General features: G+C 56.9%; 215 protein-coding genes, 5 tRNA genes and 2 pseudogenes (2 of these 222 cut by a window edge). 83 read left to right on the top strand and 139 right to left on the bottom strand.

Going from position 1 to position 227,278, the window contains the following annotated elements:
- On the bottom strand, positions 1-51 hold the start of the coding sequence (locus tag RMR21_RS06865) for a hypothetical protein (protein ID WP_498670243.1). It extends 213 nt beyond the left edge of the window; only the first 51 of its 264 coding nucleotides appear in the window; the start codon lies at positions 49-51; its stop codon lies off the left edge, out of view.
- A gap of 120 nt (positions 52-171) precedes the next feature.
- On the opposite strand from RMR21_RS06865, the pseudogene RMR21_RS06860 reads away from it, so the two are divergent.
- Positions 172-669: pseudogene (locus RMR21_RS06860) on the top strand (transposase family protein); the annotation flags it as partial.
- A gap of 187 nt (positions 670-856) precedes the next feature.
- On the opposite strand, the gene RMR21_RS06855 reads toward RMR21_RS06860, so the two are convergent.
- Complete coding sequence (locus RMR21_RS06855; protein ID WP_498670096.1) at positions 857-1,381, bottom strand: single-stranded DNA-binding protein; 525 nt, start codon at positions 1,379-1,381, stop codon at positions 857-859.
- Positions 1,382-1,671: 290 nt separating this feature from the next.
- Between RMR21_RS06855 and uvrA the strand changes: the two genes are divergently transcribed.
- Positions 1,672-4,593 carry an excinuclease ABC subunit UvrA gene (gene uvrA / locus RMR21_RS06850; protein WP_498669915.1) on the top strand — a complete coding sequence of 974 codons (2,922 nt, stop codon included), beginning with the start codon at positions 1,672-1,674 and terminating at the stop codon, positions 4,591-4,593.
- 24 nt (positions 4,594-4,617) lie between these two features.
- Positions 4,618-5,418 carry a DUF72 domain-containing protein gene (locus tag RMR21_RS06845; RefSeq protein ID WP_498669914.1) on the top strand — a complete coding sequence of 267 codons (801 nt, stop codon included), beginning with the start codon at positions 4,618-4,620 and terminating at the stop codon, positions 5,416-5,418.
- An 18-nt stretch (positions 5,419-5,436) separates the two neighbouring features.
- On the opposite strand, the gene dusA is transcribed toward RMR21_RS06845, so the two are convergent.
- From dusA to RMR21_RS06830, 3 genes are all read right to left on the bottom strand, one after another.
- Positions 5,437-6,399, bottom strand: a complete 963-nt coding sequence (gene dusA, locus RMR21_RS06840; RefSeq protein WP_498670095.1) for a tRNA dihydrouridine(20/20a) synthase DusA — start codon at positions 6,397-6,399, stop codon at positions 5,437-5,439.
- A gap of 28 nt (positions 6,400-6,427) precedes the next feature.
- The gene (locus RMR21_RS06835) at positions 6,428-6,619 is read right to left on the bottom strand and encodes a hypothetical protein (protein WP_498669913.1); all 192 of its coding nucleotides are present in this window, start codon (positions 6,617-6,619) and stop codon (positions 6,428-6,430) included.
- A 749-nt stretch (positions 6,620-7,368) separates the two neighbouring features.
- Complete coding sequence (locus RMR21_RS06830; protein ID WP_498669912.1) at positions 7,369-7,986, bottom strand: hypothetical protein; 618 nt, start codon at positions 7,984-7,986, stop codon at positions 7,369-7,371.
- 451 nt (positions 7,987-8,437) lie between these two features.
- On the opposite strand from RMR21_RS06830, the gene RMR21_RS06825 reads away from it, so the two are divergent.
- Both RMR21_RS06825 and RMR21_RS06820 read left to right on the top strand, forming a co-directional pair.
- The gene (locus RMR21_RS06825) at positions 8,438-9,127 is read left to right on the top strand and encodes a fumarylacetoacetate hydrolase family protein (RefSeq protein WP_498669911.1); all 690 of its coding nucleotides are present in this window, start codon (positions 8,438-8,440) and stop codon (positions 9,125-9,127) included.
- 15 nt (positions 9,128-9,142) lie between these two features.
- Positions 9,143-9,670 (top strand): gamma carbonic anhydrase family protein, encoded by a 528-nt coding sequence (locus RMR21_RS06820; RefSeq protein WP_498669910.1) that lies wholly within the window; start codon positions 9,143-9,145, stop codon positions 9,668-9,670.
- 7 nt (positions 9,671-9,677) lie between these two features.
- On the opposite strand, the gene RMR21_RS06815 is transcribed toward RMR21_RS06820, so the two are convergent.
- From RMR21_RS06815 to znuC, 3 genes are read right to left on the bottom strand one after another with little or no spacing between them, the layout of a single operon-like run.
- Positions 9,678-10,082, bottom strand: coding sequence for a Fur family transcriptional regulator (locus RMR21_RS06815; protein ID WP_174152903.1), 405 nt, complete (start codon positions 10,080-10,082; stop codon positions 9,678-9,680).
- Positions 10,079-10,897 (bottom strand): zinc ABC transporter permease subunit ZnuB, encoded by an 819-nt coding sequence (gene znuB / locus RMR21_RS06810; protein ID WP_498669909.1) that lies wholly within the window; start codon positions 10,895-10,897, stop codon positions 10,079-10,081. The genes RMR21_RS06815 and znuB overlap by 4 nt, the downstream gene beginning before the upstream one ends.
- Positions 10,890-11,783 (bottom strand): zinc ABC transporter ATP-binding protein ZnuC, encoded by an 894-nt coding sequence (gene znuC / locus RMR21_RS06805; protein ID WP_498669908.1) that lies wholly within the window; start codon positions 11,781-11,783, stop codon positions 10,890-10,892. The genes znuB and znuC overlap by 8 nt, the downstream gene beginning before the upstream one ends.
- A gap of 103 nt (positions 11,784-11,886) precedes the next feature.
- Between znuC and znuA the strand changes: the two genes are divergently transcribed.
- Positions 11,887-12,867 carry a zinc ABC transporter substrate-binding protein ZnuA gene (gene znuA, locus RMR21_RS06800; RefSeq protein WP_498669907.1) on the top strand — a complete coding sequence of 327 codons (981 nt, stop codon included), beginning with the start codon at positions 11,887-11,889 and terminating at the stop codon, positions 12,865-12,867.
- 85 nt (positions 12,868-12,952) lie between these two features.
- Complete coding sequence (locus RMR21_RS06795) at positions 12,953-14,158, top strand: GTP-binding protein (protein WP_498669906.1); 1,206 nt, start codon at positions 12,953-12,955, stop codon at positions 14,156-14,158.
- A gap of 116 nt (positions 14,159-14,274) precedes the next feature.
- Here RMR21_RS06795 and RMR21_RS06790 read toward each other — a convergent pair whose 3' ends face one another.
- From RMR21_RS06790 to RMR21_RS06780, 3 genes are all read right to left on the bottom strand, one after another.
- Complete coding sequence (locus RMR21_RS06790) at positions 14,275-14,598, bottom strand: RcnB family protein (protein WP_498669905.1); 324 nt, start codon at positions 14,596-14,598, stop codon at positions 14,275-14,277.
- Positions 14,599-14,772: 174 nt separating this feature from the next.
- The gene (gene mgrA, locus RMR21_RS06785; protein WP_498669904.1) at positions 14,773-15,807 is read right to left on the bottom strand and encodes an L-glyceraldehyde 3-phosphate reductase; all 1,035 of its coding nucleotides are present in this window, start codon (positions 15,805-15,807) and stop codon (positions 14,773-14,775) included.
- A gap of 86 nt (positions 15,808-15,893) precedes the next feature.
- Positions 15,894-18,365, bottom strand: coding sequence for a beta-mannosidase (locus RMR21_RS06780; RefSeq protein WP_498669903.1), 2,472 nt, complete (start codon positions 18,363-18,365; stop codon positions 15,894-15,896).
- Positions 18,366-18,844: 479 nt separating this feature from the next.
- On the opposite strand from RMR21_RS06780, the gene RMR21_RS06775 reads away from it, so the two are divergent.
- On the top strand, positions 18,845-19,906 hold the full coding sequence (locus RMR21_RS06775; RefSeq protein WP_498669902.1) for a LacI family transcriptional regulator: 1,062 nt from the start codon (positions 18,845-18,847) through the stop codon (positions 19,904-19,906).
- A gap of 51 nt (positions 19,907-19,957) precedes the next feature.
- On the opposite strand, the gene eno is transcribed toward RMR21_RS06775, so the two are convergent.
- The 3 genes from eno to RMR21_RS06760 form a co-directional block, all read right to left on the bottom strand.
- Positions 19,958-21,232, bottom strand: coding sequence for a phosphopyruvate hydratase (eno, locus tag RMR21_RS06770; protein WP_498669901.1), 1,275 nt, complete (start codon positions 21,230-21,232; stop codon positions 19,958-19,960).
- Positions 21,233-21,455: 223 nt separating this feature from the next.
- Complete coding sequence (gene kdsA, locus RMR21_RS06765; RefSeq protein ID WP_498669900.1) at positions 21,456-22,304, bottom strand: 3-deoxy-8-phosphooctulonate synthase; 849 nt, start codon at positions 22,302-22,304, stop codon at positions 21,456-21,458.
- On the bottom strand, positions 22,304-23,176 hold the full coding sequence (locus tag RMR21_RS06760) for a VOC family protein (RefSeq protein ID WP_498669899.1): 873 nt from the start codon (positions 23,174-23,176) through the stop codon (positions 22,304-22,306). Before RMR21_RS06760 ends, kdsA begins: the two co-directional genes overlap by 1 nt.
- A gap of 204 nt (positions 23,177-23,380) precedes the next feature.
- Here RMR21_RS06760 and lexA point away from each other — a divergent pair, with 204 nt between their 5' ends.
- On the top strand, positions 23,381-24,094 hold the full coding sequence (gene lexA / locus RMR21_RS06755) for a transcriptional repressor LexA (RefSeq protein ID WP_498669898.1): 714 nt from the start codon (positions 23,381-23,383) through the stop codon (positions 24,092-24,094).
- 398 nt (positions 24,095-24,492) lie between these two features.
- A complete protein-coding gene (locus RMR21_RS06750) occupies positions 24,493-25,170 on the top strand; it encodes a glutathione S-transferase family protein (RefSeq protein WP_498669897.1) in 678 nt (225 codons plus the stop codon).
- 22 nt (positions 25,171-25,192) lie between these two features.
- Here the strand turns inward: RMR21_RS06750 and RMR21_RS06745 are convergent, their stop codons facing one another.
- Positions 25,193-27,541: a ComEC/Rec2 family competence protein gene (locus tag RMR21_RS06745; RefSeq protein WP_498669896.1), complete on the bottom strand. Its 2,349-nt coding sequence runs from the start codon at positions 27,539-27,541 to the stop codon at positions 25,193-25,195.
- Positions 27,542-27,940: 399 nt separating this feature from the next.
- Here RMR21_RS06745 and gltA point away from each other — a divergent pair, with 399 nt between their 5' ends.
- Positions 27,941-29,230 carry a citrate synthase gene (gene gltA / locus RMR21_RS06740; RefSeq protein ID WP_498669895.1) on the top strand — a complete coding sequence of 430 codons (1,290 nt, stop codon included), beginning with the start codon at positions 27,941-27,943 and terminating at the stop codon, positions 29,228-29,230.
- Between the two features lie 69 nt (positions 29,231-29,299).
- Here gltA and RMR21_RS06735 read toward each other — a convergent pair.
- From RMR21_RS06735 to RMR21_RS06665, 15 genes and pseudogenes are all read right to left on the bottom strand, one after another.
- Positions 29,300-29,527 (bottom strand): annotated as a pseudogene (locus RMR21_RS06735) (amino acid ABC transporter ATP-binding protein); the annotation flags it as partial.
- 87 nt (positions 29,528-29,614) lie between these two features.
- Positions 29,615-30,817, bottom strand: coding sequence for a lipid-A-disaccharide synthase (gene lpxB / locus RMR21_RS06730; RefSeq protein ID WP_498669894.1), 1,203 nt, complete (start codon positions 30,815-30,817; stop codon positions 29,615-29,617).
- On the bottom strand, positions 30,814-31,680 hold the full coding sequence (locus RMR21_RS06725) for an LpxI family protein (RefSeq protein WP_498669893.1): 867 nt from the start codon (positions 31,678-31,680) through the stop codon (positions 30,814-30,816). The genes lpxB and RMR21_RS06725 overlap by 4 nt, the downstream gene beginning before the upstream one ends.
- Before the next feature lie 3 nt (positions 31,681-31,683).
- A complete protein-coding gene (gene lpxA / locus RMR21_RS06720; RefSeq protein WP_498669892.1) occupies positions 31,684-32,496 on the bottom strand; it encodes an acyl-ACP--UDP-N-acetylglucosamine O-acyltransferase in 813 nt (270 codons plus the stop codon).
- Positions 32,493-32,960: a 3-hydroxyacyl-ACP dehydratase FabZ gene (fabZ, locus tag RMR21_RS06715; RefSeq protein WP_045230517.1), complete on the bottom strand. Its 468-nt coding sequence runs from the start codon at positions 32,958-32,960 to the stop codon at positions 32,493-32,495. The genes lpxA and fabZ overlap by 4 nt, the downstream gene beginning before the upstream one ends.
- The gene (gene lpxD, locus RMR21_RS06710; protein WP_498669889.1) at positions 32,953-34,020 is read right to left on the bottom strand and encodes a UDP-3-O-(3-hydroxymyristoyl)glucosamine N-acyltransferase; all 1,068 of its coding nucleotides are present in this window, start codon (positions 34,018-34,020) and stop codon (positions 32,953-32,955) included. The genes fabZ and lpxD overlap by 8 nt, the downstream gene beginning before the upstream one ends.
- Before the next feature lie 49 nt (positions 34,021-34,069).
- Positions 34,070-36,412 (bottom strand): outer membrane protein assembly factor BamA, encoded by a 2,343-nt coding sequence (gene bamA, locus RMR21_RS06705; RefSeq protein WP_498669888.1) that lies wholly within the window; start codon positions 36,410-36,412, stop codon positions 34,070-34,072.
- A gap of 201 nt (positions 36,413-36,613) precedes the next feature.
- The gene (rseP, locus tag RMR21_RS06700; protein ID WP_174152885.1) at positions 36,614-37,747 is read right to left on the bottom strand and encodes an RIP metalloprotease RseP; all 1,134 of its coding nucleotides are present in this window, start codon (positions 37,745-37,747) and stop codon (positions 36,614-36,616) included.
- A gap of 36 nt (positions 37,748-37,783) precedes the next feature.
- Positions 37,784-38,617 (bottom strand): phosphatidate cytidylyltransferase, encoded by an 834-nt coding sequence (locus RMR21_RS06695; protein WP_498669887.1) that lies wholly within the window; start codon positions 38,615-38,617, stop codon positions 37,784-37,786.
- Positions 38,617-39,360: an isoprenyl transferase gene (locus RMR21_RS06690; protein WP_498669886.1), complete on the bottom strand. Its 744-nt coding sequence runs from the start codon at positions 39,358-39,360 to the stop codon at positions 38,617-38,619. The genes RMR21_RS06695 and RMR21_RS06690 overlap by 1 nt, the downstream gene beginning before the upstream one ends.
- 59 nt (positions 39,361-39,419) lie before the next feature.
- A complete protein-coding gene (gene frr / locus RMR21_RS06685) occupies positions 39,420-39,977 on the bottom strand; it encodes a ribosome recycling factor (RefSeq protein WP_498669885.1) in 558 nt (185 codons plus the stop codon).
- A 65-nt stretch (positions 39,978-40,042) separates the two neighbouring features.
- Positions 40,043-40,765 (bottom strand): UMP kinase, encoded by a 723-nt coding sequence (gene pyrH, locus RMR21_RS06680; RefSeq protein WP_045230636.1) that lies wholly within the window; start codon positions 40,763-40,765, stop codon positions 40,043-40,045.
- A gap of 197 nt (positions 40,766-40,962) precedes the next feature.
- On the bottom strand, positions 40,963-41,889 hold the full coding sequence (gene tsf / locus RMR21_RS06675; protein WP_498669884.1) for a translation elongation factor Ts: 927 nt from the start codon (positions 41,887-41,889) through the stop codon (positions 40,963-40,965).
- Between the two features lie 249 nt (positions 41,890-42,138).
- Positions 42,139-42,918 carry a 30S ribosomal protein S2 gene (rpsB, locus tag RMR21_RS06670; RefSeq protein ID WP_174152880.1) on the bottom strand — a complete coding sequence of 260 codons (780 nt, stop codon included), beginning with the start codon at positions 42,916-42,918 and terminating at the stop codon, positions 42,139-42,141.
- A gap of 181 nt (positions 42,919-43,099) precedes the next feature.
- Positions 43,100-43,942, bottom strand: a complete 843-nt coding sequence (locus RMR21_RS06665; RefSeq protein WP_498669883.1) for a cell envelope integrity EipB family protein — start codon at positions 43,940-43,942, stop codon at positions 43,100-43,102.
- Positions 43,943-44,057: 115 nt separating this feature from the next.
- Between RMR21_RS06665 and RMR21_RS06660 the strand changes: the two genes are divergently transcribed.
- Genes RMR21_RS06660 through RMR21_RS06645 form a run of 4 tightly spaced genes read left to right on the top strand, consistent with a single transcriptional unit; the run spans position 44,058 to position 46,902 of the window.
- Positions 44,058-44,528 (top strand): RidA family protein, encoded by a 471-nt coding sequence (locus RMR21_RS06660; protein ID WP_498669882.1) that lies wholly within the window; start codon positions 44,058-44,060, stop codon positions 44,526-44,528.
- Entirely contained in the window at positions 44,525-45,265 is a 741-nt protein-coding gene (locus RMR21_RS06655) for a glycerophosphodiester phosphodiesterase (RefSeq protein WP_498669881.1), read from the top strand. Before RMR21_RS06660 ends, RMR21_RS06655 begins: the two co-directional genes overlap by 4 nt.
- On the top strand, positions 45,262-46,452 hold the full coding sequence (locus RMR21_RS06650; RefSeq protein ID WP_498669880.1) for a GNAT family N-acetyltransferase: 1,191 nt from the start codon (positions 45,262-45,264) through the stop codon (positions 46,450-46,452). Before RMR21_RS06655 ends, RMR21_RS06650 begins: the two co-directional genes overlap by 4 nt.
- A gap of 27 nt (positions 46,453-46,479) precedes the next feature.
- Positions 46,480-46,902, top strand: a complete 423-nt coding sequence (locus tag RMR21_RS06645) for an HIT family protein (protein WP_498669879.1) — start codon at positions 46,480-46,482, stop codon at positions 46,900-46,902.
- Between the two features lie 9 nt (positions 46,903-46,911).
- On the opposite strand, the gene RMR21_RS06640 is transcribed toward RMR21_RS06645, so the two are convergent.
- The 7 genes from RMR21_RS06640 to cckA form a co-directional block, all read right to left on the bottom strand.
- Positions 46,912-47,739, bottom strand: coding sequence for a phosphatase PAP2 family protein (locus RMR21_RS06640; RefSeq protein ID WP_498669878.1), 828 nt, complete (start codon positions 47,737-47,739; stop codon positions 46,912-46,914).
- A gap of 190 nt (positions 47,740-47,929) precedes the next feature.
- On the bottom strand, positions 47,930-48,271 hold the full coding sequence (locus RMR21_RS06635) for an AzlD domain-containing protein (RefSeq protein WP_498669877.1): 342 nt from the start codon (positions 48,269-48,271) through the stop codon (positions 47,930-47,932).
- Complete coding sequence (locus RMR21_RS06630; RefSeq protein WP_498669876.1) at positions 48,268-49,023, bottom strand: AzlC family ABC transporter permease; 756 nt, start codon at positions 49,021-49,023, stop codon at positions 48,268-48,270. The genes RMR21_RS06635 and RMR21_RS06630 overlap by 4 nt, the downstream gene beginning before the upstream one ends.
- A 73-nt stretch (positions 49,024-49,096) precedes the next feature.
- On the bottom strand, positions 49,097-51,610 hold the full coding sequence (gene clpA / locus RMR21_RS06625; RefSeq protein WP_498669875.1) for an ATP-dependent Clp protease ATP-binding subunit ClpA: 2,514 nt from the start codon (positions 51,608-51,610) through the stop codon (positions 49,097-49,099).
- 10 nt (positions 51,611-51,620) lie between these two features.
- Positions 51,621-51,974, bottom strand: a complete 354-nt coding sequence (gene clpS / locus RMR21_RS06620; RefSeq protein WP_498669874.1) for an ATP-dependent Clp protease adapter ClpS — start codon at positions 51,972-51,974, stop codon at positions 51,621-51,623.
- A 187-nt stretch (positions 51,975-52,161) separates the two neighbouring features.
- A complete protein-coding gene (locus RMR21_RS06615; protein WP_498669871.1) occupies positions 52,162-52,800 on the bottom strand; it encodes a helix-turn-helix transcriptional regulator in 639 nt (212 codons plus the stop codon).
- A gap of 176 nt (positions 52,801-52,976) precedes the next feature.
- Positions 52,977-55,574: a cell cycle histidine kinase CckA gene (gene cckA / locus RMR21_RS06610; protein WP_498669870.1), complete on the bottom strand. Its 2,598-nt coding sequence runs from the start codon at positions 55,572-55,574 to the stop codon at positions 52,977-52,979.
- A 356-nt stretch (positions 55,575-55,930) separates the two neighbouring features.
- Here cckA and RMR21_RS06605 point away from each other — a divergent pair, with 356 nt between their 5' ends.
- The 3 genes from RMR21_RS06605 to RMR21_RS06595 all read left to right on the top strand — a co-directional run bounded on the left by RMR21_RS06605 (position 55,931) and on the right by RMR21_RS06595 (position 59,462).
- Positions 55,931-57,157: a flagellar biosynthetic protein FliO gene (locus tag RMR21_RS06605; RefSeq protein ID WP_498669869.1), complete on the top strand. Its 1,227-nt coding sequence runs from the start codon at positions 55,931-55,933 to the stop codon at positions 57,155-57,157.
- Positions 57,158-57,311: 154 nt separating this feature from the next.
- Positions 57,312-58,250 carry a DMT family transporter gene (locus RMR21_RS06600; protein WP_498669868.1) on the top strand — a complete coding sequence of 313 codons (939 nt, stop codon included), beginning with the start codon at positions 57,312-57,314 and terminating at the stop codon, positions 58,248-58,250.
- Between the two features lie 84 nt (positions 58,251-58,334).
- On the top strand, positions 58,335-59,462 hold the full coding sequence (locus tag RMR21_RS06595; protein ID WP_498669867.1) for an S-(hydroxymethyl)glutathione dehydrogenase/class III alcohol dehydrogenase: 1,128 nt from the start codon (positions 58,335-58,337) through the stop codon (positions 59,460-59,462).
- Positions 59,463-59,641: 179 nt separating this feature from the next.
- Here RMR21_RS06595 and RMR21_RS06590 read toward each other — a convergent pair whose 3' ends face one another.
- The 6 genes from RMR21_RS06590 to coaD all read right to left on the bottom strand — a co-directional run bounded on the left by RMR21_RS06590 (position 59,642) and on the right by coaD (position 64,735).
- The gene (locus RMR21_RS06590) at positions 59,642-60,790 is read right to left on the bottom strand and encodes an aminodeoxychorismate synthase component I (protein WP_498669866.1); all 1,149 of its coding nucleotides are present in this window, start codon (positions 60,788-60,790) and stop codon (positions 59,642-59,644) included.
- Positions 60,791-60,812: 22 nt separating this feature from the next.
- Positions 60,813-61,943 carry a tRNA guanosine(34) transglycosylase Tgt gene (tgt, locus tag RMR21_RS06585; protein WP_498669864.1) on the bottom strand — a complete coding sequence of 377 codons (1,131 nt, stop codon included), beginning with the start codon at positions 61,941-61,943 and terminating at the stop codon, positions 60,813-60,815.
- Positions 61,943-63,025 carry a tRNA preQ1(34) S-adenosylmethionine ribosyltransferase-isomerase QueA gene (gene queA, locus RMR21_RS06580; RefSeq protein ID WP_498669863.1) on the bottom strand — a complete coding sequence of 361 codons (1,083 nt, stop codon included), beginning with the start codon at positions 63,023-63,025 and terminating at the stop codon, positions 61,943-61,945. Before queA ends, tgt begins: the two co-directional genes overlap by 1 nt.
- A gap of 72 nt (positions 63,026-63,097) precedes the next feature.
- Entirely contained in the window at positions 63,098-63,607 is a 510-nt protein-coding gene (locus tag RMR21_RS06575; protein WP_498669862.1) for a peptidylprolyl isomerase, read from the bottom strand.
- Positions 63,608-63,642: 35 nt separating this feature from the next.
- Positions 63,643-64,212: a peptidylprolyl isomerase gene (locus RMR21_RS06570; RefSeq protein WP_498669861.1), complete on the bottom strand. Its 570-nt coding sequence runs from the start codon at positions 64,210-64,212 to the stop codon at positions 63,643-63,645.
- A gap of 4 nt (positions 64,213-64,216) precedes the next feature.
- Positions 64,217-64,735: a pantetheine-phosphate adenylyltransferase gene (gene coaD, locus RMR21_RS06565; RefSeq protein ID WP_498669860.1), complete on the bottom strand. Its 519-nt coding sequence runs from the start codon at positions 64,733-64,735 to the stop codon at positions 64,217-64,219.
- Positions 64,736-65,144: 409 nt separating this feature from the next.
- On the opposite strand from coaD, the gene RMR21_RS06560 reads away from it, so the two are divergent.
- A complete protein-coding gene (locus tag RMR21_RS06560; protein WP_498669859.1) occupies positions 65,145-65,324 on the top strand; it encodes a hypothetical protein in 180 nt (59 codons plus the stop codon).
- Positions 65,325-65,378: 54 nt separating this feature from the next.
- Here the strand turns inward: RMR21_RS06560 and RMR21_RS06555 are convergent, their stop codons facing one another.
- Entirely contained in the window at positions 65,379-65,612 is a 234-nt protein-coding gene (locus tag RMR21_RS06555) for a hypothetical protein (protein ID WP_498669858.1), read from the bottom strand.
- Between the two features lie 181 nt (positions 65,613-65,793).
- On the opposite strand from RMR21_RS06555, the gene RMR21_RS06550 reads away from it, so the two are divergent.
- The 5 genes from RMR21_RS06550 (at position 65,794) to RMR21_RS06530 (ending at position 71,305) form a co-directional block, all read left to right on the top strand.
- Positions 65,794-67,686, top strand: a complete 1,893-nt coding sequence (locus RMR21_RS06550; protein WP_498669857.1) for a peptidylprolyl isomerase — start codon at positions 65,794-65,796, stop codon at positions 67,684-67,686.
- Between the two features lie 23 nt (positions 67,687-67,709).
- Positions 67,710-68,735: an anthranilate phosphoribosyltransferase gene (trpD, locus tag RMR21_RS06545; RefSeq protein WP_498669856.1), complete on the top strand. Its 1,026-nt coding sequence runs from the start codon at positions 67,710-67,712 to the stop codon at positions 68,733-68,735.
- Entirely contained in the window at positions 68,732-69,544 is an 813-nt protein-coding gene (gene trpC / locus RMR21_RS06540; RefSeq protein ID WP_498669855.1) for an indole-3-glycerol phosphate synthase TrpC, read from the top strand. Before trpD ends, trpC begins: the two co-directional genes overlap by 4 nt.
- Positions 69,541-70,023 (top strand): cyclic pyranopterin monophosphate synthase MoaC, encoded by a 483-nt coding sequence (gene moaC / locus RMR21_RS06535; RefSeq protein WP_498669854.1) that lies wholly within the window; start codon positions 69,541-69,543, stop codon positions 70,021-70,023. The genes trpC and moaC overlap by 4 nt, the downstream gene beginning before the upstream one ends.
- Positions 70,024-70,090: 67 nt before the next feature.
- Positions 70,091-71,305 (top strand): molybdopterin molybdotransferase MoeA, encoded by a 1,215-nt coding sequence (locus tag RMR21_RS06530; protein WP_498669853.1) that lies wholly within the window; start codon positions 70,091-70,093, stop codon positions 71,303-71,305.
- Between the two features lie 45 nt (positions 71,306-71,350).
- Here RMR21_RS06530 and RMR21_RS06525 read toward each other — a convergent pair whose 3' ends face one another.
- From RMR21_RS06525 to RMR21_RS06500, 6 genes are all read right to left on the bottom strand, one after another.
- The gene (locus RMR21_RS06525; RefSeq protein ID WP_498669852.1) at positions 71,351-72,064 is read right to left on the bottom strand and encodes a DNA helicase; all 714 of its coding nucleotides are present in this window, start codon (positions 72,062-72,064) and stop codon (positions 71,351-71,353) included.
- A gap of 241 nt (positions 72,065-72,305) precedes the next feature.
- Entirely contained in the window at positions 72,306-72,815 is a 510-nt protein-coding gene (locus RMR21_RS06520; protein ID WP_498669851.1) for a hypothetical protein, read from the bottom strand.
- Positions 72,816-72,929: 114 nt separating this feature from the next.
- Positions 72,930-74,558 (bottom strand): CTP synthase, encoded by a 1,629-nt coding sequence (gene pyrG / locus RMR21_RS06515; protein WP_498669850.1) that lies wholly within the window; start codon positions 74,556-74,558, stop codon positions 72,930-72,932.
- Between the two features lie 156 nt (positions 74,559-74,714).
- Entirely contained in the window at positions 74,715-75,167 is a 453-nt protein-coding gene (secG, locus tag RMR21_RS06510) for a preprotein translocase subunit SecG (RefSeq protein WP_174152850.1), read from the bottom strand.
- A 103-nt stretch (positions 75,168-75,270) separates the two neighbouring features.
- Positions 75,271-76,041, bottom strand: coding sequence for a triose-phosphate isomerase (gene tpiA, locus RMR21_RS06505; RefSeq protein ID WP_498669849.1), 771 nt, complete (start codon positions 76,039-76,041; stop codon positions 75,271-75,273).
- Positions 76,042-76,224: 183 nt separating this feature from the next.
- Positions 76,225-77,106: an alpha/beta hydrolase family protein gene (locus RMR21_RS06500; RefSeq protein ID WP_498669848.1), complete on the bottom strand. Its 882-nt coding sequence runs from the start codon at positions 77,104-77,106 to the stop codon at positions 76,225-76,227.
- A 173-nt stretch (positions 77,107-77,279) separates the two neighbouring features.
- On the opposite strand from RMR21_RS06500, the gene parE reads away from it, so the two are divergent.
- The 5 genes from parE to RMR21_RS06475 all read left to right on the top strand — a co-directional run bounded on the left by parE (position 77,280) and on the right by RMR21_RS06475 (position 81,791).
- Complete coding sequence (gene parE / locus RMR21_RS06495; protein ID WP_498669847.1) at positions 77,280-79,343, top strand: DNA topoisomerase IV subunit B; 2,064 nt, start codon at positions 77,280-77,282, stop codon at positions 79,341-79,343.
- A 108-nt stretch (positions 79,344-79,451) separates the two neighbouring features.
- Positions 79,452-79,745: a BrnT family toxin gene (locus tag RMR21_RS06490; RefSeq protein WP_498669846.1), complete on the top strand. Its 294-nt coding sequence runs from the start codon at positions 79,452-79,454 to the stop codon at positions 79,743-79,745.
- A complete protein-coding gene (locus RMR21_RS06485; protein ID WP_498669845.1) occupies positions 79,699-79,953 on the top strand; it encodes a BrnA antitoxin family protein in 255 nt (84 codons plus the stop codon). Before RMR21_RS06490 ends, RMR21_RS06485 begins: the two co-directional genes overlap by 47 nt.
- Before the next feature lie 159 nt (positions 79,954-80,112).
- Positions 80,113-80,448, top strand: coding sequence for a Grx4 family monothiol glutaredoxin (grxD, locus tag RMR21_RS06480; RefSeq protein WP_183897305.1), 336 nt, complete (start codon positions 80,113-80,115; stop codon positions 80,446-80,448).
- Positions 80,449-80,582: 134 nt separating this feature from the next.
- Positions 80,583-81,791, top strand: a complete 1,209-nt coding sequence (locus RMR21_RS06475; RefSeq protein WP_498670094.1) for a multidrug effflux MFS transporter — start codon at positions 80,583-80,585, stop codon at positions 81,789-81,791.
- Between the two features lie 66 nt (positions 81,792-81,857).
- Here RMR21_RS06475 and RMR21_RS06470 read toward each other — a convergent pair whose 3' ends face one another.
- The 5 genes from RMR21_RS06470 to RMR21_RS06450 form a co-directional block, all read right to left on the bottom strand.
- Positions 81,858-82,682 carry an inositol monophosphatase family protein gene (locus tag RMR21_RS06470; RefSeq protein WP_498669844.1) on the bottom strand — a complete coding sequence of 275 codons (825 nt, stop codon included), beginning with the start codon at positions 82,680-82,682 and terminating at the stop codon, positions 81,858-81,860.
- A gap of 24 nt (positions 82,683-82,706) precedes the next feature.
- Positions 82,707-83,534: an inositol monophosphatase family protein gene (locus tag RMR21_RS06465; protein WP_498669843.1), complete on the bottom strand. Its 828-nt coding sequence runs from the start codon at positions 83,532-83,534 to the stop codon at positions 82,707-82,709.
- A gap of 46 nt (positions 83,535-83,580) precedes the next feature.
- The gene (gene ttcA / locus RMR21_RS06460; protein ID WP_498669842.1) at positions 83,581-84,459 is read right to left on the bottom strand and encodes a tRNA 2-thiocytidine(32) synthetase TtcA; all 879 of its coding nucleotides are present in this window, start codon (positions 84,457-84,459) and stop codon (positions 83,581-83,583) included.
- Positions 84,460-84,528: 69 nt separating this feature from the next.
- Positions 84,529-85,458 carry a glutaminase gene (locus tag RMR21_RS06455; RefSeq protein WP_498669841.1) on the bottom strand — a complete coding sequence of 310 codons (930 nt, stop codon included), beginning with the start codon at positions 85,456-85,458 and terminating at the stop codon, positions 84,529-84,531.
- A 63-nt stretch (positions 85,459-85,521) separates the two neighbouring features.
- Positions 85,522-87,417 carry a L,D-transpeptidase family protein gene (locus RMR21_RS06450; RefSeq protein WP_498670093.1) on the bottom strand — a complete coding sequence of 632 codons (1,896 nt, stop codon included), beginning with the start codon at positions 87,415-87,417 and terminating at the stop codon, positions 85,522-85,524.
- A gap of 430 nt (positions 87,418-87,847) precedes the next feature.
- Here RMR21_RS06450 and fumC point away from each other — a divergent pair, with 430 nt between their 5' ends.
- Together fumC and RMR21_RS06440 are read left to right on the top strand one after the other, a co-directional pair.
- Positions 87,848-89,239, top strand: coding sequence for a class II fumarate hydratase (gene fumC / locus RMR21_RS06445; RefSeq protein WP_498669840.1), 1,392 nt, complete (start codon positions 87,848-87,850; stop codon positions 89,237-89,239).
- A 335-nt stretch (positions 89,240-89,574) separates the two neighbouring features.
- The gene (locus RMR21_RS06440) at positions 89,575-90,636 is read left to right on the top strand and encodes a GGDEF domain-containing protein (protein ID WP_498669839.1); all 1,062 of its coding nucleotides are present in this window, start codon (positions 89,575-89,577) and stop codon (positions 90,634-90,636) included.
- 28 nt (positions 90,637-90,664) lie between these two features.
- Here the strand turns inward: RMR21_RS06440 and RMR21_RS06435 are convergent, their stop codons facing one another.
- The 3 genes from RMR21_RS06435 to RMR21_RS06425 all read right to left on the bottom strand — a co-directional run bounded on the left by RMR21_RS06435 (position 90,665) and on the right by RMR21_RS06425 (position 93,559).
- Complete coding sequence (locus RMR21_RS06435) at positions 90,665-91,273, bottom strand: pyridoxamine 5'-phosphate oxidase family protein (protein ID WP_498669838.1); 609 nt, start codon at positions 91,271-91,273, stop codon at positions 90,665-90,667.
- Between the two features lie 62 nt (positions 91,274-91,335).
- A complete protein-coding gene (locus RMR21_RS06430) occupies positions 91,336-93,153 on the bottom strand; it encodes a monovalent cation:proton antiporter-2 (CPA2) family protein (RefSeq protein ID WP_498669837.1) in 1,818 nt (605 codons plus the stop codon).
- Between the two features lie 37 nt (positions 93,154-93,190).
- Positions 93,191-93,559 carry a gamma-butyrobetaine hydroxylase family protein gene (locus RMR21_RS06425; protein WP_498669836.1) on the bottom strand — a complete coding sequence of 123 codons (369 nt, stop codon included), beginning with the start codon at positions 93,557-93,559 and terminating at the stop codon, positions 93,191-93,193.
- 155 nt (positions 93,560-93,714) lie between these two features.
- Between RMR21_RS06425 and moaA the strand changes: the two genes are divergently transcribed.
- The 5 genes from moaA (at position 93,715) to mobB (ending at position 98,120) form a co-directional block, all read left to right on the top strand.
- On the top strand, positions 93,715-94,722 hold the full coding sequence (gene moaA, locus RMR21_RS06420; protein ID WP_498670092.1) for a GTP 3',8-cyclase MoaA: 1,008 nt from the start codon (positions 93,715-93,717) through the stop codon (positions 94,720-94,722).
- A 134-nt stretch (positions 94,723-94,856) separates the two neighbouring features.
- On the top strand, positions 94,857-95,759 hold the full coding sequence (locus RMR21_RS06415; protein ID WP_498669835.1) for a DMT family transporter: 903 nt from the start codon (positions 94,857-94,859) through the stop codon (positions 95,757-95,759).
- Positions 95,756-96,982 carry a multidrug effflux MFS transporter gene (locus RMR21_RS06410; protein ID WP_498669834.1) on the top strand — a complete coding sequence of 409 codons (1,227 nt, stop codon included), beginning with the start codon at positions 95,756-95,758 and terminating at the stop codon, positions 96,980-96,982. Before RMR21_RS06415 ends, RMR21_RS06410 begins: the two co-directional genes overlap by 4 nt.
- On the top strand, positions 96,982-97,611 hold the full coding sequence (mobA, locus tag RMR21_RS06405) for a molybdenum cofactor guanylyltransferase MobA (protein WP_498669833.1): 630 nt from the start codon (positions 96,982-96,984) through the stop codon (positions 97,609-97,611). Before RMR21_RS06410 ends, mobA begins: the two co-directional genes overlap by 1 nt.
- Positions 97,608-98,120 (top strand): molybdopterin-guanine dinucleotide biosynthesis protein B, encoded by a 513-nt coding sequence (gene mobB / locus RMR21_RS06400; protein ID WP_498669832.1) that lies wholly within the window; start codon positions 97,608-97,610, stop codon positions 98,118-98,120. The genes mobA and mobB overlap by 4 nt, the downstream gene beginning before the upstream one ends.
- Before the next feature lie 54 nt (positions 98,121-98,174).
- Here the strand turns inward: mobB and RMR21_RS06395 are convergent, their stop codons facing one another.
- The 13 genes from RMR21_RS06395 to RMR21_RS06335 form a co-directional block, all read right to left on the bottom strand.
- Complete coding sequence (locus RMR21_RS06395) at positions 98,175-99,764, bottom strand: peptidoglycan DD-metalloendopeptidase family protein (protein ID WP_498670091.1); 1,590 nt, start codon at positions 99,762-99,764, stop codon at positions 98,175-98,177.
- 298 nt (positions 99,765-100,062) lie between these two features.
- Complete coding sequence (locus tag RMR21_RS06390; protein ID WP_498669831.1) at positions 100,063-100,716, bottom strand: protein-L-isoaspartate(D-aspartate) O-methyltransferase; 654 nt, start codon at positions 100,714-100,716, stop codon at positions 100,063-100,065.
- Positions 100,713-101,489 carry a 5'/3'-nucleotidase SurE gene (gene surE, locus RMR21_RS06385; RefSeq protein ID WP_498669830.1) on the bottom strand — a complete coding sequence of 259 codons (777 nt, stop codon included), beginning with the start codon at positions 101,487-101,489 and terminating at the stop codon, positions 100,713-100,715. The genes RMR21_RS06390 and surE overlap by 4 nt, the downstream gene beginning before the upstream one ends.
- A 22-nt stretch (positions 101,490-101,511) precedes the next feature.
- Complete coding sequence (gene serS / locus RMR21_RS06380) at positions 101,512-102,795, bottom strand: serine--tRNA ligase (protein ID WP_498669829.1); 1,284 nt, start codon at positions 102,793-102,795, stop codon at positions 101,512-101,514.
- A 92-nt stretch (positions 102,796-102,887) separates the two neighbouring features.
- Entirely contained in the window at positions 102,888-103,700 is an 813-nt protein-coding gene (tatC, locus tag RMR21_RS06375) for a twin-arginine translocase subunit TatC (RefSeq protein WP_498669828.1), read from the bottom strand.
- Complete coding sequence (tatB, locus tag RMR21_RS06370) at positions 103,697-104,533, bottom strand: Sec-independent protein translocase protein TatB (protein WP_498670090.1); 837 nt, start codon at positions 104,531-104,533, stop codon at positions 103,697-103,699. The genes tatC and tatB overlap by 4 nt, the downstream gene beginning before the upstream one ends.
- Before the next feature lie 62 nt (positions 104,534-104,595).
- Positions 104,596-104,832 carry a twin-arginine translocase TatA/TatE family subunit gene (locus RMR21_RS06365; RefSeq protein WP_498669827.1) on the bottom strand — a complete coding sequence of 79 codons (237 nt, stop codon included), beginning with the start codon at positions 104,830-104,832 and terminating at the stop codon, positions 104,596-104,598.
- A gap of 159 nt (positions 104,833-104,991) precedes the next feature.
- A complete protein-coding gene (scpB, locus tag RMR21_RS06360; protein ID WP_498669826.1) occupies positions 104,992-105,723 on the bottom strand; it encodes an SMC-Scp complex subunit ScpB in 732 nt (243 codons plus the stop codon).
- Positions 105,713-106,543 (bottom strand): segregation and condensation protein A, encoded by an 831-nt coding sequence (locus RMR21_RS06355; RefSeq protein ID WP_498669825.1) that lies wholly within the window; start codon positions 106,541-106,543, stop codon positions 105,713-105,715. Before RMR21_RS06355 ends, scpB begins: the two co-directional genes overlap by 11 nt.
- 48 nt (positions 106,544-106,591) lie before the next feature.
- Positions 106,592-107,608 (bottom strand): beta-N-acetylhexosaminidase, encoded by a 1,017-nt coding sequence (gene nagZ, locus RMR21_RS06350; protein ID WP_498669824.1) that lies wholly within the window; start codon positions 107,606-107,608, stop codon positions 106,592-106,594.
- 87 nt (positions 107,609-107,695) lie between these two features.
- Positions 107,696-110,632, bottom strand: coding sequence for an SPOR domain-containing protein (locus tag RMR21_RS06345; RefSeq protein ID WP_498669823.1), 2,937 nt, complete (start codon positions 110,630-110,632; stop codon positions 107,696-107,698).
- 66 nt (positions 110,633-110,698) lie between these two features.
- The gene (gene argS / locus RMR21_RS06340; RefSeq protein WP_498670089.1) at positions 110,699-112,456 is read right to left on the bottom strand and encodes an arginine--tRNA ligase; all 1,758 of its coding nucleotides are present in this window, start codon (positions 112,454-112,456) and stop codon (positions 110,699-110,701) included.
- Positions 112,457-112,544: 88 nt separating this feature from the next.
- A complete protein-coding gene (locus RMR21_RS06335) occupies positions 112,545-113,762 on the bottom strand; it encodes a deoxyguanosinetriphosphate triphosphohydrolase (protein ID WP_498669822.1) in 1,218 nt (405 codons plus the stop codon).
- Positions 113,763-113,955: 193 nt separating this feature from the next.
- On the opposite strand from RMR21_RS06335, the gene erpA reads away from it, so the two are divergent.
- Both erpA and xth read left to right on the top strand, forming a co-directional pair.
- A complete protein-coding gene (erpA, locus tag RMR21_RS06330) occupies positions 113,956-114,285 on the top strand; it encodes an iron-sulfur cluster insertion protein ErpA (protein ID WP_498669821.1) in 330 nt (109 codons plus the stop codon).
- Between the two features lie 93 nt (positions 114,286-114,378).
- Positions 114,379-115,176, top strand: coding sequence for an exodeoxyribonuclease III (gene xth, locus RMR21_RS06325; RefSeq protein ID WP_498669820.1), 798 nt, complete (start codon positions 114,379-114,381; stop codon positions 115,174-115,176).
- 111 nt (positions 115,177-115,287) lie between these two features.
- On the opposite strand, the gene exoR is transcribed toward xth, so the two are convergent.
- The 5 genes from exoR to RMR21_RS06300 all read right to left on the bottom strand — a co-directional run bounded on the left by exoR (position 115,288) and on the right by RMR21_RS06300 (position 123,318).
- Complete coding sequence (gene exoR, locus RMR21_RS06320; RefSeq protein ID WP_174152814.1) at positions 115,288-116,082, bottom strand: exopolysaccharide production regulator ExoR; 795 nt, start codon at positions 116,080-116,082, stop codon at positions 115,288-115,290.
- A gap of 520 nt (positions 116,083-116,602) precedes the next feature.
- The gene (locus tag RMR21_RS06315; RefSeq protein ID WP_498669819.1) at positions 116,603-117,871 is read right to left on the bottom strand and encodes an OmpP1/FadL family transporter; all 1,269 of its coding nucleotides are present in this window, start codon (positions 117,869-117,871) and stop codon (positions 116,603-116,605) included.
- Between the two features lie 424 nt (positions 117,872-118,295).
- The gene (locus tag RMR21_RS06310; protein WP_498669818.1) at positions 118,296-121,139 is read right to left on the bottom strand and encodes a valine--tRNA ligase; all 2,844 of its coding nucleotides are present in this window, start codon (positions 121,137-121,139) and stop codon (positions 118,296-118,298) included.
- A gap of 381 nt (positions 121,140-121,520) precedes the next feature.
- The gene (locus tag RMR21_RS06305; protein ID WP_498669817.1) at positions 121,521-122,429 is read right to left on the bottom strand and encodes a PopZ family protein; all 909 of its coding nucleotides are present in this window, start codon (positions 122,427-122,429) and stop codon (positions 121,521-121,523) included.
- Positions 122,430-122,646: 217 nt separating this feature from the next.
- Positions 122,647-123,318 carry a protein-L-isoaspartate O-methyltransferase family protein gene (locus tag RMR21_RS06300; protein WP_498669816.1) on the bottom strand — a complete coding sequence of 224 codons (672 nt, stop codon included), beginning with the start codon at positions 123,316-123,318 and terminating at the stop codon, positions 122,647-122,649.
- A gap of 249 nt (positions 123,319-123,567) precedes the next feature.
- Between RMR21_RS06300 and RMR21_RS06295 the strand changes: the two genes are divergently transcribed.
- The 6 genes from RMR21_RS06295 to RMR21_RS06270 all read left to right on the top strand — a co-directional run bounded on the left by RMR21_RS06295 (position 123,568) and on the right by RMR21_RS06270 (position 125,516).
- A complete protein-coding gene (locus RMR21_RS06295) occupies positions 123,568-123,720 on the top strand; it encodes a DUF3309 family protein (protein ID WP_174152808.1) in 153 nt (50 codons plus the stop codon).
- A 144-nt stretch (positions 123,721-123,864) separates the two neighbouring features.
- Positions 123,865-123,938 (top strand) — tRNA-Cys (locus RMR21_RS06290).
- A gap of 172 nt (positions 123,939-124,110) precedes the next feature.
- Positions 124,111-124,344, top strand: a complete 234-nt coding sequence (locus RMR21_RS06285; protein WP_498669815.1) for a hypothetical protein — start codon at positions 124,111-124,113, stop codon at positions 124,342-124,344.
- A 44-nt stretch (positions 124,345-124,388) separates the two neighbouring features.
- A complete protein-coding gene (locus RMR21_RS06280; RefSeq protein ID WP_498669814.1) occupies positions 124,389-124,841 on the top strand; it encodes a hypothetical protein in 453 nt (150 codons plus the stop codon).
- A gap of 63 nt (positions 124,842-124,904) precedes the next feature.
- Positions 124,905-125,288: a hypothetical protein gene (locus RMR21_RS06275; RefSeq protein WP_498669813.1), complete on the top strand. Its 384-nt coding sequence runs from the start codon at positions 124,905-124,907 to the stop codon at positions 125,286-125,288.
- Between the two features lie 3 nt (positions 125,289-125,291).
- Positions 125,292-125,516: a hypothetical protein gene (locus RMR21_RS06270; RefSeq protein WP_498669812.1), complete on the top strand. Its 225-nt coding sequence runs from the start codon at positions 125,292-125,294 to the stop codon at positions 125,514-125,516.
- 928 nt (positions 125,517-126,444) lie between these two features.
- Here RMR21_RS06270 and RMR21_RS06265 read toward each other — a convergent pair.
- From RMR21_RS06265 to RMR21_RS06250, 4 genes are read right to left on the bottom strand one after another with little or no spacing between them, the layout of a single operon-like run.
- Positions 126,445-126,813 carry a phage tail assembly chaperone gene (locus RMR21_RS06265; RefSeq protein ID WP_498669811.1) on the bottom strand — a complete coding sequence of 123 codons (369 nt, stop codon included), beginning with the start codon at positions 126,811-126,813 and terminating at the stop codon, positions 126,445-126,447.
- Entirely contained in the window at positions 126,810-127,295 is a 486-nt protein-coding gene (locus tag RMR21_RS06260; protein WP_498669810.1) for a hypothetical protein, read from the bottom strand. The genes RMR21_RS06265 and RMR21_RS06260 overlap by 4 nt, the downstream gene beginning before the upstream one ends.
- Positions 127,279-127,545 (bottom strand): phage terminase small subunit P27 family, encoded by a 267-nt coding sequence (locus RMR21_RS06255; protein WP_498669809.1) that lies wholly within the window; start codon positions 127,543-127,545, stop codon positions 127,279-127,281. Before RMR21_RS06255 ends, RMR21_RS06260 begins: the two co-directional genes overlap by 17 nt.
- A gap of 8 nt (positions 127,546-127,553) precedes the next feature.
- Entirely contained in the window at positions 127,554-127,988 is a 435-nt protein-coding gene (locus RMR21_RS06250; protein WP_498669808.1) for a phage portal protein, read from the bottom strand.
- A gap of 155 nt (positions 127,989-128,143) precedes the next feature.
- Here RMR21_RS06250 and RMR21_RS06245 point away from each other — a divergent pair, with 155 nt between their 5' ends.
- Positions 128,144-128,524, top strand: a complete 381-nt coding sequence (locus tag RMR21_RS06245) for a hypothetical protein (RefSeq protein ID WP_498669807.1) — start codon at positions 128,144-128,146, stop codon at positions 128,522-128,524.
- Here RMR21_RS06245 and RMR21_RS06240 read toward each other — a convergent pair.
- Positions 128,498-128,749 (bottom strand): hypothetical protein, encoded by a 252-nt coding sequence (locus RMR21_RS06240; RefSeq protein WP_498669806.1) that lies wholly within the window; start codon positions 128,747-128,749, stop codon positions 128,498-128,500. The genes RMR21_RS06245 and RMR21_RS06240 overlap by 27 nt on opposite strands.
- A gap of 469 nt (positions 128,750-129,218) precedes the next feature.
- Between RMR21_RS06240 and RMR21_RS06235 the strand changes: the two genes are divergently transcribed.
- From RMR21_RS06235 to RMR21_RS06220, 4 genes are all read left to right on the top strand, one after another.
- Positions 129,219-129,524 carry a hypothetical protein gene (locus RMR21_RS06235; RefSeq protein WP_498669805.1) on the top strand — a complete coding sequence of 102 codons (306 nt, stop codon included), beginning with the start codon at positions 129,219-129,221 and terminating at the stop codon, positions 129,522-129,524.
- Positions 129,525-129,612: 88 nt separating this feature from the next.
- Complete coding sequence (locus RMR21_RS06230) at positions 129,613-129,858, top strand: DUF982 domain-containing protein (RefSeq protein ID WP_498669804.1); 246 nt, start codon at positions 129,613-129,615, stop codon at positions 129,856-129,858.
- A gap of 588 nt (positions 129,859-130,446) precedes the next feature.
- Positions 130,447-131,220, top strand: coding sequence for a competence/damage-inducible protein A (locus RMR21_RS06225; RefSeq protein ID WP_498669803.1), 774 nt, complete (start codon positions 130,447-130,449; stop codon positions 131,218-131,220).
- 159 nt (positions 131,221-131,379) lie between these two features.
- Positions 131,380-132,225, top strand: a complete 846-nt coding sequence (locus tag RMR21_RS06220; RefSeq protein WP_498669802.1) for a universal stress protein — start codon at positions 131,380-131,382, stop codon at positions 132,223-132,225.
- Positions 132,226-132,401: 176 nt separating this feature from the next.
- Here the strand turns inward: RMR21_RS06220 and RMR21_RS06215 are convergent, their stop codons facing one another.
- The 4 genes from RMR21_RS06215 to RMR21_RS06200 form a co-directional block, all read right to left on the bottom strand.
- On the bottom strand, positions 132,402-133,175 hold the full coding sequence (locus RMR21_RS06215; RefSeq protein ID WP_498669801.1) for an amino acid ABC transporter ATP-binding protein: 774 nt from the start codon (positions 133,173-133,175) through the stop codon (positions 132,402-132,404).
- An 11-nt stretch (positions 133,176-133,186) separates the two neighbouring features.
- Positions 133,187-134,344 (bottom strand): amino acid ABC transporter permease, encoded by a 1,158-nt coding sequence (locus tag RMR21_RS06210; protein ID WP_498669800.1) that lies wholly within the window; start codon positions 134,342-134,344, stop codon positions 133,187-133,189.
- A gap of 2 nt (positions 134,345-134,346) precedes the next feature.
- The gene (locus RMR21_RS06205; protein ID WP_498669799.1) at positions 134,347-135,543 is read right to left on the bottom strand and encodes an amino acid ABC transporter permease; all 1,197 of its coding nucleotides are present in this window, start codon (positions 135,541-135,543) and stop codon (positions 134,347-134,349) included.
- Positions 135,544-135,642: 99 nt separating this feature from the next.
- Positions 135,643-136,665: an amino acid ABC transporter substrate-binding protein gene (locus RMR21_RS06200; protein WP_174153255.1), complete on the bottom strand. Its 1,023-nt coding sequence runs from the start codon at positions 136,663-136,665 to the stop codon at positions 135,643-135,645.
- A 435-nt stretch (positions 136,666-137,100) separates the two neighbouring features.
- Here RMR21_RS06200 and RMR21_RS06195 point away from each other — a divergent pair, with 435 nt between their 5' ends.
- Positions 137,101-138,288 (top strand): cystathionine beta-lyase, encoded by a 1,188-nt coding sequence (locus RMR21_RS06195; protein WP_498669798.1) that lies wholly within the window; start codon positions 137,101-137,103, stop codon positions 138,286-138,288.
- Here RMR21_RS06195 and RMR21_RS06190 read toward each other — a convergent pair.
- Positions 138,285-139,454 carry an FAD-dependent monooxygenase gene (locus tag RMR21_RS06190; protein ID WP_498669797.1) on the bottom strand — a complete coding sequence of 390 codons (1,170 nt, stop codon included), beginning with the start codon at positions 139,452-139,454 and terminating at the stop codon, positions 138,285-138,287. The two genes, RMR21_RS06195 and RMR21_RS06190, sit on opposite strands and share 4 nt — an antisense overlap.
- A 24-nt stretch (positions 139,455-139,478) precedes the next feature.
- A complete protein-coding gene (locus RMR21_RS06185; RefSeq protein WP_045230645.1) occupies positions 139,479-139,724 on the bottom strand; it encodes a zinc-finger domain-containing protein in 246 nt (81 codons plus the stop codon).
- 153 nt (positions 139,725-139,877) lie between these two features.
- Here RMR21_RS06185 and RMR21_RS06180 point away from each other — a divergent pair, with 153 nt between their 5' ends.
- The 4 genes from RMR21_RS06180 (at position 139,878) to RMR21_RS06165 (ending at position 142,434) form a co-directional block, all read left to right on the top strand.
- The gene (locus RMR21_RS06180) at positions 139,878-140,660 is read left to right on the top strand and encodes an alpha/beta fold hydrolase (RefSeq protein WP_498669796.1); all 783 of its coding nucleotides are present in this window, start codon (positions 139,878-139,880) and stop codon (positions 140,658-140,660) included.
- Between the two features lie 139 nt (positions 140,661-140,799).
- The gene (gene cysE, locus RMR21_RS06175; protein ID WP_498669795.1) at positions 140,800-141,624 is read left to right on the top strand and encodes a serine O-acetyltransferase; all 825 of its coding nucleotides are present in this window, start codon (positions 140,800-140,802) and stop codon (positions 141,622-141,624) included.
- 118 nt (positions 141,625-141,742) lie between these two features.
- Positions 141,743-141,946 carry a DUF3126 family protein gene (locus RMR21_RS06170; RefSeq protein WP_174152761.1) on the top strand — a complete coding sequence of 68 codons (204 nt, stop codon included), beginning with the start codon at positions 141,743-141,745 and terminating at the stop codon, positions 141,944-141,946.
- A 413-nt stretch (positions 141,947-142,359) separates the two neighbouring features.
- A tRNA-Glu gene (locus RMR21_RS06165) sits at positions 142,360-142,434 on the top strand.
- A 72-nt stretch (positions 142,435-142,506) separates the two neighbouring features.
- Here the strand turns inward: RMR21_RS06165 and recJ are convergent.
- The 5 genes from recJ to gatC form a co-directional block, all read right to left on the bottom strand.
- On the bottom strand, positions 142,507-144,309 hold the full coding sequence (gene recJ / locus RMR21_RS06160; RefSeq protein WP_498670088.1) for a single-stranded-DNA-specific exonuclease RecJ: 1,803 nt from the start codon (positions 144,307-144,309) through the stop codon (positions 142,507-142,509).
- A gap of 97 nt (positions 144,310-144,406) precedes the next feature.
- The gene (locus RMR21_RS06155; protein ID WP_498669794.1) at positions 144,407-144,607 is read right to left on the bottom strand and encodes a hypothetical protein; all 201 of its coding nucleotides are present in this window, start codon (positions 144,605-144,607) and stop codon (positions 144,407-144,409) included.
- 782 nt (positions 144,608-145,389) lie between these two features.
- On the bottom strand, positions 145,390-145,851 hold the full coding sequence (locus RMR21_RS06150) for a GNAT family N-acetyltransferase (RefSeq protein ID WP_498669793.1): 462 nt from the start codon (positions 145,849-145,851) through the stop codon (positions 145,390-145,392).
- Between the two features lie 20 nt (positions 145,852-145,871).
- Entirely contained in the window at positions 145,872-147,353 is a 1,482-nt protein-coding gene (gene gatA, locus RMR21_RS06145) for an Asp-tRNA(Asn)/Glu-tRNA(Gln) amidotransferase subunit GatA (protein ID WP_498669792.1), read from the bottom strand.
- Between the two features lie 58 nt (positions 147,354-147,411).
- A complete protein-coding gene (gene gatC, locus RMR21_RS06140; RefSeq protein ID WP_174152760.1) occupies positions 147,412-147,699 on the bottom strand; it encodes an Asp-tRNA(Asn)/Glu-tRNA(Gln) amidotransferase subunit GatC in 288 nt (95 codons plus the stop codon).
- A gap of 255 nt (positions 147,700-147,954) precedes the next feature.
- Between gatC and RMR21_RS06135 the strand changes: the two genes are divergently transcribed.
- On the top strand, positions 147,955-148,812 hold the full coding sequence (locus RMR21_RS06135) for a M48 family metallopeptidase (RefSeq protein ID WP_498669791.1): 858 nt from the start codon (positions 147,955-147,957) through the stop codon (positions 148,810-148,812).
- Between the two features lie 51 nt (positions 148,813-148,863).
- Here the strand turns inward: RMR21_RS06135 and RMR21_RS06130 are convergent, their stop codons facing one another.
- Entirely contained in the window at positions 148,864-149,568 is a 705-nt protein-coding gene (locus RMR21_RS06130; RefSeq protein ID WP_498669790.1) for a metal-dependent hydrolase, read from the bottom strand.
- 84 nt (positions 149,569-149,652) lie between these two features.
- Between RMR21_RS06130 and RMR21_RS06125 the strand changes: the two genes are divergently transcribed.
- The gene (locus RMR21_RS06125; protein ID WP_498670087.1) at positions 149,653-149,955 is read left to right on the top strand and encodes an alkylphosphonate utilization protein; all 303 of its coding nucleotides are present in this window, start codon (positions 149,653-149,655) and stop codon (positions 149,953-149,955) included.
- Between the two features lie 10 nt (positions 149,956-149,965).
- Positions 149,966-150,457 (top strand): Holliday junction resolvase RuvX, encoded by a 492-nt coding sequence (ruvX, locus tag RMR21_RS06120; protein ID WP_498669789.1) that lies wholly within the window; start codon positions 149,966-149,968, stop codon positions 150,455-150,457.
- Here ruvX and RMR21_RS06115 read toward each other — a convergent pair.
- Together RMR21_RS06115 and RMR21_RS06110 are read right to left on the bottom strand one after the other, a co-directional pair.
- Positions 150,397-150,726, bottom strand: a complete 330-nt coding sequence (locus RMR21_RS06115; RefSeq protein ID WP_498669788.1) for a DUF6105 family protein — start codon at positions 150,724-150,726, stop codon at positions 150,397-150,399. The two genes, ruvX and RMR21_RS06115, sit on opposite strands and share 61 nt — an antisense overlap.
- Positions 150,723-150,857, bottom strand: coding sequence for a hypothetical protein (locus tag RMR21_RS06110; protein ID WP_498669787.1), 135 nt, complete (start codon positions 150,855-150,857; stop codon positions 150,723-150,725). Before RMR21_RS06110 ends, RMR21_RS06115 begins: the two co-directional genes overlap by 4 nt.
- Here RMR21_RS06110 and RMR21_RS06105 point away from each other — a divergent pair.
- Entirely contained in the window at positions 150,856-151,098 is a 243-nt protein-coding gene (locus RMR21_RS06105) for a hypothetical protein (RefSeq protein ID WP_498669786.1), read from the top strand. The genes RMR21_RS06110 and RMR21_RS06105 overlap by 2 nt on opposite strands.
- On the opposite strand, the gene RMR21_RS06100 is transcribed toward RMR21_RS06105, so the two are convergent.
- From RMR21_RS06100 to RMR21_RS06085, 4 genes are all read right to left on the bottom strand, one after another.
- Positions 151,089-151,745, bottom strand: a complete 657-nt coding sequence (locus RMR21_RS06100; protein ID WP_498669785.1) for a TetR/AcrR family transcriptional regulator — start codon at positions 151,743-151,745, stop codon at positions 151,089-151,091. The two genes, RMR21_RS06105 and RMR21_RS06100, sit on opposite strands and share 10 nt — an antisense overlap.
- 104 nt (positions 151,746-151,849) lie before the next feature.
- On the bottom strand, positions 151,850-152,218 hold the full coding sequence (locus RMR21_RS06095) for a type II toxin-antitoxin system RelE/ParE family toxin (RefSeq protein ID WP_498669784.1): 369 nt from the start codon (positions 152,216-152,218) through the stop codon (positions 151,850-151,852).
- 6 nt (positions 152,219-152,224) lie between these two features.
- Positions 152,225-152,497: a type II toxin-antitoxin system ParD family antitoxin gene (locus tag RMR21_RS06090; protein WP_498669783.1), complete on the bottom strand. Its 273-nt coding sequence runs from the start codon at positions 152,495-152,497 to the stop codon at positions 152,225-152,227.
- 85 nt (positions 152,498-152,582) lie between these two features.
- Entirely contained in the window at positions 152,583-154,235 is a 1,653-nt protein-coding gene (locus tag RMR21_RS06085) for an acyl-CoA dehydrogenase family protein (protein WP_498669782.1), read from the bottom strand.
- Between the two features lie 155 nt (positions 154,236-154,390).
- Here RMR21_RS06085 and RMR21_RS06080 point away from each other — a divergent pair, with 155 nt between their 5' ends.
- The 4 genes from RMR21_RS06080 to dprA are packed head-to-tail and all read left to right on the top strand — an operon-like array spanning position 154,391 to position 158,461.
- The gene (locus tag RMR21_RS06080; RefSeq protein WP_498669781.1) at positions 154,391-155,347 is read left to right on the top strand and encodes an aspartate carbamoyltransferase catalytic subunit; all 957 of its coding nucleotides are present in this window, start codon (positions 154,391-154,393) and stop codon (positions 155,345-155,347) included.
- Positions 155,344-156,633: a dihydroorotase gene (locus tag RMR21_RS06075; protein ID WP_498669780.1), complete on the top strand. Its 1,290-nt coding sequence runs from the start codon at positions 155,344-155,346 to the stop codon at positions 156,631-156,633. Before RMR21_RS06080 ends, RMR21_RS06075 begins: the two co-directional genes overlap by 4 nt.
- Before the next feature lie 35 nt (positions 156,634-156,668).
- Positions 156,669-157,286: a glycerol-3-phosphate 1-O-acyltransferase PlsY gene (gene plsY / locus RMR21_RS06070; protein WP_498669779.1), complete on the top strand. Its 618-nt coding sequence runs from the start codon at positions 156,669-156,671 to the stop codon at positions 157,284-157,286.
- 32 nt (positions 157,287-157,318) lie between these two features.
- Positions 157,319-158,461: a DNA-processing protein DprA gene (gene dprA, locus RMR21_RS06065; protein ID WP_498669778.1), complete on the top strand. Its 1,143-nt coding sequence runs from the start codon at positions 157,319-157,321 to the stop codon at positions 158,459-158,461.
- On the opposite strand, the gene RMR21_RS06060 is transcribed toward dprA, so the two are convergent.
- On the bottom strand, positions 158,414-158,650 hold the full coding sequence (locus RMR21_RS06060) for a hypothetical protein (protein WP_498669777.1): 237 nt from the start codon (positions 158,648-158,650) through the stop codon (positions 158,414-158,416). The two genes, dprA and RMR21_RS06060, sit on opposite strands and share 48 nt — an antisense overlap.
- Positions 158,651-158,906: 256 nt before the next feature.
- Here RMR21_RS06060 and topA point away from each other — a divergent pair, with 256 nt between their 5' ends.
- The 6 genes from topA to rpmG all read left to right on the top strand — a co-directional run bounded on the left by topA (position 158,907) and on the right by rpmG (position 166,537).
- The gene (topA, locus tag RMR21_RS06055; protein WP_498669776.1) at positions 158,907-161,612 is read left to right on the top strand and encodes a type I DNA topoisomerase; all 2,706 of its coding nucleotides are present in this window, start codon (positions 158,907-158,909) and stop codon (positions 161,610-161,612) included.
- Positions 161,609-163,960, top strand: coding sequence for a ribonuclease R (rnr, locus tag RMR21_RS06050; RefSeq protein ID WP_498669775.1), 2,352 nt, complete (start codon positions 161,609-161,611; stop codon positions 163,958-163,960). Before topA ends, rnr begins: the two co-directional genes overlap by 4 nt.
- Positions 163,961-163,981: 21 nt before the next feature.
- The gene (locus RMR21_RS06045) at positions 163,982-164,422 is read left to right on the top strand and encodes a DUF983 domain-containing protein (protein WP_498669774.1); all 441 of its coding nucleotides are present in this window, start codon (positions 163,982-163,984) and stop codon (positions 164,420-164,422) included.
- An 8-nt stretch (positions 164,423-164,430) separates the two neighbouring features.
- Positions 164,431-165,099: an NUDIX hydrolase gene (locus RMR21_RS06040; RefSeq protein ID WP_498669773.1), complete on the top strand. Its 669-nt coding sequence runs from the start codon at positions 164,431-164,433 to the stop codon at positions 165,097-165,099.
- An 8-nt stretch (positions 165,100-165,107) separates the two neighbouring features.
- The gene (locus tag RMR21_RS06035; RefSeq protein WP_498669772.1) at positions 165,108-166,280 is read left to right on the top strand and encodes an MFS transporter; all 1,173 of its coding nucleotides are present in this window, start codon (positions 165,108-165,110) and stop codon (positions 166,278-166,280) included.
- An 89-nt stretch (positions 166,281-166,369) separates the two neighbouring features.
- Entirely contained in the window at positions 166,370-166,537 is a 168-nt protein-coding gene (gene rpmG / locus RMR21_RS06030) for a 50S ribosomal protein L33 (protein WP_003496403.1), read from the top strand.
- A gap of 754 nt (positions 166,538-167,291) precedes the next feature.
- Here the strand turns inward: rpmG and RMR21_RS06025 are convergent.
- Both RMR21_RS06025 and RMR21_RS06020 read right to left on the bottom strand, forming a co-directional pair.
- A complete protein-coding gene (locus tag RMR21_RS06025; RefSeq protein ID WP_498669771.1) occupies positions 167,292-168,659 on the bottom strand; it encodes a PleD family two-component system response regulator in 1,368 nt (455 codons plus the stop codon).
- 15 nt (positions 168,660-168,674) lie between these two features.
- Positions 168,675-169,046, bottom strand: a complete 372-nt coding sequence (locus RMR21_RS06020) for a response regulator (protein ID WP_034854043.1) — start codon at positions 169,044-169,046, stop codon at positions 168,675-168,677.
- 129 nt (positions 169,047-169,175) lie between these two features.
- On the opposite strand from RMR21_RS06020, the gene RMR21_RS06015 reads away from it, so the two are divergent.
- The 4 genes from RMR21_RS06015 (at position 169,176) to RMR21_RS06000 (ending at position 172,641) form a co-directional block, all read left to right on the top strand.
- Positions 169,176-169,484, top strand: coding sequence for a DUF3572 domain-containing protein (locus RMR21_RS06015; RefSeq protein ID WP_498669770.1), 309 nt, complete (start codon positions 169,176-169,178; stop codon positions 169,482-169,484).
- Between the two features lie 84 nt (positions 169,485-169,568).
- Entirely contained in the window at positions 169,569-170,855 is a 1,287-nt protein-coding gene (locus RMR21_RS06010) for a DNA polymerase IV (protein WP_498669769.1), read from the top strand.
- A gap of 155 nt (positions 170,856-171,010) precedes the next feature.
- A complete protein-coding gene (locus tag RMR21_RS06005) occupies positions 171,011-172,234 on the top strand; it encodes a L,D-transpeptidase family protein (protein WP_498669768.1) in 1,224 nt (407 codons plus the stop codon).
- 116 nt (positions 172,235-172,350) lie between these two features.
- Positions 172,351-172,641, top strand: coding sequence for a hypothetical protein (locus tag RMR21_RS06000; protein ID WP_498669767.1), 291 nt, complete (start codon positions 172,351-172,353; stop codon positions 172,639-172,641).
- Between the two features lie 39 nt (positions 172,642-172,680).
- Here the strand turns inward: RMR21_RS06000 and dnaE are convergent, their stop codons facing one another.
- The 25 genes from dnaE to RMR21_RS05875 form a co-directional block, all read right to left on the bottom strand.
- On the bottom strand, positions 172,681-176,172 hold the full coding sequence (gene dnaE / locus RMR21_RS05995) for a DNA polymerase III subunit alpha (protein ID WP_498669766.1): 3,492 nt from the start codon (positions 176,170-176,172) through the stop codon (positions 172,681-172,683).
- 423 nt (positions 176,173-176,595) lie between these two features.
- Positions 176,596-177,279, bottom strand: a complete 684-nt coding sequence (locus RMR21_RS05990; protein WP_498669765.1) for an ABC transporter ATP-binding protein — start codon at positions 177,277-177,279, stop codon at positions 176,596-176,598.
- 15 nt (positions 177,280-177,294) lie between these two features.
- Positions 177,295-178,602, bottom strand: coding sequence for a lipoprotein-releasing ABC transporter permease subunit (locus RMR21_RS05985; protein WP_498669764.1), 1,308 nt, complete (start codon positions 178,600-178,602; stop codon positions 177,295-177,297).
- A gap of 20 nt (positions 178,603-178,622) precedes the next feature.
- Positions 178,623-179,945 carry a proline--tRNA ligase gene (gene proS / locus RMR21_RS05980; RefSeq protein ID WP_498669763.1) on the bottom strand — a complete coding sequence of 441 codons (1,323 nt, stop codon included), beginning with the start codon at positions 179,943-179,945 and terminating at the stop codon, positions 178,623-178,625.
- A 659-nt stretch (positions 179,946-180,604) separates the two neighbouring features.
- Positions 180,605-180,874, bottom strand: a complete 270-nt coding sequence (locus RMR21_RS05975) for a DUF1467 family protein (RefSeq protein WP_498669762.1) — start codon at positions 180,872-180,874, stop codon at positions 180,605-180,607.
- Between the two features lie 64 nt (positions 180,875-180,938).
- On the bottom strand, positions 180,939-181,343 hold the full coding sequence (mce, locus tag RMR21_RS05970; RefSeq protein WP_498669761.1) for a methylmalonyl-CoA epimerase: 405 nt from the start codon (positions 181,341-181,343) through the stop codon (positions 180,939-180,941).
- Between the two features lie 32 nt (positions 181,344-181,375).
- Positions 181,376-183,043, bottom strand: a complete 1,668-nt coding sequence (locus RMR21_RS05965) for a ribonuclease J (protein ID WP_498669760.1) — start codon at positions 183,041-183,043, stop codon at positions 181,376-181,378.
- A 189-nt stretch (positions 183,044-183,232) separates the two neighbouring features.
- A complete protein-coding gene (locus tag RMR21_RS05960) occupies positions 183,233-183,988 on the bottom strand; it encodes a biotin--[acetyl-CoA-carboxylase] ligase (protein ID WP_498669759.1) in 756 nt (251 codons plus the stop codon).
- Positions 183,989-183,999: 11 nt separating this feature from the next.
- On the bottom strand, positions 184,000-185,442 hold the full coding sequence (gene nuoN, locus RMR21_RS05955; protein WP_498669758.1) for an NADH-quinone oxidoreductase subunit NuoN: 1,443 nt from the start codon (positions 185,440-185,442) through the stop codon (positions 184,000-184,002).
- A gap of 18 nt (positions 185,443-185,460) precedes the next feature.
- Positions 185,461-186,972 carry an NADH-quinone oxidoreductase subunit M gene (locus RMR21_RS05950; RefSeq protein ID WP_498669757.1) on the bottom strand — a complete coding sequence of 504 codons (1,512 nt, stop codon included), beginning with the start codon at positions 186,970-186,972 and terminating at the stop codon, positions 185,461-185,463.
- The gene (gene nuoL / locus RMR21_RS05945; RefSeq protein WP_498669756.1) at positions 186,972-188,969 is read right to left on the bottom strand and encodes an NADH-quinone oxidoreductase subunit L; all 1,998 of its coding nucleotides are present in this window, start codon (positions 188,967-188,969) and stop codon (positions 186,972-186,974) included. The genes RMR21_RS05950 and nuoL overlap by 1 nt, the downstream gene beginning before the upstream one ends.
- Positions 188,970-188,976: 7 nt before the next feature.
- The gene (nuoK, locus tag RMR21_RS05940; protein ID WP_042619655.1) at positions 188,977-189,285 is read right to left on the bottom strand and encodes an NADH-quinone oxidoreductase subunit NuoK; all 309 of its coding nucleotides are present in this window, start codon (positions 189,283-189,285) and stop codon (positions 188,977-188,979) included.
- Positions 189,286-189,315: 30 nt separating this feature from the next.
- Entirely contained in the window at positions 189,316-189,930 is a 615-nt protein-coding gene (locus RMR21_RS05935; protein WP_174152724.1) for an NADH-quinone oxidoreductase subunit J, read from the bottom strand.
- A 135-nt stretch (positions 189,931-190,065) separates the two neighbouring features.
- Positions 190,066-190,557: an NADH-quinone oxidoreductase subunit NuoI gene (gene nuoI, locus RMR21_RS05930; RefSeq protein WP_042619657.1), complete on the bottom strand. Its 492-nt coding sequence runs from the start codon at positions 190,555-190,557 to the stop codon at positions 190,066-190,068.
- A 38-nt stretch (positions 190,558-190,595) separates the two neighbouring features.
- Positions 190,596-191,639, bottom strand: a complete 1,044-nt coding sequence (nuoH, locus tag RMR21_RS05925) for an NADH-quinone oxidoreductase subunit NuoH (protein WP_498669753.1) — start codon at positions 191,637-191,639, stop codon at positions 190,596-190,598.
- A gap of 12 nt (positions 191,640-191,651) precedes the next feature.
- A complete protein-coding gene (nuoG, locus tag RMR21_RS05920) occupies positions 191,652-193,733 on the bottom strand; it encodes an NADH-quinone oxidoreductase subunit NuoG (RefSeq protein WP_498669752.1) in 2,082 nt (693 codons plus the stop codon).
- A gap of 173 nt (positions 193,734-193,906) precedes the next feature.
- Positions 193,907-195,211: an NADH-quinone oxidoreductase subunit NuoF gene (gene nuoF / locus RMR21_RS05915; protein ID WP_067652768.1), complete on the bottom strand. Its 1,305-nt coding sequence runs from the start codon at positions 195,209-195,211 to the stop codon at positions 193,907-193,909.
- Positions 195,212-195,222: 11 nt separating this feature from the next.
- Complete coding sequence (locus RMR21_RS05910; protein ID WP_498669751.1) at positions 195,223-196,341, bottom strand: NADH-quinone oxidoreductase subunit E; 1,119 nt, start codon at positions 196,339-196,341, stop codon at positions 195,223-195,225.
- 16 nt (positions 196,342-196,357) lie between these two features.
- Positions 196,358-196,612, bottom strand: coding sequence for a hypothetical protein (locus tag RMR21_RS05905; RefSeq protein ID WP_498669750.1), 255 nt, complete (start codon positions 196,610-196,612; stop codon positions 196,358-196,360).
- Positions 196,612-197,802 carry an NADH-quinone oxidoreductase subunit D gene (locus RMR21_RS05900; protein ID WP_077101220.1) on the bottom strand — a complete coding sequence of 397 codons (1,191 nt, stop codon included), beginning with the start codon at positions 197,800-197,802 and terminating at the stop codon, positions 196,612-196,614. The genes RMR21_RS05905 and RMR21_RS05900 overlap by 1 nt, the downstream gene beginning before the upstream one ends.
- On the bottom strand, positions 197,799-198,401 hold the full coding sequence (locus RMR21_RS05895) for an NADH-quinone oxidoreductase subunit C (protein ID WP_421361115.1): 603 nt from the start codon (positions 198,399-198,401) through the stop codon (positions 197,799-197,801). The genes RMR21_RS05900 and RMR21_RS05895 overlap by 4 nt, the downstream gene beginning before the upstream one ends.
- A gap of 17 nt (positions 198,402-198,418) precedes the next feature.
- Positions 198,419-199,003: a NuoB/complex I 20 kDa subunit family protein gene (locus RMR21_RS05890; RefSeq protein WP_498669749.1), complete on the bottom strand. Its 585-nt coding sequence runs from the start codon at positions 199,001-199,003 to the stop codon at positions 198,419-198,421.
- Complete coding sequence (locus RMR21_RS05885; protein WP_042619792.1) at positions 198,994-199,359, bottom strand: NADH-quinone oxidoreductase subunit A; 366 nt, start codon at positions 199,357-199,359, stop codon at positions 198,994-198,996. Before RMR21_RS05885 ends, RMR21_RS05890 begins: the two co-directional genes overlap by 10 nt.
- A 479-nt stretch (positions 199,360-199,838) precedes the next feature.
- Positions 199,839-199,915: transfer RNA gene (locus tag RMR21_RS05880), tRNA-Asp, on the bottom strand.
- A gap of 43 nt (positions 199,916-199,958) precedes the next feature.
- Positions 199,959-200,035, bottom strand: a tRNA-Asp gene (locus tag RMR21_RS05875).
- Between the two features lie 451 nt (positions 200,036-200,486).
- On the opposite strand from RMR21_RS05875, the gene RMR21_RS05870 reads away from it, so the two are divergent.
- A tRNA-Val gene (locus RMR21_RS05870) sits at positions 200,487-200,562 on the top strand.
- Between the two features lie 451 nt (positions 200,563-201,013).
- Here RMR21_RS05870 and RMR21_RS05865 read toward each other — a convergent pair.
- On the bottom strand, positions 201,014-201,814 hold the full coding sequence (locus RMR21_RS05865) for an NAD-dependent epimerase/dehydratase family protein (protein ID WP_498669748.1): 801 nt from the start codon (positions 201,812-201,814) through the stop codon (positions 201,014-201,016).
- 288 nt (positions 201,815-202,102) lie between these two features.
- Between RMR21_RS05865 and kdgD the strand changes: the two genes are divergently transcribed.
- Both kdgD and RMR21_RS05855 read left to right on the top strand, forming a co-directional pair.
- Positions 202,103-203,008 carry a 5-dehydro-4-deoxyglucarate dehydratase gene (gene kdgD / locus RMR21_RS05860; RefSeq protein WP_498670086.1) on the top strand — a complete coding sequence of 302 codons (906 nt, stop codon included), beginning with the start codon at positions 202,103-202,105 and terminating at the stop codon, positions 203,006-203,008.
- Positions 203,005-204,138, top strand: coding sequence for a mandelate racemase/muconate lactonizing enzyme family protein (locus RMR21_RS05855; RefSeq protein WP_498669746.1), 1,134 nt, complete (start codon positions 203,005-203,007; stop codon positions 204,136-204,138). Before kdgD ends, RMR21_RS05855 begins: the two co-directional genes overlap by 4 nt.
- A gap of 54 nt (positions 204,139-204,192) precedes the next feature.
- Here RMR21_RS05855 and RMR21_RS05850 read toward each other — a convergent pair whose 3' ends face one another.
- The 6 genes from RMR21_RS05850 to clpP all read right to left on the bottom strand — a co-directional run bounded on the left by RMR21_RS05850 (position 204,193) and on the right by clpP (position 212,843).
- Positions 204,193-204,630 carry a GNAT family N-acetyltransferase gene (locus RMR21_RS05850; protein ID WP_498669745.1) on the bottom strand — a complete coding sequence of 146 codons (438 nt, stop codon included), beginning with the start codon at positions 204,628-204,630 and terminating at the stop codon, positions 204,193-204,195.
- 214 nt (positions 204,631-204,844) lie between these two features.
- Positions 204,845-207,043, bottom strand: a complete 2,199-nt coding sequence (locus RMR21_RS05845) for an esterase-like activity of phytase family protein (RefSeq protein ID WP_498669744.1) — start codon at positions 207,041-207,043, stop codon at positions 204,845-204,847.
- A 224-nt stretch (positions 207,044-207,267) separates the two neighbouring features.
- A complete protein-coding gene (gene hupB / locus RMR21_RS05840; RefSeq protein ID WP_042619695.1) occupies positions 207,268-207,543 on the bottom strand; it encodes a DNA-binding protein HupB in 276 nt (91 codons plus the stop codon).
- A 201-nt stretch (positions 207,544-207,744) separates the two neighbouring features.
- A complete protein-coding gene (gene lon, locus RMR21_RS05835) occupies positions 207,745-210,162 on the bottom strand; it encodes an endopeptidase La (protein WP_498669743.1) in 2,418 nt (805 codons plus the stop codon).
- A 410-nt stretch (positions 210,163-210,572) separates the two neighbouring features.
- A complete protein-coding gene (gene clpX, locus RMR21_RS05830) occupies positions 210,573-211,850 on the bottom strand; it encodes an ATP-dependent Clp protease ATP-binding subunit ClpX (RefSeq protein WP_498669742.1) in 1,278 nt (425 codons plus the stop codon).
- A 360-nt stretch (positions 211,851-212,210) separates the two neighbouring features.
- Positions 212,211-212,843: an ATP-dependent Clp endopeptidase proteolytic subunit ClpP gene (gene clpP, locus RMR21_RS05825; protein WP_174152712.1), complete on the bottom strand. Its 633-nt coding sequence runs from the start codon at positions 212,841-212,843 to the stop codon at positions 212,211-212,213.
- Positions 212,844-213,319: 476 nt separating this feature from the next.
- Here clpP and RMR21_RS05820 point away from each other — a divergent pair, with 476 nt between their 5' ends.
- The 3 genes from RMR21_RS05820 (at position 213,320) to RMR21_RS05810 (ending at position 217,659) form a co-directional block, all read left to right on the top strand.
- Positions 213,320-214,546: a GGDEF domain-containing protein gene (locus RMR21_RS05820; RefSeq protein WP_498669741.1), complete on the top strand. Its 1,227-nt coding sequence runs from the start codon at positions 213,320-213,322 to the stop codon at positions 214,544-214,546.
- 66 nt (positions 214,547-214,612) lie between these two features.
- Positions 214,613-216,370: a gamma-glutamyltransferase gene (gene ggt, locus RMR21_RS05815; RefSeq protein WP_498670084.1), complete on the top strand. Its 1,758-nt coding sequence runs from the start codon at positions 214,613-214,615 to the stop codon at positions 216,368-216,370.
- A 41-nt stretch (positions 216,371-216,411) separates the two neighbouring features.
- A complete protein-coding gene (locus tag RMR21_RS05810; RefSeq protein ID WP_498669740.1) occupies positions 216,412-217,659 on the top strand; it encodes a cytochrome P450 in 1,248 nt (415 codons plus the stop codon).
- 9 nt (positions 217,660-217,668) lie between these two features.
- Here the strand turns inward: RMR21_RS05810 and RMR21_RS05805 are convergent, their stop codons facing one another.
- From RMR21_RS05805 to RMR21_RS05795, 3 genes are all read right to left on the bottom strand, one after another.
- Positions 217,669-218,025 (bottom strand): cupin domain-containing protein, encoded by a 357-nt coding sequence (locus tag RMR21_RS05805; RefSeq protein WP_498669739.1) that lies wholly within the window; start codon positions 218,023-218,025, stop codon positions 217,669-217,671.
- Between the two features lie 19 nt (positions 218,026-218,044).
- Complete coding sequence (locus RMR21_RS05800; RefSeq protein WP_498669738.1) at positions 218,045-219,328, bottom strand: O-acetylhomoserine aminocarboxypropyltransferase; 1,284 nt, start codon at positions 219,326-219,328, stop codon at positions 218,045-218,047.
- Positions 219,329-219,415: 87 nt separating this feature from the next.
- Complete coding sequence (locus tag RMR21_RS05795; protein ID WP_498669737.1) at positions 219,416-219,850, bottom strand: CoA-binding protein; 435 nt, start codon at positions 219,848-219,850, stop codon at positions 219,416-219,418.
- Positions 219,851-220,293: 443 nt separating this feature from the next.
- On the opposite strand from RMR21_RS05795, the gene RMR21_RS05790 reads away from it, so the two are divergent.
- The 3 genes from RMR21_RS05790 (at position 220,294) to rpsI (ending at position 222,314) form a co-directional block, all read left to right on the top strand.
- Complete coding sequence (locus RMR21_RS05790; protein WP_498669736.1) at positions 220,294-221,130, top strand: EamA family transporter; 837 nt, start codon at positions 220,294-220,296, stop codon at positions 221,128-221,130.
- A 249-nt stretch (positions 221,131-221,379) separates the two neighbouring features.
- Entirely contained in the window at positions 221,380-221,844 is a 465-nt protein-coding gene (rplM, locus tag RMR21_RS05785; RefSeq protein WP_174152704.1) for a 50S ribosomal protein L13, read from the top strand.
- A 2-nt stretch (positions 221,845-221,846) separates the two neighbouring features.
- Positions 221,847-222,314: a 30S ribosomal protein S9 gene (gene rpsI, locus RMR21_RS05780; RefSeq protein ID WP_498669735.1), complete on the top strand. Its 468-nt coding sequence runs from the start codon at positions 221,847-221,849 to the stop codon at positions 222,312-222,314.
- A gap of 70 nt (positions 222,315-222,384) precedes the next feature.
- Here the strand turns inward: rpsI and RMR21_RS05775 are convergent, their stop codons facing one another.
- Positions 222,385-224,322, bottom strand: coding sequence for an acyltransferase family protein (locus RMR21_RS05775; protein WP_498669734.1), 1,938 nt, complete (start codon positions 224,320-224,322; stop codon positions 222,385-222,387).
- A 293-nt stretch (positions 224,323-224,615) separates the two neighbouring features.
- Between RMR21_RS05775 and argC the strand changes: the two genes are divergently transcribed.
- Together argC and RMR21_RS05765 are read left to right on the top strand one after the other, a co-directional pair.
- On the top strand, positions 224,616-225,542 hold the full coding sequence (gene argC / locus RMR21_RS05770) for an N-acetyl-gamma-glutamyl-phosphate reductase (protein WP_498669733.1): 927 nt from the start codon (positions 224,616-224,618) through the stop codon (positions 225,540-225,542).
- On the top strand, positions 225,539-226,399 hold the full coding sequence (locus RMR21_RS05765) for an aminoglycoside phosphotransferase family protein (RefSeq protein WP_498669732.1): 861 nt from the start codon (positions 225,539-225,541) through the stop codon (positions 226,397-226,399). The genes argC and RMR21_RS05765 overlap by 4 nt, the downstream gene beginning before the upstream one ends.
- Here RMR21_RS05765 and RMR21_RS05760 read toward each other — a convergent pair.
- A protein-coding gene (locus tag RMR21_RS05760) for a COX15/CtaA family protein (RefSeq protein WP_498670083.1) crosses the window boundary here: on the bottom strand, positions 226,396-227,278 show its 3' portion. It continues 221 nt past the right edge of the window; only the last 883 of its 1,104 coding nucleotides appear in the window; the start codon falls outside the window, past its right edge — the gene reads right to left on this strand; its stop codon occupies positions 226,396-226,398. The genes RMR21_RS05765 and RMR21_RS05760 overlap by 4 nt on opposite strands.

Genomic DNA, 227,278 nt, shown 5'->3' with positions numbered 1-227,278 from the left:
CCGACACCCAATCGACAATGCGGCCCAGCGCTTCTGTATCGATGTCGCCATCTACCCGGACGCGTGTGTCCCGACCAAGTTTGATCGTTATATCGCTGTGTTTTCGGCCTGATGTCATCGACGGTTCCGCGGCCGTGGGCTGGGCTGACGGTGCATCCGACACGATAGCTGAGTGATGTGCCATCCTCATGGATTGCAGCAGATGCTGTGTATGGCGTCGGAGTAGTGCTGCACCGAGCCTGCAAAGGTTGCGTTCTCGGGATCAAACCAAACCGTCATTTCGGCTCTTGGTCGGGTAAGCCTTCCCTTGCAGGAAACGACCTTGAGATCGCCCGTGATCTCGATCCCGCTGCGTGGCAGCGCCTTTGCGCCAGCGATGTCACAAAAGGCGCGGGGCTTGTTGATCGCGCGCACTATCAGCGATGGCGAGCTCGTATTCTTCACGACGTGATGCAAGGCGGGAACAGCCATTCAGACGCTTGTATCCGTCGAAGGTCACTATTGGGCAATCGAAGATACCTTCGAGACCGCCAGGAACGAACTCTGTCTCGAACATAACGAGACCCGCTCGCGGCATGGCTGGCATCGCTACGTCTTTGTCGTCATGCTCGCCTTGCCATGATGTCCGTGATCCGATCTCGTGCCAATGTCATCACGCACCAAAAAAAGACCGCGCATGATAGCAATCAAGACCTAATCCTCCGGTCCATCCAGAAGGTCAGACGCATCGCCAACAGGCTTGACCAGCGGCGTAACAAGACCGCCTACGTTGTTGCATGGTCATGCTGGAAACGAGCGCATCGGGTGCTACCCGAAGCGATCATTTTAAATCCGAAACGCAACTGTCGTGTTCGGATCAGAACGGTATATCGTCATCCATATCATTGTTGAAGTTGCCAGCTGGCTGGCCGCCGCGCGATGCGCCACCGCGAGAGGAGGAGGAGGATGGTTGGTCATTGCCGCCGCCATAGTTTCCGCCACCGCTACCGTAATCGTCTCCGCCACGGCTTCCACCGCCGCCACCTTCACCGCGACCGTCTAGCATGGTCAGGGTGGAATTAAAGCCTTGGAGTACGATTTCCGTGGAGTAACGATCATTGCCCGTTTGGTCCTGCCATTTTCGGGTCTGAAGCGCGCCTTCAATATAGAGCTTGGCGCCCTTTTTTACGTACTGCTCAATGACCTTGCAAAGACCTTCGTTGAAGACCACCACAGAGTGCCATTCCGTCTTTTCTTTACGCTCTCCGGAGGTGCGGTCGCGCCAGCTTTCGGATGTCGCAATACGAAGGTTTGCGATAGGACGACCGTCTTGCGTGCGGCGAATTTCTGGATCAGCGCCGACGTTTCCGAGCAAAATTACCTTGTTTACGCTGCCAGCCATCTTCTCATCCTGTCTGCCAGCCATCATGGCCAGCATCTATCCTGTTCAAAATCTGAGATCACCATAGACCATCGTTCAACACCATGGGCACCGGATGGAACGACAATCCACAAGGAATGTTATGTCATCTGCGCACGCTTGCCAATCGTTCTCATTTTGTTCTATTAAGACTGGACAACTGAGTCAAGTGGACTGAAAAGCGTATACGAAAAGTTTAATATATCTCGACATGCCGCTCACCGTCATTACATAAGAACCGACGCCTCCCAACGAGTATCCCGAGCCTTCTCATGAGTGAATTAAAGACGATTTCGATCCGCGGTGCCCGTGAGCATAACCTCAAGGGTATCGACCTGGACCTGCCGCGCAACAAGCTGATCGTGATGACCGGCCTGTCGGGCTCCGGCAAATCTTCGCTCGCCTTCGATACGATCTATGCGGAAGGGCAGCGGCGCTACGTCGAGAGCCTCTCGGCCTACGCTCGCCAGTTTCTGGAAATGATGCAAAAACCGGATGTGGACCAGATCGAGGGTTTGTCTCCCGCCATCTCCATCGAACAGAAGACGACCTCGCGCAACCCGCGCTCGACGGTCGGGACGGTTACGGAGATCTACGACTATATGCGTCTGCTCTTTGCGCGTGTGGGTGTCCCCTACTCGCCAGCGACAGGCTTGCCGATTGAAAGCCAAACGATCAGCCAAATGGTGGACCGTATCCTTGCGTTCGAAGAAGGGACACGGCTTTACATTCTTGCACCGATGATCCGAGGTCGGAAGGGTGAGTACAAGAAAGAGCTCGCCGAGCTCATGAAGAAAGGCTTCCAGCGCGTCAAGGTCGACGGTCAATTTTATGAAATTGCCGATGTGCCTGCGTTGGACAAGAAATACAAACACGATATCGATGTGGTCGTGGATCGTGCCGTGGTTCGTCCGGACATGGCTGCGCGTCTGGCAGACAGTCTCGAGACCTGTTTGAAGCTGGCAGATGGTCTGGCCGTTGCGGAATTTGCCGACAAACCCCTGCCACCGGAAGAGACGTCTGCCGGTGGATCGGCGAACAAGTCGCTGAACGAGACTCACGAACGTGTGCTCTTTTCGGAAAAGTTCGCCTGCCCCGTCTCCGGTTTTACGATCTCAGAGATCGAACCCCGCCTTTTCTCCTTCAACAATCCCTTCGGCGCCTGCCCTACCTGCGATGGCCTCGGCTCCCAGCAGAAGGTGGACACGGCGCTGATCGTGCCCGAGCCCGCACGCACGTTGAAGGATGGCGCCGTGGCGCCGTGGGCCAAGTCATCATCACCATACTATAATCAGACGCTGGAAGCGCTTGGCAAAGCCTTTGGCTTCAAGCTGTCCAGCCGCTGGAACGAACTCTCCGACGCTGCAAAGAAAGCGATCCTCCAAGGCACTGACGATAAGATCGAGTTCCAGTATCAGGACGGCGCACGCTCCTACAAGACGGTGAAAAATTTTGAAGGCATCGTTCCCAATCTGGAACGTCGCTGGAAGGAAACAGACAGTGCTTGGGCGCGTGAGGAGATCGAGCGCTACATGTCAGCAGCGCCCTGCCCCGCTTGCGCAGGTTATCGCCTGAAACCCGAAGCTTTGGCGGTGAAGATCAACAAGAAGCACATCGGCCAAGTCACCGAGATGTCGATCAAGGTGGCGCGCGACTGGTTCGAAGTTCTCCCGGAATCGCTCAACGCCAAACAAAACGAAATCGCCGTCCGTATCCTCAAGGAAATCCGCGAACGCCTCAGGTTTCTCAATGATGTGGGACTGGATTACCTCAGCCTGTCGCGCAACTCCGGTACGCTATCCGGTGGTGAAAGCCAGCGTATCCGCCTTGCATCACAGATCGGCTCGGGCCTGACGGGCGTTCTTTACGTCCTCGACGAGCCGTCCATTGGCTTGCATCAGCGCGACAACGCTCGTCTCCTTGATACGCTGAAACACCTTCGCGATATCGGCAATACCGTCATCGTGGTCGAGCATGACGAAGATGCCATCATGACCGCCGACTATGTGGTTGATATCGGTCCGGCCGCCGGTATTCACGGCGGCGAAGTCATCGCAGAGGGCACGCCGCAGCAGGTCATGGACAACCCGAATTCGCTGACCGGTAAATACCTTTCCGGTGAATTGGGCGTGGCTATTCCCGCAGAACGCCGCAAGGCTAAAAAGGGTAAGGAGATCAAGGTCGTCGGCGCCCGCGGCAACAATCTGAAAAATGTGACTGCGTCAGTTCCGCTCGGTGTCTTCACGGCTGTGACTGGCGTGTCCGGTGGAGGCAAATCGACCTTCCTGATCGAGACGCTTTACAAATCGGCGGCACGTCGCGTCATGGGTGCTCGTGAAATTCCGGCTGACCACGACCGTATCGATGGCTTCGAGTTCATCGATAAGGTCATTGATATCGACCAGTCGCCGATCGGGCGTACACCTCGCTCCAACCCGGCGACTTATACGGGTGCGTTCACGCCCATCCGGGACTGGTTCTCCGGCTTACCGGAGGCGAAAGCTCGTGGTTATGCACCCGGCCGCTTCTCCTTCAACGTCAAGGGCGGTCGTTGTGAAGCCTGTCAGGGCGATGGCGTCATCAAGATCGAGATGCACTTCCTGCCGGACGTATATGTGACGTGCGATGTCTGCCACGGCAAGCGCTACAATCGCGAAACGCTGGATGTGACCTTCAAAAGCAAGTCGATCGCCGATGTCCTCGATATGACGGTCGAGGAGGGTGTCGAATTCTTTTCAGCCGTGCCAGCGGTGCGCGACAAGCTGCAATCGCTTTTCGATGTCGGTCTTGGCTACATCAAGGTCGGGCAGCAGGCCAACACCCTGTCAGGTGGTGAAGCCCAACGCGTGAAACTTGCCAAGGAGCTTTCAAAACGCTCGACTGGCCGCACGCTCTACATTCTCGATGAGCCAACGACCGGCTTGCATTTCCACGACGTCAACAAGCTGTTGGAAATGCTTCACGAGTTGGTCGATCAGGGAAACTCCGTCGTCGTCATCGAGCACAATCTCGAGGTTATTAAGACTGCTGACTGGGTGATCGATATCGGCCCTGAAGGCGGTACGGGTGGTGGCGAGATCGTCGCAACCGGAACGCCGGAGCAGATCGTCAAGGAAAAGCGTTCTTATACCGGCCATTTCCTGAAGGAGCTGCTGGAGCGTCGTCCCGAGAAGAAAATACAAGCCGCAGAATAACCAGGGCATGGAGGGAAGACTGCGATGAGCAAGACAGGCACGATCCGCACGGGCATCGGCGGCTGGACCTTCGAGCCATGGGAAGGCACGTTTTATCCCGACAAGCTGGTCAAGAGACGCCAGCTCGAGCATGCCAGCCGCCAGCTCAGAGCCATCGAAGTCAACGGAACCTATTACGGCAGCCAGAAGCCGGAAACCTTCGCCAAATGGGCATCCGAAGTTCCTGATGGTTTTATCTTCTCGCTCAAAGCCAGCCGCTTTGTCACCAATCGCAAGGTGTTGGCCGAAGCCGGTGAATCCATCGCCAAGTTTCTCACGCAAGGACTGACGGAGCTGGGCGACCATCTTGGTCCTCTCCTGTGGCAGTTCGCCCCGACAAAGAAGTTTGAGCCGGATGATTTCGCTGCCTTTCTGGCGCTTCTACCTGAAAAACAGGATGGCCTGACGCTTCAGCATGTCGTCGAAGTCCGCAATCCGAGTTTCCAGGTGCCGGAGTTCATCGACCTGCTGGCAAAGCACAAGGTTGCCGTCGTCTGCGCCGATCACCACGAGTACCCGATGTTGCCGGATGTGACAGCGGAGTTTGTGTATTGTCGCCTGCAAAAGGGCGAAGACGACATCGAGACCTGTTACCCTGAAAAGGACGTGAAGGCGTGGGCTCATCGTCTTCAGGACTACGCGCAAGGCAGCGTCCCGGATGATCTCCCTTTGATCGCCCTGGATCGCAAGACAGAGAAAAAGACACGCGATGTCTTCGCTTTCTTTATCACCGGCGGCAAAGTCAACGCGCCGAACGGCGCACAACTGTTGCAAACGCTGGTGTAAAGCCGCCTGCCAAGTGCCTTAAACAGCGATGATCTCGCAGCCCTTGTCGAAATTGACCGCCGAAAATGCTGCAGAAATGACTTCAGGTCCGGCGCCAGGCCGGGTCGCATCGCTGGACAGTATCTGACGGAACCGCCGTGCACCGGGCAGGCCCTGAAACAGCCCGACCATATGTCGTGTGACGTGATTCAGCCGGCCGCCCGTGGCGGTGTAATCCGCTGCATAATCCATCATCGTGTCGCGCAGACTTATCCAATCCGGCGCAGTTGCCGGTTCTCCATAAATCCGGTGATCGACGTCGGCCAGAATGGAGGTGTTGTGATAGGCGGCGCGGCCCAGCATGACGCCGTCCATATGCTTGAGATGACCCTCAGCCTGATCGAGATCGGTAATGCCGCCGTTGATGCCGATAAAGACCTCGGGATTTTCCTCTTTCACGCGATAGACGAGCGCATAGTCGAGCGGCGGAACATCGCGGTTTTCCTTCGGAGACAAGCCCTGAAGCCAGGCTTTGCGTGCATGAATCCAGACAGCATCCGCACCGTCAGCGACAACGCGAGAGATGAAGTCCGGCAGCACCGTTTCCGGCGCCTGTTCGTCCACACCTATGCGGCATTTGACGGTTACGGGCACGGTGGCAACAGCTTTCATCGCCGCTATGCAACGGGCAACCGTTTCCGGCTCACGCATCAGGCAGGCGCCGAATGTGCCGGATTGCACCCGGTCGGAAGGGCAGCCGACATTCAGGTTGATCTCGTCATAGCCATAATCACTGGCGATCTTCACCGCTTCCGAAAGCTTTGCCGGATCTGAGCCGCCGAGCTGGAGCGCAACGGGATGTTCCTGAGCATGATAGCCAAGCAACTTGTCACGCTGCCCGTGAATGATCGCATCGGCAACGATCATTTCCGTATAAAGCAGCGCATGGCTGGAAAGCTGCCGATGAAGAAAGCGACAGCGTGTGTCCGTCCAGTCGATCATGGGCGCGACTGCGAAGATTTTTTCGCGGTTAAGATACTGATTTTTCAATTGTTTTTCCAACTGCACCACGCAAGACCACGTTGCACCACGGCCATTTTGAGCCACTCTCTAACACGAGTAACCATTTGAATCCATTGGCAGTGGTCTCTGGGTAATTTCCCAACTGCACCAAGATCTGCACCACAACTGCACCAATATTTTGGCGAACTGCACCATTCATCGTGTCTATTCAACGGATTGTTGAATAGTGGATTCTGGTTGCTGTACACTCGCCGCTGACACCAACAGACGCGGCCATGAGCCGCCTAGGAAGGGAATGTGAGCGAGGTACACCGGTACAAAGTCGTGAAAATGCTGTCACAGGCGGGTAACAAGCTAACCTACACGCCCTACGGGCCCGAAATCGTATTGACTTGAGCACTACGATGCGCTTGCCGCTCAGCAGGCAAGCTGGTCACCAATGGAGACGGCACCTACCGACCGTGCCATCCTCGTGTGGTGTGACGACCTGGCGGGCCGAACTTCGGACGATGCGCTGGCCGAAGGCTGCCTCAACCTCTACGATGCGCACACGGAAAATTTCACCCGTGCAGAAGATGGCCTTCAATTGTTGAATGGGGTGGTGAGTGGGACGACCGCACCTACGAAGAGCCAAACGCCGGATGACTCCCAGAGTGGTGGTTCGTCCGGGGGTCTGATTTTGAAGTTGTCGCCAACCCCATCTTTTGGATGCCGCTACCAATGGCACTGACGCCATGAGCGTTCGGCCAAAGTGCTATTTCTTGAAGCACGCGGATGGTCGCTTCTATAGTTTCACTGACCAGGCCACCTACGATGGCCCACAGTTCAGCAAGGACTATAGAGACGCGAAGCTGATGTCTCGCCAGGGTGCGGCTAATGTTCAGCGCAGGCTTCTGGATCCGCGATGGCATGGCGAACGGTTTGAGATCATCCACGAAACGGAAGCTGCTATGCCCCGGTAGCAACCTCATGCATTTTGCGCAAAAGCTCACCGACGTTGCCCGCGTGGCAGGAGATGCTGCCTGTCACGCGATGTTCGAAGCCATTCTCTTCCTCGTACTCATAGCTTGATTCAAACATCCGAAAGGCATCGGACCAAGGCGAGATGTCGATCTCCCGGATAGCCTCGTAAGCATCCACGGCAACGTTGAAGATCGCTGGCTCAATATCAACGATCTGGCCATACCACCGAAAAGCTCCAGTTACATCTCCAGCTGTTCGCCTTTGCTTTTTTGCCTGTGCAGTCTCACCGGTTGCGGCAAGCTCTATAAGCGAACGATCAACCAAGCAAACACGCATAAGCTCGACCGTGATCGGCTGAACAAAATCAGTCGCGACACTGATCTTGCTGAGAAGCTCAGCCTCATGATGGAAAAGATTTCTTAGCGCCTTCAACCCGATGAAGCTCGGGGAGTCGTGAAGCCCACCCTTACGGTAGCGCTTCAGTTTGTCACTGAAGCTGTGCAAGGAATTGAGGAAGTGGAAGAGCGTATCCTCATTCGGGGCCTGGCAGTGCCGAAGGTATTCCCGGAATAAGCGATCAGTCGCGGCTTGAAGATCCTTCATTCGTTATCCTGTTCAAAGCTAACTGCACCAAGCTCCCAAGCCTGACTTACACTCCCACCGCGCCCTCCGCTACTGCGGGCAGGTTTTCAGCCACTGCCCGCCAACCCTCAGACATTCCCCGCCACGCCCAGCCCCACGTCACCATCAGTTGAATCTGCACCGGTCGCTTGGTGCAAACTGCACCAAAACTGCACCATCGCCTATTTTAAAATAAATAAACCAACGATTTCAATATCTTAAAAACGTGCTTTACAGTCGATCATGGGCGCCACGGCAAAAATCTTGCCGCCGGTTGCGAGAGCGTGTTGATACATGAGTTGCCAAACCTTTTCTGCGGGGCTTCTACCGCAACCTGCTCCATAAAGCCAGTTTTCTGCCAAGGCCGATTTTAAACTGGAAATCCCCGCAGAATCGCGGGACAAACAGGACCTGAAATGAGGAGCCAAGACCGATGTCCGCGACCGTTATTCCCATTCCACCAACCGTTCTGTTGCCTGTCGAAGGCACGGATGAAACATTTCCGGTTCGCAGGGTCTACTGCGTCGGGCGCAATTACGCAGACCACGCCATCGAAATGGGTCACGATCCCTCACGTGAGCCGCCGTTCTTCTTTCAGAAAAACGCAGACAATCTGCTGCCTGCTGGCAGGGATTTTCCTTATCCTGCACTTTCTTCCAATGTGCATTACGAGGTCGAGTGCGTCGTTGCCCTGAAAAGTGGTGGCTCCGACATTTCTGTCGAAGATGCGCTGGATCATGTCTGGGGTTATGGCGTCGGTATCGATATGACGCGCCGCGACATGCAGGATGCGTTGAAGAAAATGGGCCGATCCTGGGAAAGCGCTAAGGCGTTCGAATATTCGGCTCCTGTCTCGCCGCTCGTCCCCGCTTCCAAGATTGGCCACCCAGCAAAGGGCGCGGTTTGGCTCGAAGTAAATGGTGAGCGCAAACAGACGGGTGATCTCGATCAGATGATCTGGAAGACGGCAGAAATCATCGCAGAGCTTTCAAAGCTGTTCACGCTGGCGGCAGGCGATGTCATCATGACCGGCACACCGGCAGGCGTGGGGCCGATCATATCGGGTGACCGCATCGATTGCGGTGTGGATGGTGTCGCAACACTGTCCGTCAAGATCGCGTGAGCCAGAGGAGCCCATATGCCGCTTTACCGTCTCGGAGACCGCGTTCCGCAAACCCCTGCCCCGGATCGTTACTGGGTAGCGCCCGATGCCAATGTCATCGGCTCGGTCACGATTGGAGACGACGTCGGCATATGGTTCGGTGCGACGTTGCGTGGCGATAATGAACCCATTACCGTTGGGCGTGGCAGCAATATTCAGGAAGGGGTTATGGTACATGCCGACCCCGGTTTCCCGGCAACGATTGGCGAAAACTGCACCATCGGACACCACGCCATCATCCATGGCTGCACGATTGGTGACAACTCGCTCGTCGGCATGGGTGCGACTGTTTTGAATGGCGCAAAGATCGGCAAAAACTGTCTGATCGGTGCCAACGCGCTGGTGACGGAGGGGAAGGAGTTTCCCGACAATTCGCTGATCGTCGGCTCCCCGGCCCGCGCCATCCGCACATTGGATGAAACTGCGATCGCATCGCTCAAGACATCTACGGAAAACTACGTCAGAAACTGGCAGCGTTTCGCCAAGGAATTGCAGCCGCTCTGACCGGCGGTCAAGCGGCGCAGGCTTCGCAAAGGCCGCGAATTTCTATCGTGGTCTTCTCAGCCTTGAACTGACGCTTTTTTGCCCAGTCACCAAGGCGATGATCGACGTCGTGATCATGGAACTCCGTGACTTGTCCACATGCGTTGCAGATTGCAAAAGCCACTGTGCCGTGATGGTGCGTGCAGCAATCAGACTTGGTGTGCGAGCACGCCACGAAGGCATTCAGGCTTTCCAGTCGATGCACGAGACCGAACTCGATCAGCTTTTCCAGCGCCCGATAGACCTGTAACGGAGCGCGAAAACCGGCGTCCCTTAGCTTGTCGAGAATGACGTAGGCGCTCAGGGGCGCTTGAGAACGGGTCAGTGCATCGTAAACGAGGCTCTGGTTGCGGGTGAGATTTTGCGTGGTCATGAACGGTCTCCCTGCTCTGCCTTCCGCACCAGTTTTGGCGCCGGCAGAAGACTCAAGATGAAAAGCATAACGGCGGCAACGACGATCGAGGGGCCGGATGGCGTGTCGTATTGGAGCGAGCCCATCAGCCCGCCGAAAACGGCAATGGCGCCGATCAACGATGCCAGGACGGCCATGATTTCCGGCGTGGACGAAAACCGGCGCGCGGTTGCTGCCGGGATGATCAGCAGCGAGGTAATCAGCATGATGCCGACGATCTTCATGGCGATGGCGATGACGAGCGCCATGAGCAGCATGAACAGCAATTTGGATCGTTCAGGCCGCATGCCTTCGGCTTCCGCCAGTTCGGCATTGACGGTCGATGCGAGCAGAGGTTTCCAAAGATACGCAATCGCCAACACCACCACCACGCCGCCACCCCAGATGAGATAGATGTCGGAGACGGTCACGGCCAGAATATCGCCAAATAGGAAGGCGACGAGGTCAATGCGCACCCATGTCATGAAGGCAACGATGACGAGGCCGAAGGCAAGGGCCGAATGCGAGAGAATGCCAAGCAGCGCGTCGGACGATAATGCCTGGCGGCGCTGCAAAAACAGCAGCAACAGCGAAACCAAGGACGCGACGATGAAAACGCTGACGATCAGGTTCAACTGAAACAACAAAGAAAGCGCCACGCCCAGAAGCGCGGAATGCGCCATGGTATCCCCGAAATAAGCCATGCGCCGCCAGACGACGAAACAGCCCAACGGCCCTGCCATCAAGGCGACGCCGATACCGGCAACCATGGCCCGCACGAAGAAATCGTCAAACATGCCTGGCTCCATCGGCATGATCATGGTCATGCTGCCCGCACCCGCATTCATCTTCATGATGGTCATGGCCGGGCACATCGTGATGGTGACCATCGTCCGGGTGGCAATGGCCGGTTACCGTCCCATCGGCATGTTGCACCCGGCCATCCGGCAGATGCGTGTGATCGTGGTCGTGGGTGTAAACGGCAAGCCCCCGGCCCGCCGCACCACCGAATAGCCTCATATATTCAGGGCTCTGGCTGACCATTTGCGGCGTGCCGCGGCAGCAGACATGACCGTTGAGACAGATGACCGTATCGGTTTCTGCCATCACCACGTGGAGGTCGTGCGAAATCAACAAGATGCCGCAGCCCGTGGAGTTGCGAATGTTCTTGATGAGATCGTAAAGGGCGATTTCGCCGGAAAAATCCACGCCCTGCACCGGCTCGTCCAGAACCAGCAGATCCGGTTTACGGGCTATGGCGCGGGCCAGAAGCGCGCGCTGAAACTCCCCGCCGGACAGATGTTGCACTTCCGCCTTGGCAAGATGTGTGATGCCGGTGGCATTGAGCGCTGCGTCGATCTCACGGGCGGGCAACTGCCCGGTCAGTGTCATCAACCTGCGAACCGTCAGCGGCATCGTCCAGTCTACGGAAAGTTTTTGCGGCACGTAGCCCACTCGCAGTCCGGCGGTCCGTGAGACATTCCCCTCGTCCGGTTTCAAAACGCCCGTCGCCATTTTTGCGCTGGTGGATTTGCCGGATCCGTTCGGACCGATGAGGGTCACGATCTCGCCACGGCTAACGGAGAAATCCACGCCGCGCACCAGCCAGCGACCGCTGCGCTGAATGCCAGCATTGGAAAGCGAGACCAGTTTTCCGTCATTTTTTGCCGGAGAATGAAGCATGTGTTTTTCCGATTGTCGGTGTTGCCTACGGCTATCGCATACGTTATAGCGTTACGCAACATATGTAATAACATAACAAATCCATACAAGTGGAGCTTACCGCATGAAAACAATCGCCACGCTTCTTCTCGCCTCTGCCGCCATGATCGCATCGACCAATGCCATGGCAGCGCCCAATGTTGTAGTGTCGATCAAGCCCATCCATTCGTTGGTCGCCGCTATCATGCAAGGCGTGGCAGAGCCGGAACTGATTGTTGATGGCGGTGCGTCTCCGCATACCTATAGCCTCAAGCCATCGAACGCGCGGGCCATCGAAAATGCTGACGTGGTGTTCTGGGTAGGCGATGGGCTGGAAAAGTTTCTGGAAAAACCGCTCCATTCACTGGCAGACAAGGCGACAGTCGTTGAACTCGACGACGCCAAAGGCATAGAAAAACTGTCTTTCCGGGAAGGCGGTCCATTCGAAGCACATGATCACGACGAACATGAAGGCCATGATCACACGGAAAAAGCAGGAGACAAGCACAGCCACGAAGGCGAGCACAAACACGAACATGATCACGATGAGGGTAAATACGACATGCACCTGTGGCTAGACCCCGCCAATGCCAAGGCCATGGCCGTCGAGATCGAAAAAACCCTGATGACCACCGATCCTACCAATGCAAAAGCATATCAGGACAACACGAAGAAGCTTGTGGACAATCTTGATGCTCTCGACAAGGAGATCACCGAAACCGTGGCTCCCATCAAGGACAAGCCGTTCGTCGTTTTTCATGATGCCTACCAGTATTTTGAACACCGTTACGGTGTGAAAACGGTCGGCTCGATCACCGTCAGCCCTGAAAGCATTCCCGGCGCCGACCGTATCAAGCAAATTCACGCCAAGGTGAAAGAGTTGAACGCGACGTGCGTTTTTGCCGAACCCCAGTTCGAACCCAAACTGGTGAATGTCGTCATCGAAGGCACCAATGCCAAGTCCGGCACACTTGATCCAGAAGCGGCAACGCTCGAGGCTGGCCCTGATCTCTATTTCAAGCTCATGCATGGCATCGCCACATCGCTGAAAGACTGCTTGTCCTGATCAAACTCTTAGCATGATGGCAGGTGGCGCGTGCCGCCTTTCATTTTAACCCTCAATGTAATATTATAACAATTGGAGTTTCGCCATGACGCGGAAACTGCCGGTCACCGTTCTCTCCGGGTTTCTCGGTGCGGGAAAAACCACCCTCCTCAATCACATTCTGGGCAATCGCGACGGGCTCCGCGTTGCCGTGATCGTCAACGACATGAGCGAGGTGAATATTGATGCGTCCCTGATCAGGGATGGAGGTGCCAATCTCTCGCGGACGCAGGAACAGTTGGTGGAAATGACCAATGGCTGCATCTGTTGCACGCTGCGCGATGACCTCCTGAACGAGGTTCGCCAACTGGCTGAACAGGATCGTTTCGATTATCTGCTGATCGAATCCACAGGGATCGCGGAGCCCCTGCCCGTTGCAGCAACATTCGATTTTCGGGATGAGAATGGCAACAGCCTTGCCGACGTCGCGCGACTGGATACGATGGTGACGGTCGTCGATTGCGCCAATCTGCTGAAAGATTATGGCTCTGAGGACTTCCTCGCAGATCGCGGTGAAACGGCTGGCGATGGTGATGATAGGACGTTGGTAGATCTGCTGGTCGAACAGATCGAATTTGCCAATGTCGTTATTTTGAACAAGGTTTCGTCTGCCACAGAAGCTCAGAGAGACGCTGCGCGCAAGATTATCGTTGGCCTCAATCCCGATGCAAAACTGATCGAAGCAGACTTCGGACAGGTCGGGCTTAAAAATGTCCTCGGGACTGGCCTGTTCAATTTTGCCGAGGCGGAGACACATCCACTCTGGTTCAAGGAATTGCATGGTTTCAAAGGGCATATTCCTGAGACAGAAGAATATGGTATCCGCTCATTCGTCTACCGCGCCAAACGTCCATTCGATCCCGCTCGCTTCCACGCCTTTATCAATAAGGAATGGCCCGGCGTCATTCGCGCAAAGGGCTTTTTCTGGCTCGCCACACGTCCTGACCATGTCGGGGAAATCAGTCAGGCTGGCGCGATGGTGAAAACCGGAAAGATGGGCCTTTGGTGGTCATCGGTTCCGAAAACACACTGGCCAGAAGAACCGGGCTTCGAGCGAATGCTGGCACCCTATATGGATGATGTGTGGGGAGACAGACGGCAGGAAATCGTTTTCATCGGTGCAGACCCGATGCGTGAGGCAGCGCTTCGTCAGGAGCTGGACGCATGCCTGATCGATGCCAAGCTATTTACGCCCAACGCTTGGCGGCATCTAGACGATCCATTCCCGGTGTGGAGCCGTCAGGCAGCATGAACGAGGAGGTGCAACGATCGAATTTCCGGTGCGAGGCGATCACGGATGACATCGCCTTCGAAAACGACTGCGACCGTGGAAGTGCTCCACGGTCGCAGGTCAGATCAAGCAGTGCATTAACGGCTGCTGGACAGGCCGATAATGATGCCGTTGGCAGCGTTGATGAGCAAATACTGATTATCGATGCGCACCCAGCGCTGGCCACGACCTGGCTCTCTCAGGCTATGACGACGATAATCGCGACGATCAACCATGTGGCGACGTTCCGCCGCAGATAGACGTTGGCCACGATCCCAACGGTGCTTCTTGATGATCACCTTCTTGGTGGTCACCGAGCGCTCCATTCTGTGGCCGGGCCGGTCATCATAACGGCTCTGGGCCTGTGCCATTGGCGCGGCAAGAACGGTGGCGGCCAGAAGAACGGATAGAAACTTTTTCATCGGTGTTTCCTTTCATGAAGTGATGACCAGACACTACCGTCACAACGATGAACGGAAACTGAACCAGAAATTACAATTCCGTAATGGTTCTTAATGCTTAGAACGATCACTTAAAGTTTACGTCAAGCCGCGTGGCGAGAAAAGCCGTCCCGAAAAATCCGGGACGGCCTTCATTTACGGCTTCAACTCGGCGGATTTCGCCCAGAGATTAATGTCAGCATCTTTGGCAAAGCGATCGATTTCCGAAAGCTCCTCAGCGGTGAAATCCGGTTTATCGAGCGCTTTGACACAGTCTTCGACCTGCTCGGGGCGGCTGGCGCCAATGAGTGCTGTGGTGATGTGCCCGCCGCGCAGAACCCAGGCGATGGCCATCTGCGCCAGCGTCTGGCCACGACGTTCAGCGATTGCATTCAGGCCACGAATATTCTCGATGTTGCGCTCATTGAGGAAAGCTGGGTTCAGAGACTTGCCCTGGCTGGCACGGCTGGCATCTGGCACGCCACCGAGGTATTTGGTGGTCAACATGCCTTGCGCCAGCGGCGAGAATACGATCGATCCGATACCGAGTTCCTCGAGCGTATCGACCAACCCATCCTCTTCGATCCAGCGATTGATCATCGAGTAGCTGGGCTGGTGGATGATGCAAGGCGTTCCCAGCTCCTTCAGAATGGCCGCGGCTTCACGGGTGCGCTGCGAATTGTAGGAGGAAATCCCCACATAAAGTGCCCTACCCGACCGCACAATGTGGTCCAGCGCCCCACAGGTTTCCTCCAGCGGCGTATCCGGGTCGAAGCGGTGCGAATAGAAGATATCGACATAGTCCAGCCCCATGCGCTTCAGGCTCTGGTCGCAGGATGAGATGAGATATTTGCGGCTACCCCATTCTCCATATGGACCCGGCCACATGTTGTAACCCGCCTTGGACGAGATCACCAACTCGTCACGATAACCCGTAAAATCGGTGCGCAGAATTTCACCGAATGCCGTTTCGGCGCTGCCAGGAGGTGGACCGTAATTGTTGGCGAGATCGAAGTGGGTGATACCCAGATCGAACGCCTTGCGGCAAATGTCCTGCTTTGTCTTATGTGAAAAATCGTTACCGAAATTGTGCCAAAGGCCGAGCGAGATCGCCGGAAGCTTCAGCCCCGATGTACCACAATGATTATATTTCATCGACGCGTAACGGTTTTCAGCCGGTTGCCAGGCCATGGATGCTCCTCCTTGAAAATGCTGTTGCCTGCTGAAGAATATACAGGCTGGATGGGTAGGCGATGTTAAAGGATCCTGCTGTCGTTTCAACCTTGTGATTGCGACGAATACAGATCGAAAATCTTGAAAGACGGGCGCGATGTCTGCTCGTCGTTTTTGGGGGAGAAGACGATACGGCGTGTCTCGCCCGCAGCCAGATCGAACAGATTGTCGGAATAACGTCCGGCAATATCGGCTTCGATCATCACAAAGAGAGCCAGTCCCGATGTCGAGACTTCCACTTCGAACGTCCCGTCATCCTGTAGTTTGACGTGGTGTTTGAGACCCGAAGGTTGCAGTTCCAGTGCCTTGTAGGTTTGGGCAACGTGGTGCCCCTCGCCGGTCATCCCGTTGGATGCGATGAAATTCCAGGAAAGCAAGGCACCGTCAGCAAGCTGCATCATGTCGACTTCCGTCATGGTCGCGGCCGCATCCGGGCCGCAGGTACCGCGTGCGGATTTCAACGGCGTGCGCGATCCATCGGTTGAGAGTGCGAAGATATTCATGTCGATCTCCACCTCTTCCGCCGTGTCGTTGACCGTCGAGAAACGCACCGTCTTGCCATCGTCGGATGGAATGGCGGAAACGCTGACAGGCTGGAAAAAGCGACGGGCGGCATAGTGCAGCGCTTTCCAGCTTCCGCCGTAATCCAGGCTCGACCACGAGGCCACTGGCCAGGTGTCGTTCAACTGCCAGTACAGCGTGCCCATACAATGCGGTTTCAGGGAGCGCCAATATTCCACCGCCGTCTTGATGGCGAGCGCCTGCTGCACCTGACTGATATAGACGAAATTTTCGAAATCTTTGGGAAAGCGGAAATAGCGGAACATGGTACCTGCAATCCGCTCATTGCCGCCCGCATTCTTCTGGTGCAGCTCTATCACCGGTGAGGAGATGTTCATGTCCTTCTCATCCGCATAGGTCTTGACCACCGGCATGGATGTGTAGGACTGGAAACCGAACTCCGAGCAGAAGCGCGGCTTGACGGCACGGTAGTTGTCGAAGGATTTGTTTTCGTGCCAGACGGACCAGTAGTGCATATCGCCTGAGCCGTCTGCGTGCCATGCGTCGCCATAATCGAGATAACCGGACGCCGGGCTGGATGGCCACCACAGTGCAGATGGAGCGGCTTTTTTCAGCGCGTTCTCAATCGTCCGGTTCAGCCGGTCATAGGCCACCAGATACCGGTCGCGATTGTCTCGGGATTCATCGAACCACGTCAGTGCGCCCACGAGTTCGTTATCGCCGCACCACAGCGCGATGGACGGATGCGAGGACAGTCGCTTCACCTGATAGCTGACTTCATGCTCGACATTATCCAGGAAGTCTTCGGTGCAGGGATAGAGGTTGCAGGCAAACATGAAGTCTTGCCAAACCATCAGCCCCAGTCTGTCGCAGAGATCGTAGAACCAGTCATGCTCATAGAAACCACCGCCCCAGACGCGGATCATGTTCATGTTGGCTTCGACCGCAGACAACAGCAAGTCCTCGGTCTTTTCGCGGCTGTTTAAAGAATGAAGCGCATCCGCCGGTATCCAGTTTGCACCACGGCAGAAAATCTCCCGTCCGTTGACGCGAAACGCAAAGCGGCTACCTGCCTCGTCCTTATCCGTCAGAAGTTCGATGGTGCGAAAACCGATCTGCCGCGTCACGGATTCATCTGGAAGTTCAACTGTCAGTGTGTAGAGCGTCTGCTCGCCACTGCCCGCCGGCCACCACAATTTCGGCTTTTCGACAAAGAAGACGTGGCGCAGCACCGTATCGCCTGCATTGACGCCGCAGTCCAACCGCAGCCTCTCCTCGCCAAGCGAAAGGTGGATCGGCACGCTCGCCGCCTGCGCAGCATGAAGCGTCACTTCGACATGAAGCTCCACCCCGTCCTCGACATGGCGCTGCGATGTGTTGACGCTCTCAATCCGCGCCGCATCCAGCCGCCGCAACGCAATGGCACCATAGAGGCCCAATGGTGCCAGCGCGATGTTCCAGTCCCAGCCAAAATGGCATTGCGGCTTTCTCAGCATGTTGCCGTTCGGGATCGGTGAGTTGCCGGGGTGATAAGGCACGTAGAACGGCTGCGCCTCCTGCCGCTCCGCACCGGCCTTGATGCTGGAATGAAAATGGATGCGAATACTGTTCTCGCCCGGCACCAGCGCGCTGGACACATCCGGCCGATACCGGCGGAAGCAGTTGTCCGCTGACAGCACGGGCACATCGTTCACGAAGACCACTGCGACCGTATCGAGATAATCGACGTCCAGATACCAGCGTGCCTCGGCATCATCGACATGAAAGCTGCGCTCAATCATCCAGTCGCGCTCAGCCACCCATTGCACGTCAATTTCGTTACGCCCGAAATATGGGTCCGGAATGATCTTCGCCTCACGCAAGGCAGTATGCACGTCCCCGGGAACTGTGATCGGAGCATCATGCTCACCCTCGGCGCATGAAAGTTTCCAGTCCCCGGAAAGGTCGACCGAGACGTCGCTTGCGTAAGATGATGTCATATCCTGCCCTGCCATTTTGTCATACCGTATTGAAAGACTTGAGGATCGCGGAAACGCTGCAAGTGGCCTTTGCTGCTTTCCAGTGCGCTGTCGGCCACTTCCCGAATTCGCCGAAACACAAACTCTCCCTCCACCGGCAACGTTACCGGAAAATTTTCCGATGGTCACGAGGGATTACAAATTCTGAATCGCGAGGTGGATCGACAACTTAAATGCAGGAGAAAATCGCATTATTATTTTATATATTAAAATTAAATATCATATATTTATTGACTTTTTTTAATGTTAAAAATTAATTTTATTTGAGACACTGCAGGTCCCTTTTTTTAGAAAAGTTGCGCCATATTGAGGAAGCCTATCTCAACATGTAGCGACTAAACTGACTGTATCGTTACAGCCGTGTTTTTCTCATTTCCCCTGCAAAGCGGCTATCTGCTTTGCAACACTCGAAAAGCGCTCTACCATATCACGCAGAACTGATAGTGAGTGGCGACATGGATGACAGCATAGAACCCGAGACGAACGTCCAAACACTGGCGGGTTATGAGCGCCCCACTCTCAAGACGATAGCCTATATGACCGGCCTCGGCATCACGACTGTGTCTCGTGCGCTGAAAGATGCACCTGATATCGGGGCGGAAACCAAGGAACGTGTTCGTCAGGTGGCGCGGCAGATCGGCTACCAGCCGAATCGTGCAGGCGTTCGTTTGCGCACAGGCAAGACAAATGTCATCGCCCTGGTTCTGAGCGTGGACGAAGAGCTGATGGGCTTCACCACCCAACTGGTGTTCGGCATCACCGAGGTGCTGGCCAACACGCAGTACCACTTGGTGGTCACACCTCATACGCATGCGAGGGACCCGATGGTCCCAATCCAGTATATTCTGGACACGGGCTCTGCCGATGGCGTCATCATTTCAAAAATGCAGCCGGACGATGCACGCGTCCGCTTCATGACGGAACGCAACATGCCCTTCGCAGCCCATGGCCGTACCAATATGGGTATCGATCACCCCTATCATGATTTCGATAACGAGGCCTATGTCTACGAGGCAATGAAGCGGCTGTCTCAATGTGGACGAAAGCGCATTGCCGTCTTGCTGCCTCAGAAGCAGTTTTCCTATTATGATTTCGCACGGCGTGGCTTTAAGCGTGGCCTGCACGATTTCGGCCTCTCAGAATTTCCGCTGAACGGCATCATCAGCAACGATACGCCGCTCGATCAAATCAAAGCGGTAAGCCAGGCGCTGATGAGCGCACCGGACTGTCCCGACGGTTTGGTATCGATCAGTGGCACGTCCACCATCGCCTTCATCGCTGGCGTCGAAGAGGCGGGCAAAAAGGTCGGAAGAGATATCGACGTGGTGTCCAAACAATCTGCCGATTTTCTAAACTGGCTTCGTCCCGAAATCCACACGGTGAACGAGGACATCAAGCTGGCGGGTCGGGAACTGGCCAGGGCTTTGCTCGCACGGATAGACGGGAAACCGGTCCAAGGGCTGCAAAGCCTCAGTCAGCCCGTCTGGTCCAGCCGCGCCCCCAAATTTGGCGCATGAAAAAGGCCCGGATCGCTCCGGGCCTTTCGTTTGATACGGTAGGTGAGAAGCTTAGCCGCGCAGGATCGAACGACCTGCGTAAGCGGCCTGCGGACCGAGCATTTCTTCGATGCGGATCAACTGGTTGTACTTGGCCAGACGGTCGGAGCGCGAGAGCGAGCCGGTCTTGATCTGTCCGCAGTTGGTCGCAACGGCAAGATCGGCAATCGTTGAATCTTCCGTTTCACCGGAGCGGTGAGACATGACGGCGGTGTAGCCAGCCTTGTGTGCCGTCTCAACCGCGTCGAGCGTTTCCGTCAGCGAACCGATCTGGTTGACCTTGACGAGGATGGAGTTGGCCACACCCATCTTGATACCGTCACGGAGGCGCGCGGAGTTGGTGACGAAAAGATCGTCGCCGACAAGCTGAACCTTGGAGCCGATCTTGTCCGTCAGGTATTTCCAGCCATCCCAATCGTCTTCGGCCATGCCGTCTTCGATGGAGATGATCGGATATTTGCCTGCGAGTTCGGCAAGGTAATCCGCCATGGCTTCCGGCTCGAGCGTACGGCCCTCGCCTTCCATCTCGTATTTGCCGTTCTTGAAGAACTCGGTCGAGGCGCAATCGAGTGCCAGTGCAACATCATCGCCCGGCTTGTAGCCAGCCTTTTCGACCGACTTCATGATGAAGTCGAGCGCTTCAGGCGCGCTCTTCAGGCCCGGCGCGAAGCCGCCCTCATCACCCACATTGGTGTTGAAACCCTGTGCCGACAGTTCCTTCTTCAGAACGTGGAAGATTTCCGCGCCAATACGCACGGCGTCACGGATATTTTCCGCGCCAATCGGCATGATCATGAATTCCTGGAAGTCGATCGGATTGTCGGCGTGTGCACCGCCGTTGATGATGTTCATCATCGGAACCGGCAGCAGATGCGCGTTGGGGCCGCCAACATAACGATAAAGTGGCAGGCCGGTGGTTTCGGCCGCAGCCTTGGCAACAGCCAGGGAAACGCCGAGGATGGCGTTTGCGCCCAAGCGGGACTTGTTGGGCGTGCCATCGAGCTCGATCAGGGTCTGGTCGACATGGATCTGGCTTTCAGCATCGAAACCACCCAACGCATCGAAGATTTCCGTGTTGACGGCTTCGACTGCCTTTTCGACACCCTTACCGAGATAACGCTTGCCACCGTCGCGCAATTCGACGGCCTCATGCGCACCCGTCGACGCACCCGATGGAACCGCCGCACGGCCAAACGACCCGTCTTCGAGATAGACATCGACCTCAACAGTCGGGTTGCCACGGCTGTCGAGAATTTCGCGTGCGATGATGTCGGTAATGGCTGTCATGATCTCTCCCTTTGGGACTGGAACAGGATATTCAGTTGCCTGTCTTAGAGCGCATACTAAAAACTGTGAAGCGCTTTTACGATGCGTGGCGCGATAAACAGAGCGTCGGGATGACGACTCGATTGGATTTCCTCAGTCGCTTTAGACGACCATCAAGAAATTACAATGACGGCGCCCGTTCAGGCGCCGGTAGTCCATAAAAGTCGATTGAGGCCAAAACCCGTCAGGCCGATTTCGCGATGTCGTCGAAGGCCAGAAGTTTTTCCAGAAGCTTGGGCATGTCTTTCAAATGAACCATGTTAGGGCCATCCGAGGGTGCATTGTCCGGATCTTCGTGCGTTTCGACGAACAGACCGGCAATCCCGACTGCGACGGCGGCGCGCGACAGCGTTTCCACGAATTCCCGCTGTCCACCCGTTGAGCCGCCCTGCCCGCCCGGCTGTTGAACCGAATGGGTCGCATCGAACACGACAGGCGCGCCGAGCGATGCCATGATAGGCAGGGAGCGCATGTCGGACACAAGCGTGTTGTAACCGAACGATGCGCCGCGTTCGCACAAAAGCACATTCGGGTTGCCGCTATCGTTCAACTTGGCCAGAACGTTCTTCATGTCCCAGGGCGCTAGAAACTGGCCCTTCTTGACGTTGATCACGCGGCCTGTCTTGGCGGCGGCAACTAGAAGGTCCGTTTGTCGGCTAAGGAAAGCAGGGATTTGCAGAATGTCGATGACAGGCGCGACAGTGGCGCACTGCTCTTCCGTGTGAATGTCGGACAAAACCGGGAAGCCGAATTGTTGTTTCAACTCGGAAAAGACCTCCAGTGCCTTCTCTATCCCGATGCCTCGCTGTCCCGACAGAGATGTGCGGTTAGCCTTGTCGTAGGAGGACTTGTAGACCAGACCTATCCCAAGCCTACCGCAAAGTTCGGCGAGGTTTTCCGCAATCATGAAGGCATGATCACGGCTTTCCATCTGGCAAGGGCCAGCGATCAGCGAGAAACGCTTCGTGTTGGAGAATGTGACCTGTCCGGCACCTTCGCCGACGACGACATCAAGATTGTTGCGAACGCTCATCATAACTCCTCGAAAGCAAATATCGCGCCCTGGCCGGAAGCTGGCTGAACCAGCACACGAGCGCCCTTACGCGTGTATGCAACGCCATTAGCAGCAAGCACGGCTGCTGTCACGGCGAGATCGGATACCGAAAAGACAATTGCCTCACCGTTCAAACCCGGACCGATACTTTGCGGAGGTGCGTCAAAGAAATGCTGGGCTGCCGCCGGTCTGACAAGCCGAATGCCAACGCTCGACGCCTGGACATAAAGTTCTTCCTCACCTTCACCAACGGCCGTTGCATCGAAAACCAACTCTATCAAGCGCGTGAAATTGCTTGGCTTGTCTGCGCTCAGAACGACTTGATGAATACCGGTGACGCCATTTTTGTGGCGCTCGAGGTCAGAGCGATCAGCCGGAAGTGCTGCTATGCGCTGACACGAAAAAAAGAAGACGTCACTCGCGTTGTCGCCCGCGAAGGCCAGTCGAAAGCTTGCCTGCGAGGTATTGCCATCCGGCAATGTAACGGGACGACTGAATGAAAAAGGATCTCCGCCGGATAAACCTGCCGCAATAAAATGCTCGTGATCCGAATCGGCATTCTCGCTCTTGGCAACAAGGGCAGACATTCCGTTCTGGCCACGCTGATCGCGAAAGCGTTTATCCTTTGAGACGAAGGCGCTCCCGCTCATCGCATTCATCGAATACGTACCGGCATCGCTGATTGCCAGTGGCTCCAAATAGGTTCCATCTTTCAAAAAGACACAGGCGTTCTCTGTGCCGAAGGGATGTTTGGCACTCGCAGAGACGGTAAAACCGAGTGAGGAAAGGCGTCCACGTGCGTCTTCCAAGCTCGAGACCGGCAGGACAAGATGATCGATGTCGCGACTCATTTGGAAATCCACATCCTGTTATCGGCGACAAACAACGTCCTAGCCGCATAACATTTCCTACAGGATGATTATGTGACGCGCAAAGACACACAATGACAGGAACTTTACAAAATTTTAGGGGATTGCAGAACACATATGGAACATATAGTGTTCGTTCTGTATTTGTTTCGCGAATCTTCGCCTCGAAATCCAAGGGTATTGTCCATGCTCACGCGCAAACAGCAGGAATTGCTTCTCTTCATTCATGAAAGAATGAAAGAATCAGGCGTGCCCCCCTCCTTCGATGAAATGAAGGATGCACTCGATCTCGCCTCGAAATCCGGCATTCACCGGCTGATAACAGCCTTGGAAGAACGCGGGTTCATTCGCCGGCTACCGAATCGTGCACGCGCGCTCGAAGTCATCAAGCTTCCTGAGTCCTACACTCCCCCAGCAAAGCCACCACGCGGGTTTTCACCAAGCGTGATCGAAGGTAGCCTTGGCAAGCCAAAAGCTTCGGAGCCTCCTCCGCCAGCCAATGACGTGATGTCCAACGCCGTCAGTGTTCCTGTCATGGGACGCATCGCAGCAGGCGTTCCCATCTCAGCCATTCAGAACAATACGCACGACGTCGTCGTGCCCTTGGATATGCTGGGTTCGGGCGAGCATTATGCGCTTGAGGTCAAAGGCGATTCGATGATCGAGGCAGGAATTTTTGACGGCGATACCGTCATTATTCGCGACGGAAGCACAGCAAGCCCCGGCGATATCGTCGTTGCCCTCGTGGATGATGAGGAGGCGACATTGAAGCGTTTCCGCCGCAAGGGTGCATCCATTGCATTGGAAGCTGCAAACCCGGCGTACGAGACACGTATTTTCGGACCGGATCGCGTAAAGATTCAGGGCAAGCTGGTCGGCCTCATTCGCCGTTATCACTGAGCAAATTGCAAGTTTTGGTTCGCGAAATTCTTTGGCGTTTTCTCGTAACAGCGTGGCCCCCGCTGCGCTGGTGTCATCCCAAATCGCTATCGATGATTGAACCTTGACCTCGATGGTCGCGTGATCGCGGTTTGCATCGCGTGATCCTGTCACGTCACCGCCCGTGTGTTTGGCGACTACAATGACGTTACGGGCCGCATGACGATTTGCGCCTTTGGATGTTTTTTTCAGCGATGTTTTATGATTGCCTCTGCCCCGGAATTCATGTCGAAGACACCCATTTTTCAGACTAGACCGGATTGCGCAACATCAAATAAATTGAAGTCTTTGATCTCGTAGGTCGTCTGTATCAATCATGTGACCTGCGATAACACAGTCCTGACAACAGGGGGCTTCGGATGTATGAACTTTACATAACCAACAAGAACTACTCTTCCTGGTCCTTGCGGCCCTGGGTTCTGATGCAAGAACTTGCTATTCCGTTCGAGGAAAAACTGGTGCCGTTTGGCGAGACTGTTCACGACTTCCAGTCGTTCTCGCCAACAGGCAAAGTCCCATGCCTTGTTGACGGTGATCTCACGATTTGGGAATCCGTTTCGATCATCGAATACTTGGGCGAACGGCACCCTGGTGTTTGGGCCGATCACGCGAAAGCACGCGCATGGTCCAGGTCTGCGGTTGCTGAAATGCATGCGGGCTTCTCGGCGCTGCGCAACCAGCACCCCATGAGCGTCGGCTTGCGGATCAAACCACGCCAAATCACTGGGAACCTCCAGCATGACATCTCCCGCATCGATGCTCTATGGCAGCAGGGCCTTTCTGTGTCCGGAGGTCCATTTCTTGCTGGAAAGACCTTCACGGCAGTCGATGCTTTTTTCTGCCCTGTTGCGTTTCGGTTCCAGACCTATGGAACTGGTTTGTCTGAGAAAAGTGAGACCTACAAACAATTGCTTCTGTCTCTTCCATCCATGAAGAAATGGCAAACAGCAGCACTGCAGGAGGTCTGGCGCGATGCCGGGCATGAGGCTGAAGCGCGAGCGTCTGGGGAGTGGCTGGAAGACTTGCGCACCACATAGGTGAATGGTCCCGCGCGGGCACCTATTGGCCGACAGACAGCATCTGCTGGATATGGTCAGGCAGTGCGTCATCGTAGCTCTTGCTGCGCCAATCGTAGGTGCGATGCGTCGTCCAGAGACGGCTCTGTCCCTGCATTGCAGCTTCGGCACGTGCGATGGGTTGATCCTTCCGTCCAAGCCAAAGTTCGAGGGAGCCCGTGCGTCGTAATGTATCGGCGCTGATGAGAAGGGCACCGGAGCGACACGCGGAAAACGGAGATCGGCGTGTCGTCACCACGATGCTGGCAATATCGCATGCTGTGCCTGTGAAGGCAGTATTAAACACAACGGCGATCGTGACATCCTTGTCCGATTTCGCAACGCACCACATGTCTTTACGGCATGTGAACAATCCGACGGTTGACGCGGCGGTCTCCATGTCTTGCGTGGCATTTCTTCGTTCAGCGTCCGTCAGAGGAATGAAACCCCGAGATGATGGAGCCGTGGTCTCTCCAGCGTCGTCGTCATCCGTTTGCGGCGTGTCCAGAATCTTCGCTCCCACATGCTGAGCTGGCAGCGGCAGTGCTTTTTCCCACTGCTCATAAACGAAACCGGAGCCGCGCTGTTTCGTGGTTGCAACTGCATCTTTTGACAGCAGAGCGACGAGAGAGCCATCTTCGTAAATCAAAACATCCGGCTTGCTGCGCCATTGCTCTGTCACAAGCATCGTCAGCCCAGCGAATATGAAGGGAATCCCGATCAGAGCAAGCCGTGTCCGCAGCAGTGCAATCAGCATGAAGCCGGTCGTCGATACCGCGAGAAACCATCCGTTCTGGCGTCCAATCGTTGTGTCGCCACCCCAGCTCGATACTTCCTTGGCTATCTTGATGACCATCGCCATGCCGTAACCCATGACCTTGAGAAAGGGCCCATCCAGTCCGAACGGCATCAACAGCATGCCGACCAGCCCAAACGGCATGACGATGAGCGACATGATCGGCATGGCGGCAAGGTTTGCGGCCAAACCATAGGCGGTGATCCGGTGAAAATGTTCGATGGAATAGATGGCGGTCGAGATGCCACCGATCAGTGACGTGATGACGACACCACCGATGATGGTTGCCGCTTTGGAGCCCAGTGACAACCACCACGGCGGACGCGCCATTGTCAATCGTTCTCGGTCCCCGCGCCATCTGCTCCAGGCGGCATAACCGGAAACCAGCGCAAGTGTTGCGGCGAAGGACATCTGGAAGCTTGGGCCCATCACCTCATGCGGTGATATCAGGATGATGACGATCGCCGACAGCGCCACGTTGCGCAGGCTGATCGACGGCCTGTCGACCAACACGGCAAACAGCATGATCGACATCATCAACCAAGCGCGTTCGGCTGAAACCGCAAAACCGGAAATGAGATAGTATGCCAGCGTCATCACGAGTGCCGCAAAGGCCGATATTTTCTTGACGGGCCAGCGCTGCGAAAACCCCGGAAACAGGCTGAATGCGGTGCGCAGTCCCACGAAGAAGATACCGGCCGCCAGTGCCATATTGAGCCCCGAGATCGCAACGATATGCGCCAGCCCGGAGACGCGTAGCGCCTCCATCGTGTCATTGGAAATCGCACGTCTCTCATCGGTGACAATGGACGCCGCAAAGGCACCGGCATCCCCTCCGATCAAGTCCCGAATACGCTGAGCGATGTTGCTTCGAAGTTGGTAGAGCCACGTGTCGGCCGTTTGGGTCCAAGTCTTTGTTTCCGACTGTTCCTGACCTGATGGCATAGCCTTTGGTGCGCCATAGAAAAATCCCGTTGCGCCGACGCCGTTAAAAAAAGATGCGAAGGCGAAATCGTTGAGCCCGGGCAATGCAGGACCGGATGGTGGAGAGAGACGGGCTTTTCCGCTGATTGTCTGGCCGATACCAATCGCCTCATGGCGACTGCGCGACACCACGGAGACTTGTTCCGGTGGACGTGTGAGGATCGGGTCGGAGGTGGATTTGAGTTCGATCAGATAACGCCAGTACCCCCTGGCATCCAGTTCTCGACGCTCAACCGTACCGCTGACCGTCGTCGTGACGGGCGTATCGAGAATGACAGTCCCTGCTCGCCTTGCCTCCCAGTCAGAAAGGAGCATACCGGCCAGAACGAGTGTCAGAACCTTGAAAAAAGCAGGCGTCACGCCCGGACGATGATATGTGGCAACGGCCAGGGCGGCCAAGCAAATGGCTAGTCCCAGAAGCATCCATGACGATGGCGTGACAGGAAGGACAAACCAGAAGGCCGCACCTGCCGCGACGAACACCGGGACGAAAAGAAAGCCTTGCCGGTAGGCATCTTCCTCCGCAACGCAGCGACGAATCCATTGGTAGACACGGAAGGTCAGACGTTTCATGCGGTCTGGCGCTTGACCGGATAAGACGACAGCGCCTCTCGAGGTATGCAGCGGGGACAACAAATCATCGAGGTCCGTCTGTGAGACGAAACCCGTTGCTGCAGCACGGATCTGCCGTTTGTCTTCCTGAACGTTCACACGACTGGCGCCCCCTGCCGCAGGGGCTTAGTTTGCAACCTGAAAAGGCAGATTGCAACGGGTTGTGTGATTAAGGAAGCATTGACCTAGAATGAAACAGGATGCCGTAGAAATGCTCCATTTCAGGACTTTGGAATGCCGCGATGCACAATTCGGCCGCTGAATAGCTTGGCTTTATCGCGCAGATCATATAGCTAAATCGCTGACGCTTAAACTGGCTGATGCGTCCCCCGCATCGCCTGCATATTTCGGAGGTATGGTATGACGGAAACTAGCGCGACAGTGACACTCGGCGATAATAAGGTCGATCTTCCTGTCCGGGAAGGCACGATCGGACCTAAGGTCGTCGACATCGGCACGCTTTACAAAAATACCGGTACCTTTACCTACGACCCCGGCTTCACCTCGACTGCGTCTTGCGAGTCCAAGATTACCTACATCGATGGTGACGAAGGTGTTCTTCTGCACCGCGGCTACCCTATCGAGCAACTGGCCGAACAGGGTGATTTCCTCGAGACCTGCTATCTGCTGCTCTACGGCGAACTGCCGACGGCTGCGCAGAAGAAGGACTTCGACACCCGCGTCACGCGCCACACCATGGTTCATGAGCAGATGAGCCGCTTCTTCACCGGTTATCGCCGCGACGCCCACCCAATGGCTGTCATGTGCGGCACGGTCGGCGCGCTCTCGGCGTTCTATCACGACTCGACCGACATTACCGATCCTCACCAGCGCATGGTCGCTTCGCTGCGCATGATCGCCAAGATGCCCACCATCGCGGCAATGGCCTACAAGTACCACATCGGCCAGCCCTTCGTGTATCCGAAGAACGACCTGGACTACGCGTCCAACTTCCTCAACATGTGCTTTGCCGTGCCATGCGAAGATTACAAGGTCGATCCGGTCCTGGCCCGCGCTATGGATCGCATCTTCATCCTGCATGCAGACCATGAGCAGAACGCATCGACATCGACAGTTCGCCTTGCCGGCTCTTCCGGTGCAAACCCGTTCGCGTGTATCGCAGCCGGCATCGCCTGCCTTTGGGGACCTGCCCATGGTGGCGCCAACGAAGCCGCGCTCAACATGCTCAACGAAATCGGTTCGGTTGATCGCATTCCTGAATACATCGCCCGCGCCAAGGATAAGAACGACCCGTTCCGCCTGATGGGCTTTGGCCACCGCGTCTATAAAAACTACGACCCGCGCGCCAAGATCATGCAGAAGACGATGTATGAAGTTCTGGAAGCCACCGGCAATGGTGACGATCCGATCATGCAGGTCGCTCTCGAACTCGAGAAGATCGCTCTGTCCGATCCTTACTTCGTCGAGAAGAAGCTGTATCCGAACGTCGATTTCTACTCCGGCATCACGCTGAAGGCGCTCGGCTTCCCAACGACCATGTTCACCGTTCTGTTCGCGCTCGCCCGCACCGTCGGCTGGATCGCACAGTGGAACGAAATGATCGAAGATCCGCAGCAGCGCATCGGTCGCCCTCGCCAGCTCTACACGGGTGCGGCTAAGCGCGATTACACACCAGTCTCCAAGCGCTAAGCTTGGACCGTTGTAACGAACACAAAAAGCCGGGTGTCATGCCCGGCTTTTTTGATGACTACAGCGGTATCAACAATGCGTCAGTGACGCCTTCATTCCTAAACACTGTTTCAGTTCAGGCGTTTTCAGTGTTGCGCATACGACCTCCGGCGGGCCGATTTCGTGGACTTTCCCGTCGTACATGAAGACGACACGCAAGCAGACATCGCGGGCGAAATGCATCTCCTGGGGCACCATGGCCAGCGTCATGCCTTTCGCTGCCAGTTCGCGCATGACTTCCAGCACTTCTGCTACGAGGAGTACGCGCTTCCACGACACCGCCTGTCACGCGCAAACGATGTGCCGGACTGAGATGAAGCACACATTTCTGCGCCACCGGACGTCTCAGCTTTCGAAAGCGCGGCTGAGTGCACCTGTCTTGAGCCAATAGGTGGACAGTAGTATTTCTGCTCCCACCTCACCCGGCGGGCGTGTCGTTCGCAATCTCTCCTGCACCAGCGCAAAGCCTTCCAGCATTGCCTTCCGCTGAAGCGTATCGGATGACAGGCGTTCCGCCCAACGCAGCATGGAGCCGGCGCGCACGACCTCGTTGATATATTCGGGTACCAATGCGTAGTCCGCAATCAGGTTGGGAAGCGCGCCGGTCCAGGTTTTTATGCGCCTGCTCAGCATCGTGAAAATCCAGTCCGTCTTGTAGACGGATACGAGCGGAACATTGGCAAGCGCGAGCTCCAGAATGACGGTGCCGGATGCAGCGATCGCAGCGTCGGCCTCAGCGAATGCCTTCCATTTGAACGGGGTATCCGTACCGATTTCGGGGCGGATATGATCAGGCCACGACGCGGCAAGCTCACGGATGCGCGCTTCCTGACGGGGAACCGTCGGAAGGACGAAACGGGTCGGCCCGTTGCGATCGACAAAATCTGTCGCAGCTGTTTGAAACGGCTCCATCAAGCGGGTCGTTTCGGTAGAACGCGAACCCGGCAGCAGAAGAATGGTTCTCGGCTGACCTGCGGTTGGCAACGGCCGCGCTGCGCGTGCTTCGCGAACAGCAAGCAGGTCTTTGTCCACACTCAGGCGGTGACCGACAAAAGTGGTCGGTGGCCCGCCCAGGCGGCGCATGGTTTCCGGCTCGAACGGCAAAAGTGCCAGGACGTGATCGACGTAGGACACCATCGCCGGCGCGCGCTGTTCTTTCCACGCCCACACACTGGGGCAGACATAGTTGACGACAGGCAGGTTGGGCATGGCTTTGCGAACGCGCTTTGCCACACGGTGCGTGAAATCCGGGCTGTCGATGATCAACAGAACATCTGGTTTGGCCGCGATGATGGCATTCGCCGTTTCCTTGATTCTCGCGATCAGTTGCGGCAGTTTTTTCAGAACCTGGGTAAAGCCCATGATCGACAATTCCGAGTAATCGAAAAACGAAACAAGACCTTCAGCCATCAGGGCATCGCCACCGACACCCAACAGTTCGACCCGACCTGGATATTGCGTTTTCAAAGCCCGTACGAGATCAGCACCCAGCAGATCCCCGGAGACTTCACCTGCAATGACGGCAAGCTTGAGCACGCTGTCGGTCACATCAATTCTCCCGCAAGTCCTGTATCGATACCGCAGACAAACAATCCCGCCTCGTTTGCTGCCTGCAACATGGCCTCGCGATCGAGCACGAAGGCCCTGCCCGCTTCCACGGCAATGCCGGCAAGCCCGGCCTTGGCGGCGTTATGCACCGTCGATGGGCCAATGGTCGGCAGATCGGCGCGGATATCCTGCTGGGGCTTGCACAGTTTGACCAGAACGCCTTTTCGGCGGCTGGAAATACGACCTTCGGCACGAAGCGAAGCGACACGTGCCAGCATGCCATCGGTGCCTTCAACGCCCTCCAGCGCAACGAGACGACCACCGACGGAAACAGAACCCTGCCCCACGTCGAGCGCCCCCAGTGCAAGCGCTGCCTGCGCAGCCTTGGCAATATCACGGCGATCCTCATCGCTGGGCTCTATCTGTCCCAGAGAGCCGGTTGTCGCCAGCAAACCTGGTGCGATCTCATGGGCGCCGATCACCCGCGCACCTTGCGCCTCGATCAGCCCGATCACCATCTGAAGCACCGTGTCGTCACCGCCGGACAGAAGCGTGCGGATGATCGACGGCATCTTCGCGATCATCTTGAAATTGGGGCGGATTTCCCGCCACTCCGGCCGGTGCGACACAGCACCGGATAGAACGACACGACCTATACCGTGGCTCGCCAAGAGTTTGCCGAGGCTCGACACGTCACCAATGCTGATCGATGCATTTTCGAAATTCGACCAGTCGAGATCCGCATGGTTCTGCAAACGGATGATGAAGGGCGTCTCCCCGGCGTCTCTTGCAGCTTCCGCCACATAATAGGGAAGAAGTCCACTGCCCGCGATGATCGCCAGACGCCCCGCATCCTGTGACACGGGCTATTTTCCCCGGTTGGGCGAAGAGATGGCCCTGTCATTGGCCGCGGCGATGAAGTCGATGATCTCCAATGCCTGCGGGCAGTCCAGAAACTCATCACGAATGGCAGCGGCGTTGGCCCGCACATTGCCTTCGCTTTCGAATATCTGCTTGTAGGCGCGTCGAACCTTGTGGATTTCTGCCCGCTCGATGCCCCCACGTGTCATGCCGACAATGTTCAGCCCGCTGAGAATACCAGGATTGCCGTTCAGCATACCATAGGGAATGACGTCATAGCTGACGGCGGACAGCCCGCCGATGAAGGCCTGGCGGCCGACTCTGGTAAACTGGTGGACGGCAGAGCCACCACCCAGAATGGCGCGGTCTTCGATCGTGACGTGGCCAGCCAGCATGACGTTGTTGGACAGGATGACATGATTACCGAGGCGGCAGTCATGCGCCACATGCGCATAAGCCAGAAACAGATTGTTGTTGCCGATGACCGTGGTGCCGCCATGCTCGACAGTACCGGTGTTCATCGTCACACCCTCGCGGATTGTACAGTTTTCGCCGATGACGAGTGTCGTATCAACAGCGCTATGATGCGCACTCTGCGAATCGCCGCCGATGACAGCGGACGGCCAGATTTTTGTGCCCTTGCCGACAGTCGTGCAGCCCAACACAACGACGTGACTGATCAACTGAACGTCATCATGCAAGGTTACCTTCGGGCCAACATGGCAAAACGGACCGACAACGACGTTTTCACCGACGACCGCACCGTCTTCGATAAAAGACATCGGGTGAATTCTGGCCGAAGCCGCAATCTTGCTCATTGCTGATCCTCAGGGATCATCATCGCACCTATATCCGCCTCAGCCACCAGAACACCGTCCACCTTCGCATCGCAATGGAATTTCCACACATTGCCGCGCTGGCGCTGCTTCACCACGTAGATTTCAAGTCGGTCGCCCGGCACGACGGGCTTGCGGAAGCGGGCATTGTCGATGGTCATGAAGTAAACGAGGTGACCGCCGTCGCCCTGTTTGCGGGCGCAGATGGCACCCGCCGTTTGCGCCATGGCTTCCACGATCAGAACGCCGGGCATGATGGGACGGTCGGGAAAGTGACCGGTAAAATGCGGTTCGTTGACTGTCACATTCTTGATGCCGGTTGCCGAATTGTCGGCGTCGATATCGATGATCTTGTCGATCAGCAAAAAGGGATAACGATGTGGCAGCAGCTTCATCACTTCGAGGATGTCAGCCGCGCCAAGCGTCGTTTTTGTCTCTTCAGACATTCTTCTTCTCTCCTGTCTTCTTATCTCGCTCCTCAGCGCGCGCCAGCAGCTCTGCCATGTCGCGCAGGAAATGTTTGAGCGGCCGCGCCGGAACGCCACCATATTTGGCACCAGCAGGCACGTCAGCGACAACGCCGCTCATCGCAGCGATCTGCGCGCCGTCTCCAATGGTGATATGACCATTAATGCCGCTGGCACCGCCGATCATCACACCATCACCGATACGGGTGCTGCCGGCAATGCCAACCTTGCTGACGATGCCGCAATGGCGACCGATGCGCACATTGTGGCCAATCTGAACCTGGTTGTCGATTTTCGTGCCTTCGCCGATCACAGTATCATCCATGGTACCACGGTCGACGGTGGTATTCGCACCGATCTCGACATGATCCTGAATAATGACACGGCCGATTTGCACGATCTTAATCATGCCGCGTGGGCCAGGTGCATAACCAAAACCATCCTGCCCGATGCGAGCACCGTTGTGGATGATGACGCCATTGCCGATCAAAGCCGAGAGAATGCTCGCACCGCCCGCAATCGTGCAGTCGCGTCCGATCTGAACATCCGCGCCGATGATCGCGCCGGGGCCGATACGCGTGCCGGAGCCGATGTGCACATTCGCGCCGATGACCGCCAGCGGCTCAACGATCACACCGGCCTCGAGCTTGGCCGTGGAATCAATATGCGCGGAGGATGAAATCTCGGTGGTCTGTTCAATGATCGCCGAAGGCTTCATGGCCGATACGTGCAAAAGCGCGCCAGCCTGAGCAAACACGGTGTGCGGATTTTTGCAAATCAAAGCCGGAATATGTGCAGGGACCAGATTTTGAAGCGCTGCATCACAGATGATGGCCGCAGCCTCGCAGGTCAGAAGCTCTTCGCGGTTCTTTCGGGAGAGAATGTAGCACAGCTGATCCGACTTTGCCCGGTACACCGGAGAAATAGACCGCACCAAGCGCTCGCCAGTAGCCTGATCAGACAGTTCCGCCCCAAGACGGTCAGCGATATCTCTCAATCGCATGCCTTCATGGGGCGGAAAAAAAACATTATATTCCATCAACAGTACACTCCAGAACGTTCAAACTTGCAGTTCTGGACTGCCGATATCAGAAAGTGTTGGACATGCCAAACCGGAAGTTCTGCACTTCGTCGTAGTCTTCCTTCATGAATGGCACTGCGTAGTCGACGCGCAGAGGACCAAACGGCGACGCCCACATCAGGCCGATACCGGCAGATGCACGGATCGAGCTGTCGTCCTTGACGCCAGCGCTGTTGGCAACCTTGTTGCCATAAAGCGTACCGGCATCAACGAAGCCAGCGAGACGAAGACCGAAGTCCTCTGGCACGCCGGGCATAGGCGCTGTCAGTTCAGCAGACGCTGCGAAATATGTTGTTCCGCCGATTGCATCGTCGCCGATACGTGGGCCGATACCATCGTTTTCGAAGCCGCGGATCATGCGACCACCGATCTTGAACTGGTCGAAGACAAGCAGGTTGTCACCCGTCGGCGCAACATAACCGGCCTGACCGGTCAGCGAGCCGATGATGTCATACTCGTCAGACAGAGTATGATAGTAACGAGCCTTGGCATAAATCTTGTAGTACTCGGAGTCGCCACCCAGTCCAGCAAACTCGTTGGTCAACGAACCCTGCCAGCCAGAACGCGGCATGTTACGGTCATCAAGAGAATTGTAGGCCAGCGTGTTGGAAATAATCGACTGAGTCCAGTCCTGACCATTGATCAGATCAACGTAAGGGGCTGCCAGGTTTGTGAAGTTGCCATTGGCATCCACATCATCGTAGCCCGACTTGCCATCATACTTGATCTGCTTGTAGGTGTACTTGAACGTCGTCGCCAGATTTTCCGTAATCGGAGCCGTCACGCGAAGCGCAAAACCCTGCTCGTCATAATCGTAGTAATCTTCGCTCGAGCTCTGGCTCTTGAACAGGTCGAAACCAGCCGCAAGACGGTATCCGAGGAAATACGGCTCGGTGAATGAGAAGTTGTAGCTCCGTGCATCGTCCTGGCCTGCACCCGCTGCAATGCGGATGTACTGGCCACGACCGAGGAAGTTCTTTTCTTCGATCGATGCTTCAAGCAGCGCGCCATCGTTCTGGGAGTAACCAGCACCGATACCGAACGAGCCTGTTGCCTGATCTTCGACATCCACCACGATCACGACACGGTCCGGAGCACTACCCTGGGACGTACCGATATTGACCTTGGAGAAGTAGCCGAGAGCCTCCAGACGACGCTTCGCAGCGGTAATGATCGTCTGGTTGAACGCGTCGCCTTCGCTGATGTCGAATTCGCGACGGATGACATAGTCACGCGTCCGGGTGTTGCCACGAATTTCGATACGCTCGACGTAAGCGCGTTCGCCCTGATCAACGATATACGTGACGCCGATGGTATTGCCGTTCATGTCGCGGTCACCACGAGGGGTGACGCGTGCGAAAGGATAACCCTCAGCGGAAACACGCTTGGAAATCGCTTCCATGCTCTGCTGAACTTCCTTGGCGCTGTAGCCGGAACCAGCCTTTGTTTCAACGAGGCCCTGCAATTGCGAACCATCAACACCGGGAACAGTCGACTCAACAGCAACATTACCGAATGCGTAACGCTGGCCCTCATCAACCGTAATGGTGATCGTGTATTCGTTGGTCGCCTCATCCAGCACGGCGTCAGAAGACGTTACACGGAAGTCGGCATAGCCACGGTTATAGTAGAACTGGCGCAGCGCTTCTTCGTCAGCGCGCAACTTGTCCTCATTATAGACATCCTTACGCGTCAGGAATGACAGCATGTTGGACTTCTTGGTATTGAGAACGGCAGCAAGACGGCCGTCGCTGTAGGCGTTGTTGCCGACAAAATCGATACGGGCGATCTTCGTGCGCTCACCTTCGTTGATCACGAATGCGAGGTTGACACGACCCTGACCAACATTGACGACCTGCGTCGTAACCTGAATGTCGCTACGACCAATGGCCGCATAGGCGTCCTTGATGCGAGCAATGTCAGCGGTCACGAGGGTCTGATCGTAAGGACCGAGAGACTGTGTCTGCACGATGCCCTGGAGCTTGTCGTCCTTGATCTTGCGGTTGCCGTTGAACACGACCTGATTGACGAGATTGTTTTCACGCACCGTCACCACCAGCGTGCTGCCGGAAACACTCATGCTGACATTGGAGAAGTAGCCGGTCGCATAAAGACGCTTGACCGATTCATCGATGTCAGAGTTGGAAAAATTGCGACCGGGAGCAATGGTGATGTTGGAGCGAACAGCGTCCGCACCGGCGCGTTCAGCGCCTCGTACATCAACGCGCTGGATAACCGCTGCGTTTGCAACACCAGAAGAAGCAAGTACCCCCAGGACTGCGACGGAAGAAACACCAGCAGACAGCGCAACCGCCGACACCGCGTTCAAAAATCTTGAACCAGCCTTCATTTTCAATTCTTACCTTTTCCCGTTGTCCCTCAGCGGGCGGAACCCGACTCCGGCCATCTGCGTCGTTTTTACCTGCTTTTACTCTACAAGCAAGCCCGACGGTTAATTTCTATTTACTTCGCAAGCCACCGTGGCTCAATCGCCACTTTGGCATCAAAACAAGGTAAATGCCCCCTTAACAAAACAGCCCCAAAGCCACCTTTAGCCGATCAAGCTGCTGATATCATTCCACGTGGCGAAAACCATCAAACTGAAAATCATCGCCAGACCAATGCGGAATGCTACCTCCTGCGCACCCGATCCAAGCGGCCTGCCCCTCACCGCCTCGATGGCATAGAAAAGAAGATGGCCACCATCCAGAATCGGGACGGGCATCAAATTAAGAAGACCTATCGACACCGAAAGCAAGGCTGCAAGCTGAATTACCGCTGCAAAACCGAGCGATGCCATCTGACCTGATGCTTGCGCGACACGCACCGGCCCGCCCAACTGATCGGCGTTCATGCGTCCCGTTACGAGATTTCCGATGTAAGCGAAGGTTCCGGTGACCACATGGCCGGTCTCGCGAACGCCCTCAACCAGCGCCTCGGTGGGCGAATAGGTCACGTGCCGGAAATTGCCGCGGGTTTGATCGGTCACGATACCGATAATGCCCAGCTCCATCTTGTTGCCGAACTGGTCTTTCGTTTCGGTGCGGGTCGGCACCATTGGCAGCGACAATTCCTGTCCGTTGCGCTCGACCGTGACTGAAATCTGTGTGCCGGGACGGATCGCCACGTAGCGACGAACGTCTTCGAATGTCTTGACCTTCTCCCCATCGATCGCAACCAGCCTGTCCCCAGCCAGTACGCCCGCCGCTTGTGCAGCGCTGTTCTCACGCACTTCCGAAACGATCGGATCGGAGATCATTCGGCCATAAATCGTGAAGAGAGCTGCAAAGATCAAAATTGCGAGGAGGAAGTTTGCGATGGGCCCGGCCGCAACGGTCGCAGCTCTTTTCCACAGTTTTGCACCGGCAAGCGTCTGCGCACGCTCTTCCAGTGTCAGTCCGGCCAAACCTTCGCTATCAGGCTTGCTGGAAACGTCGTCGTCGCCAAAGAATTTGACATAGCCGCCAAGCGGTATGGCTGAAATCTTCCAGCGCGTGCCGTGCTTATCCGTGAAACCGACAAGTTCTGGACCAAAGCCCACGGAAAACGCGGTGGACCTGATGCCGCACCAGCGTCCAACGAGATAATGGCCCATCTCATGAACGAAAACGAGAAGTGAAAGAACAAGAATGAACGGCACCATATAACCGGTCAAGAAACCAACCGACGCCGTTACCATATCCATCATCAAAGTCCTTCGTTTATTGCCTTTGAGCCATCGTCAGAAGCCGGGCAGAATTCCGCCGCCTGATCCTGGCACATCACCGGTTATCGCCGCGTGAACGACAGCAATGAGGAATACGGTAAAGCAGGCGAAAACAAGTCCGTCAACCCGATCCATAAAGCCACCATGACCGGGAATGAGGTGGCTTGAATCCTTCACCTGAAAACGGCGCTTGATGAAGGATTCAAAGAGATCGCCGATCTGGCTAAAGACAGAGAGAAGGAGCGCGAGCCCGAGAATGACGAAGCTGATCCGCCCGTGATAGCCCATCGCGACCGCGCCGCCCGCCACAACGCCCGATACGGTGCCACCAATGGCCCCTGACCATGTCTTTCCGGGAGAGATGGCTGGTGCAAGTTTCGGCCCGCCAATGGCGCGTCCGACGAAATAGGCCAATATGTCGGTTGCCCATACGACGGAAAACACAAACAGCATTGCGGCGAGACCAGTCGGCTCGTCACCACGAATAGCTGCAAGTGAGATACCGCTGAGGCCTGCATAGACCATACCGCTGACCAGCCACCAGTTGCGCCCGCGCAGAACCGGAAACAGTGCCGCGGTCAATGTAAAGCCTGACAGCAATGGAAGATCGAGCGATGGTTCACCAAAAATCGTATTGCCGCTCATCACCGCAACGGAAAACCATCCCCAGGCATAGCCGGTGGGATTGGTGTCCGACAATTTGGTGATCGTGCTCCACTCGTAATAGATCAGCAGCGCCAGCAAACCAGCCATCAGACGGAACATCATTCCGCCGTACCACGTCGCGACGAGAATGACTGCGGCCATGACGATAGCGGATATGATGCGTAATCTCAGTTCGCGGCTCATCAGACGCCTGCCAGAGCAACTTGATCCGACAGGCCGCCAAACCTGCGATCGCGCGTCATATACTGGTCGATGGCCGCGAAGAACGTCTTGCGATCGAAATCAGGCCAGTAGTCGGGAATAAACAGGAACTCGGAATAGGCCGCCTGCCACAACAGGAAATTCGAAAGCCGTTCTTCGCCGCTGGTGCGGATGATGAGGTCGGGATCGGGTATGCCTGCCGTATCCAGACGGGCTGCAATCGCATCCGCATTGATCTCGGATGCGTCGAGTTTGCCGTCGGCCACGTCTTTCGCCAGGGAGGCGGCAGCACGGGCTATTTCATCACGGGAGCCGTAATTGAAGGCGATCACCAGCGTCAGCGCCGTGTTCTCGCAGGTTCTCTCTTCGGCGTCTGTCAGCAGCTTTCTGATGTCATCCTTGAGACCGGACCGATCCCCAATGATCCGAACGCGGACGTTTTCCTTGTGCAGATCTGCAAGGTCGCGACGAATGAAGGCCTTGAGAAGCCCCAGCAGATCCATGACTTCGGTTTCCGGCCGGCGCCAGTTCTCGGAAGAGAAGGCAAACAGCGTCAGATATTTGAGGCCATATTCGCCGGCTGCACGCACGGTTTCCCGCACGGCCTCGACGCCACGCCGATGACCCATGAGCCGGGGCAGCCCGCGCTGCTTTGCCCAACGCCCGTTGCCATCCATAATGATGGCAACATGCTCAGGGTGTGAGGAACGTGTAATGTCCGACATCTCGATCCAGTTTAAGCAGCACGGAATTGAAGGAAAAAAGCGAGTGGCTCAAGAGCCGACTATACCTGCATGATTTCTCTTTCTTTCTCTGCAAGCAAGCGATCAATTTCCGAAATCGTTTCATCCGTCATTTTCTGGACTTTGTCAGACAGTGCACGACTGTCGTCCTGACCGATATCACCGTCTTTTTCAGCTTTTTTCAGCCCATCCATACCATCACGACGAACGTGGCGAATAGCGACCTTGGCCTTCTCCGCATAGTCATGCGCGACCTTGACGAGCGACTTGCGGCGCTCTTCATTGAGTTCAGGCAAAGGAATACGCAGGTTCTGACCATCGACGATCGGGTTCAGGCCCAGATTGGATTCGCGGATCGCACGGTCGACAGCACCGACCATCGACTTGTCCCAGATGTTGACACCCAGCATACGTGCTTCCGGAACCGTGATATTGGCAACCTGAGACAGCGGAACGCGTGAGCCGTAGGCATCGACGGTGACAGGGTCGAGAATGTTTGCAGAGGCGCGCCCGGTGCGAAGCGATGCGATGTCGCTCTTGAACGCGTTGATCGCGCCATCCATGCGACGCTTGATATCGTTGATGTCAGTACCACTCATATTCATACTCCGTCAGTTCTGGCCGATTTGGCCCAATTACACACCGTGGAATCAGCGCCCGGTCATTATTTGTCGTGCACGATGGTCTTGCGACCGCCACCCGTCAATATTGCTGCAAAACCGCCCTTCTCGTGGATCGAGAAGACGATGATGGGAATGTGGTTTTCACGGGCAAGCGCGACCGCCGCGATATCCATGACCGCAAGTCCCTTGCCCAAGACTTCCGAATGAGTCAATTCGTCAAAGCGGGTCGCAGTCGGATCTTTCTTCGGATCGGCCGAGTAAATGCCATCGACCTGCGTTCCCTTGAAGATCGCCTCTGCGCCAATTTCTGCAGCGCGGAGTGCAGCGGCCGAGTCCGTCGTGAAAAACGGATTGCCCGTGCCGCCTGCGAAAATGACCACCCGGCCCTGCGCCAGGTGCGAAAGTGTCGCGCGCTGGGAAAAGCTTTCGCAAATCTCGGGCATCGCGATGGCCGATAGAACGACCGTATCGATATCGAGCTTGCGTAGCGAAGTCGCCAGCGCCAGCGCGTTGATGACGGTCGCCAGCATGCCCATATGATCGCCGGTCACCCGGTCGCCACCCTTGGATGCCACGGCCACGCCGCGGAAGATGTTTCCACCGCCGACGACGACGCCGACCTCGACGCCCATGGCACGTGCCTCGGCAATATCAGACGCGATGCGATCTGCGACGGCGACGTCGATACCAAAACCCTGATCGCCCATGAGGGCTTCGCCCGACGCCTTGAGAAGAACACGTTTATAAAGCGGCTTGGAAGACATCATGACTCCTTAAAGCATGTCGCGAACGGTCGGGCAGCAATATGTGCCGACGACATGCGAGATCTAGAGAGAACCACAGCGGCGAGCCAATCTTACACAATTGCCACGCGCTGCGAGGTATAACCGCATCGCGGATACACGAAGGGCACCGCGTTGTCACGCGATGCCCGGAGTTTTCCCGTATTTGGGTAAATGGATCAGCCCTTGGCGACGGCAGCAACTTCAGCTGCGAAGTCGCTTTCTTCCTTCTCGATGCCTTCACCGAGAAGAAGGCGCGCCATGCCGACGACTTCGATCTTCGCGCCAGCTTCCTTTTCGGCTTCCTTGACGGCGTCACCAACGGTGATGTCAGGGTTGATGACGAAAGCCTGCGACAGAAGAGCGACTTCTTCGAAGAACTTACGCATACGACCGTCGACCATCTTTTCGATGATGGCTTCCGGCTTGCCGGATTCGCGGGCCTGTTCGATGAAGACGTTGCGTTCGCGTTCTGCAACAGCGGCATCGACTTCTTCGGAGCGGATAGCAAGTGGGTTGGTCGCGGCAATGTGCATGGCAATCTGGCGGCCGATGGACGTCAGAACAGCCTTGTCGCCTTCGGACTGCAGCGCAACGAGAACGCCGAGCTTGCCGATGCCGTCGCCAGCAGCATTGTGAACATAAGTCGCAACAACGCCGTGCTTGACTTCAAGCAGAGCAGAACGACGAAGCGCCATGTTCTCACCAATGGTCGCGATCGCGTCCTTGATGGTGTCGGAAACGGACTTGCCGGTTGCCGGATAGATCGCAGCAGCAATGGACTCGACCGTGCCATCTGTCGTCAGGGCGACAGATGCAGTACCGCGAACGATGTCCTGAAAGGCGTCGTTACGAGCAACGAAGTCGGTTTCCGAGTTGACTTCAACAACAACAGCCTTGTGACCGGCGGATGCGATACCAATGAGGCCTTCAGCAGCTGTCCGGCCAGACTTCTTGTCAGCCTTGGAAATGCCCTTGGCGCGCAACCAGTCGATTGCAGCTTCCATGTCACCGGCTGTTTCAGTCAGCGCCTTTTTGCAATCCATCATGCCTGCGCCAGACTTCTCGCGCAGTTCCTTTACCATTGCGGCTGTGATTTCGCTCATTGTGTGCCTCTTGTCGGTTCGTCGGTCACGGCGCGGTTGCTGCCAGACCTCAATCGGATTTTGGGAACGAATGTACCCGGAACTGTGACAGCCTGATGAAGAGACTATCACGAAATATCATGAACCTCGCGCATCGCCATGCGGACCGCGTGGTTGAAACGAACAAGGCCGCCGAACTTTTCTAGTCCAGAACGGCCTTGTCTCGTCTCATGGAGAAGGTGGCACATGCGCGCCACCCGTATGACTTTATCAGGCAGCAGTACCGGCGCCGGCTTCGTCTTCAAGCGCAGGCTCGATCGGAGCTTCTTCAGAAGCGCCGATGTCGCGACCGGAAGAGCCCTGCTGACGAGCGATACCGTCGATGGCTGCACGAGCAATCAGATCGCAATAGAGCGAGATTGCGCGCGACGCATCGTCGTTACCTGGGATCGGGAAGTCGATCTGGTCTGGATCGCAGTTGCTGTCGATGATCGCAACGACTGGAATACCAAGACGCTTGGCTTCTTCGATTGCGATCTTTTCCTTGTTGGTGTCAACAATGAACATCAGGTCAGGAACGCCGCCCATATCGCGGATGCCGCCGAGAGCCTTTTCAAGCTTTTCGCGTTCGCGCTCAAGGTTCAGACGCTCTTTCTTGGAATAGCCAGATGCGTCGGAGTTGAGGATTTCGTCAACCTTGCGCAGACGCGCGATCGAGTTGGAAATCGTCTTCCAGTTGGTCATCATGCCGCCGAGCCAACGCGAGTTGACATAGTACTGAGCAGACCGCTTTGCACTGTCGGCGATGATTTCGGACGCCTGACGCTTCGTGCCAACGAACAGAACGCGGCCGCCACGGGCAACCGTGTCAGACACGACCTGAAGAGCGCGCGACAGCAAAGGAACCGTCTGTGCCAAGTCGATGATGTGGATGTTGCTGCGGTCGCCGAAGATGTACGGCTTCATCTTTGGGTTCCAGCGATGTGTCTGGTGACCAAAGTGAACGCCAGCTTCCAGAAGCTGACGCATAGAGAAATCGGGCAATGCCATGCCTAGTTATCCTTTTCCGGTTTAACCCCCGCGAAGCAAACAGCGCCATCAAGATGACACCACCGGGCGGAACGAACCGGATTTCTCCCGGAACATCCCAAGCTTCGCGTGTGGAATGGTTTGCCGCATACAGACTGTTTTGAGGAAACGCAAGCAAATATGCCGAAAATAACGAAATGTATCAGCGGACAGGCTGGTGATCACAGCTTTCCGGCTTGAGGATATCGAGTTTGGCCAGTTTACCGGTCAGGACGAAATCTCCGTAATCCATGGTCAGATCGCGTGTGATTCCATTGTCGTAAAGCTTGAACGACATACGATAGATGGGAAGCGAATCGGCTCCAGCCTTGTCGTTGTAATAGGCAATCGTCACAGGCCAGAACGATGTCTTTGCAAAATCACCGGCTTGACCCGCATCTGCATCGCCGTCAGCGGGCGCCTGCTCCTTGCCGACCAAAGTAGACGTAATCAGGCTTTCGTCGCCATCATCCGAACCATCGAACACGCGAGATTCGAAAATACGCTTTCCGAGCTTTGCGTTCTCGATGACCTGCACCATATGCTCTGTCGGAAATTCGCCCGCGACGAGATCGATCTTGCGCGCATCGGGCTTGGTCAGGTCGATTTTCATCGCCCCGTTTTCATCCGCAGCAGAGCCGGTGACTTCCTTGTCCAGCTTTTCATCCGTAAACGACTTGGTCTCGAAGGTGAATTTCTTGGACGCGACATCCTCAAACGTCGTCGTCTGCTGGTCCGTTAGCCGCACCGCATCGCCGGTATTGATCTGGGTGACGAAGCGAAAGTCGGTTTTATAGCCTTTGCAGGATGATCCCGTGAACTCGTAGACCATTCTGCCTGTCATGCCTTCGATGCCGGAGCGATCCGAAGCATCCTTCAACTCCAGATCATATACGGCGCGATGGGAGATGAGATTGGGAACGGTGGCAGGCACAGCGCTTGCGACATCCGGCATCACCATAAAGGTGCCGGAAGCAAGTGCGATGGCAAAGTTCCTGACAAACATTCAATATCTCCTGTTGGACTCACCGCTCATATTGTACAAGCAACCGCCCGGCTTTTGGACATCATGCTCTGTGTGCCGGATTTTTGAAAGATTTACAACAAAAGCGGAGACGAAAATGTCGGATGCCATCGAAGCTCGCCTGAAGGAATTGGGCTACACCCTCCCCGCCGCCGCCGCGCCTGCTGCGAACTATCTACCCTACACCATCAGCGGCAACCTGCTTTATGTTTCCGGTCAATTGCCGATGGAATCCGGCAAGATTGCGGTCACGGGTCACGTCGGTCGAGATGTCGATGTCGCAACCGCCCAACGTGCTGCCGAACTCTGCGCCGTCAATATTCTGGCGCAAGTCAAAGCTGCATTGAATGGCGACCTTTCAAAAGTTCGTCGTATCCTGAAGCTTAATGGCTTTGTCGCATCCGTACCTGAGTTTACCGAGCAGCATCTTGTCATCAACGGCGCGTCGAACCTCATTGCCAATGTTCTCGGCGATGCTGGCAAACACGCCCGCGCAGCCGTTGGCATGGCATCCCTGCCCTTCAACGCCGCAGTCGAGATCGATGCCATCGTGGAAATTGACGTATGACGCTGAAACTTTCATGGTTGACGGCCACACCGATTGCCCATCGTGGCTATCATGACCAGAACGAAACCGTGTGGGAAAATACCCTCACGGCTTTCTCCCGCGCCATCGAGGCCGGTTTTAGCATCGAGTGCGATTTGCAACTGGCTTCCGATAGCGTTCCCGTCGTCTTCCATGACGATGAGATGACCCGGCTCACCGGTATCAAAGGTGATGTGCGGGAGCGGACATCCGGCGAACTCGGCATGTTATCTGTCGGACAGACAAAGGACCGCGTGCCGACGCTCAAGCAACTGCTGAAGCTGTGCGACGGCAAGGTGCCGCTGGTGCTGGAGCTAAAGGGTCGGTCCGAAGAAGGCATCGATGACGGCTTTGCAGAAGCTGTTCTGGAGGTGCTGGAGGGATACACAGGCCACGTCGCACTGATGAGCTTTAATCATCATCTGCTGAAGGCCCTGAAAGCGGCTGGTTGCCCCTGGCCTCTCGGCCTCACAGCAGAGGGTGCAAATGCGGAGGACTTCTTCAAGCATGACGAAGCGATGCAGATCGGCCTGGACTTCATCTCCTATGCCTGGCCCCATCTGCCGAACAGCTTCATTGACGCTCAAAGAAAACTTGGCCTTCCCGTCATTACCTGGACCGTGCGGGATGAAACCGGACGCGAGAATACCTATAAATATGCGGACCAGATCACGTTCGAAGGTTTCGATCCAAAAGAAGGTACGACAGCCAGCGCATGAGCGAAGAATATTCCATTCGCGTCGAGCAGTCCTTCAAGGACATAGATCCGGAAAGCTGGAACAGGCTCTCCGGGACGTCAAAAATGACACGAACAGAAGACTACAACCCCTTCATATCACATGCATTTCTGTCATCGATGGAAGAGTCAGGCTCCGCAACCGCAAAGACCGGCTGGCGCGGGCACCATCTTCTGCTTGAAAACAGCGATGGTCTGTTGAAAGGCGCAATGCCTGCCTATTTGAAGAGCCACAGTCAGGGCGAATATGTTTTCGACCATGGATGGGCGGATGCACTGGAGCGGGCGGGCGGGAATTACTATCCGAAGCTGCAATGCTCGGTACCCTTTACGCCTGCCACCGGGCCCCGCCTCCTGACGAATGGTGTTGATGACGCTGGCTTTCGACAGGTTCTGGCATCCGGCCTGCGACAGGTTACGGAAGCAACCGGAGTGTCTTCGTCACACGTGACCTTCGCACCCGATGACGATATCGACGCGCTGGTGCAGGAAGGCTTTTTGCCACGCACGGACCAGCAATTCCATTTTATCAACAATGGCTACCGCGACCATGCCGATTTTCTTGATGCCCTATCGTCGCGCAAGCGTAAGGGCCTGAAAAAGGAACGACGCGCCGCGCTCGAAAATGGTGTCGAAATCGACTGGCTGACAGGCAGCGATCTGACCGAAAACATTTGGGACCAGTTCTTTGCGTTTTATAAGGACACCGGCAGCCGCAAATGGGGTCGCCCCTACCTCACCCGCGACTTCTATTCGCTGATCGGCCAGCGTATGGCCGATGATATTCTGCTCGTCATGGCAAAACGCGAGGGGCGTTATATCGCAGGCGCCATCAATTTCATCGGTGGAGAGGCTCTCTATGGTCGCCATTGGGGGTGTATCGAAGACCACCCCTATCTGCATTTCGAAGTCTGCTACCACCAAGCCATTGATTTTGCGCTGGCAAAAGGACTGAAGCGCGTCGAAGCGGGTGCGCAGGGTGAGCATAAGCTTGCACGCGGCTACACGCCGGTCACGACGCGTTCTGCCCACTTCATTACCCATCCGGGCTTGCGTCGTGCCATTGCCGATTATCTTCAGCGTGAACGCAACGAAGTCGAGCAGATCGCCGACTATCTCGATGAGCATAGTCCATTCCGCAAGGGTGAACGCCCGGAAACAGACGACTGATTGCACGATTAGACTAGGAGACATGTTATGACATCGGCCTATGATACCAACAACATCTTCGCTAAAATTCTGCGTGGCGAAATACCCTGCGCGAAGGTTTACGAAGACGACGACACGCTGGCCTTCATGGATGTCATGCCACAAGCGCCCGGCCACCTGCTCGTTATTCCCAAGGCCGCCTCGCGCAATATTCTGGATGCCGACCCGGCTGTTCTGGCAAGAACCATTGCCGTGGTTCAAAAGCTAGCCATCGCAGCCAAGCATGCTTTCGACGCCGACGGCGTTTATGTTGCCCAGTTCAATGAGCCTGCGGCCGGGCAAACCGTTTTCCACCTGCACTTCCACGTCATACCACGCAACGAGGCAGAGCCGATGAAGCCACATAGTGGCACGATGGCAGATGGTAATGTGCTGAGAGCGCAGGCAGAGAAGATCAAGGCTGCGCTTTGATCTCGACGGTCAATCAGCCATGCCAGTAACCCGCTTCTCAGGCGATAGGCGAGATGCTGCGGGTTTCGAGAGCGCGTTAACGATGCCGTGGGAAATCGGATAAACCACAGCGAAACAAGCGATACCGCCCCATATATCCGCCAGATGATGCCCGCCCTGCACCAGCACGGCAGGAAACATCAGTACGTTCAAAATACCGATCGTGACAACGAAAAAGACATGCCGAGGTACGAATACAACGGACATCAGCGCCATGAAAATGTGAAATGACGGAAATCCAATCAATCCAAGAATATTGGACGGCGAGAGATAACCCGCACCTTCCACACCCAACCGCATCAACTCACGTCCATACTCCGGGCTGACTGCCAGCGGAACTGCAAGCGTCACCCACTCTGGAAGTGTGTGGTAGGCCTTCGCCCCGAATGTGGGAAAGACGACCCAGAAGCAGATGCTGACGATGGCGCCAATCGTGCCGGTCAGGAGAAAACAATGCAGCATCCGTTCCTTGCCCGTGTAACCTAGCACGATAAGGATAACGAGCAATTGCGGAAGGGTGGTCATGTAGACAACATAAAGCGCCTTCCCCACTATGGGATAGGTCGCAGCCCATGTGACGATGGCAGGCCAACTGTAACCGACGGAAGCGTCAACGCGCATCAACATATCGTCGATTGGCGTAAATGAGATCGGCAAAAAGACATAATTGAAGATCGACGCAAAAATCGTAAAAAGCACGTAAAGTCCAGACGCGATCAGTACAGTCGCCAGCCGCGCATCCCTGCGGCGATACCGATAATATTGCCCTATCATCAGCGGCAGCGTGCCAGTCGCCAAGCTTACAGCATAGCCCAAAATATCGACGTCGATGGATTTCCGATAGATGAGTATCCCATCGAAACAAGCTAGCAAGAAAATGACGGTGAATAACAAACGTTCAATCGGTAAAAGAAACATTTGGACCACGTTGCTGTTCAAAAGAATGTTTAAATTAAATCACTCGATCAATCGCCGAAATTCATCACCATTATATTAAGAACGACATTCCCGCCGCCAGAACGACAAGCGGCGCGACGACGCCGACAAACACTTTCTGGCCGCTGGCCAGAAACGCCGCAAACCCGAGCGATGCCGCGCCGATGCGAAGCCACATTGGCGAAGTTTCCAACGTGCCCGTCGGGAAAACAATCAGCTTTGCCGTGACGGCCATGACGAGAGCCGTTGCGACCGCCCTCACCCAGTTGAGTGTTTCGGACCCCTCTTTCAGACGGTTGCCGGCGACAACGCCAAGCCAGCGCCAGAGGTCTGTCGCGAGCCAGCCTGCAATGGCTATGAAGAGATAAGGCTCCCACCATGCGTCCGTCATCATGGCTCGCCCTCTACCGAAGCGGGTTCTATTTTGCGACGAAACCAGAAGCGATCAATAAGATAGGCAAGCGTTCCGCCGCCGATACCGGCATAGAGAATGTCGAATTCCGGTTCGATCATGGCAAACAGTGGACCGGCGATGACGCCGATGACAAATGCGACCTTGACGACCGTGTGCCGGGCGGTGGCCCATATGGACGAGACGAAATAGACCGGGGTCAGGAAAAACAAGATGCCAGCAACGATGGGTGGAAACGCCGCGACGACACCATAGCAAATGCCGACGATCAGTGCGTTGACGAGCGTCAACGTCATGCCGAAGCCGATAAACCACGCCACGCGGGCCTCGCGTGGTACTTTGCTGAGGTTTTGCGTCGCGTAGACCCAAGCAGTGATGGCGACAAAATGTGACAGGAACAGCAAGATCAAGGTCGGCGTTTTTGCGGTGCGGATTTCCGGCACGATGGACGCCACCATCGGCATCATGCGGATCGATGACAATGTTACGACCAGAAAGCACGTCGCCAGCCCTGCGCCGCTGCTCATGGCTCCAATCAAGATCATCTTTGCAGGAAGTGCCCAGACCGACAGGGTCATGAACACCGCTTCGCCGCGCGTCACGCCAGACTCCAGAGCAAAGGCGCTGAACCCGACAAACGACGTCATAAGAATGAGGGCGGGCAGCGAAAAAATACCTTTCATACCTCTGAAAAACCAAAGGTAAACGGGTTCTGAATCACTTTCTGAAAACATGCTAATGTCCGGTACCGACAAAACTAAAGTGCCGGGCGTAAAACCCGGCACTTTTTAAAACGTGAAACGCAGCTTACTTCTTCTTCGAAACCTTGGGCACCGTGTTTGTCCTGCGCGCGGGCTTCTCGGCGCCCGCAGCCTTGTCCGTATCCAAAACGTCAACATCCACGTCCGGCTCGGCTTTTTCAGCCTTTGTTGTTTTTGCCTTGCCCTTTGCTTTGCTCACGGTCTTGGCGGCCTTCAGTTCAGCTTCCGGTTTTGGCTTGACCGATGCGCTTTCCGACACGACGTCCAGTTTCAGCCCCTCTGTGCCATCATCCTTCTTGCCGATGGAGACAGTCACGACGCCACCTTTCTTGAGTTTCCCGAAGAGAATCTCGTTGGCGAGCGGCTTCTTGATGTATTCCTGGATAACGCGCCCAAGCGGGCGGGCACCCATTTTCTCGTCGTAGCCTTTTTCCGCCAACCAGCTGACCGCATCGTCGTTCAGATCGAACGTCACATTGCGCTCGGAGAGCTGAGTTTCCAGCTGCATGACGAATTTCTGGACCACCTTGTGAATGACCGCAGTCGGCAATGGCGAGAACGGAATGATCGCATCCAGACGGTTGCGGAACTCCGGTGTGAACAGACGATTCAGCGCCTCTTCATCTTCGCCCGTGCGCTTGGAAGAACCGAAGCCGATTGCGGACTTGGCCATTTCCGAAGCACCCGCATTGGTCGTCATGATCAGAATGACATTGCGGAAGTCGATCTTCTTGCCATTGTGGTCCGTCAGCGAGCCGTGATCCATGACTTGTAACAGAATGTTGTAGATTTCCGGGTGCGCCTTCTCGATTTCATCCAGCAGCACGACGCAATGCGGATGCTGATCGACGCCGTCGGTGAGAAGACCACCCTGCTCGAAGCCCACATATCCGGGAGGTGCACCAAGCAGGCGCGAAACGGTGTGCCGTTCCATATATTCCGACATATCGAAACGAAGCATCTCGACGCCGAGTGAGGCGGCAAGCTGCTTTGCGACTTCCGTCTTTCCAACGCCGGTCGGACCTGAAAAGACGTAGGAGCCGATTGGCTTGTCGGGCTCACGCAGTCCTGCACGGGCGAGTTTGATCGCCGTCGACAGGGCTTCGATTGCGGTATCCTGACCATAGACCACGTAACGCAATTCTTTTTCGAGATTGGCCAAAACCGTCTCGTCGTCTTTCGACACCGTCTTGGCCGGAATGCGAGCCATGGTCGCGATCGTGACTTCGATTTCTTTTTCCGTAATCAACTTGCGACGCTTGGATGCTGGCAGCAGCATTTGCGCGGCACCTGTCTCGTCGATCACGTCGATCGCCTTGTCCGGCAGCTTGCGGTCGGAGATGTAACGCGCCGAAAGCTCCACTGCGGCCTTGATGGCTTCATTGGAATAGCGCAGGTGGTGATAGCTCTCGTAATAGGGCTTGAGGCCCTTCATGATCTCGATCGCGTCTTCGATGGATGGCTCATTGACGTCAATCTTCTGGAAGCGACGAACGAGCGCCCGGTCCTTTTCGAAGAACTGACGGTATTCTTTGTATGTCGTCGAGCCGATGCAACGGATTGCGCCGGAGGACAAAGCGGGCTTCAGCAGGTTGGATGCATCCATCGCGCCGCCGGAGGTCGCGCCAGCACCGATGACGGTGTGGATTTCATCAATGAAGAGAACGGCGCCTGGCGTCTCTTCCAGTTCCTTGACGACCTGCTTCAAACGCTCTTCGAAATCGCCGCGATAGCGTGTTCCGGCCAGCAGAGTGCCGATATCGAGCGAGAAGATCGTGTCGTTTTTCAGCGCTTCGGGCACCTTGCCCTCCACGATCCGCTTTGCCAGACCTTCGGCGATGGCGGTCTTGCCCACACCTGGATCGCCCACATAGAGCGGGTTGTTCTTCGAGCGACGGCACAGGATCTGAATGGTGCGGTTCACCTCGGCGTGACGACCGATCAACGGATCAATCTTGCCGCCCTTGGCCTTCTCGTTGAGATTGACGCAATAGGCCTTCAGCGCATCTTGCTGCTTCTTCGGTCCAGCGGAATCATCCTCGATACCACCGTTGCGCACTGGCTTTGCCTCGTTTTCATTGTCTTCAGCACCGCGCGGAGCGCGTGTCTGGGACGAACCGGGGCGCTTGCCGATGCCGTGGGAAATGTAGTTCACGGCATCATAGCGGGTCATTTCCTGCTCTTGCAGAAAATAGGCTGCGTGGCTTTCGCGCTCGGCAAAGATGGCAACGAGTACGTTCGCACCGGTGACTTCTTCCCGCCCGGATGACTGAACATGGATGACGGCACGTTGGATCACGCGCTGGAAACCGGAGGTCGGCTTGGAATCCTCGTCGTAGCCGGTCACGAGGTTCGAAAGTTCGTTGTCTACGTAATCAACAACCGTCTTGCGAAGTGCGTCGAGATCGACATTGCAAGCGCCCATAACGGCTGCGGCATCGGCGTCGTCCACCAGCGCCAGCAACAGATGCTCCAGCGTGGCGTATTCATGATGACGCTCATTTGCAAAGGTCAATGCCTGATGCAGCGCCTTCTCTAGACTTGGGGAAAAAGTTGGCACGTTGCGATCCTCATTTCTTTTCCATGACACACTGCAGCGGATGCTGGTGCTGTCGGGCGAAATCCATGACCTGGCTTACTTTCGTCTCTGCGACTTCGTATGTAAATACCCCGCACTCGCCGACACCATGCTGGTGTACTCGCAACGTGATGCGGGTCGCACTCTCCCTGTCCATCTGGAAAAAACGCTCCAGAACGTGAATAACGAACTCCATGGGAGTATAGTCGTCGTTCAACAAAAGAACACGGTAAAGATTGGGTTTTTTTGTCTTTGGTTTGGTGCGAGTGATCACCGAGGTTCCGCGGTTTGCACCGCCTTCGTCCCCGTCATTGTCACCCTGCATGTAGATCGACGTCGCGATCATCTCACATCATTCTCCAGATCGTCATCGCGTTACCGTTTCGGTCACGCGAGCCTGTATTTCGCTTCACCATATCTAGGTCTTCTCTCTCCGATTTTAAGCCCCTAGATGCACAGCGCAATCATTAATCCGTTCACGCATTACAAACGGAGTGAAGAATTGCTTCCGTCGATCACGGCAAGCTGCAACCTTACAGAATCGTTCGTCGTCTCAGCGTGACGGCAACTGCATGCTCGATGCTTTCCACCTCCATCTTACGGCAAATAGCCTTAGCCAGGTAGTTGATCGTGCGGCTTGTGAGCGCCATTGTCGCGGCGATGGTCTCGAAACCATGACCTTCCAAGGCCAATGACATCACCTGCTTTTCCAAGCCGGACAAGGGCTGTCTTTCCTGCGCCTGATTTCCGGTAATCGTCGTCAGGCGAGCATGAGCGTGGATCATCAGAACGTTTAGTTTCTCAGTCTCATCGAGGTTGAGATGAGGCCTGTCACCGGCAAATCCAATCAGGCGCGGGGCTCCGGAAATTCCAAGAGCGGGAAACATCGCACCTCGTACCAGGCAACCCGCTCGAAACGAGGCTGCCGCCTCGGGCGTGATGCAATTGCCTGTTTCCATCTCCGACAGGTCCCAACGCTCAGGGCCCAGACTGCCAGGAGACTGGATGAAGATCGACGCATAATGGGCAATGCATTCATCCGCCTTGTGAAACAGGGAGGCTGCAATATTGGAGGGAAACAGAAACGAGATCGGCTCTTTTTCCAGCAAACGCGAGGTATCAAGAACGTAATAGCAAAGGAAATCGAACAGCTGCTGGACATCGGCAAGCACGAAGCCGACCTCCTCCACTGTCGTGGTTTTTTGTAGCCTGATGAGCAGGTGTTGGTAGATTGTCTCGCCTCTTGGTCTAGAGAGAATGGCCGACCATTTTATCGCGGTTCGGCACAGCCGTCAGCCCAGTGAAGCCGACCTGCTGCGCTCAAGAATATGAGTGCGTGAACGGACTGTCAATTTTCACTGTCCAGCATTTCGCGGACAGCGACCGCCAGTTGCTTCAGAGAGAATGGTTTTGGCAGAAAACCAAACTTCGCATCGGCCGGGAGGTTCTTCGCGAAAGCATCCTCCGCGTAACCGGACACAAAAATGAACTTCATGTCTGGATAGGTCTTGCGAAGCTCACGCAGCAGCGACGGGCCGTCCATTTCAGGCATGACGACGTCTGAAACGACGATATCGACCTTGCCCTCCAATTCCTCCAGCACCTCAAGCGCTTCCGTGCCGGAACCCGCCTCATGCACCGTATAGCCTCGCGTTTCGAGCATGCGTTTGCCGCCACGGCGTACCGCCTCTTCGTCTTCCACCAGAAGAACGACTGCGGATTTGCCGGTAAGGTCGAGCGGCTCGTCTTTTGCAGCGGCATCCTTGGCCGCAGCGGCTGCGACAGCCTCCCGCAGCGCTTCACCCTCAAGCGGCGCAACCACTTCGACAATATGACGCGGCAGGAAGATGCGGAATGCGGTTCCCTTGCCCACTTCCGAATCCGGATAGATGTACCCACCCGACTGCTTGACGATACCGTAGACCATCGACAGGCCAAGGCCCGTGCCCTTGCCCACTTCCTTCGTGGTGAAGAAAGGCTCGAAAATCTTGTCCATGATCTCGGGCGGAATGCCAGTGCCCGTATCCGCGACCTCGATCATCACAAGGTCTTCCGTGGGAAGGTCCGCGCGCCCGAGAGCAACGACATCGTCTGCCGTCATGTTGCGGGTGATGATCTTGATTTTTCCGCCTTGCGGCATGGCATCGCGCGCGTTCACGCACAGATTAATCAGCACCTGCTCGAACTGCGACAGATCGGTTTTGACAGGCCACAGGTCCCGGCCGTAATCAACATCGAGCTTGACGTTGGTGCCGGATATCAAACGATCGACCAGCATGCGCAGGTCACCGATGACATCCGTCAGATTCAACACGGCAGGGCGCATGGTCTGCTTGCGCGAAAAAGCCAGCAATTGCCGCACGAGGACGGCGGCGCGGTTGGCGTTGCGTTTGATTTCCATCAGATCCGCAAAGCTGGCATCGGCAGGACGGGCCTGAAGCAGCAGGTGGTCCGACGACAGCAGAATGGCGGTCAGAACGTTATTGAAGTCATGCGCGATGCCACCTGCCAAAGTGCCGACCGCATTCATCTTCTGCGTCTGCGCCATTTGTGTTTCGAGTGCCTTCTGCTCCGTCACCTCAATGGCATAGACGATCGCAACCTCTTCCGGGGCCTCGTCATCCTGATCCAGAACAGCATGGACGTAGAAACGGAAATGACGTGCCTCGTCGGTCGGGTGGCGCGAGTCAAACGGCGCTATATCACCCTGGCGATCCTTCGCGGCGTCGATCGCCTCCAGCAGCTTCGGTTTGTCGTTGTCGAGCAGGACAGCATCGAGAACAACACCGTTATCGATATCATCGCGGCCGACGACACCTGAAAACAGCTTCAGGAACGGCGCATTGGTGCGCAGAATTCGACGGTCACCATCCAGGGACGCAATCGCCATCGGTGTGTTGTTGAAGAAACGCGTGAAGCGCATGGCGGACGCCGACTCGGCGTTTTCCTTGCCCTTGGATCGCATCAGTACGATGGTCCGGCTTTCGCCCGGTACACCATCACGCGCGGCAGTCACCTCATGGACCAGACGCGCTGGCATGCTCTGCCCATTGACCCGGCGCATATCCAGATCGAGCATTTCCGTGCGCTTGGCTCCAGCCTGCGGCTGGACGGATTCGATCAGCGCCATCCCTTCGCCCGCCACGATATCTGACACCGTCAGCGACCCTGGCGAAAATTGCGCCAGATCAATGCCGAGCCATTGCGACAGCGTGGCGTTGAGGTAGACGATCTCGCCCTTTTTACCAGCGGAAAAGAAACCCGCGGGCGCGTGGTCGAGGTAGTCGATAGCGTTTTGAAGTTCGCGGAAAAATCGCTCCTGATCTTCACGCTCCGTGGTAATATCCGCGATCTGAAAAACGTGAAGATCTTTTCCACTCGTGTCCTTCAAAAGGCGTGCCTTCAGGCGATACCAGTGTGGGCCGGACTGAGATGGAGCCGCGCTCAAGGGCTTCAGCAGGCGAAATTCTTCGTAGCCGTCTGCGCCGTCACGCAGACCGTTGATGAGACGATAGAGGGCTTCGGTCGATTCTCGGTCCCGCGACAGGAGCGTTTCGAGACTTTGAATATCTGTTGCCTTGGTCGCGCCGGTCATTTGGCAGTAGGTCGCATTGGCATAGACCAGCCGCCCCTTAGGGTCTGTGATCAACGTGCCATCCGGGTTGGATGACAGAAATCGCCGCGCCATTCCGTCGGACTGGGATTGCGGCATGACCTCGATAAACCCGATGGCCGAAGACACAAGGAAGAAGATACCCAGCATCGCAAGGATACCGAGAATGCCCAGCACGACCTCGTTTTCCAGCGAATTCTTGAAATAGACAAAACCGACAGCAGCAGCGACAAGAACGAGAGCGAGAAGCAATATTCGCAAGAGGGTACCGGACCTGGCCCGTCTGTCCACCAAAGGAAAGTCATTGTCGCTGGCTTGGCTCACCTTGGTCATCGAGGCTCTAACCCTTGCAGTTTATCCGACCCCTACGCATTCGAAGACAAAACCTCGAACGGAATCGCTTTTGTCTGTCTCTTGTAGCAATTTGCGGAAATATCAAAAAGCTCCGTGTCGCCATAAACCTTTGCCAATACACAAAGAATACGGCTGATTCCGTGCGATATCGCACCCTGCGTGGCACCTTTGCCACGTGTGCAACGTTGTTACCGCCATGCCGCTTGGAATTTTAGCGGTCTTAGAAGGATAAAAACTTGTACTCGGCGCAAAAAAATCGTCTTTTCGCGTCAAACTTCTTGAAAAAACCAGATGCGGCAATCATTTGCCCGGCAAAAGACTGAGGGACTGGCTCGATGATGGACGAATTGATCGGCACGTATGGCAACAATCTGATCGTTGCAGTCGTGGGTGTCGGCGTGGCACTTCTGGCTCTGGCGATCATCCTGTGGCTTATTCGCAGACGCGGCGGTTCTTCGCCCTTCATTCGCGGTGGCAAAAATCGTCAGCCGCGCCTGCAGGTCCTGGATGCCACAGCGATCGATACGCGACGTCGCCTCGTGCTCGTCCGTCGCGACAATGTCGAGCATCTGGTGATGATTGGAGGTCCCACCGATATCGTTATCGAAAGCGGCATTGGTGCCATTCCTTTCATGAAAGATGTTCGCGAACCACAGAACGAAATGCTGGAATCGCCGCCACGGGAAAAGGCTATTGCGCCTGAGCGGACGCGACAACTAGGGCCGATACGCGAGCAGGAGGCGCGCGCGTCTTCGCCGGATATGCCCGTTTCTTCTGCGCCACAGCCTGTCGAAAGGCCAGCAGCCGCTACAGCCCCTTCGGCTCGACCATCCGCGCCCACAACCCAGCCTGCCCCAACTGTGGCAGCAAGACCGATACCTGCAGCCGCACCACGGCAAGCCGCATCCGTTGCGCCTCTTGCCGCCGTATCAGCACCGGCGCCGCCCGCACCGCGTCCTGTTGTTCCACCGGTGCCATCGCCTGCAGCTGACGTCGCGCCAGCGCCAAAGGCAGTTGCCAGAGAGCCCGTGGTCGCACCCTTCACGCCAGCGGTGGTGCCTGCTGTCACTGCGGCGTCCCTGGCCGTCGAACCCGTCGACAGACCCAATCCATTGGCAACGTCCGTTCAGGAGCGTCGGGTCGCACCGCCTGTCATTCCTGCGCCAGCGGTCAAGGCGGAGCCAGCTGTTCAGACACCCCTTATCGACCAGAACAATGCTGTCGATTTTCTCGACGCTGCTCGTGAACGGGTTCTGCCGACCTATCGTACCGAAACCCCCGTCACCGCCTCTGCAAGTCAGGCAAAGCCAGTGCCGCTTGCGCCGGATGAAAACGGTGCCGTCTTTGGTGACCAGTTGACCAGTGATTTCGAGAGCTTCCTGCAGGCAGAGATCGCAAAGAACAACGCGGCCGAGACACCTGACGTCAGCCTGGATCCAAAAACTGAACCGGCTTTTTCGGAGCGCGTGCAACCTGTGAACACAGACACTCCCGCGGATGAAAATGTCCAGAAGGAAATGGCCCGGATATTCGGTGAAATGTCCGTGACACGCGACAAGTGATCACAAGCGTCATCTGTCGCTTTCGATGGCGCTGAGTGCCGAAGCAAACCCGTCGAAATCTTCGACGGGTTTCGTTTTGCGGTCACCCGCTCCTCAGATTGCAACACCAGACAGAGTCTGATCAATCTCAATTTCCTCTACAAATGGTGTTCGTATGGCCTCTCCTGTTCCAAGTCCGAGTGCCCTGAAAGGCATGTTGATCATGGCGGTTTGCATGATCGTGCTGCCGGTCATGGATGCGATTGCGAAATACATGGCGATCAGCGAAGGCATGTCACCGGCTCAGGTGACGTTCTACCGGTTCTTCTTTCAACTGGTGTGCACCCTGCCCCTGTTGCTGCTCATGTCTCCGAAAGCCCTGCTCTCTGCCAAACGTCCATGGCTCAATCTGCTGCGTGGCGTCTTGCATGCCGCAGCCAGCCTGACGTTCTTCGCGGCGGTCAAATACATGCCACTGGCAGATGTGTTTGCCATCTATTTCGTCGAGCCGTTTCTGCTGACCATGATGTCGGCATTGTTTCTGGGCGAAAAAGTCGGCTGGATGCGCTGGAGCGCGATTGCCGTCGGCTTCATAGGCGCGATGATCGTGATACAGCCGAGCTTCGAAATCTTTGGCTGGACCGCGCTCCTGCCCGTGGCCTGCGCTTTTCTGTTTACTCTCTATCTTTTCCTCAACCGGGCGATGGGTGATGCGGACAGCCCGCTGGTCATGCAGACCATGGCAGGCATTGCTGGCACCGTGTTCATGGCAATCGCTCTGTTGATCGGGTTCTTGATGGGCGACGAAAACTTCCAGATGTCGTTGCCCGGCTGGGGTCATGGTCTGGTGCTCCTGATGTTGCTGGGTTCGATATCGGGATATATGCATCTCCTCGTGGTGAAGGCGTTCCGCCTGGCACCAATTTCGCTGCTGGCTCCCTTTCAATATTTCGAAATCATTTCCGCGACCGTTCTGGGCTACATTCTGTTTTCGGATTTTCCCACGGCGTCGAAATGGATCGGTATTCTCATCATCGTCGCGTCTGGCCTCTTCATCATCTGGCGGGAGCGCCGCAGCGCCCAACGGACCTCGATCGGCGTTGCGGAAGTTTGACGAATATAACCCGTTGCCCTTGTTCCCTTCGCCAAGGTCGGGCAAAAGTCTTTGCAAATTCGAGACGCACTTAAGGAGACGAAAATGGACGTTCGCGCCGCAGTCGCTGTTCAGGCAGGCAAGCCATTGGAAATCATGACGGTTCAGCTTGAAGGGCCGCGTTTCGGCGAGGTGCTGATCGAGGTCAAAGCAACGGGCATTTGCCATACGGATGATTTTACCCTGTCAGGTGCTGACCCCGAAGGACTGTTCCCAGCCATCCTCGGTCATGAGGGCGCTGGCATTGTCGTAGACGTCGGTCCGGGTGTGACGTCGCTGAAAAAGGGTGACCACGTCATTCCACTTTACACGCCGGAATGCCGTGAGTGTTATTCCTGCCTCAGCCGCAAAACCAACCTCTGCACTTCCATCCGCGCTACGCAGGGACAGGGTCTCATGCCCGACGGCACCTCGCGCTTTTCCATCGGCAAAGACAAGATCTTTCATTACATGGGCTGCTCGACCTTCGCCAATTTCACGGTGCTGCCAGAAATTGCCCTGGCCAAGGTCAATCCCGACGCGCCGTTCGACAAGATCTGCTACATCGGCTGCGGCGTGACGACAGGCATCGGCGCTGTCATCAATACGGCCAAGGTCGAAATCGGTTCGACGGCGATCGTCTTCGGTCTTGGAGGCATTGGTCTCAACGTACTGCAGGGTCTGCGCCTTGCCGGTGCCGATATGATTATCGGTGTCGACATTAACAACGACCGTAAGGCGTGGGGCGAAAAATTCGGAATGACACACTTCGTCAATCCGAAGGAAGTCGGTGACGACATCGTGCCTTATCTCGTCAACATGACCAAGCGCAACGGCGATACGATTGGCGGTGCGGATTACACCTTCGATTGCACCGGCAACACCAAAGTCATGCGCCAGGCACTGGAAAGCTCTCATCGCGGCTGGGGTAAATCTGTGGTTATCGGCGTCGCCGGTGCTGGTCAGGAAATCTCTACGCGCCCGTTCCAACTGGTCACGGGCCGCAACTGGATGGGCACCGCTTTCGGCGGCGCACGCGGTCGAACGGATGTTCCAAAGATCGTCGATTGGTACATGGAAGGCAAAATCCAGATCGACCCGATGATCACCCACACCATGCCGCTGGAAGACATCAACCACGGCTTTGAGATGATGCATTCTGGCGAGAGCATCCGCGGCGTGGTTGTTTATTGATTGATTGATCAATCAACGCTGTCCTTCGGCGGAAGCGCCGGAGGACAGCGATTGTGCGAAAAGGTCATCCCACGTTGACCGCCAAGGCGTGAGAGCAAAACAGCCTCAACGTCAACCTCGGGCTTGTCACGAGGATGAAGTAATCTGTGTGGTGCGCCTTAGCGATTGCCAAAACGAACCTATCCCAGCCGCTTCTCACCCGTCACAAACTTCGCCTTCAACAGGCACTCGTCATATTCCGCATCTGCCGTCGAATCGAACACGATGCCGCCACCGACATTGAAGGTGGCCTTGCCGTTCCCAAACAGGGTAATCGTTCGGATCGCCACGGAAAAACGCATGTCACCGTTGGGTGAGATCATCCCAATGGCTCCGCAATAGACGTTGCGTTGACCAATCTCCAGATCATGCAGAATCTCCATCGCCCGCATCTTGGGCGCACCTGTTATCGAGCCGCAGGGAAAGAGCGCAGATAAAATATCCTCGATGACGAGACCGGGCAAAAGCTTGGCCCGCACGTGACTGACCATCTGATGCACCGTGGGATATGTCTCGATCTCGAAGAGCTTCGGAACGTCGAGCGTGCCGACTTCCGTGATTCTGGAAATATCATTGCGCAAGAGATCAACGATCATACGGTTTTCGGCGAGCGTTTTTTCATCGTTGCGCATGTTTGAAATCAACACGGCATCTTGCGCTGGTGAGCCGCCGCGCCTGACCGTTCCCTTCATGGGATGCGTTTCGATCCAGCCATCCTTGACCGAGAAAAACAGTTCCGGGGAGCGAGACAGGATGACAGGGCCACCAAGACTGACGAGCGCACCGTATCTCACGGGTTGCCGTTCGATCAGCGACCAGAAAGCCGTTAGCGGATCGCCATGCCAGCGCGCATCGATCGGCATGGTGAGATTGGCCTGATAGCAATCGCCTTTCCGCAAATGCTCGTGTAGTTTTGAAAAATGAACGCGATAGTCCTCCCGTGTCCATCCCGGTCTGACATCGCTCAGGAAATCATCGGCGTCAACGAGTTCACCCGGGGCATATCTCTCGGCGTCACCAGACGGTGATGTGAAAACCCCGAAACACAGCAACGGCACATCGCGGTGTTTGCCAGCCAGTGGGGCCAGCTTTTTCTCAAACAGATATCCCGCCTCGTAAGACATGTAACCGGCGAGATATTTTCCCTCTAACCGCGCCGCCTGCATTCGTGCAAGAGCGGGAAAAAACTCATCTGTCTCATGCGCAACGATCATCTCTACCGGGTCGGTGAACATCGTCACCGAACCCGTCGTATCATCGCGAAAAAGCACATAAGGCGCGGTCAGCAAATCCGTTCGATCCCTCTAGATATCAGAGGCGATCGATATCGCCTTTCTCCCACATTTCAATGGTCTCGGCATAGAAATCTGCAAAGCGGCCTTCCTCGATGGATTTGCGGATGCCCTGCATCAGTTCCTGATAATAGGCCAGATTGTGCCATGACAGGAGCATGCCGCCCAGCGCCTCGTTGGACCGTGCCAGATGATGCAGGTAGGCGCGGGAGTAATCGCGCGATGCCGGGCAATTTGACTGGTCGTCCAGCGGCCGCATATCTTCAGCGTGGCGGGCATTGCGGATGTTGACGCGGCCACGTCGTGTGAAGGCCAGACCATGGCGGCCGGACCGTGTCGGCATGACGCAGTCGAACATATCGATACCACGTGCCACGGATTTCAAGATATCGTCCGGTGTGCCCACGCCCATCAGGTAGCGCGGCTTCTCGGTAGGTAGAGCAGGCAATGTAATGTCGAGCATGCTCAGCATCACGTCCTGTGGTTCACCGACGGCAAGACCACCCACGGCATAGCCTTTGAGATCGAGCTGCTTCAAGCCTTCGGCTGAGCGAATGCGCAAATCCGGCTGATCGCCGCCCTGCACGATACCGAACATCGCCTTGCCCTTCTGCTCGCCAAAGGCGACGCGGCAGCGCTCTGCCCAGCGCAGCGACATTTCCATGGCGCGCTCGATTTCCTTGCGCTCGGCAGGCAGCGCGATGCATTCGTCCAACTGCATCTGGATGTCCGAATCCAGCATGCCCTGAATTTCAATGGAGCGTTCGGGCGACATGTGGTGCAGCGATCCATCCACGTGGCTTTTGAAGGTCACGCCCTTTTCATCCAGCTTGCGCAGGCCGGAGAGAGACATGACCTGGAAACCGCCGCTATCGGTCAGGATCGGGTGCGGCCAGCGGATCAGCTCATGCAGACCGCCGAGGCGTTGAACCCGCTCCGGGCCGGGGCGCAGCATCAGGTGATAGGTGTTGCCCAAAATGACATCGGCGCCGAGTTCCCGCACCTGATCCAGATACATGGCCTTGACGGTGCCGACCGTGCCCACCGGCATAAAGGCTGGCGTGCGGATGGCACCGCGTGGCATCGCCACTTCGCCGAGGCGCGCGCCGCCATCAGTTTTTTTGAGGGTGAAGGTAAAGTTCTCTTGCATCAGTTTTTCCGGAAAAGAAGGCTCGAATCGCCATAGGAATAGAAACGGTAACCGGTCGCAATCGCATGGGCGTAAGCCTCACGCATCGTGTCCAGTCCGCAGAATGCCGACACCAGCATGAACAGCGTGGATTTCGGCAAGTGAAAATTGGTCATCAGAATATCGACAGCCTTGAAGCGATATCCCGGCGTGATGAAGATGCCGGTTGGGCCTGACCAGGGCATGATCTGACCATCGTCAGCAGCTGCACTCTCGATCAGCCGCAGCGACGTGGTGCCAACGCAGACGATGCGCCCGCCCCTCGCCTTGACGGCGTTCAGTCTGGCAGCGGTTTCTTCGGTGACATGGCCAATTTCGAGGTGCATCTTGTGCTCCTCCGTATTGTCAGCCTTGACGGGAAGAAACGTGCCGGCGCCCACATGCAACGTCACAAAGTGTCGCTCGATACCCGCTGCATCCAGTGCATCGAAGAGAGCGGGCGTGAAGTGCAGGCCTGCAGTGGGTGCCGCGACGGCACCTTTTTCGCGGGCATAGATGGTCTGGTAATCCGTCTGGTCCTGCGCGTCTTCAGGACGCTTGGCAGCGATGTAAGGTGGCAAGGGGATGTGACCGACGGAGGCGATGGCCTCATCGAGCACAGGGCCGGAGACGTCGAACAGCAGGGTAATCTCGCCCTCATCACCCTTTTCTTCGACGGTCGCTTCCAGAAAGGCGAGGCCACAGGCATTGTCGCGCTCGTAGCCGAAACGGATGCGGTCACCCTGCTTGATGCGCTTGCCGGGGCGCGCAAAGGCCTTCCAGCGGCTGGCATCGGCACGCATATGCAGCGTGGCGGAAACGGCAGTTTCCGGTGCGCCCTCGCGAAGACGCACGCCTTCAAGCTGGGCTGGAATGACGCGTGTGTCGTTGAAAACAAGCGCGTCGCCGGGTTTCAGGAAGCTGGGTAGATCGAAAACCTGATGATCGGTCATGCGGCCTGCATTCGGATCGACCACAAGCAGGCGCGCACTGTCGCGCGGAGTGGCCGGGCGAAGCGCGATATTGTCGTCAGGAAGATCGAAGTCGAACAGGTCTACACGCATGATGATGCTCTTGAATATCAAAACCCGCCCCGCAGGTACCTGCGAGGCGGGCTGGATGTCTATATCCTACGCTCAGGCTGCAGAAGCAAGGCGAATGGAGATGATGGAATCGGGGTCTTTCACGGGTTCGCCGCGCTTGACCTTGTCGATGGCTTCCATGCCTTCGATCACCTGGCCCCAGACCGTGTACTGCTTGTTCAGCCATGGGCTGTCGGTAAAGCAGATGAAGAACTGCGAGTTGGCGGAGTTCGGGCTCTGCGAACGCGCCATGGAGCAGGTGCCACGGACGTGCGAAATGGCAGAGAATTCGGCCTGCAGGTCAGGCTTTTCAGAACCACCCATGCCAGCGCGGCTTGGGTTGAAGCTTTCCGAACCCTTCTTGCCGAACTTCACGTCGCCTGTCTGCGCCATGAAATCGGAAATGACGCGGTGGAATACGACGCCGTCATAAGCCTGCTCGGAAACCAGTTCCTTGATGCGCGCAACGTGGCCAGGGGCCACTTCCGGCATAAGCTGGATGACGACCTTGCCGGTCGTCGTTTCCATGATGAGGGTGTTTTCCGGATCTTTGATCTCGGCCATGGTGTCTCTCCTTCTACGTGGGCATCCGCCCGGTTTTATTTCTTGCCGACGGTAACCTTGACCATGCGGTCGGGATCGGAAACTTCGCCGTTGCCGCCCTGACCCTTCTTGATCTTGTCGACGAATTCCATGCCGGACACGACCTTGCCGACGACGGTATATTGTCCGTTCAGGAAAGACCCCTGATCGAACATGATGAAGAACTGCGAGTTTGCGGAGTTGGGGCTCTGAGAACGGGCCATGCCAACGGTGCCGCGCTCGAATGGTGTTTTCGAGAATTCAGCTGGAAGGTCCGGCAGATCGGAACCACCGGTGCCTGCGCGCTGGGCATTGAACGACTTGCTCATATTGCCGTATTGCACGTCGCCGGTCTGTGCCATGAAGCCGGGAATGACGCGGTGAAACGCGACATTGTCATAGGCGCCTTTCTCAGCCAGCGCCTTGATCTGCGCCACATGCTTTGGTGCGGCCTCCGGCATGAGCTGGATGACGACAGGGCCGTCTTTCAGCTGAATGGTCAGGAACTCGGCAGCAGAAGCGATGGTGCTGGCGGCGATGGCGCTGACGAACAGTGCGCCTGCGAAGGCAAATCGAAGCAGTTTCATTGGATTAGGCTCCAGAATTATCACTGAGACGGGGGCTCAGCTTGCTGTTGAGGGCTTGCAACACGGCTTTCGGCACAAAAGCCTCCACATTACCGCCCATTGCTGCGATCTGACGAACCAATGTGGCAGTAATGGGCCGCGACGCCGTTCCGGCAGGTAGAAAGACGGTCTGGATATCAGGTGCCATCTGCCTGTTCATGCCCGCCATCTGCATTTCATAATCCAGATCGGTGCCGTCCCGCAGCCCGCGAACGAGGAGCGTGGCGCCATGCTCGCGCGCAGCATCCACCACCAGGTTGGCGAAGGACACGACAAGCAGGCGCTCCATGGCGTTCGGCAGAGCGTCAGCCAGAGACAGACGAATGAGGTCTGCCCTCTCTTCGAAACTGAACATCGGCGCCTTGCCGGGATGAATACCGATGGCAACGATCACCTGCGACGCAACATGGAGCGACTGGATCAACACGTCCAGATGTCCGTTGGTCATCGGATCGAACGATCCGGGGTAAAAGGCAATCGTCATATCGCTCCCGATACTGAACGTTGGTTGTGCCGCCTTTTGTCATGGAAGGCAGGTCTTCGCAAGTCCGAAGGGCGTGCTCGAAAGTCGAAAGCGGCGGGTGAACATCACATGAATACCCTGTTCAGCGCGGCTTCAAGGCACATCGTTATAAAGGTCTCATCGAATGGCAAACGGGCAAGTCGCTCAATCGGAGATGAAAATGCTGGTGTTCATGATGGTCCTGACAATCGCGACATCCTTCGTCGTTGAATATGTCTTCATGGATTGACGTGAACTGCCGATTTTCTGAACACCAGATGAACGAAGCATTCAACAACGCTTCACAGGCGAAATGCTAATCGATTTTTAACAATAACGCGGAACTGGATCAGAGATCACGCGTTCAGATCGCAGTTAAAGGAACGAACACATGTTTACAAAAGTAAATCAGTCTACTTCTTCCAAAATCGGCGTGATCAGCACGGCATGGACAATGTTGGTTATCGCGATGGTAGCAACGACGTTCAGCCTTTACGGTCAGAAGCCGCAGGACAACGGTCCTGAATTCCCACAGCTTACGTCCCGCTCCCAGTATACAAACTACTACTGATACGGCGGGGTGGGTCAGCCACCAACTCTGGAGTTGAATGCCATGGTTACTGTACTAACCTTGCTGGCGGCCCTCATCAGTATCATGTTCGTCGCATCCTTTATTTCCGTGGTAACGGAATCTCGGAAAGAAGACGAGGATTTCAGGATCCTTTTGGAACGTTCCAAGTCTTTCTAAGGTCCAGAAGACAGCTAAATCTGCAAATGCCGATCCGATACCAAAGCCGCCCAGCATAGAGGCGGCTTTTTTGCGGCCACCGATCCGTGACGGATCGCTCGCCTTTCCCAATCTTCATCACGCCTGTCACGCACAGGTTGCCCCGAGAGCGCCATTGGGGGCAATATGTCACGTCATCGTTTGGCAATGCGTGCTTTTCAGCGGAATTGAGCCTTCAATTTCAAAGCGGATTGATTTAAGGAAGCCGCACAGACCCGGCGTAACGGGCGAATATTGTGAGGTTTGCATAACGATGCTCGATTCTCTGAGAAGCGCTTCTCGTACCTTGGCGGCAAAAATTCTTCTTTTGCTCCTCGTTCTGTCCTTCGGGGTGTGGGGCATTTCCGCATCTCTGGTTACGAGCAACTCACATTCCGTGATGACGGTCGGCGATCAGACCGTATCCCCCAATGAGTACCGTTTCGCCTACCAGCGCCAGATGGCCGATGTCGGTCGCCAGTTCGGGACACGGTTGACGACAGAGCAAGCCAAGGCGTTCGGCCTCGACCGTCAGGTCTTCAGTCAGCTCGCCGCCGGTGCCGCTCTCGACGAACTGGCATCGAAGATGAATCTCGGTCTCTCAGAAGACCGTTTGGCGACACTGATCTCGGAAGACCCGTCCTTCAAGTCCCCGACTGGCCAGTTCGACCGTAACCTGTTCAGCCAGCGTCTACGCGGTGCTGGGTTCAATGAAGACGATTACGTCAAGGAGCGCAGCAAGGTTGCCGTGCGTGGTCAGATCGTGGATGCCGTGTCCGATGGCTTCAAGCCACCGCAGGTCCTCGTCGATGCGCTGAAGCAGTACCGCGACGAACAGCGCTCCATCGACTACATTCTCCTGTCCAACGCCAATATCGATCCGGTCAAAGCGCCTGCTGACGATGTGTTGGCCGCATGGTTTGAAAAGAACAAGGACAAGTATCGTGCGCCGGAATATCGCAAGTTCAGCTACGTCAAGCTGGAGCCTTCCGATATCGCCGATCAGGGTGCGATTACAGACCAGCAGATTTCCGATTATTATGAAAGCAACAAAGACAACTTCCGCACGGCAGGACGTCGCACCATCGAACAACTGACGTTCTCCGACAAGGAAATGGCCGAAGCCGCCGCTGCCCAAATCCGCGCCGGTACCACGACTTACGATCAAGTCGTCAAGGACCAGGGCAAACAGCCTGCCGATGTGACACTTGGCGAATTCACCAAGGACACGGTTCCAGACCAGTCCGTCGCAGAAGCAGCCTTCGCCATCCAGAAGGATGGTGGCGTCTCGCCTGTTGTCGATGGCTCCTTTGGCCCGGTCATCCTGCGCGTAACCGGCATCAAGAACGAAAGCATGAAGACACTGGACGAGGCGAAGGAAGAGATTCGCACGAACCTCGCCACAACCAAGGCGGCCGAAGAAATGAACGCCGTGCACGACCGTTACGAAGATTTGCGTGGCGGTGGCTCGGCTCTGGCTGATGCCGCAACGCAGCTGAACCTGAAGACTGTCACCGTGAACGCTGTCGACGCCAATGGCGAAGATGATAAGGGCAACCCCGTCGAAGGCTTACCGACATCTGAACTCGTCGCCGAGGTCTTCAAGGCCGAACAGGGCGTCGATGCGCCTGCCGTCAACATCGGTCGCGAAGGCTATGTCTGGTTCGACCTTCAGCAGATCATCGCACCTCGCGACAGAGCGCTGAACGAGGTCAAGGAACAGGTCGTTGCCGACTGGACAGCCGAGCAGCAACGCACGGCGCTTGCCGCCAAGGCAGACGAGTTGAAGGCACGCGCCGAAAAAGGCGAAACGCTTGCGACCATTGCTGGCGAGATGGGTCTTGCCGTGGAAACCAAGATGGGTCTTCGCCGCACCAGCGAAGATGCTCTTCTCGGTCAGCAGGCCGTTGCAGCCGTCTTTGCCGGACCAAATGGCCTCGTCGGCACAGCGCCCGATACGGATGGTTCCAGCCGTGTCCTGTTCAAGGTCACGGATCTCAACACCACCACGCCATCTGACGCACTCGATAACAACGACCAGCAGATCACAGCCATGGCAACCGCCGCGGGCGACGATATGCTCGACCAGATGGTCAGCCGTCTTCAGAGCGATTACGGTGTGACCATCAACCAGGCTGCAGCCGATCAGGCCCTGACCGCCTACTGAGTCGCAATTGGGGACATGAAGACATGGCCGACTTGAAGCCGCTGATTGCCAAGGTTGCCAACGGTGAAAGCCTGAGCCGGGAGCAGTCCCGGCAGGCCTTCGACATTCTGATGTCCGGCGAAGCCACACCATCGCAGATCGGTGCGTTCCTCATGGCCTTGCGGGTTCGGGGCGAAACGGTGGACGAAATCTCCGGTGCCGTCTCGTCCATGCGCTCCCGCATGATACCCGTCACCGCACCTGCCGATGCCATGGATATCGTCGGTACGGGTGGAGATGGCTTGGGGACCTACAATATCTCCACCCTCGCCTCGATCATCGTCGCCGGAACTGGCGTACCGGTTGCCAAGCATGGCAACCGGGCCTTGAGCTCCAAGTCCGGCACGGCGGATGCGCTGTCCGTGCTGGGTGTCAAGCTCGATATCGAGCCGGAGCTGATCAGCCGCTGCGTCCACGAGGCCGGTCTTGGTTTCATGTTCGCACAGCGTCACCATTCCTCGATGCGCCATGTCAACCCGAGCCGGGTCGAACTCGGAACACGCACGATCTTCAACCTGCTTGGCCCTCTCTCCAATCCGGCAGGCGCCAAAAAGCAGTTGCTTGGCGTCTTTGCCCCGCATTGGCTGGTGCCTCTGGCGGAAGTACTGCGCGACCTCGGTTCGGAAAGCGTCTGGGTCGTGCATGGTGACGGTCTGGACGAAATCACGACCACCGGCACCACCCATGTGGCGGCGCTGGAGAATGGCAAGATACGCACTTTCGAGCTGACACCGAAAGATTTTGGCGTCGATTCTGCCCGCATCGATGATCTCAAGGGTGGTGATGGCGTTGCCAATGCAGCCGCATTGCGTGAGGTTCTCGGTGGCGCCCAAAACCCTTACCGCGATGTCTCGCTGTGCAATGCAGCCGCCTCCCTCGTGGTGGCAGGCAAGGCCGAAACGCTGGCTGATGGGATGAAGATTGCAAGTGCTGCGCTGGATGACGGCAGAGCAACAGCGGCACTCGACAGGTTGATTGCGGTTTCGAACGAAGAGCAGGCAAAGCCATGAGCGACATTCTGAAAAAAATAGAAGCCTACAAGCGGGACGAAATCGCCGCTGCGAAGGCGGCTGTATCCCTTGCAGACCTCAAGGCGATGGCCGCTGACCAGACCGCACCGCGCGGTTTCCACAATGCGCTGAAGCGCAAGCAGACTGATGGCACCTTCGGCCTCATCGCCGAGATCAAGAAGGCCAGCCCCTCCAAAGGTCTCATCCGTCCCGATTTCGATCCGCCTGCCCTGGCAAAAGCCTACGAGGCCGGCGGTGCCGCCTGCCTTTCGGTACTGACGGATACGCCGAGCTTTCAGGGCGCGCCGGAATTTCTCACATCTGCCCGCAATGCCTGCACCCTGCCAGCGCTGCGCAAGGATTTCATGTTCGAAACCTATCAGGTCCATGAAGCGCGCGCCTGGGGTGCCGACTGCATTCTCATCATCATGGCATCGCTTTCCGACGACGAAGCCAAGCGGCTGGAAGACGAAGCCTTCTTGCTTGGCATGGATGTTCTCGTCGAAGTCCACGACGAGGAAGAGACCGAACGCGCACTGAAACTCACCTCACCGCTGCTTGGCGTCAACAATCGCAATCTGCGCACCTTCGAGGTCAGCCTCGATGTCAGCGAACGTCTGGCAGCAATGGTGCCGGCGGATAAATTGCTGGTGGGCGAAAGCGGCATCTTCACCTATGAGGATTGCACGCGCCTGAAAGCTTCGGGTATCACCACCTTCCTCGTCGGGGAAAGCCTGATGCGCAAGCAGGACGTAACCGCCGCCACCCATATTTTGCTCAACGGCGAAAACGCAGCGGCTGCCGAATGAGCAGCGATCCGCGTTTGACCCATATCGGTGCTTCCGGCGAAGCCCATATGGTCGATGTCGGCGACAAAGCCGAGACCACGCGCGTTGCGGTCGCCGAAGGTTTCGTGACAATGAAGCCGGAAACGCTGGCGCTGATTCGCGAAGGCAATGCCAAGAAGGGTGACGTGATCGGAACAGCTCGTCTCGCCGGCATCATGGCCGCCAAGCAGACCGCCAATCTCATACCGCTCTGCCATCCCCTGATGCTGACGAAGGTCGCGGTCGACATTACTGAAGATGACGCCCTGCCCGGCCTTCGCGTACAGGCCACCGTCAAGCTATCCGGCAAGACCGGCGTCGAGATGGAAGCCCTGACCGCGGTGTCCATCGCCTGCCTGACCATCTACGATATGGCAAAGGCTGCTGATAAGGGCATGGAAATCGGCTCGATCCGCCTGCTGGAAAAGACCGGCGGGAAATCCGGTCACTTCAAGGCTTGAGGCCGAACCGAGTTCACGTCATTCCGCGATCATCGTCGCATTGCCATCAAAAGGAAGAGGAAACCTCATGAAGCCTCTCTTGCCCGTTGCGGAAGCGCAGGCGCGGTTGCTGGCTGCGGCAAATCCCGTCACATCGGTCGAGACCGTGCGGCTGGAGGATGCAGACCAGCGTGTGCTGGCGCAGGACCTACACGCCCGCCTCACCCAGCCACCCTTCCACGCCTCCGCCATGGATGGTTACGCGTTGCGCGCAGCCGACGCTTATCAGATCGGCTCGATCCTCAAAGTCATTGGCGAATCTGCTGCGGGCCATGCGTTCGAAGGTCATGTTGATGAAGGCGAGGCTGTGCGCATCTTCACCGGCGCGCCTCTGCCTGACGGTGCGGACGCCGTTCTCATCCAGGAAGATGCGGAACTGCTGGAAGCCGGCAAAATCCGCACGACATTCGCAGTCAATGAAGGGCGACACGTTCGCCCGCGCGGACAGGATTTCCAGGAGGGTGACGTGGGTCTCAAGGCCGGAACGGAACTGTCCTTCACCGACATCACGCTCGCCGCCGCCATGAACCACGCGCAGCTTTCCGTTTACCGCAAACCGCTGATCGCCATTCTGGCGACTGGCGACGAACTGATCCCGCCCGGCGATGTGCCCAACCCCGCGCAAATCATCGCCTCCAACACCTTCGGCGTGGCCACACTCGCGCGCAGAGCCGGTGCCGATATCCTCGATCTCGGTATCGTGGCCGATAACGAAGCCCTTATCCGCGCGTCCATCGACAAAGCGATAGCCGCCAAAGCGGATGTCCTCGTCACACTCGGCGGCGCCTCTGTCGGTGATCATGATCTGATGCAAGCGGCACTGAAGGCCCAGGGCATGACGCTCGATTTCTGGCGGATCGCCATGCGTCCGGGCAAACCGTTGATGGTCGGCTCCATCGGCCAGATGCAGGTCCTTGGCCTGCCCGGCAACCCCGTTGCCAGCCTCGTCTGCAGCCTGCTGTTTCTGGAACCCCTCATCCAAAAACTTAGCCATCGCCCGATCACTTCCCGCGAAACCAAAGCCAAGACTGCCACCACGCTCAAAGCCAACGACCAGAGGCAGGACTATCTCCGTGCCCGCATCATCGCCCATGAGAACGGCCAGCCGGTCGTCGAAGCCTTCATCAAGCAGGACTCCTCGATGATGAAGATCATGGCGCAATCGGACTGCCTGATTGTGCGGGCTCCGTTTGCCCAGGAGTTGGAGGCTGGTGGCGAGTGTTTGGTGGTGCGGTTGCGATGAACATACTGCCGCAGTCTACATCCTAGACCACGGCAGTGCAGAACTTTAGGCTACGGCCTTGAACGCCATCTCCTTGCCATGCAAGAAGCATGTTTTGGTAAAAAGCCCCAGATCGATTTGGTTTGGTAGCCGGGTGTCTTCAATGTCCGGAAGCCGTTTTGCATCTGGGTCGAACCCCCGATCGACTTGCGAGATGAATACAAAAATCACACCGGACTTTTTTGCGAAGTCGGAAAGCGCAGAAACCTGCTCAGATAGCGGTGGTTTACTGCGCTGATGGTCGAGTATTTGCAAAAAATCTATGACAACGAGTGTCCCGCTATCCGCCATCGACAGATGTTGGATAATGTAGTCAGCGCAAATCGCATCAGACGTTATGATTTTCAGCGTGTCGTTTATTTCGCTACGGGCCTGATTGATGTCGCGAATGTGCCTCAGCGCCTGTTGCTGGGTAAACTCCAGCGTAAACAGGACGGCTTGTCTTCGGGCTGACATAGCATCGACCAATAGGCGTAAAGCCAGTCTGGTCTTGCCTTGCCCCGGACGCCCCGCGACCAGAAGCAGATCACCTGCATTCAGCCGGGGCAATATGGTGTCCGGCTCCTGATGCGATAAGGATCGAGCCGATAACAGGCTCCAACTCGCAAAGCCTTCCTCACAGGCCACCAAATCCAAAGCTTGATGGAGCGGCACATCCCTATTTCGGGCTAAGAGCTTGGCGCGACGTTTCAATTGAAAAATAGGTGCAGACAATGTCATCGATTGACCTCCTCTACGAGCCGTAAACGCAAGCCCTCCTTATGCGCTGCTCGAACAGGTGGTTCGATGATGTGAAGTCACCCCGTACGGACGGTACTTCCCCGAAAGGAGGGAGGAGGCGCGGGTCAAGCCTTGACTGATGCTAGCGATCGCTGTGATTCGGATCAAGCGTGTATGTGGGGCGTGACGACAACGTCGCGGTTATCATCTACGCAGCTTCGCCAGCGTCTCGCTCGATAAACTACTTCGCTATCTCATTTTCAGTAAACAGTAAGCAGAACCTATTGGCCCCGTCATAGAACAAAGCTGGCGTACAAAAACCATCCGTTTCCTTGCCACACATCGCTACTGCTTTAAGAAAAGAATTGACGTTGGCCGGTTTTTCAAATTTCACCAATGCCACGTGAGCGTGGTTTTCCGAGATAAGAACAGCACTTTCCACTCCTGCCTCAAACCGGTCATACAGTGACTTATTGGCCATAATTTTCGAGTGTTCGTCACCATCACGACGTAAAGCGTATGACAGCATAGTCTCATATTCTGATGACGAGCTTTTTGCCTTTTCTTTCTCTATTCTCATCTGCAGCTCCTCTCGACTGCAGTGGAGCTTCATCGTTTCAGCCGGCAATTGCTCCACGGAAATCATATCCATTTGGGGCGCGGCGTCTGCATAGTTCAAAACGAATGTTGCAATAACCGAAGCCGCAACCACCGAGGATAACACTGCAATGATATTTTTCATTTTAGACATGGCAGATTGTAAAAAACCCAGCTAGTAGCATTAAGTCGACTAAACAACTTATATATGTAAGGTTCAAACAAAAAAAGCCGCATCGCTGCGGCTCTTTCCATTCGACAACTATGTCTAAACCAACCGGCTTCGCTCCACCGCCGCTTCGATAAAGCTCGCAAACAGCGGATGCGGATCCAGCGGGCGGCTCTTGAGTTCGGGGTGGTATTGCACGCCGATAAACCATGGGTGATCGGGGTATTCCACCGTCTCAGGCAGGATACCATCCGGGGACATGCCGGAGAAGACGAGGCCGCATGTTTCGAGGCGGTCCTTGTAATCAACGTTCACTTCATAGCGGTGGCGGTGGCGCTCGGAGATATCCGTCGAGCCATAGATTTCGGCAATCTTGGTGTCTTTCTTGAGCGATGCCTTGTAGGCACCCAAACGCATCGTGCCGCCGAGATCGCCAGCCGCGTTGCGCTTTTCAAGCTCATTGCCCTTCACCCATTCGGTCATCAGGCCAACGACCGGCTCGGGCGTCGTGCCGAATTCGGTGGAAGATGCCGTTTCAATGCCAGCCAGATTGCGGGCCGCTTCCACCACCGCCATCTGCATGCCGAAGCAGATGCCGAAATACGGCACCTGACGCTCACGGGCATATTGGGCAGCACGAATCTTGCCTTCGGAACCACGCTCACCGAAACCGCCGGGAACGAGGATCGCATCGACCTTTTCGAGATAGGGTGCGGGGTCTTCCTTCTCAAAGACTTCCGACTCGATCCATTCCAGCTTGACCTTGACGCGGTTGGCAAAGCCACCGTGATGCAGGGCTTCGATCAGCGACTTATACGCATCCTTCAGGCCGGTATATTTGCCGACAATGGCAATGGTCACTTCACCTTCCGGCGTGTGGATGCGGTTACAAACCTCTTCCCACTGCTCAAGGCGTGGCTTTGGCGCAGGCTCGATGCCAAAGGCGGCCAGAACCTCGTTGTCGAGGCCTTCCTTGTGGTAGGCAATCGGCACGTCATAGATATTGGCCACATCCAGCGCCTGGATGACGGCGGATGGACGCACGTTGCAGAACAGCGAAAGCTTGCGGCGTTCGGCCTCGGGGATTTCCCGGTCGGCACGCACCAGCAGAATATCCGGGTGGATACCCAACGCCTGTAATTCCTTGACGGAATGCTGCGTCGGCTTTGTCTTCAACTCACCAGCTGCAGGAATGTACGGCATCAGCGTCAAATGCACGAAAATGGCCGTGCCGCGTGGCAGGTCGTTCTTGGCCTGACGGATCGCTTCCATGAACGGCATGGCTTCGATGTCGCCCACCGTGCCACCGATTTCGCAGATGACGAAATCATATTCCTCATTGCCTTCGGTCACGAAATTCTTGATTTCATTGGTGACGTGCGGAATGACCTGCACCGTCGCGCCGAGATAATCGCCGCGGCGTTCCTTATCGATGATGTTTTTGTAGATACGACCCGTGGTGATGTTGTCGGTCTTGGTAGCCGAGCGCCCCGTGAAGCGCTCATAGTGACCGAGATCGAGGTCCGTCTCCGCGCCATCATCGGTCACAAACACCTCACCGTGCTGGGTGGGGCTCATGGTGCCGGGATCGACATTGAGATAGGGGTCAAGTTTGCGAAGCCGCACCCGGTAACCACGGGATTGCAACAACGCTCCGAGTGCTGCGGCCGCAATGCCCTTACCAAGTGAGGAGACCACGCCGCCTGTGATGAATACATATCGCGCCATGGGATTTACCGCTTACCTATAAAAGAGTGATTCCGCCAGCCCAAATTTCAGAACGCCCATATTCATCTGTTGATGAAAGGCGAAGCTTGGCCGGAATGTGAACAAAAGAAAACCGGCAGGCTTTTGGCCTGCCGGAGTGATATGCTTGAACCGGTTTTACTGGCCGGTCGGAACTGCGTTGTTGGCAGGGGCCGGTGTCGCAGGTGCCGGTGTGGTCGTCGCAGGTGCAGGCGTCGTGCCTGTCGCAGGAGCCGCAGCACCATTTGTGGACGGAACGCCGTTCTGTGCCGGAGCGGCAGGCGTCGAAGACGAAGGCCCAAGCGTATCCAGAATGCCGTTACCCTGCCCTTGCGTGGCTGGAATGCGATCCAGAATATCTGTCGGGCGCGATTCGTAACGGGTCAGAAGACCAAGGCCGAGAGACGTCAGGAAGAACAGCGCCGCGAGGATCGCCGTGGTGCGCGTGAGCGCGTTGGCCGTACCTCGCGCGGACATGAAGCCCGAGCCACCGCCGATACCAAGGCCACCGCCTTCGGAGCGCTGGATCAGAACCACGCCGACAAGCGCCAGCACGATCATGAGATGAATAACAATCAGTACGTTCTGCATGACAATCCATTCCATGCCCCGTTGGGAGCACAATGAAGAAGTTTGCGGCTCTTTACATGAGGCGAAAGCGTATTCCAAGCCCCTTGCAAGACGAAAGACACCATCAAGCCGTCAATTGCTCATAAGCCGTATAGATGGACAGGAAATCGGTGGCTTTCAAGCTGGCTCCGCCAATCAGGGCACCGTCCACATTCTCGACGCCCATCAGCTCCAGCGCATTGGTGGGCTTGACCGAACCGCCATAGAGAATGCGCATGCCTTTGCCTTCTGCGCCAAAGCGCTTGACCAGTTCGTCACGCATGAAGGCATGTGCATCGCGCACATCCTGCGTGGTCGGCGTCACGCCGGTTCCGATGGCCCAGACAGGCTCATAGGCAATCACGGTGTCTTCCGCTGTCGCTTCGTCCGGCAGGGAACCGGCCAGCTGGCGTTTGAGCACATCCAGCGTCTGGCCAGCCTTGCGCTCATCCGCCGTCTCGCCGATGCAGACGATGGCAACCAGTTTGGCTGCATGGGCAGCCATTGCCTTGGCGCGCACAAGATGGTCGGTCTCGGCATGGTCGGTGCGGCGCTCTGAATGGCCAACGATGACGTGGGTGCCGAAGCAATCGGCTATCATTTCAGCGGAAATGTCACCCGTATGCGCGCCCAACTCATTCTGGTGGCAGTCCTGCGCGCCAATCAGCAGCGGGCTATCGTCGCACAGGGCAGTGGCTACATACAGCAATGTCGAGGGCGGGCAGATCAGCACGTCTACTTTTTCGGAGAGAGATCCTTTGACACCTTCCGCCATCGCCTTGATCTGATCAAGCGATTCGCGTGTACCGTTCATCTTCCAGTTTCCAGCGACGAGCGGGCGAACATCAGGGGTCATATGCGATCATTCCTCTTTAGTTTTGGCGGCGCTCGCGTGAACAGGAGCGCCGAAACGTCCGTGATACCTTCGTCTTAAAACGTACAGACGAGATTTGGTATCAAAAATAACAATTTTCTTGCAAAACCTCGCCCAAAGACGTCGTTTTTTGCCCGTTTTTGGTGTTGGAGCGATATTTCCTGCTTAATGCGTCAGCAGAAAGTTCAAAACGGCGCGCCAGTCGGTCATCCGCACCGGCGTTCCATGTGTTCCACTCTTGTACAGCGTGAACCGCGTCGGCTGCCCAGCTTTCAGCAGAGAGCGGAACATTGTGGCTTGCTGGTCTGCCGAATAGACCTTGTCCTCACTCCCATGCGTGAACCAGACCGGCTTCTTCGCCTTGGCAAAAGCACTCTTGGGAAAATCAGGATCGACCGCGCCGCCAAGAATGGCCATGCCCTTCAGGTCGGAAACTGCTTGGCTGTCGCGGCTGATACCGTAGCAGATGAAGCTGCCCATCGAGGCGCAGGCAAGAATGACGGGGCGTCCGCCGGATTTGTTTTTGGCATCGGCAATCAGCCCCGCGATGTCGGCAACGCCCTTCTCGTCGAAGCTTTTGACGCTCGGCGCGTAATATGTGCCGCCATTGGTCACAGCGAGGTTTTTGAGCCGGTTGAAGTTTCCGCCGAACGTATAGTCGTTCATGCCCAGCCTGCGGTCGCCGCCGCGACCATGAATGAAGATTACCGTGAAGGCCTGGCCGGAAGCGGCACCCACGCGCCCGACATCCAGCGCCCTGCCCTGCAGCGAGATCGTTTCAAGTTCCTGAAATTTCTTCGGCGCGAGATCGATATATTGGCGTTTCACCCGCCGCTCCGGCGTCTCGTCCCGCCCGTTGATGTCGCGCATCTCCTGATAATCGATGACCTGCGATGCGCCGTTATCGCCTGTCGAAAGCACTGTCTGGCTGGAAAACAGATCATCCTTGAAGGGTTTCAGCGGCCCTCCGGTGCCCTGTGCCGAGGCTGGCACGATCGCAACAGACAGGCAAAAAAGAGTACAAAAGGTGAAAATAGCTGTGGACATGCCTTGAGGAACCTATTCAATTCAGCCAGAACACTTGCCATCCGAGCAAGCGCGGCGCAATCCTTGGAAGACGCGAAAACCGATCATCCGTGCTTGAGCAGCAAATATGCGGTGCCATCCGTGGCACATCATAAGCCTGCTCGCATGGCCAAATTCTGATTGAACTGGGCACAATGGACGATAGCAACGATCTCTTTTCAAGCCAAACCGCATCAAAGCCAGAGCCGGAAGTCACTGCGGCCAAAGCTGCGCCGGTGGTAAAGGCTGTTGCCAGCACGCCGAAACAGGCGGCTGTGACGACCTCGTCGGAGCAGGAATATGGTGCTTCGTCCATCCGTGTGCTGGAGGGGCTTGAGCCCGTGCGCATGCGTCCCGGCATGTATATTGGCGGGACCGATGAAAAAGCGCTGCACCATCTGTTTGCCGAAGTCATCGACAACTCCATGGACGAGGCCGTTGCCGGTCATGCCAATTTCATCGAAGTCCACCTGGATACGGAAGGTTTCCTGACAGTCAGCGACAATGGTCGTGGCATTCCAGTTGAAAACCATCCGCAGGTGCCGGGCAAATCCACGCTCGAAGTCATCATGACCAAGCTGCATGCGGGCGGCAAATTCGATGGCAAGGCTTACGAAACATCGGGCGGCCTTCACGGCGTCGGCGTATCCGTGGTCAACGCTCTCTCGGACCTTCTCGAAGTGGAAGTGGCGCGAAACCGAAAGCTATACCGCCAGCGCTTTTCACGCGGCATTCCAATCGGCGGGCTGGAAGAGCTGGGCGACGTGCACAATCGTCGCGGCACGCGCGTTCGTTTCCATCCCGACCCGCAGATTTTTGGCGATCACGCAAAGTTCGAACCGGCGCGCATCTTCCGTATGGCCCGCTCGAAAGCCTACCTGTTCGGTGGCGTCGAGATCCGCTGGAGTTGTGACCCGGGCATGGTGCCGCCGGATGGTGACATCCCTGAGAAGGCCGTTTTCCACTTCCCCGGTGGCCTGAAGGATTATCTGGCGGCAACGCTGGGCAAGGACTTCACCGTGACCCGCGAAATCTTTTCCGGCAAGACCGAGAAGACCGGCGGCCATGGCGCCATGGAATGGGCCGTGACGTGGTATGGCGGCGATGCGCAACTGCATTCCTACTGCAACACCATCCCGACGCCCGAGGGCGGCACCCATGAGGCTGGCCTGCGCATCGCGCTGACCAAGGGGCTGAAGAACTACGCCGAGTTGACGCAGAACAAGCGCGCTCGTGAAATCACCACCGACGACGTGATGATTTCCGCTGTCGGCATGTTGTCCGTCTTCATTCGCGAGCCGGAATTCGTCGGCCAGACCAAGGACAAGCTGGCCACTGTGGAGGCGCAGCGCATCGTTGAAAACGCGCTTCGTGATCCGTTCGACCATTATCTTGCCGGCAATCCCAACGAAGCGGCAAAGTTGCTGGACTGGGTCATCGAGCGCTGCGAAGAGCGCCTTCGTCGCCGCAAGGAAAAGGAAGTCAATCGCAAAACCGCCGTTCGTAAGCTGCGCCTTCCCGGCAAGCTGGCGGATTGCTCGCAGAATACCGCCGAAGGCGCCGAACTCTTTATCGTGGAAGGTGATTCGGCTGGGGGGTCGGCGAAACAAGCGCGCAACCGTGCCAACCAAGCCATCCTGCCGCTGCGCGGAAAAATCCTCAATGTCGGCAATGCCAGCCGCGAGAAGCTTTCGGCCAACCAGCAGATCGCCGATCTCATTCAGGCGCTTGGTTGCGGCACTCGCACCAAGTATCGCGACGAGGATTTGCGCTACGAGCGCATCGTCATCATGACCGATGCTGACGTGGACGGCGCGCATATTGCATCGCTGCTGATCACCTTTTTCTATCAGGAGATGCCAGAACTCATCCGTGGCAGCCACCTCTATCTCGCGGTACCGCCGCTCTACGTTATCCGTCAGGGCGCCAAGACGGTCTACGCCCGCGATGATGTGCACCGCGCCGAATTGATGGAGACCGTCTTCAAGGGCAAGAAGGTCGAAATCGGCCGTTTCAAAGGCCTTGGCGAAATGATGCCAGCGCAATTGAAGGAAACCACCATGGACCCCTCCAAGCGCACGCTTTTGCGCGTGGAAATCGACGACGTGGATTTCGAGGGAACCCGCGAAGCCGTTGATAATCTCATGGGCAGCAAGCCCGAAGCCCGCTTCCGCTTCATTCAGGATCGTTCGGCATTCGCGGAAAATCTGGATATTTGAAATAGCGGCAACCTATATCTTGATCCGGATTTTATAAAAGGACGCTTCAATTTTGCGCCCTCGACAGTATGTGTATTGCATTTCACCCAGTTAAATCGTATATACAATATGGAAATTGAATTCGATCCTGTCAAAGATGAAATGAATGTCGAAAAGCACGGGATTTCTCTTTCTCGAGCTGTCGATCTTGAAATTCTTGCCTTCATTGAGGATGACCGTAACAAATATGGGGAGGTCCGATACCGTGCATGGGGCCTGATTGATGGTAGACCACATTGCCTAGCCTTTACGCACCGGGACGGACGACTACGCGCGATCAGTCTGCGTCGGGCGCACAAGAAGGAGTATGACAGTTATGTCAAACAAAGCAGTCATCGATGCCGACAATCCGGAATGGACTGATGCCGATTTTGAGCGTGCAAAATCTGCCTCGCAACTGCCGGACGGTATTGCCTCCTTTTTCCCCAAAACGCGCGGCCAGCAAAAAGCACCGACGAAAATTCCTCTCTCCATTCGCTTGAGCCCGGAGGTCGTGGACCATTACAAAGCGACAGGGCCCGGCTGGCAGGCGCGGATTGACGACGTCTTGAAAAAAGCTGCCGGTCTCTGATCCGCCCCGCTCATTCTGTCTCGTATACCGGGCAACGCATAGACGCTATGCGCAACCCGTTTGGATTTTTTGCCATTAATGGCTGGAAATCGTTTGTTACCATGTTATTTAAGAGCGAACGAAGCAGCGGCCTTGAACCGCATGTGAAAGGAAATTGCCATGAGTGGCATTCACGAAATGATTGACGGCGAAGTGAAGGGCAGCGATATCGTGCTTTTCATGAAGGGAACCCCACAGTTTCCACAGTGTGGCTTTTCCGGTCAGGTTGTCCAGATCCTCGATTACCTCGGCCTTCAGTACAAGGGCATCAACGTGCTCGCCGACGCTGATCTGCGCCAGGGAATCAAGGATTATTCCAACTGGCCCACCATCCCCCAGCTTTACATCAAGGGCGAGTTTGTCGGCGGCTGTGACATCATAAAAGAGATGTTCCAGTCTGGAGAGCTTCAGGACCATCTTCAGGAACAGGGTATCAGCGTCCGCGGCGCGGCGTGATTTCGGCCGGGATATCCCGGCCTCCCTACTTTTAAAATCTGTCTAGGCGTTGCCCCAAGCAACGCCTTTGCCGTTCTTTTGGGACAATCTTCGTGACAAATCTTTCACAATCCGATCCGGCGCGCGCCATCACCATGGGGCGCAAGGAATTCATCGGGCTTGCGGCAGCGCTGATGGCGCTCAATGCGCTTGCCATCGACATCATGCTTCCCGGCTTGCAGGAAATCGGCGCAGCCTTGGGTGTGGATAACGAAAACCATCGCCAGTATGTCATCTCCGCTTATCTCCTGGGGTTCGGTATTTCACAATTGTTCTACGGACCCATCGCGGACCGCTTTGGGCGTCGCAAACCCATGCTGTTCGGTCTTGGGATTTACATCCTGTCGTCCATCGCCGTCATTTTCGTGCCGTCCTTTGCGGGGCTTCTGGTGCTGCGCTTCATTCAGGGCATAGGATCCGCCGCCACGCGCGTCATCACCATCTCCATCGTTCGCGATGTCTATGGTGGACGCCAGATGGCCGAAGTCATGTCGTTGATCATGATGGTGTTCATGGTCGTGCCGGTTATCGCGCCCGGTACCGGACAGATCGTGCTGTTCTTCGGCGATTGGCATCTGATTTTCGGCTTTATGGCGGGTATCGCGATCATCGTGACGATCTGGATGTATCTGCGCCTGCCGGAAACATTGGCGCCGGAAGATGTCCGTCCACTGACCGTCGCATCTGTCCTCCAGGGCTTCAAGATCGTGCTGACGAACCGGGTCGCGCTTTGCTACACGATTGCCAGTACGGTCATCTTCGGCGCGCTGTTCGGTTTCATCAACTCTGCAGAGCAGGTCTATAAGGGAATTTACGGGCTTGGCCCCTGGTTTGCAGCAGCCTTTGCCGGCGTCGCCCTGTTCATGGCGCTGTCCTCCTTCCTCAACTCCCGTCTCGTCGGGCGTTTCGGCATGCGAAAGCTGTCGCATGGTTCTCTGGTCGCCTTCATCGTCATCACCTTCGTGTGGCTGATGGCGCAGATGTTCGGGCCACAGCCGATGCCGTTCGTCCTGTTTATCGTCATGTTTGCCTTGGCGATGTTCCAGTTCGGTCTTATCGGCTCTAACTTCAACTCACTGGCGATGGAGCCGCTTGGCCATGTGGCCGGTACGGCGTCATCGGTCATCGGCTTCATGAGCACCATCGGGGGTTCTCTCATCGGTGCTGCCATCGGTCAGGCGTTCAATGGCACGGCACTGCCGATGGTCGGCGGTTTCTTCATCGTGTCGGTTGTGGGCCTCGTTTTCGTCGTGATCGGTGAAAAAGGCGCGCTGTTCCAGCCGCAAAACAAACCGACCCACTGAAGCGATCAGACAAACAAAAAGGCGCGGATGGTGACATCCGCGCCTTTTTGTTTGAGTCAGATCGCCTCAGACCGTGAAGACCTTTTCGCGCAGCAGTTCCCACGTCTCTTCGTTGGCAGTCAGCAGAAGTCCACCGTCTACGTGATGTGGCAGATAGGGCGAACCGTCGAAGCGGGCGGCGTAGGCACCCGCCTCCTGCGAAATCAACGTACCGGCAAGGTGATCCCAAGGCATCAGTTTGTTGTACATGAGGAAATGCGTGTGACCGCCGCAGAAGATGCGGTATTCGTGTGCTGCGCATCGGTAGCTGGTGAACAGCCGCACATCAGCCAGATTGTTGAGCAGACGGCGGCGCACATCTCCTTCGAAATACCCGGTGTTGGCGATGCCCACCATTTGCGAAAGCTCGGGCGGTGGCACGACGCTCATCTGGCTCTGCGAGCCATCGGCACTGCACATCCAGGCTCCGGAACCCTTCTCAGCGATGACCCAGTCATTGCCCATCGGGTCGTAGATCAGACCCGCGACGGTCTCGCCTTTCGATACAACACTCAACATCACGCCGAACAGCGGTAGGCCGGCGGCAAAGTTGAACGTGCCATCGATGGGATCGACCACCACGGCCAGATCGGCCTCACCCAGTTTGGAGAGCAGCGACGGGTCGGCCGCCACCGATTCTTCGCCGACGAACAAGGCGTCCGGCATGAACTCGGCGATACGCGCGCGGATCAGGCGTTCGGCAGCTTCGTCGGCTTCCGTCACGAGATCGATGGCCTCCGTCTTTATCCGCACATCGCCTTCACCCAGATTGCGAAATCTCGGCAGAATTTCCACAGCCGCTGCCTCTTGCAGGGCATTGGCAAGGGATGCGATGTCGAGTTCAATGGTCATGGATATTCCTTTCTCGTGATGTCTTCAAAGGCCAACAATCTCGCGGCGAAGCATCTTCCAGCTGTCCTTGTCCGGCGCAGACAGGATGCCGCCGGTCAGATCACCGGGACGATAGGGCGTGCCATCGAATTTGGCTGTATAACCACCCGCTTCCTGATGCGTCAGAACACCGGCGAGATGGTCCCACGGCATCAGCTTCTCGTGGCCGATGAAATGCAGTTTGCCGCTGGAAACCAGCCAATATTCATGGGCCGAGCAATTCAGCGCTATCGCCATCTTGGCCTTGGTCATATTGGCAGCGATGATCGGACGGCGCTCTTCGAAGCTATGCCCCCACGAAAACACGCCAACCATCTGCGAAAGATCGACAGGCTTTGCCACGCAAAGTTTGACTTCGCTACTAGCCCTGCGTTTCAGCGTAGCACCTGCCCCTTTCACCGAGACAATCGTATCCCCCATGACGGGGTCATGAATGATGCCCGCGACCGTCTCACCCTTGACGGTGACGGCAAGGAGGGTTCCAAACGCCGGAAAGCCTGCGGCATAGTTGAATGTGCCATCGATGGGATCGATCACGAAGGCAAGCGGCGCATCGACCAAAGCCGGAATGACCGAACGATCAGCCTCATAGGCCTCTTCGCCAACGATATGCACCATGGGGAAACGTGCCCGCAGAGCCACAGTGATCCGTTTTTCCGCCCGAATGTCCGCCTCGGTCACGAGATCGACGACAGAGGTCTTTTCGGAAATATCGGATGGGCTGAGATTGCGAAAACGCGGCATTATCTCGGTTACACCGGCTTCAACCACGGTGGCGACGAGAAAATCAAGATCGGTATCGGAAAGGGTCATGAAAAGTTTCTTTGAACGTGGGAGAGAAGCTTCACGACCTAAGCCTCTAGCATGACGGATCAGTGACAGTCAGGCCCGCAAAATCGAAAAGCTTCGTGTCGAGCAGATGTGATGGATTGACGTGCGCCATGGCGCGCAGCATCACATCCTTGCGGCCCGGCATACGGCGTTCGATATCAGCCAACATATCCTTCATCGCATTGCGCTGCAGGCCATCCTGCGAGCCGCAGAGATCACAGGGAATGATGGGGAACTCCATGGCAGCCGCAAACTTCGCCATATCGTCTTCGGCGCAATAGGCCAGCGGACGCAGCACCATCAGGTCACCTTCGTCATTCATCAGCTTTGGTGGCATCGCAGCAAGCCGTCCGCCATGGAACAGATTCATAAAGAAGGTTTCGAGAATGTCCTCGCGGTGGTGACCAAGGATCAGTGCATCGCAGCCCTCTTCGCGAGCAATGCGATAGAGGTTGCCACGGCGAAGCCGCGAACAGAGCGAGCAATAGGTCCCGCCAGCTGGCACCTTTTCCTTCACGATGGAGTAGGTATCGCGATACTCGATGCGGTGCGGCATGCCGATCTTAGTCAGGTAATCCGGCAAAATGTGTTTGGGAAAATTGGGCTGTCCCTGATCAAGATTGCAGGCGATGAGTTCGACTGGCAAAAGACCGCGCCATTTCAAATCCAGCAGCAGTGCCAGCAGCCCGTAACTGTCCTTGCCGCCAGACAGGCCGACCAGCCAGCGTTTCTGACCTTTGAGCATATCGAAATCGTCGAAAGCCTGACGCACATTGCGCAACAGCCGCTTGCGCAGCTTGTTGAAGGACACGGAGCGCGGCGCATGGGCAAACAGCGGATGCGCACCACCCTGCTCTTCAGGCTCGACGCCCTCTGGCATGTCATCGATCTCGGCAGCAATGTTCATGGCAATCTCGCTTGGTCCTGAACGTTGAAGCGTTCCTGGTTCAGGGAATGCCCGCATCTGCCGTGAAGATCAAGCCCCGAATACGGACCAGCCCATTTCGTTCGCCAGCATTTCCAGAGCATCGGAGCCGAGTGCGGAGTTGCCGACCTCATTCAACCCCGGAGACCAGACCGCAATCGACGCCTTGCCCGGCGCAACGACCAGAATGCCACCGCCCACCCCGCTCTTGCCGGGCAGGCCGACGTGATAGGCGAAATCTCCAGAGCCATCGTAATGGCCGCAGGTCAGCATGAGCGCATTGATGCGTCGTGCCCGCTTGTCCGATACCACGGAATGACCGGTGACCGGGTTGCGTCCGCGATTGGCCAGAAACAGACCCGCCCGCGCCAGCTGAACGCAATTCATCGAGATCGCACACTGGTGAAAATAAACGCCCAGCGTATGCTCGACCGGATTGTGCAGATTGCCGAAGCTGCTCATGAAGTTGGCGAGCGCAACGTTTCTGAACCCGGTCTTCTGCTCGGATTTGGCAACCGCATCATCGATGGAAATCGTATCGTCGTCGGCCAGATATTGAATGAAACGCAGCAATTCACCGATGACTTCGCGCGGCTGGTGGCCCGCTAGAACCATATCGGTGATGACGATGGCGCCGGCATTGACGAAGGGATTCCGTGGAATGCCCGCCTCCCGCTCCAGCTGCACGATCGAGTTGAACGAGGAGCCCGAAGGTTCGCGGCCCACACGTTTCCATACGCTCTCACCGGTCTTGCCGAGCGCAAGCGTCAGCATGAACACCTTGGATATGCTCTGGATCGAGAACGGCACGAGCGCGTCGCCCGCGACGAAGGTCTCACCCTCGACCGTGGTTATGGCGATGCCAAACTGCTTTGGATCAACCTTGGCCAGTTGCGGGATATAATCTGCGACCTTGCCTTCGCCCAGACGCGAGTGCATTTCCTCATAGATGGTATCGATAACCGCCTGAATGTCCCGCATGCCCCTGCCCTTTGATAGGAAAAAGCGCCTGTGAAGGCGCTTTTTTGCTTTGCTGACGTTCCCTTAGATGGAAGAGGAGCGCGTTTTCGTCGTGGCGTCAAATGCCTTCATGACGTAGCTGTCACGGTCATAGACATCGTCGAAATACTGCACGCGGCCATCCTTGTCAGGCCAGGCCGTGAAATAGGCGACGTAGACAGGCACTTTGCCCGATACCTGCACCGCCCGGTTCTGGCCAGCAGCAATCTGCTTGTCGACATTGTCGATGGTCGTGCCGAGAACGGCGGCGGCCATGCGACGTGGGTCGACCAGACGAATGCAGCCGTGGCTCAATGCGCGCATGTCGCGGCTAAAGAAGCTCTTGGCCGGCGTGTCATGCATGTAGATGGCATGGGCGTTCGGGAACAGGATCTTCAGATCACCCAGCGCATTGTCGCTGCTTGGTGGCTGGCGAACCGAGATTGCGTTGGTGGAGCCATACCAGTTGACGTTGGACGACGATACCGAGCGTCCATTGACCTGAACTTCGTAGCCGAGACGATCCAGGTAGGACGGATCGCGGCGAAGCTTCGGCAGCATCTCATTGACGATGATGGACTGCGGAACGCCCCAGTAGGGGTTGAATTCAACGGTCTGAATTTCATCCTGGAAGAAGTAGGTCTGGTTCGCCTTGGAACCGATGACCACCTTCATGCCGAAGTCTTCTTTGCCTTCATTGTGGTAGTACGCCATGAAAGCCGGCTGGTTGATGAAGACGAAACGGTCGCCCAGATCGGCGGGCAACCACCGAACCTGCTCCATGGCCACTTCCAGCTTCGCGATCTTGGCTTCGTTGCTGTCGCCGGTCATGGCACGCACGGTCGCGCGGCCGATAACACCGTCTGCCTTCAGGCCGTTTTCGCTCTGGAACGCTTTCACGAGGTCGACGAGCTCGGGGGTGTATTCAGGTGTTTGCTGATAACCGGAAAGCGTCGTTGCATGGTTCGTCTTCAGGCCAGCGGACGAGCGATGCTCGATTGCCTTGACGACCGTCGCCATATCGGCGTTGTTTTCGCCGGGCTTCAAAACGAGATCGGCAGGAACGACGACCTTACGGCCTGTATCCTTGTCTTCGTTGCGCAGCTTCAAAAGCTCCGCCTTGAGCGCCTGATATTCGACGTTGGACGGCTCGCGGCTGCGCAGATAAGCGCCGATATCGGGGCTCATGCTGGCAAGCTTCAGCACAGGCGTCAGATTGACCGTCTTGCGCTTGAAGTCGTGATATCCGGACAGCTTGTTCGGATCGACGCGACCACGGTTCGTATCCTGCACGTAGGCCAGAACCTTGGCGGACAGCGCAAGTTCGAACTGCATCATGGCAGGCGGAATGGTCTCCTGCGCGGTGACAGCGACATTCTGGACCTGTGCTTCCGGATCAGTGGAAATGCTGGCGGTGACGTCCTGCGAGGGAGCGGAAATAGCATAATCTGCGGGGTTCAGGCCACTGTCTCCAACCGTATCGAAGAAGGCGAGAACAGCACTTGCGCGTGCGTTCAGATCGCCATTCGACACCCAGATGGGAGCGCCGCCTGCATTGTAATAGGCTTCCAGAGCCTTGGCGATTTCAGGTGTCGCGGACAGTTTGGCACCGGCAAGACCGGAGGAGAACTTGGACGTATCGACAATGCGGCTGCTGTCTGTCTTGTATGTATAATAGCGCGGACCGGAAACGCGCGGCAAAGGTTCGGGGTCGACATCCCGCGTTGCGGCCATGCCCGGCTGGGTCACGCCCGGCAGCCCACTGTCCTGACGCTCACGTTCGACCTTGCCAGGTCCACCGCGCAAAAGATCCATGAGAGTAACAGCACCTGCCGTACCCGGCACACCCACTGAGACGGACAGGCCGAGTGCCAGCATCCACGTTGCCGATATTTTTCCAGATGTGATTTTCAATGTAATCCTCGCCGCGTCCCGCGCCATCATTCATCGATGCGCATATGAGAAGTCTATGTCTGTCTAGCTGATTGGGCCTGTTTTGGGAAGAAACGCACGAAGTCCAATCCAGTGCCAGACAAGGGTTTCCATCACGAAAAAATTCGTGCTGGCGTGGGCTCCACGTTTGGCCAGAATAGTTAAATTTCTCTTTAGTTTCTTAACATTGAGCAAACAAGTTTTCGTCACGAAGCCGGCATAAAGCCGCAACATCAAGCCTTTCGGTCAAGTGACCCAAATGCCACGCAGGCCGACTTTCGAAATCGATTGGCATCGGGCACGCAATCCATCTCGAAATCTGGTGTCATGCGGCACGACAGGCTTTTCATGATTGCGCTATCGCTTTATATGTCTGCCCGCGCGCAAGGCTCAAGCAGACAGCTGGCTTGCCGGATGATACACAGGAGAGGCAGGACTGATGACAGCCACACGCACAGAAACCGACACATTCGGCCCGATCGACGTTGCCAGCGACCGTTATTGGGGCGCGCAGGCACAGCGTTCGCTTGGAAACTTCAAGATCGGCTGGGAAAAGCAGCCCGCATCGGTCGTTCGTGCACTGGGTATCGTCAAGCAGGCAGCAGCCCGCACCAACATGGCGCTCGGTGGGCTCGATGGACAGGTTGGCGAGACCATCGTCAAGGCTGCGCAGGAAGTCATCGATGGCAAACTCAACGACCACTTCCCGCTCGTCGTCTGGCAGACCGGCTCCGGCACCCAGTCGAACATGAATGCCAATGAAGTCATCTCGAATCGGGCAATTGAAATGCTCGGCGGCGTGATGGGCTCCAAGAAGCCAGTCCACCCGAACGACCACGTCAATATGAGCCAGTCGTCCAACGACACCTACCCGACGGCCATGCACATCGCCTGCGCAGAACAGATAGTTCATCATCTGCTGCCGAGCCTCAAACACCTGCACGCAGCCCTCGATGCGAAGGCCAAGGGCTTTGCCCATATCATCAAGATCGGCCGCACCCACACGCAGGATGCAACACCGCTGACGCTTGGCCAGGAGTTTTCCGGCTATGCGGCACAGGTCGCCTCTGCCATCAAGCGCATCGAACTCACGCTCTCCGGCCTCTACGAACTGGCACAGGGTGGCACAGCCGTCGGCACAGGCCTTAATGCACCGGTCGGATTTGCCGAACAGGTGGCCGAGGAGATCGCCAAGATCACCGGCCTGCCCTTCGTGACCGCTCCCAACAAATTCGAAGCCCTCGCTGCCCACGACGCAATGGTGTTTGCGCATGGCGCGATCAACGCCGCAGCCGCAGCGCTCTTCAAGATCGCCAACGACATTCGCTTCCTCGGCTCCGGCCCGCGCGCCGGATTGGGTGAACTGGCACTGCCTGAAAACGAGCCCGGCTCGTCCATTATGCCGGGCAAGGTCAACCCGACGCAGTCCGAAGCATTGACGCAGGTTTGCGCGCATATCTTCGGCAATCAGGCAGCCATTACCTTCGCCGGCAGCCAGGGCCACTTCGAGCTCAATGTGTACAATCCGATGATGGCGTACAACTTCCTGCAATCGGTTCAGCTTCTTGGCGATGCGGCCGTGTCCTTCACCGACAATTGCGTTGTCGGTATCGAAGCGCGCGAAGACAACATCAGGAAGGGCGTGGAAAATTCGCTCATGCTGGTCACGGCTCTCAACAGCAAGCTCGGCTACGACGCCTGCGCCAAGATTGCCAAGACAGCACATAAAAATGGCACAACGCTTCGCGATGAGGCCGTCGGTGGCGGATATTTGACCAACGAAGAATTCGACCACTATGTCCGCCCGGAAAACATGATCGGGCCGAAATAATACGGACCTTTGGGAACGGCTCTTCGGAGCCGTTTTTTTTACCCCTCCTTCAGCGACTCTCACCCAGCGCTTGTTATTGTGACGGTAAAACACTGAAAAAAATGCGAATATTTTACAAACTATAACAAATTACCTCTATAAAATTACCTACAAGATGTTATGTGAAATCACGATTTCTGATTTAGCTGATTCCGAATTAAAATCCTGAACTGCGAAAACGGGAGGAGGCTTATTGGGTCACCTTGCTGCAAGACGGGCGCGTTTCTTTGTATGTCGGCGTAGCAGAACCACGTTTACTGAAGGCACAATACCAACGTCATTTCTGGAGTGACTTGATGAGTACGACATCAACGCCCAAGGCTCCTGATATCGCGGCGCAGATCATGTTTGCGATGCGCAACATGGGCGTCGTTCCCATTCCACGAAACTACAACCTGTTCTACGAGGCCTATATCGGCTCCAACCCAGCCTTGACACGTGAGCTCAGCGTGCTGGGGAGCCGCGTGACACAGGAGGAGCTGGATGAACTCGGTGCCCGCTATTTCGACCATAATCATGGGCAATTGATTGCGGCTGCCCGCGATAAGTTACAGTCGGAGTTGAATGCTCTCCTGCTCGTCCTGCAGCACGAGCAGACCTGCCTGGAAAACTACAATCGTATTCTGGATGAAACGCGGGCCGGTATCTTGGACAAAAGCCAGTCCAGCGCACAGCTCCTGCGGACTGCCATTTCCATGCTCGTAAACGCCACCGGCGAAAAGATGGCGGAGAACGAGACGACGTCGAAAGACATGGACCGTCACGCAGACGAAATGCAGCAGGTCCGTCTCGAACTGGATGAGTACAAGCGCATCGCCAATACCGATTCCCTGACGCGTTTGTCCAACCGTCGGGCATTCGATGAAAAGCTGGCCTCCATCTACGATACGACGGTCGGCTTGCACCTCTCGGCGCTCATCCTGCTGGATGTGGACAACTTCAAGAACGTCAACGACGCCTTCGGCCACCCCGTCGGCGATAAGATTTTGGCAAGCGTCGCCTCTGTCATTCGCGCAAGCGTTCGCAAGGACGGTTTCGTGGCGCGCAGCGGCGGCGAAGAGTTCGCCATTATCATCGACGGCAGCACCCAGGATGAGGTTCACCTCATGTGCGAGCGCATCAGGACATCGCTGGAAAAGACACCGTTTCGCAATTCGAAATCCGGTGTCGACTATGGGCAGGTCACGATATCCATCGGCTATGCCCTGGCATCGCAGGCCCAGAATCCTGGTGAGCTCTATGGTCACGCCGATACCGCGCTCTACCATGCCAAGGAAACAGGCCGGAACCGCACTGTTTTCTTCGAAGAAGGCATGAAGAAGAATTATTCCGGCAAGAGCTGGCTGATCTACAAGTAAGGGCCGACAGTCCAGGCCCTACTGCTGGTCACCACATGGTTTTCGCGGCACGCTCCGGCCACTCCCGATCATAGGTGTCCTTGTCGAAATCCGCCTTTGCGGCTTTCATCAATGCACCCGGCGGGGGCAAGGATGCGGGATCAACGAAGTTTTCTGTCTTCCAGAGTTCGGACCGGATGAGTGCCCGCGCGCACTGGAAGTACACTTCATCGATGGTGATGACGGTCACCGTCCGCGGATGCTTGCCGTCCATCTCGAAACTCTCGAGCAGCGAAAGATCCACAGAGACCACAGCCTTACCGTTGACGCGCATCGTTGTGGTGGAGCCGGGAACGAGGAACATCAAAGCCACACGTGGATCGCGCACGATGTTGAGCAGCGAATCGATACGGTTGTTGCCTCGCCAGTCGGGCAGCAGAAGCGTTCTGTCGTCCTGAACCCTGACGACACCGCCCTTGTCACCACGCGGTGAGCAATCCATGCCTTCGGGACCGATCGTTGCCAGTGCCACGAATGGAGATGCTTCGATCATCTGCCTGTATTCGGCAGTCAGCGTCGGCGTCACCTTTATGGTGGAGGCCTCAGCAACGGTACCGTAAATCGTCTTCAACTCGTCTACAGATTGAATGATCGTCATGATGCTTTCCTCCTTGTGGCCGTCGTTCAACACTACCAAGGCAACGAGTGCGTGACACTGCCCTAGCTTTCCTCCAGCTCCTTTTCCTGCGCTTCACGTTCTGCACGCTCACGTGCCGTACGGGCTGCGACGATATCGGCCGGTTGGGCGTTGCCACGGATGAGAGAGCGACCAGCATAGATGCCGCCAACTACCTCAAGCGCAAAGCGCTCCTTATCGACATCGCGGAATTCTTCCACCAGACGTTCTGCCAATTCTATTTCCTCGCCCACCGCTGTCAGCACCTTTTCGCTAAAGCTGAGCGCGGATTCGTACGTCTCGCGAATCTGGTAGTCTACGCCTGCCTTTAGCAGATCCAGCGCGTGGCCGCGATCAAAAGCGCGGGCCAGCACCGGCACCAGCGGGAATTCATGCTTGACGATTTCGGCAATGCGGATGGCCGCGTCCTTGTCGTCAACGCAGATCAGCACGGCACGCGCCGATCCGGCACCGGCCGCATGCAGGATTTCAGCGCGAGAACCATCGCCGTAATAGACCTTGAAACCGAAACCCGAGGCATCGCGCACGAACTCGGCATCCTTGTCGACCAGCGACAGGGTGTAGCCACGCGCCAGAAGTGGCTGGCTGACGATCTGGCCGAAGCGACCAAAACCGATCATCAGAATGCTGCCATCGACATTTTCCGGCAAATCCAGGTCGTCGGTATCGGCAACCTTCTTGGGCATGATGCGATCGTGGGCAATGACCATCAGCGGCGTCAGGACCATCGAAATGATAATGGTCGCCGTCAGCACCGCATTGGCTTCGGCATCGAGGATACCGGCGGCCAGCGCTGCGGAATACAGTACGAAGGCAAATTCGCCGCCTTGCGCCATCAAAACCGCCCGCTCGATGCTCTCGCGCTGGCACGTGCCCATGACCCGTGCCACGCAGTAGATCAGCAGCGCCTTGACGAGCATGTAGGCGATGACGCTCATCACCACGAGTTGCCAGTTGGCTGCGATGACCTTGAGATCGATGGCCATGCCGACGCCAAGGAAGAACAGACCGAGAAGAATACCACGGAAGGGCTCGATATCGGCTTCAAGCTGATGACGGAACGATGATTCCGACAAAAGCACCCCCGCCAGAAACGCCCCCATTGCCATGGACAAGCCACTGACCTGCATCAGCAGGGCCGATCCCAACACGACCAGCAAGGCCGCAGCCGTCATCACTTCGCGTGCGCCTGATGATGCCAGCAGCCGGAAGAACGGGTTGAGCAGATAACGGCCGGCGACAATGAGGGCGACGATCGCGGCCAACGCGATGCCGATCGAGGTCATCCGCTCCGAAAGCGTCACGGCCTCGCCGCCCGCGCCGAGAAACGCGACCAGCACCAGAAGCGGCACGATGGCCAGATCTTCGAACAGGAGAATGGCGATGATGCGTTGGCCCTTCAGCGTCGACATGCTGTTTCGCTCCTGAAGCATCTGCATGACGATGGCGGTGGACGTCAGCACGAAGCCCGTGCCAGCGACGAAAGAATGGATGAGCGGGAAGCCGAGCGCGAGGCCCACCAGCGTCAGCCCTGCCATACAGGTCAACACCTGCAACGCACCCAGCCCGAATATGTCCTTGCGCATGGACCAAAGCCGCGAAGGCTGCATTTCCAGACCGATGATGAACAGGAACATGACGACGCCGAGTTCGGCGATGTGGATAATGGCCTGAGGGTCAGAAAACGCGCCGAAGCCAAAGGGTCCAATGACCAGACCGGCGGCCAGATAGCCTAAAACCGAGCCCAGGCCTATCTTCTTGAACAGAGGCGCGGCTACGACGCCTGCCGCCAACAGGACGACCACTTGCGCCAGATCATTTGCATTTCCCTCGACCGCCAAGTGTCACCCCTGTCCCTGTGTGAAATATGCATTCCTGCTAACGGATTTTAGGCTCCCGGCTCAAGCCTTTTTCTGCCAGTTCCCTCTCATACGCGGTGAACAGTGTGTCACCGCGCTCACCCAGTTCTAGAAGATACTTCCACGTGTAGATGCCGCTGTCATGACCATCGTCGAAAGCGATGCGCACGGCGTAATTGCCGGTGGCCACGACGTTGCGGATGGCGACATTCCTCTTGCCCGGCACTGTGATTTTCTGGCCCGGCCCATGGCCCTGAACTTCCGCCGATGGTGAGAGCACGCGCAGCATTTCAGCGGACAGGTCGAAGGACGCGTCATTGTCGAATGTCACGACAAGATGTTGCTTGTCGTTCGATATCCGCAATTCCGTTGGCCAGGGCTCACTCATTTTTCATTTCCGTCACATGATAATATACTGCACACTTATGACCTTGCCCGCCTGCGGGCAAGCCACTACATGAAGGCAGGACACATGCGGCAGATTGCAATGGAGATTTCAGCTTGAACAGCTTCCTCGGTTCGCTCCCTACAGCGGAATCGCTGATGGAAAGCACCACACCGATGGTCGACCCATTTGGCCGCGCCGTGACATACCTGCGCGTCTCTGTCACGGATCGCTGCGATTTTCGCTGCACCTATTGCATGTCCGAACACATGACATTCCTGCCCAAGAAGGATCTTCTCACGCTGGAAGAGCTGAACCGGCTCTGTTCCGCCTTCATCGGCAAGGGCGTGCGCAAGATCAGGCTGACCGGCGGGGAACCTCTCGTGCGCAAGAACATCATGCATCTGGTGCGTGATCTTGGTCGCCATGTTCAGGCTGGAACCCTGGACGAGCTGACGCTGACCACCAATGGCTCGCAACTGGCGACGCATGCCGCCGAACTCTACGATTGCGGCGTGCGCCGCATCAATGTGTCACTCGATACGCTCGACGCCGACAAGTTCAAGCAGATCACCCGTTGGGGCGACTTCTCCAAGGTAATGGGTGGCATTGACGCAGCGCTTGCCGCTGGCATCAAGATCAAGCTGAATGCCGTAGCCCTCAAGGATTTCAACGAACACGAGATCCCTGATCTCATGCGGTTTGCGCACGAGCGCGGCATGGACCTCACCGTCATCGAAACCATGCCGATGGGTGAGATCGAGGAGGACCGCACGGATCGCTATCTGCCGCTGTCGCAGGTCCGTGCGTCGCTCGAAGAGACGTTCACGTTAAGCGATATCGGCTACCAGACCGGCGGTCCCGCACGCTATGTTTCTGTGAAGGAAACCGGCGGTCGGCTTGGCTTCATCACACCGATGACCCATAATTTTTGCGAAAGCTGCAATCGCGTTCGCCTCACTTGCACCGGTACGCTCTATATGTGCCTTGGCCAGGATGATGCTGCCGACCTGCGAACGGCGTTGCGGGCTTCCGACGATAACGCACTTCTGTCGCAAGCCATCGACGAGGCCATCCTGCGCAAGCCCAAGGGTCACGATTTCATCATAGACCGAACCCATAAGCGGCCCGCCGTCGCGCGCCATATGAGTGTGACCGGCGGTTGATATCGCTTTATTCAACTTACCTGAAATTATTCGATTGAAATCCCGATAAACGCGTGTCACCCATTCCCTGCAAGAGGAGTGGGCGGAGTCGTACGACATGAAGCGACGCCGTTACGTGTCTGGGATCTGGAATCATGGCATTGACGGACAATACGCGCGGCGCGTTGCTGATGGCGCTCGCGATGGCATGCTTTACGATCAATGACGCCTTTACCAAATCCGTCACGCCCTACATCAACACCGGCCAAATTCTGTTCGTTCGCGGTGTCATCACCTGCGTTATCGTCTTTTTCATCGCCCGCCAGATGGGCGCCCTGCGCCCGCTGAAGACAATCCTGCGACCCATCATTCTGATGCGCTGCCTCTGTGAAGTCGCCGCATCGATCCTTTATCTGCGGGCGCTGGCCACCATGGGTTTCGCCAATGTATCGGCCATCATGCAGTCACTGCCCCTCGCCGTCACGCTGGGCGCGGCCATTTTTCTGCGCGAGCCGGTCGGCTGGCGACGCTGGACCGCGATCCTTGTCGGCTTCGTCGGTGTGCTGATCATCCTGCGGCCGGGTCCCGATGGCTTTACAACGGCCTCGCTGCTGGTGGTGGGCGCCGTCTTCGTCACCGCAGGCCGCGATCTCCTGACCCGGCGCATGTATAGCGATGTTCCCTCGCTCACGGTCACGATGACCACCGCAGTCGTGAACACCGTCTTTGGTGCGGCCCTCATCGTCCCTTTCGGCGGATGGCAACCGATGGACGTCTATATCTGGTCCCACCTCTTTGCCGCCGCCATTCTGGTCGTCATTGGCTACCAGGCCGTCATCCTGTCGATGCGCAGTGGCGACATCGCCTTCGTCGCGCCTTTCCGCTACACCAGCATGATCTGGGCTTTCTCCATCGGTTACATCGTGTTCGGTGAGAAGATGACGCCGTGGATTTTGCTCGGCACGGCCATTATCGTCGCATCCGGCCTCTACACCTTCTACCGTGAAAGCAGGCGCAAACAGCCACCGCTGGCCAAGACATCCACGAGAATACAATGACGACCGTCCGCTTCCTCGATCGATCGACCCCGCCGCACATCGCGACACTCGTGCTCGTGTCCGGCGTTGCCGCACTCTGCATCAATATTTTCCTGCCGTCGCTTGCGGCGATGGCTGTGTATTTCGAGACGGATTACGCCGTCATGCAGTTTGCAGTGTCGGGGTACCTGGCGGCCACCGCTTTGGTGCAACTGCTCATCGGCCCTCTGTCCGATCTCTATGGCCGACGTCCTGTGTTGTTGGCATGCCTCGCAATCATGGTCATCGCGACCGTGATCTGCGCTGTCGCCCCCAACATCACCGTCTTTATGATCGGGCGTCTAGTGCAGGCCGTCATCGCGTCCGGCTTCGTTCTATCGCGCGCCATCGTACGGGATATGGTGCCAGCCGATCGCGCGGCATCCATGATCGGTTACGTCACCATGGGCATGTCGGCTGTTCCGATGATCGGCCCCACCATTGGCGGTTTTCTGAGTGATGTATCCGGCTGGCAATCCAGTTTCGTTCTCGTCGCATGCTGTGGCGTGGCCATGCTACTTCTTGTCTTCTTCGATCTCGGCGAAACCAACCCTCAGAAATCGGCGAGCTTTTCCGCGCAATTCAAGGCCTGGCCGCAGCTTCTTCGTTCCAGACGTTTCTGGGGCTACGCGCTGACGTCCACTTTTTCGTCGGGCCTGTTCTTCTCGTTCTTAGGTGGCGCGCCCTTCGTTGGCAGCGTGCTTTATGAACTGACGCCTGCCGTGCTTGGCATGCAGTTCTTCTTCATGGCCAGCGGCTATATGCTCGGCAACTTCCTGTCTGGCCGTTATGCCCAGCGCGTCGGTATTTCCAAAATGATGCTGGCGGGAAACGCCATAGCCACCGCTGGCATCGTCGGGGCCGTTGCCCTGGCCCACCTAGACATCAACAGCCATTACGAATTTTTCCTCCCACTCGCCCTGATCGGCGTTGGAAACGGCGTGACCTTGCCCAGCGCCAATGCAGGCATGGTCAACGTCCAGCCGCACCTGGCTGGTTCCGCTTCAGGCCTCGGTGGCGCGTTGACCATCGGCGGTGGAGCCGGGCTTTCGGTGCTCGCCTCCTCCCTGCTCTCGAAGGAGGCGGGTACGACGCCCCTCTTGCTGGTGATGTTGCTCAATGCGATCCTGGCGATTATGGCAAGCGCCTATACCGGCATTCAGGAACGCCGGCACCACGAAGGCATGCAGCAAGGCAAAGCGTGATGACATCAAGACAAGCCACACCCGGCCTCATTCTGGCGGGGGGTCTTTCCAGACGCATGGGAACGAACAAGGCGCTGAGCCAGCTTGGCGGCAAGCCGTTGTTGACCCATGTCATCGAGCGCATCAAGCCCCAGGTTTCCACGCTTGCCCTGAATGCGGCGGACATCTGGGCACAGCCGTTCAAACTGCCGCTGGTGCCGGATACAAAGGCCGGTCACGCCGGTCCGCTTGCAGGCATTCTTGCCGGTATGCAGCACTTCGCCATCCACGCTCCGCAAGCGACGCATATCCTCACCGTGCCCGCAGACAGTCCGTTCTTCCCCGACGACCTGGCGTCGCGTCTTGCGGATCACATCATGCAGGAAGACGCCGTCGTCATCGCCGCCTCCAGCGGCCATGTCCATCCGGTATTCGGTCTTTGGCCCGTCTCCATCGCAGACGATCTCGAACACTGGCTGGCAGATGACAACAACCGCCGCATCCGCAGCTTCCTGGCGCGGCATCATACGCTGGGCGTGACCTTTGCCCCGCTTGAAAGCGAAACCGCGTCCATCGACCCCTTCTACAACATCAATACGCCGGATGAGCTCGCGACGGCGGAGATTTTCTTGAGAAGCATGTCCGTATGACCCAAAAAGTATTCGGTATTTCCGGCTGGAAGAATTCGGGCAAGACAGGGCTCGCCGTCCGCATCGTCACGGAGTTGACAGCCCGTGGCTACCGCGTCTCCACGATCAAGCATGCACATCATGATTTCGATATCGACAAGGTCGGTGCCGATAGCTGGCGCCACAGACAGGCGGGCGCGCATGAAGTCACCATCGTCTCTGGCACCCGCTTTGCCATCATGCACGAACTCCGGGGAGGCCCGGAGCCATCATTCGACGAAATCCTCGCGCGCATCGCGCCTTGCGATCTGGTCTTGATCGAAGGCTACAAATACGAACCCGTTCCCAAGATCGAGGCCCGTCGGCTCGAGGCGGCAAAGACGGAGCCGCTCGCACCGTCCGATCCGCACATCATCGCCATCGCCGCCGATCATGCCATCGCCGACACGGCGTTGCCGGTTTTCGACCTCGACGACACCGCAACAATCGCCGACTTCATCGAACGCACGGTCGGGCTGACAAGATCCTGAAACGAAAAAAAGCCGGGCGTTGACCCGGCTTTTTCCATTCTTGAGACGCAATACCTACTCAAGGAAAGAGGATGGGTTCACTGGTGTGGCGTCCTTGCGGACTTCGAAGTGAACCTGTGGACGCTTGGCGCTGCCGGTCATACCGGACGTCGCAACCGTCTGGCCGCGCTGAACCTTCTGGCCACGCTGTACATCAAGGTTTGCGGCATTGCCGTAAACCGTGACCCGACCGTCGTCGTGACGAATGAGGACGGTGTTGCCAAGCTGCTTCAGGCCGTTGCCGGAGTAGATGACGACGCCGTTTTCAGCAGCCTTGATCGGCGTACCCTCTGGCACGGAGATGTTGATGCCATCGTTGCGGCTGCCATCGACGTTTTCACCGAAACCGGAGATCACGGCGCCGCGAACCGGCCAGCGATATTTGCCGATGCCCGTGGACTCCGGCGCAATCGACGCCATGTCCGACTTCTTCTCGACGTCGCTGACGCTGGCGTCTGCGGCCGGCACCTTCGGTGCTTCGACCTTCGCCGTAGCCACCGGCGCTTCGACTGGCTTGGTCGCCGCCGGTGCCTGATGCTGAACCGATGCCGTCTTGATGCCGTCGGTGCCTGCACCCGGTATTTTCAAGGTCTGACCGATGCGAACGCTGCCATCGGTAATGCCGTTTGCAGCTTTCAGGTCGGCAACCGATACGCCATTTGCGCGAGCGATCTTAGCAAGGCTGTCGCCTGCCTGAACCTTGTAGCCACCGGCTGGCGGAAGGGGCTTGCCGCCGGGAGGCGTCAACTTGCCTGCTTCTGCCGAGGCCTTGTCGCGAGCAGCACCCTGCGATGGCAGAACGGCTACGTTCTGTTCGGAACCACGCGTCGGTGTCGGGCCGTTGTTGTTCTTGCTGAGGTCGATATTGCCGGATGCAGCGCGAGCCGCGTTGCGGGACTGGCCGAACTTCGGAATGATGATTGACTGACCAGGCGCCGCCGCAGATGCGCTGGAAAGACCGTTAGCCTGAAGCAACGCCTTCTCCGGCACACCATAGCGCTTGGACAGCGTTGCGATGGTCTCACCCGACTTCAGCGTGACAGACGACGCACCATCGGTGTGCCAGCCGTTGTCAGCGGCCTTGATGGAGCCCGTGGAGAGATTGTCCGCACCGTTGCTCTGCATGCGCGCCGACGCCATGGAAGGAGCCGAATTCGACCGCGCCGAAGGCATTGGCTGCGCCATCGCTTCGTTACGCGTAGCAGGCTCGCGGTTGCTGGAGGGCGAAGGAGCTGAAAGCTCCTGACGTTGAACGGATGCCGAAGACGAGGCTACGCGTGCAGACGAGCGCTGAACCGAACCATAGCCACCACTGGACGCCGGATAAGGCTGGTTCATCGCCGTGTTCTGGTTGGCATAACCACCCTGCGGCGCGGAGGCGGCATAGCCACCGCCGTTGTTCATATCGTTTTGCGGAACGGGCGCAGGTGCAGCACCGCCGCGCGAAGGAATGGATGCTGTCGTCATCTGGTCTGGTCCGCTGGAAAACAGGCCGCCAAATCGCGTGGCGTCCGAACTACAACCCGTTGCGACGCTTGCCAGCAATGCCGCTGCGAACATCTTTGCGACTGATTTTCCGATTTTAGGCGAATTACTCATACGCATGACTCGATCTACACTGACGCCAACCGCCGCATCGGGATCGATCCGGCTGAAAATTACACTCTGCAAGGCCCCTCTCCCGAGTTGGGAAAACCATGCGTTGATGGAGATGATTAAAGCGCGTTAGTGTTACCACGCCGTTAAAACGTCATGCCGTTTTGATATTTTTTGACACTTCGATAACCATGACAGGGTGCAAAATGCCCTATACTACAGGCGTTTACCTCTAAAAATATTTTTCAATCAATGCGTCGCTAAAAATGAAGACAATATGCAGACAACAGGACCGGGTCTCATTTCGTTACAGATACCGCGCAATGTGCGGCTCAATAGCCAGATAAGGCGTTTCGAACATTTCCTCGCGCTCGAATCGGCTGCCCGTCTTTGAAAAACGGGTCATGACGCAGCGTCCGTCTTCCAGCAGGATCGGCGCGATCATCATACCGCCCGACACGATCTGCTCGGTAAAAAAGCGCGGCATATCGGTAAAGGCGGCTGTGGAAATGATTCGGTCGAACGTGCCCTCGCCTACCAGACCATTCATGCCATCGGCCTGCCTGATCACCACATTGCGAATGCCAAGATCGTCCATGCGGTTTTGTGCCATCTCAACGAGCGTCTTGTAGCGATCAATCGACACAACGCGCTCCGAACGCCCCGCCATCACTGCCGTCATGAAACCGCTGCCGGTACCGATCTCCAGTACCCGCTGGCCAGGTTTGACCTGAAGCCGGTGAACGAGCTTCACCGCCATATCGGCGCTTTCCATGAAGGACCCGCAGTCGATGGGAATAGTCCGGCTGGAATAGGCTTCCGCTGCAAATTGTGCCGGCACGAATTGCGAACGCGGACACTGCTCCACCGCCGTCAACAGATCGATATCAGAAATGCCTTCGGCTCTTAACCTCAACACCAGGGCTGCGAAGCCCTCTTTCTCGACCATTGCGGATTTCAACCTTGCACTCCAAGTCCAAGCGCTTTCGCCACGCGATCTTTCATGGTGTAATCGGTCAGGTCAAGCTTGAGCGGCGTTACCGAGATACGGCCATCCCTGACAGCATGAATATCGGTGCCCTCGAGAAAATCGCCCAGTCGCTCGCCGAAACGCAGCCAATAATAGGGCAGACCCCGTCCATCCTGACGCTGCTCGACATTCATGCCGAAATCAAGCTTACCCTGACCCGTCACGCTCACGCCCTTTACATCGGCGGGAGCGCAGTTGGGGAAGTTGAGGTTGAGAAATGTCTCGGCGGGAAGATCGACATCGATCAGTTTGCGGATGAGATCAGGGGCATAGGTCTCAGCGACCTCCCAGGGAACGATGCGCTCTGCGTGGCCGGTGTAAGCATAGGCCTGGCTCAAAGCAAATGAGCGAACGCCCTGGAGCGTGCCTTCTATGGCACCCGCAATCGTTCCGGAATAGGTCACGTCGTCGGCCATGTTGGCACCGGAGTTGACACCTGAAAGCACCAAATCCGGCTTGCCCGGCAACACTTCGCGCACACCCATGATCACGCAATCGGTCGGTGTCCCGCGCAGCGCGAAATGCTTGTCGGAAATCTTGCGCAGACGCAGGGGCTCGGACAGCGTCAGAGAATGGGCAAGGCCACTTTGGTCCGTTTCCGGTGCAACGATCCAGACATCGTCGGACAGAGTGCGGGCAATACGCTCCAGCACTGCCAGCCCTTCGGCGTGAATACCATCGTCATTCGTCAGCAAAATCCGCATGGTGTTCTCCTCCCAAAGCTACTCAAGCCGCCTTTTCGATCCGCGTCAGCCCACCCATGTAGGGCAGCAGCACGTCTGGGATGGTCACCGACCCGTCTTCGTTCAGGTAGTTTTCCAGGACAGCGATCAGGCAGCGACCAACAGCCGTGCCCGAGCCGTTGAGCGTATGCACGAACTTGGTCGACTTCTCACCTTTGGCGCGGTAGCGCGCATCCATGCGCCGTCCCTGGAAATCGCCACAGACCGAGCAGGACGAGATTTCGCGGTAGGTATCCTGACCGGGAAGCCAGACTTCGAGGTCATAGGTCTTGCGCGCGCCAAAGCCCATGTCGCCGGTGCACAGCATCATCGTGCGGAAATGCAGGCCGAGGCGTTTCAGCACCTCTTCGGCGCAGGCCGTCATGCGCTCATGTTCCTCAATAGCGCTTTCGGCATCGGTGATCGACACGAGTTCGCACTTCCAGAACTGGTGCTGGCGCAGCATGCCGCGTGTATCGCGACCGGCAGAGCCCGCCTCCGAGCGGAAAGACGGTGTCAGCGCCGTGAAGCGCAGCGGCAGCTTTTCAGCATCGAGAATTTCCCCAGCGACGAGGTTGGTCAGTGTCACCTCAGCCGTCGGAATCAGCCAGTAGCCATCGGTTGTCCGAAACAAGTCTTCGGCAAACTTCGGAAGCTGGCCGGTGCCATACATCGCCTCGTCGCGCACCATCAGCGGCGACGACACTTCGGTATAACCGTGCTCGCTGGTGTGCAGGTCGATCATGAACTGCCCGAGCGCACGCTCCAGCCGGGCGATCTGGCTGGTCAGCACCGTAAAGCGCGAACCGGACAGCTTGGCTGCACGATCGAAATCCATGTAGCCGAGAGCCTCACCGATTTCGTAATGTTCCTTAGCCGGATGGTTCCAGCCGGGCTTCTGGCCAACAACGCGAGCAACGATGTTGTCGTGCTCGTCCTTGCCCTGCGGCACGTCATCGAACGGCAGGTTGGGAATGCGCGACAACGCATCGGTCAGTTCAGCCGAAACCTGACGATCCTCTTCCTCAAGGCGCGGCATGCTCTCCTTGATGTCGGCAACTTCGGCCTTGAGTTTTTCAGCAAGCTCGGCGTTCTTCTGCGCCATCGCCGCGCCGATTTCCTTGGATGCGGTGTTGCGGCGCGACTGCATGTCCTGCAGCGTCTGGATCACGGACCGGCGTTTTTCATCCAGCGCAATCAAACCAGCGGATTGCGGCTCGGCGTTGCGCCTGGCAAGGCCAGCATCGAAAGCTTCAGGGTTTTCGCGTATCCATTTAATATCGTGCATCGTGGTTCCAGACCGTAATTTGCATCATGTTTTGAAAAACAAAACGCCGGGACATGAGGCCCGGCGTCTGAAGAAGATCCTGGCGGAAACCGTCAGTCCTCACTGGAATCCTCAAGCTCACGGCCTGCATTTTCCTCAGCGCGCTTCTTCTCCACGAGTCGAGCCAAATGTATGGAAATCTCGTAGAGAAGGATTGCGGGCAACGCAAGACCGATCTGGGACATCGGGTCCGGCGGTGTCAGAACGGCAGCCACGACGAAAGCGCCGACAATCGCGAATTTGCGTTTCTCCCTGAGCCATTGGCTGGTCAGCAAGCCAACCCGTGCCAGAAGCGTCGTCACCACCGGCAACTGGAACACCAGACCAAAGGACAGCACCAGCGTCATGATGAGGCTGAGATACTCCGAAACCTTCGGCATCAGCGAAATCGCGACCTCACCATCCTCGGGCAATTGCTGCATCGCGAGGAAGAACCACATGACCATGGGCGTGAAGAAGAAATAGACCAGAGCGCCGCCCAGAAGAAACAACAGCGGTGACGCGATCAGAAACGGCAGGAAGGCTGCACGTTCGTTCTTGTAGAGACCCGGCGCCACGAACTTGTAGAGTTGGGAAGCGATGACCGGAAACGATATGACCAGCGCGCCGAACATCGCGACCTTGATCTGGGTAAAGAAGAACTCCTGCGGCGCGGTGTAGATGAGCGAGGACTTGGCAACGTCCAGACCGGCCCAGATCACCGCCCATTTATAGGGAATGACCAACAGGTTGAAGAGGTGCTTAGCGAACGCGAAGCAACCGATGAAGGCAATGAAGAAAGCGCCAAGCGACCAGATCAGCCGCGTGCGCAGTTCCATGAGGTGTTCGATAAGCGGCTGTGGCTTATCTCCGATATCGGCACTCATGCTTCACCCTTTTTGGCTTTGGCCGTCTTGACGGTTTTTGCGGGTGTGACCGACGCCACCGTTTCTGGATCGGTCTTTTTCACCATCGCCTTGGCCTTTTCGACCATAGGCTTACCCGCTGCGACTGTCGCCTTGGCGGCCCTGACCTTTGACACTTTTGCCGCAACCTCGGTCAGAACAGCAGGTTGAGTGCTCTTGGGTGCGGCGGGTTTACCACTGGCCGTTTTTGCAGCCTCGGTCTTGGCCGAAACGGTCCTCGTGACGCGCTTGGGTTTCGAAGCCACCTTTTCAGCTTCGGCTTCTTGTACGGATTTCTTAGATGCCGATTTGCGTATGGTCTTTGGCTTCTGCCCGGTTTCCGCCGCAGGCGCTACACTTGTGGTCGCCGCAGTTGCTGGACCGACCGCCGTTGCCGCAGCAGCAACCTCCGTGGCAATGGCAGGCGGGCCATCGGGGAGTTTCATCTCAGGCTCGGACAGATTGACCGCCGGTGCGCCGGCAGGCGCGCTGGTCGCCGGGGAGCTTGGAGGGGTCGTTGCACCCTTCAAATCAGCCCGGATTTCGTTGCCCAGCTGACGAAGCGGGTTCATCGCATCGCGAATCGAATTCGTCGGGTTGAGATTGCGCACATCGGATATCGTCTGACGAACGTCGTCCATATCGGCTTCTTTCAAAGCCTCATCGAATTGGCTGCGGAAATCGCCGGCCATCTTGCGCAGACCGGCCATCGTCTTGCCGAAAGCGCGGATCATGGGCGGCAAGTCCTTCGGGCCGACGACAACGATCAATACGACCGCAATCACCAGAAGCTCGCTCCAGCCGATATCAAACATCATAAAGCTCCTGACACACGCAGTGTCGCGGAGCGGCTTTCAGCACCGCACCGCAAAATCGATTACTTGAGCTCATCAGCCTTGTGGTCGACCGTCCGTGTGTGGACAGGAGGGGCCGCTTCTTGCGTGGTGTCGTGGTCTGCCGGGCGCTGTGTGCCGTCTTCGTCGGCCATGCCCTTCTTGAAGCTCTTGATACCCTTTGCAACATCGCCCATCAGTTCCGGAATTTTGCCGCGACCAAACAGGACCAGCACGATCACCAGAACGATCAGCCAATGCCACACACTAAAAGAACCCATAACGCAAACTCCCTGAATTTTGCTTTGAACCGATGTAAGACGTTTGCGGCGGTTTTTCAAACACCAAAATGGCTATTCAACAAACGAAAAGGCACTATAAATCCAGGAATTGACAAATGTTGGCAACTCTTTGTGATTGCGGCGACAATAGAACAGGCGTCAGCGTTCCGGCTCGTCACCGCTGGGCGCCAGCAGTCCCAGTTCCTCGAGGTCGAGCTGGGTGATCGGATCTTCGTCCTCCGTGAGTTCGTCGCTCATGGAAGGCAATGGAATGCCGAAATTGGAGGGTATGCGGCCAGATAGCAGCCCTGCGCCCTTCAGCTCGTCCAACCCCGGCAGATCGCGCAATTCCTCCAATCCGAAATGATCGAGGAAGTCCACCGTCGTTCCCATGGTGACGGGTCGTCCCGGCGTCCTGCGCCGCCCGCGAAACCGCACCCAGCCCGCTTCCATCAGCACGTCCAACGTCCCGCGCGAGGTCTGCACGCCGCGGATTTCCTCGATCTCCGCTCGTGTTACAGGCTGGTGATAGGCAATGATCGCCAAGACTTCCAAGGCGGCCCGCGACAGCTTCTTCGGCTCCTTCTCATCCATGCGGATGACGAAGGACAGATCGCCTGCCGTTCTAAAAGCCCACTGCCCACCCACCTGAATGAGATTGACGCCACGCTCCGAATAGATGCCCTTCAGCTTCCACATCAGCGCTACAACGTCGACGCCCTTCGGCAGACGTTCGGCAATGAAGGCTTCGGACACCGGTTGAGCCGAAGCAAAAACCAGAGCCTCTGCAATGCGTTCGGCATCCTTCATCTGCCGATCGGTGATCACAGGTTCTGCTCCCGCATCGCTCGTCACGACTGCGTCCTCGTCCGCATTCAGATCACTCGACATTCCTAGTCCTTTCACGGCCAGTGCCCTTGCGCATGAAGATCGGCTGGAACGCGCCGTCCTGGCGAATTTCCAGCGATCCCTCGCGCACCAGTTCCAGCGATGCGGCAAAGGCACTTGCCATTGCGGTGGCCCGCATGGAGGGGTCGGCAACATATTGCAGCAGATAACGATCCAGCTCGGTCCACTCGCCGATCTCGCCCAGCATGGAGGTCAAAAGCTCACGGGCATCGACCAGCGACCAGACCTGCCTTTTTTCGATGGTGACCTGGGTAATGGCCTGACGCTGGCGAAGATTGGCGTAGGCGCTCAGAAGGTCATAAAGGCTCGCCTCGAATGACGAGCGGCTTTTGTGGGGGATATGCTCCGGCGCGCCACGGGCGAAGACATCGCGGCCCAGATGATGGCGGTTGACCAGCCGCTCGGCTGCCTCGCGCATGGCTTCCAGCCGCTTGAGCCTAAAGGCAAGCGTTGCCGCCATTTCCTCGCCGCTCGGGCCATCGTCCTTGCTTTGCTGCGGAATGAGAAGCTTCGACTTAAGGAAGGCCAGCCAGGCCGCCATCACCAGATAGTCGGCGGCCAACTCGATACGCACCCGCCGCGCCTGTTCGACGAAGACGAGATATTGCTCGGCCAGCGCCAGAACGGAGATGCGGGATAGATCGACCTTTTGCGTGCGGGCAAGATGCAGCAACAAATCAAGCGGACCTTCAAAGCCCGCAACATCGATCATGAAAGCCGCTTCGCCGGTGGCTCGCTCGGGCTTGATATCCTCCCAGAGCTTTTCCATCGGCGCGCCGCCGCGCGATTTATCTGTCGCCATTCATTCGTCCACCAGGCCCGTCAATGGAAAACGCCCGGCTGGATCGCCTCAGGCAATTGGCAGCATGGCGTTGAATTCGTCTCTCAGTGCCGTTTCGTCTGCACCATCAGCCACCGGAAATCCAGTTTCGACGGCCCGAACACGCTCGAGAGACTTGCCGGAAAGAACAGGAACCTCTTTCACGACCTGCAGCATTTCATCCATCACGCCGTTGCAATGCAAGACCATATCGCAGCCACCCGCAATAATATTGGCCGCACGTTCGCCCAGCGTGCCTTTCAAAGCGTTCATCGAGCTGTCATCGGAGATGAGCAGGCCATCGAAACCCAGGCGACCGCGAATGATTTCGTTGATGACGATCGGCGATGTGGTGGCCGGGCGCTCGGCATCGATGGCGGTAAACACCAGATGCGCGCTCATCGCCATCAGTTCCTTGCTCAAGGCGCAAAACGGCACGAAGTCATGCCTATCCAGCTCGTCCAAGCGCACATCGACCACCGGCAATTCATGGTGCGAATCGACCAGACCTCGGCCATGGCCGGGAATATGCTTCATCACGGGCAACATGCCGCCCGCTTTCAACCCATCGGCAGCCGCCTGCCCCATGGCCGCCACCAGTGCCGGATCGAACCCATAGGCACGGTTGCCGATGACGTTGCTTGCGCCTTCGACAGGTACGTCGAGAACAGGCAGGCAATCGACGGTGATGCCCAGTTTCATCAGGTCAAACGCGTGCAGGCGGGACATCAGCCAGGCCGCACGCAACCCCTGCTGCTGGTCACGCAGGTAGATGTCGCCCAGTGCCTGCGCATTGGGGTAGGATTGCAGGATAGGCGAGCGGATGCGTTGGACACGGCCGCCTTCCTGATCGATCATTACGGGCGCATCGGCACGGCCAACGGCATCACGCATGGAGGTGACGAGATCCTGGATTTGCTTGATATCACCGATATTGCGCCCGAACAGAATGAAGCCCCAAGGCTGCTCGGCCCTATAAAGCGCGATCTCGTCCTGCGTCAGGGTCAGGCCGCTACAGCCAAGGATCATAGCTTTCGTTTCAGTCATGGATTCGTCCCGCTTGAAAAATAGATAGGCATAAAAAAGCCGGGACAGTAAAACTATCCCGGCTCCATCTTTTGCTTAGCCCCAAAATCACCGAGCGATCAGGCAGCTGCCGCCAGCAGAGCGAAAACGCTCGCACAGCGCTGCGGCTTCGTTCTTGTCGCCAGCTGGAATGCGCACACGATAGAAGGTGCCCTTGCCAGCGATTTCGGCGGCCTTGATGTCCACACCCCGACCGCCAATGACGGAGCCGAACTTCGCGGACAGGTTCTGGTACGATTTCTGGGCTTCTGCCTGGCTTGGAAGCGAGGCGACCTGCACAAAGTAACCGCCCGCGGACGACGCATTGGTGGCCGGTGTTGGAGCAGCGGCGGTTTCCTGCGCAGGCTGCGAAGGCGGAGCCGGGCGAACGTTGCCTTGTGTCGTGACAGCAGCCGTGACAGTGGTCGGCTGAGACGCTGGACGCGACGCAGGCATTGGTGCCGCCGTCTGTGCAGGCTTCGCCGCTGCGGCGACAGGTGCCTGTGGCTGCTGAGCAGGCGGCTCTGGCGAAACAGCAACACGTGAGGCGGAAATCACCGCAGGTGCACGTTCAACAGCAGCCGTTGTCTGAGGTGCTGCAAGTTCGTCAACACGGTCTGCCTGTGGCGCAGATGGTGTGGCCGGAGCCGGAACGTCCTGCGCAACCAGCGTGCCATCAGGCTTGACGATCATCGTGCGGACCTTGCGCGGCGAAACATTGACCGGCGAACCGCCCTGATTTTCAGCCGAACGCGCCGTCTCGTCCGGAGACAACAAGCGTGGATCTTCAGTATCACCGACCGGGGTCGACGCAACCCCGTCCATGTCTTCGTTCTCGCCTTCAAGCGGCAATTGCTCTGGGATCAGCGTGCGCTGCACGACATCAACCGGCTGCTCATCGGAAGAGATCAGCGAAGACTGTTTTGGATCGGCAGGTGCACCACCAGCGACACGGTTGTAAACCGCCTTGTCCTGGTTCGGAACGACGCGCCCCCCAGGATTATCGGGCACGACCTTGGTCGGCTCGCTATCAGCGGAAATGATAACCGGTGCGCCATTGGAGCCGGAGCTCAAAGAGCCACCGGACATCAGAGCATAGGTGCCCCCGCCGATCAGGAGAACGCCGACAGCAGCGGCCATCGGCACGAACCAGCGGCGCGCGCTGCCGCGATCTTCGTCGTCGCTGTAACGAACGGGCTGGGTAATCGCGGCGCGGGCCATGTGCTCGCCGGAGGAGCGCGTTTCGGCTGCTTCTTCCATGCTGCGACGGAAATCCTGCTCCAGCGCACGTTCGAACTCATCGACCTCTTCCTGCGTCGGCTGCAGCTGGCCTGAAACCGGGCGGCCATCGGCGTTTTTATGGCGGTCAAGACCACCTGTCGCCGCAGGAGCAAAAAGCGAAGCCAGTTCGGTGTCGAGATCGAGATCTTCTTCCTGTCGACGCGGTACAGGCTTTGGCTCGAACACGCTCATCGGCAGTTCGGGCACTTCCATTTCGGTGATGGTTTCCGGCTGGTCTTCCGTCTCGCCGATCTGCGACGGATCAAACGGCAGGCTTTCGAGCGTCGCAGGTGGCGCGACGACAACCGGCGCCACAGGACGCGGTGCTTCCTGTTTGATGACCGGTAGCGCAAAAGGTTCAGCACGCACGGTGGCGACCGCCACTGGTGCGGATATCGGGGCAACAAATGGCTTTGGCTGAGCCTGAGCCTGCGCCACAGGTGCAGGCGTCGGTTCCGTTGCAACGGCGACATCGATATTGGCAATCTCGGACAGATCGATATCGAAATCGAAATCATCAAGAGCCAGCTCGAAATCATCATCCTTGAACGTATCGAAATCGCTCATATCCGGCTCGGATTTCGCGATAGTCTGGACAACAGGTGGCTCCGCTCGCGCAGGTGCAGGCGGCGGCGTGACAACAGGCGGCTCAACCGAAACAACCGGCTCAACGCGGGAAGAAGGCGTCGCGGTGGTCGCTTCCTTGCTGCTGATTTCGTATTTCGCCACATCGTAGATCAGTTCATCCATCGCCGAAAGCTTCAGCCCGGCTGGAATGGCAGGTTCGACATGGTTGGCAGGAGCAGTAAGCGGCTGTGTGAACTCGGCGGAAACGGGTGCCTGAACGACCTGCTCGGCCGGCGACGCGGCGACGGGTGTCGGGCGTGGCGCTCCGAAATTCGCCAGCGGTAAGCGAAGGCTGGAATAATCAAGCGACGAACGGCGGGCAATCGGTGCGGGCGCCTGCGACGGTGCGACCGGTGCGTCAGTCACGGACATTTCGAGTTCGCTGATGAGATCGATAGGCGAACCGCCGGATGTCTCCGCCATACGCTCCCAATCGGCATTCTGGACGACAGCGGGTGCAACATAGTACGGTGCAGGCGTATCTTCGACGGGACGTGCGTAAACCGGCTCAACGGCAGGCTGCTCGTGATACGAAACGGGTTCGACGTGAGCGACTATTTCCTCAACCTGAGAACCGGTAGATACATCTTCGAAAACCGGTTCCGCCGCCTGATGGACTGTCCCGCGTTGGGACACGTCGAACAAAGCTGCGACAGACGCAGGGTCGTCGCTAAAATCGTCGCGCAGGTTGCTGGCGGCCGTACTATCAGCGCTATGCTCTGCGACCAGATACTCCTCGGCGTCGGCGGGCGCATACTGCTCCACCGGCTGAATCTCAGGCTCCTTGCGCGCAAAGACGGATTCGACACGCTGCATGAACTCACCGGCGGGGACCGGCGATGTACGCACGTCGTTTGCGGCGTCGAGAACGATTGGCTCATGACGGGGAGAATCATAAATGGCGAATTCGCGAAGCAATTCATCTTCGAGGTTGAATTCGGGCTCACGGCGCGGCCCTGCTTGCTGTGAAACCGGCGCAGCAACGTGGGATGGCCGATCCTCTTGCCCGACAAGACGCGCCAATTGCGCTAGAGGATCGTTGTCGTCGAACTGTTCTGTCCGGTTTTCCCGGTTATACGCGACATTTTTATCGACCATTACGTGTTCCACCATCTACGCGTCAAAGCTCTTGCCAGCGTATTGTGAGCAAATAATGGTGAGATGTTATCGCATTTCGTCGGGTGCGTCTGCTCCTAAAAGCGTCAGTCCAGACTTCAGTACATTTGCGACAGCATTCACCAGCCCTAACCTGGCAACACTTAATTCTCGGTTTTTATCGTTAACAAAACGTAATCCTGGCTGATCTTTACCTTTATTCCAATGCCCATGGAAGGAACTTGCGAGATCATAGAGGTAAAACGCCAGTCTGTGCGGCTCATGATTGAGCGCGATGGACTCGATCATGCGCGGATATTCTGCCAGTTTAGCAATCAGCTGCAATTCATTGATATCACTAATCAATGATGCACTGGCCACCATGGTCTCCGAGGACACATCCAGGTCTGGAAACGCCTCGTTTGCCTGCCTGAAAACGGACTTGCAGCGGGCATGCGCATACTGCACATAAAACACGGGATTATCTTTGGATTGCTCCGTTACTTTAGCAAAATCGAAATCCAGAGGCTCCGAGCTCTTGCGATAGAGCATCATGAATCGCACCGGATCACGTCCGACCTCATCCACAACCTCGCGCAAAGTCACGAAATCGCCTGAGCGTTTCGACATTTTGACGGGCTCGCCATCACGAAAAAGTTTGACCAGCTGGCACAAAAGAACCGTCAGTTTGGACTTGCCCTCGGACACGGCCCGCGCCACCGCTTCCAGCCGCTTGACGTATCCGCCATGGTCGGCGCCCAGAACATAGATCATCTCGCCGAAGCCGCGGTCGTACTTATCCTTGAAGTAGGCAACATCAGCAGCAAAATAGGTGTAGGAGCCATCGGACTTGATCAGCGCACGGTCCATGTCGTCACCGACTTCAGTGGAACGGAACAGCGTCTGCTCGCGGTCTTCCCAGTCATCCGGCAACTCACCTTTGGGCGGCGGCAGCGTGCCCTTGTAGACATGCCCCTTGAAGGTGAGGTCGTTGATGGCAGACAGAATGGGGCCAGCGTTACCGGCATGCAGCGTGCGTTCCGAATAGAACACGTCGTGCTTCACGTTCAGCGCAGCCAGATCCTGGCGGATCATCACCATCATCGCGTCGATGGCCTTGTCCTTGACGATCGGCAACCATTGCTCTTCCGGCATGGCCCGCAGCTTGATGCCGAATTCATCGACAAGCGCGTGGCCGAGCGGCACCAGATAATCACCCGGATAAAGACCGGGGGGAATGACACCGATCTCTTCGCCCAGAGCTTCGCGGTAACGCAGGAAGACGGAGCGTGCAAGCACGTCGATCTGTGAGCCGGCGTCGTTGATGTAATATTCCTTGACGACCTCGTAACCGGCAAAAGACAGAAGGTTCGCCAGCGTATCGCCCACGACGGCGCCACGGCAATGGCCGACATGCATGGGGCCAGTGGGGTTGGCGGAGACGTATTCCACGTTCACCTTCTTGCCCGCACCGATGTTTGAGCGGCCGTAATCAGCGCCGTTCTCGATCATGTCTGCCAACAGGCGCTGCCAATAGGCAACGGAAACGCGGATATTGATGAAGCCAGGACCCGCGACATTGACGCTATCGACGTCTTCGTCGCGTTCCAGCACAGGCGCGATGAGTTCTGCCAGCGCACGCGGATTGGTGCCGAGTGGCTTTGCCAAGACCATGGCGGCATTGGTCGCGACATCGCCATGAGTGGAATCGCGTGGCGATTCCACGGTGATGCGGCCGAAATCCACCGCATCGCGATGCGCCTTGACGAGATCGATCGTCTCGAGCGCGTTTTTGATTCTGGTGTCGAAATCGGCAAAAATATTCATCATCATATACCTGCGCAAACGTCTTGCATCTCAGTCCGGGCAATCCGGCTTACCGGACCCTTGGATCGGGTCCACATTTGCCCGCTGCCTACCGCAAATCGGGTGTATGGTCAAACAGGCGCTGGTGCGCTTTCAGTGCATAACTATCGGTCATACCGGCCAGATAATCCCCGACATGACGGGCTCTCGCGGCCACGCTCATGCCCGCAATACTGTCCACCCAGTAGTGGCTTTGCATTTCGGCAGGCGTTTCCATGTAGCGGTGAAACAGGTCGGTGACGATCTGTGTCGCCCCTGCCCTGATCCGCATGATATCGGCATGACGATAGATATGCGCAAACAGCAACTTCTTGATCTGCCTGTCCGTTTCCGCCATTTCGGGAGAAAACGTCGCGACGGTGAAGCTCGCCGCGCGGATGTCGGCGGAGCATGTCGGCTTGAGCTTCAACAGATTGTGCTGGGCAACGCCGATCACGTCTTCGACCATGCGGGTGATCTGGCGGCGCATGATTTCATGGGCGAAGCGCTCGTTTTCGAGGTTTGGATATTTGGCCCGCACGTCCGCCATCAGACCACTGAGGAAAGGCACCTCCTCCAGCATCTCGAATGTCAGGTAGCCTGCACGCAGACCGTCATCGATGTCGTGCGTGTTGTAGGCGATATCGTCGGCGATGGCAGCGACCTGGGCTTCTAGGCTGGCGAAGGTGCCGATTTCCAGATCCTGCAATTGGCAATATTCGAGAATGGGCAGCGCCACGGCACCATGGCCATCCCTGGCATTTTCGCCGACCAGCGGACCGTTGTGCTTGACCAAGCCTTCCAAGGTTTCCCACGTCAGGTTGATACCGTCATATTCGGCATATCGGCGTTCCAGCTTGGTGACGATGCGCAGCGACTGGGCGTTGTGGTCAAAGCCGCCATAGGGCTTCAACATGGCATCTAGCGCGTCCTCACCGGTGTGGCCGAACGGCGTGTGTCCAAAATCGTGAACCAGCGCAACGCCTTCCGCAAGGTCCTCATCAAGCTTCAAAGCCCGCGCCAGAGCACGGGCAATCTGCGCCACCTCCACCGTGTGCGTCAGGCGTGTGCGATAGTGGTCTCCATCGGGGCTGATGAAGACCTGCGTCTTGTGCTTGAGGCGTCGGAAAGCTGTGGTGTGGACGATGCGATCGCGATCACGTTGAAAATCAGAGCGTGTGAGGCTGGAGGTCTCGGGGAACAACCGTCCACGCGTCGTCCATGGATCGGTGGCATAGACCGCCCGATCTCCGCTGCCGAAACCCAGTGCACGCTGATCGATTATCATTCTTTACCCTGCTGAACTCTATCACGCGGTCTTGCCATTGACCTTTTCCCTTACCCTTCATACCTATCCCGAAGGTTGCCGCAAAGCGTCATCGCCGCGCAACAAGGCTATAGACCGTTAATTTGACTGGTTTATAATCACGAAGACGAGAAAACACCGCTCTCCGGTTCTTGACCCCGGTTGGAGAAACAACATGACCACATACATTACACTTTCAGAATCCGCCGCCAAGCGAATCGCCCAGATCGTTGCCTCCGAAGAGGGCAAGCAATCCTTGCGCGTTTCCGTCGAGGGCGGTGGCTGCTCGGGCTTTTCCTACAAATTCGACTTGGATGGCGCGCCCACCGACGATGACCTCGTCATTTTGCGCGACGACGCCAAGGTCCTGATCGACAGCATGTCGGTCGTCTACATGGAAGGGTCTGAAATCGATTTCGTCGACAATCTGCTCGGCCAGTCGTTCCAGATCAAAAACCCCAATGCCGTCGCAAGCTGCGGCTGCGGTACCAGCTTTTCGGTCTGACCTGAGGTTCTCCCAAGCCTGTTGAAACTGTGAAAACGGGTGGCATTCGGCTGCGTATGGTTTAAACAAGCCATAGTGAAAATGGAATGTCCGATGAAGATTGCCACCTGGAACATCAACGGCGTCAAGGCGCGCATCGAAAACCTCTGCCAATGGCTTAAGGATTCAAGCCCTGACATTGCCTGCCTCCAGGAAATCAAATCCGTCGATGAAAATTTTCCGCGCCTCGACATCGAAGCGCTGGGCTACCACGTGGAAACCCACGGGCAAAAAGGCTTCAACGGCGTGGCGCTTCTATCCAAGATGATGCCAGACGAGATCAATCGCGGACTGCCGGGCGACGATGCCGACGAACAGGCCCGTTTCATCGAAGGCGTCTTCTCCGTCAAGGGCGGGGCAATCCGCGTCTGCTCGCTCTATCTGCCCAATGGCAACCCGCCGGATGATCCGGTCAAGTACCCTTACAAACTGGCCTGGATGGAGCGACTGACCCGCTTTGCGCAGGACCGCCTTCTTCTCGAAGAGCCGCTTATTCTCGCTGGCGACTACAACGTCATCCCCGAACCCTTCGATTGCTACGACCCGCGCGCCTGGGAAGGTGACGCATTGTTCCTGCCCACCACCCGCGCAGCCTTCCGCAAACTGGAAAATCTGGGCCTGACGGACGCCACACGTGCCACCACCGATGAGGCGGGGCTTTATACGTTCTGGGATTATCAGGCAGGCGCATGGCCCAAGAACAACGGCATCCGCATCGATCACCTGATGCTGTCCTGCGAGGCGGCCGACAAGCTGCAATCGGTTTCCATCGAAAAGCACGTTCGTGCCTGGGAAAAGCCGTCCGACCACGTGCCGGTCTGCGGATATTTTGATTTTCAGCTGGCGTCATGACAGTCTGATGGGGTGAAGCTGTTCACCCTCTCCTCGTCATCCTCGGGCTTGTCTGAAGGATGACGACGCAACCCAGCCAAGCACCCGATCATGGGCGTCGGTCGATTAAAATCAGTCAGCATCACCCAGAGCAATATTCTGCGCGAGCGAAATCGCAACACGTCTGTCTTCTTCTGCAGCAACAGAGAACGCCTGTTCCTGCATGTTCTGTATCCACTTGCAGTTGGCGGCGGAACACTTGTCCAGCGCTGCCGTCATGAAAGCGAGCCCACGTACGGTCTGACCTTCCTGAAACAGGAGATTGCCGAAGATGGACATGGCGCCGGCATGACCGTGCTTGCGCGCCTGATTCAGCCACTTCTTGGCCTGCTGGGTGTCTGCACGACCGCCCTCGCCTGCCAGTATCATCTGTGCAAGCTCAAACTGGGCCTCGGCCACACCGAAGGTCGAGGCGACCTGGAAATAGAGCTGGCGGGCCTGTGACAGATCGGTTTTGACGGGGCTACCGGGAATACCGTGGCGATAGTAATCGGCGAGCGAAAGAAGCGCGTTGACGAAGAAGCCCGTGTCCTCGGAGCCGGGCTCTACACCCTGACTGGCAATTTCGCTGTAAATCTTGAAAGCTTCGAAATCGTTTTTGGCAACACCATCACCAAAGGCATACATATTCGCAAGCGCCCAGCGCGAGCCGGTGTGACCCTTTTCAGCGGCATAGCGATACGCTTCGACAGCATCATCCTTCTTGCCGCTCTTGTACGACTTGAAACCGAATTTGAAGAGATCGAAAGGACCGGATTCCTTCGTCACACCCGAATTGATGTCGAAAGCTGCGGCCGGTATTGCCATCGATACGAGCAACACTCCCAGACATAGCGGCTTTAAAACGTTGATGTCACATTTCAGCATTTCAACGAACTTCTCTCACTCTTCCCGGCCTATAGCGAGTACTCAAACAACACAGCGAAGACATTCCCGACTATCCCGGGAATTGGACACACTTCAACGGTCCAGCCGCACAGTCTCGTGTGCTGCCAGAGATCAATTGTGGCCCCAGATCAGTATTTTCATGCCAACGAATGTATCTGCCATTTTCGGCAACATCACGGCGTTTTACCGCCATTCGGATTCCGTGAAGGAAGCGCGCGAATTGAAAATCCGCTTTTACGTCCTTAAACACTGAATCCAAACCCGTTTTCACGTCCACCAAACCCGCAGAGCCACCCTCGAAGCCTGCATATTCTTTCATTCCCCGCGTCTCTCGAAAACAGACAAGCAACTTGTTTGTGGCGGGAAATGGACAAATACGTCCGCATTCTTACGCTACGTGAAGGTTGCATAAATATGTTGCCAAATCGTCACAATATTAGCAGTTGGCAACAAAAAACCCGGCCTCGAAAGACCGGGTTCATTTTTGTCTTAACGAGTATTAAAACTTTACTTTGACCGACGTGGAAACAGCGCTGACGAGATCGTTTCCGAAGTCGTAGGCGACGTCATCACCGTAAGTGACACCGCCGCGCGTGACCGCACCGGAGCTTCCGCTTGTCAAAAGTCCGACGGCGCCTGCAACACGCCATTCGATATTTTCCGTTACGGCATAAGATACACCCGCTCCCACGGTCCATGTATCGGTCTGTGATCCAACACCGGTGCTCGTGCCACGATCCCAGGTCAGGCTCAGAGCACCCGACCACTGATCGTTGAACTTGTGACCAACACCGCCCGAAACCGTCCAGCCATCACGATAAAGCTGATCGAGAGATGTCACACCGCCTGGGGGGCAAGGCAATCCGGTGGAAGCAACCGGGCAGAAACCGATGGACTGGATCAAACTCCAGTTCGTCCATTTGACAGATCCGAAAGCAAGCCAGTCCGGAGCGATCCCGCTTTGGACTTTAAGCTCAAGCGAGTCAGGCGCCTCCGCAGACCCTATCACTCCGAAACGCCTCCCAAAGAATGGGTTCGCAGGATTAACAGCGCGCGGAATTTCGGTCAGATCGAGCGAACCTGAAAGATTGTCATACTTCACGCGACTGTTGTAAACGAGGCTTGCACGTAGCGCATATTCTGGAATCTCGTAAGCAACACCGGCGCGCCAGCCGAGCGCTTCATCACTGATATCAAGACGGCCGACCCCATCGAAGACCGCCGACGCAGGGCCGGTGATTGGCGCAACGAGTCGCGTCTTGAAAGCCTCGATCTCCTGGTAAAAACCGCCACCGATCACACGGAATTGGCCTGGACCCGCATCGAACTTGTAGGAGCAGGTGAGGCCGTAATTGTCGGTGCGGACCTTTGTCTCAATGTTGCTCTGAGCGCCAACCCAACCGGATCCCGGATTGAGATGAGCACCGAATGGCTGGGAATAATCGACTAGGCAATCGACTGGACCATAGCCGCCCTTGAAGCCGACATAGGGGATCGCATAGTTTTCGCTGTCATCGGCAGTCGTGGATCCCGCGCCTCTGCCGTTGTTGCCAAGACCATCCGAGGCGTCGGTATCACGTACGTTCTTCAGCTTTCGCTGCGGCATCACATAGGTAACACCGGATGAAAAACTGAATGGCGATGCATCAAACAGCTGGTCGATATTGTAACCGCCGCGCTCCAGACCACCTGCAAAAGCAGGCGTGATCGACGTGATACCGATAGCAAGGCCCAAAGCGCCACTGATAAAATGATTATGTGTTGCCATCTCTCTCCCCAATCAAGGCAATATGATGCGTCGAAAGTGCAATGCTTTGAAAGGAAACACAATCTACGGCGTAGGCCCGGGATTTTTTGCAGCGCAAAATAACTTGACGTAAGATGCTGACCGCGATGGGCTCTATGTCCCAAACTGGTTTTTTTTTCCAAGGAAATCAAATGCACACTATTTTCTTGGAATAAATTAGCGCCTTACCACGCTACTGTAGCGAACTGACAACATCCACAATTTTCACATGCAAAAGCCGCGCTTTCGCCTCACTCTGTCGGCGCTGGAGAAATCCGGCGATGAAGAACGCATTTTTCGCCGTGGGTTAATCCTGACAGCGTTGATTCTTGCAGCTGCATGCTCGAACAAAAAAGCGCCCCTCTGCAGGAGCGCTTTTTTTTTGCAAGTCACTCTATCGTCAGGCTCAGCCTGCTTCATTGACCCGTAAGAGGGCCGTCTTCAAGCTCTTGATCTGGACCTCAAGTTCGGCCTTGCGTTCGCGGTCTGCCGCGACAACGTCCGGGTCGGCGTTGGATACGAACTTCTCGTTCGACAGCTTCTTGTCGATCCGCTCCATTTCGCTTTCCGCCTTGCCGATGGCCTTTTCAAGTCTGGCTTTTTCTGCGGCGACATCAATGAGGTTGCCGAGCGGAATGCAAACCGTTGCCTCGCCCAACACGATCTGTGCCGAGCCCTTGGGCGCGACGTCCGCAGCCAGAATTTCGTCAGCACGGGCCAGACGGCGGATCGCGGCCGAGTGGCGGTCGAGACGCGTTTCCGTGGTCGGGCTCGCGGCGACGATGACCAGCGGTGCCATTGCACCCGGCGGCACGTTCATTTCCGAGCGCGTCGAGCGAATACCGGAGACGAGATCAATCAGCCAGTTGATTTCGGCTGCTGCCGCGTCGTCGCGGAACTGAGGCGCTGGCCAGTCCGTGTGGCACAGCAGATCGGCGCGGCTTTCGCCTTCGCCTGCCGAATGCGCCCACAACTCTTCCGTCATGAACGGCATGAACGGGTGCAGCAGCTTGTAGATCTCCTCCAGAACGTATGCCGCACAAGCCTGCGCTTCGATCTTGGCACCTTCGTCTTCACCGCTGAAGACAGGCTTCAGCAGTTCCAGATACCAGTCGCAGACCTGGTTCCACACGAAGCGATAGAGCAGGCCCGCCGCATCGTTGAAACGATAGTTCTCGATGGCAGCTGTCACATCCTTGGCAGCGTCTGCCAGCTCGGTCAGAATCCAGCGGTTGATCGTCTGCGTCGTTGCTTCGGGAATGAAATGCGGATCGCGCTTGACGCCGTTCATTTCGGCAAACCGCGTTGCATTCCACAGCTTGGTGCCGAAGTTGCGGTAACCGGCAATACGGGCTGGGTCCAGCTTCACGTCACGCCCTTGCGCCGCCATGATGGCCAGCGTGAAGCGTAGCGCGTCAGCACCATATTCGTCGATCAGGTCGAGCGGGTCGATGACGTTGCCCTTCGACTTCGACATCTTCTGGCCGTTCTTGTCGCGAACCAGCGCATGGATGTAGATCGTGTGGAACGGCTCGACCGGGTTACCCGCCTCGTCCTTCATGAAGTGCAGGCCCATCTGCATCATCCGCACCACCCAGAACGGAATGATGTCGAAGCCGGTGACCAGAACATTGGTTGGATAGTAGCGCGCAAGCTCCGGCGTCTTTTCCGGCCAGCCGAGCGTCGAGAACGGCCACAGGGCTGACGAGAACCACGTATCGAGAACGTCTTCGTCACGCGTCAGGATTTCACCGGGCTTGAAGTTCTCCAGCTTCTCCTCGACCCAGGCCTTCCATGGGCCTTCATGGGCAATATAGTGCTGGATAGCGGCCTGAAGCGCTTCTTCTTCGGTCTTCTCAACAAAAACCTGGCCATCGGGACCATACCAAGCGGGGATCTGGTGGCCCCACCACAGTTGGCGCGAGATGCACCATGGCTGGATGTTCTCCATCCACTGGAAGTAGGTGTTTTCCCAGTTCTTCGGCACGAAATTGGTGCGGCCTTCGCGAACAGATTCGATTGCCGGCTTGGCGAGCGTCTTGTTGTCCACCCACCATTGCTCGGTCATGCGCGGCTCGATCGGTACGCCGCCACGGTCGCCATGCGGGACCATGTGCTTGTGCGGCTCGATCTTGTCGAGGAAACCGCCCTCTTCGAAAATCTGGACAATCAAGGCTCGTGCCTTGAAACGATCCATCCCCTCAAGCTGGTCCCATATACCGGTCTGCATGGCCGTCGGCGTCAGGCCTTCGAGGAAATCCTCGTTGTCCTTGATGGTGACTGTGGCATCGGTGTTGAGAATGTTGATGGCCCGAAGCCCCGCCCGTTTGCCGACTTCGAAATCGTTGAAGTCATGCGCTGGCGTGATCTTGACGGCACCCGTGCCCGCCGACGGATCGGCATAGTCATCGGCAACAATGGGGATCTTGCGACCGACGATCGGCAGGACGGCGTGTTTGCCGACAATGGACTTGTAACGCTCGTCTTCCGGGTTCACCGCAATGCCGGTATCGCCCAGCATTGTTTCCGGGCGGGTCGTTGCAACGACGATGTAATCGCGGGTTTCGAATTCAGTCGGCTGTCCACGATCATCCCATGCACATGGGTATTGATAGGTGACGCCTTCTTCCAGCGGATAACGGAAATGCCAGAGGTTCCCCTTCACTTCCACCTGCTCGACTTCCATATCGGAGATCGCCGTCAGAAGCTTTGGGTCCCAGTTCACAAGGCGCATGTCCTTGTAGATCAGGCCTTCCTTATAGAGCGAGACGAAGACTTCCAGAACGGCCTCGGAAAGCCCCTCATCCATCGTGAAGCGCTCACGTGACCAGTCGCAGGATGCGCCCAGGCGCTTCAGCTGGTTGAAGATCAGCCCGCCGGACTCTTCCTTCCACTGCCAGACTTTCTCAATAAAAGCCTCACGGCCCATCTCACGACGGCCCGGAAGCTGGTTTTCCATCAGCTTGCGCTCGACGACCATCTGGGTGGCGATACCGGCATGGTCCATGCCCGGCTGCCACAACACGTCCTTGCCGCGCATGCGCTCGAACCGGACCATGATGTCCTGAAGCGTATTGTTGAGGGCGTGACCCATGTGGAGCGAGCCGGTCACGTTCGGTGGCGGTATTACGATTGTGAACGTTTCCGCGCCCGGCTTGGCGTTCGCGCCAGCGCGAAATGCATTGGCCTCGTCCCAGGCTTTGGCAATTTTGGGTTCTACGGATGCGGAATCGTAGGTCTTTTCGAGCATTTACGGACCTGAATTTTAGAGTTCTGGAGCATGTCGCGCACATTTGCAGCGGTTTTGCGAAACGACATACGACAATACAGCAAATCTACAGTGCACCACGGATCCCAGGGATCGCAATGCGCCATATGTTTGATTTTTTAAATACGGATGGGCGGTGGAGAGTCAACAGCCTGTGGAGATTTCGACGGCAAAGCTCAACAAACAAAAAGCCGCCCTGTCAAAAGAGCGGCTCTGACGCTGAAGAGATGGGGCAAACTGCGAAGGTCTGCCCTGGACGTCGTCATTCAATCTATCGATATGCACACGCGAATAAGCATGATGACAAAACACCCATCACTGTCATCCGTCCCGCCGCCTTGAAAAAGCGGCGCTCGCTGACGATCAACGGCGCGGGCCGCGGGCAACGCGTTCGATCTCCTCGCGCACCAGTCTCTCGACCAGCGTCGGAAGGTTGTCTTCCAGCCAATCCTGCAACATCGGCCGCAACATATCCTGCGCCATCTGCTCGACGGTCGGACGCTCCACGCCGTCGAACATCTCGGCGAGTTCGCCAAACGAACGCTGGATTTGCGCACCGGCGGCGGCCGAAATCAGGTTCAGGGACAGGCTATTGTTGTCTGGCTTCTCGTCGTGCGAAACGGCAACGGGCTGCTCCTCCACCACTTCGGGAAATGCAGGTGCCTGATCCTCCGGTTCGACGGCGCCACGAAGCTCGATATTTTCCCAGACGGGTAAAGGCTGCGGCTCCTGTACGGGCGCCGGACGATCGAAGAACGGCGCCGCCTGCGGCTGCGGAGCCACGGAAGCGGGCTGCGCGTTCATCAGAGGGCGAATGTCAGCGGGTCGTGGCGCGGGCACATAACGTTCCGGCTGTGGCGCCGCCTGCATGACGGCAGGTGATGGCTCGGCAGGCCTTTGCGCGGCGTAGCCTTGCGGACCAAGCGAGGCATTGCGGTCTGCAGCGGCTCTGACCCGCGCTGCCACGTCTGCCAGCGACATTGTTTTCTCGGACGCCTCACTGCCCGTCATTTCAGACCGAACCATGTTGAGCGGCTCATGCTGCTGGCGTGCACCAAACCCCTGATTGGCCGCAGGAGGAACATGGGCGGGAGGGCTTGCGAGTTCGGCGACGAAGGAGGCGCTGTCGCTTTCCTCGTCCTCATCGTAAACCGGGGGCAAGGGCGCGCCGAAAGCATCCGCAGAGGCAGGCTCATTGCTTTCGATGATGCGGCGAATGGATGCCAGAATTTCTTCCATGGATGGTTCGCGCGCGACGCTGGACTGAGCCATTGATATCCCCGATTTTCACGTTCAAAGACGGAATGGAGCAAACGATACGCGCTCCGAATCACAATCAGTGTACGGTAGTCGAGGATGGAAATGAATCCGTGGCGGGTCACTAAGTGGCTTGTTACACAGCTTTATTTCATCCTTCTGCCAGACAAAGCAAAAGCCGGACACATGCGCGCCCGGCTTCAAGGATTGCGCGAGAAACGCGTCCGTCGGATCAGAAAACGAATTCGCGTGTCTTGGCAAAGCCTGGCACCGGCTTGACGGATGCGTTGAAGAAGGTTGTGGACGATGTGCCCTTGCCATCGCGACGGTAGACGGTCGCCTTGGCGGAATTGCCATAACCGACGACGGCCACGAGGCGTCCGCCGTCGCGCAGCTGCTCCAGAAGTGGGGCCGGTACATGCTCGACAGAACCGTTGATGAAAATGAGATCGTAAGGCGCCTCAGCCCCATGGCCCTTGTCGAGAGGACCGGTGACAACAGCGACGTTGTCATATCCCAGCGAGGACAGTTTTGCAGCGGCTGCCGCGCTCAACTCTTCATCCGATTCCAGCGAAACGACGGAACTCGCCAATTGCGACAGGACCGCCGAAACATAGCCACTGCCACCGCCGATTTCGAGCACGACATCGTCCTTGGTGACGGCGGCCAGCTGCAACAGCTTGGCGAGCGGCGACGCCTTCATGATATAGCGAGCGCCGATGCCGTCCTTTGCAGGACAGATCTGCAAATCCTCATCCGCATAGGCAATCTGCTTGATGCCGGCAGGAACGAACTCTTCGCGCGGAACTTTGATAAATGCATTGAGCACCGAATGCGACGTTACATCGGTGGTGCGCAACTGGCTGTCCACCATCTTTCCACGGGCGTTTTCGAAATCCATCATGTCGTGTTTGCCTCACATCAGAGCGCGCAAGCAGGCCGAAAAGGCGAGCGCTATTTGCATACCGTCTTAATTGGCTGCGCCGCCGCTTTCAAGCTCAACCACACCAGACCCTATGGAAAAAGCGTTGTCGCCATTCCCCCAGATGTTTTTCACACGGTATGCGGCAGACACTCATCAAAAACGGGAACTTTTTATCTGACTCATCATTGATAAAGGACTGTAAACGTTCAACAACCGTCGGAGAGCACCATGCTCGGTACAATTCTCGTCGTCCTTCTTATCCTGTTTCTCATCGGCGCATTGCCGAATTGGGGCTTCCACAATTACGGTTATGGCCTGTCCGGCGGCCTCGGACTGGTCCTGGTCATCGTGCTTATTCTGGTTCTGCTCGGTCGAATCTGACCCTGCCGAAATGCCGCATCGGTTCATGACGAGCCGTGCGGCTTTTTTCCACAATACTTCTTCGGCTTTTTCCCACCTGCCCTATTGCACGTAAAATGGATTCGTTCTAAATCCCCGCCATGGCGCTAAATACCGCGTCGGTGAGGCCTCGTGGCGGAGTGGTGACGCAGAGGACTGCAAATCCTCGTACCCCGGTTCAATTCCGGGCGAGGCCTCCAAAAAATCACCAATAAAATCAACACTTTAAGCGAAACTACCCTTCTTGCAGTCAGGGTCCCGTGTCGCTCTGTGTTGCGCCCCACTTCCCTTGGTTTCCGGTCATTTCCGTTTGACCTCCGCTATTACACGCGACATGAATTGCGACACGCAACATGGTAATGAGGTGTGGAAATGGCCGAATTGTCCGAAGCAATGACCCCTGCGATGGTGGCTGAGAAGCTCCGCAATCGCGGGATCATGATTTCCGAACGCACTTTGAGAGAGCGGGCCAGACGGATCGGTGCATTCCGAGAGATCGGAAAAGCAATGTTCTTCATGCCCGAAGACATTGACGCACTCCTAGAAGCAGCAAAGCCAGCGAGATCGAATCCTACCGCTTCTCACGTTTCCAACTGGACAGATTGAGACACCGCCAAGCTTCGGGAGAAGCTCGTTAGCGGCAAAAAGAAATGACTAGAGCGAGCTTTCGGCAAGCGGACCTTCAGCGCATCTTTCGTGCAGTAAAGGCTGTCGGTGCCATCTTTCAGATTGATCTGAAAACCCTAGCGGTAACGGTCATCCCGACTGCAGAACAGCCACCGGAATTGCCTCAAGGATTCGCGCCGGACGGAAACGAGTACTGGGAAGATGACCCAGATCAGCCAATTCAGCCACCACTCGACCATCGAGCATCGCGGGCCATGGAGCGCCTCGTGGAAGCGGGTATCGGTGTGAGCATCCATTCCTGCTCGGTCCGCTCGTTCGGACCCCACTCACAGAAGAAGCTGTTGGAGCGTGGCTACATCAAGGTCTCACCAGGGCAAATCGGCAAATACAACGACGACGACATAAGCCTGACGAAACAAGGGTGGACGGACTGGCAAGCGCAGAAGCGACATATAAAGAAATATCCCGGCCTCTAGGTCATCTTGACACCCCCGTGCAATCTGGCACTTTGCCCGTTAGGGGTGAATTAGGGGAATACAATGAATATTCGATACGCTTTCGCGGCAGCCGCATGTGTGGCCGCTCTTTCCGGCTGCCAAACTGCACCGCAGGAAGAAATGATATGGCTCCGCACAGACGGCCAATCTCAGGTCGGCAATCCTCATCTTCTACAACAGTACGAGATAGATAAAACGATCTGCACGGGTGAGGCTCAAAAGTCAGCAGTTGGCGCGCCAGTCGTATATTCTAACGGCAGTTTTGTGAGTGAGGTGAACGCGTCTATGGTGCGCAATCAGCAGGGTGGAGCCGTTATCGACGTAGCAAAGGGCTGCATGGCGCAGCGTGGCTACCTCCTTGTGCCCAAGGCGCAAGCGCCCGCGATGGCAGAACAATTTCGTGCAAATGCTAAAAAGCAAGGATGACAGATGTCGCTTGAAAAGCTGCAGAAAGTTCGTGAATATCTCGTCAAGCAGAGGAATGCCGTTGCTGCCGAAGCCGCTGACGATATTGAAAAGGGCTATGAGTCCCCTACCAAAAAAACCATCCAGGCGCTCGTATCAATTCAGGAAACGATTGAAAAAGTGGACAGAGCCATTGCCGACACTAACAAACCCGGTAGCTACAACTACGGGCTTTTGAACAATCTGTAATATCCAGAAAATAGAGGGTGGACGGACTAAGCCGCCCTCGCAAACCACCCATCTATCACCGTGGCCGTGAGCATGTGGACCGGCACGAACGGGATGACGATGGCAGTCTTCGGCTTTCGGTTCAAGGCGGTCCTTGCGCAGACTGCGCTGCAAAGATACTGGGATTTTTTCTTTCGCTTGAATGAGCAACCGCACTCCACACAAACCATTTGCGGCGCCTCATGTGCCACGCGGTAGCATACCCGAGAGCAGAAAATGGGCGAGTTGCTCTTCGGTTTAAAGTGCTTTCCACATTGTTTGCATGGGCGGATCATGACGGTTCTTTGTTGCTCTGCTCGGCAGCGGAGAGAACAAAATATTTGTCGCTTGTTTTCCCTTTCGGGGTGGTAGGGACCTCCACAATGCATGCATTCTCTCACCGTGTTCCGCGTTCGGGTGATGAGCGTGATAGCGGATTGAGCGATCACGTTTTCGCGCCTTGTACTCAAATAGTCTCTGGTCACGATCGCAGCACGCGCGCATTCGGTGGAGCAGAACCGCACCTTACGCAACCCATCGACCATTTCATCTGGGAGTGATTTCAAGCACCAACCACAGATGCTATCCACATCGGCATACTCAGGCTGACCTTCATCCCAGGAAGGTCGACAGGCGCCCGTTCGCTGAAATGCTGCCGTGAGAATGCTTGCAGCTTCGTGATCGGCTCGTGACCAAGTCTCTCCTTTCAGGCAAAACGCTGACCGAAGAGCTGCCCGCACTGGCCCCTCAATTTCGAAAGGAGTTTTGCGCCAGTCTACGAGCAAATCAAAGACGCCGTCGATTGCGTGCTTTCTCTGCTCTTTGGGCATCACGGGGGCCAGAGTGACGGCCCGCTTACTGCCATGGCGGTACTCATCCCAGCCACTCCAATATCCATCCTTTCGAGGCATCACTTCCCTCCAAACATGGCATCGAGCAGGCCAGCATTTAGCGGCACCTTGGAGATCGGCGGCAACGCCTTAACGCCTTCCGGCAATGGTGCAGCCTTCGTGTACACGCAATCGAGATATGTTTGATCCATCGCGATCAGGATGGCCACGTGGCGCGGCTCGATGGCTTGGCGAGCAATGGTCGAATAACCTGCGATTTCCGCGTAGGTGATCGACTGTGGTCCGCTCATGCCCACCTGCCGGGTCCGGTTGAGAGCATTGAACCATTTCCACAGCATCTCACCGCCCGCTGGTATGTGCGTCATACACACACCCTTGGCTTCAAGCTGGCGCTTCAGTTCCACACAGAGGAGCTTTTCAAGGTTCACTTCGGCACCTCCATAAGCTGGAAACGAGCAACCGGCATCTGGCCGTCTGCGACCTGTACGGAACCGGGAATGATGCGGGTGTTTAGCCGCGGGTCTTTGCAGCGGAAGACGGCACCGGCGGCGATGTATGACGGGATGGCCTGACCACCGGGAACTCGCTCCCAGCCCACCGTATGGAGCAATGCGAGGCCAGCGCCCATCGTGGTCTTCCTGGCACCACGCGGCAGGAGGATGAAAACCGTCTTCACCTGACGGCGCTTGTTGGGACAGCACGGGCCATAGATGCGCCGGACGATGCGCTCCCAGAACAACGGCAGCTCGAAATCACCGCTCTCGCTCTTGGGATGCTTCAGCCGGCGCAAGAAGTCCACAGCGCGTTCGCCAAAGCCGAACGGGTCTTCAATCTCGCTGCCGTCGAATATCCATTCCGGGCGCGTGGCTTTATTGTGGGAAATTCCCACTATTTCAGACGTCGAGGCCATCGGGTGCGCCTCCTGTCTTCGGTTTATCCTTCGCGCCGAACCCTTGCTTTGCTCTAGCTGCCGGTGTCAGGCCAAGCTCTGCCGACATGCGGGCAACGGTCTCTTGCGCCTTGGACATCAGGCCAGAGGCTGGGTTCGGCTTGAGATTACCGTGGGCTGTCTTTGTGAGGATGCCATGCTCCTCGATTGCCTTCTGACATTCGCGCACGGTCCAGATCGCAATGAGGTACGCTTCGAGCAGCCCGGTCATGGAGGCAGTCAGGATTTGGCGAATGCGCCGCGCTGGACGATCTCGTTAACTTCGCGCAGCTCGTTGCGGACACGGTTCACATAGGCAAGGCCACCCCAGTCTCGGGTGAGCGCGTCGGCAGCCAGATCGCGGATGAGTTCGAAGCCGGAAGTCCAAGGGTTCACATCACCCCGAAGCATCACGCCAAGCGGATGATTGCGGTCCTCTTCCTCGGTGCCGTCTTCCCGGCGTTCCATGATGCGGATATCGAGGGTGGCAGCGGCTTCGGAGATAACCCGCACCGCGTTGGCAACGGCGGGAACGCGGAGCGCAGCGGCTCCAGAGATGGCGACTGATCCGGGCTCTATGCCAGACCAGAGAGCGGTAAGAACGCCGTCAACGTCTTTGACGTTCTCGTCGCGTGTCTCAATCGTTTCGGTACGTTTGAAAGGGTTCCAGCTCATGCACCAGTTTATGGCGTATCTGGCACCGAATCGCGTAATGGTTTGAGCGGGGATTTCGTGGTTTAGCGGGGTTTGATGTGGGCTACATATCGCGTGTGAAGAAATGGAATTGTGATCGCTATAAGGTAATTCAATTACGACATGATCTAAATCACATGGACCAGAGATATGAACGCGCTAGGACTGGTAGCAAATTCAAACCCGGGTCGGTTGAAGCTCAAAAAATGTATTGGGATCATTATTCGGATCGCGACCTCCTCCAGGCAGACCTGGATGAAATCGAAAGTCGCAAAGCTATTGAAAGAGCAAGGCACTGGGGAGTGCCGATTCCACAACGCATCTACAAAGAAATGGAAACCAACGATGATTGGGATTGGTCAAGTGTCCACTATCGGCACTACCTCAGTGAGAAAGCAAAAATGATATTGAGGCGAGAGTGCGCTGCCGAAATTGATATTTATTATAAGCCTTGGGCCACATGGATCGCGGTCATCATAAGCTTTGTGGCTTTACTGGTTGCCGTCTTTAAACCGTAGGAAGGTAATCAAGTCTTCTTCGAATGCGTAGTACCGCCCCCCGATTTCCTTGACCGGGGAGCCGTCCTGCTTTGCCAGGGTGTCGCGCACGAAGTCAGCACCGACGCCAATGCGCCTGCCGATAGCTGGCAGCGTCCAGATAATACGTGATGGGTTGCCAGATGGCCTTGCGGCCTTATCCAGCACCTGATCAATACGGGCGGCTGTCAGATGGGGATTGCTCATGAACAACGATACCCTTCTGCTCGAAGTTCAGCGCCAACTCGCTTTCGTTCCTCAAACCCGTGACCTTGACGGATCAGCTTACGCTTGCCCTCGGTCAGCCTCCCAGTCCGCGAACGCTGTTGTTCCGGTCACGTCGTCGGCAAGCAAAGGGCCATCATCAATATGAACCTTCGCGACCCGGTGGCTTGGTTTCTTGATTGGATCACCAACGATGAGGCAAAAGGCGTGTGAATGGTTGATGGCGCTGCGCCAAGACATTTCTGGATGCATCTCGCCCATGACTTCCGCCAATGCGTTCGCGTGATCCCCGTTATCATTTCGGGATGAGGCGATGCCCCATGGACACTCACCCAGGGATCAATGGCGGCCCGGGGTCTGTATTTCCCTCGGAACATCCTTCCCCCTCGGCAGTTTAGGCTGGTAGCATCGCTGCGCAGAGTGGCAACCCATCACAGACCCGGAGAGAATCATGAAACTGTCCATCGCTTTGGTTAGTGCAGGATTGACCTTAGCTCTGGCGAGCTGCAACGCCACAGGCTTCAGCGCGACGGCAATCTCCTCCTACAGTCTTGAGCCGATCCCCGGCAGCATCACCTATCGCGGCCAGCCTCGCACGAAACTCACCAAGTCGCCAATCGGCAGCACGTTCACGCACAATTTCCGACGCTTCGACGACCGGGTCGTCGAAACCTACCAGATCCAGCCTGACCGCTCGCTCAAGATTATAGACCGACGGATCATCAGAAGCTGGTCGATGTTCGGTCGCGACGACTGATGCGGACAGCCCGTCCGTGTGGATTGGCCTTGTACTGACGACCGGAACCTTTTAAACGCGCTCCAACGTGGCCGTTATGGGATCAATCATGCAAACGCCTTGGAAAAAACCTGTCCTCGTCGCTCTGGAAGAACCTGGTGTTTATGTCAGCATCGAATCGACGCAGGCAGCATCCTGGGCCCTCATCGAGGACTGGCCGGAAGAGGATGGCGAAAAGCTGGATCGGGCCCTCCTCGTTTTTGCAGCCGTCGATGCGGGTAAAAAGAAACCGGAAGATGCCCGGCAAGCCTTCGTAGAAGCCGCCATCGAAGCAGGGCTGGACGTAAAGGCATAATGACGCAGGCGGAGTTCAGGTCTTAAATTTTGCGTCACAAACCGCTAGAGCGTTTCCTTGGTGACACGCAAACGCTCCAGACGAAGCATCCATTTCGCCCAAGGCATCCAATCATGAAGAAAAAAATACTTTTCAGTCTGCTCGTCGCATGTCTGGTCATCAGTATCGTCGGCCACTGGATTTTCGCTCTGCTTGTGACCTGAATTCGTTGTTACAGCCCCAATAGAAAACGCTCGATTTCACGCCCACGTCATGGAACTTCGTTAACTTTTGCACGTTCTTCTTTCACGAATATGAAAGGTAAAAGAGATGCGTGACGGTCTTAACAGTGTGCTGGAACTCTCCGTACTTGGCTTCGTCATCGTCACCTGCCTGATGATGATCAACCCCATCATTTAAACCGGCACGCGATTGGGTATAATGCCTAATTCGGACGATTTGAAAAATCGTTTATCGTCGTGCGATTTCCCAGCTCTATTTTCGAAGAGCCCTCGCGCGTTCCAGTTTTTTCACCTTCCTTCCATTGGCGTATTGCAATCCGTGTCCTTCGCGGTAACGTCTGCGGATATTCCATTGCGAGTGCCCTCCATGTCTGCACCCTCCTCCGCTTCAAGCCTCGTATCCGCAGCTATGCTCGCCATCGGTGACGAGCTCTTGTCTGGCCGCACGAAAGACAAGAATATTGGTCATCTCGCTGATGTACTGACGATGTCTGGCATCGATCTCAAGGAAGTACGCATCGTTGCGGATGAAGAGCCTGACATCATCGAGGCGTTGAATGCGCTGCGGGCGCGCTATGATTATGTCTTCACTTCAGGCGGTATTGGCCCGACCCATGACGATATCACGGCAGATGCCATTTCAGCCGCTTTCGGCCTGCCCTGCGAGCACGACGCCGAGGCCCTGCGGCTTCTGGGCGAGATGTACCAGAAGCGCGAGATGGAATTTACAGATGCTCGCAAGCGCATGGCGCGGATGCCGCGCGGGGCGCAACATATCGTCAATCCGGTTTCTGTGGCGCCCGGGTTTATCGTTGAAAACGTCTACGTCATGGCAGGGGTTCCACAGGTGTTTCAGGCGATGCTGGACAACGTCATGCCGACTTTGCGAACGGGCGCGAAAGTCCTGTCCCAGGCCGTTCATTCTCCCTACGGCGAAGGCGATATCGGAACGCCATTGAGCGCGGTTCAGAAAGCCCATCCGCAAACCAGCATCGGCTCCTATCCGAAATATGACGGGCAGCGCTTTTCGACCGAGATCGTCGTGCGTGCCCGCGACGCGGATGCCATGAGCGCCGCAACGAAGGACGTCGAGGCTATGCTGGAAACCATCGCACAGCAGAAAGCTGCTCTGTCGGCGTGAACAGACTGACGGTTCAGACGTTTTACGCATGGCTGCTGTGCCTTGAGCCATTGCGCCCGTAGCGACCCTTGTTGCGACAGGCTTCGTGACACAGGCTGAGACGACAGCGCTGGTGCCGCATCCTTCACGCGGCGCTTCACCCGAATGAGGAGCCCGGTTATGGCTTACAAAACGATACTGGCCGTGATGGATACCGCAGAGAACGCCCATAAACTTGGCGACTTCGCGGTTTCCCTTGCCAATGATTTTTCCGCCCACGTCGTCGGTCTCCACATGGAGACATTCGCGACGGTCCCACTCGTCGCACCGATGGAGATGCCGGATCCTGCCACGGTGCAGGCCGTTCAAGAGGTCGCGCATCAGCAGACCACGGACGTCGAACGTATCTTCAACCAAACAATGTCGGCAGGCGGCGTTTCGCACGAGTGGCGAAGCTTCATGGCCTCTGTCGGCTATGCGTCAAGCTCCGCACTCCAGAGCGCTCGCTGCGCCGACATCGTCATAGCGCGACAGCCAAACACGTCGGCCCTGTCCGACAGTCGCGCAGATATCGACAGCTTTCTCTATGACAGCGGTCGTCCCGTTCTTCTTGTGCCGCACACATTGGACTACCCCAAACCGGTCAAGCGTGTGCTTGTGGCCTGGAACGGATCGCGCGAGGCAACGCGCGCGACCTTCGATGCTTTGCCATTTCTGATCGCAGCCGAAAGTGTCGAGATATTCTCCTTCGGCGCAGACGACAGCGACGACCACGCCAAGGCCCTCGCTGGAACCGAACTTGCCTCCACACTCGCCCGCCACGGTATCAATGTGACTGTTACCTCTCAGGAAAAGGCGCACGGCGTCTCTGCCAAGACCGCCATCGAAACCCGATTGTCCGATAATAGCATCGACCTTCTGGTCATGGGTGCTTACGGCCACTCCCGCTGGTGGGAAATGCTGTTCGGTGGCGTCACCCGCACCGTGCTGGACAAGACGACGGCCTTGACGCTGATGTCACGATAGGCAGTTAGCATCATGACAAAAAACAACCCGCCGATGACCTCGGCGGGTTGTTCGATTCGGATGCATCTTGCATTGACGCTTTTCGATGCGTCATACCGGGCTTGACCTGGTATCCGACAGCGCCACATATGCGCTCCTTCGTGGCAAAGCGAGACGCGCTGCCACGCGGCTGACTGCTAGTGCAGGATCTGGCTGAGGAACAGTTTCGTGCGTTCATGCTGCGGGTTGTCGAAGAATTCCGCCGGCGAGTTCTGCTCGACGATCTGGCCCTGGTCCATGAAGATGACGCGGTTGGCGACCTGGCGCGCGAAGCCCATTTCATGGGTTACGCAGATCATGGTCATACCGTCTTCGGCAAGGCCGACCATCGTATCCAGGACTTCCTTGACCATTTCAGGGTCGAGCGCCGAGGTCGGCTCATCGAACAGCATGATCTTCGGCTTCATGCATAGCGAGCGGGCGATCGCCACGCGCTGTTGCTGGCCGCCGGAAAGCTGGCCGGGATATTTGTTGGCCTGCTCGGGGATCTTGACACGCTTCAGGTAATGCATCGCGATTTCTTCCGCTTCCTTCTTGGGCGTCTTGCGAACCCAGATCGGCGCCAGCGTGCAGTTTTCCAGAATGGTCAGGTGCGGGAAGAGGTTGAAGTGCTGGAACACCATGCCGACTTCGCGGCGCACTTCATCGATCTTCTTCAGGTCATTCGTCAGTTCGATGCCATCGACGTGAATGCTGCCCGACTGGTGCTCTTCCAGACGGTTGATGCAGCGGATCATTGTCGACTTGCCCGATCCCGAAGGACCCGCAACGACGATACGCTCACCCTTCATGACCTTGAGATCGATGTCGCGCAACACGTGAAAATCGCCGTACCACTTGTTCATGCCGATAATTTCGATTGCAGTATCGGTCGTTGAAACAGCCAGCGTCTTTGCTTGATTTTCTGCCATGATGTTTTCCCTTACTTTTTATGTCCGGTGTCGAGGTGCCGTTCCATGAACAGCGAGTAGCGCGACATGCCGAAGCAGAAGATCCAGAAGACGAAGCCGGCGAAGATGTAACCGGTCACAGGCGTGACAGGTGTCGCCCAGTTCGCATCCGACTGATTGAGATTGACGATGCCGAGAAGGTCGAACATGCCGATGATCGACACGAGCGAGGTGTCCTTGAACAGACCGATGAAGGTGTTGACGATACCGGGAATGACGAGCTTGAGCGCCTGCGGCAGGACGATAAGCCGCGTCTTCTGCCAGTAGTTCAAGCCGAGCGAATCGGCACCCTCATACTGCCCCTTCGGAATGGCCTGCAGGCCACCACGAATGACCTCGGCCATATAGGCGGAGGCGAACAGCGACACACCAACGAGAGCACGCAGGAACTTGTCGAAAGTCCAGCCATCGGGCAGGAACAGCGGCAACATGATGCTGGCGAAGAACAACACTGTGATCAGCGGAATGCCTCTTATGACTTCGATGAAGATCGTGCACAGCGTCTTGATCACCGGCATCGTCGAACGACGCCCGAGCGCGAGCAGAATGCCAAGTGGCAGAGACACGGTGATCCCGAAGAACGACAGGATCAGCGTCACCATCAGCCCGCCCCAAAGCTGCGTCTCAACCCGTGGCAGGCCGAAATAACCGCCGACCAGCAGGAAGAAAGATATGAACGGCAGCACGATGAACAGCAAAAGTGCGTTCAACGACTTCTGTGGCGCCTTGGGGATCAGCATCGGAACGAGCAGCACGACGAAGGCTGCCAGAACCAAAAGCGGACGCCAGCGCTCTGCAAAGGGATATCGTCCGAACATGAACTGTTCGAACTTGGCGTTGACGAAGGCCCAGCATGCGCCGGACTGCCCGTCCGGCAGAGCGCCCCCCTGGCTGACCGTCAGGCAGGCCGTGCGGTCCGTACCTGTCCATGCGGCATGGATGAACAGCCATTGCACCAGCGGCGGTATGATGTAGGCCAGCAACGCGAGTGCCAGCACCGTAAAGATGGCGTCCTTGGGTGTGGCGAACAGCTTGGTGCGCAGCCAGTGCGAAATTCCGACCTGGCTGGAAGGAGCGGGTGCCTGCGGCACCATGTCGGCCCGGACATAGGAGATCTGTTTGGTTGTCATGGTTATCTCTCCACCAGCGCCATTTTCGCGTTGAACCAGTTCATGATCAGCGCGGTCGTGAGCGACAATGTCAGGTAAACCGCAAGCCAGATGGCCACGACCTCGACGGCCTGCCCTGTCTGGTTGAGGATGGTACCGCCAACCGCCACGAGATCCGAAAAGCCAACGGCAACAGCCAGGGACGAATTCTTGGTGAGGTTGAGATACTGGCTCGTCAGCGGCGGAATGATGATACGCATGGCCTGCGGCACGACGATGAGACGTGTGATGTTGTTGCCCCGCATTCCGAGCGCACTGGCTGCTTCCGTCTGTCCTTTCGCCACGGCCTTGATACCACCGCGGACGATTTCGGCAATGAAGGAGGCTGTGTAGAACGACAGGGCCAGATAGAGCGACAGGAACTCAGGCGCGACAACCGCGCCACCGGTCAGGTTGAATCGACCGGCAATCGGATAGTCGAACGTAAGCGGCGCGCCGATCGCCAGGAACGTCACCAGCGGCAGGCCGATGATGATGGCCGTACCGAATATGCCCGTGCGGAAGGGTTGACCGGTTCGCATCTGGCGAGCCTTGGCCCAGCGATAGACGAAGTAGGTGATGACGACGCCGACGAGGAACGCCACCGGGATCATCCACGACCCCTCGCCCCAAACCTGACGCGGATAGAAGAAGCCACGATTGTTGAGGAAGGTTCCGAGCGGCATCCCAACCGAGTCGCGCGCCTGCGGCAGAATGGTGATGACACCCTTGTACCAGAAGAAGATCACGAGCAGCGGCGGCAGGTTGCGGAAGATTTCGACATAGGCCTGCGCCAGCTTCGAGATCAGCCAGTTTTTCGACAGACGGGCGATACCGACGATGAAACCGATGATCGATGCCGTGATGATGCCGAGAATGGCCACCTGCAACGTGTTCATCAATCCGACGAGGAACGCGCGACCAAATGTATTGTCGTTGTTGTAATCGATCAGCGTCTGGCCGATGTCGAAGCCAGCTCTGCCGTTGAGAAAACCGAAGCCCGATGAAATATTGGAGCGTTGAAGATTATGAATGGTGTTGCTTGTGATGATCCAGACAAAAAACGCCAGAATGATCAGGGTGACAACTTGATAGAATATCCCGCGCATACGCGGATCATTGATGATGGATGTCGCGCTTTTTGAGCTGGACGACTCCGAGTGGAGCGCTTTGCCTGCCATCGGCACCTTTCCCTCTGTGTGCTCTTTGCGAGCTTCTTGTATGATTAAGGAGGCAGAGCGTTGGCCCCGCCTCCCGCATAAAGCTGGCCGTCTTGACGATTAACGGATTGGAGGCGCGTACTGCAGGCCGCCCTTTGTCCACAGTGCGTTCTGGCCGCGTTCGATCTTGAGCGGCGAACCGGCACCAACGTTGCGGTCGAAGACTTCGCCGTAGTTACCGACCATCTTGATGATGTTGTAAGCCCACTCGTTGGTCAGGCCGAGATCGGTACCGATCTTGGTGCCCTCTTCCGTGCCGAGCATACGCTTCAGGTCAGGGTTGTTTGCGTTCTTCTGCTCGTCGACGTTCTTGGACGTCACGCCCAGTTCTTCGGCATTGACCATCGCGTAGTGAACCCAGCTGACGATGTCGAACCACTGGTCGTCACCCTGGCGAACGGCAGGTCCAAGCGGCTCCTTGGAGATGACTTCCGGCAGAACAACGTTCTCGTCGGGTGCCTTCATCTTCAAACGGATCGCATAGAGACCAGACTGGTCGGTGGTGTAGACGTCGCAACGGCCGCTATCGTAAGCGGATGTCGCATCGGATTCCTTTTCGAACACAACCGGATTGTACTGAAGGTTGTTGATCTTGAAGTAGTCGGCGAGGTTGAGCTCGGTCGTGGTGCCCTGCTGAACGCACACGGCCGCGCCGGACAGCTCGAGAGCCGATTTCACGTTGAGGCTCTTCTTCACGATGAAGCCCTGGCCGTCATAGTAGTTGACGGTGCGGAAGTTGAAGCCGAGCGATGTGTCGCGGCTGACGGTCCATGTGGTGTTACGCGTCAGAACATCGACTTCGCCGGACTGAAGCGCAGGGAAACGGTCCTTGGAGGACAGCGCGACATATTTGGACTTGGATGGGTCGCCGAATACGGCAGCTGCGATACCGCGGCAATAATCAACGTCGATACCCGACCATTCACCCTTGTCGTCAGGGTTCGAGAAGCCTGGAATACCGGAGCTCACGCCGCATGTGACGAAACCCTTTGCCTTGACGTCTGCGAGCGTGGCGGCAGATGCAGCCGATGCAGCTCCGAAAATTGCTGCGCCAATGGCGGCTGTCAGAAGTGCCTTTTTCATTTTTCCCAACCTTTGTTTCTTATTCGTCATTTAAGAAGTCGCCGCATCTCGTCACGTTACGGACCAGCTCCCCGCCTCACCTCCCGGTGCGCGCTTCTATCACAATCGCAATTGCCTTCACGGTCAAGTCTCGCCCGCAAGAATTGTGTCCAAAAAACGGAATTTTTCAAAAGTCGTCGTTTTAATGGGCATATGTCTATTTATTATGCGGAAAAAGGCTAAAAACTGCTCATCCTGTCAGGCAGGTAGACTGAATTTTTCAGCATATGACCACGACCTATACCCGGATCGCGCGAGTTTGAGCGCATCCCGGCCGCGATTGTCGGTCTTTCTACGCAAAAAGCTGATTGCAAATTATTTGAGATGACGAAGTCTTGACCGCAACTGTGTTTGAAGACCATTTTCGGTCATCAATAAAACGAAAGATATGTAAGCATGAAAGACAGAGACGGGTTTTTAGGTGCGGCTGGCACCAACACGCGGCTTGCTCATCTGGGCAACGACCCGGCCGATTACTACGGCTTCGTCAACCCGCCAATTGTGCGCGGCTCGACCGTGCTTTTCCCTGATGCAAAGACGCTCGTCTCGGAAGATCAGAAATATACCTACGGCACCCATGGTACACCGACCACGGATGCGCTGTGCAATATGATCAATGTGCTGGAGGGCTCGGCGGGTACGATCCTCCTGCCGTCGGGCCTCGCCGCCGTCACCGTTCCGTTCATGGCCTATCTGTCGGCGGGCGACCACGCGCTGATCGTCGATTCCGTCTATTATCCGACCCGTCGTTTTTGCAACAAGATGCTCAAGCAGTTCGGCGTCGAGGTCGAATATTACGATCCCGCCATCGGCGCAGGCATCGAAGCGCTGATCCGACCCAACACCCGCCTGCTCCATCTTGAGGCGCCAGGCTCCAACACATTCGAAATGCAGGACGTCGCGCTGATGTCGACCATCGCCCACCGGTACGATTGCGTCGTGACCATGGACAACACCTGGGCGACACCACTTTATTTCAAGCCGCTGGAACACGGAGTGGATGTCTCCATTCACGCGGCCACGAAATATCCGGCCGGGCATTCGGATGTCCTGATGGGCTTCGTATCATCAAATGAAAAGCACTGGAAAAAACTCTACGACGCCAACACAGATATCGGTCTCTGCGTCACCTCTGACGACGCCTATCAGGTGCTGCGCGGCATGCGGACGATGGGCATTCGTCTGGAGCATCACGGCAAGAGCGCGCTGGAGATCGCGCAGTGGCTGGAAAGCCGCGACGACGTTGCGCGTGTCCTGCACCCTGCTTTGCCAAGCTTTCCAACCCATGAACTGTGGAAACGAGATTTCAAGGGTGCGAGCGGCGTGTTTTCCTTCGTTCTGAAAGCAGATGAAGCTCGCTCCACCGAAAAATCGCATGCCTTCCTTGATGCGCTCTGCATCTTCGGACTCGGCTTTTCCTGGGGGGGCTACGAATCGCTGGCTGTTCCGGTTTCCCTCCGAGACCGCACAGTCACCCATGGCCCAACGGAAGGCCCTGTGATCCGCCTGCAAATCGGCCTTGAGGACGTGGCCGACATCAAGCGCGATCTGGAAGCGGGATTTGCCGCGGCTGCAGCGGTTTAAAGCCCCTCTGCCCTGTAACCATAGAGCCAGTCGAAGTCCGCCAGAAACGCGTCTGGCGGTCTCACCGACAGCAATATGTCACGCCCCATCCGCAACGGACCACGTGCGTGATAGGCGAACCTGTTCAGCGCCGCGCGTTTGCGCGCCTTGTCGATGCGGGGAATGCGATGTGCCTGGAACTGCGACAGAGCGTCCGGCAACGTCACGGCGCGATTCACGAAAGTGGCGAGTTCAAAGGCATCTTCAATCGCCATCGCCGCACCTTGCGCGGCAAAGGGCATCATGGCGTGGGCGGCATCGCCGATCAGAACCGTATCAGCGCCATTGTGCCATGCGCCTTTCCCTGCCTGAAACAGCGGCCAGAATGTCGGCTTGGAAGCGCTTTCGAGCATCGGCATGAATGCGTGGTTCCAGCGGCTGAACTGCTTCATCAACAGCATCTGCTGCCCGCCCTGCGCTTGCGCCTGCCATGTGGCACCCGGATTGGCACCAGCGGCAATGGCCACCACATTGAAGCCACCCGTCTTGGCCAGCGGATAGGCGACCAGATGCGCCGATGGGCCTAAAAACGCCGTCACCGACCGGCTTCTGAGGAAGTCCGGCGCATCACTTTTCTCCACCGTGAAACGCCAGGCAACATTGCCGGAGAATATCGCTGTCGGGCTTCCCGGCACAGCATTTCGCGTGCTGGACCAGACGCCATCGGCACCGACGATCAGGTCGGGTTCACGGAAAATCGTCGCCGCGATTTCACTCTTGCTGACGCGCTGCAACTGTATGCCGAGATGAAGTGTGCAGAGCGGATTTTGCTGCACCGCTGCTAGCAGCGCCTGTTGCAGCGTTGCCCGGTGCAGCGCGCCATAGGGCGATTCCCAGCGTGAACGCGCAACCTGCCGCATGGGCAACGAAACCAGCCGTTTCAGCGACAGGCCGGAGGTCAGATCGACCATTTCAGGCTCGAGCCAGCTTTGCTCGATCTGCGGCAACACGCTGAGTTCAGCGAGAATGCGGGCGGCATTGGGCGATATCTGAAGGCCTGCCCCCACCTCCTCCAGCCGGGACGCACGTTCGATAATATCGCAGCGAACGCCTTGCCGGGCAAACGACAGGGCTGCGGTCAGACCGGCAATACCGGCACCGATGATCGCGACGGATTTTACGGGCATGGACAGCCCCGGTCTAGCAGGGTTTTACGCCGCGTTGACGTGGAAGACGCAGCCGGGCGGGTTGGTCTGGGTGGCTTTGACCGACGGGTTGTAGCGATACAGCGTCGAGCAGTAGGAACAGACCTTTTCGTTATCGTCGCCCATATCGATGAAGATATGCGGGTGATCGAACGGCACGGACGCGCCGGTGCACATGAATTCCTTGACGCCGATTTCGATCACGGCGTGTCCGCCATCGTTCTGGAAGTGAGGAATGGTATGCCCGGCCATGGTCGTCTCCAACTGCAATTTCACGGGTGAGCGAAAGCTCACGTTTGGCGGATATGTAGCGTCAAATACGCTGAACCTCCACAGAAATCATCGCGGAATATGTTCAACACTGCGATTTCCTGACATATGCTGCACCCAAAAAGGATGTCCTTTATGAATCTCAACGTGCCGCATTATTCTTCCTTTGTCCGTGACGGTCTGCAACTCTCATATTTCGATGATGGTGACCCCACGGGAAAGCCGGTGCTTTTGATCCATGGCTTCGCCTCGAGTGCAGCGGTCAACTGGGTTCATCCCGGCTGGGTGAAGACGCTGGGCGACGCCGGTTATCGCGTGATCGCGCTCGACAATCGCGGCCATGGCACCAGCGACAAACCGCATGATGCGGACGCCTATTATCCGGCTGTCATGGCTGGCGACGCGATCGGCCTGCTCGACCACCTCGGCATCCCGGAGGCCCATATCATGGGGTATTCCATGGGTGCGCGCATCTCCGCCTTCGCCGCCATCGCCCATCCCGAGCGGGTCCGCTCGTTGGTGTTCGGCGGCCTTGGTATCGGCATGGTGGACGGTGTGGGCGATTGGGACCCGATTGCGGACGCTCTTCGCGCCCCCTCGCTGGATGTCGTTACCCATGAGCGTGGACGCATGTTCCGCGCTTTCGCAGACCAGACCAAAAGCGACCGCATCGCGCTTGCCGCCTGCATCGAAACCTCCCGTGTTCTGGTGACCCGCGATGAAGCAGCAAGAATCGACATTCCGACACTGATCGCGGTTGGCACCAAGGACGATATTGCAGGTTCCGGCGAAGAACTGGCGCAGGTGATGCCGGGTGCCAGAGCCATCGATATTCCCGGTCGTGACCACATGCTGGCGGTGGGTGACCGTGTGTTCAAGGCAGCCGTTCTGGAGTTTTACCGAGAGATGGATGCCTAGTGAGACGAGGAAGAATCATTTTCCAAAATGCTGTCAGAAAAACTGATCCTGTCGCGTCTTTAACCGCGTTGTTAAATCACCATTTCTAGGCAACACGTTTTTCTGTATATGAATGGTACGAATTCTAGGGAGGCCAGTCATGGTCGCACGCACCGAGGCACGCCAGCAGGATCAACTTTCCGTTGTCGACCCCATCTGGGGAAGTCTGCAGAATGAAGCACGTGCGGCGGCGGCGCAAGACCCGCTGCTGTCCGCCTTTTTCTATACCACCATCCTGAACCACCATTCGCTGGAAGCCTGCGTTGCCTATCGCATCTGCGAACTTCTCGACCACCCGGATATGCAGGCGGTCCTTCTTCGCCAAACTTTCGAGGAAATGCTTGAGGAGTGGCCCGAATGGGGCTCCATTCTGCGTGTCGACATTCAAGCGGTCTATGACCGTGATCCTGCCTGCACACGCTTCATGGAACCCGTGCTGTATTTCAAAGGTTTTCAGGCTATTCAGACCCATCGCCTCGCTCACTGGTTATGGCACAAGGGCCGGCGCGACTTCGCGCTCTATCTTCAAAGCCGTTCATCCAGTGTTTTCCAGGCTGATATCAATCCGGCAGCACGCCTCGGAAAGGGTCTGTTCCTCGACCATGCCACCGGTCTTGTCGTCGGTGAAACCGCCGTCGTCGGCGATAACGTCTCCATTCTCCACGGTGTCACGCTGGGTGGTACCGGCAAGGAGGGCGCTGACCGCCACCCGAAAATCCGCAGCGGTGTGTTGATCGGCGCTGGTGCAAAAATTCTCGGCAACATCGAGATTGGCAGTTGCTCGCGTATCGCCGCAGGCTCCGTCGTGCTGAAACCCGTACCACCGAATGCGACCGTCGCGGGCGTGCCAGCACGCGTGGTGGGAGACGGCGGATGTAACGAGCCTTCGCGGATCATGGACCAGATCATCGGAGCCGACATCTGAGGTGTGGAGACGTGTTGGGGTCATCTGTCGGTCGCGGAAGCATTTGCCTCTTTGACTTTACTTTCGCCTTCAAGCCATGCCAAAAGCTGCGCAACGTGAACCGTACAGGAGAAGACTGGTGAAAGCCGAGGAAATCAAAAAGCTCGACGCCTATTTCAAGCGCACCTTCAACGAAACGTTGGTCGTCAAGGCCCGCCCCCGCAAGGACGATTCGGCGGAAGTCTATGCCGGCGAAGAATTTCTTGGCGTCGTCTATATCGATGACGAAGACGGCGACCGTTCCTACAATTTCTCCATGGCCATTCTGGACGTCGATCTGTAATCACAGACCCAACGACACCCCAGTTTCAAAAACCGCCTGCGACTCATGTTCGCAGGCGGTTTTGTCTCAAAAGCGCATGTTTTGATTTTTCTAAAAGCCTCGGGAACCAGTTCCAAGGTGATCCGTTTATTCAGCGTCCCCCGATGAAGCGTGGGGTTTACGACAAACGGGACGCCCCCTGATCCCGTCCTAAACTCCACGCTTCCCCCTCTTCCTAGACATCACGCGCATTGGTCTTTTCGCCGCAGAAGCGCGCATGAAATTTGTTTTCGATGTTGGATTGGCCGCCCGGACGGGCGCTATCCACACCTTGGACACCGCACCAGCAAAAAATTCTCACGAAATGCAGAAAAATGGAATTAGGTGCTTGCGGACCTTAAGGTGCCTGACTATAAGGGCGCCACACACGGTATGCGCCCTTCGTCTATCGGTTAGGACGACAGATTTTCATTCTGTAAAGAGGGGTTCGACTCCCCTAGGGCGTACCACTCTCCCAAAAACATCAGTGTGATACAGGCGTTTGTTCATCAAACGCATGATCCTATCCATACGCAGTTGCTCTATGGTGCGATGGATGCGTCCAGCACGCGGAGCTGAACCCGCTTCTGACCCTGCCATTGATCCGCCCCCAGAGTACCCGCCACATGGATCTGGCGGCCACGGGCATTCATCAACATTTGACCCAACGGCGCATCTGCCGCGCGGAAAGCGATACCATCCAGCCGTGAGCCATCCATAGCCTCAAGCGTGATCTTGACGTGTGACGTGCCAACGATGCGGACATCGCGCAGGCGGTGGGCAGGCACCGCGAAGACGGGTTGCGAATGGCCAGACCCGTAGGGGCCCGCCTGCTCCATCTGTTCCACCAGCGCAATCGTAGCCCCGGACGCGCCGATTGCGCCGTCGATTTTGAGCACGCTGTTTTCCACCAGCTGAAAAACCGTTTTTTGTGCAGCTTCCTCAAAGAAGGTTCGCAGACGACCGAGATTGGCTCTCTCCACCGTTAACCCCGCTGCCATGGCGTGCCCGCCACCCTTGACCAGCAGGCCGGCATCGACGGCATTGCGCACCATGCGGCCCATATCGAAACCGTTTATGGAGCGGCCGGATCCCGACCCCTTACCCTGTGAATCAAAAGCGATGGCAAAGGCCGGACGACGGAACCGATCCTTGAGACGTGAAGCGAGAAGACCGACGATACCGGGGTGCCAGTTTTCACGCGCTGTGACGATGACGCCTGCGCCGGTACCATCACCATATTCATACAACGCCTCAGCTTCCGCTTCGGCCAACATGACAGCTTCCATGGCCTGTCGTTCGCGGTTCAACTCATCCAGTTTTTCGGCGATGACCTCGGCCTGGGACGCATCATCGAGCGTCAGAAGACGACTGCCGAGCGCCGCATCGCCGATGCGTCCACCGGCGTTGATACGCGGTCCGACCAGGAAGCCGAAATGATAGGGTGTCACCGGGCCGCCGAGACCGGCCTTCTTGAACAGCGCGGCGAGCCCGACATTGTTCATGTGGCGGGCTGCGATCAGCCCCTTCACCACATAGGCGCGGTTCAGCCCCTTGAGCGGCACGACATCGCAGACCGTCGCCAATGCAACAATGTCGAGGAGTGAGAGCAGGTCGAGCGTGTAGGCCCGGCTGTCGCGCCGGTCCTTCAGGACCCGTAGCGTGGCGACCAGCACGAGAAACACGACACCTGCGGCGCAAAGATGCCCCTGCCCCGACAGATCATCCTCCCGGTTCGGATTGACCAGCGCCACCGCTGGCGGCAACTCAATGCCGACCTGGTGATGGTCGATGACGACGACATCGGTTTTGGCGTCTCGTGCCGCCGCCAGCGATTCATGGCTGGTAGAGCCGCAATCGACGGTGATGATCAACGTCGCGCCATTGGCGGCAAGCTGCTGCATGGCGGCAGGGTTGGGGCCGTAGCCCTCAAAGATACGGTCCGGAATGTAGATTTCCGGTTCCAGTCCGAAATGGTGCAGGAAACGGTACATCAGAGCCGAAGATGATGCTCCATCCACATCATAATCGCCGAAAATCGCGACCTTCTCATTGCGCTTGATAGCGTCAGCAAGGCGTTCGGCCGCCTTCTCGCAATCCGTCAGCGTCAACGGGTCTGGCATCAGCGAGCGGATGGTGGGGTCGAGGAAAGCGAGCGCATCGTCGACGCCAACGCCACGTCCCGCAAGGACGCGGGCGACGAGTTCAGGGATGCCGTGAACCTGCGACATGGCCAGAGCGCGGTTTTGCCCGGCCTGATCCAGCCGCGACATCCATTTCTGCTCCGTTGCAGACCGATCTACCCCGAGAAACGCCCTCGGCACGGTATCGACCGCCTCATTCATCGCCATACGTCCGCTTACCCATCCAGCCAGAGTGTCCCATTAGGGGCTAAAGGCCGAACCGGGCTTTTTCAAGCACAAATGTGACCGCTTTTCCGGCTTACCACAACGGCAGAAAAATGAAGGCGGCAAAAGCACAGACAATAGCGCCGATCAGACACAGAGCCCGCCAGTCCCGCTCCTGCCCCGCGATTTCGAATTCCAGACTGCGGAAATTGTCATTTGCGCCAGTCCTGCGCTGTCTTCGTCCAATCTCTGGCCGAACGAAATGGTCATCCTTGAACAATATTGTCGTCTTCACGGCCACGCCTCCCGTCGCTTGGTGAATTTGGCTGAGCGTACCACCACAAGCCCCCTGTTTGCAAAGCTTTCGATGATCAAAAATCCGGTGAACACACGTGTGCGTTCACGCAGCGCGACGACGCCCGTGGTGTTTGCATTCGACCCGGAGAGCACACGCAAATGCGGCTTTGTCTCTGGTATGATATCGTCTCTGGCTGCGCATTTGCGTGGCCTCTGGCATACAGTCTGATCATCAATCTCTCCACCGGCAGGCACGAGTATCCGCCGGTGAGGAGTGAGTTTCAGCCGGGCCGTTATGGGTCCCAGCTTCGCCCCGCATGTGCATTGGCAAGCCTTGCCGTTGCCATTCCCAACCTTCTACGGAATCGGAATGGCGACCATCGGGCCTGTCGTCTTGGCAGTATCGACATCCACCCGCACGTTCCGGGTCCATGCCAACGCTCCCTGCTCCCTTGCCTGCACTGTCTCGCGATACAGTGCAGTTGGGACGCGGGCAGATTGTAGGCCAGGCTTTTGGGGCGTGGAGAAAAAAATTATTTTATTTTTTGGGGTGGGGCAAAATTGAAGTTTGCAGGTGCGGTTTACCCACCTCTACCCTACCGGGCATCTCCCCCACGGGTGGTGAGATCGAATGGTTGAAACCTCTCGCCCATCCTGAAGGCTGCAGATAAAACGACGAGCAAGCGTCTGGCCAATCTCCCTCCTTGTGGGGGAGATGTCCGGCAGGACAGAGGGGGGTAAGACACAACCACAAACACTAACTATCTGCGCCAACAAACCTCAGAAAACTCGCTCCAGCCGAACTTTTTGCAGATTCACCTGCATGGTCTCCGACCACTGTGTGCCTTGCCACACCACCTCAAAATCGCAACGTTCATAAAGCCTGATAGCGTTGACGTTCCTGGCATGGGTCGCAATCTTGGCAATGGGAATTCCCGAGTTTCGCATCTCATCGAGGAAATGCTCCACCAAAAGACGACCAATGCCCCGGCCCTGAAAATCGGGGGAGATCCAGATGTCGGAAATGTAATCGGGCTCACCCGCACGGGCACCCCACCCGGCTATCGCGCCATCAATTTCGGCAATAGCGATATCGCATTGGGTTTCTGCGGCAAAGCTTTCGAATTCACTACGCACGCGCTTGATCACCACGGGATCGAGATAGGTATCTTCAAAGGCGCTGCTGGATTGCCAGGCGGCAAAACCAATGAGGCCGACCGCATTACGATCAGCCTCCGTCATGGCGCGTATTTTCAGTCCGCTTACCACCATTTCGCAGGCGTAAACTTGCCTGCGGCCTGTTCAACCGCATAGGCCGTCTTGAACAGGGTTTCTTCCTCGAACGGCTTGCCAATGAGCTGAAGGCCGAGCGGCAGGCCTTTGCCGTCGAGACCGGCCGGCACGGACATGGCTGGCAGGCCTGCCATATTGACGGTGATGGTGAAGACATCCTGAAGGTACATCTTGACCGGATCGGCTGCCAGTTCCTTGTCGCCGATTTCGAACGCCGAGGATGGCGTGATCGGGGCCAGAACCGCATCGACGCCGTCGTGGAAAACGGTTTCGAAGTCACGCTTGATCAGGGTGCGGACCTTTTGGGCCTTCAGGTAATAGGCATCGTAGTAACCGGCTGACAGCACATAGGTGCCGACCATGATGCGGCGTTTGACTTCGGAGCCGAAACCGGCCGCGCGGGTCTTTTCGTACATGTCGGCAATGTCCTTGCCGTCAACGCGCAGGCCATAGCGAACACCATCGTAACGGGCAAGGTTGGAGGATGCTTCGGCGGGAGCCACGATATAATAGGCAGGAAGCGCATATTTGGTGTGCGGAAGCGAAATGTCTACGATTTCGGCACCGGCATCCTTCAGCCAGGCGATGCCCTGCGCCCACAGCTTTTCAATCTCTTCCGGCATGCCTTCGACGCGATATTCCTTGGGAATACCGATCTTGAGGCCCTTCAGGGACTGGCCGATCGCCTGTTCGTAATCCGGCACCGGCAGATCGACCGAGGTCGTGTCCTTAGCATCAACGCTGGCCATGGACTTCAACAGAATGGCGGCGTCGCGAACGTCGCGGGCGATTGGGCCGGCCTGATCGAGCGAAGACGCGTAAGCCGCAATACCCCAGCGCGAGACGCGGCCATAGGTTGGCTTGATGCCGACGGTGCCGGTAAAGGCTGCGGGCTGGCGAATGGAGCCGCCCGTATCGGTGGCGGTGGCACCGGCGCACAGATGGGCTGCCACGGCTGCTGCAGAACCGCCGGAAGAGCCGCCTGGCACGAGGTTTTTGGCGGAACCTGTGGCGCGCCAAGGGTTGACGACCGGTCCGTAATAGGAGCTTTCATTGGACGAGCCCATGGCGAACTCATCCATGTTGAGCTTGCCCAGCATGACGGCACCCGCGTCCCATAGGTTCTGCGTCGCGGTGGATTCGTATTGCGGCTTGAAACCATCCAGAACATGACTGCAGGCCTGCGTGTGAATGCCACGCGTGGCGAACAGATCCTTCACACCGAGTGGAATGCCTTCCAGCACACCTGCAGTGCCAGATGCCAGTTTCTCATCGGAAGCCCTGGCCATCTCGCGCGCCTTGTCATGGGTAACCGCGACATAGGCGTTCAGTTGTTGGTTGGCGGCATCGACGGCCGAGAGATAGGCATCCGTCAGTTCGACGGCGGTGAAGTCCTTGGCCTTCAGCTTCTCGCGCGCTTCGGCAATGGTCAGGCTTGTGAGGTCGGTCATATCGGCAACGGCTTTCAAAAACTTTTAGATCGGGCACATGGGAGCGGGCTTGTTCAGCCTATTCGACCACTTTCGGAACAAGGAAGAAATTGCGGTCGGTATTGGGCGCGTTGGCAACGATATCATCAGCCTTGTTACCATCGCTCACCACGTCGGTGCGCTTCTTCATGGCAACCGGCGTCACTGATGTCATCGGCTCCACACCATCGACATTCACTTCCGAAAGCTGCTCCACGAAACCAAGAATGCCATTCAACTCGCCGAGCATCTTCTCGGCCTCATCTTCGCTGACGGCAATTCGGGCTAGGCGCGCAACGCGCTTCACGGTGGCAAGATCGACGGACATGGTTCTACTCCAGTCAAGAATTTTCCTATTCGCTATAATGACCGCGCCCGCAGTTCGCAACCGTCATCGGGTACCGAAACAAGGTCAGAAATAATATTCGCCTCATGCGGGAACTTATTATCAAAACGCGAGTTTTCGCGCGGGGATGTATTGCCTCATTCCATATTAACAAGTCATTTGCAGCAGGAAGCGGGTGGGGACTCGTCTTTTCAAGCCAACGCGCTTCTCGATCATGCTGTTTCACGGGGGTACAATATGAATTTCGACATGTCCAAGGTGCGTCATCCGAAAGAAAAGATGCGCGGTTTTCTCACTCTGCTTATCGGCACGCTGGTGTGGCTGGGGATTGCCGCTGGCATCCTTTACATTGCAACAACGGAGAGCATCGGGATCCTCTTCGTTTTTCTGTTCTATATTCTCATGATCTGGTTTTTCTCTTACGTCGCCAGGTCGTTGGTGCGCGCCTATATGATCGGCCACTATGTTCTGGTCAGCGAACAGCAATTTCCACACCTTCACAAGATGGTGGCCGAGGGTGCGCAGAAGCTGGGGCTCAAAGAAACGCCCAAGGCCTTCGTCTACAATTCCAGCGGCGTCATGAATGCCATGGCACTGACGCTCGTCGGTCGCACCCGCTACATCTGGCTGACATCGGCACTGATCGATTCTGATGACGAGGAGCAGGTAAAATTCGTGATTGGTCACGAACTCGGCCACCATGTTGCAGGACATCTGGACGAGCCGTGGAGCTTTCTGCGCCTGCCCGGCCTGATCGTTCCATTTCTGGGCCAGGCCTATTCCCGCGCACGTGAACTGACCTGCGACCGTGTAGGCCTCGTCGTTTCCGGCAACCTGACGTCATCGCGTACCGCCCTTCAAATGCTGGCCTGCGGCAGTGCCAAGCTGAACGCGCAGATGAACCCCAATGCTTTTGAAGACCAGGACAAGATGGTGCCGTCCATTGCCGGCTTCTTCCTCAACATCGTCTCGCTCTACCCGCGCCACACGCGGCGCGTCGCGGCGTTAAGCGAGTGGCGGAACGCGCTGAGCGGTGCGTCGTCCTCTCCATCCCGAGTGGTGCAGACGGGGCGTGTCGAGCCGCAGGTCGCCTGAGGGTATCGCAACACAAAAAGCCCGACAGGTTACGCCTGTCGGGCTTTTCCTTCAGAACGTCAGAGTCTGGCCAACGCTCTGCGCGTCGACGCGGGTCGGGGAGCCATCCATGCCCGTCAGGAATTTTTCCGGTGTCTGATCGACGATCGGGAAGGAACCGTAGTGGCAGGGAATGACGTTGCGGAACTTGAAGAAGCGCTGGCAGGCAAGTGCTGCCACTGCGCCGCCCATGGTGAAGCGGTCGCCGATGGGGACCAGGCCGATATCGGGTTCGTGCAATTCGTTGATCAGCGCCATATCCGAGAAGATATCGGTATCGCCCATGTGATAGACTGTGGGGCCGTCTTCAAAATGCAGCATCAGGCCATTGGCGCTGCCCAGCGCGTGGCTGACACCGTCTTCGGTAATCTGTGCGGAGGAGTGCAGCGCGTTGGTGAAAGTGGCGGAAAAGCCATCGAATGCCACGGTGCCACCGGTATTGCCCATTTCCAGTTTCGACACGCCTTTGGAGCCGAGCCACGCGGCGAGATCGGCATTGGCCAGCACGGTCGCGCCGGTGTCTTTCGCCAACTGCACGGTGTCGCCCACATGATCGCCGTGGCCGTGGGTCAGCAGAATATGGGTAATGCCATTGGCAACATCCTTGGCGTCCTGGCCGGAGAAAGATGGATTTCCGGTGAAAAACGGGTCGATCAAAATTTTTGCTTTGCCGGTTTCGAGGCGGAATGCGGAATGGCCAAGCCAGGTGAGTTTCATGGAAGTTCTCCTTTGTATTGCCGGTAGAGTGTGACATAGGACGGGCCTTATCTTGGGACGGCCCAAGCTTTTCGGATTGCGATGATGACGACAGATAGCGACGAATATGTCTATGACGAGGCAATAGGTGAATGGCGCCCTGCCTCCGAAATTGCAGCACAGGCGGCAAAGTCGAACGAAGTGCGCGACGCCGCTGGCAACATTCTCGTCGATGGCGATTCCGTTTCCCTCATCAAGGATTTGAAGGTCAAGGGCGCCGGGACAACGTTGAAGCAGGGTACCGTCATCAAGTCCATTCGCCTGACGGACAATCCGGAAGAAATAGATTGCAGGCACGACGCCATCAAGGGTCTCGTGCTGCGCACAGAATTCGTCCGCAAACGCTGAGAACGACATCATGGCGACGCTGACAATCGAAGAACTTGCCGACTTTTTGCAGACCGGACAGGCCATTGCCGGGCTTGACCTCGGCACCAAGACGATCGGTCTTGCCATGTCGGATCTGTCGCGACGTTTTGCGACGCCTCGACCGGTGTTGAAGCGTGTGAAATTCACCGCCGACGCGCATGTCCTGCTCGACTTTGCCGCCAAGGAAAAAGTGGCCGCGTTCATCATTGGTCTGCCGACGAATATGGACGGTTCGGCCGGGCCACGCGTTCAGGCAACGCGCGCCTTCGTCCGCGCAATGAGCGACAAGACCGACCTGCCCTTTATCTACTGGGATGAGCGTCTGTCCACTGTGGCTGCCGAACGGGCGCTTCTGGAAATGGACGTTTCGCGGGCCAAACGGGCTCAGCGGATCGATTCCGCTGCCGCCAGCTTCATTCTTCAAGGAGCGCTAGACAGGCTGTCCGCGCTGGGCAGAACGGCTACCGCCTTCGGAGACTGACGTTGGCGCCACCAGGCGGCAATCGCCTTTCTGTGGCGAAAGGCCATGATCGAAAACACGATCAGACTATCGAGCGCAATCGCACGCGCCACCAGCGGCGGAATGGTTTCCGGCGGAATGCCCAGCACGTCCCCGTAGATCTGGAACACCAGATCGTGTGCCTGTCGCGTGAGCATGAAGATGCCGAAGCTCATGTCGTAATAGGACAGCCCGTACCAGGCACCGAGAAACGAAACTGGACCTGCCCACAAAATCAAAAACAACTTCATGCCGTCTGGCCTCTCAAGGAGAAGGTATCCGGCACGGCGGCAATGATCGCCCAACGCAGGCACGCCATCAGACACAGGTTCACCGTCGGGACATCGATGTCCAACGGCAGCATGGCAAAGAACGTCATCATGACGATCAAGGATATCCATCGGGTCACGGCGGTTCCTTTTCATACGCCCACAGGCGCATGGTTAATGATTTATGAATACAATGATCCCGTCTCCGCTGGCGGGCAAATAAAAATTTCGATTATGGTTAACGGAAGCCTTGGCTCTGTGGATAAGACTACGGCTCGAGGCGTTAACGTTCGAGCAGGGCAAACAGCGCCAATCATGGTGATGATAAATCCAAATGTGATGAATCAGCTGTAAACGCCGCGCACGATACGCTTCACGGCGGTACCGATTTTATCCCAATCTCTGGCGCTTTTCAGCGCAACGCCGGCAAACTGTCCGCTTATGACGGATGAAATGACCAAGTGCTGAATGGCGGCGAAGATAACGGCATTGACGGAAGCACTATCAATTCCCTTCGGCGCTTGGAGCGAGCCGCGCATCCGCTCGATCCATTTGGCCAGCGCCTTGGCACGGGCATCCGCCAGTTGCTTGACCTGCGGGGTGTTTTCCGAAACCTCCCAGGCGATGATCTTGCAGACGAGCGGATCGCTGCGCAGCGCCTTGATGTAATAGAGCGCGAGTTTTTCCATGAGATCGCCGTAGGTGAGCAGAAACATGCCACCTGTATCTTCGGGAATGCGGTCTTTCACCCACGAGCTCAAGTCTTCGCCGATGGCGGCCACCAGACCTTCCAGCCCGCCGAAGTAACGGTAGATCAGCTGCTTGTCGCACCCTGCCCGCCGCGCCACCGCATTGATGCCGAACCCCTGAAACCCTTCTTCTGCCAGAAGACCTTTGGCCGCATCGAAGATGGCCCGCTCAGTCGCGGCACGATCCTTGATACGCTTTTCGGGGGCAAGAGATGCTGTCAGGGAAACATTACCGTCGATGGCCAGCATCATCTCGCGATTCTCCGTGTGGTGACGTCGATAACGCAGTTAGCAAAAGGTTAATTTGACGGCAATGCGGGAGGGGTTAGGACGGTGAAGGTAGTTGTGGATGATCGCTATTCCTGCGCGTAATCATCCGACAGGTGCTGTTCTGCTTCCATGGCGTCGTAGAGAATTCGTCCGATACCCATAAGGTCGGTCTCGATTTCACGAAAGAGTGTCAAATGTCTTGGTCGACGGACGGCTATGCCTTTGTATTGCACGTTCCCACGGCTGTGGCGAATATGGTAACTGCGAACGCCTTCACCAAATTCCGGGCGGGCTTTGATGCCGTGACGGTTTGGATCAGATGCGATATCCCTCAACGCTGCTATAAGCAGTCGCTGGTATCGAATTCTCGCATCGTCTCCAAAACTTTGCGTCGTAACGGTAAGGATCGAAGCAATGTCTTCCTGCGCAGCGCGCGAAAGCCGAAATCGCGCCATTGCAGATCAAGGCCGATCTAGCTCGCCAAGGCTGGATATGAAGATCTCCAGTTCCTCATCAGCGACATCCACAAACCGGCTTTGCTCCAGATCGCTAAAGCCGATCCGCGCTGCATCCGTCAAGGCATGGAGCTTAGCCGCTTCAAGGCCTTCGCGTCGCTCCACCAGACGCAAGCCGTCCCGCAGGACTTCGCTGGCATTTTGGTAACGTCCAGACTTGACGAGCCCGTCGATTACGCTTTCGTGATGGTCTGTCAGCACTACATTCCTGGTCGGCATTCGTATCTCCATCGAAGGCATCGTGGATTGTAATACCATTGGCATAATCTGCCAAGAACGTAACCGTTTCTTTTCCTGATCCGTATCACGTCGCAGGCGGATACAGCAGATCAATGATGTATGTCGGATCGAACCGGCTATCCAGCATGCCATAAGTGTGGCGGAAGCCACCGGCCAGGCGTGTCTCCAGAAACGCATCGGCGATGCGCCCTGCCCCGATGCGGCAGAGTTCGGCGGCGGCAGCGGCCAGCGCGAATTGTTCGACCAGCATGCGGGCTGCACCTTCGTCGCGTTCGCAAAGTGCGATTGCAGCGCGCAGCACGTCGGTGGTTTTCTTGCCGGATGGGCCGAGATCACGCTCAAGGGTTTCGAAGACGAGATCGAACAGGTCCTTGCCGCGCTGGAGAACGCGCAGCACATCCAGCGCCATGACGTTGCCGGAGCCTTCCCATATGGCGTTAACGGGCGCTTCGCGATAATGGCGGGCGATGGGGCGGTCTTCGACGTAGCCGTTGCCGCCGAGGCTTTCCATAGCCTCGTAGATCAAGGCGGGCGCGATCTTGCAGCACCAGTATTTGACAATCGGCGTCATGACGCGGGCGTAGGCTGCTTCCGCGGGGTTGTTGCGGGCGCTGTCGAAGGCTGAGGCAAGGCGGAAAGACAGCGCGGTTGCAGCGGCAACGTCCAGCGCCATATCGGCCAGAACGCGCGTCATGATCGGCTGAGTGACCAGCGGCTTGCCGAACACACTCCGACCACGGGCAAAGTGCACCGCTTCCGCAAGCGAAGCGCGCATCATGCCCGACGAAGACAGTGCGCAGTCCAATCGCGTCAGGGTGACCATATCGAGGATGGTGCGGACACCGGCACCGGGTTCGCCCAGCAGATAGCCGAAAGCATCGGTAAATTCGACTTCCGCGGACGCATTGGAGCGATTGCCGAGCTTGTCCTTCAGACGCTGGAAATGCAGGCCGTTGGCGGACCCGTCTTCCAGAAAGCGCGGCACGAGGAAGCAGCCCATGCCATCGCCCATCTGCGCCAGCATGACGAAACCATCGCTCATCGGCGCGGACAGGAACCATTTGTGGCCGGAGAGACGATAGATGCCCTCGCCTACCCGCTCCGCCGTGGTGCGGTTTGCGCGCACATCGGTGCCGCCCTGCTTTTCCGTCATGCCCATGCCGATGGTCACGGCGGTTTTCTGCATGGCGGGCTTTTGCGAGGAGTCATATTTGCGCGACAGGATTTTCGGTGCCCATTCCTGCTGCACGCGCGGCGATGTCATCATCGCGGCAACGGACGCATGGGTCATGGTCAGCGGGCAGAGATGCCCCGCCTCAAGCTGCGACGTGAGATAGAATTTCGTGGCGCGGGCCTTGTGCTCGTTGCCGCGCGTCTCAGGCGTATTTTCCCAGGCACCGCTGTGCAGACCCGACGACATGGACCGGCGCATCAGCGCGTGCCAGGCGGGGTGGAACTCCACCTGATCCAGCCGCTCACCGCGTGGACCATGGGTGTGCAGTTTCGGCGCGCTGACATTGGCCATGCGCGCCAGTTCCTGCGCCTCGACGGATGTCACGTAGCGACCGATCTGGTCGAACTCATCGCGCAGAGGCCGCGAAAGACTGGAGGTCAAATCCACGATCAACGGGTCTGAGCGATAGGCATTGATGCCGGACCAGAGGCTGGGCTGGTTCAAATCGGCAAGCTGTTCTTCTGTCCGGTTCATATTCGTCATCGCGTGGCTATATCGGGATTCGCATTTTATTGCATGTATTAGGTCTGGCACGGCTTATCGCATGCTTGCCGACAAAGCCACCTGTCTTTATAGACCCGGTGACTAAAGCGAGTAGCGCTGTGACGCGCTCTGTTGCGACCCGGAGGACATTTTCCATGGTCTATTTTCCCCACCGCCACCTGCTTGGCATCAAGGGGCTTTCCCATCAGGATATCACCACTCTTCTCGACAAGGCCGACGAGGCGGTGAAAATCAGCCGACAGCGCGAAAAGAAGACCTCGACCCTGCGCGGTCTGACCCAGATCAACCTGTTCTTCGAAGCGTCCACCCGCACGCAAGCGTCCTTCGAGCTTGCCGGAAAACGGCTGGGTGCCGACGTGATGAACATGTCGGTGGGCAATTCATCGGTCAAAAAAGGCGAGACGCTGATCGATACTGCCATGACGCTAAACGCCATGCGTCCCGATGTGCTGGTGGTGCGCCATTCTTCGGCCGGGGCCGCAGCCCTTCTGGCGCAAAAAGTGGCTTGCTCCGTTGTCAACGCGGGTGATGGTCAGCATGAACATCCGACGCAGGCACTGCTGGATGCGCTGACGATCCGCCGCGCCAAGGGCACGCTGTCCGGCATGACGGTGGCGATCTGCGGCGATGTGCTGCATTCGCGTGTCGCACGCTCCAACATCATTCTGCTCAACCAGATGGGCGCTCGGGTGCGCGTTGTTGCACCACCGACACTACTCCCCTCCGGCATCGCGGATATGAGCGTGGAAGTGTACCACGACATGAAAGAGGGACTGAGGGGCGCCGATGTGGTGATGATGCTGCGCCTCCAGCGCGAGCGTATGTCCGGCTCCTTCGTGCCTTCGGTGCGGGAGTATTTCCATTATTATGGGCTCGATGCCGAAAAGCTGAAGGCCGCCAAGGACGATGCCTTGGTGATGCACCCCGGGCCGATGAACCGTGGCGTCGAAATCGCCTCCGAAGTGGCTGACGGACCACAGAGCGTGATCGAGAGCCAGGTGGAAATGGGTGTTGCAGTGCGCATGGCCGTTATGGAAACGCTTCTTCTTTCGCAAAACCCCAATGCCAGAAACGAGGGAGAGCGCGTATGAGCACCGGCACCGTTCTCAAAAATGTTCGCATCATCGATCCGTCGCGCAATCTCGATGAAATCGGCACCATCATCATCGGTGCAGACGGCAGAATCCTGGCCGCTGGCAAGGATGCGCAGAACCAGGGCGCGCCGGATGGTGCGACGGTGCGTGACGCCAAAGGGCTGGTCGCCACGCCGGGTCTGGTGGACGCGCGTGTTTTCGTTGGCGAACCGGGTGCCGAACACCGCGAAACCATCGAATCGGCATCGCGCGCTGCGGCCGCTGGTGGCGTGACCAGCATGATCGTGATGCCGGATACCGATCCCGTCATCGACGATATCGCGCTGGTGGAATTCGTGAAGAAGACCGCGCGCGACAAGGCGCTGGTCAATATCTATCCGGCAGCGGCGCTGACCAAGGGGTTGCGCGGCGACGAGATGACGGAATTCGGCATGCTGAAGGAAGCGGGTGCCGTCGCGTTCACCAATGGCCGCAAGGCGCTGTCGGACACGGCTGTCCTGCGCCGTGCCATGACCTATGCCCGCGAGCTGGACGCGGTGATTTCGCTGGAAACCCGCGACCAGTATATCGGCCATGGCGATATGAACGAAGGGCTGTTTGCCAGCTGGCTCGGACTATCGGGTATTCCGAAAGAAGCCGAGATCATTCCGCTGGAGCGGGACCTGCGCATCGCGGCGCTGACACGCGCCAACTACCACGCCGCCAAGATTTCGGTGCGCGAATCCGCCGAGGCGATCAGCCACGCGAAAGCACGCGGCGTGAAAGCCACCTGCGGCATTTCCATCAACCACCTGACGCTGAACGAAAACGATATCGGTGAGTACCGGACCTTCTTCAAGCTCTCCCCGCCGCTACGGTCCGAAGACGACCGCATGGCCATGGTGGATGCGTTGAAGGACGGCATCATCGATATCATCGTGTCGTCGCATGACCCGCAGGACGTCGATACCAAGCGCCTACCCTTTGCTGACGCGGAAAGCGGTGCGATTGGCCTCGAAACCATGCTGGCGGCGGCACTTCGCCTCTACCACAGCGAACAGGTGCCGTTGATGCGGCTGATCGATGCGCTGTCCACCCGTCCCGCACACATCTTCGGGCTGGATGCTGGCACGCTGAAGCCCGGCGCGAAAGCCGATATCACGCTTGTCGATCTTGATGAGCCATGGCTTGTGTCTGAGAAAAATCTGGTATCGCGGTCCAAGAACACGCCATTCGAAGACGCCCGCTTTACCGGCCGCGCCGTTGCAACCTATGTTGCAGGCAAGCTGGTTCATTCCTTATAATACGTACGACACGACAAGACTGAGGGGACAAGCAAATGACCGCATTGACTGACTGGCAGACAGCGCCTGCGCTTTTGGCCCTTGCTGCCCTGATCGGCTACCTGCTGGGGTCTATTCCGTTCGGATTGATCCTGACGCGTGCGGCGGGTCTGGGGGATGTTCGCCAAATCGGGTCTGGCAATATCGGTGCGACCAATGTCTTGCGCACCGGCAACAAGAAGCTGGCGGCAGCGACCTTGTTGCTGGATGCTTTGAAGGGAACGGCTGCGGTTTTGGTTGCCCACGCGCTCTGGGGCTATGAAGCCTCGCTGATCGCTGGATTCTTCGCTTTTCTCGGACACCTGTTTCCGGTGTGGCTGGGCTTCAAGGGTGGCAAGGGCGTGGCTGTCTATATCGGTGTGTTGTTGGGCGCTGCGCCCTTGATGATGCTGGCCTTTGCGGCGATCTGGATCGCGACTGCCTTCCTCACGAAATACTCCTCCCTTTCCGCACTGGTTGCAATGCTTGTCATTCCGGTTGCATTGTGGATAGTAGGACCGGAGAAGACGGCTCTGCTTGTCACGCTGCTCAGCGTTATCTCCTGGTACATGCACCGGGAAAACATCAAGCGGTTGCTGGCGGGTACAGAAAGCAAGATCGGCAAAAAGGGCTGAGGCCATTCCTCTCGCCCTGACGGGGGCGAAACATGCCGCATGACGGGGAAGCCAAGAGCGGCATCGCGCTCAATGACCGGCAACGGGTTGCCTGGCTGCGGCTGATCCGCAGCGACAATATTGGCCCTGTCACTTTCCGCGAACTGATCAACCACTTCGGCAGCGCGGAAAAGGCGCTGGATGCCCTGCCCGACCTTTCCCGCCGCGGCGGATCGGCACGCAGCCCGCGTATTGCCACCGTTGCAGAAGTGGAACGGGAAATCGAGGCGGCAACCAAATTCGGAGCGCGCTTCGTTGGCATCGGCGAGCCGGATTATCCACCGGCACTGCGCGAGATCGACGGCGCACCGCCGATCATTTCCATGAAGGGATCGGGCCGCACGGTGACCCGTCCATCCATCGGGATTGTCGGGTCACGCAATTCCTCCATCAATGGCTCGAAGTTTGCGGCGATGCTGGCGCGCCAGTGCGGACAGGCGGGCTACAGCATCGCGTCCGGCCTCGCCCGAGGCATCGATGCCGCCGCCCACACTGCGAGTCTTTCCACCGGCACGGTAGCGATGCTGGCCGGCGGGCTGGACAAGCCCTACCCGCCTGAAAATCTACGGCTGCTGGATGAGATCTACGGCAATGACGGGACCAGTATCAGCGAAATGCCGTTCGGATGGGAGCCTCGGGCTCGTGACTTTCCGCGCCGCAACCGGCTGATCGCCGGCGTTTCCATGGGGGTTCTGATCGTGGAGGCGGCGGATCGTTCAGGCTCTTTGATTACGGCAAGGCTGGCTGGCGAATTTGGACGATTGGTGTTTGCGGTTCCGGGGTCTCCGCTGGATGCGCGTTGCCATGGGACCAACCGGTTGATCAAGGACGGTGCGATGCTGGTGACGGAGGCCGCTGACATTCTGGACGCGTTGCGACCGTTGATGGAGCCGTCCTTGCCCATTCAGCACATCGCCAAGGAAAGTTCCGAAGACATGGACATATCGCCACCGCGTGATGATGACCGCAGCATTGTTGCTTCGGCGCTTGGGCCATCGCCCGTCGAAACCGACGACATCATCCGCCACACAGGACTACCTGCATCCACTGTTTATCTCGTGCTGCTGGAACTCGACATTGCAGGGCGGTTAAACCGGCATTCCGCGGGGCGGGTTTCGCTTGATATGGCCGACTGAGAGCTTTCGTCGGCCTGATTGAATGTCTCCGGCCTCAATATAAGCCATTTCGATAAGGTAACATAACATGTCGGCGCCTTCGCGTTCGGCAACGACACGCAGCTCGGAGAGCATCTGCGTGATATAGGCGAGGTTTTCCGTTGTCTGTTCAGCCGCGCGGCGGCTGTCGTTGTCTGCATTCGCAACCATGTTTACCTCGATCGAGCCGATAAAATGAAAGATCTTTAAAAGAGAAGCATCCAATCCGAGCAACCATAACTTGTTTATCTATAATTGCAATGCGGTTTTAAATCCCCAAAAGGTTGCATATCGTTGTAATGGCAGAAAAACGCCCCTTGCCTCTTGACCCAAGCGCATTACCTGTCCATGTCGAAATAAAGAGCGCCCTGTCGCACGCCGAAAAACTGCAGGGCATGTTAACGGGCAAGTTCCGAAAGAAGAAAATATGAATGTCGTCGTCGTAGAATCTCCGGCAAAAGCCAAGACGATCAACAAGTATCTTGGTCCAGGCTACAAGGTGCTCGCATCGTTCGGCCACGTTCGCGATCTTCCCGCAAAAGATGGCTCGGTGCTTCCCGATCAGGATTTCGAAATGCTTTGGGAGGTCGATCCTGCCTCGCAGAAGCGCATGAAGGAAATTGCCGATGCCGTGAAGGCATCCGACGGATTGTTCCTTGCGACCGACCCGGATCGCGAAGGGGAAGCCATTTCCTGGCATGTTCTCGACCTTCTGAAAAAGAAGAAGGTCATCGGCGACAAGCCGGTCAAGCGCGTCGTGTTCAACGCCATCACCAAGAAGGCCGTTCTGGACGCGATGGCCGATCCGCGTGACATCGACATTCCCCTGGTGGATGCGTATCTCGCCCGGCGCGCGCTGGACTATCTTGTCGGCTTCAATCTCTCCCCCGTTTTGTGGCGCAAGCTGCCGGGTGCGCGTTCGGCTGGCCGTGTTCAGTCGGTTTCGCTGCGTCTGGTCTGCGACCGGGAATCGGAAATCGAGCGGTTCGTCTCCGAGGAATACTGGAACATCTCGGCGCTGTTGAAGACGCCTCGCGGCGATGACTTCGAAGCCAAGCTGGTGTCTGCCGACGGCAAGCGCCTGCAGGGGCGATCGGTGAAAACCGGCGACGATGCCAACCGCCTGAAAACTTTGCTGGAAGGCGCGACCTATACCGTGGATACGGTCGAAGCCAAGCCCGTCAAGCGCAACCCCGGCCCTCCTTTCACGACATCGACATTGCAGCAGGCCGCCTCCTCGCGCATGGGATTTGGCGCATCGCGCACCATGCAGGTTGCGCAGCGTCTCTATGAAGGTATCGACATTGGCGGTGAGACCGTCGGTCTTATTACCTATATGCGTACCGATGGTGTGCAGATGGCGCCGGAAGCCATAGATGCGGCCCGCGTCGCCATCGGCGAGCAATTCGGTGCCCGTTATGTGCCGGAAAAGGCGCGTCTCTATTCCACCAAGGCCAAGAACGCCCAGGAAGCGCACGAAGCCATCCGCCCGACGGATTTCAGCCGCACACCTGATCAGGTCAAGAAGTACCTCGATGCCGACCAGCTACGCCTTTACGAACTGGTGTGGAAGCGCGGTATCGCCAGCCAGATGGCGTCTGCCGAAATCGAACGCACCACCGTTGAAATTCTGGCCGACAACAAGGGCGAGAAGGCCGGCCTTCGCGCCGTTGGTTCGGTCATTCGTTTCGATGGCTTCATTGCTGCCTATACCGACCAGAAGGAAGATGGCGAGCAGAGCGACGACGGTGATGAAGATGGTCGCCTGCCGCAGATCAACGCCCGCGAGGCGCTGGCCAAGCAGAAGATCAACGCCAGCCAGCACTTTACCGAGCCGCCACCGCGCTACTCGGAAGCATCTCTGATCAAGAAGATGGAAGAGCTCGGCATTGGCCGCCCTTCCACTTATGCGGCGACATTGAAGACGCTGAGCGACCGTGAATATATCATCGTCGACAAGCGCAAGCTCGTGCCGCATTCACGCGGCCGGCTGGTGACGGCCTTCCTCGAAAGCTTCTTCACGAAGTACGTGGAATACGATTTCACCGCCGATCTGGAAGAAAAGCTCGACCGGATCTCTGCGGGCGAACTGGACTGGAAGCAGGTTCTTCGCGATTTCTGGAAAGACTTCTTCGCACAGATCGAAGATACCAAGGAATTGCGCGTTACCAACGTGCTGGATGCGTTGAACGAGGTTCTGGCACCGCTGGTGTTCCCGACCCGCGAAGACGGCTCCGACCCGCGCATCTGCCAGGTTTGCGGTACAGGCAATCTTTCGCTGAAACTCGGCAAATACGGCGCATTCGTGGGATGCTCCAACTATCCGGAATGCAATTTCACCCGCCAGCTGAACTCGGATGGCGCAGAGGCCGATGCTGCCGCGCTGAACGAGCCGAAGGCACTGGGTGCAGACCCGCATACGGGTGAAGAGCTGACGCTGCGGTCTGGCCGTTTCGGACCCTACATTCAGCGTGGCGAGGGCAAGGAAGCCAAGCGGTCGTCGCTGCCGAAAGGCTGGGCACCTGACGACATCGACCACGAGAAGGCCTTGGCGCTGATCAACCTGCCACGCGATATCGGCAAGCATCCGGAGAGCGGCAAGATGATTTCCGCGGGACTTGGTCGTTACGGACCGTTCCTGCTGCATGATGGTGGCTATGCCAACCTTGAAAGCATCGAAGACGTGTTCTCGATTGGTCTGAACCGCGCCGTGACCGTCATTGCCGAGAAAAAGGCATCGCCGGGTCGTGGCCGTTCGTCCACACCGGCGGCGCTGAAGGAACTGGGCGATCATCCCGATGGCGGCGCGATCACAGTTCGTGATGGCAAGTATGGACCTTACGTCAACTGGGGTAAGGTCAATGCGACCATTCCCAAGGCGCAGGCACCTGACACGGTGACGCTGGACGAAGCGCTGGTGCTGATTGCAGAACGCATTGCCAAGACCGGTACCGGCAACAACGGCAAGCCCGTGAAGGCCAAGAAGGCGGCAGCGCCGAAGAAAGCCACCAAGGCTGCCAGCGCCGATGGCGAGACCAAGGCGAAGACAGCGGCGAAACCAAAAGCGGCTGCGAAGCCCAAAACAGCAGCCAAACCAAAGGCAGCACCAAAAGCGAAGAAGGCAGAATCTTGAGCAAAGCACCGCGTAAGACATCCGGCTCGGCGGGCGATGGCTTCGGCCGCACCGGTCGCGGAAAAAAAGTTCTCGAATCTGCTGGTATCATCCACGGCGAGGTTCCGCCGCGCGATGTGCTGCTAAAATTCATCGCCGAGCATCCCGACCAGGCCTCCAAGCGCGAAATCGCCAAGGCCTTCGGGCTGAAAGGCGAAACGCGCATCGTGCTCAAGGCTCTGCTGAAAGAGCTTGAGACGGATGGTATGGTTCACAAGAGCCGCAAGTCGCTGATGCGTCCGGGTGGGCTACCGCCGGTGACCGTCCTCGACATCACCACGCGTGACAAGGATGGCGGCTTGATCGGTCGTCCTGCCGAATGGCCGGAAGAAAACGGGGCGGCGCCTGCCGTCATCATCCGTCAATCCTCTGCCGACCGCCAGAAGGGCAAGGCCCCGGTGGGTGGCATTGGCGACCGTGTGCTGGCAAAGATTTTCCCCTCCAAGGAAGTCGGTGGCCCCGCCTACACGGCGCGCATCATCAAACTGATCGACAGACGGCAGGGTGGATCGCTGGGTGTGTTCAAGGAAACACCGGGTGGCGGTGGCCGTCTGATGCCGATCGAGCGGCGCGGCGACGAAATGGTCATCGATCCAGATGGCGTGGGCGATGCCAAGGACGGCGATCTGGTCGAGGTGGAAACATCCCGCAACAGCGGTCGTTACGGCCTGCCCCGCGCCAAGGTTCTGTCCGTCGTCGGTTCAGTCGCGTCCGAAAAGGCGATCTCGATGATCGCCATTCATGCGCATGGTATTCCGCACATCTTCCCGTCGGACGTGCTGGCAGCAGCAGATGCGGCCAAGGCAGCGACGATGGCGCACCGAGAAGACTGGCGCAAACTGCCGCTCATCACCATCGATCCGGCCGATGCCAAGGACCATGACGACGCAGTTTATGCCGAGCTGGACCCTTCGCCCGACAACCCGGATGGCGTGATCGTCACAGTCGCGATTGCGGACGTTTCCTACTACATCCGTTCCGGCTCTGCGCTGGACCGGGAAGCCTTGAAGCGCGGCAACTCGGTCTACTTCCCCGACCGCGTGGTGCCGATGCTGCCGGAGCGGATTTCCAACGATCTGTGCTCGCTGAAGGAAGGCGTCGACCGCCCGGCGCTGGCCGTGCGGATGGTGTTTTCCAAGGAAGGCCGCAAGGCCAGCCATACCTTCCACCGCATCATGATGAAGAGCGCGGCAAAGCTTTCGTACCAGCAGGCCCAGGCCGCTATCGACGGCGATGCCGACGACAAGACCGGACCGTTGCTGGAGCCCATCCTGCGGCCTCTCTGGCACGCATACGAGGTGATGAAGATTGGTCGCGACCGTCGCCAACCGCTTGAGCTGGATATGCCGGAACGCAAGATCATTCTCAAATCCGATGGCACGGTCGATCGCGTGCACGTGCCGGAACGTCTCGACGCGCATAAACTGATCGAAGAGATGATGATCCAGGCCAATGTCTGCGCCGCCGAGACACTGGAGCTGAAAAAGCAGCGTCTGGTTTACCGCGTGCACGACGCGCCGACGATTGCCAAGCAGGAAGTGCTGCGCGAATTCCTGACCACCATCGGCTTTTCGCTGGTCAAAGGCGGGCAGGTTCGTGCCAATTCCTTTAACGGCATTCTGGCGCGCGCGGTCGATACGCCGCACCAGATCATCGTCAACGAGATGGTGCTGCGCTCCCAGAGCCAGGCGATCTACAGCCCAGACAATATCGGCCATTTCGGCTTGAACCTGATGAAATACGCGCATTTCACCTCGCCGATCCGCCGTTATGCCGACCTTATCGTGCATCGTGCGCTGGTGGGTTCGCTGGGTCTGGGCGAAGGCGGCATCACGCCACAGGAGGAAGCGACGCTGGCCGATGTGGCTGCCGAAATCTCCACCTTCGAGCGGCGCGCGATGGCAGCGGAACGCGATACGGTCAACCGGCTGATCGCGCATCATCTTTCCCAGCGTGTGGGCGAAGAGTTCGAAGGCCGGGTCGGCGGTGTCACCAAGGCGGGACTATTTGTCGCGCTTCCGCAATTTGGTGCTGACGGCTTTGTTCCTATATCTACGCTGGGGACGGACTACTACATCTACGACGAAGCGCATCAGGCTCTGACAGGTGAAAAGACCGGACTTGGCTATCAGCTGGGTGATGCCGTTCAGGTTCGTCTGGCTGAAGCCGTGCCGCTTGCTGGCGCCCTGCGGTTCGAGGTGTTGAACGAAGGCAAGAAAATGCCTGCGGCGACACGCTCCTTCCACAAGACGACACGGCGCAGCAGCGGCCCGACACCCGGCACAAGGCCGCCCCGCAGACGCAGATAGCTGGCGTAAAAGGATAAGCGCATGACGACGACCGAGACGCAGACAGTGCAGTATGGTGGCAAGCCGGAAGACCGTCCGCTGGGTCGATCGATCATGCGCGGCATTCTCAGCCGTTGTCCCGCCTGCGGCAACGGCCACCTCTTTCGCGCCTGGCTGAAACCCATCGATGAATGCGCGTCCTGCGGTGAAGACATGCACCACCAGCGCTCTGATGATCTGCCGCCCTATATATCGATCATGATTCTCGGCCACGTCGCGGTTGGCGGCTTCATGATGACGGACACGGTGTTTCTGGTCCCGATGTGGGTTCACTTCGCCATCTGGGTGCCGATTACCATTCTCGTGGCACTGTTGACGATCCAGCCGATCAAAGGCGGCGTCATCGGCCTGCAATGGGCCTTGAGGATGCATGGTTTCAGCAATGAGCCCGAAAAAGAACAGATCGACGGCTCGTCTCACTGACAGGTGCGATGACCTTGCCTTCCGACATCCCTTCCGAAAAAGCACCTTATCTGCGTCCGAAAGATGCAGCCTCTATCCTTCTTCTGGATCGATCGGCTACAGACGTGCGCGTTCTTGTCGGCAAGCGCTCCAGCCGCCATGTCTTCATGCCTGATGTCTATGTGTTTCCCGGCGGCAGGCGTGACCCATCCGACCGCACCCTGCCCTTCGGGACCGATCTCAGGTCGGCAGTCCTCGACAATCTGATGCGTGCGGCCTCTCGACCTATGACACAAACGGGCGCACGTGCCCTGGCCCTAACGGCACTGCGCGAACTTCAAGAGGAAACGGGGCTGCGCTTCGGCAACAACCCAGACCGGCCCGACCTCTTGCCATTGCGTTTCATGGCACGTGCGATCACGCCGCCGGGCCGTATCAGACGATTCGACACCCGGTTTTTCTGCTGTTTTACCGATGAAGCAGGCATCAATCCCAAGGAAATCAAGGATTCAGACGAGCTCCAAGACCTTGAATGGCTTGACATCAAGGACGATTCCAGTCTGAACATGGCACCCATTACACGCATGGTTCTCAAGGATGTCACAAAGTTCATGATAGGTGATCCTTCATTACAATCCGAAAGCCCGGTGCGACAATATTTCGAGCGTCGCGGTACTTTCATTCGTGGCTTTCTGTAAAGGTCTACATGTCCCATCCGACTAGCGACGCCGACGATATTCACTGGCCCTCGCTCATTGCCGCAATCTCTGCCATCAGTGCCGTTGGCATCGCCATCGGTCTCGGGCTGCCGCTTCTGAGCATTATTCTTGAAAAGCGCGGCATCTCGTCAACGATGATCGGCCTCAACACCGCCATGGCCGGTGTTGCCGCGATGATCGCGGCACCGATGACCAGCCGGCTGGCACACGAATTTGGCGTCGCGCGCACCATGATGACGGCCGTTGTCGTTTCCGCCATCAGCGCGCTGGGATTTTATTTCGCCGAAGCCTTCTGGATGTGGTTTCCCTTGCGGATCGTCTTCCACGGTGCAACGGCCATGCTGTTCATCCTCTCGGAATTCTGGATCAATGCCGCAGCACCACCCAAGCGGCGCGGATTGGTTCTCGGCATGTATGCGACAGGCATGGCGGTGGGTTTTGCAGGCGGTCCATTGATCTTTTCCGCCATCGGCAGCGAAGGGATAACGCCCTTCCTGCTTGGCTCTGCCATCATTCTTCTGGCTGCGATCCCGATCTATCTGGCGCGTCACGAAAGCCCCAACCTCGACGAAAAGCCCAATCACCATTTCGTCCGTTACATCTGGCTGGTGCCCATGGCCTCGGCTGCCGCCTTCGTTTACGGCTCGGTGCAGGCGGGCGGGCTGTCGCTGTTTCCGGTTTATGCCACGCGTGAAGGTTTCAGCGAATCGCAGGCGGCGTTGCTTCTGACCGTCATGGCTATCGGCAACATGGCGTTCCAGATCCCCATCGGCATGCTGTCCGACCGCATCAAGGACAGGCGTGTGCTGCTGGGCCTGATGGCCCTCACGGGCGTCATCGGCACACTGACGCTGCCTCTGCTGGTGGATAACTGGGTGCTCCTGTCATCGCTGCTTCTGCTGTGGGGCGGCTGTGTCTCGGGCATGTATACGGTGGGACTCACGCATCTGGGTTCACGCCTTACCGGCTCAGACCTTGTCGCAGCCAATGCCGCCTTTATCTTCTGTTACGCCATCGGCACCATTGCCGGGCCGCAGACGGTGGGGATTTCCATGGATATTGCCGGAACAGACGGTTTTGCCTGGGCTTTGGCGATGTTTTTCGGGCTCTACGTCGTGCTTTCCATTGCCAGGTCGGTTTTCGGATCAAATCGGACTTGACTTTTCAGGCGCGATCCGTAGTTTCGCGCCAGATTTAGCCGGGGTCCAACAGGGCCGCGGACTCACTATTTGTTAAAGGCAGGACGACTATGGCGAAAGCTACAACAATCAAGATCAAGCTGCTGTCGACGGCCGACACCGGTACTTTCTACGTCACCACAAAGAACAGCCGTACGTTCACGGACAAGATGACGAAGACCAAGTACGATCCAGTCGTACGCAAGCACGTTGAATTCAAGGAAACGAAGATCAAGTAATTTCCTTCTCATCGCATGCAAAAGACGCGCCCTACGAGGCGCGTTTTTTTATGGTCGCTCTTCCGTTTATGAATCGAGAAGGGACGTTCACGCAGCGTGATCAGAGGGAATATGAGATGGGGAGACCGCTGGAAAAGTGGGTCGACCGGGACAGCAATGACAGCACGAGGAACCGTTCAAGAGCGTCGCCGGTCGACCAACCCCAAGACCCAGGAGATGCGGCGGACCTGAGCACCATGGGGTATTCGCAATGCGGTGGTGCTTTAAGCGGAAAGAACCAACGCTTTCACCGAACACCGTTCTGCTTCATCTTGGCGACGACGCCTCAGTTGCAGAACTTATGTTCTTGACCAAAGTTTTGCTCAAGATGCGAAGAAAATCAACAAATTCTTAACGCAAGACGCAATCGATCGCCCGTTATGGTTAAATTTCCCATCTTGAAACGTAGTATTTCATAAATCAGACGATTTCGATACAAAGAGAAACCTTTCTTATCGCATGGAACATATTCTGAAAAAGTTCTTTTTTATTTTGAAATGGCAGAATTATTCTGAATGAATAAAGCTCATCTAAAAAAATCGCCTATGTTTCATCATCCTTCACACTGTGGCTATTCTGCAAAATGCTGAGGGCGTCCGAACTGGCCCTTTTTTGGCTTTCGCGATAGTGAAGAGATTACATCGCGATCACAATTGTGATCTTCCAAAGTGATTGCTGTGGATAACCGTCACGAAACTCAAAGGCGATAGAATCGTCAGGCCGCAGCGGCACAGACGCGGTTACGGCCGGCGTTCTTTGCCTCATACAAGGCCTGGTCTGCATGGCGCATCAGCGCATCGGGCGTTTCCACGGACACAGCATTGCAGGCAATGCCCAGGGAGGCCGTGATGTGCAGTTCGCGGCCCGAGCGCAGCACGAAAGGCCTGTTCTCGATGATGAAGCGCAGTCGCTCGGCAACCGACGCCGCCATCTCCATGTCAGTATCTGGCATCACGACCACGAACTCTTCGCCGCCGTATCGGCAGGCGAGATCCGCACCACGCACGGTGGAACGCAGACGGGCAGCAAACTCGCGCAGTACCTCATCACCCGCATCGTGGCCATAGGTGTCATTCACACTCTTGAAACGATCAATATCCGTCATGCAGACCGCCAGTGCACGTCCGCGCGTTGCAGCCCGGTTGAACAGAACCCTGAGATGACTATCCAGATACCGGCGATTGTTGAGACCGGTGAGATCGTCGATGACGGCCATCTCCATGGTCTGGTTGAGGTTCTCACGCAGGCGCGTGTTGAAACGCTTGCGCTTGATCTGAGTCAGCGTGCGCGCCACGAGTTCGTTGGTATCCAGCGGACGCACGATGTAATCATTGACGCCGAGTTCCAGCGCTCGCACGATCATGGCCTCGTCGCCCTGTTCCGTCACCAGCAACAGCGGCAGGAAGCGTGTCCGCTCCAAAGAGCGCAGTTGCGAGCACAGGCGCAAGGGATCGAACTCATCGAAATTGGAGTTGACGATCACCATCTCGTAGTCGCCCTCGGCGGCCTCGAACAGTGCGTTGCCAGGCTCGGCAATTGCGCAGACGTCTGCGACCGGCTTCAATGCCTTGATGATGCGTTCCTGCGAGCTGGCACGGCCGTCCACAAGCAGAACACGACCGGGCAGTTCGATCTGTGAGTCTTCCGAGATGGGTTCGCCCACGCCAATCGTCTTGGCGGCCTCGGCACGAATGCGCAACTCGTCGCTCATGGTCTTCAAACGCACGAGGCTCTTGACACGAGAGATGAGCTGCAAGTCGTTGACGGGTTTTGTCAGGAAGTCATCGGCACCGGCCTTGAGGCCGCGTACCCTGTCGCTGGGCTGATCGAGGGCGGTGACCATGACAACGGGGATATGCGCCGTTGCCGGGTTGGCCTTCAGACGCTCGCAGACCTCGAAGCCATCCATGTCGGGCATCATGATGTCCAACAGGATGATGTCGACCTGCTCACTGGCGCAGATCGCCAGAGCCTTGGCGCCATTGTCTGCGGAGATGACATCGAAATATTCCGCCGACAAACGCGCTTCGAGAAGCTTCACATTTGCTGCAATGTCATCAACGACCAGAATTCTCGCAGTCATCAGTTCAACCCTGTTTTACGCGTCGCCCAGATATGTCTTGATCGTCTCGATGAATTTCGGAACGGAAATCGGCTTGGAGACGTAGGCCTCGCATCCGCCCTGGCGAATGCGCTCCTCGTCACCCTTCATGGCAAAGGCCGTCACTGCGATCACAGGAATGACATGCAGTTCATCGTCTTCCTTCAGCCACTTCGTGACCTCCAGCCCGGAAACCTCCGGCAATTGAATGTCCATCAAGATCAGGTCGGGGCGGTGTTTGCGCGCAAGCTCAAGCGCTTCCATGCCGTTGCGGGTCTGGATGGTGGTATAACCGGACGCCTCGATCAGATCACGAAAGAGCTTCATGTTCAGCTCGTTGTCTTCAACTATCATGACCTGTTTGGGCATGGGACCAGTCCTCGTTTCACTTTGAAACCGCTTCATTGACATATAGGGTGCCGAAGAACCGATTCCATTATCCCCCAGAAGTGGACGGTAGCCGGATTTGGTTGAGAAATAGGTAACTTCAGTAAACAAATGTCGCACGGTACAAAAAACGGTACTATCGGGGCTTCAAATGCCCATGAAATAGCAATCGCCATACTTGGCTGGCTTGCCAGCGAGCCGGATATGCTTGCACGATTTCTCGCACTGACCGGCATGCAGCCGAATATGTTGCGCCAGGCCGTCAACGATTCCGGCTTCCTGGCAGGCCTCACGGATTTCCTCATGAGCCACGAGCCAGACCTCATGGCGTTTTGCGAGGCAACCGGACGAAAACCTGAAGACGTGACCGCCGCCTGGCACCATTATTCCGGACCGGGCTTGGCATCCGGGGAATATTGAACCTGTGATTCCATGATGCTCCTTACTTGAGGACTATCTCATAACATAATATGGTGAGGGACGTTCTCTTTTTGTTTCCGAGCCATGGCCCCTCCACTTTTGAATTACGACCCCGGTTTTTGCCGTGACTGTCTGGCTGGCCAGCCGGAAGGCATCAGGCGTTGTCGCAGGTGCGGCAGCCCGCGCCTTGTCTATCATTCCGAGCTCTACGACCTCTCGATTGCCCATATCGATTGCGATGCGTTTTATGCTTCTGTCGAAAAACGCGACAACCCAGAGCTTGCCGACAAGCCCCTGATTATCGGTGGCGGCAAGCGGGGCGTTGTCTCCACGGCGTGTTATATCGCCCGCATCCACGGCGTCCGCTCGGCGATGCCCATGTTCAAAGCACTGGAGGCTTGCCCGCACGCGGTGGTGATCAAGCCTGACATGGAGAAATATGTGAAGGTGGGGCGGGAAATCCGTTCGATGATGCAGGATCTGACGCCTTTGGTCCAACCCATCTCCATCGATGAAGCTTTTCTCGATCTGTCCGGCACCGAGCGCCTACACCATGATCCACCAGCCCGCGTTCTCGCCAGCTTCGCGCGGCGCGTTCAAAATGAAATCGGCATTACCGTTTCAGTCGGGCTGTCCTATTGCAAGTTTCTGGCCAAAGTCGCGTCAGACCTGCAAAAGCCCCGCGGGTTTTCCGTCATCGGCGAGAAGGAGGCCATGTCGTTTCTTGGCCCTCGCCCCGTCACCACCATATGGGGCGTCGGCAAAGCCTTCGCCGCGACGCTGGAGGCGGATGGCATCCGCATGATTGCACAGTTGCAGGAGATGGACGAGGGTGACCTGATGCGTCGCTACGGCTCCATGGGGCAGCGCCTGTTTCGGCTGTCTCGCGGCATTGACGACCGCGATGTCCATACCAATGACCCCGCCAAGAGCGTATCTTCCGAAACCACATTCTTCAACGACATATCGCGGCACGAGGATCTCGTGTCGATCCTGCGATCCCTGTCTGAAAAAGTGGCGTGGCGACTGAAGAAGAACGGCGTCGCCGGGCACACCGTCGTTTTGAAGATGAAAACATCCGATTTCAAATCCCGTACCCGCAACAAGAGGCTGGAAGACCCGACGCAACTGGCCGATAAGATTTTTCGTACCGGCATTTCGCTGCTCGAAAAAGAAACCGATGGCACGAAATTCAGGCTGGTGGGTATTGGCGTTACCGATCTCTGCGACCCGACGCTTGCCGATCCACCGGACCTCGTCGACAAGCACGCGGGACGACGGGCGGCCGCTGAAGCTGCCATGGACAAGCTGCGCGACAAGTTCGGCAAGGGGGCGGTCGAAACCGGTTACACCTTCGGCACAAAAAAATGATCGACTGACACGGTCGTGACCAGCATTTAAAAGCTTCCTTAAATCAGAAGAGTTATTCTCCTGCGTGAACGGAGCTATTTCGCTTTTTCGGGCAGTTCCATACAGCTCCTGTGCCTTTCTTCGAAGGGCATGTTTTGTATTGCGTTGGAGTAAACATGATGTTGCGTGCGCTTTTGGGAGCCTGCCTCCTGTCGACTTCCGTGCTGGTACAGGCGGCCCTGGCTGGAGATGCCAAGAGCCTGCAAATCATCGTTTCCAAGGACGAACAGACGCTATCGCTTTATGAAGACGGCGCGCTGATCGCGACATCGAAAGTATCGAGTGGCAAGCCGGGTCATGGCACGCCAAGCGGCATCTTTTCCATTCTGGACAAGCGCAAATATCACGAATCCAACATTTACTCCGCAGCCCCCATGCCGTTCATGCAGCGGCTGACCTGGTCGGGTATAGCGCTTCACGAGGGCCATGTTCCAAACTACCCGGCGTCGCATGGCTGTATTCGCCTGCCCTCGAAATTTGCCAAACAACTCTTCGGCATGACGGCGCGTGGCGTGCATGTCATCGTTTCCGATAAGGTTGTCGTCCCTCGCCTCATCGACCACCCGACCCTTTTGCAGCCGAATGATGAACGACCCGGCGGCATGCTGCTCTCGGATGTCGAACTTCGGCCTGCAAACTTCGATGCCTCTTTGAAACTGGTGGAAGTTGCAGTGAACCAGACGACAAGCGCGATTAAGACCAAGGCGGCGCCGAAGAAAGACGGCGCACCGCTGCGCATTCTGATTACGCGGCGCGGCGAGCGGGAAAGGATCATGGATGTGCAGCGTCTGCTGACCAGCATCGGCTTCGACGCGGGTGTAGCGGATGGATATGCCGGACAGATGACGGTGAGCGCCATCAATGGTTTCAAGCGCTGGAAAGAGATGAAGACCACGGGTCCGCTCGTGACCGACGCCTTCGTCGATGCACTCTATGCCTCAGCTGGTGCACAGGAAGCACCGAACGGTCAATTGATGGTTCGGCAGGACTTCAAGCCGCTGTTTGAAGCGCCCATCCACATCAAGAACCCGGACATTGCGCTCGGTACGCATTTCTTCGAGATGATCGATATCGATAGTAATGGCAAGGCGGAATGGAACGGACTGACACTGGAAAATCATCTGCCAGCCGCTGCGCGCAAACGGTTGGGCATCGAAAGTGACGCACCGGAAGGGTCCGATCAGCTGAGTGCGGTTCTCGATCGTATCGATATTCCAGCCGATCTTCGAGAAAAGCTGGAAGCCGACCTTACGATCGGAAGCTCAATGACCGTTGCCGATCTCAGCCACGGTCTGGAAACCGGCGACGGCACGGATTTCATCACCATCACGCGCGACTGATTGCTGCCGACAGGCAACGCTTAAGCTGCAGGACGCCACCGCAAGCTGTGCGAGGCTGGAACCTGAATGTCTGCAACGGCGTTCAGGATTCACAACCTGACGCTTGGAGGCAACCCATGAACATTCAATATGTAGCCGCTGCAATTCTCGGACTGGCCTGCGTATCGGCCGCAGAATCCCCTCAAAATTACAGCGTCTATGCGGGTCCCGATGTGACGAGCGACCCCATTCTCGTGCAGGTTTATGACCGGGCGCTCGTGACATGCACCGCAGAAGCCAGCACGCCACCGCGCGGAACAGCCTACAACACGACGCTCTATTACAACACGGCGCTCCGCGCGTGCCTTTCCCGCCACGGCTTTATTGATCGCGGCAGAAATGCCTATCCGACCAACAGCCTGTTCTGAAACTGAATCAGCTTCGGCGTGCAAGCCGTTGATCTCACATCAGATCAACTCGACGTCGATGACACCGTTCGCGGATCTGAATGCCGCCCCGATCTCCGGCGAAATACGATATTTGCCGGGGAGCTCCACTTCAATTTCGCGTTGGCCATCGTCCTTGATGACGATGAAATAGACCGATCCATCGCCCCTGTTGAGGTGGTGAACGAGGCTTTTCAGAGGCCCGGAATCGCGCACATAGACGCGAAGCGCCTTTTGCATCTGGACGGATTTTTCTTCGAGAGATTGTGCGGTCTGGATGCGAAGGCCTATGCCCTCGGGACGTTCTTCCGCCTGCACTGTGATAACAAGGGATTTTCCAACTTCCAGCAATTCGCGGTATTGGGCCAGCCCTTCGGAAAACAGTACCGCCTCGTATTGGCCTGACGCATCCGAGAAGGTGGCGATTCCCATCTTGTTGCCGGTTCTCGTCTTGCGTTCCTGCTTGCCGGTGACAGTACCTGCCAGACGCCCAGCTGTCGCGCCCTGTTTCACCGCTGCCGTGAAATCGGAAATGTTCTGAACACGCAGCTTGTCGAGGATGGCGCGGTAGGTATCGAGCGGGTGGGCGGTGAGATAAAAGCCGAGGACCTGATATTCGCGCAGCAGCTTTTCCGAAGCGAGCCAAGGCTGAAAAGCAGGCAGAATGAGTTTTTCCGGACCGGTGGCAGCGCCCGAACCGAACATATCGTGCTGGCCGGTGACGCGACTTTCCTGCGCGCGCTGCGAATAACCGATGATGCGGTCGAGCCCGCCCAGGAGTTCGGCGCGATCTCTGCCAAAACAATCGAAGGCCCCGGCGTTGATTAGGCTTTCCAGCACGCGGCGGTTGACCTGTTTTGGGTCGATCCGCAGGCAGAAATCCTCAAGGCTGTTGAAGGGCTTTTCGCCGCGCACGTCCACGATGTGATCGACCGCACCCTCGCCCACGCCCTTCAGCGCGGCCAGCGAATAATAGATGCGGTTTTCGCCCGGCTCGAACCGGCGGTGCGATGTCTGCACCGACGGCGCGACGATCTCGATGCCCATGCGGCCCGCATCCTGGCGGAAATCATTCAATTTTTCAGTGTTGGCCATATCCAGCGTCATGGAGGCCGCGAGGAACTCCACCGGGAAATGCGCCTTCATATAAGCTGTCTGATAAGAGACAATGGCGTAGGCGGCGGCGTGGGATTTGTTGAAGCCGTAATTCGCGAACTTCGCAAGCAGGTCGAAGATGGTGTTGGACTGCGCCTTCGAGACATCGTTGCGCATCGCGCCCTCGACGAAACGTTCGCGCTGCTGGTCCATCTCCTCCTTGATCTTCTTACCCATGGCGCGGCGCAGAAGATCGGCTTCGCCCAGCGAGTAGCCGGACAGAACCTGGGCGATCTGCATCACCTGCTCCTGATAGACGATCACGCCCTGCGTTTCTTTCAGCAGATTGTCGATGGTCGGGTGGATCGATTCGATCTCTTCTTCGCCATGCTTGCGGGCATTGTAGACCGGAATGTTTTCCATCGGACCCGGGCGATACAGCGCCACCAGCGCGATAATGTCCTCGATGCAGTCGGGCCGCATGCCGATCAGCGCCTTGCGCATGCCGGCACTTTCCACCTGGAACACGCCGATGGTTTCACCACGCGACAGCATCTCGTAGGTTTTCGCGTCCTCTAGCGGAATGGCCGCCAGATCGACGGTTGAACCCCGTCTAGCAACGAAGTCCACGGCAACCTTGAGAACGGTCAGCGTTTTCAGGCCGAGAAAGTCGAATTTGACCAGACCGGCGCTTTCCACCCACTTCATGTTGAACTGGGTGACGGGCATATCCGAGCGCGGGTCGCGATACATCGGCACGAGCTTGGACAGCGGCCGGTCACCAATGACGATACCGGCGGCGTGGGTGGATGCGTGGCGGTAAAGTCCTTCGATTTTCTGGGCGATATCAAGAAGCCGGGCAACGACCGGCTCCTTGTCTGCCTCTTCCTGAAAGCGGGGCTCTTCCTCGATGGCCTTGGACAGCGTCGTCGGATTGGCCGGATTGTTGGGCACCAGCTTGCAGATTCGGTCGACCTGACCGTATGGCATTTCGAGCACGCGACCGACGTCGCGCAACGCGGCACGCGCTTGCAGCGAACCGAAGGTGATGATCTGCGCCACCTGCTCCCGTCCATACTTTTTCTGAACGTAGCGGATCACCTCTTCGCGGCGGTCCTGGCAGAAGTCGATATCGAAGTCGGGCATCGATACGCGTTCCGGGTTGAGGAAGCGTTCGAACAGCAGCGAGAAGCGAAGCGGATCGACGTCGGTGATGGTCAGTGCATAGGCCACCAGCGAGCCAGCACCAGAACCACGACCGGGACCGACCGGGATATCCTGGTTCTTGGCCCATTTGATGAAGTCGGCAACGATGAGAAAGTAGCCCGGAAACTTCATGCGCTCGATGACGCCCAGTTCGAAGTCCAGACGGTCCCGGTACTCCTGCTCGATATAACCCGGCGCCATACCCAGCGTGGCCAACCGCTGGTCCAGACCTTCCATGGCCTGACGTCGCAGTTCAGCACCTTCGGCACGGTCAGCTTCGTCCGGGTCTTCACTCGCGCCGGTAAAACGCGGCAGGATCGGCCCGCGCTTCTTGAGCACGTAAGAGCAGCGTTGCGCGATCTCGACGGTATTTTCCAGCGCTTCCGGAATATCGGCAAACAACGCCATCATCTCGTCGCGGCTCTTGAGATAATGGTCCGGTGTCAGACGAAAGCGGCTATCATCGGAAACAATGGCGTTATGGGCGACGGCCATCAGTGCATCATGGGCATCATAATCGGAACGTGACGGAAAAAACGCCTCGTTGGTGGCAACGAGAGGCAGGTCGTGCTCATAGGCCAGCGCCATCATGCGGCGCTCATGCGCGCGATCAAAATTTCCCTGACGCTGCAACTCGATATAGAGACGATCACCAAACAGGCTTTTCAGGGCCAAGAGTCGTTTCGTCGCCTGGGAGACATGCCCCTCCTTCAGAGACATATCGATAGGCCCACCTGAGGCACCGGTCAAAACGATAAGACCGGAATTGTCGGCCTCTTCCAGCCACGCCTTGGTGATGCAAACGGAACCCGCAGTTTCACCATCGAGATAGGCACGGCTGATCAGATCGACCAGCCGCTCATAGCCCTGCGCGTCTGCGGCAAGCACGACGATGGACGGCAGCTTCGCAAGATTGTTCTGCCCGCGCTTGTCATCGGAGGCATCCTGCATATCGATGGACATCTGGCAGCCGATGATCGGCTGCAGGCCCTCGTCACGCGCTTTTTCGGAAAACTCCAGCGCGATGAAAAGATTGTTCGTGTCGGTAATCGCGATGGCAGGCTGGCTATCGGCCAAGGCCTTGGCCATGATCCTTTTCAATGGCAATGCGCCCTCGAGCAGGGAATAGGCAGAGTGCACCCGAAGGTGAACGAAGCCGGGCGTCTTCAAGATTTTTCCGGCCATGCTGCCGTTTGCTGAAATCTCGCCCATCTTACACAATCCCGCCATTCTGAGTCCGGGGGATTTTCGGATTTTCCAGAGGCAAAGTCCACTGCCTCAGTTCATCTTTACATGCCATTTCCGTTAGAAACGACGATGGCACATCACATGGAAGTGAGGATAACCGAGAAGCTGGCAACGAAAACGGCGATGGAAGCGAAGGCGGCGATGTCACGGATGATGTCGGTCATTTGTCTCTCCATACTCTTTATGTTCTAACTTTGTTCTCATTTCGTTTCACTGTCAACTGCTTATTTTCATGCTTCGTCTTGTCAACGCACGTGGAGTCGTGATGGTTCCGCATGCGATTCGTTCCAAACCGTTGACTCCCAAACGAAAAACCCTGCGCAACATGGTGGTGCGCAGGGTTTGCCAAAAAAAATGGGAGCTTAAGCTGCCGAGCAGCGGCGGCGATCAGAACTCGACGATCTTGCCTTCGTTCAATGTCACACGACGGTCCATGCGACCTGCGAGCTCGTGGTTGTGGGTGGCGATCAGGGCCGCGAGACCCGACTGGCGAACCAGTGCTTCCAGTGCACCAAATACATAGGACGCCGTTTCCGGATCGAGGTTACCGGTCGGCTCGTCTGCCAGAAGCAGAAGCGGCGCGTTGGCGACCGCGCGGGCGATGGCGACACGCTGCTGCTCTCCGCCTGACAATTCGGACGGGCGGTGATCGCCGCGATGGCCGATGCGCATGTAATCGAGAAGCGCGCTGGCACGTTCCTTGGCCTCGGAATGCGGTAGGCCTAAAATGAGCTGCGGCATCATGATGTTTTCGAGCGCGGTGAATTCCGGCAGCAAATGGTGGAACTGGTAGACGAAGCCGATATCGCTGCGACGGATCAGAGTGCGCTGTTCGTCCGTAAGGTCGCCGCAGGACCTTCCGTTGACGAAGACTTCGCCAGCATCCGGGTGTTCCAAGAGGCCCGCCAGATGCAGCAGCGTGGATTTGCCGGTGCCGGACGGCGCGACAAGCGCGACGATCTCGCCGCTCCTCAACTCCAGATCGGCATTCTTCAAAATAGACAGGCTGTGCTCGCCCTGCCCGTATGTCCGTTCCACGCCCTTGAGCCGCAACGCTATTTTCTGTGCCATGGTGTGATGCGGTCCTTATTCGTAACGCAGGGCCTGGACAGGGTCGAGCTTGGAAGCCCGCCAGGCCGGAAAGATCGTTGCCAGGAATGACAGGCCCAGCGCCATGATGACGACCGTCATCGTCTCGCTCAGTTGCATTTCCGCCGGAAGCTGGCTGAGGAAATAGAGCTGCGGATCGAACAGCACGGTGCCTGAAATCCACGAGAAGAACTGGCGGATCGATTCTACATTGAGGCAGACGAGAACGCCGAGGCCAACGCCCGCAAATGTGCCGACGATGCCGATGGCCGCGCCCGTCATGAAGAAGATGCGCATGATGGAGCCGGCGCTGGCGCCCATCGTTCGCAGAATCGCGATGTCACTGCCCTTGTCCTTCACCAGCATGATGAGGCCGGAAATGATGTTGAGGGCGGCCACCAGGACGATGAGCGTCAGGATCATGAACATCACGTTTCGCTCCACCTGAAGGGCGGAAAAGAACGTCTGGTTTCGCTGTCGCCAGTCGGTGATATAGATCTGTCGTCCCGCTGCCGCTTCAACCAATGGCCTGATGCCATCGACATTATCCGGGTGCGTGACGAAGAGCTCGATAGACTGGACGATGCCTTCGGCGTTGAAATAAAGCTGCGCCTCGGAAAGCGGCATATAGATCATCGACGCGTCATATTCCGACATGCCAATCTCGAACACGCCCGAGATCGTGTAGGATTTGACACGCGGATTGACGCCCATCGGGGTCACGTCACCTTCCGGTGATATCAGGGTAATCTGGTCGCCTGCTGTCACTCCGAGCGAAGACGCGAGCCGAGAGCCGACCAGGACACCCTGCCCCGACATGTAACCGACGAGATCGCCGGTCTTGATGTTGCCGGAGACTTCCTTGATCTTCTCGATGTCTTCAGAACGGACGCCGCGCACCAGAGCGCCACTGCCCGCACCGCCGCGACCAGAGGCCAGCGTCTGTCCCTCGACCAATGGCAGCGCCATGGTGACACCGGGAACGGCGGCGAATTTCTTGGCGAGATCGTCATAGTCCTTCAACGGCGCGTCGATGGGCTGGACGATCATGTGGCCGTTAATACCGAGAATGCGGGAAATCAGCTCCGTGCGGAAACCGTTCATCACCGCCATGACGATGATGAGCGTTGCCACGCCCAGCATGATGCCGACGAAGGAAAACCCTGCGATGACGGAAATGAACGCTTCCTTGCGGCGCGAGCGCAGGTAGCGCCAAGCCACCATGCGCTCGAAGGCCGAAAATGGTCGGGCGGCCTTGTCCTTTACGGATGGGCCTGCGCCGTTATCAGCCTCGGCTTTTGCCATGTCGTCTCCTTATCGGCTTTTCAGCCAAGAACTCTGTTCATTGCCGCTTCGACTGTCACGGTTTCGCGTGCGCCGGTCTTGCGGTCCTTGACTTCGACCTCACCAGCAGCAATGCCGCGCGGACCGACGATGACCTGCACCGGAATGCCGATAAGATCGGCTGTCGCGAATTTCTGGCCTGCACGGTCGTCCGTATCGTCGTACAACACATCCTTGCCGGCATTGGTCAGCGAATAATACAGCTTTTCGCAGGCCGCATCGCAGGCGGCGTCGCCAGCCTTCATGTTGATGATGACGACATCGAAAGGAGCAACCGATTCTGGCCAGATGATTCCGTTCTCATCATGCGATGCTTCAATGATGGCGGGAACAAGGCGCGTGGGGCCAATGCCATAGGAACCCATGTGGACAAGGTGTTCCTTGCCATCGGGACCCTGAACCTTGGCGCCCATCGGCTCGGAATATTTCGTGCCGAAATAGAAGATGTGCCCAACTTCGATGCCGCGTGCAGACAGGCGTTCGCCTTCTGGAATAGCGTCGAACGCAGCCGCATCGTGCATTTCAGACGTGGCGGCGTAATCGGTCGTCCACTCGTTGAAGATACCCTGCAAGCCATCAACATTGTCGAAATCAGTATCGTCGGACGGAATGCCGCGATCCAGGAAGCTCTTGTGGCAGAACACTTCGGATTCGCCCGTATCAGCCAGAATGATGAATTCGTGGCTGTGGTTGCCACCGATCGGGCCGGTATCGGCGCGCATGGGGATGGCCCGCAGACCGAGGCGCGAGAAGGTGCGCAGGTACGCGGTGAACATCTTGTTATAGGAGTGGATCGCGTCTTCCTTGGTCAGATCGAAGGAATAGGCATCCTTCATGAGGAACTCGCGAGAGCGCATGGTGCCAAAACGGGGGCGAACCTCGTCACGGAACTTGAGCTGAATGTGGTAGAGGTTCAGCGGCAGGCTCTTGTAGGACTTCACGTAGGACCGGAAAATGTCGGTGATCATCTCTTCATTGGTCGGGCCATAGAGCATGGCGCGATCCTGACGGTCCTTGATCCGCAGCATTTCCTTGCCGTAATCATCATAACGACCGCTCTCCTGCCAAAGATCTGCTGTCTGAAGTGTCGGCATCAGCAACTCGATGGCACCGGAACGATCCTGCTCTTCGCGAACGATCTTGTTGACCTTGTCCAGCACGCGCTTGCCCAGCGGCAGCCAGGAGTAAATGCCCTGGCTCTGCTGACGGACCATGCCCGCACGCAACATGAGGCGGTGCGAGACGATTTCCGCTTCCTTGGGATTTTCCTTGAGGATGGGCAAAAAGTAACGGCTGAGACGCATGGGTGTTTCCATTCTGTGACGACGCCCCTCATATGCGCGGGAATCGCCGGAATAACGGGATATTTGCGCCGTACATAGCGGTTTCCGCACCAGAAGGAAACCCGCAGGACGAGGCCTCCTCATCCTTGTTACCTGAGTCTTTTTAGAGGCCCACCTGAACCCTTCATTCCCACGAAAACTCGCCGGCGACGTGCAAAAACTGCGCAGCGAAATTCCTTCGTGGCGGTTTTACGACAATTTTATGAGACAGCTTTCGCCCCTGAACGGTTACAGGAGGAATAATTTTGCCGTGCACGTGCGACATATCGCATCAAGAGGAATTTTTTGCCGACTGTAACAAAAATGCAAAAAAATTAATGACAAGGTTTAATGTTTGGGCTAGTTTCAGCTCACAAAAGAGGCAAGGAGTTTAAATTCTTGTCTATTTCGCGGTCAGTCTTGGGAGGATGAGATCTTAGGCGCGTTCATTCGCTGCCCCGGTAACGGTTACAGATCACGCGAAACTGAAAAACAAGGCTGAAAAGCCTTGTTTTTTTTTGCTTTTTTGAAAATCACTCCAAAATTGCGACTTCAATCAAGGCAAATCCAAGGCTGTCAATTAGGCTTCCGTAGATCAGCCCGCTGTATCCCGGTCATACATGACAAGCGGATGACAGAAATCAGTCATAAACGGGAATAATCCGTGGCAGGTCATCCATGGTAAAGCCGAAGTACCATGTGGCTGCATACCAGACGCCGCAAATCGCGAGCGACATCAGCGTCGTCAGCAGCACGATCTTGCCGCCCTTGAAGCGGGTGGGCGCACTGGCCACTGTCCCCAGCGCAACGTCCCCATCTTCAGACTGCGTGCGCAGGCCGATTGGCAAGACGATGAAGAGGACCGTCCACCAGACGATGAAAAAGACGGCGAAAGCCGAAAGCCATTGCATGCGCTAAACCTCCCGCGTCGAATGACGCCCTATACCAAGCTTTCAGAGCTGTAGGCGACAAGCGTCAAACCTGTTCCAGCTCTATCAATGTGCCGAAAAAATCCTTGGGATGCAGGAATAGGACCGGCTTGCCATGCGCCCCGATCTTAGGGTCTCCCTCACCCAATACCCTAGCACCATCCGCCTTGAGACGGTCTCTGGCCGCGATGATATCGACAACCTCGTAGCAGATGTGATGCATGCCGCCGGACGGGTTCTTGTCCAGAAAAGCCGCGATGGGAGAGCTTTCGCCCAGCGGTTCCAGCAGTTCCACCTTGGTGTTCGGAAGGTTCACGAAAACAACCGTGACGCCGTGCTCGGGCAAAACCTGCGGTTGGGAAACCGCAGCGCCCAGCGTATCGCGATACGTGGCAACAGCCGCGGCCAGATCCGGCACGGCTATCGCGATATGGTTGATACGACCCAGCATGTTTCCCTCCGCAAACGGCTAATGAAACCGGCTCACACCTTGGTGACGAAGACGGTGACGATCGGCTTCTTGCCCCAGACCTGATTGGCGGTGGCGCGAACAGCGCGGCGGATGGACTCCCGCACAATGTTCAAGTCCTTGCGACGGGCACGAGGAATGCTTTCGACGGCACCCAGAACCGCATCATAGAGTGTGTCCTCCATGGCTTCGCCTTCATCGTCGAATTCCGGCAGGCCGAACGGCACAACGTCTGGATCGCCCTGGAAATCGAAGCGGCTGTCGAGCAGAACATTGATCGAGACGTGACCGGCAAAGGACAGCTTGCGACGATCGCCGATGCCCATTTCTTCGAAATCACCCAGCAAACGGCCATCCTTGAAGACACGGCCATGTGGCGCGTCATCGATCACCTCGGCTGGACCGGGTGCCAGACGCAGGACATTACCGTTGCGAACTTTTGGAACTTGTCCGATGCCAGCCTGCTCGGCCAACAACTTCTGTGCCACCAGATGCGCGGCTTCGCCGTGCACGGGAACCAAAATCTGCGGCTTGACCCACTCGTACATTTGCAAAAGTTCGCTGCGACGCGGGTGACCGGACACGTGCACCAAGGCTTCGTTATCGGTGATGATGTGAACGCCCTGTTCGATCAGGCCGTTCTTGATGTCCTGAATGGCTTTTTCATTGCCGGGAATGGCACGAGATGAAAAGACGACCGTATCGCCCGACGCCAGAGCGACGTTGCGCATTTCGTCACGCGACAGTTTGGCAAGAGCTGCACGCGATTCGCCCTGCGAACCGGTCAGGATGACGACGACTTTGTTGCGGGGGATGTAACCGAATTCATCTTCGGCCAGAAACGGCTTGATGCCCTCCATAATGCCGAGGTCCTGCGAAACATTGACGACGCGTTTCAGCGAGGAACCGAGCAAGAGCACTTCACGACCAGCCCGTTCGGCAGCCTGGGCGATGGACCGGATACGACCGACATTCGAGGAGAAGGTGGTGATCGCCACGCGTCCCTCGGCATTTTCGATGATCTGGCGAAGACCCTCCGACACCTCTTCTTCGGACGGCGAAACACCATCGCGCAGCGCGTTGGTGCTGTCGCACATCATGGCCAGCACGCCCTCTTCGCCGACGGCGCGGAAACGCGCTTCATCGGTGAAAGGCCCGAGCGACGGCGCATGATCGATCTTCCAGTCGCCCGTATGAACGGCATTGCCGAGCGGGGTGCGGATGACGAGCGACATGGGTTCGGGGATCGAGTGGTTGACGCCGATGGCCTCGATCTCGAAGGGGCCGACATTGATGCGGTCACCCGCCTTGAACGGCGTGATCGGAATTTCGGCGCGGGTGCCTTCGTAATTGCGCTTGGCTTCCAGCATGCCAGCGGTGAAGCCCGATGCGTAAACCGGGACCTTGAGGCTTGGCCACAGATCATTCAGCGCGCCATAATGGTCTTCATGCGCGTGGGTTATGATGATGGCCTTGAGGTTTCCGCGCTGCTCTTCGATAAAACTGATATCCGGCAGCACGAGATCGATGCCGGGAAGATCGAGACCTGCAAAGGTCACGCCGCAATCCACCATGATCCATTGGCGCTTGGTCGCAGGACCGTAGCCGTAAAGGGCTAGGTTCATGCCGATTTCACCGACGCCACCGAGCGGCAGGAATACGAATTCGTCTTTTGTCGTCATAAGTATTTTTATCCAATCATGCCTTGCCCTGCCGCGTTCAAAGACGCGTGCAAGCCTGGCGAAAAAGCACCGTTTCATCTATCGCGCCGGTATGGCCGATGCGGGGCCAGGCGGGCGTCCTGCATTTACCGAGCAGCAGGAATGCTCCAGATCACGATGTCAAACCTCGGCGCTCAGGCACCGCACAATTCAACCGAAAAATACATCACCAGCAGCGATGGCGCGGACAGGTCCACCATCTTCTTCCAGCAGCAGGAAACCCTTATCATCAATTCCGGTAAAACGCCCATGGATAGAACGATCTGGCAAATTGACAGTGATCGGTTCTCCAATGCCACAGGCCGCAGCGCGCCATAGCCGCATGACTTCGGCAACGCCCTGCCCGCGATCCCACATGTCTAGGATATACGCGACTTCGCGGAAAAGATGGGCGAAAAGTTCATCCGGGCCGCAGGCCGCACCATGTTCGCCGAGCCGTGTGACAGGGTAAGCGGGATTATCGGGCATATGGGCGATGTTGATGCCGATGCCGATGACGAGCGCCGTGCGCCCATCCGGTAACGTTTCGGCTTCCATCAGAATACCGCAGGTCTTGTTGCGTCCGATGAGAATGTCGTTCGGCCATTTGATTTCAAGCGGCGCGCCACCGGCGGGCAGCACCGCACCCACAGCGCGATAGACCGCCAGAGCGAAGGCCAGAGGCAGGGAGCCAATGTGCTCCATGGAGGCGGGATTGATCAGAAGAAGAGAGGCGTAGAGATTGCCGGGCTCCGAAACCCAACGCCTGCCACGACGGCCACGGCCGCCGGTCTGCCTGTTGGCAGTCACCCAGAGATTGCCGGGGTCCCCTGCCCGTGCCCGAGTAAAGCACTCGATGTTGGTGGAAGATGTTTCCTCAAGAGACTCGTGCCGGAAGTCATCGACTGACACCCGGCCCGTTTTCATGCGTGTATCGCTCAAAAGAACGTCTTTGCTGCGACGGTGACAGCGTTGCTAAGCACGCCACCGAAGAGGATGAAGCCGAGAACGAAGAGTCCGGACAGCGCATAGACGATGCGCAATTCGCCAGCAGCCTTTTCAAAGCCACCCTTGGCGTCATCGAACCACATGAGCTTGACGATGCGCAGATAGTAATAAGCGCCGACGACCGAGGCGATCACGCCGATGATGGCGAGCGGGTAGAGATGCGCTTCGATGGCTGCGAGGAAGACGTAATACTTCCCGAAGAAGCCAGCCAGTGGCGGAATGCCTGCAAGCGAGAACATCATGATGGTCATGACCAGTGCCATGACGGGATTGGTGGACGCAAGCCCCGCCAGATCATCCACGTCCTCGACATTGCCAACGTCTTTGCGGCGCATGGCGAGAATGCAGGCGAACGTGCCGAGCGTCATGCCCATGTAGACCGCCATGTAGAGAAGCACACCCGCAACGCCGGACTGACTACCGGCGGCGAGACCCACCAGCGCGTAACCCATGTGGCTGATCGACGAATAGGCCATCAGACGCTTGATATTGCGCTGGCCGATGGCCGCGAAAGCACCGAGAAGCATGGAGGCAATAGAGATGAAGACGACGATCTGCTGCCAATCGGCAAAGACCGGCTGAAACGCGTCCACGACGATGCGAACGAAGATCGCCATGGCGCCGACTTTTGGCGCTGCGGCCAGAAATGCGGTCACCGTGGTGGGTGCACCCTCGTAAACGTCAGGCGTCCACATGTGGAAAGGAACGGCAGAAATCTTGAAGGCCAGACCGGCGAGAACGAAGACCAGACCAAAAACGAGGCCCAACGAGCGTGTCTCGGACGACAGCACAGCTGCGATTTCGGAAAAGCCTGTGTTGCCGGTGAAACCATAGACCAGCGACATGCCGTAGAGCAGCATGCCGGACGACAGTGCGCCGAGGACGAAGTATTTCAAACCGGCTTCGGTCGACCGCAGGCTTTCGCGGTTGATGGCGCAGATGACATAGAGGGCCAGCGACTGGAGTTCCAGCGCCATATAAAGCGAGATCAGGTTGTTGGCCGAGATCATCAGGAGAATGCCGAGCGTTGCCAGAACCAGCAACACCGGAAACTCGAAACGACCGATCGGCTCCACACGGCTATGGCCCACAGACATGATCATGGCAACGATGGCACCGATCAGCGCCAATACCTTCATGAAATTGCCGAAGGCATCGGCGACGTAAACGCCACCGAAGGCAAGGCCGCTTGCCGGCGCAAAAATGATCCACAGACCGACGACGACCAAGAGCGCTACGGCAAGACCCGTAACCGTGTTGGTCGACTTGTCCCCGGAGAAGACCCCAATCATGAGCAGCACCAGAGCGCCGACCGCAAGGATCAGCTCGGGCGTCGCGATGCGCAGACTGGCAAAAAGAATTTCAGCGGTCATGTCCTACGGGTCCTGTCGTCAGTTCAGAGAAAGCGCAACATTCTGCGCTGCCTGCAATGCGGCCGTATAATTATTGATCAGAAGGTCCACCGATGCTGCCGTCGCATCGAAAACCGGAGCCGGATAGACGCCGAAGAAAATCGTCAGCGCCACCAGCGGATAGAGAATGATCTTCTCGCGTGTCGAAAGGTCGAGCATGGATTTCAGGCTCTCCTTTTCCAGCGCACCGAAGATCACGCGGCGATAGAGCCACAGAGCGTAGGAGGCGGAAAGGATGACACCCGTCGCCGCAAACAGCGCAACCCATGTGTTGGCGCGGAACACACCGATGATCGTCAGGAATTCACCGACGAAACCGGACGTACCGGGCAGACCGACATTGGCCATGGTGAAGACCATAAAGGCCACCGCGTATTTCGGCATGTTGTTGACGAGACCGCCATAGGCAGAAATCTCGCGGGTGTGCAGACGGTCATAGACGACGCCAACGCAGAGGAAGAGCGCACCGGAGACGATACCGTGCGACAGCATCTGGAAGATGGCACCCTGCACGCCCTGAACATTGGCGGCGAAAATACCCATCGTCACGTAGCCCATGTGAGCGACAGACGAATAGGCGATCAGCTTCTTGATATCGTCCTGCATCATCGCGACCAGCGAGGTGTAGATGATGGCGATGACCGACAGCGTGAAGACGAAGGGCGCGAAATAGTCCGATGCAATCGGAAACATGGACAGCGAGAAACGGATGAAACCGTAACCACCGAGCTTGAGCATCACGCCCGCCAGAATGACTGAACCGGCGGTCGGTGCCTGAACGTGGGCATCCGGCAACCATGTGTGGACTGGCCACATCGGCATTTTGACCGCAAAGGCTGCAAAGCAGGCAAGCCAGAGCCATGTCTGCATGCTAGCTGGGAAGCCGTGTTTCAGAAGCTCCGTCATATCAGTCGTGCCAGCCTGCCAGTACATCGCCATGATGGCCAGCATGGTCAGGACGGAACCGAGCAGCGTGTAGAGGAAGAACTTGTAGGATGCATAAACGCGATCCTTGCCGCCCCACACGCCGATGATGATGAACATCGGGATCAGCGTGGCTTCGAAGAAGACGTAGAATAGAACTGTATCGAGCGCGACGAACACGCCGACCATGACGACTTCCAGGAGAAGGAAGGCAATCATGTATTCCTTGATGCGCTTTTCGATGGCGTTCCAGCTGGCCAGAACGCAGAACGGCATGAGGAATGTCGTCAGGATGACGAACAGCATGGAGATACCGTCGACACCGAGATGGTAGGCGGCGATATCACCAAACCAGGCGTGCTTTTCCACCATCTGAAAGCCCGGGTTCGAATTGTCGAAGCCGATCCAGATGAAAAGCGAAACGACGAACGTAAAAACCGTCGTCAGAAGCGATACGTTGAGCACGTTGCGGCGACCGAACGGGCCATTCGCATTCGTCAGAAGCAAGAGCACCACGCCGACGAGCGGCAGAAAGGTGACCGTTGAAAGAATAGGCCAATCGGTCATTACAGGGCACTCCCGAGCATCATCCAGGTAACAAGGCCGGCAATACCGATCAGCATCGCAAAGGCATAATGGTAGAGGTAGCCGGATTGCAGACGAACGACACGGTTGGTCACATCAGTCACGCGCGCGGCAATTCCGTTGGGTCCATAGTGGTCGATGACGGCGACGTCACCTTTTTTCCACAGGAAGCGGCCAAGCGCCTTTGCGGAACGTACGAAGAGGAAGTCGTAGAGTTCGTCGAAGTACCACTTGTTGAGCAGGAACTGGTAGAGGCCACGATGGGTCTCGGCCAGACGCTTCGGCGTCTCCGGCGACTTGATATAGAAGTACCAGGCAGTGATGAAGCCGAGCGCCATGGCGATGAACGGGCTCCACTTGACCCAAAGGGGGACGTGGTGGAACTCTTCGAGGATTTCGTTGGATGGAAGCGTGAACAGAGCACCCTTCCAGAATTCCGCATATTCCTCGCCGAAGAAATGCCCTTCGAAGACGACACCAGCGAGAACTGCACCAACGGTCAGCACGAAAAGCGGGATCAGCATGACCATCGGCGATTCATGCACATGATGCATGACATCTGCGGAAGCGCGTGGCTTGCCGAAGAAAGTCAGGAACGCCAGACGCCAGGAGTAGAAGCTGGTGAACAGCGCTGCGACAACCAGAAGCACGTAGGCAAAGCCGGCGACGGCATTGTGCGACGCATAAGCGGATTCGATGATGACGTCCTTAGAGAAGAAGCCGGCAAAGCCGAACATCGTGCCCGGAATACCAACGCCTGTCAGCGCCAGCGTACCGACCGTCATCGTCCAGAAGGTGATGGGGATGTGCTTGCGCAGGCCGCCCATGTGACGCATGTCCTGCTCGCCATCCACAGCGTGAATGACAGAACCGGCGCACAAGAAAAGCAGAGCCTTGAAGAAGGCGTGCGTGAAGAGGTGGAATACGGCTGCACCATAGGCACCAGCACCGAGCGCCACGAACATGTAGCCGAGCTGAGAACAGGTCGAATAGGCGATGACGCGCTTGATATCGTTCTGAACGAGACCGACCGTTGCCGCAAAGAACGCAGTGATCGCGCCGATCAGCATGACAACGGTGAGCGCCGTCTGTGACAGTTCGAAGATCGGCGACATGCGCGCAACGAGAAAGACGCCAGCCGTGACCATGGTTGCGGCGTGAATGAGCGCCGATACGGGTGTCGGGCCTTCCATCGCGTCCGGCAGCCACGTGTGCAGCAGGAACTGAGCCGACTTACCCATCGAGCCCATGAAGAGAAGCAGGCAAACGCCAGTGATTGCATTCGCCTTGTCCAGCTGCATCCCGAACAGATTGATGACGACATCTGTCGATGCTGCGCCATCGGCGGGCAGATACGTGCCGGCGGCCGCAAAGATCGTTTCGAAATTGACAGAGCCGAACAGGACGAACAGACCGGAGATGCCGAGGATGAAGCCAAAGTCACCAACGCGGTTGACGATGAAGGCTTTCATGGCAGCGGCAGAGGCAGATGGCTTCTTGTACCAGAAACCGATCAGCAGATAGGACGCCAGACCCACACCTTCCCAGCCGAAGAACATCTGCAACAGGTTGTCGGATGTGACCAGCATGAGCATGGCGAAAGTGAAAAGCGACAGGTAGGCGAAGAAGCGTGGACGATGCGGATCATGGTGCATGTAGCCGATGGAATACATGTGAACCAGAGTGGAGACCGTGTTGACGACGACGAACATCACGGCCGTCAGCGTGTCGATGCGGAACGCCCACTCGACATCGATGCCGCCAGACTGGATCCAGCGCAGCACGGTCACCTTGATCACTTCGCCGGGTTCGTGGCCCAAAAGCGCCACGTTGATGAAAACCACCCACGACAGGATCGCCACGATGATCATCAGACCCGTGGTCACATATTCAGACGCCTTGGCACCGATGGAGCGACCGAAAAGGCCAGCAATCAGGAAGCCGATCAGCGGAAGAAAGACGATAGCTTTGTAAATCATAGCCTTATCAGCCCTTCATCATATTGACGTCTTCCACGGCAATCGATCCGCGGTTGCGATAGAAGACAACGAGTATTGCAAGACCGATGGCAGCTTCCGCAGCCGCGACAGTCAGAATGAACAGAGCAAAGACCTGGCCGACGATATCGTTGAGGAACGACGAGAAGGCCACCATGTTGAGGTTGACTGCGAGCAGGATCAGTTCGATCGACATCAGAATGACGATGACGTTCTTGCGGTTGAGAAAGATACCGAAGATGCCGATCGTGAAGAGGACCGCGCTGACCGTGAGGTAATGGGAAAGACCGATTTCCATAATATGATTTTCCTTGGATCCGTTCGCGCCTTAGATGCCCTGACCCGGCTTGACCTTGACCGTTGTCACGGCGGTCTTCGGGTCGCGGCCAACCTGCGTTGCAATGTCCTGTCGCTTGATGTCGGTGCGGTGACGCAGCGTCAGCACGATGGCGCCGATCATGGCCACCAGCAGTACCAGACCGGCAAGCTGGAAGAAGTAGACGTAGTTCGTGTAGAGCACGTCGCCGAGTGCTGCCGTATTGGCGCGCTCCAGCGGGTTCGGAATCGGCATTGTGATGGACTTCGCCGCCTGCGGGTTGAGCACGCTGCCACCCACGACAATGATGAGTTCTGCTGCCAGAATGATACCGATCAACGCACCCACCGGTGCATATTGCAGCACGCCCGAGCGCAACTCGGCGAAATCCACATCCAGCATCATGACGACGAAGAGGAACAGCACCGCCACGGCGCCGACATAAACCACAAGCAGGATCATGGCGAGGAACTCAGCGCCCGTCAGCAGGAAGAGAGCGGCTGCGTTGAAAAAGGTCAGAATAAGGAACAGCACCGAATGAACGGGGTTCTTAGAAGCGATGACCATGAACGCAGACGCCACGGCGACGAAAGCGAAAATGTAAAAGAATACAGCGTGCAGACCCATGTTGGTGCCTTTTTGTCCTCACCGGACAAACGCGACCCTGAAGCCGCATGCCCGTTTCGTTCCCGCCAGCGATAACCGACGGGCATTGACTGTTTTACCCTCTCCGAAGCACCGCCCCGAAGACATCATGCTGCCTTAACGGTAAGGCGCATCCAGAGCAAGGTTGCGAGCGATTTCACGTTCCCAACGGTCGCCATTATCGAGAAGACGCTGCTTGTCGAAATACAGCTCCTCGCGGGTTTCCGTCGCAAATTCGAAGTTCGGACCCTCGACGATGGCATCGACAGGGCATGCTTCCTGGCAGAAGCCGCAATAGATGCATTTTACCATGTCGATATCGTAACGAACCGTGCGGCGCGTCCCATCGTTGCGGCGTGGGCCAGCTTCGATGGTGATGGCCTGGGCAGGACAGATCGCTTCGCACAGCTTGCAGGCGATACAGCGCTCTTCCCCGTTGGGATAACGACGCAAAGCATGTTCACCACGGAAACGCGGGCTGACCGGTCCCTTTTCGAAGGGATAGTTCACCGTCGCCTTCTGTTTGAAGAAGTGACGCATCGTCAGGAAGAAGGCTCCAACGAATTCCTTGAGGAACAGCGAATTGACGGCTTGTGAAAGACTGGCCATCTCAACCTCCAAATCTACAAGCGAGGACTGCGGACATCTTATGCCCCCGCCGTCAGCTTGAGTACGAATGCAACAATCACGACCATGGCGAGCGACAGGGGAAGGAAGACCTTCCAGCCGAGACGCATCAACTGGTCATAGCGGTAACGTGGAACGAATGCCTTCACCAAGCCGAACATGAAGAAGACCATGCCTGCCTTGAGGATGAACCAGATGATACCTGGAACCCAGTTGAGGAACCAGACATCCACGATGGGAAGCCAGCCACCCAGGAACAGGATAGTCGTCAGGCAGCACATCAGAACGATGGCAGCATATTCCCCCAACATGAACATCATGTACGGGGTGGAGCCATACTCCACCATGTGACCAGCCACAAGTTCCGATTCCGCTTCCGGCAGATCGAACGGTGGACGATTTGTCTCGGCCAGCGCCGAGATGAAGAAGACGATGAACATTGGGAACAGCGGCAACCAATGCCAATCCAGGAACGAAGCAGGCAGGCCGAGCGATGTACCGATACCCGAACTCTGAGCGTTGACGATATCCGTCAGGTTCAGCGAACCGACGCAGAGCAGGACGGTAACGATGACGAGGCCGATGGAGACTTCGTAGGACACCATCTGCGCGGCGGAACGAAGCGCGCCGAGAAACGGGTACTTCGAGTTCGAAGCCCAGCCACCCATGATGATGCCGTAGACTTCGAGCGACGAAATCGCGAAGATGTAGAGAATGCCGACATTGATGTTGGCAATCACCCAACCATTCGCAAACGGGATGACTGCGTAGGTCGCGAGCGCCAATGTCACCGCAACCAGCGGAGCGAGCAAGAACACAGCCTTGTTGGCGCCGGATGGAATGACCGGCTCTTTCAGAATGAACTTCAAAAGGTCGGCAAACGACTGGAACAGGCCGAAAGGACCAACAACGTTCGGACCACGGCGCAGCTGAACGGCTGCCCAGATCTTACGGTCTGCGAGCAGAAGGAAGGCGATCGACACCAGCAACAAAACGAGAAGAAGCAGGGACTGGCCGACAATAATCAGCGCTGGCCAGACGTAGCTCCAGAAAAACGATTCCATAGTCCCCTACCCTTACTCTGCCGCAGCCTTGAAGTTGTTGCGGGCCAATGCGGAGCATTCGGCCATAACGGCGGACGCTCTCGCAATCGGGTTCGTCAAATAAAAATCCTTAACCGGCGAGGCAAAACCCGCCTTGTTCAGGGTACCAGCTTGGTTCGCCAGCGCTTCGATCCCTGCAAAGTCGGCCACGGCAATTTCATCAGCATCGGCAAAGTGCGGATGCGCGATGTAAAGCTGGGCACGCAGTGCAGAGAGAGAATCAAACGGCAGCTTGTGGCCGAGAACGTCGGACAGCGCACGCAGGATCGCCCAGTCTTCGCGGGCTTCACCCGGTGCAAAACCGGCGCGGTTGCCCATCTGGACGCGACCTTCGGTGTTGACCCAGATACCGGACTTTTCAGTATAGGCAGCACCTGGCAGAATGACATCGGCGGCCATTGCGCCAGCATCACCATGCGAACCGATATAAACGGTCAGCTTTGCGGTCTTTGTCGAAAGATCGATCTCATCTGCACCGAGCAGGAAGAGAACATCCGACGAGGCCACGATGGATGCAGCATTGGCAGACTTGTCTGCTGGCACGAAGCCGATATCCAGACCACCGACGCGGGCAGCAGCCGTGTGCAGAACGGAGAAACCGTTCCATTCAGCCGAAACCACACCGACGGAGACTGCGAGCTTTGCAGCCGCAGCCAGCACAGCCGCACCGTCTTCACGCGAGATCGCGCCCTGCCCGACGATGATCATCGGGTTCTTGGCTGCCTTCAGCTTTTCGGTGAAGCTATGCGAACCGGAGGCCAGGTCAGACAGAGTGTCCGTGCCGGAGCCGAGATATTCATAATCGTAACGAAGCTCGCTTGCTTCACCGATCACTGCAATCGGGAAGCCGCCGCGACGCCAGCGCTTGCGAATGCGTGCGTTGAGGACGGAAGCTTCATAGCGTGGATTGGAGCCGATGATGAGCAGCGCATCGGCATGTTCGATGCCTTCGATGGTCGCGTTGAACAGGTAGCTTGCGCGTCCGAGCGATGGATCGAGTGCTGCACCGTCCTGACGGCAATCGACATTCGTCGAACCGAGCGATGCGAGCAGCGTCTTCAGCGCGAACATTTCTTCGACGGAAGCCAGATCGCCAGCGATAGCGCCGATCTTTTCACCGGATGTGGAGGCAACAGCAGCCTTGATCGCGCCGAACGCTTCACCCCATGTGGCAGGCTGCAAGCGGCCGTCCTTGCGGACGTAAGGCTTGTCGAGGCGCTGGGTCTTCAGACCATCCCAGATGAAGCGACTTTTGTCGGAAATCCACTCTTCGTTGATCGCTTCGTTGACACGCGGCATGACGCGCATGACTTCGCGACCACGAGTATCGACGCGGATGGCGGAACCGAGCGCATCCATCACGTCGATGGTCTCGGTCTTGCCGAGTTCCCATGGACGGGCGGTAAAGGCGAAAGGCTTGGATGTCAGCGCACCGACCGGGCAGAGATCAACGACATTGCCCTGAAGCTCAGACGTCATTGCCTGCTCAAGGTAGGTTGTGATTTCAGCATCCTCACCGCGACCGATCAGGCCGAGTTCGGAAATGCCGGCGACTTCTGTGGTGAAGCGAACGCAGCGTGTGCAGTGAATGCAGCGGTTCATGACCGTCTTGACGAGCGGTCCGATGTATTTGTCTTCCACGGCGCGCTTGTTCTCAGAATAGCGCGAGCCAGGAATACCAAAGGCCATCGCCTGGTCCTGAAGGTCGCATTCGCCACCCTGATCGCAGATGGGACAATCAAGCGGATGGTTGATGAGCAGGAATTCCATCACGCCTTCGCGGGCCTTCTTGACCATCGGCGTGTTGGTGAAAACTTCCGGCAATTCGCCGTTGGGGCCGCCACGAATATCGCGAACGCCCATGGCGCAGGATGCAGCAGGCTTGGGCGGTCCGCCCTTGACCTCGATCAGACACATGCGGCAGTTGCCCGCGACCGACAAACGCTCGTGGAAACAAAAGCGCGGAACTTCGGCGCCAGCCTCCTCGCACGCCTGCAACAGCGTGAAATGATCCGGAACTTCGATCTCTTTACCGTCAACCTTGAGCTTTGTCATGGTCCTACTTACGTCCTGTTGCCTGTCCGTCGCGCATCGAAATGCGGTAGAGGACAAATCCTGATGGCATCCGGCTGAGACTCAAAAAGCGCCAGATACTTTAACGATGTAAGGGACCGGTACACCCGATCCCCGCCCCTCGCAACACCCTTTGGGTGTTACTTTGGCCGGTGTTACTCGGCAGCCTCAAGCACAGCGCCATCATCCATGGCTCTGTAGGTATATTCATCGATCCGCTTTTCGATTTCCGGACGGAAATTGCGGATCAGCGCCTGGACGGGCCATGCTGCGGCATCACCGAGCGCACAGATGGTGTGGCCTTCGATCTGCTTGGTGACTTCGAACAGCATATCGATTTCACGCTTCTGCGCGTTGCCCTTGACCATGCGTTCCAGCACGCGCCACATCCAGCCCGTACCTTCACGGCAAGGCGTGCACTGGCCGCAGCTCTCATGCTTGAAGAAGGCCGCGATGCGGGCGATGGCCTTGATGACGTCGGTCGACTTGTCCATGACGATCATGCCACCGGTGCCGAAGGAAGACTTCACTTCGCGCATGCCGTCGAAATCCATGATGGCGTCCTTCATGTCCTCACCGCGAACGATGGGGCACGATGCGCCGCCTGGAATGACGCCGAGAAGGTTATCCCAGCCGCCGCGAATGCCACCGCAATGGCGCTCGATCAGTTCCTTGAACGACAGGCCCAACGCATCTTCGAAGGTGCACGGACGCTCTACATGGCCCGAGACCATGAACAGCTTGGTGCCGACATTGTTCGGACGACCGATGGAGGAGAACCACGACGCACCGCGACGCAGAATGGTCGGCGCGACGGCGATCGATTCGACGTTGTTGACCGTGGTCGGGCAGCCGTAGAGGCCCATATTGGCGGGGAACGGAGGCTTGAGGCGCGGCTGGCCCTTTTTGCCTTCGAGGCTTTCGAGAAGCGCCGTTTCCTCGCCGCAGATGTAAGCACCTGCGCCGTGGTGAACGTAGATATCGAAATCCCAGCCGTTCTTGTTGTTCTTGCCCAGCAGACCAGCGTCATAGCACTCGTCGATGGCCGCCTGAAGCGCTTCACGTTCGCGCATATACTCACCGCGAACATAGATGTAGGCAGTGTGCGCGCTCATGGCGAAACCGGCGATCACGCAGCCTTCGATCAGCGTGTGCGGATCATGGCGCAGGATTTCGCGGTCCTTGCAGGTCCCGGGTTCTGATTCGTCGGCGTTGACGACGAGGTAATGCGGACGGCCATCGCTTTCCTTCGGCATGAAGGACCATTTGAGGCCAGTCGGGAAGCCCGCACCACCACGACCACGAAGGCCGGATGCCTTCATTTCATTGATGATCCAGTCACGGCCCTTTTCGATAATCTGCTTCGTGCCATCCCAATGGCCGCGCGCCAACACGCCCTTCAGGGATGTGTCCTTGAGGCCGTAGAGATTGGTAAAGATGCGATCCTGATCTTTTAACATGCTTGACCTCTTTACCGCGGCTTCTTGCCGAAGACCCTGATGTATTCGGCCTCGCCACCCTTGGCGAGCGCCTCGGCCTGACGTACCCAATCATCACGATCGATACGACCCTTGAAATTCAGATAACCATCCACCCACTCACGTTCCTCGGCGGACCAGCCAGCAACCTGCATGTAGGTGAAGATGCCGAGCTCGTTGAGCGTGGCTTCGATCTTCGGACCGACGCCTGAAATCAGCTTGAGATCGTCGGCCTTTGCGGGGCGCTCGATCTTGGCCGGACGGTTCTTGTCTTCCAGCGACGGCTTGGGAGAGGTTTTCGTCTCGCCAGACCCTTCTTTGGCAGCATCCTTGGCATTGCTTTCGGACGCCTTGGGATCAGTCACGGGTGTCTTCAGCTTCGCGTCGGACTCTGCTGCCGTCGTTTTCGGCTTCGCCGCTTCGGACGGTGCAGGTGCCGCTGCTGACGCCGCCGCAGCAGGCGCTTCCACTGGCTTGTCGAGATTGGAGCGATCCGGCTTTGTCTCTTCGGTCAACGTCGTCAGAGGACCGATCGGTGCCGACAGATGACGGTCGATCTGCGGGCCTGGCTTGACGGTGTCGCCCTTGCCTGCTTCGAACGTATCGATGATCTCTTCCAGACGCTCCGGCGTCAGATCCTCATAGGCATCCTTGAAGATGATGACCATCGGTGCGTTGACGCAGGCGCCCTGACATTCCACCTCTTCCCATGACAGCGTACCGCTCTCGTTGGGAGTCAATGGATCATGGTGGATCTTGTGACGGCAGACGTCCATCAGCGCTTCTGAACCGCGCAACATGCACGGCGTGGTGCCACAGACCTGAATGTGAGCCCTTGTGCCGACAGGCTTGAGCTGGAACTGCGTATAGAATGTCGCAACCTCAAGCACACGGATATACGCCATATCCAGCATGTCCGCGATCTTTTCGATACAGGCACGGGTAACCCAGCCGTCCTGCTCCTGCGCACGCATCAATAGCGGAATGACCGCTGACTGTTGGCGTCCCTCAGGGTATTTCTGGATCGTTTTTTCCGCCCATGCGATATTGTCCGCGTTAAACACGAAACCCGCGGGCTGGACCTGATCTTCAGCTAGTCGACGAACGGACATACTTCCTCACGCCTCATCAGTTTAACGACTCGCACCGCGATTTCGTCACCGTGACGAACTCGCAGGCATAGGCCGTTTTGTCTTTTTGCATGAACACAATGAATTTTCCGCCATTGGGAAGCGAGGATTTGATCTCGTATCCCTGTGACAGAAGTTGTTTGACAGATGATGAACCGCCGCTCGCCTGCGAAGACACACCGTCATCCGCCGTCTGGGCGAAAACGGGTGCGGTCGCGGCAACAAGAGCCAATATGGCCAGCGGCAAACGCATCAGCGGTCAACCTCCCCGAACACGATGTCCAGAGAGCCGAGAACAGCCGTCACGTCGGCAAGCTGATGGCCTTTGCAAAGGAAATCCATGGCCGCCAGATGCGCGAAACCCGGAGCGCGGATCTTGCAGCGGTAAGGCTTGTTCGAACCATCAGCGACCACATAGACGCCGAACTCGCCCTTCGGCGCCTCGACGGCTGCGTACACTTCGCCAGCTGGTACGTGATAACCTTCGGTATAGAGCTTGAAGTGGTGGATCAGCGCTTCCATCGAACGCTTCATCTCGCCACGCTTGGGCGGAACGACCTTGCCATCCAAAGACGACACGGCGCCGATGCGGTGCTTGCCCTGCAAGAGTTCGACACACTGCTTCATGATCTTGATCGATTCGCGCATTTCCTGCATGCGGATCAGATAGCGATCGTAACAGTCGCCATTCTTGCCGACGGGAATGTCGAATTCGAGATCGGAATAGCACTCGTAAGGCTGCGCACGGCGCAAGTCCCAGGCAGCCCCCGAACCGCGAACCATGACGCCAGTAAAGCCCCATGCAAACGCATCTTCGAGCGACACAACGCCGATATCGACGTTACGCTGCTTATAAATGCGGTTGTCGGTCAAAAGACCTTCGACATTGTCGAGGAAGGTGATGAACGGATCGCACCATTTGCCGATATCATCGACCAGCTCAGGCGGCAGGTCCTGATGGACGCCACCCGGACGGAAATAAGCAGCGTGGAGACGAGCACCAGACGCGCGCTCATAGAACACCATAAGCTTTTCACGCTCTTCGAAGCCCCAAACCGGCGGCGTCATAGCGCCAACGTCCATGGCCTGCGTCGTGACGTTCATGATGTGCGACAGGATACGGCCGATTTCCGAGAAGAGAACGCGGATCAACTGACCGCGCATCGGAATCTCAAGACCGAGGAGCTTTTCCACGGCAAGCGAGAAAGCGTGCTCCTGGTTCATCGGCGCTACGTAGTCGAGACGGTCGAAATAGGGCAGAGCCTGCAGGTATGTCTTGGTCTCGATCAGCTTTTCAGTGCCACGGTGCAACAGGCCGATATGCGGATCGACGCGCTCCACGACTTCGCCGTCGAGTTCGAGGACAAGACGCAACACGCCGTGCGCGGACGGGTGTTCCGGGCCGAAGTTGATCGTAAAATTGCGAACGTTATGTTCTGTCATGGCTTGGCCTTTTCATCGCCCGGAAGAACATAGTCTGTTCCTTCCCAAGGGGAGAGAAAGTCGAAATTACGGAATTCCTGCTTCAGTTCGACCGGCTCGTAAAGAACGCGCTTCAACACGTCATCATAGCGCACTTCCACAAAGCCCGTGACAGGGAAATCCTTGCGCAGAGGATGACCTTCAAAACCGTAGTCTGTCAGAATGCGGCGCAGATCGGAATGGCCTTCGAAAGGAATGCCATACATATCCCATGCTTCGCGCTCGAACCACTCCGCGCCGATAAACACAGACGTCGCGGATGGCACAGCTTCATCTTCGGCGGCCTGAAGCTTGATGCGGACACGCAGATTCTGACGTGGCGACAGCAGATGATAGACGACATCGAAACGCTTCTCGCGTTGCGGCCAGTCGACACCGCAGATGTCGATGATATTGACGAACCCGCACTGCACGTCATCACGCAAGAACGTCAAGAGCGCGAGAATGTTGTCCGGTGTCGTGTTCAGCGTCAGCTCGCCATAGGCAATGACAGACGATTCCAGCAGGGAACCGCGTACTTCATTCACATAGGCCGAGAGATCATTGAGAGCTTCGCTCATTTATCAGTCCTCTGCCCTTAACGCTCGATCGTACCGGTACGCCGGATTTTCTTTTGCAGCAGAAGCACGCCGTACAGCAGCGCTTCCGCCGTTGGGGGACAGCCTGGCACGTAGATATCGACAGGCACCACACGGTCGCAACCGCGTACGACGGCATAGGAATAGTGGTAATAACCGCCGCCATTGGCGCAGGAGCCCATGGAAATGACGTAGCGCGGCTCCGGCATCTGGTCATAGACCTTGCGAAGCGCAGGCGCCATCTTGTTGGTCAATGTACCCGCAACGATCATCACATCCGACTGGCGCGGTGACGCGCGCGGCGCAACGCCGAAGCGTTCCATGTCGTAACGCGGGCCGGAAGCCTGCATCAGGCCCTCAACGGCGCAACAGGCCAGACCAAACTGCATCCACATCAACGAACCGGTACGCGCCCAGGTGATCAACTCGTCCGTAGAGGTGACCAGAAAACCCTTATCGGCAAGCTCGTCGTTGATTTCAGTAAAATAGCCATCGTCACTACCGACAAGCTTTCCTGTCGATGGATCGATGATGCCCTTGGGCTTCTGCGCGACAAGCGTGGTGTCGTTCTGAACTACGCCCATTCGAGTGCCCCCTTCTTCCATTCATAGATAAAGCCGATGGTGAGAACGCCGAGGAACACCATCATGGACCAGAAGCCGAACCAACCGATTTCGCCGAAGGACACAGCCCACGGGAATAGGAACGCAACTTCCAGATCGAAGATGATGAACAGGATCGACACCAGATAGAAGCGAATGTCGAACTTCATGCGGGCATCGTCGAAAGCGTTGAAGCCGCACTCGAAAGCGGAGAGCTTTTCCGGGTCCGGATTCTTGTAGGCAACGGCAAAAGGCGCAATCAACAACGCCAGACCGATGACAAGCGCGATACCAATGAAGATTGCGATCGGAATGTAGGAACTGAGGAGTTCAGTCATTGTCTCTTCCTTGCTCGACCGAGCGTCGAGCATGCCCTGTTTGGACAGTGGAATCCATAGGGCCGAAATTATGTTGCAACGCCGCTGTGGTTATCGCAGCCACGCTCTCTCTGCAAGAGATTAAGTGTCATTTTAAGCCAATCGTGACCGGGATATGTCATTCTATCGGCCCAATATGCCAAACACGTGAAGCAGAAATATCGCTAACCACTTCAATCGATTAGAGAATATCGCAATTGCGAGAAGACGTGGACCTTTCCATAATTTGGTACGCAAAACGGCAGGAAAACGGCTAAAAAAACGCGTGAAAACATGACGAAAACAGGCAAGAAATCCGATACACAGAGGCGATGCGTGAACGCGATTCACGCGTCATGACGACAGCTAAACTATGATGGGGAGCAGATGGGCGTCACGGAGGTGAAAGTTCCTCACGCGCTCTTTACGGAGCAGACAATATGTTTGGAGAGGAAATAAAATGGCGCGAGTGACGGGGCTCGAACCCGCGACCTCCGGCGTGACAGGCCGGCACTCTAACCAACTGAGCTACACCCGCGCATTTTAAGGATCGTTGCGATCCGTAGACTTCGAGGAAGGAATGGCGCGAGTGACGGGGCTCGAACCCGCGACCTCCGGCGTGACAGGCCGGCACTCTAACCAACTGAGCTACACCCGCACATTCCCAAAAAGACTGGCCGAAACCCGCCTTACGAACTCGCCTCGGCTGTTCGTTGAGCGGCTAACTAAGGCGTTCGTGTTGGAGTGTCAAGCAAGTTTCACGACAAAAGAATAAGCTCGTGCATTTTGCATTCTCAAACATCAGGTCAGGCCGGGTTTCCCTGCGTTTTACGCTTTTTATTTTTTGGCGGGTGAATGTGAGACTTATCCACAGATGCAAATTTTTCACCCAAAACAAATCTCTGCCCGCACCCTACTCCACCGGACGACATATAGATTCGTTTTCTCCAGCAGACACTGATGGGCGCGCGGCATGCGGCCGAGGGCAACGCTCCGTCCACACAAAATTCGAAAAAAACAAAAAAACTTCACAAAAGCTCTTGCGGTTTTTTTCCGATACCAATACATCACGGCCACCGACGCGGCAGACACGATCTGCAGGACGCGACGGGCGATTAGCTCAGTTGGTAGAGCGCCTCGTTTACACCGAGGATGTCGGCGGTTCGAGTCCGTCATCGCCCACCATTTCTCAAAGATCCGACGACTTTGAATACCGAACTCGCTACACTGTGGTCCCTGCGTTCGTTTAATCCGTTTACGCATGCCACCGTTAATGCACCCCAATCCGTTGAACATAAAGGCTTTACCCGCTTCAAACCCAACGGTTTTGACGGTTTGTTGACCATACATGAGCAAATGGCGAGGGTGTTCGTTTTGGCACATAACAAATGCACGTGAGCAATCAATTATGACCCATGACATTTAGGATTTTTCAATAATTTCGCGCACATATTTGCTTACCGGCTTCATGATGAAGGCGGGTGTGTGGGATGTACCATGTTTATAAGCTCTGTTGTCACGCTGGCGCTGATTGCGCTGCCTATCTATGTCTTTTTTCGCTGGGTCCAATATGACTCGGAGAGGCAGGATAGGCCGAAGTAGAGACCCCGGGCCACCCTACCCTTCCTCGCGGATTTCAGCCGTCTGCTGGATGTCTCGACGTGGTGAAAGCGCCACCCTGGTAAATCACGGCCGGGTCTCTCGGGTCTTCCTTGCCGACTTCAGCAATAATCTCAGCGCGCCATTTCGATGAGCTGTCCCTTGGTTTCCAGCCCAGGAAGGACGTGTTGCTGTTGTCCCACCAGCTCTCGCGATTGTCGGACGCGCCATAGACGATGGCGTGCCCGAGACGCGGGGCGTCGAAACCGTGGGCGCACAGCGACACCAGATCGCCGATGCTGAGCCATGTCGCCAGCATGCGCGTGTTCAATGGCTTGGGCGTACACGAGCCAATCCGCACCGACAGGGTTTCCTGTCCGAACTTATCGAAATAATAGCTTGCAAGATTCTCCCCGAAGCATTTCGAGACGCCATAGAGCGTGTCGGGCCGGACCGGCGAATGGCTGTCGAGCTTCTGGTCTCGCGTGTGGAAGCCGATCGTGTGGTTGGAACTGGCGAAGATGATGCGCGGCTGGCCATTGTGGCGTGCAGCTTCATAGAGGTTGTAGACGCCCTCGATGTTGCCTTTCAGGATCAACTCGAACGGCCGCTCCACCGAGATGCCACCAAGGTGTATGATGCCATCGACACCAGCAACGGCCTGATCGACCTCGGCGCGATTGGAAAGATCGCATTTCACGAAGCTTTCATGCGTGGCAAGATCGGTGATTTCGACCATGTCCGACAGGACGACATTTTCGGCAAGTCCAGTCAGCAGTGGACGAATGACTTTGCCGACACCGCCTGCGGCACCGGTCAACAATAATTTTTTCAGCATGTTCCCTCCACATCGACACCCAAATCGTCACTCGGTTTGTGATCATACATAATTTGGTTCGTTATCTTATCTCTAAGCGAAGGCGGTATATGTGTTCAAGAGAGAAGATTTTGCCCCTATACCTATCGCTGACACAACTCCACTTCTGCGAGAGCGGCGCTTTCCGTTTTCTTCTCCAAAAAAATTCGGACTCCAAACTTCCAAACTCATATGATAAGTTCTTGACACAGATCATATCTCGATTATCATCACGGCCAACATACAATCGGAGAGACACGTTTCATGGCTATGGATCCTCAAGAACTCAAGGTCGCGCTCGGCGCGGGGCTTCTTTCTTTCCCCGTCACGCCCTTTACCCAGAATGGCGACTTCAACGAAAAGCCCTATCTGGATCATGTCGGCTGGCTGTCCGGGTTCGATGCGTCCGTGTTGTTTGCGGCTGGCGGTACGGGTGAGTTCTTCTCTCTTGCACCGGACGAAGTTGCAACTGTCGTGAAGGCCGCCAAGTCTGCCGCCGGTTCCGTTCCAATCGTTTCGGGTTGCGGTTACGGTACAAAGATGGCCATACAGATCGCTCAGGGTGCTGAAGAAGCAGGAGCGGACGGCATTCTGTTGCTCCCACATTATCTGATGGATGCATCGCAGGCAGGCATGTATGCGCATATCAAGGCCGTATGTGATTCCATTTCCATCGGCGTGATGGTCTATAACCGCGACAATTCTATTCTGACGGCGGAAACGCTCCAGAAGCTGTGTGACAACTGCCCCAACCTCGTGGGCTTCAAAGATGGTTCTGGCGATATCGGCCTTGTCCGCAAGATCACAGCGACAGTTGGCGACCGGCTGACCTATCTCGGTGGCATGCCGACAGCTGAATTGTTCGCTGATGCCTATCTGGGCGCAGGCGTGACCACGTATTCGTCTGCCGTTTTCAACTTCGTGCCGGAGCTCGCGCAGACATTCTACAAAGCCTTGCGTGCTAGCGACAGACCGACGACAGACCGCATCCTCGTTGATTTCTTCTATCCGTTCATGGAGATTCGCAACCGCCAGAAGGGTTATGCTGTCTCTGCGATCAAGGCCGGTGTGCGCCTTCTTGGCTTCGATGCCGGACCGGTGCGGGCACCACTGACGGATTTGACCGAGGAAGAAGTCGACATGCTGAAAACCCTGATCGAGCCCTACACGTCATGAAGATAGAGGCGGTTCGGACTCACCTGCTGGATTACAAGCTTGGCCATGCCTTCGAAAGCGCATCCATGCGCTTCGACCGCCGTATTCACTGTCTTGTCGAGATCATCTGTGACGATGGAACCGTGGGCTGGGGTGAGTGCCTCGGCCCGGCCAAACCGAATGCGGCCGTCGTTGCCGCATACACCTCTCACCTCATCGGCAAGGATCCGCTCGATATCGAGGTCATCTGGCATCAGCTCTATAATCTGCTGCGGGACCAGGGCCAGCGTGGCCTGACGATCACGGCGCTGAGTGGTATCGACATCGCCCTGTGGGATATCAAGGGCAAGCGTTACGGCACATCGATTTCCCGTCTGCTAGGTGGTCGCTTCCGTGAAAGCGTGAAAGCTTATGCCACAGGCTCTTTCCGCAAGGACGGCGTTGATGCGGTATCCGACGTTGCGGCGGAAGTCGCCGGATATGCGGCGCAGGGGTTTCACGCCGTCAAGATCAAGATCGGCTTCGACGTGGCGGAGGATATCGCGGTCATCAGAGCTGCGCGAGAAGCGGTCGGCCCTGATGTACGGATCATGATCGACGCCAATCATGGCTACGATGGGCTGGAGGCGATCGAGGTCGGCAATGCGCTTGCACCTTTGGGTATCGATTGGTTCGAAGAACCCGTGGTACCGGAACAGCTGGATGCTTACCAGGCGGTTCGCGCTGGCCAGCCCATTCCGGTCGCTGGTGGTGAAACATGGCATGGCCGTTACGGCATGCGCGCACCGCTGGAAAGCAGGGCGGTCGATATTCTCCAGCCTGACCTTGCAGGAAGCGGCGGTTTTTCCGAAACCAAACGCATCACCGATCTTGCGACGCTCTACGGTGTTCGCGTGGTGCCGCATGTGTGGGGTACAGGCGTCGCCATCGCTGCGGCGTTGCAGTTCATGGCCTATCTGCCGCCAGACCCTGCCCGGCGCAATCCACGCCCGCCCATTCTGGAATTCGACCGAACAGAAAACCCCTACCGTCAGGCAGTCCTCACCAGCCCGCTGGATCATATTGACGGCGTGGTTCAGATACCGGATGGACCGGGTCTGGGCATCGAGATCAATCGAGACGCGCTGGAGAAATATTCCTTGAAGGATTGACAGGAGGCCGGGTGAGCAACACCCGGCACCGCATCTTGTGTGTCTAAGCGGTCCTCACGCAGTTTCTGACTGCCTAAATGTTTTCTTAAGCCAGATGCAGGCGTGACCGACCGGAAACCCTTCGATTCGCCCGAAGTCTTTGTAGCCGATCCGACGATAAAAATCCGGTGCCTGAAAACTGAATGTAGAGACGTAAGCGCCAACGCATTGACGTTCCAGGGCGGCGTCCTCCGCCTTCGTCATGAGTTTGGCACCGACGCCCTGCCCCCGCGCCTCGGACGAAACCCACAGCCAGTCGATAAAAAGCCAGGCGTAAGTTGAGCGCCCTTTCAGTCCGCCGATTAGGCTTCCACTTGCGTCCCGCGCCATGACCCATAAATCCTGCGGATTGTCCGGCCCGGCTTTTGCAAAATTGAAGATGTCCAGCCCCTCGTCGATTAGCCGCTGGTCTTGCTCATCGGGCTGGCTTTCGATCTCAATTCGTATTGGCAAATATTCTGTCCCTCAATTTTAGTCCGGTTCAGGTCAGCTCGCGTGATCCGGTGTAGCGGTCGCAAAATGCTAATAGCGCAACGCTAACTGCCAAGATGTTTGCTGAAAATCTTTCACGCAATAGAAAAACACTCGCAACCCAAGGGCTGCGAGCGCTTCAGAATCAATGTTTCAGATACCGAGATTTAAAACACCCCGGCCTCTAGCTTGCCGCTTAGTTCTTGCCCTTCAGATCGACCGGGAAGAACAGCGTCTCACCGGACGAATCGTCCACGCCGTCATTGTCCGTCACCGCGAATGCCTTGCCCGACTTGTCGAAGGCGAAACCTTCGAGTTTGTCGACGACGTAACCGGCTGTCTGGGCCTTCAGGTCTGGCAGGAAGTCGTGGACTTCAGTTTTCTTGACCAGAGGCAGTTCGCCGCCGATCTTGGCGGGCTTCAACTCGGACATATCGACGCTGTAGAGCTTCTTGATTTTCGCCTTGTCACCAATCTGGTTGTCACGCTCGACGATATAGACCTTGTCGCCGTGGGCGGTGATTTCGGAAAGGCCAACCCAGCCGTCTTTTGTCTTGTCCAGTGGGTAATGCACGGCGCCCCATTCCTTGGACTTCAGATTGTAGGACACGAGCTTAACCATGCCCTTTTCAGCCTTGCCCCATTCACGCTGAACAGCCATCCAAAGGGTGGCGTCGTCGCCTGTGCCCATCATGGTGATGCCTTCGAAACCGAATCGGGTCTCGCCTTCCAGCAATTCCTTGGGAAGCGCGATTTCGGTTTTGATCTCGCCCTTGGCATTGACGTTATAGAGGGCATGCGGCACGAGCTTTTCGCTGTTGCCTTCGGAAGCCACCCAGAAGCCGCCCTTACCATCGAGCGTGATGCCTTCCATATCAAGCTTCTGCGCCGCCACGCCATCGCGTTTCACCCGCAGGACGTTGGTAATGAGAGCCGGTTTTTTGGTCGCATCGATCGTGTAGATGGAGGGCTGGTTGCCGTAAACGGAGTCGGAGATGGCATAGAGAATGCCGTCCTTGTCCGCATCGCCGACGAGACCGGAAACGGCACCCCAGCCGATGGGCGCGCCATCGACCGTCTCGGACACAAGCTGCGGATAGGCCGCTTTGCCTTCGGCACGTTCGTAGATCATGACGTGCGAACGAGCACCGCCATCTTCGACCAGATCGGCCTCATTGGCAGTGACGAGCAGGTTGCGCGATGGAATGGCCACGGCACCTTCCGGCGAGATGCCGGATGGAAGCAACTGTGTCAGTTGCGGCTCGCTGTCGGTGTCCTTGTAGACACCGACGATGGAGGCGCGCTCTGCCAGAACGAAGATATACGTGTCACCGCCGAACGTCGCCACTTCCAGGCCTTCAGGCTCGATGCCCTTCGCCTTGGAGCGTTTCTCGGGGTAATGACCGATGGCAGCAACGGCGTGTTCCAGCGAAGCGCCCGCCTCATAGATCAGCTTGCCGGTCTTGTCGAAGATGGTGAAACCACGTGATCCACCTTCCCAATCGCCCTCGTTGGCGATGACGATGCGGTTATCGTCCAGCCACTTGACGGCATCCGGCTCGCGCTTGCGGCCTTTCTGGCTGTCGGTAAATTTCAACTGGCCATCTGTCTTGGCATCGATGCCTTCCAGGTCGACCGTGCCAGCCGAGAAATGGCTCGTGATCTTGCCGCTCTTGCCATCGACAATGACGATGTGGTTGTTCTCCTGAAGTGTCAGGGCAATCTCACCCTTGGAATTGATCGAGACGAATTCTGGTTCAGGATCATCAGGCGCGATGTCGGCTAAACCGGTGACGTCGATCTTCTTCAGGGTCGAGCAATCGGCAGCGCCGTTCTTCAGGCCGACTGTGACCAGGAAGCCAGCGGGCATTTGCGGTAGAGCGCCGTCATTCACCTTTTCATCGCGTTCGTTTTCGATGGCGATCGCCACGAATCTCTTGTCCGGTGAAACAGCAACCGAATCAGGCTGGCCGCCGAGATCACAGCTCGCCTCGATCTTTTTGGTCGCGATGTCGACGGTTACCAGCTTGCCGGATGGCTTGGTGAAGCTCTCCGAGGTGTTGACACCCGCCAGCACCTTCGAGCCGGTCGCAACGACCGAGGTCGGCTCGCCATCCATCATCAATGCGCCAAGCGCCTTTGGCGTCCTTGCATCCTTGATGTCGATGAAGCCGATACCGCCAAGGGGGCTGTCCGAATAGATCAGCGTGTTGCCGTCTTCGCTTGCCGTGATGATTTCGGCAGATGTGACCGTCTTCTCGTCCTTATCCGACGGAAGGTTCAAAGCCACGGGGAACGAGGCGATCCGGTTGAAAACCTGCTCGGCCGCCGCAGGACATGCGGCGGATGCCAATAGTACCGCGGTGAGTGCCGCACTGGAAAAACGAAATGTCATAGTGTCCCCTTCGACGCATCTGTAAATGCCTGAAAGGGCTTCTGCGGCATGCACGTGACAGCCACGTGACAATAAGAACCTGCTGAAAAACAAAAAGCCCGGCATAGCCGGGCTTTCTGCATTTTATTCGGCTACATTTCGTAAAACTTACAAAGAGCCAAATTTTCCTCGTGTCTCTTGGATATCAAGCCCGCGCGCCGCACGCACGGACAGTCCAGAAAAAATTACGAGTTAACCGCGTCCTTCAGGCCCTTGCCTGCAGAGAACTTAGGAACGTTGCGAGCCGGAATATCGACTTCTGCACCCGTGGATGGGTTACGGCCCTTGGAGGCTTCGCGGCGGCTTACGGTGAAGCTGCCAAAGCCAGCGAGACGGATGTCACCACCAGCCTTCAGTTCGCCCTGTACAGTTTCGAATACAGCATCCACAGCGGAAGCAGCATCTGCCTTCGTAAGACCAGCCTTTTCGGCAACTGCAGAGACGAGCTCGTTCTTGTTCATGTTTCCACCCCTTTCAATGGTTTGAAACGACTCAAATAAAGTCGGCGCAGAATACGAATGCATTCGCGCACCGCAAGTCAAAAGCGCCGGAATGGCCTGAAAAACAAGGGGTCTGGCGATATTTTCACAAAAAAAGACCGGCATTGCTGCCGGTCTTGGACTTAACCTGTGCCATATGGGCATCACCGTGGCGTGAATGCCTCAATGAGCGATTGTTTGTCCGGTGTCATCGACGCCCTCGACGGTAGCGACCAATGGCGTCTCGATGCTGCCATCCCACTCGATCGGCTCAGGCTGGCGGATCAACGCATGCTGGATGACCTCACCCATACGCGACACCGGAATGATTTCCATTCCGTTTTTCACGTTGTCAGGAATCTCGGCGAGGTCCTTGGCGTTCTCTTCGGGAATGAGCACCTTCTTGATACCGCCGCGAAGCGCCGCAAGAAGCTTTTCCTTCAGGCCACCAATGGGCAGGACGCGGCCACGCAGGGTGATTTCACCTGTCATTGCGACGTTCTTATCCACGGGAATGCCGGTCATTATCGACACGATGGCCGTTGCCATGGCAACACCAGCAGATGGTCCATCCTTCGGCGTCGCACCTTCCGGAACGTGCACGTGGATATCCGACTTGTCGAAGCGTGGAGGCTCGATGCCGAAGTCCACGGCACGGGAGCGGACGTAAGACGCCGCGGCCGAGATGGATTCCTTCATCACTTCCTTCAGATTGCCGGTGACGGTCATGCGGCCCTTGCCGGGCATCATCACGCCTTCAATCGTCAAAAGCTCGCCGCCGACTTCGGTCCAGGCCAGACCGGTGACGACACCGACCTGATCTTCGCCTTCAGCTTCGCCGTGGCGATAGCGCGGCACGCCAAGGTAATCGTTGATGTTTGCAGCCGTCACGGCCACAGACGTCGATTTGCCCTTGATGATCTCCGTCACAGCCTTGCGCGCAAGTTTCATCAACTCACGCTCGAAGCTGCGAACGCCTGCTTCACGCGTGTATTGCTGACTGATGGCCATGAGGGCATCGTCGCTCACGGAAAATTCTTCCGGGCGCAGCGCATGTTCCTTGATAGCCTTCGGCAGCAGGTGACGCTTGGCGATTTCGCGCTTTTCGTCTTCCGTGTAACCGGCGATGCGGATCACTTCCATGCGGTCCATCAGTGGGCCTGGAATGTTCAGCGTGTTTGCAGTGGTCACGAACATCACGTCCGACAGGTCATATTCCACTTCCAGATAGTGGTCCATGAATGTCGAGTTCTGTTCCGGATCCAACACCTCCAGCAAAGCGGAAGACGGATCACCACGGAAATCCTGGCCCATCTTGTCGATTTCATCGAGCAGGAAGAGCGGATTGGACTTCTTGGCTTTCTTCATCGACTGAACGATCTTGCCCGGCATAGAGCCGATGTAGGTCCGGCGATGGCCGCGAATTTCGGCCTCATCACGAACACCACCCAAAGCCATGCGGACGTATTCGCGTCCTGTGGCCTTGGCGATGGATTTGGCAAGCGACGTCTTGCCGACGCCGGGAGGACCGACGAGGCACAGGATCGGACCACGGATCTTCGTCGCACGGGCCTGCACGGCCAGGTACTCGACAATGCGTTCCTTGACCTTGTCCAAGCCGAAGTGGTCGAGTTCAAGAGTTGCTTCGGCTGCGTTCAAATCGGTCTTGATCTTGGACTTCTTGGCCCATGGCAAACCGAGCAGCCAATCCAGATAATTGCGTACGACGGTTGCTTCCGCAGACATCGGGCTCATCTGGCGCAGCTTCTTCATTTCCGCGTCGGCCTTTTCCTTGGCCTCCTTGGAAAGCTTGGTCTTGGAGATACGATCTTCCAGTTCGGCCATTTCGTCACGGCCATCCTCGCCGTCGCCGAGTTCCTTCTGGATCGCCTTCATCTGCTCGTTCAGGTAATATTCGCGCTGGGTCTTTTCCATCTGGCGCTTGACGCGCGAGCGGATACGCTTTTCGACCTGAAGGACAGAAATCTCGCCTTCCATGAAGCCAAGAGCCTGTTCGAGGCGCTGCTTGACACTCAAGGTCTCAAGCATCTGCTGCTTTTCGATCATCTTGATCGGCAGATGCCAGGCGACCGTATCGGCCAGCTTGGAATTGTCATCGATCTGGCTCGCAGTACCAACGACTTCAGGCGAAATCTTCTTGTCGAGCTTCACATAGCTCTCGAATTCCGACACGACGGAACGTGACAGAGCTTCCAGTTCAACCGGATCTTCCTCTGTCTCGCGCAAAGCAACGGCCGTGGCTTCATAAAAGTCTTCACGGTCGGTGTATTCTTCTATCTGAGCACGACCCTTGCCTTCCACAAGGACCTTCACCGTGCCATCGGGCAGCTTCAGAAGCTGCAGGACATTGGCCAATGTGCCGATCTTGTGGATCGCGGATGGATCGGGATCGTCATCACTCGCATTGATCTGGGTAACGAGCATGATCTGCTTGTCCGACCCCATGACTTCCTCAAGCGCGCGAATGGATTTTTCGCGACCAACGAACAGTGGAACGATCATGTGCGGGAAGACGACAATGTCGCGCAGGGGAAGCACAGGATATGTACCACCAGATGCAGCAGACGGAATGTTTGTCATATCATTTCCTTTCAATGGTCCCTTTTTGAGGGACGCCTGCCGGACTTTCTTGGGGAGTTTCCGGCATATTCTGTGTTGTGACTAAAAGTGGGTTTCGTCACTGTCATTTTCAAGTCACAAGAGGAGATAGCTTGGCCATTGGTGCAGGCTGAAATCTCACACACGCACGACGTCACAATACGCTTCACATTTTTCCGCAATCGCCCGCCACGCCGAATCGGAAAACACAGCAAACGTTCAAAAAAACGTCATGACACGCTGCAAATCACATAAAAACTCTATCGGAAACGCTATTCCGCTCCAAACGTTAAATCGGATGAAATCAAAATACCGGGACGTTTCCAGTGAATAACAGACAAAAAGACCCGCCAGGGGCGGGTCTTTCACTGTGATCGATGGTGCATGAGAGATCAGGCCGAAACGTTGGCTTTCTCTTCCTGACGATCCGCATAGATGTAAAGAGGACGCGCGGCACCGCTAACGACCTCGTCGGAGATAACAACCTCGCGAACACCTTCCAGCGTCGGCAGTTCGAACATCGTATCGAGCAGGATCTTCTCCATGATCGAACGCAGTCCACGAGCACCGGTCTTACGGGTAATCGCGCGACGAGCGATCTCGCGCAGTGCATCGCCCTGGAACGTCAGTTCAACGTCTTCCATCTCGAACAGGCGCTGGTACTGCTTGATCAGAGCGTTTTTCGGCTCCGACAGAATCTGGATCAGCGCATCCTCATCCAGATCTTCGAGCGTCGCCAGAACTGGCAGACGGCCGATGAATTCCGGGATAAGGCCGAACTTGACCAGATCTTCAGGCTCCAGTTCGCGCAGCACCTCGCCAACACGACGATCGTCTTCCGACTTCACCGTCGCTCCAAAACCAATGGAGGTCTTTTCCCCACGGGCAGAAATGATCTTGTCGAGGCCAGCGAACGCACCGCCGCAAATGAAGAGGATGTTGGTCGTATCCACCTGCAGGAATTCCTGCTGCGGATGCTTGCGACCACCCTGGGGAGGAACGGACGCAACCGTGCCTTCCATGATCTTCAGAAGCGCCTGCTGAACGCCCTCGCCGGACACGTCACGCGTAATCGACGGGTTGTCCGACTTGCGAGAAATCTTGTCCACTTCGTCGATGTAGACGATGCCGCGCTGGGCGCGTTCAACGTTGTAATCGGCGGACTGGAGCAGCTTGAGGATGATGTTTTCAACATCCTCACCCACATAACCGGCTTCGGTCAGCGTTGTTGCGTCAGCCATGGTGAAGGGAACATCGATGATGCGCGCGAGTGTCTGCGCCAGGTAGGTCTTGCCGCAACCGGTTGGGCCTACGAGCATGATGTTCGATTTCGCCAGCTCGATTTCGCCATTCTTGGAGGCGTGAGCCAGGCGCTTGTAATGGTTGTGAACCGCCACAGACAGGATTTTCTTCGCCTGCTTCTGGCCGATGACATACTCATCGAGGATCTTGATGATATCCTGCGGGGTGGGCACACCCTCGCGCGACTTCACCATCGATGTCTTGTTCTCCTCGCGGATGATGTCCATGCACAATTCGACGCATTCATCGCAGATGAATACTGTCGGTCCGGCAATCAGTTTCCGGACTTCGTGCTGGCTCTTGCCGCAGAATGAACAATAGAGTGTATTCTTAGAGTCGCCGCCGTTGCTGCCGCTGACTTTGCTCATATCTCTTTCCTTCCAGCACGCCGCAGTTTCGCCAAGCGAAACGCGGTCAACTTACCGTCCGCCGACATGGCCGCTTCGCTCAAGCTTCCCTGTCAGCTTCGTTCCCGGGGGTACTAACCGCCCCAAGTGAAACACCCGAAAGCGGCGGCAACGAATTCCCCTCTACAGCCAAGGCAAGGCATGCCTCGGCATTTATCTCGTTATCAGCGCCCACAGCCGAATCAGGCTTTTGTTGGACAGCCACAAGCTATGTCATAAAAATTCAACACGGCCTTAATATCTACTATTACCGCTTTATTTTTCCGTTTAAACCCCGAATGTGACTTCGATAGGTCGAATACGGTGCAACTAAGACGCGGCTCAACTCGCGACAGCGCCTTCCAGTTCCTGACGCGACGTCAGGATTTTGTCGATAACGCCCCAGTTCTTCGCCTCATCCGCATCCATGAAATGGTCACGATCGAGCGTGTTTTCAACTTCGTCTAGCGTACGACCCGTGTGCTTCACATAGACGTCATTGAGGCGGCGCTTCATTTTGATGATGTCGCGTGCATGGCGCTCGATGTCGGATGCCTGCCCCTGGAAACCGCCTGATGGCTGGTGAACCATGATACGGGCGTTCGGCGTGCAGAAGCGCATGCCCTTTTCACCGGCAGCCAACAACAGTGACCCCATGGAGGCGGCCTGGCCGACGCAGAGCGTGGATACGGCAGGACGGATAAACTGCATCGTGTCGTAAATCGCCATGCCGGCAGTGACCACACCACCTGGCGAATTGATGTACAGCGCAATTTCCTTCTTCGGATTTTCCGATTCGAGGAACAGCAACTGGGCACAAACGAGCGACGCCATATGATCTTCCACCGGACCGGTCAGGAAGATGATCCGCTCTTTCAAAAGACGCGAGTAGATATCATAGGACCGTTCGCCGCGGTTCGTCTGCTCTACGACCATCGGCACCAGAGCCATGGCGGTATCAACTGGATTTGTCATGTCCGTCCTTTGTCAACTCTTACCCGGAGGCGTGCGCATCCGGAATCAATTCTATTCGTCTGCTCTCTACATAGAGTGTGATTGCCCGGTTCTTCAAGACTGAGGTGACGGATATCCTTAATGACGTCCCGGCAAAATCACGTGTCGCCTTACAGGGCTGCATGAAAAGGCACCATGGCTATCCAAGCTACAAATGGCCTTATCAACTCCGAAACGCAATAGTGGTCAACCAACGGTTAAACCTTCGACAATAAAACGCTCGCAACCTCTCGTAACGTGAAGTAGAAACGACTTCTTAGTTTTTCATCATGATAGTGTCTCCGAGCCAGATTTTTATCGCCTGCGGGTGACCAAAGGATTTTTGCTGGGAAAGATTTCAAGATGGCAATGCGGCTGCGCGGGATGCGGTGCGGCAGTGCCATCGATAGGCCGTTCAGACAGATGGGATTTGATCAGTGTTAGACGCCAAGACAGGCATGCTCATTTGGTCTATGGAAAGCTTGACGCTTTCAGCCGTGTTGGCCGTGCTGTGGTTGCACAACACCAAGAAAAGGCATCATTTGTGTTTTGCCTCTGGCTTTGCCCTTGTGGGCATCGGCGCCATTCTGGTCGCGTTACGCGGATCCATCCCCGATTTCGTGTCCATCCAGGTGGGTAACATTTCTGCGCTGGCAGCGTTCAGCTTCTGGCTGGCGGCGCTTCTGCTGCTGGAGAACCGCCGGATCGAAGGCTGGATTGCCATCCCGGCACTGACCTGGATTGCCTTCATGTTCGTTCCACCCGTGCGCGACGCCATGGTCGCGCGGGTCATCCTCTATCATGCCTGCGCCGCCATCGGCTACTTCATGCTGGCGGGCGTGTTGCTGACATCGAAGGATTTCATTTCGAAGACCCGGAAAGTGCTGGCGGCAGCCCTCGTCATTCAGGCCTTCATGGGCGCAATCGCTGCCTCTCTCGTTATTCCCTATACTTACGCGACGGGCCAGATCGTGCCGCTGACGACGCCGATCACCATTGCCGGTGCGTTCGGCTTCGTCGTCTTGATGATGATCAGCGTCAAAATGTTCATGGAAGACGCGGAACGGCGGCTGCAGCGCCTTGCCATGACCGACCACCTGACCGGAACGCTGAACCGTCGGGGTTTGATGGAAGAGTTCAAGCGGCTGAAAACAGGGCTAGTCGGCACATCGAAACATCTGGGTTTCATTCTCTTCGACATCGACAACTTCAAAAAGATCAACGATGCCTACGGCCACCAATGCGGTGACGAAGTGCTGGTCAGGTTTTGTGCGCAGGCCAGCCAGATCGTGGAAGGCCAGGGCGTTCTGATTCGCATGGGTGGCGAGGAATTCGGCTGCCTGGTCGAGACGGACGATCCTTCGAAAGTTGCTATCCTGGCGGAAGCGATCCGTATTCGGTTCAGCCGCCTGGAGATTGTCGCAGACGGCCAACCGTTTTCCGCAACGGTCAGCGCAGGTGTGTTTTGCCAGACTGCTGATGATGCGGTCCTCGACATCTTGCTGACGATGTCGGACCGCGCACTCTATGGCGCAAAGACGGAAGGCCGCAACCGCACGGTGGTGCGTGACGGCTCTGTCAACATGGTCGTGCCGGCTAATGACCGGGACGAAGACCCTTGCGACAACAATGCCGACAGACAGGTGGCAGCCTTGACGCGCATATCGCATATCGCCAATCGGTAGACCATGACTTGACCTTTGCACGCCGGAGATTCCATCATGCCCGACACAGGCAATAGGGGGTTCGTCATGCGCGTCAGGTTTTTCACAAGCCTTTTGATATCGTCCGCACTCATAGCCGGTTCCGCTCAGGCGCAACAGGCATCGGACACGCTGGCGCCCGAACGGGCAACCGGTACAAAGGCAGCAACCCGTGTCGAAACGAAGGACTTCATGGTCGCCGCGGCCAATCCTCTTGCTGCGGAAGCGGGCCGGAAGGTCATCGCCGATGGCGGCAATGCCATCGACGCGCTCGTCGCCGTGCAAACGGTTCTGGGCCTTGTGGAGCCGCAAAGTTCCGGCCTGGGTGGCGGCGGCTTCCTTGTCTATTACGACGCAGCGGCCAACAAGCTGACCACATTCGACGGACGCGAAACCGCGCCGATGGAAGCGACACCGAAGCTCTTTCTCGATGAGAGTGGCCAGCCGCTGAAATTCATGGATGCCGTCATAGGCGGTCGTTCGGTCGGCACTCCGGGAACGGTGCGGCTGCTGTCCGACGTTCATAAAAAATACGGAAAAACGCCGTGGGCCGATCTTTTCAAGCCGGCGGAAATGCTCGCCTCGCACGGTTTCGCTGTCTCACCACGTCTTGCGTCCCTGATCGCGTCGGACGGCGAAAGGCTGAAAAAATACGAGGCACCACGTGGCTATTTCTACGATGCCGCCGGTGCGCCGCTGAAGGCAGGTGTCGTCCTGAAAAACCCAGGCTATGCGCAAACGCTCAAAACCATTGCGACCAAGGGCGCGGATGCGTTTTACAGCGGCCCGATTGCCGAGGCCATCGTCAAGACCGTGCGGGAAGCAGCCGGCAATCCCGGCGTGCTCTCATTGGCAGACTTCGCAAATTACCACACCAAGGAGCGCGAGCCGGTTTGCGTCACGTATCGCGCGCTCGATGTTTGCGGCATGGGGCCACCCTCCTCCGGCGCGGTCGCCGTCGGCCAGATGCTGGGCACCCTCGAAAACTTCGACATAAAAGCGCTTGGACCGGAGAATGTCGAAAGCTGGCGCCTGATCGGCGACGCCCAGCGGCTGGCCTTCGCAGACCGTGAACGCTATCTGGCAGACCCAGATTTTTTGCCACTTCCCACCAAGGGCTTGCTGACAAAGGAATATCTTGCCACCCGCGCTTCGCTCTTGGATGGCGACAAGCCGCTTGGCGCCGATGAAGTCAAGGCAGGCGAACCGCAATGGGACCACGCGATGCTCTATGGTCGTGGCCCGACACTGGAGATGCCATCCACCAGTCATTTCGTGATCGTCGACAAGCAGGGCAACGTGGTGTCCATGACGACGACCATCGAAGGCGGTTTTGGCTCACGGCTGATGACCAATGGTTTCCTTCTCAACAACGAGTTGACCGATTTTTCCTTCAAGACACATGATGGCGGGCTACCGGTCGCCAACCGCGTCGAGCCGGGAAAACGCCCGCGTTCCTCCATGGCACCGACAATCGTCATGAAGGACGGCAAGCCGCTTTTGGCGATAGGCTCTCCAGGCGGTAGCCAGATCATCGGCTACGTTGCGCAGGCGCTGATCGCCTATATCGACTGGGGCATGCCGGTGGAAAAGATCGTGGCGCAGCCGCACCTCATCAATCGATTCGGTATCTATGATATCGAGGCCGGCACGGATGCGGAAAAGTTTGCAGAACCGCTGAAAGCCATGGGTTACGAGGTGAAGCCCGGCGAGATGAACTCAGGGCTGCAAGCTATTGAGATCACTGGAAATGGCCTTGTTGGCAGCGCCGATCCACGTCGTGAAGGTGTGGCCGTCGGCGAATAGAAAAGCTTCCGCTATGGGTTGGTTTGCGGTAGGGATCGGGCATGACAAACGTGCCTGATCTCCTCCACATCGATACCGACAAACGGTCTGTGTCGCTCGACGCCCGCAACCCCGCCTTTTATGGCAATCCCAACCCCGTCTACGCAGCATTGCATGCGCACTGCCCCACCTTCTATTGGCAAGAGCAGAAGCAGTGGTTCTTTACCGGCTATGACCATGTGAATGCCTTGCTACGCGACAGGCGCTTTGGACGACAAATCCTGCATGTCGCGACCCGTGAAGAGATCGGCCTTCCGCAACCTTTGGAGCACGTCAGGCATTTCGACGCGGCGGAACGCCATTCGCTGCTGGAAATAGAGCCGCCGGAGCACACGAGGCTCAGAACGCTGGTGAACCGCGCTTTCGTATCGCGTCATGTGGAAAAGATGAAGCCGGAGATCGAAGCACTCGCAAACGGTCTGATCGATCGCTTCGAGACGAAGGGCAAGACGGAGCTGCTGTCATCCTTTGCGGACATCATTCCCGTGACGATGATTGCGCGGATGATCGGCATTCCCGAAGAGATGGGGCCGCAGCTGCTAAAATGGTCGCATGCCTATGTCGGTATGTATATGTTCAAGCGAAGCCATGAGGATGAGCTGGCTGCCAATATTGCCGCCAAGGAGTTTTCCGATTACGTCCGCAGCGTGATCGAAGAGCGCCGCGCAGAGCCGAAGGACGATCTTCTCAGCCATATGATCCACACGGAGCATAAGGGGCAATACCTCACCGATGACGAGCTGGTCTCGACCACCATCGTCCTGCTGAACGCCGGGCACGAAGCAACGGTGCACCAGATCGGCAATTCCGTGCGCGTGATCCTCGAAAGCGACCACGACCCTGCTCTCCTCTTTCGCGACGAAAAATCGACCGAGAGAGTGGTTGAGGAAACGTTGCGGATCGGCGCGCCCGTTCACATCTTCCAACGCTGGGCGCTGGAGCCGGTCGAGATCGACGGCATCACGTTCAATCGTGGCGACAAAGTCAGCCTCATCCTCGCGGCTGCAAATCTCGATCCGCAGAAATTCACCGACCCGCTGACCTTCAAGCCCGACCGTGCCGAAGCACCCAACCTGTCTTTCGGCGCGGGCATCCACTTCTGTATCGGCGCGCCGCTGGCACGGCTGGAACTGAACATCGTGTTGCCACTGCTGTTCAAGCGACTGCCGAGTCTGCGCATATCAAATTCGCCAACGGTGAAGGACGTGTATCATTTCCATGGGCTGGAGCGGCTGGATCTGGTTTGGTGATGGTCCGCCTCACAACCTGACTACGTAATCCTTGCGAGTCGTTTCAATGACTTCCCAGCTTCCTTTGAAGCCGGGTCTGAGGATCATTCGGTCGCCGGGTTTCAGGTGGATGGGCTCGGCACCGTCTTCGGTCAGAACGGAATGCCCTTCCAGAATGTTGAAATACTCCCACTCGTCATATTCGACGCGCCATTTGCCGGGTGTCGATTGCCAGATACCGGCGTAAAGGCCGCCGGTCGCTTCCTCGATATTCCAGGTGGTGAATTTCGGGTCACCTGAAATCAGCCGGTCGGGGGCGGGAGCGCCCTCCTCCGGCTGAACTTTGGAGAGGTCGCCCTCGGGCTTGAAATTGAGACGAAGCGTCATGGGCGACCTTTCTTTTTGATCAGACCTTGGCGAGCGATTGCTCGAGATCTGCGATGATGTCTTTCACATCCTCGATGCCGATGGACAAGCGCACGACATCGGGTCCGGCACCGGCTGCGGTTTGCTGTTCCGGGGTCAGTTGCGCATGTGTGGTGGATGCGGGGTGGATGACCAGAGACCGGGTGTCGCCGATATTGGCAAGGTGCGAAAACAGTTGCAGCCCCTCGACCAGCGCCTTGCCGATCTCGTAGCCGCCTCTCACGCCGAAGGTGAACACGGAACCCGCGCCCTTTGGAGAGTAGCGCTGTTGCAGCGCGTAATTGTCGCTGTCTTCCAGACCGGCATAGTTGACCCAACTCACCTTTGGATGCGCCTTCAGCCACTTGGCAACGGCAAGAGCATTGTCGGAATGGCGCTGGACGCGCAGCGGTAGCGTTTCTATTCCGGTGAGAATGAGGAAGGCATTGAAGGGCGCGATGGAGGGGCCGAGGTCCCGCAGACCCAGCACACGGGTTGCAATGGCAAAAGCGAAATTGCCGAAGGTCTGATGCAGAACGACGCCGGAATATTCTGGCCGAGGCTGGGACAGCGCGGGATATTTATCGTTGGCCGACCAGTCGAACGTTCCGCCATCGACGATGATCCCCCCCATGGAGTTTCCATGGCCGCCGAGAAATTTCGTCAGGGAGTGAACCACGATATCGGCGCCATGTTCGATGGGACGCAGCAAATAGGGGCTGGCCATGGTGTTGTCGACGATCAAGGGGAGGCCATGCTTGTGAGCGACATCCGCAATCGCGGCGATATCCACGAAGGTGCCACCGGGATTGGCGAGACTTTCGATGAAAATCGCCTTGGTGCGCTCATCGATCTGGCGTTCGAAACTTGCGGGATCGGCGGCATCCGCCCAACGCACCTGCCAGCCAAATCCCTTGAAAGACTGGCCGAACTGGTTGATGGAGCCACCATAAAGCTGGCGGGCCGCGATAAAATTGTCACCCGATGTCAGCAGCGTGTGGAAAACGAGAAGCTGGGCGGCATGGCCGGACGCAACCGCAAGCGCGGCCGTGCCCCCTTCCAAGGCTGCCACCCGCTCTTCCAGAACCGCCTGGGTGGGGTTCATGATGCGGGTGTAGATGTTGCCGAATTCCTTCAGCCCGAACAAGGCAGCCGCATGATCCGAATCGCGAAACGCGAAGGCGGTCGTCTGGTAAATCGGTGTGGCGCGCGCACCGGTGGTCGGGTCAGGCTCGGCACCGGCGTGAATGGCCAACGTCGAAAAACCCGGATTGTTTTGTGACATATATCCCTCCAAATTACATTTGCCTGCTGTCAGGGCATTGGGGATCATAACGCGCCGGAAGCGAATGATAAGTGCGACTTGTGCTAACTATGATGCGATATTGAGACGCGGATGCTCAATGGCGGGACAACGGTTCATCACAACGTCTATTCCGTAAGCCTCGGCCTTGGCCGCCGCGTCATCATGCCGGACGGAAAGCTGGCCCCAGATCACCTTGGGGCGTGGCGATAGCAAGATCACCTCGTCGACAATAGCAGGCATGTTGTCTGCGGCGCGGAACACGTCAACCATGTCGATGGCCTCGGGAATATCCGCGAGCTTGGCATAGACCTTCTGGCCGAGTATCTCCGTGCCCTCCTGTCCCGGATTGACGGGAAAAACCACGTATCCTTTGGACAGCAGAAACTGCATAACACCGTAGCTGGGTCTTGATGCGTTGGGCGAAGCGCCGAGAACGGCAATGGTTTTAACGTCGGTCAAAATCCGACGGATTGTTTCGTCGTCGTAATTTTCATGGTTCATGGTCATCCTCCCAGACAAAACTGTGAGGCCATTATCGGCGCGATGGGACCTCGAAGAAAGCTTTTTCTCCAAGCTCTCGGTTTCCCCACTGCAGAACTTACCACGAATGATTGCGTCATCCCCCTCTTAATCCACAATTGTACATTGTTTGTGCAATCTTTGTTCTTCGTAATTTAGAAACTACTTATAGTTACATTAGTAAGATGCGTTTTGCTGATTTTGGGTTTAATTATCCTGGAATGATTCATGCAAACGTTTGAAACAAGCCCGCCTGCACGCTGCGGTTTTTAATATGTGGGCTTTGTAAGGGCGCTCGACATTGATCGAATTACCGAAATGCGCGTGATAGTCGGGTTGAGCCGCTGAAATACCGCCTTTGGTCAGTGCAATAAATCCGCGGGCATAATAGAGCTTGTCAAGGTTGGGTCATACGCGAGTCTCCGATGTCGATTGACGTGCTTTTATTGGTTTTATTGGGCGCTTTGCTGCATGCCAGCTGGAATGCTCTCGTCAAATCCGGCACGGATAAAGGGTTGGACGCGACACTGGTTGCAGCGGGTGCGGCGGTGTGCTCCCTACCCTTTCTACCGTTCGTCCCATTTCCCGGTGTGGCCGCCCTGCCGTTCCTGCTGGTATCGGCAGTTCTACAGTTCACCTATTTCCGTCTGGTCGCGGCAGCCTATACGGCGGGCGATATCGGTCTTGTCTATCCGATCATGCGCGGCGTTGCGCCTTTGATCGTGGCAGCCAGCAGCAATCTGTTTCTGGGTGAAACGTTAAGCCCCGCTGCGCTGGGCGGGATCGCGGTTATTTCTGCCGGAATATTGACGCTGGCCTTCGAAGCACGCCACGGCGGAAGGCACGCTATTCTGCTGGCGCTTGCCAACTCGGTCGTCATCGCCGGCTACACCTTCGTTGATGGTGTCGGCGCACGGCTATCGGCAAGCTCCATCTCATACACCCTCTGGATGTCGCTGATGCCACCGACGTTGCTGTTTAGCTGGGCGCTGTATTCGCGCGGGTGGGCTCCGGTGTCCCACCATGTTCGCCGCAACTGGTGGCGCGGGATGGCGGGCGGCGCAGGATCGATCATTTCTTATGGTCTGGCGCTGTGGGCGATGACGAAAGCGCCGGTCGCCGTCGTCGCCGCTTTGCGGGAAACATCCATCCTCTTTGCCATTGTCATCTCTGTTCTCATCCTGAAAGAAAAGGCAAGCATCTGGCGTTACGTGGCAGGCGCAATCATCGCTTTGGGCGTGCTGATCATGCGTCTGGGGTGATCCCAGCGCAATTTTATTGTGGTATTATAAAACCACACTACTAAACATCTGTTTTTATTGATTAATTTTTACGACCTTGAATTCAACCGTTGTTGACGGCCTTTTGCTCGCAGCTTATAAGTGCGCCAGACAGATTTTCCCCGGAAATACCGTCTTTCCGGCTGAACGCTCGCGATCAGCCTCAAGCAACAAGAAACGCCCGCATGTTTCCGTTTTGAAACGTGACGGGTCCTAGAGAAAGTTAAAAGAATGTCTACTTTCGTTCAGAAGCCTGCTGAGGTGGAGAAGAAGTGGATCATCATCGACGCCGAAGGCCTCGTTGTTGGTCGCCTCGCCACTGTTGTTGCAACCCGTTTGCGCGGTAAGCACAAGGCAACGTACACACCGCACGTCGACGATGGCGACAACGTCATCATCATCAACGCTGAAAAGTGCGTTTTTACCGGCAACAAGTATTCCGACAAGAAGTACTACTGGCACACTGGTTACCCAGGTGGCATCAAGGAACGTACCGTTCGCCAGATCATCGAAGGCCGCTTCCCGGAGCGCGTTCTCGAAAAGGCTATCGAGCGTATGATCCCTCGTGGTCCTCTTGGCCGTCGCCAGATGAAGAACCTTCGCGTTTACGCCGGTTCCAACCATCCACACGAAGCTCAGCAGCCAGTCGCTCTCGACATTGCAGCGCTGAACAGCAAGAACGTAAGGAGCGCCTGATAATGGCCGATCTTTCCTCACTGAAAGACCTCGCCCCTGCATCGGAAGCTTCTGCTCCCGTGCACGTCCGCAAGGTTGACACACTCGGCCGCTCCTACGCGACCGGCAAGCGCAAGAACGCTGTCGCCCGCGTTTGGGTCAAGGCTGGCTCCGGCAAGATCATCATCAACGGCCGCGATTTCTCCACGTATTTCGCACGTCCCGTTCTTCAGATGATCCTGCAGCAGCCTTTGATCGCAGCAGCCCGTTCCGGTCAGTTCGATATCATCGCAACTGTTGCCGGTGGCGGTCTTTCCGGCCAGGCCGGCGCTGTTCGTCACGGCGTTTCCAAGGCTCTCACCTACTTCGAACCAGGCCTGCGCCCGGTTCTGAAGAAGGGTGGCTTCCTGACCCGCGACAGCCGTGTTGTTGAACGTAAGAAGTACGGTAAGGCCAAGGCCCGCCGTTCGTTCCAGTTCTCCAAGCGTTAATCGCGACCGGAATACAGAACATCGAAAGGCGGAGCTTCGGCTCCGCCTTTTTGTTTGGGCGGGTGCCTTCTCAATTGGCGGTCGTTGTCTGCGCCTTATCCAACTCGCGCAAAACGCTTTCCACCACCATTGCGGCTCCCGCAGCCGTGTAGTGTCCTCTGTCAGCGATATAGGCCACGCCATCGCGACCGTAGAAACACATGTCTTGTGCCTGCGTGTTGCAGAAGATTGTCTCGGGCAGGACCTTAGCGACGCTGTCCTGGACGGCAGCATTGAGCAGCGCGTGAGGGCGGGCCGTATTCGCCTGGAAATCCGAATCGGAAAACAGAAAGTCAGGCGTCTTGTCGCCTTTGATAATCCGCGCGGCCATCACGTCGATGACGGGCTTGTCGAAACGCGGGCTGGGATAGATGACGACCACGCGCTTGCCGCTCGCCCGCAATGCTTCGATCGTATCATGCAATTTTTTCGCCATTTTCCCCAGTGACATCGTATCGACACGGTATTCCCTGCCGTCGATCCGCATATGGCTGGTGTTCAGGAAGCTGACCCATGACGCCGTGAGAATGACGGTGTCGATCCTACTCTCGTTCAGATAGGCCAGGGCCCGTCTGTCAAAATCATCGCAAGGCACGGCCCCCTCTTCCCGCGCCATGGAGACGTCGATGATGGGCGCGCAAAAACCATGGGTGATCTGCACGAGGCCCGTATCCCGGCTTTTCAGCGCGTTCGCCAGCGAGGGCGCCATGGAGGCGGCAATGGAATCACCCCAGAGCGCGTAGGTCGTGCCCGCATCTTTATTGAAGGTGCATTTCGGATCGGGCACCAGGGCGGTGCCATCTTCGACTTGCCAAAGGCAATTATCGCTCCAGACCGTTTTCTTGGCAAAGCTTTGCACATCGGGCGACAGGCGGAACGGCAAGCCGTCCTTCAGGTCGCCCCAAAAGCCGAAGCCCATCAGCACCACACCGCATGCGGCAGCCGCGCCGATGAAACGAGGAAGACCAATTCTTTTGCTTCGGAAGGGCTGCTCGACAAAACGCCAGGTCAAGGCTGCGAGTGCGACTGTCAGCAGGATCAAACCAACCATGACCCAGTTCGAAGGGGGCTCGATGCTTCTGATGCGCCAGAACACGAAAACCGGCTGGTGCCAGAGATAGGCGCTGAAACTGATACGTCCGAGCCGAACCAGAGGCGGAAGCGACAGAATACGGCCTGCCCAGGTGTCGCGAGAGGCGAACACCAAAATCGCGCAAGCGCCTGCGACCGGCAACAGTGCCATCAACGACGGAACGCGTGTGGTGGGATCAAACAGGAATATGGCAGCCAGAATCATCGCGACGCCGACCGCCGCCAAGGCACTGTTGACGGGTCGTGGTCGGCCGCTGACGTAAAAGGCGCAAAGTGCGCCCGCGAGAATTTCCCAAGCGCGAGTGGGCAACAGATAGTAATTGGCAGACGGATAGAACCGGGATCCGATCTCGCTGGCGATCAGGCTGGCGATTGCCGCAGCGAGCACAATCCGAAAAATGGTTTTGATGTTCAGCGGCAGAAGAAAGATCAGCGGAAACAGCAGATAGAATTGCTCCTCGACACCCAGGCTCCAGGTATGAAGCAGCGGAACTTCGGCCGCGTCGGGTGCAAAATAGTCGGTTTTTCTGAGGAAGTAGACATTGGAAACCGATAACGTCGCCGTCATAAGGCTTTTGGAAAAGGCTTCGTAAGCGTCCGGTAAAAGCCACATCCACGCGGGCGGAAGTGTGCACAGGAGGACGAAGAACAGCGCGGGCATTATTCTGCGTGCGCGGCGCTCGTAAAAGGCCCTCAGCGAAAACGTTTCGGTCGCACGGGCATCGAGAATGGCGGTCGTTATCAGATATCCGCTAATGACGAAGAAGACGTCAACACCAATGAAACCGCCGCTGAAGCTTGCGAAGTTGGCGTGCGCGAAGATCACGCCCAGCACGGCAATGGCGCGCAGACCATCGATTTCAGGCCGATACGTCATGACGGTCCCTAAGTTCGGGGTTGATGGGGCACGCCGAAAGCATCTCAGCAATCGCGGTAAATTACAGAGGAACAGTCTATCAGCAACCCCTTAATGCAGCATTGAAGTGCGCTACACGTCAACGTTCAGGACCCACGTGGAGGACGACCGCCATTGCGGCAGCGGTGGTCGCGATGTATATGCTTTGCACGCGTGGAGAATGGCTTGCGACGAGACGCTGACAGATCGATTCAAGACTGTCGCAAACCGATTCCGCGCATGATCGTAACCTATTGAATGAACAGGATAAGGACATGGCAGCGAAAATCTTCATCGATGGCGAACACGGCACGACAGGCTTGCAGATCCGCACGCGCCTTGCCGATCGTCGCGATATCGAGTTGCTGTCCATTCCCGAGGCCGAGCGCCGCAATGCAGCCATGCGCGAAGACATGCTGAACAGTGCAGACATCTCCATTCTGTGCCTTCCCGACGACGCTTCGAAAGAGGCCGTTTCGATGGTGGCTGGCAACAACAATATCAGCATTATCGATACATCGACGGCTTTCCGCATTCATCCCGATTGGGCTTACGGCTTTGCCGAAATGGACAAGGCACAGGCCGAAAAGGTGCGGTCTGCCCGTTTCGTGGCAAACCCCGGATGCTACCCAACGGGCGCGATCGGCATCATCAGGCCGTTGCGCAATGCAGGCATTGTGCCAGATGGCTACCCTGTGAGCGTCAACGCCGTTTCTGGTTACACCGGTGGCGGTAAGCAGATGATTGCACAGATGGAAGACCCAAGCCGCGATGACGCCATCAGCGCCAACAACTTTCTCTATGGCCTGACATTGAAGCACAAGCACGTGCCGGAAATGCAGCATCATGGCCTTCTGGACCGTGCACCCTTGTTTTCGCCGTCCGTCGGCCGGTTCGCGCAGGGCATGATCGTGCAGGTGCCGCTTTTCCTCGGTGACCTTGTCGAGGGAACGACGCTGAAATCCATTCACGACGCGCTTGTTGCGCATTATGCCGGGCAGGACATCGTTCAGGTCGTGTCGCTCGAAGACAGCAAATCGCTGTCGCGAATCGATGCGGAAGAACTGGTCAATCAGGACACGATGAAGCTGTTCGTGTTCGGCAGTGATGAGCACATCAATCTGGTCGCCGTTCTCGACAATCTCGGCAAGGGTGCTTCGGGCGCCGCCGTCCAGAACATGGAACTCATGCTTTCGGCATGAGTGACACTTCGGACAAAAGCCGAATTCCTGACGACCTTGCAAGGCGGTGGAGCATCTCCTCCGCCTTTCTCATTGCCGATACACCCAGCAGCCTTGTCTACCGCGTAGCGCTGGAAAGCGGTGCGACGGCCATTCTGAAAAGTCTGAAACCTCGTGGCCTGGGCGAACGCCCCGGCATAACCTACCTGGACTGGCGAGGAGGCAACGGGGCCGTGCGCCTGCTGGCGCAAGCCGAAACCGTATGCCTGATTGAAGACGCAGGCGATATGACACTGCGAACCTATCGCCATGCGCATGGCGAGACGGTTTCCAACGCCATCATCCTCGATGTGCTCGCAAAGCTGCATGCACCCGGCAAAGATATACCCAAAGGACTGACGTCGCTCGACCGACATTTCAAGGCCCTCTTCGCGCGTGCAGATGTCGATTCGGATATGCGCATCAAGGACGCTTTGCGCTTCAGCGCGCATTTGGCCAGCACGCTGTTGGACAACCAAAACGACATCATGCCCCTGCACGGGGATTTGCATCACGACAACATCATATCCGGCGGTTCACGTGGCTGGCTGGCGATCGACCCGCAGGGACTTGTTGGCGACCCGGCCTATGATGTTGCCAATATTTTCGGAAATCCTATCGGCGCCCTGCCCGATATCGTCGATCCCCATCGCATCCGCTCACTGGCTGCGATCTTCGCCGGAGCCCTCGGCTGCACGGAAGACAGGGTGCTGCGCTATGCCATTGCCCATGCGGGCCTATCGATCTGCTGGTCGCTGGAGGACGACGTGACACTCGACGATAGCGAGAACGCCCGCGAACGCCTCGCCTTCATCGCCGTCACCAGAACGTTGCTCTAGCTTCTGCCCTCGACAGCACCCGGCAACGGGTATTCGCCGATGAAACCGCGCCAATGCGCGATGGCAAAGGCGAGAACCAGAAGCGCCATGCCCTGATGCGCCAATGCGACGTGGATATTCACGTGCATCAGAAGTGTGGTGACGCCCAGTGTCGCCTGCATGCAGACGAGGACGAAGAACAGGACCGAGCGGCGCGCATGCGGTGTGCTTGGCTGCGTTCTGACCATGCTGACCATGTGCCACAACGTCGTGGCCAGAAGGACATAGGCACCCAGACGGTGGACGAACTGCACAGTCTTTGGGTTTTCAAACAGGTTGATCCACCATGGCTGCTGAAGGAAAAGATCGCCGGGAACGAGCGAACCGTCCATCAACGGCCATGTGTTGTAGGACAGACCAGCGTTCAAGCCAGCGACGAGCGCGCCGAGATAGATCTGGACAAGACAGAGAACGGCCAGCAGCGCGGCTACGCCCCTGCCCCGCTGCTCGTTTGCTGCCTGTGGAGAGTGGAGCGACAGTCCGCGCAGGATCCACATGCATCCTGCGAAAATGAGACAGGCGATGGTCAGATGCGTGGCCAGCCTGTACTGAGACACATCGGTGCGGTTGACGAGGCCTGACGACACCATCCACCAGCCGATGAAACCTTGAAAACCACCCAGTGCGAGCAGGCCGATCAAAGGCAGCTTCAAGCGCTTTTCGATTCGGCCAGTCAGCCAGAAATAGGCGAGCGGCAACGCAAAGATCAGGCCGATCGCACGCGCGATCAGGCGATGCGCCCACTCCCACCAGAAGATGGTTTTGAATTCGCTGAGCGACATGCCGCTGTTGATTTCCTGATATTGCGGAATGCGCTTGTAAAGCTGGAATTCCTCTTCC

The sequence above is a fragment of the Agrobacterium sp. rho-8.1 genome, assembly GCF_033957725.1.
GTDB lineage: Bacteria > Pseudomonadota > Alphaproteobacteria > Rhizobiales > Rhizobiaceae > Agrobacterium.
Note: the sequence above shows the minus strand (reverse complement) of the source record. Positions and strands in the feature narration are given on the sequence as shown.

What these genes read in the sequence shown, in the direction of transcription:
- RMR21_RS06855 (WP_498670096.1), bottom strand. Translation starts at nt 1,381, where the DNA reads ATGGCTGGCAGCGTAAACAAGGTAATTTTGCTCGGAAACGTCGGCGCT.
- uvrA (WP_498669915.1), top strand. Translation starts at nt 1,672, where the DNA reads ATGAGTGAATTAAAGACGATTTCGATCCGCGGTGCCCGTGAGCATAAC.
- RMR21_RS06845 (WP_498669914.1), top strand. Translation starts at nt 4,618, where the DNA reads ATGAGCAAGACAGGCACGATCCGCACGGGCATCGGCGGCTGGACCTTC.
- dusA (WP_498670095.1), bottom strand. Translation starts at nt 6,399, where the DNA reads ATGATCGACTGGACGGACACACGCTGTCGCTTTCTTCATCGGCAGCTT.
- RMR21_RS06835 (WP_498669913.1), bottom strand. Translation starts at nt 6,619, where the DNA reads ATGAATGGTGCAGTTCGCCAAAATATTGGTGCAGTTGTGGTGCAGATC.
- RMR21_RS06830 (WP_498669912.1), bottom strand. Translation starts at nt 7,986, where the DNA reads ATGAAGGATCTTCAAGCCGCGACTGATCGCTTATTCCGGGAATACCTT.
- RMR21_RS06825 (WP_498669911.1), top strand. Translation starts at nt 8,438, where the DNA reads ATGTCCGCGACCGTTATTCCCATTCCACCAACCGTTCTGTTGCCTGTC.
- RMR21_RS06820 (WP_498669910.1), top strand. Translation starts at nt 9,143, where the DNA reads ATGCCGCTTTACCGTCTCGGAGACCGCGTTCCGCAAACCCCTGCCCCG.
- RMR21_RS06815 (WP_174152903.1), bottom strand. Translation starts at nt 10,082, where the DNA reads ATGACCACGCAAAATCTCACCCGCAACCAGAGCCTCGTTTACGATGCA.
- znuB (WP_498669909.1), bottom strand. Translation starts at nt 10,897, where the DNA reads ATGTTTGACGATTTCTTCGTGCGGGCCATGGTTGCCGGTATCGGCGTC.
- znuC (WP_498669908.1), bottom strand. Translation starts at nt 11,783, where the DNA reads ATGCTTCATTCTCCGGCAAAAAATGACGGAAAACTGGTCTCGCTTTCC.
- znuA (WP_498669907.1), top strand. Translation starts at nt 11,887, where the DNA reads ATGAAAACAATCGCCACGCTTCTTCTCGCCTCTGCCGCCATGATCGCA.
- RMR21_RS06795 (WP_498669906.1), top strand. Translation starts at nt 12,953, where the DNA reads ATGACGCGGAAACTGCCGGTCACCGTTCTCTCCGGGTTTCTCGGTGCG.
- RMR21_RS06790 (WP_498669905.1), bottom strand. Translation starts at nt 14,598, where the DNA reads ATGAAAAAGTTTCTATCCGTTCTTCTGGCCGCCACCGTTCTTGCCGCG.
- mgrA (WP_498669904.1), bottom strand. Translation starts at nt 15,807, where the DNA reads ATGGCCTGGCAACCGGCTGAAAACCGTTACGCGTCGATGAAATATAAT.
- RMR21_RS06780 (WP_498669903.1), bottom strand. Translation starts at nt 18,365, where the DNA reads ATGGCAGGGCAGGATATGACATCATCTTACGCAAGCGACGTCTCGGTC.
- RMR21_RS06775 (WP_498669902.1), top strand. Translation starts at nt 18,845, where the DNA reads ATGGATGACAGCATAGAACCCGAGACGAACGTCCAAACACTGGCGGGT.
- eno (WP_498669901.1), bottom strand. Translation starts at nt 21,232, where the DNA reads ATGACAGCCATTACCGACATCATCGCACGCGAAATTCTCGACAGCCGT.
- kdsA (WP_498669900.1), bottom strand. Translation starts at nt 22,304, where the DNA reads ATGAGCGTTCGCAACAATCTTGATGTCGTCGTCGGCGAAGGTGCCGGA.
- RMR21_RS06760 (WP_498669899.1), bottom strand. Translation starts at nt 23,176, where the DNA reads ATGAGTCGCGACATCGATCATCTTGTCCTGCCGGTCTCGAGCTTGGAA.
- lexA (WP_498669898.1), top strand. Translation starts at nt 23,381, where the DNA reads ATGCTCACGCGCAAACAGCAGGAATTGCTTCTCTTCATTCATGAAAGA.
- RMR21_RS06750 (WP_498669897.1), top strand. Translation starts at nt 24,493, where the DNA reads ATGTATGAACTTTACATAACCAACAAGAACTACTCTTCCTGGTCCTTG.
- RMR21_RS06745 (WP_498669896.1), bottom strand. Translation starts at nt 27,541, where the DNA reads ATGAAACGTCTGACCTTCCGTGTCTACCAATGGATTCGTCGCTGCGTT.
- gltA (WP_498669895.1), top strand. Translation starts at nt 27,941, where the DNA reads ATGACGGAAACTAGCGCGACAGTGACACTCGGCGATAATAAGGTCGAT.
- lpxA (WP_498669892.1), bottom strand. Translation starts at nt 32,496, where the DNA reads ATGAGCAAGATTGCGGCTTCGGCCAGAATTCACCCGATGTCTTTTATC.
- fabZ (WP_045230517.1), bottom strand. Translation starts at nt 32,960, where the DNA reads ATGTCTGAAGAGACAAAAACGACGCTTGGCGCGGCTGACATCCTCGAA.
- lpxD (WP_498669889.1), bottom strand. Translation starts at nt 34,020, where the DNA reads ATGGAATATAATGTTTTTTTTCCGCCCCATGAAGGCATGCGATTGAGA.
- bamA (WP_498669888.1), bottom strand. Translation starts at nt 36,412, where the DNA reads ATGAAGGCTGGTTCAAGATTTTTGAACGCGGTGTCGGCGGTTGCGCTG.
- rseP (WP_174152885.1), bottom strand. Translation starts at nt 37,747, where the DNA reads ATGGATATGGTAACGGCGTCGGTTGGTTTCTTGACCGGTTATATGGTG.
- RMR21_RS06695 (WP_498669887.1), bottom strand. Translation starts at nt 38,617, where the DNA reads ATGAGCCGCGAACTGAGATTACGCATCATATCCGCTATCGTCATGGCC.
- RMR21_RS06690 (WP_498669886.1), bottom strand. Translation starts at nt 39,360, where the DNA reads ATGTCGGACATTACACGTTCCTCACACCCTGAGCATGTTGCCATCATT.
- frr (WP_498669885.1), bottom strand. Translation starts at nt 39,977, where the DNA reads ATGAGTGGTACTGACATCAACGATATCAAGCGTCGCATGGATGGCGCG.
- pyrH (WP_045230636.1), bottom strand. Translation starts at nt 40,765, where the DNA reads ATGTCTTCCAAGCCGCTTTATAAACGTGTTCTTCTCAAGGCGTCGGGC.
- tsf (WP_498669884.1), bottom strand. Translation starts at nt 41,889, where the DNA reads ATGAGCGAAATCACAGCCGCAATGGTAAAGGAACTGCGCGAGAAGTCT.
- rpsB (WP_174152880.1), bottom strand. Translation starts at nt 42,918, where the DNA reads ATGGCATTGCCCGATTTCTCTATGCGTCAGCTTCTGGAAGCTGGCGTT.
- RMR21_RS06665 (WP_498669883.1), bottom strand. Translation starts at nt 43,942, where the DNA reads ATGTTTGTCAGGAACTTTGCCATCGCACTTGCTTCCGGCACCTTTATG.
- RMR21_RS06660 (WP_498669882.1), top strand. Translation starts at nt 44,058, where the DNA reads ATGTCGGATGCCATCGAAGCTCGCCTGAAGGAATTGGGCTACACCCTC.
- RMR21_RS06655 (WP_498669881.1), top strand. Translation starts at nt 44,525, where the DNA reads ATGACGCTGAAACTTTCATGGTTGACGGCCACACCGATTGCCCATCGT.
- RMR21_RS06650 (WP_498669880.1), top strand. Translation starts at nt 45,262, where the DNA reads ATGAGCGAAGAATATTCCATTCGCGTCGAGCAGTCCTTCAAGGACATA.
- RMR21_RS06645 (WP_498669879.1), top strand. Translation starts at nt 46,480, where the DNA reads ATGACATCGGCCTATGATACCAACAACATCTTCGCTAAAATTCTGCGT.
- RMR21_RS06635 (WP_498669877.1), bottom strand. Translation starts at nt 48,271, where the DNA reads ATGATGACGGACGCATGGTGGGAGCCTTATCTCTTCATAGCCATTGCA.
- RMR21_RS06630 (WP_498669876.1), bottom strand. Translation starts at nt 49,023, where the DNA reads ATGTTTTCAGAAAGTGATTCAGAACCCGTTTACCTTTGGTTTTTCAGA.
- clpS (WP_498669874.1), bottom strand. Translation starts at nt 51,974, where the DNA reads ATGATCGCGACGTCGATCTACATGCAGGGTGACAATGACGGGGACGAA.
- cckA (WP_498669870.1), bottom strand. Translation starts at nt 55,574, where the DNA reads ATGACCAAGGTGAGCCAAGCCAGCGACAATGACTTTCCTTTGGTGGAC.
- RMR21_RS06605 (WP_498669869.1), top strand. Translation starts at nt 55,931, where the DNA reads ATGATGGACGAATTGATCGGCACGTATGGCAACAATCTGATCGTTGCA.
- RMR21_RS06600 (WP_498669868.1), top strand. Translation starts at nt 57,312, where the DNA reads ATGGCCTCTCCTGTTCCAAGTCCGAGTGCCCTGAAAGGCATGTTGATC.
- RMR21_RS06595 (WP_498669867.1), top strand. Translation starts at nt 58,335, where the DNA reads ATGGACGTTCGCGCCGCAGTCGCTGTTCAGGCAGGCAAGCCATTGGAA.
- tgt (WP_498669864.1), bottom strand. Translation starts at nt 61,943, where the DNA reads ATGCAAGAGAACTTTACCTTCACCCTCAAAAAAACTGATGGCGGCGCG.
- queA (WP_498669863.1), bottom strand. Translation starts at nt 63,025, where the DNA reads ATGCGTGTAGACCTGTTCGACTTCGATCTTCCTGACGACAATATCGCG.
- RMR21_RS06575 (WP_498669862.1), bottom strand. Translation starts at nt 63,607, where the DNA reads ATGGCCGAGATCAAAGATCCGGAAAACACCCTCATCATGGAAACGACG.
- RMR21_RS06570 (WP_498669861.1), bottom strand. Translation starts at nt 64,212, where the DNA reads ATGAAACTGCTTCGATTTGCCTTCGCAGGCGCACTGTTCGTCAGCGCC.
- coaD (WP_498669860.1), bottom strand. Translation starts at nt 64,735, where the DNA reads ATGACGATTGCCTTTTACCCCGGATCGTTCGATCCGATGACCAACGGA.
- RMR21_RS06560 (WP_498669859.1), top strand. Translation starts at nt 65,145, where the DNA reads ATGTTTACAAAAGTAAATCAGTCTACTTCTTCCAAAATCGGCGTGATC.
- RMR21_RS06550 (WP_498669857.1), top strand. Translation starts at nt 65,794, where the DNA reads ATGCTCGATTCTCTGAGAAGCGCTTCTCGTACCTTGGCGGCAAAAATT.
- trpD (WP_498669856.1), top strand. Translation starts at nt 67,710, where the DNA reads ATGGCCGACTTGAAGCCGCTGATTGCCAAGGTTGCCAACGGTGAAAGC.
- trpC (WP_498669855.1), top strand. Translation starts at nt 68,732, where the DNA reads ATGAGCGACATTCTGAAAAAAATAGAAGCCTACAAGCGGGACGAAATC.
- moaC (WP_498669854.1), top strand. Translation starts at nt 69,541, where the DNA reads ATGAGCAGCGATCCGCGTTTGACCCATATCGGTGCTTCCGGCGAAGCC.
- RMR21_RS06530 (WP_498669853.1), top strand. Translation starts at nt 70,091, where the DNA reads ATGAAGCCTCTCTTGCCCGTTGCGGAAGCGCAGGCGCGGTTGCTGGCT.
- RMR21_RS06525 (WP_498669852.1), bottom strand. Translation starts at nt 72,064, where the DNA reads ATGACATTGTCTGCACCTATTTTTCAATTGAAACGTCGCGCCAAGCTC.
- RMR21_RS06520 (WP_498669851.1), bottom strand. Translation starts at nt 72,815, where the DNA reads ATGTCTAAAATGAAAAATATCATTGCAGTGTTATCCTCGGTGGTTGCG.
- pyrG (WP_498669850.1), bottom strand. Translation starts at nt 74,558, where the DNA reads ATGGCGCGATATGTATTCATCACAGGCGGCGTGGTCTCCTCACTTGGT.
- secG (WP_174152850.1), bottom strand. Translation starts at nt 75,167, where the DNA reads ATGCAGAACGTACTGATTGTTATTCATCTCATGATCGTGCTGGCGCTT.
- tpiA (WP_498669849.1), bottom strand. Translation starts at nt 76,041, where the DNA reads ATGACCCCTGATGTTCGCCCGCTCGTCGCTGGAAACTGGAAGATGAAC.
- RMR21_RS06500 (WP_498669848.1), bottom strand. Translation starts at nt 77,106, where the DNA reads ATGTCCACAGCTATTTTCACCTTTTGTACTCTTTTTTGCCTGTCTGTT.
- parE (WP_498669847.1), top strand. Translation starts at nt 77,280, where the DNA reads ATGGACGATAGCAACGATCTCTTTTCAAGCCAAACCGCATCAAAGCCA.
- RMR21_RS06490 (WP_498669846.1), top strand. Translation starts at nt 79,452, where the DNA reads ATGGAAATTGAATTCGATCCTGTCAAAGATGAAATGAATGTCGAAAAG.
- RMR21_RS06485 (WP_498669845.1), top strand. Translation starts at nt 79,699, where the DNA reads ATGTCAAACAAAGCAGTCATCGATGCCGACAATCCGGAATGGACTGAT.
- grxD (WP_183897305.1), top strand. Translation starts at nt 80,113, where the DNA reads ATGAGTGGCATTCACGAAATGATTGACGGCGAAGTGAAGGGCAGCGAT.
- RMR21_RS06475 (WP_498670094.1), top strand. Translation starts at nt 80,583, where the DNA reads ATGGGGCGCAAGGAATTCATCGGGCTTGCGGCAGCGCTGATGGCGCTC.
- RMR21_RS06470 (WP_498669844.1), bottom strand. Translation starts at nt 82,682, where the DNA reads ATGACCATTGAACTCGACATCGCATCCCTTGCCAATGCCCTGCAAGAG.
- RMR21_RS06465 (WP_498669843.1), bottom strand. Translation starts at nt 83,534, where the DNA reads ATGACCCTTTCCGATACCGATCTTGATTTTCTCGTCGCCACCGTGGTT.
- ttcA (WP_498669842.1), bottom strand. Translation starts at nt 84,459, where the DNA reads ATGAACATTGCTGCCGAGATCGATGACATGCCAGAGGGCGTCGAGCCT.
- RMR21_RS06455 (WP_498669841.1), bottom strand. Translation starts at nt 85,458, where the DNA reads ATGCGGGACATTCAGGCGGTTATCGATACCATCTATGAGGAAATGCAC.
- RMR21_RS06450 (WP_498670093.1), bottom strand. Translation starts at nt 87,417, where the DNA reads ATGGCGCGGGACGCGGCGAGGATTACATTGAAAATCACATCTGGAAAA.
- fumC (WP_498669840.1), top strand. Translation starts at nt 87,848, where the DNA reads ATGACAGCCACACGCACAGAAACCGACACATTCGGCCCGATCGACGTT.
- RMR21_RS06440 (WP_498669839.1), top strand. Translation starts at nt 89,575, where the DNA reads ATGAGTACGACATCAACGCCCAAGGCTCCTGATATCGCGGCGCAGATC.
- RMR21_RS06435 (WP_498669838.1), bottom strand. Translation starts at nt 91,273, where the DNA reads ATGACGATCATTCAATCTGTAGACGAGTTGAAGACGATTTACGGTACC.
- RMR21_RS06425 (WP_498669836.1), bottom strand. Translation starts at nt 93,559, where the DNA reads ATGAGTGAGCCCTGGCCAACGGAATTGCGGATATCGAACGACAAGCAA.
- moaA (WP_498670092.1), top strand. Translation starts at nt 93,715, where the DNA reads ATGGAAAGCACCACACCGATGGTCGACCCATTTGGCCGCGCCGTGACA.
- RMR21_RS06415 (WP_498669835.1), top strand. Translation starts at nt 94,857, where the DNA reads ATGGCATTGACGGACAATACGCGCGGCGCGTTGCTGATGGCGCTCGCG.
- RMR21_RS06410 (WP_498669834.1), top strand. Translation starts at nt 95,756, where the DNA reads ATGACGACCGTCCGCTTCCTCGATCGATCGACCCCGCCGCACATCGCG.
- mobA (WP_498669833.1), top strand. Translation starts at nt 96,982, where the DNA reads ATGACATCAAGACAAGCCACACCCGGCCTCATTCTGGCGGGGGGTCTT.
- mobB (WP_498669832.1), top strand. Translation starts at nt 97,608, where the DNA reads ATGACCCAAAAAGTATTCGGTATTTCCGGCTGGAAGAATTCGGGCAAG.
- RMR21_RS06395 (WP_498670091.1), bottom strand. Translation starts at nt 99,764, where the DNA reads ATGCGTATGAGTAATTCGCCTAAAATCGGAAAATCAGTCGCAAAGATG.
- surE (WP_498669830.1), bottom strand. Translation starts at nt 101,489, where the DNA reads ATGCGGATTTTGCTGACGAATGACGATGGTATTCACGCCGAAGGGCTG.
- serS (WP_498669829.1), bottom strand. Translation starts at nt 102,795, where the DNA reads ATGCACGATATTAAATGGATACGCGAAAACCCTGAAGCTTTCGATGCT.
- tatC (WP_498669828.1), bottom strand. Translation starts at nt 103,700, where the DNA reads ATGAGTGCCGATATCGGAGATAAGCCACAGCCGCTTATCGAACACCTC.
- tatB (WP_498670090.1), bottom strand. Translation starts at nt 104,533, where the DNA reads ATGTTTGATATCGGCTGGAGCGAGCTTCTGGTGATTGCGGTCGTATTG.
- RMR21_RS06365 (WP_498669827.1), bottom strand. Translation starts at nt 104,832, where the DNA reads ATGGGTTCTTTTAGTGTGTGGCATTGGCTGATCGTTCTGGTGATCGTG.
- scpB (WP_498669826.1), bottom strand. Translation starts at nt 105,723, where the DNA reads ATGTCGAGTGATCTGAATGCGGACGAGGACGCAGTCGTGACGAGCGAT.
- RMR21_RS06355 (WP_498669825.1), bottom strand. Translation starts at nt 106,543, where the DNA reads ATGGCGACAGATAAATCGCGCGGCGGCGCGCCGATGGAAAAGCTCTGG.
- nagZ (WP_498669824.1), bottom strand. Translation starts at nt 107,608, where the DNA reads ATGACTGAAACGAAAGCTATGATCCTTGGCTGTAGCGGCCTGACCCTG.
- RMR21_RS06345 (WP_498669823.1), bottom strand. Translation starts at nt 110,632, where the DNA reads ATGGTCGATAAAAATGTCGCGTATAACCGGGAAAACCGGACAGAACAG.
- argS (WP_498670089.1), bottom strand. Translation starts at nt 112,456, where the DNA reads ATGAATATTTTTGCCGATTTCGACACCAGAATCAAAAACGCGCTCGAG.
- RMR21_RS06335 (WP_498669822.1), bottom strand. Translation starts at nt 113,762, where the DNA reads ATGATAATCGATCAGCGTGCACTGGGTTTCGGCAGCGGAGATCGGGCG.
- erpA (WP_498669821.1), top strand. Translation starts at nt 113,956, where the DNA reads ATGACCACATACATTACACTTTCAGAATCCGCCGCCAAGCGAATCGCC.
- xth (WP_498669820.1), top strand. Translation starts at nt 114,379, where the DNA reads ATGAAGATTGCCACCTGGAACATCAACGGCGTCAAGGCGCGCATCGAA.
- exoR (WP_174152814.1), bottom strand. Translation starts at nt 116,082, where the DNA reads ATGCTGAAATGTGACATCAACGTTTTAAAGCCGCTATGTCTGGGAGTG.
- RMR21_RS06315 (WP_498669819.1), bottom strand. Translation starts at nt 117,871, where the DNA reads ATGGCAACACATAATCATTTTATCAGTGGCGCTTTGGGCCTTGCTATC.
- RMR21_RS06310 (WP_498669818.1), bottom strand. Translation starts at nt 121,139, where the DNA reads ATGCTCGAAAAGACCTACGATTCCGCATCCGTAGAACCCAAAATTGCC.
- RMR21_RS06305 (WP_498669817.1), bottom strand. Translation starts at nt 122,429, where the DNA reads ATGGCTCAGTCCAGCGTCGCGCGCGAACCATCCATGGAAGAAATTCTG.
- RMR21_RS06300 (WP_498669816.1), bottom strand. Translation starts at nt 123,318, where the DNA reads ATGATGGATTTCGAAAACGCCCGTGGAAAGATGGTGGACAGCCAGTTG.
- RMR21_RS06295 (WP_174152808.1), top strand. Translation starts at nt 123,568, where the DNA reads ATGCTCGGTACAATTCTCGTCGTCCTTCTTATCCTGTTTCTCATCGGC.
- RMR21_RS06285 (WP_498669815.1), top strand. Translation starts at nt 124,111, where the DNA reads ATGGCCGAATTGTCCGAAGCAATGACCCCTGCGATGGTGGCTGAGAAG.
- RMR21_RS06280 (WP_498669814.1), top strand. Translation starts at nt 124,389, where the DNA reads ATGACTAGAGCGAGCTTTCGGCAAGCGGACCTTCAGCGCATCTTTCGT.
- RMR21_RS06275 (WP_498669813.1), top strand. Translation starts at nt 124,905, where the DNA reads ATGAATATTCGATACGCTTTCGCGGCAGCCGCATGTGTGGCCGCTCTT.
- RMR21_RS06270 (WP_498669812.1), top strand. Translation starts at nt 125,292, where the DNA reads ATGTCGCTTGAAAAGCTGCAGAAAGTTCGTGAATATCTCGTCAAGCAG.
- RMR21_RS06260 (WP_498669810.1), bottom strand. Translation starts at nt 127,295, where the DNA reads ATGGCCTCGACGTCTGAAATAGTGGGAATTTCCCACAATAAAGCCACG.
- RMR21_RS06255 (WP_498669809.1), bottom strand. Translation starts at nt 127,545, where the DNA reads ATGACCGGGCTGCTCGAAGCGTACCTCATTGCGATCTGGACCGTGCGC.
- RMR21_RS06250 (WP_498669808.1), bottom strand. Translation starts at nt 127,988, where the DNA reads ATGAGCTGGAACCCTTTCAAACGTACCGAAACGATTGAGACACGCGAC.
- RMR21_RS06245 (WP_498669807.1), top strand. Translation starts at nt 128,144, where the DNA reads ATGGACCAGAGATATGAACGCGCTAGGACTGGTAGCAAATTCAAACCC.
- RMR21_RS06240 (WP_498669806.1), bottom strand. Translation starts at nt 128,749, where the DNA reads ATGAGCAATCCCCATCTGACAGCCGCCCGTATTGATCAGGTGCTGGAT.
- RMR21_RS06235 (WP_498669805.1), top strand. Translation starts at nt 129,219, where the DNA reads ATGAAACTGTCCATCGCTTTGGTTAGTGCAGGATTGACCTTAGCTCTG.
- RMR21_RS06230 (WP_498669804.1), top strand. Translation starts at nt 129,613, where the DNA reads ATGCAAACGCCTTGGAAAAAACCTGTCCTCGTCGCTCTGGAAGAACCT.
- RMR21_RS06225 (WP_498669803.1), top strand. Translation starts at nt 130,447, where the DNA reads ATGTCTGCACCCTCCTCCGCTTCAAGCCTCGTATCCGCAGCTATGCTC.
- RMR21_RS06220 (WP_498669802.1), top strand. Translation starts at nt 131,380, where the DNA reads ATGGCTTACAAAACGATACTGGCCGTGATGGATACCGCAGAGAACGCC.
- RMR21_RS06215 (WP_498669801.1), bottom strand. Translation starts at nt 133,175, where the DNA reads ATGGCAGAAAATCAAGCAAAGACGCTGGCTGTTTCAACGACCGATACT.
- RMR21_RS06210 (WP_498669800.1), bottom strand. Translation starts at nt 134,344, where the DNA reads ATGACAACCAAACAGATCTCCTATGTCCGGGCCGACATGGTGCCGCAG.
- RMR21_RS06205 (WP_498669799.1), bottom strand. Translation starts at nt 135,543, where the DNA reads ATGGCAGGCAAAGCGCTCCACTCGGAGTCGTCCAGCTCAAAAAGCGCG.
- RMR21_RS06200 (WP_174153255.1), bottom strand. Translation starts at nt 136,665, where the DNA reads ATGAAAAAGGCACTTCTGACAGCCGCCATTGGCGCAGCAATTTTCGGA.
- RMR21_RS06195 (WP_498669798.1), top strand. Translation starts at nt 137,101, where the DNA reads ATGAAAGACAGAGACGGGTTTTTAGGTGCGGCTGGCACCAACACGCGG.
- RMR21_RS06190 (WP_498669797.1), bottom strand. Translation starts at nt 139,454, where the DNA reads ATGCCCGTAAAATCCGTCGCGATCATCGGTGCCGGTATTGCCGGTCTG.
- RMR21_RS06185 (WP_045230645.1), bottom strand. Translation starts at nt 139,724, where the DNA reads ATGGCCGGGCATACCATTCCTCACTTCCAGAACGATGGCGGACACGCC.
- RMR21_RS06180 (WP_498669796.1), top strand. Translation starts at nt 139,878, where the DNA reads ATGAATCTCAACGTGCCGCATTATTCTTCCTTTGTCCGTGACGGTCTG.
- cysE (WP_498669795.1), top strand. Translation starts at nt 140,800, where the DNA reads ATGGTCGCACGCACCGAGGCACGCCAGCAGGATCAACTTTCCGTTGTC.
- recJ (WP_498670088.1), bottom strand. Translation starts at nt 144,309, where the DNA reads ATGAATGAGGCGGTCGATACCGTGCCGAGGGCGTTTCTCGGGGTAGAT.
- RMR21_RS06150 (WP_498669793.1), bottom strand. Translation starts at nt 145,851, where the DNA reads ATGACGGAGGCTGATCGTAATGCGGTCGGCCTCATTGGTTTTGCCGCC.
- gatA (WP_498669792.1), bottom strand. Translation starts at nt 147,353, where the DNA reads ATGACCGACCTCACAAGCCTGACCATTGCCGAAGCGCGCGAGAAGCTG.
- gatC (WP_174152760.1), bottom strand. Translation starts at nt 147,699, where the DNA reads ATGTCCGTCGATCTTGCCACCGTGAAGCGCGTTGCGCGCCTAGCCCGA.
- RMR21_RS06135 (WP_498669791.1), top strand. Translation starts at nt 147,955, where the DNA reads ATGAATTTCGACATGTCCAAGGTGCGTCATCCGAAAGAAAAGATGCGC.
- RMR21_RS06130 (WP_498669790.1), bottom strand. Translation starts at nt 149,568, where the DNA reads ATGAAACTCACCTGGCTTGGCCATTCCGCATTCCGCCTCGAAACCGGC.
- RMR21_RS06125 (WP_498670087.1), top strand. Translation starts at nt 149,653, where the DNA reads ATGACGACAGATAGCGACGAATATGTCTATGACGAGGCAATAGGTGAA.
- ruvX (WP_498669789.1), top strand. Translation starts at nt 149,966, where the DNA reads ATGGCGACGCTGACAATCGAAGAACTTGCCGACTTTTTGCAGACCGGA.
- RMR21_RS06115 (WP_498669788.1), bottom strand. Translation starts at nt 150,726, where the DNA reads ATGAAGTTGTTTTTGATTTTGTGGGCAGGTCCAGTTTCGTTTCTCGGT.
- RMR21_RS06105 (WP_498669786.1), top strand. Translation starts at nt 150,856, where the DNA reads ATGACGATCAAGGATATCCATCGGGTCACGGCGGTTCCTTTTCATACG.
- RMR21_RS06110 (WP_498669787.1), bottom strand. Translation starts at nt 150,857, where the DNA reads ATGATGACGTTCTTTGCCATGCTGCCGTTGGACATCGATGTCCCGACG.
- RMR21_RS06100 (WP_498669785.1), bottom strand. Translation starts at nt 151,745, where the DNA reads ATGATGCTGGCCATCGACGGTAATGTTTCCCTGACAGCATCTCTTGCC.
- RMR21_RS06095 (WP_498669784.1), bottom strand. Translation starts at nt 152,218, where the DNA reads ATGGCGCGATTTCGGCTTTCGCGCGCTGCGCAGGAAGACATTGCTTCG.
- RMR21_RS06090 (WP_498669783.1), bottom strand. Translation starts at nt 152,497, where the DNA reads ATGCCGACCAGGAATGTAGTGCTGACAGACCATCACGAAAGCGTAATC.
- RMR21_RS06085 (WP_498669782.1), bottom strand. Translation starts at nt 154,235, where the DNA reads ATGACGAATATGAACCGGACAGAAGAACAGCTTGCCGATTTGAACCAG.
- RMR21_RS06080 (WP_498669781.1), top strand. Translation starts at nt 154,391, where the DNA reads ATGGTCTATTTTCCCCACCGCCACCTGCTTGGCATCAAGGGGCTTTCC.
- RMR21_RS06075 (WP_498669780.1), top strand. Translation starts at nt 155,344, where the DNA reads ATGAGCACCGGCACCGTTCTCAAAAATGTTCGCATCATCGATCCGTCG.
- plsY (WP_498669779.1), top strand. Translation starts at nt 156,669, where the DNA reads ATGACCGCATTGACTGACTGGCAGACAGCGCCTGCGCTTTTGGCCCTT.
- dprA (WP_498669778.1), top strand. Translation starts at nt 157,319, where the DNA reads ATGCCGCATGACGGGGAAGCCAAGAGCGGCATCGCGCTCAATGACCGG.
- RMR21_RS06060 (WP_498669777.1), bottom strand. Translation starts at nt 158,650, where the DNA reads ATGGTTGCGAATGCAGACAACGACAGCCGCCGCGCGGCTGAACAGACA.
- topA (WP_498669776.1), top strand. Translation starts at nt 158,907, where the DNA reads ATGAATGTCGTCGTCGTAGAATCTCCGGCAAAAGCCAAGACGATCAAC.
- RMR21_RS06045 (WP_498669774.1), top strand. Translation starts at nt 163,982, where the DNA reads ATGACGACGACCGAGACGCAGACAGTGCAGTATGGTGGCAAGCCGGAA.
- RMR21_RS06040 (WP_498669773.1), top strand. Translation starts at nt 164,431, where the DNA reads ATGACCTTGCCTTCCGACATCCCTTCCGAAAAAGCACCTTATCTGCGT.
- RMR21_RS06035 (WP_498669772.1), top strand. Translation starts at nt 165,108, where the DNA reads ATGTCCCATCCGACTAGCGACGCCGACGATATTCACTGGCCCTCGCTC.
- rpmG (WP_003496403.1), top strand. Translation starts at nt 166,370, where the DNA reads ATGGCGAAAGCTACAACAATCAAGATCAAGCTGCTGTCGACGGCCGAC.
- RMR21_RS06025 (WP_498669771.1), bottom strand. Translation starts at nt 168,659, where the DNA reads ATGACTGCGAGAATTCTGGTCGTTGATGACATTGCAGCAAATGTGAAG.
- RMR21_RS06020 (WP_034854043.1), bottom strand. Translation starts at nt 169,046, where the DNA reads ATGCCCAAACAGGTCATGATAGTTGAAGACAACGAGCTGAACATGAAG.
- RMR21_RS06015 (WP_498669770.1), top strand. Translation starts at nt 169,176, where the DNA reads ATGTCGCACGGTACAAAAAACGGTACTATCGGGGCTTCAAATGCCCAT.
- RMR21_RS06010 (WP_498669769.1), top strand. Translation starts at nt 169,569, where the DNA reads ATGGCCCCTCCACTTTTGAATTACGACCCCGGTTTTTGCCGTGACTGT.
- RMR21_RS06005 (WP_498669768.1), top strand. Translation starts at nt 171,011, where the DNA reads ATGATGTTGCGTGCGCTTTTGGGAGCCTGCCTCCTGTCGACTTCCGTG.
- RMR21_RS06000 (WP_498669767.1), top strand. Translation starts at nt 172,351, where the DNA reads ATGAACATTCAATATGTAGCCGCTGCAATTCTCGGACTGGCCTGCGTA.
- dnaE (WP_498669766.1), bottom strand. Translation starts at nt 176,172, where the DNA reads ATGGGCGAGATTTCAGCAAACGGCAGCATGGCCGGAAAAATCTTGAAG.
- RMR21_RS05990 (WP_498669765.1), bottom strand. Translation starts at nt 177,279, where the DNA reads ATGGCACAGAAAATAGCGTTGCGGCTCAAGGGCGTGGAACGGACATAC.
- RMR21_RS05985 (WP_498669764.1), bottom strand. Translation starts at nt 178,602, where the DNA reads ATGGCAAAAGCCGAGGCTGATAACGGCGCAGGCCCATCCGTAAAGGAC.
- proS (WP_498669763.1), bottom strand. Translation starts at nt 179,945, where the DNA reads ATGCGTCTCAGCCGTTACTTTTTGCCCATCCTCAAGGAAAATCCCAAG.
- RMR21_RS05975 (WP_498669762.1), bottom strand. Translation starts at nt 180,874, where the DNA reads ATGCAATGGCTTTCGGCTTTCGCCGTCTTTTTCATCGTCTGGTGGACG.
- mce (WP_498669761.1), bottom strand. Translation starts at nt 181,343, where the DNA reads ATGCTGGGTCGTATCAACCATATCGCGATAGCCGTGCCGGATCTGGCC.
- RMR21_RS05965 (WP_498669760.1), bottom strand. Translation starts at nt 183,043, where the DNA reads ATGACGACAAAAGACGAATTCGTATTCCTGCCGCTCGGTGGCGTCGGT.
- RMR21_RS05960 (WP_498669759.1), bottom strand. Translation starts at nt 183,988, where the DNA reads ATGAAAACGGGCCGGGTGTCAGTCGATGACTTCCGGCACGAGTCTCTT.
- nuoN (WP_498669758.1), bottom strand. Translation starts at nt 185,442, where the DNA reads ATGACCGCTGAAATTCTTTTTGCCAGTCTGCGCATCGCGACGCCCGAG.
- RMR21_RS05950 (WP_498669757.1), bottom strand. Translation starts at nt 186,972, where the DNA reads ATGACCGATTGGCCTATTCTTTCAACGGTCACCTTTCTGCCGCTCGTC.
- nuoL (WP_498669756.1), bottom strand. Translation starts at nt 188,969, where the DNA reads ATGATTTACAAAGCTATCGTCTTTCTTCCGCTGATCGGCTTCCTGATT.
- nuoK (WP_042619655.1), bottom strand. Translation starts at nt 189,285, where the DNA reads ATGGAAATCGGTCTTTCCCATTACCTCACGGTCAGCGCGGTCCTCTTC.
- RMR21_RS05935 (WP_174152724.1), bottom strand. Translation starts at nt 189,930, where the DNA reads ATGGGTCTGCACGCTGTATTCTTTTACATTTTCGCTTTCGTCGCCGTG.
- nuoI (WP_042619657.1), bottom strand. Translation starts at nt 190,557, where the DNA reads ATGGCCAGTCTTTCACAAGCCGTCAATTCGCTGTTCCTCAAGGAATTC.
- nuoH (WP_498669753.1), bottom strand. Translation starts at nt 191,639, where the DNA reads ATGGAATCGTTTTTCTGGAGCTACGTCTGGCCAGCGCTGATTATTGTC.
- nuoG (WP_498669752.1), bottom strand. Translation starts at nt 193,733, where the DNA reads ATGACAAAGCTCAAGGTTGACGGTAAAGAGATCGAAGTTCCGGATCAT.
- nuoF (WP_067652768.1), bottom strand. Translation starts at nt 195,211, where the DNA reads ATGTTAAAAGATCAGGATCGCATCTTTACCAATCTCTACGGCCTCAAG.
- RMR21_RS05910 (WP_498669751.1), bottom strand. Translation starts at nt 196,341, where the DNA reads ATGTCCGTTCGTCGACTAGCTGAAGATCAGGTCCAGCCCGCGGGTTTC.
- RMR21_RS05905 (WP_498669750.1), bottom strand. Translation starts at nt 196,612, where the DNA reads ATGCGTTTGCCGCTGGCCATATTGGCTCTTGTTGCCGCGACCGCACCC.
- RMR21_RS05900 (WP_077101220.1), bottom strand. Translation starts at nt 197,802, where the DNA reads ATGACAGAACATAACGTTCGCAATTTTACGATCAACTTCGGCCCGGAA.
- RMR21_RS05895 (WP_421361115.1), bottom strand. Translation starts at nt 198,401, where the DNA reads ATGAGCGAAGCTCTCAATGATCTCTCGGCCTATGTGAATGAAGTACGC.
- RMR21_RS05890 (WP_498669749.1), bottom strand. Translation starts at nt 199,003, where the DNA reads ATGGGCGTAGTTCAGAACGACACCACGCTTGTCGCGCAGAAGCCCAAG.
- RMR21_RS05885 (WP_042619792.1), bottom strand. Translation starts at nt 199,359, where the DNA reads ATGACTGAACTCCTCAGTTCCTACATTCCGATCGCAATCTTCATTGGT.
- RMR21_RS05865 (WP_498669748.1), bottom strand. Translation starts at nt 201,814, where the DNA reads ATGCTGAAAAAATTATTGTTGACCGGTGCCGCAGGCGGTGTCGGCAAA.
- kdgD (WP_498670086.1), top strand. Translation starts at nt 202,103, where the DNA reads ATGGATCCTCAAGAACTCAAGGTCGCGCTCGGCGCGGGGCTTCTTTCT.
- RMR21_RS05855 (WP_498669746.1), top strand. Translation starts at nt 203,005, where the DNA reads ATGAAGATAGAGGCGGTTCGGACTCACCTGCTGGATTACAAGCTTGGC.
- RMR21_RS05845 (WP_498669744.1), bottom strand. Translation starts at nt 207,043, where the DNA reads ATGACATTTCGTTTTTCCAGTGCGGCACTCACCGCGGTACTATTGGCA.
- hupB (WP_042619695.1), bottom strand. Translation starts at nt 207,543, where the DNA reads ATGAACAAGAACGAGCTCGTCTCTGCAGTTGCCGAAAAGGCTGGTCTT.
- lon (WP_498669743.1), bottom strand. Translation starts at nt 210,162, where the DNA reads ATGACAAACATTCCGTCTGCTGCATCTGGTGGTACATATCCTGTGCTT.
- clpX (WP_498669742.1), bottom strand. Translation starts at nt 211,850, where the DNA reads ATGAGCAAAGTCAGCGGCAGCAACGGCGGCGACTCTAAGAATACACTC.
- clpP (WP_174152712.1), bottom strand. Translation starts at nt 212,843, where the DNA reads ATGACAAATCCAGTTGATACCGCCATGGCTCTGGTGCCGATGGTCGTA.
- RMR21_RS05820 (WP_498669741.1), top strand. Translation starts at nt 213,320, where the DNA reads ATGCTCATTTGGTCTATGGAAAGCTTGACGCTTTCAGCCGTGTTGGCC.
- ggt (WP_498670084.1), top strand. Translation starts at nt 214,613, where the DNA reads ATGCGCGTCAGGTTTTTCACAAGCCTTTTGATATCGTCCGCACTCATA.
- RMR21_RS05810 (WP_498669740.1), top strand. Translation starts at nt 216,412, where the DNA reads ATGACAAACGTGCCTGATCTCCTCCACATCGATACCGACAAACGGTCT.
- RMR21_RS05805 (WP_498669739.1), bottom strand. Translation starts at nt 218,025, where the DNA reads ATGACGCTTCGTCTCAATTTCAAGCCCGAGGGCGACCTCTCCAAAGTT.
- RMR21_RS05800 (WP_498669738.1), bottom strand. Translation starts at nt 219,328, where the DNA reads ATGTCACAAAACAATCCGGGTTTTTCGACGTTGGCCATTCACGCCGGT.
- RMR21_RS05795 (WP_498669737.1), bottom strand. Translation starts at nt 219,850, where the DNA reads ATGAACCATGAAAATTACGACGACGAAACAATCCGTCGGATTTTGACC.
- RMR21_RS05790 (WP_498669736.1), top strand. Translation starts at nt 220,294, where the DNA reads ATGTCGATTGACGTGCTTTTATTGGTTTTATTGGGCGCTTTGCTGCAT.
- rplM (WP_174152704.1), top strand. Translation starts at nt 221,380, where the DNA reads ATGTCTACTTTCGTTCAGAAGCCTGCTGAGGTGGAGAAGAAGTGGATC.
- rpsI (WP_498669735.1), top strand. Translation starts at nt 221,847, where the DNA reads ATGGCCGATCTTTCCTCACTGAAAGACCTCGCCCCTGCATCGGAAGCT.
- RMR21_RS05775 (WP_498669734.1), bottom strand. Translation starts at nt 224,322, where the DNA reads ATGACGTATCGGCCTGAAATCGATGGTCTGCGCGCCATTGCCGTGCTG.
- argC (WP_498669733.1), top strand. Translation starts at nt 224,616, where the DNA reads ATGGCAGCGAAAATCTTCATCGATGGCGAACACGGCACGACAGGCTTG.
- RMR21_RS05765 (WP_498669732.1), top strand. Translation starts at nt 225,539, where the DNA reads ATGAGTGACACTTCGGACAAAAGCCGAATTCCTGACGACCTTGCAAGG.